Origin of the sequence: Mangrovibacillus cuniculi, assembly GCF_015482585.1 — a bacterium.
GTDB lineage: Bacteria > Bacillota > Bacilli > Bacillales > R1DC41 > Mangrovibacillus > Mangrovibacillus cuniculi.
Genome location: NZ_CP049742.1, coordinates 1430588 through 1661273, shown reverse-complemented (window position 1 = coordinate 1661273; position 230686 = coordinate 1430588). Strand labels below are relative to the sequence as shown.

Here is a 230686-nt window from a genome sequence, read left to right as displayed (position 1 = left end):
GTGAATGAATATCGTCTTGAAAACGAATTACCACCTCTTCAAGAGTATAATGTTTCTTCTTTTATGGATGATTCCATAGGTCTAGTGTCATTTGTTGGATTGTTTATCATCATTATTGCTGCAAGCATTGTAGCATCTGAGTACAGTTGGGGAACGATCAAATTACTCCTCATTCGACCAGCAAATAGAATACAAATTCTCGTGGCAAAATATGTGATTGTCTTAGCGTATGGGTTCTCTTTATTAGTTCTATTATTCTTCGTTTCTTTACTAACAGGATTTGTCGTATTTGGTTCACCATCTGAAGCAATTCCTTATTTATCTTTTGCTGGTGGTGAAGTCGTAGAAAAATCTTGGGTAGCTAATATGTTTACGCAGTATTTACTTACGACAGTTGATATTTTACTAATTGCAACGATGGCTTTTGCTGTATCTACTTTATTTAGAAATCAATCTCTTGCTATTGGGTTATCCTTATTCTTGTTGTTCGTCGGCTCAACAGCAACCCTGATATTAACGCAATACTTCGATTGGGCAAAGTACTTGCTGTTTGCTAACACTGATTTAACTGTTTACTTTAATGGAGTTCCGTATATTGAAAGCATGACGTTAGGTTTCTCTATAATAATCTTAGTTGCTCACTGGCTATTCTTCCAAGCTGTTGCATTCGTAGCGTTTGTGAAAAGAGATGTAGCTGGATAACAAAAAAAGTTTAGGAATGGACTGCACAGGGATTTCCGCTCCAGGGGGACGCTTTCCACATCGAAAAGCGTAAGGCGCGCGTTCAGCCACGGCAGGAAAGTTCAGAAGACCGAGGAGGCAGTTCTTCAGCCACCGGAGGGCTTTTGGACTTTCCCGAGTGGTTGCGCACCTGAAGCTAGACACGACACCTTTCCCGTAGGAGTCGCCCCCTTCCGCTCCAATCCCAAAGATTAAAATAGTAAAAGCATTAATTCTGCAGTAAGAGAGACTCGAATCATCTACAGACTGTTATATCAAAAAGGTACATTCATAAATGAATGTACCTAATTTACGTGTTATCCTAGCCACTAATCTTTTAATAAGTATAGTTATTCTTTCGGACCATCAAACGTAAAACCAGTACTACCTAGATAATACAATACCCAAATCGATGCTACTACTCCTAACGCTGCAACTAGTAATTCCATTTGAATGAGTCCCCTTCCCACTTGTTAACGGTAACTTACTGCAACTATAACATGAATAAACTGAAAATTCTATCTCTTATTTTGTTGTTTTTTAATTGCTTCATACACACTAGCGTATGTTTGCTCCGCTTTACTATTATTTTTTGGCTGGTAGTATTGCTTTGCTTTTAATTTAGTTGGCAAGTATTGCTGAGCGACCCAACCGTTTTCATAGTTGTGTGGGAACAAGTATTCCACGCCTCTCCCCATTTCTTTTGCCCCTTTATAATGAGCGTCTTTTAAATGGAGAGGAACCTCACCAGACAAGCCTTGGTGAATATCACTCATAGCTGCATCGATTGCTGCAATTGCGCTGTTAGATTTAGGTGACAAACAGAGGTCAATGACAGCGTGGGCTAACGGAATTCTACCTTCTGGGAATCCTAAACGTTCTGCAGATTCAATTGCTGCTAAAGTTCTCATACCTGCTTGCGGATTAGCGAGTCCAATATCTTCATATGCTATGACTAGCAATCTTCTAGCGATAGTAGGTAAATCTCCAGCTTCTACTAAGCGACCAAGGTAGTGAAGAGCAGCATCCGTATCACTACCCCTAATTGATTTTTGGAAAGCGCTCATTACGTCATAGTGATCGTCCCCATCTTTATCGTGTCTAAATGCTTTCTTTTGTAAACATTGTTCTGCAATATCAAGTGTAATGATAATTTCTCCAACTTCATTTGCGTCTGTAGAAAGAACTGCTAATTCCAATGCATTTAAGCTAGATCGCACATCTCCAAAACTAGATTTTGCAAAATGCTTTAATGCATTTTCTTCTATTTTAACAGGTTGATTTCCTAGTCCATTTACATTGTCTTTTAATGCCCTAACAAGTGCTACTTCTATCTCTTCATCTGTTAAAGGGAACAGTTCGAACAATTGACATCTACTTCGGATAGCAGAATTAATGGCATGATAAGGATTACTAGTTGTTGCACCAATTAGCACTATTCTTCCGTTTTCCAGGTGAGGTAATAAAAAATCTTGTTTTGTTTTATCTAAACGGTGAATCTCATCTAGTAACAATATGACCGTTCCCGACATCTTTGCTTCCTGTACCACTATTTCCATATCCTTTTTATTGTTCGTGACTGCATTTAACTGTCTAAAAGCGTAAGAAGTGCTTCCAGCAATGGCACTTGCAATGGATGTTTTACCAATCCCAGGTGGTCCATACAGAATCATGGAAGATAATGATTTTGCTTTTACCATTCGTTGAATAATCTTACCTTCTCCAACTAAATGTTGTTGCCCTATTATTTCATCAATCGTGGATGGTCTCATACGAAATGCTAATGGTTTATTCATGATATCCGCTCCAAACTAATGTTCTAGCAGTAGTGTACCAGTTTTTAACGGTCCATGCACGGAAGCTTATTTCATGGTATAATACTGGGGATTTGAAAAGGCGCGAACAAGTAACAAAGGCAGAGGGGTTTTGACCGATGAAGATATCGACGAAAGGCCGTTACGGGCTTACGATTATGATTGAATTAACGAAAAGACATGGGGAAGGACCTACGTCTTTAAAAACGATTGCGCAAAAGCATGAACTATCAGAGCATTACTTAGAACAATTAATTGCACCACTTCGAAATGCGGGATTAGTTCGAAGTATTCGTGGTGCTTATGGTGGATATAAATTAGCGAAAGAACCACAAGAGATATCGGCAGGAGATATTATTCGTGTATTAGAGGGTCCTATCTCACCTGTAGAAGGAATAGAAGATGAAGAACCGGCAAAACGTCAATTATGGATTCGAATTCGCGATGCTGTGAAAGATGTATTAGATTCTACTACATTAGAAGATATGGCTAATTTCACTGAAGATGGAGAATCTGATCCATATATGTTCTATATTTAATTTGCGTACTATTGGAAAGAAAGTAGGGATAAGATGAAGACAATTTATTTAGATCATGCAGCCACATCTCCTATGCACCCAGACGTTGTCTCTGAGATGATGGAAGTGATGACATCTGTTCACGGAAATCCATCGAGCATCCATTCATTTGGACGAGTAGCTCGTCATCAGGTTGATCAAGCAAGGGCGGTGTTAGCCTCTAGTATCCGAGCAAAAGAACAAGAGATCATTTTTACTAGTGGTGGAACAGAATCGGATAATTTAGCGATTTTCGGTGTGGCGAAGGCTATGGCAAATAAAGGTCGTCATCTTATCACAACCGAAGTGGAACATCATGCAGTACTTCACGCTTTTCAGGCTTTAGAAAAAGAAGGATTTTCTGTCACTTATTTGCCTGTTGATCATGATGGACGTATTAGTGTTGATCAATTGAATGAGGTAATCACAGAGGAGACTACATTAGTATCTATTATGTATGGGAACAATGAAGTTGGTACGATACAGCCCATTAAAGAAATTGGTCATCTGCTAAAGGATAAAGAAGTCTATTTTCATACAGATGCTGTACAAGCATATGGTGTGGAATTTCTAGATGTAAATGAGCTGAATGTTGATTTACTCTCGACTTCTTCTCATAAAATTAATGGGCCAAAGGGAATTGGTTTCCTTTATGTTAGAGAAGGCACTCCATTAGCTGTTCAGCAGTTTGGAGGAGAACAAGAACGAAAGCGTCGTGCTGGGACGGAGAATGTAGCAAGTATCGCTGGTTTTAAACGAGCTGTAGAAATTGCTCAATCTACTATAGAAGAAAAACGAAATCAATATGAGGCATGGAAGAAAACATTTATAGGTGTCTTACAAGAAGCAGAAGTAGACTTTAAGCAAAACGGTTCGCTTGAGCATTCCTTACCTCACGTGTTAAACTTAAGCATTCCTGGCGCACATGTAGAGTCTTTACTAGTTAATTTAGATTTAGCTGGTGTAGCGGTATCGAGTGGATCAGCTTGTACAGCAGGCTCCATTGACCCATCTCATGTGTTAGTTGCCATGTATGGAAAGTACGCGGATGAATTAACTAATTCCGTTCGTTTTAGCTTTGGATTTTCCACTACGGAAGAGGAAGTAGAAGAAGCAGCTAAGCGATTGGTGAACATTATAGAGCGATGGAAAAAATAAGGAGGGATAGAGATGAAAGCACCACATGAAACACGCGTGGTGGTTGGGATGTCTGGTGGAGTGGACTCCTCTGTTGCAGCGTTACTTTTAAAGCAACAAGGGTACGATGTCATCGGTATTTTTATGAAAAACTGGGATGACACCGACGAGAATGGCGTTTGTACAGCTACGGAAGATTATAATGACGTAATCCGAGTATGTAATCAAATTGGCATTCCCTATTACGCGGTTAATTTTGAAAAACAATATTGGGATAAGGTGTTTACGTATTTCTTAGATGAATATAAAGCTGGTAGAACACCAAATCCAGATGTTATGTGTAATAAAGAAATAAAGTTTAAAGCCTTTTTAGAACATGCAATGAGTTTAGGTGCTGATTACTTAGCTACAGGACATTACGCTCGTGTAGAACGCAATGAAACTGGAGTGAAAATGCTTCGTGGACTTGATCAAAATAAAGATCAAACGTATTTCCTCAATCAGCTAACACAAGACCAATTAGAGAAAGTTATGTTTCCGATTGGTGATATTGATAAAAAGCGTGTTCGTGAGATTGCTTTAGAAGCTGGATTAGCTACTGCTACAAAGAAAGATTCTACTGGAATTTGCTTTATTGGTGAACGTGACTTTAAAGAATTCTTACAAGGTTATCTGCCAGCTCAACCTGGTGTTATGAAGACATTAGCTGGTGAAGAAAAAGGGAAACATGACGGACTAATGTATTACACAATTGGTCAACGTCATGGTTTAGGTATCGGTGGATCAGGTGAACCATGGTTTGTTGTAGGGAAAGACCTGGAAAAGAATGTATTATTCGTGGAGCAAGGATTTGATCACCCTTCTCTATATTCTGATTCCATCACAGCTACGAATGTTTCCTTTGTAGCGAAAGAAACCAAAACAGAACCGTTCACATGTACGGCTAAATTCCGCTATCGCCAACCTGATACAAACGTAACAGTGTATCCGCAAGAAAATGGCGACATGAAGGTAGTGTTTGACGAACCGGTACGTGCAGTAACTCCTGGACAAGCTGTTGTTTTCTACGACGGAGACGAATGTCTAGGTGGAGGAACAATCGATCATATCTTCCAACAAGAAAAGCGTTTAATGTATGTTGGGTGATTTAGTATCTAGATAAACAGTCGATACAGACTGGAAAATGCAGAAACAGGTGAATTTTATAATATGTTCACCTGTTTTTTTGTTATCATATGAATTTGAACTATCGTGTTTTGAGACACAGGTCACTGCAGAATTTATAGCATAACTCTATAGATATTCAGGGATTGGAGTGAAAGGGGGCGACTCCTGCGGGAATTTAAACGGACAGCTGAGACCCCGCAGGAGCTAAGAGCGTTCTTCAGCGACCGCGACGAGGAGGCATTTCTAGCTTCAGGTGCGCAACCGCTAGGGAAACTTCGAAAGCCCTCCGTTGGCTCAGGAGCTGCCTACTCGGTCTTCCGAAGTTTCCTCCCGCGGCAGAACGCGCGCCTTCCGCTTTTGTAGTCAGATGCCCGTCCCGCGGAAAGCGTCCCCCTGTAACGGAAATCCCTCTGCAGTCACTCTGATATTTTGTCCAATCACCTTTTTACGGATAAATTTATGACTGGGGGAAATGAAGATGGATCTGCATCAAGAAGGAATTGAATTAATGAAAGAAGGAAAATGGGAGGAAGCGGCTAATTGTTTTAATAAAGCAATTGAATTAGAGCCGTCCAATCCACTTGGCTACGCTAACTTCGGAAACTTGCTTGTTGCTGTTAACGACTTAGAACGAGCAAAAGCCTTTTACCAAAAAACAATTGAACTAGATCCTACATTTGCAGCTGCTTATTATAGCCTTGGGAACGTTGCCTATGAAGAATCACTTTATGACGAAGCTGCAGCACACTATCAAAAAGCCATTCAGAATGGATTAGAAACAAATGAAGTCTTTGCCATGTTAGGGATTAGCTTTATGAACATGGAGCAAACAAAACTTGCCATTCCATATCTTCAACGTGCTGTAGAATTGGAGCCTTCAGATGTGGATGCGACTTTTCAACTTGGAATTGGCTATGCGAAAAATGAATTCTTTGACCTAGCGATAGAGCAATTAGAAAAAGTAATTGAATTATCTCCCAATCATGTAGATGGGCATTACAATCTTGGTGCAGCTTATGCTATGGGTACAGAAAATAAAGAAAAGGCTATCGAACATTTGAAGAAAACGATAGAATTAGAACCACGTCATGACTTTGCACAAAGTTTATTGATGATGATTGAATCGAATTAAGGAGTAGGAGGACGGGATATGGGGCAAGATTCCATGCAACAAAAAGAGCCATATGTGAAAGGGAGACTTCTTGTTACCATCTTTTACAACGAGTCTAATTTATATTCCGTCGTCCGCATCCGTGTAGAAGAAACAAATACCTCTTGGGCGGAACGTGAACTTATGGTGACGGGATACTTTCCCTCTCTAGAAGAGGAAACAACCTATACCTTTTATGGTCAGTTAAAAGAGCATCCAAAATTTGGGCCTCAATTCCATGTTTCTAGATTTCAAAAGGAAATGCCACAGTCCAAGCAAGGTACGATTCAATATCTTTCGAGTGATTTGTTTGAAGGAATCGGTAAAAAGACCGCTGAACGCATAGTTGACCACATCGGTGAAGGAGCATTACGAAAGATTCTAGCGGATCCAAGTATCTTAGATGATGTGCCACAGTTAGCGAAAACCAAAGCGGAAAGTTTGATTAATTCCTTAAAAGAGCATCAAGGTTTGGAACACGTCATGGTCGGATTGACTGACTTAGGCTTTGGTCCGCAGCTTTCCATGAAAATATTCTCATTATATAAAGAAGATTCTTTAAGTGTTATTGAGAAAAACCCATACATATTAGTGGAGGACATCGAAGGAATTGGTTTTAAAAGAGCTGACCAAATTGGTATTCAGCTAGGTTTTACAGGTGGTCATCCTGATCGAATGAAAGCGGCCATTCTTCATTTACTCGATGATCTCACATATAAAGAAGGCCATACATATGTCGAAGCAGAGGAATTACTTCCTGCTGTAGTAGAGTTACTTGCTCATCACCAAGAAGAAATCCCTTTTGAAGATATCTCTAAGCAAGTTTTAGCACTAGGAGAAGAAGGGAAAATTATTATAGAGGAACGTAAAATATTTATGCCCTCTTTGTATTTTTCTGAAAAAGGACTAGTGACGAGCATAGAGCGTATCTTAGCAGATGATTCTTTCTTAGATGAGTTCCCTGAATCTGAATTCTTGTTAGCGTTAGGTGAATTGGAAGAAGCGCTTGGAGTAGAATACGCACCTTCTCAAAAAGAAGCAATTGAAAAGGCGTTAAAGTCAGGGATGATGATTTTAACTGGCGGTCCAGGTACAGGGAAAACAACTGTTATTAAGGGAATTGTTGAAATCTATAGTAAGCTACATGGAAAGCCACTTGATAAAAAGGAATATAAAGAAGAGGAAGTATACCCTTATGTCCTAGTCGCTCCAACAGGTCGTGCAGCAAAACGTATGCAAGAATCAACTGGCTTAAACGCTATGACTATTCATCGTTTGTTAGGTTGGAAAGGGCAAGAGGAAGAACAAGAAGAAGAGGATGATGAGCCAGTTCCGTTTATCAAAGGATCACTACTAATAATCGACGAATCCTCGATGGTAGATAGTTGGTTAGCTCATCAACTTTTCAAACGAATCCCTAAAGGCATGCAGGTAATTATGGTGGGGGATGATGACCAATTGCCATCTGTTGGACCTGGTCAAGTGCTAAAAGATTTAATTGAAAGTAACGTGATTCCAACGGTCCAGCTAACGGATATTTACCGTCAGGCGGAGGGTTCTTCGATCATCGAGTTAGCGCATTCTATGAAAGAAGGGACAGTCCCTGCTAACTTAACTGAACCGCAAAAAGATCGTAGTTTTATTCAATGTACGACAGCTCAATTACCAGATGTTGTGGAAAAAGTTGTGGCGAATGCTACGAAAAAAGGGTACGCACTAAGAGATATCCAAGTGTTAGCTCCGATGTACCGTGGGGCTGCAGGTATAGATGAGCTAAATAAAAGGCTGCAAGAAATTGTTAATCCTAATCTAGATGGCAAGCGGAAAGAACTGAAATTTGGAGAAGTGGTTTTCCGAATTGGTGATAAAGTTCTCCAACTTGTCAATCAACCAGAGCAAAATGTATTCAATGGAGATATGGGAGAAGTCATTTCTATCTTTTATGCAAAAGAAAACACAGAAAAAGAAGACATGGTGATTGTAAGTTATGACGGAAATGAAGTGACATACACACGGCAAGATCTCAATCAAATTACGCATGCATTCTGTTGCTCCATTCATAAATCTCAAGGAAGTGAATTCCCTATTGTAATTATTCCGGTGGTTCGCGGTTATTACCGAATGTTGCGTAGAAATTTACTATACACAGCTATCACTAGAAGTAAACGCTTCTTAATTCTTTGTGGAGAAACTTCAGCATTTCGACTTGGTGTGGAAAGAACGGATGATTTACAACGACGAACGATGTTAAAATCCATGCTTCAATTACTTGGCACCGGGGGCGACGAAGAAATGGAACATGTAGCTTTAACAGAAGATACATGGGAAAAGGTAAATCCAATGATTGGTATGGAAAACGTTACGCCGAATGATTTCGAGTTAAACTCATAAGCTAAGTTTGTTCATCTCTTAAATAACGAACGGAATTTTCTACACTATTGTTTATATTTCATTAAATTGGCAATACTGCTTCTAACGATAAACGTGAAGAGGTGCTTGCTATGATGAAATGTCCAAATTGCCAAAGTAAAGACTTAGGTAAAATAGGAATTAATCAATATTATTGTTGGGGATGCTTTATTGAGATGTCTGTATCAAAAGGCATTATTAACACCCATCAAGTAGAAGAGGACGGAAGTTTAAGTTCGTTAGACGATCTATTTCATGAGGATGAACGAAAACTTAGTTAGAAGGGTGTGAGTGGCTTGAATAAAACGATTGCATCAATACTGGGAATCGGAATTGGAGTAGCAGCTTCCACGTATTCACGTTCTATGAACAAAAAGTCCATGAAAAAGTGGCAGAAAAAACTTCGCAAAGCCATTCATTAACAAGTGGGTCACCTAAATCATTGGGATTTAGGTGGCTTTTTTGTTACGTGACCAGTAACAACTCATTGTTAGCCACGTGATGTGGCTTGCTTTTAAATGAGTCTCCTTCATTGTTATTTCTTAAAGTGTAAAATGCGGTCAAGAAACGAAAAACGGGAAGTAGAGCACACGTTACGAGAATAACGTGCGTTCACGAAGCAGAAAAAGGGAGTAGAGCACACGTTACGGAAATAACGTGTGTTCAAGAACCGAAAAACGGGAAGTAGAGCACACGTTACGGAAATAACGTGCGTTCACGAAGCGAAAAAACGAAAGCTGAGCATACGTTTCAAAAATACATGTGGTCCAAAAGATAAAACCACATATTAATCAACCTGTAAAAAATCAACCGTTGAAATTATTACAAATACAAGAGCATATTTTCTTCCAAGTAAGCAAACCTAAGATTGAATGTAAACAAAGGAGGAACTGTACATGCAAAAGATTAAATCTGCATTATGGGTGACCATTTTAATCATTGCTGGCTTAACTGTTCTCTATCTCCTTTTTTTATTACAACCAGTTTGGAAGCCTTTTGTTCATGCTATTCTTTGGTTGTGTGTGCCATTCTTAGTAGCTGCTTTTATTAGCTTTTTATTGCATCCAGTTGTGGAAAAGGTTCATCGTTTTGGCATTCATAGAGGAGTAACCATAGCAGTGATATATGCTTTATTCTTTGGTGGAGTTGGAGCTGCGGTGTATTTCGGCTTGCCAATGTTTTATCAACAATTAAATGAACTAGTTGCACATGTGCCCACATGGACAGAATCTTATCGGAACGGACTCATTACTATTCATGAAGAAACGCAAGTTTACCCAGATGGTGTACAAGAATTTGTTGATAGACGAATTGATGCTATAGAGACATTCGCGGTAGGACTTGTGCAAAAAGGGTTATCATTATTCGCTTATGTGTCAACTGCCATATTATTTTTGGCTTTAATTCCATTTATCTCTTTTTATCTTTTAAAAGACTTTGATGTATTAAAGGGATGGGGAAAAAGTATCTCTCCTCAAAACTGGAAAGACCCATTACATAAAATTGTTAGTGGGATTAATGATACGTTAGGTGGATATATCCGAGGTCAATTTATTGTTTGCGTTTTAATAGGAGGCATTGCAACTGTTGCTTTGATGTTATTAGATATTAAATTTTCCATCGTGCTGGGTGTATTTATTGGCTTGACCAATATTATCCCTTATTTCGGACCGGTTGTTGGGGCGATTCCTACCATAGCTATTGCTGCTACAATGTCCTGGAGTACGGTGATTTGGGTAATTATTCTAATCGTTGCGCTTCAATTTTTAGAAGGTAATGTCCTTTCCCCGTGGATTGTCGGTAAGAGTGTTCACTTACATCCACTTGTTATTCTTGCACTACTTTTAGTTGCGGGAGAACTAGCAGGACTTGTAGGATTATTGTTAGTCGTTCCGTTTTTTGCAGTTGTAAGAGTAATTTACCACGTGCTTTTAGATGAAAAAAATAAAAGGGCGATCCTAAAAGATACGTAAAACATCATTCGAACATTGACATTCTTGATAGTATTTCATTATAATTCAAACTAAGTTCAATAGATGATAATACGTCGAAGGTTCTAAGTAGACTAGAGTCCGTTTGAAGAGAGAAACTTCCTTGGCTGAAAGAAGTTTTAAACGAAGGCTAGTTGAACGCTAAACCAGAGTGCTCATAATTGAAGTGAGCCGTTTGCTACGTTATAGCATTAAAGTGATGAAAGCCTTTCTTTCATAACCAGGGTGGTACCGCGATTTTCTCGTCCCTGTTATGACAGAAGGGCTTTTTCTATTTTTGCCTTACATACAGAAGGAGGAGTTAACATGAAATCATTAACAGGTGCACAAATTCGTCAAATGTACTTAGATTTCTTTTCAGAAAAAGGACATCGTATTGAGCCAAGTGCTTCACTAGTACCACATGAGGACCCATCTTTACTTTGGATTAACTCAGGGGTTGCGACACTTAAGAAATACTTTGATGGACGTGTAGTCCCAGAGAATCCACGTATAACAAACGCGCAAAAATCGATTCGTACTAACGATATTGAAAACGTAGGGAAAACTGCTCGTCACCATACTTTCTTTGAAATGTTAGGGAATTTCTCTATCGGAGAATATTTCAAAAAAGAAGCAATCGAATGGGCATGGGAATTCTTAACGGATAAGAAGTGGATTGGCTTTGATCCAGAGAAGCTTTCTGTTACGACCCACCCAGAAGACGAAGAAGCGTTTAAACTATGGCATGAAGGTATTGGGATTCCAGCTGAGCGAATCATCCGTCTAGAAGGAAACTTTTGGGATATAGGAGAAGGCCCAAGTGGACCAAATACAGAAATCTTCTATGATCGTGGACCAGAATATGGCGACGATAAAAATGATCCTGAATTATATGCAGGTGGAGAGAATGAACGTTATTTAGAAATATGGAACTTAGTGTTCTCGCAATTCAACCACAATCCAGACAATACGTATACACCTCTACCGAAGAAAAATATTGATACTGGTATGGGATTAGAGCGTATGGCATGTGTCGTACAAAACGTACCTACGAACTTTGATACAGATCTATTTATGCCGATTATCCGCGCAACGGAATCATTAGCAAATGTGAGCTATGGTACAAAAGGTGATACGGATACAGCGTATAAAGTTATTGCTGACCACATCCGTACAGTTTCGTTTGCAGTTGGCGACGGTGCACTTCCATCTAACGAAGGTCGTGGATACGTGCTACGTCGTTTACTACGCCGTGCTGTTCGTTACGCAAAAGCTATTGGGATTGAAAGACCATTCATGTTTGAATTAGTACCTGTAGTAGCAGAAATTATGGTCGACTTCTACCCAGAGGTAAAAGAAAAAACAGCATTCATCCAAAAAGTTGTAAAGAATGAAGAAGAGCGATTCCATGAAACCCTAACGGAAGGTCTTGCAATTCTTTCTACACTGTTAGAAGAAGCTAGTAAGTCTGAATCTCGTCAAATTAAAGGAACGGATGTTTTCCGTCTTTATGATACGTACGGATTCCCTGTTGAATTAACAGAAGAATACGCAGAAGAAAAAGGATTAACGATTGATTCTGAAGGTTTCCAAGTCGAGATGGAAAAACAAAGAGAACGAGCTCGTTCAGCACGTCAAGATACAGGAAGCATGCAAGTACAAGGTGGCGTTCTTGGTGATGTGAAAGTGGAAAGTGAGTTCGTTGGATACTCTCAATTAGCTGTTCATTCACGTGTTGTAACACTTGTGCAAAACGGCGAATTTGTAGAGAATGTAGAAGCTGGTGAAGAAGCGCAAATTATCCTTAACCAAACTCCTTTCTATGCAGAAAGCGGTGGACAAGTTGGAGATAAAGGTACTCTTACTGGTGATGGTGTGAAAGTAGAAGTGCTAGATGTAGTAAAAGCTCCAAACGGTCAATCTTTACACAAAGTGAAAGTGTTAGAAGGTACGCTTGAAAATGACAAGGAATTATTGGCTAAAGTAGCAACTGATATTCGTAGCAGCGTTATTAAAAATCACACAGCTACTCACCTATTACACCAAGCATTAAAAGATGTATTAGGAGAGCATGTAAACCAAGCAGGATCACTAGTTCAACCAGACCGCCTTCGTTTTGACTTCTCACACTTTGGTCAAGTTCAAGCAGAGGAACTGGAGTTAATTGAACAAAAAGTAAATGAACAAATTTGGAAGAACGTACAAGTAGATATCTCCAATAAATCTCTAGCGGAAGCAAAAGAAATGGGGGCTATGGCTCTATTTGGAGAAAAGTACGGTGATGTTGTCCGTGTCGTTCAAATTGGAGATTACTCGTTAGAACTTTGTGGTGGTTGTCACGTAGCAAACACTGCAGAGATTGGTTTATTCAAGCTGATTGGAGAAAGTGGAATTGGAGCGGGAACGAGACGTATCGAGGCTGTAACAGGTGCTCAAGCATATGGCTATATGAAAGAACAAGTCGATACATTAAAAACTGCTGCAAGTCTTGTGAAAGCTAAGCCAGCTGACCTTGTAACTAGAGTGGAATCACTTCTAGCTGAGTTAAAAGAAGCGCAACGTGAAAATGAATCTTTAGCTGCAAAATTATCAAATATCGAAGCTGGCCAATTAATAGATCAAGTAAAAGAAGTGAACGGGGTTCGTTACCTTGCTCAACTAGTAAATGTAGCGGATATGAACACTCTTCGTACAATGGCTGACGAACTGAAGCAGTCTATCGAATCTGGTATCGTGGTATTAGCTACTACTGGAGAAGGGAAAGTAAACTTTATCGCTACTGTTACTCCTGACTTAGTAAAAGAAGGTTACCAAGCTGGAAAGCTGGTAAAAGAGTTAGCTTCTATTTGCGGCGGTGGTGGCGGTGGTCGTCCAGACATGGCGCAAGCAGGTGGAAAACAACCAGAAAAAGTGAATGAATCTCTGCAATTTGTGGAAACATGGATTACGAACGTTAAGTAATTCGAAAACTTCCTTTCCTACTCTTCTTGTTGTACAATAGTAATAGTAGGAAAAATGACGTTTCTTGCGAAATTGATTTCCAAGAAATTTGTGAGGTGCTGTAGATGAACTCTTTTGACAACACGATGCGCTTTAACTTTTCAGATGATTCCATTGAACATGATGTAAAAGAAGTACTTAATCAAGTGCACGAGGCGTTGCAGGAAAAAGGCTACAATCCTATTAATCAAATAGTGGGTTATCTTTTATCAGGAGATCCTGCTTACATTCCTCGTCATCTGGACGCGCGTAATTTAATTCGTAAATTAGAACGCGATGAGATTATTGAGGAATTAGTAAAATCTTATTTACAACAGCATCGCGAGGGATAAAGATGAGAGTAATGGGTCTAGATGTCGGTACCAAAACAGTTGGTGTCGCAGTTAGTGATGCGATGGGATGGACCGCTCAAGGCATCGAGACAGTTAAGATTGATGAAGAAGCTGGGGAGTTGGGTTTAGCTCGATTAGCGGACTTAATCAAGGAGTACGAGGTAAGTAAAGTAGTAATTGGCTTACCGAAAAATATGAATAATACTTTAGGTCCTCGTGGGGAAGCATGTATGTTGTATGCAGACAGAGTTCGTGATACATTTAATCTTCCGGTTGAAATGTGGGACGAACGTCTAAGCACAATGGCTGCTGAACGAGTTTTACTAGAGGCTGATGTTAGTAGACAAAAACGAAAAAAAGTCATTGATAAAATGGCAGCGGTGATGATCTTACAAGGATTTTTAGACCGTCAATCTTATAAATGAGGTGTTAATTATGGAACATGGTGAAAAACATATCACAGTTGTAGACGAAGATGGTAACGAGCAGTTATGTGAGGTACTATTCACATTCGAATCAGAAGACTTCAAAAAATCTTACGTACTTTACTATCCAGTAGGTGCAGATGAAGATGATGCAGACGATATTGAAATTCACGCATCAAGCTTCAAAGAAACGGTTAATGGAGAAGCTGGAGAGCTTCAACCAATTGAGACAGAAGAAGAGTGGGATATGATCGAAGAAATGCTAAACACTTTCCTTGATGAAGAGGAAGCTGGAGAGTAATTCTCTTTAACTTATAAAGATAAAGAGGCTGATACAAAAGGTACATTCATAAAAAATGAATGTACCTTTTTTCGTAGTAATTGATTTTTAAATACTGCAGATTTAGTGCTTCTAAAAAAGCATCCTTGGGATTGGAGCGGAAGGGGGCGACTCCTAGGGGAAGGTGTTATGTCTAGCTCCAGGTGCGCAACCACTCGGGAAAGTTCAAAAGCCCTCCGGTGGCTGAAGAACTGCCTCCTCGGTCTTCTGAACTTTCCTACCGTGGCTAAACGCGCGCCTTCCGCTTTTCGTAGTGGAAAGCGTCCCCCTGTAGTGGAAATCCTTTTGCATTCACGTTTGATTTTTGTCATAACTTTTTAAAATTGTGGTTAAAAACACATACTTATTATTGGAAATAAAAGCATTCCACTCTGCTTTTACTACTTTTCCTTTTGTCGATTATGGTATAATAACGGAAAATCGTGCGCGAAAATTCTGTTTCTATGCTAATTGTCGTCGAAAGGAGTTTTTTTATGTCTAATGAGGATCAAAAGAGCTTTAAAGATAGAGTTCGTGAGTCAAAGCTACAAAAACAACAAGAAGCGAAAACAATAAGAAAAATTGTCTTAATAGTAACATCTGTCTTAGTAGCAATCATTCTTGCAGTGGGAATTGCAGGATATGTGTATATATCATCTAGTTTAAAAGCGGTAGAACCTACAAATGAAGAAACGAAAACAGTAGAAATACCTATTGGTTCAGGTGTAACTACTATTGGAAATATTCTTGAAAAAAATGGGCTTATTAAAAATAAAACCATCTTCCGATATTATGTTCGTTTTAATAATCACAACAATTTTCAAGCAGGAACGTATCAATTAAGTCCCTCAATGAATATTGATGAACTTATTAGTCAATTACAAACAGGTAAAGTAATGAGAGAAGCACAATTTAAATTGACGGTTCCAGAAGGTTTACAGCTCGTGGAGATTTCAGAGGTTTTAGCAGAGAAATTAAACATGAGTAGTGAAGAAGTGTTTACGGAATTAAATGACCAAGAGTTCGTCGAGAAGTTAATGAATGATTATCCAAACCTATTAAGTGAAGAAGTTTTAGGAGAGGAAGTAAAATATCCACTAGAAGGGTACCTATTCCCTGCAACCTATGAGTTTTATGAAGAGAATCCTTCGTTAGAAGATATGGTAAGAGAGATGTTAAACAAAACGAATGCTGTAGTAGGGAAGTTCCAAACAGATATTGCAGGTAGTGAGATGACTACACATGAAGTATTAACGTTTGCATCAATTGTAGAAGAGGAAGCTCCTTCAGAAGAAGACCGCCAGATGATGGCAAGTGTTTTCTATAACCGAATGGAAAAAGGTATGCCATTACAAACAGATCCAACTGTTTTATATGCAATGGGAAAACATAAAGAGCGTGTTCTATATGAATATTTAGAAACAGATTCCCCATACAATACCTATAAAAATCAAGGTTTGCCACCTGGACCCATCGCAAACTCAGGGGAAAGTGCTATACGTGCTGTGTTAAATCCAGCAGAAACTGACTATTTTTATTTCTTAGCTGCAACAGAAACTGGTAAAGTCTATTATTCAAAGACATACTCAGAGCATAATGATTTAATTGATGAACATATCAAAAACGATTAATTAACATAAAGAGGATTGCTTCTTTTCTCGCAATCCTCTTCTTTTTATGATAGAATAGTTCAAGGTTTTTAACGAATTAATGGAACGAGTCCGTGAGTAGGTAGAAAGCTCTAGTATAGCTTTCTTCTTTTCATGTTATCGTCTTTTTATAAGATATTATAAAGGTGCTGTTCGCATGGAAAATGCCATAACAAATTATTTAAGTGAACTTGTTCAACCTAGAGAATCACTCTTCCAAGACATGGAGCAATATGCAACGGAACACCATGTTCCTATTATGGATATTGTGGGAATGGAAACGTTGCTACAATTGCTTAGAGTGCAAAAACCAAAAAAGATTTTAGAGGTTGGTGCTGCAATTGGTTATTCGGGACTACGTATGGCAGACACTCTACCAAATGTAACCATTATCACAATTGAGCGAGATGAAGAAAGAGCAACAGTTGCAAAACAATATATTCAAACATCAAATCTAGCAGAACAAATCTCTCTGATTCAAGGGGATGCACTAGAAGTGGTGGAGGAAGTTAAGATGCATGGACCATACGATGCAATCTTTATTGATGCAGCAAAAGGACAATATCAACGATTTTTTGATTTATATGCTCCTATGCTAAGTGAACAAGGTGTAATTTATACAGATAATGTCCTCTTTAAAGGATTAGTCGCAACACCTGAGGAAGAGGTAGAACAAATAGAACCAAAGCGAATCCGTCAATTAGTCAAAAAGATTAAGTCATATAATCATTGGTTGATGAATCATGAAGAGTATTACACAATGATTGTTCCTGTTGGCGATGGACTAGCTATTACGACAAGGAGAGTGAGACCAAATGAAGAAGCCTGAATTATTAGTGACACCTCATTCCGTTGCACACGTTCAGGAATTATGTAACGCAGGTGCAGATGCATTTGTAATTGGAGAACAACGATACGGTCTGCGATTAGCAGGAGAATTTACCAAAGAAGCAGTAAAAGAAGCAGTAGAAATTGCGCACAAACATGATAAAAAAGTATATGTAGCGATGAACGCTATTTTCCATAATGATCGAGTAGGAGAATTAGAGGACTATATCGGTTACTTAGCTTCCATCTCTGTAGATGGCGTAATCTTTGGAGATCCTGCTGTGATTATGGCAGCTAGAGTAGCAGCTCCTACTATGCCATTACATTGGAATACGGAAACAACTGCAACTAACTGGTTTACATGTAACTATTGGGGGCAAAAGGGTGCTACTCGCGCTGTACTTGCTCGTGAACTTAGTATGGATGCAGTATTAGAAATTAAAGAAAATGCAGAAGTAGCAGTGGAGGTACAAGTACATGGAATGACTTGTATGTTCCAATCAAAACGTACGTTACTTGGTAACTACTACCGCTACCAAGGGAAAACAATGCCTTTAGAAAAGTTAGAGGATTCTCGAACGTTACTTCTCTATGATAAAGAGCGAAATAACAAGTACCCAATCTATGAAGATGAAAATGGAACGCACATTATGAGTCCTAATGATATCTGTATGATTGATGAACTTCCTGAATTAGTGGAGGGGAACATTGATAGCTTGAAAGTGGACGGTGTCCTTCAAACTTCTGAGTATATTACAAAAGTCACAGCTTTATATCGAGAAGCAATTGATACACTAGTATCTGACGAAGATCTATATGAAGAGAAAAAAGGCGAATGGCTAGAACAGATTGAAGCGATGCAACCAGAACATCGACCACTAGATACAGGATTTTTCTTTAAAGAAACAGTTTATTAAAAGATAAGGAGGAATGTGCGATGACAGCAATAATAGAAGATAAAATTTCTAAGGTAGTAGATGGCAAACGTGTTATTGTCAAAAAACCTGAATTACTAGCACCAGCTGGAAATCTGGAAAAATTAAAGATCGCTGTTCATTATGGAGCAGACGCTGTATATATTGGTGGTCAAGAATACGGATTACGTTCAAACGCTGGAAACTTTACATTTGAAGAAATGAAAGAAGGCGTGGAATTCGCGAAGAAGTACGGAGCAAAAATCTATGTTACGACAAACATTTATGCACATAATGAAAACATGGACGGACTAGAAGACTATCTAATGGGTCTTCAAGAAGCGGGAGTTACTGGAATTATCGTAGCGGATCCACTGATCATTGAGACGTGTAAACGTGTTGCTCCTAAAGTAGAGGTGCACTTAAGTACACAACAGTCTCTATCTAACTATAAAGCGGTTGAATTCTGGAAAGAAGAAGGGCTTCACCGCGTAGTTTTAGCGCGTGAAGTAAGTGGCGACGAAATTGCTGAAATGAAGCGCCATGTAGACATCGAAATTGAAACATTTATTCATGGTGCTATGTGTATCGCTTATTCTGGCCGTTGTACGTTAAGTAACCACATGACTGCACGTGATTCTAACCGTGGTGGTTGTTGTCAGTCTTGTCGTTGGGATTATGATTTACTAGATCGTCAAGAAAATGTAGAAACGCCTAAGTTCTCTGATGGCGATGCACCTTTTGCGATGAGTCCAAAAGACTTAAAACTAGTAGAATCTATTCCACGTATGATTGAGCTAGGTATTGATAGCTTAAAAGTAGAAGGTCGTATGAAATCCATTCATTACGTTGCAACAGTAGTATCTGTCTATCGTAAAATCATTGATGCATATTGTGCAGATCCAGAAAACTTTACAATTGACCCTGCTTGGTTAGTAGAGCTTGAGAAGTGTGCAAATCGTGATGCTGCGTCTGCATTCTTTGAAGGGACACCTGGATTCGAAGAGCAAATGTATGGTGTGCATGGCCGTGCAACGAAGCATGAATTTGTTGGTCTTGTGTTAGACTACAACGAGGAATCACAAGTTGTCACACTTCAACAACGTAACCATTTCAAACCTGGTGATGAAGTAGAATTCTTCGGCCCAGATATTGAGAACTTTAAAATCGTTGTAGAAGAGATTTTTGATGAAGAAGGAAATTCATTGGATGCAGCTAGACATCCGCTTCAAGTTGTTAAATTTAAAGTGGATCGTCCACTTCATGCTAACAACATGATGCGAAAGGAGAACGCATAATCGCATGAGTCGTAAGCCTGTTGTTATCGGTGTTGCTGGAGGTTCAGGTTCTGGTAAAACCTCCGTTACAAAAGCTATATATGAACAATTCAAAGGTCATAGCATTCTTATGATAGAGCAAGACTACTATTATAAAGATCAAACCCATCTTCCATTGGAAGAACGTTTAAAAACTAACTATGATCATCCATTAGCGTTTGATAATGATTTATTACTAGAACACATAGAGTCACTGCTTCGTCATGAACCAGTGGAAAAGCCAACGTATGATTACACTCTACACACTCGTTCTTCTGAAACCATTCCAGTAGATCCTAAAGATGTTATTATCTTAGAAGGAATCTTAATTTTGGAAGACGAGAGATTACGTAATTTAATGGATATGAAACTTTATGTGGATACAGACGCAGATTTACGTATTATTCGTCGTATGTTGAGAGATATTAAAGAACGAGGACGTACTATTGAGTCTGTGATTGAGCAATATATTAGCGTTGTTCGCCCAATGCATAATCAATTTATTGAGCCAACAAAGCGATATGCTGATATAATTATCCCTGAAGGTGGCCAAAATCACGTTGCAATTGATTTAATGGTAACAAAAATTCAAACAATTCTTGAACAAAAGTCATTTTTATAATACGATATCATAGATGTCAATTATAGGTATTCTTACAGAGGATGCGTTTCTTTCAACTTTAATTGAGAGAAATGCCCTCTTTTTCGATTATTGTCTACTCGAATGCCTTTGTCACGATAATCGTGTAACATACTGAAGGAGTGAACGTCATGTCCAACGAAAAAGTATTCCCGATGACAGCGGAAGGGAAAGCAAAATTAGAACAAGAATTAGAACAATTGAAAACGGTTAAACGTAAAGAAGTAGTAGAGCGTATTAAAATTGCTCGTAGCTTTGGAGACCTATCAGAGAACTCTGAGTACGATTCTGCTAAAGAAGAGCAAGCATTTGTGGAAGGTCGTATTACGACACTAGAAAATATGATTCGTAATGCAAAAATTATTAAAGAAGATGAAGTGAAAGGTGACCAAGTAGCTTTAGGTCGCACAGTTACATTTGTAGAACTTCCTGATGGTGATGAAGAGACTTACACAATTGTAGGTAGCGCAGAGGCTGATCCATTTGAAGGGAAAATCTCTAATGACTCTCCAATTGCAAAGAGTCTATTAGGTCATAAAGTAAATGATAAAGTAACAGTTCAAACACCAGCTGGTGAAATGAACGTACGTATCGTATCGGTATCATAATCTTTACTATTGCAGCAGACATTCTATAAGAAGTCTGCTGTTTTTGTTACGTGACCAGTAACAACTCCTCGTTGGCCACGTGATGTGGCTTGCTTTTAGATGAGTGTCCATTTACGTCGAGCAGTAAAAACTCATCTGTTACCTCATGCTTAGATGATTATCATTTTTGTTGTATGGTACTAAACAACAAACAAGTATGGGAATATCTACTTCACTCCCCTATGTAGCTAGTATGTCTTGTCTCATTCCCGTCCAAAATGAGAATGAGGTGAGACTATTGAAAAAAAGGGCAAGGTTTGTTGCAATAATCTTTCTGTTAATTTTCGGTATTATACATTTTCGTCTGGCTACCCTACAATTGCTACATACAGAATCATTCGGAAAACATCAAATTAATTTATTGGAGAACAGTGTCAGTCAGCGTACACAAACTATTCAAATTGATGATGGTAGAGGCCATTTTTTAGATAACGAAGGCAATCCATTATCTTACGACGTGAAGAACGTGGTAATTCTATTCCCATTTCTAAAATATATACAATGGGACAAAGAGAAATTAGCTAATCTTCTAGCTATCTCAGTAGACCAGATTGATCGACAGCTAAAAGAGCATAATGAACCTTTTGCTTTAGCTTCAATTGGTCCAATTGAATTAACAGCAGTAAAAATGGCAGAAATAAACGATTGGAATATTCCTGGATTAATTGCTAGTGAAAAACTTTATCCGAAGAAACAAATAGAAGCAGAACATCTCATTGGACTCATTCGAGAAGATCCATCCCAGTTGAAATCTAGATATCCTCATTTATCCTTACCTGCTTCTATACCGATTGGAATTGAGGGTCTTCAAGCAAGTTTTGATTCGTTTGTCATTCCAGAAATGGAGTCTCGATTAATTTATCACGTTGATGCGATTGGAAGGCCTTTATTCGGTTTACATGTAAAATATGCAGGAAATGCTAATCCCTATTATCCGTTGAATATACGAACTACGATACAAACTCCTATTCAACAAGTAGCAGAAGAAATCTTAACGAAACATGATGTAAAAAAGGTGGAGTTGCTCTGATAGATATTGCTTCATCAGAGGTAGTAGCTATGGCATCTAGACCACAGATTAATCAAAAGAATCCATATGGAAATAACAGTGTGCGAAATCAGTTGTTAACACCTTTATTTCCAGGTTCTGTTTTTAAAACAGTTGTGTTAGCAGCAGCATTAGAAGAGGGGGTCACTTCCTCTAATGAATCGTTTGATTGTGATTGGAATGTGTTAGGGAAAGAGAAGACGGATGATAAAGGTGTGCTTTCTTTAGAGGAGAGCTTTGCGCAAAGTTGTAATTTTACCTTTGGAGAATTAGGTGAAAGACTAATGGAGAAGGATGCAAATTTACTAGCAAATTATGCGGAGAAATTAGGCATAACGGAACATGCAATTTGGACAGGTGATGTATATCATGAGACAGATTTTCATCAGTGGAAAAAAACAGAAGGACAGGTATTTGCAGACAAAACACATGCAACTCAACCTGGGATTGTTCGTCAAACTGCTATAGGGCAACAAGACGTGCTGGTTACTCCACTCTCTGTTGTAAATATGATGGCAACTATTGCAAGGGGTGGGGAAAAGAAATCGGTCAAACTAGTTCAATCTATCGATTATAAAAATGGTACTCCAATGTACCGATTTTCCGAACAAACACTAGAAAAGCAAGTTCTTTCTCCCATTACCATTAGTCAAGTTCAAAAGCATTTACATGCAGTTGTTACTTCGCCACTTGGGACAGGTAAATGGTTTAATGACTTACCTGTGGAGATAGCAGGGAAAACGGGGACTGCAGAAACGGGAAAATTCACTGGTGAGGAACAATTGTACCATAAATGGTTTGCTGGATATTTTCCGTTTCATCAACCAAAATATGCGATGGTGGTTGTAAATGAAGATGTAACAAACTCGGAAGGTGGCATTAACCCGATTGTGATTGACCTTGTAAATGCTATAGAGGAAATAGGTTTCTAGTACACCTTTTATTCTGTACATGGTAAAATGGGTGGCAGGAAGGAAAGGAGAGGTAGATTATGGGTTCATCTCGTTCTCACCAACGAGCAAAAAGAGAAAAACAAATTTTGTACTAAATAGCTTAATAGCAATCGTCATTATTTTAATTCTTGTTGTTTCTGCTTCCATTTTTGGTTTAACGAACAGAGGCGATAATAATCAAGCTGCTTCGGAATCGACGAATGAAGAAGCGAATACGAATGATCAAGTAGAATCAGAACAAGATACATCTTCAGATGAAAATACAGAAACAGAAGATACAGAAACAGAAGACAGTGAATTAGAAGAACAACAAGAAAAAGAGGAAGTGGACTTAGAAAGTGGTCAAGAAGGAATGGTTGTGGAGGAAAGTACGGAAAATAACGTCAAAACAACCGCTCAAAATCCCAATTGGCAACCTGTAGGAACGGAGCAATCCAACTTTTCTAATTCCTTTGACCAAGGTACAGTAGACTGGAACGAAAAGTTAAAAGCGGTATCGTATGCAACAGGATTATCAATAGACGATATGATTGTATGGCGAATGGAACGTGGGGGAGATCCAGCTACTCAAGCAGTAGCTACAGTAACACCAAAAGATCAATCAGAGAACTATCGAGTGTATTTACAGTGGGTGGACGGACAAGGTTGGAAGCCAACGGAAGTACAAACGTTAGTGAAAAATGACAAAAAGAGCGGCTAAGCTGCTCTTTTTGTCATTTTCAGAAAATTACCTACTCTCTCTTGGAAGCTACTAATTTGACAAAAATACTTACTCCCTGTTAAGTTAAGAACAGTTTTATTTTTAATTCATACTATACTTATAGGAATTATTATATATGACGAAAGAAGAGAGGTTATCTCATGGGGAGAGAATTTTTAGATCTATTTACAGAATGGGCTGACACGTATGATGAAACAGTACAAGGGCATGACAAAGAATATGAAGAAGTATTCCGTGACTATGAAACGATCTTAGAGACAGTTGCCAAATGTTCAAATGGAACTGTTTTAGAATTTGGAACTGGTACAGGAAACTTATCTTTAAAACTATTAAAATATGCGGACCAAGTGATCGGTGTGGAGCCTTCTCCAGAAATGAGAGCGATTGCTCAAAAGAAGCTTGGAAAGTTTGTAGAAATGGTAGATGGTGATTTCTTACACTTTTCTGTTCAAGAAAAAGTAAACACGATTGTTAGTACGTATGCGTTTCATCACTTGACAGATGATGAAAAATTACAAGCGTTTGATCGCTATAGCAACATACTAGGTAAAGGTGATAAAATAGTCTTTGCAGATACAATGTATGAATCAAAAGAAACATTTGCACACGCGATTCAAGAAGCAAAAGACAAAGGCTATCACAATCTTGCCACTGACCTAGAAAGAGAGTATTACACGACAATCCCTTTCTTACAAAGTGCATTAGTAGCTAGAGGTTTTGATGTTCATTTTACTCAAATGAACGACTTTGTCTGGCTGATGGAAGCGACGAAAAAGTAGAAAGAGGGATTTACATGACAATTGCCATCATCGGAGCAATGGAAGAAGAAGTAAGTATTTTACGTAACCAAATGACAAACACAGATACGGTGACAATTGCCGGAAGTGAATACACAAAAGGCACGTTAGAAGGTAAAGAAGTAGTCTTGTTGAAATCAGGTATCGGTAAAGTTAACGCTGCGATGTCTACTGCCGTACTTTTCCAAGAATTTAAACCTTCTGTAGTAATTAACACAGGTTCTGCTGGCGGATTTGATCCTTCTTTAGAAGTAGGAGATGTCGTTATTTCTACAGAAGTGCGTCATCATGATGTAGATGTTACTGCTTTTGGCTATGAGTATGGTCAAGTTCCTAACTTGCCAGCAGCATTTACAGCAAACGAATTATTACGAAAAGCAGCAGCAGACAGCATTGCGGAAATGGAAGGTATCCAAGTTGTGGAAGGTCTTATCGCAACTGGAGATAGCTTTATGAATGATCCGAAGCGTGTAGAAGCAATTCAAGATAAATTTGTTGAACTCCAAGCAGTAGAGATGGAAGCTGCAGCAATTGCACAGGTAGCACATCAATTTAACATCCCTTTCGTTGTCATTCGTTCTTTATCAGATATAGCAGGAAAAGAATCACACGTTTCTTTTGATCAATACTTAGAGAAAGCAGCGGTGAATTCTGCAAAACTTGTAGCGAAAATCGTACAACGTTTAGCATAAAAAGAGTCGGAAAAAAGACAATCGTATAAGTCTGTCATGATCGAAGTGGCAGACTTTTGCTATGTAATGTAGGGAGGGGATTGGTGAGATGAAAGTATATCGTAATATCCATGAGATGATTGGTCAAACACCTGTAGTAGAGGTAACGCAATTTACTTTACCAGAAGGGGTACGATTATTTGCGAAGTTAGAAAGCTTTAATCCAGGTGGAAGTGTAAAAGATAGGCTTGGAAAAGAACTGCTAGAAGATGCATTTGAAAGAGGTGTCATCTCAGCAGGTTCTACCATCATAGAGCCGACTGCAGGAAACACTGGAATCGGTTTAGCTTTAGCAGCCATTCCATTTGATTTGAACGTAATCTTCTGTGTTCCAGAGAAGTTCAGTATAGAAAAGCAAGATTTGATGAAAGCGCTAGGTGCGAAAATTGTACACACGCCAACATCCGAAGGGATTAAAGGAGCTATTGCGAAAGCAAAAGAGTTATTGAATGAGATTCCTAACTCTTACAGTCCACAACAATTTCATAACGCTGCTAACCCTAGAACGTATTATAAAACGTTAGGTCCTGAGCTTTGGGAACAACTAGATGGACAAATCTCCACGTTTGTAGCTGGTGCTGGGTCAGGTGGAACGTTCCAGGGAACAGCTCAGTTCCTAAAAGAAAAGAATTCGGCTATAAAAACAGTAATCGTCGAACCTGAAGGCTCTATTTTAAATGGTGGGGAGTCTGGTCCTCATAAAACAGAAGGTATTGGAATGGAGTTTTTTCCTCCGTTTATGGATAAAGGGAATTTTGATGCAATCCATACCGTTTTAGACGTGGATGCTTTTGATAGAGTAAAAGAATTGGCTTTAAAAGAAGGTCTATTAGTAGGAAGTTCTTCTGGAGCTGCGTTACATGCTGCGTTATTGGAGGCGGAAAAATCACCAGCCGGTACGAATATCGTGACCATTTTCCCGGATTCAAGTGAACGATACTTAAGCAAGAAAATTTATGAAGGAGGAATATAATATGCGTAAAAAAACACAATTAATTCATGGTGGTATTGTAGGAGACGAACATACTGGTGCAGTTAGTGTACCAATCTATCAGGTTAGTACGTACAAGCAAGAAGAAGTAGGAAAGCATAAAGGCTATGAGTATTCTCGCACAGGAAACCCAACTCGTTTTGCTTTAGAGGAGTTAATTAAGGATCTAGAAGGCGGAGAAGCTGGTTTCGCTTTCGGATCTGGTATGGCGGCAGTAACGGCAGTAGTAATGCTATTAGATGCTGGTGACCATATTATTATGACGGATGATGTGTATGGTGGAACATATCGTGTGATGTCAAAAGTGTTGAACCGCTTTGGAATTGAATCTACTCTTGTTGATACTAGTAATCTAGATGAAGTGAAAGCAGCTGTTCAAGAAAACACAAAAATGGTTTATTTAGAGACACCAACAAATCCATTACTGAAAATTACGGATATTGCAGAAGTAGCAGCTTTCACAAAAGAGCAAAATTTACTGCTAGTAGTGGATAATACGTTCAGCACGCCATATTGGCAAAATCCAATTGCATTAGGTGCAGACATTGTCCTTCACTCTGCAACAAAGTACATTGGCGGTCACTCTGATGTGGTAGCTGGTTTAGTGGTTGTAGCAACGAAAAAGCTAGCGGAAGATCTACATTTTGTTCAAAACTCTACTGGAGGCGTTCTTGGACCTCAAGATTCCTGGTTATTGATCCGTGGTATTAAGACGTTAGGTATTCGTATGGAAGAGATTGAAGAGAATACGAAAACGATTGTTGATTTCTTACAGGAACATCCATTAGTATCTACTATTTATTATCCGGGACTAGAATCTCATGTAGGTCATGAGGTAGCGAAGAAACAAGCAACTGGATTCGGTGGTATGGTTTCTTTTGATGTTGGAAGTAAAGAAAAAGCAGAGCAAGTGTTACGTTCTACTAAATATTTCACGTTAGCAGAAAGTTTAGGAGCGGTAGAAAGCTTGATTTCTTTACCAGCTCAAATGACACATGCATCTATCCCTGCTGAGCGTCGTGCAGAGTTAGGAATTACGGATGGATTGGTTCGTATTTCTGTCGGATTAGAAGATGTAGAGGATTTAATTGAAGATTTAAAGCATGCTTTTGAAGCGTAAGTTCTAGTTATTACCAAACGGAATGTTTCTCTTACTATGTTACACTAGTACTATAGTAAGGGGTGGTAATGATGTTGAAGAATTGGCAAGGAAAAGTGAAAGATTACCGTCACTTTGGTATTGTGTTGTTAGCGATTGGAGCAATGTTCTTTCTTGGCGCGTTATTGCCTATGGAGACTAGAACATCTACTCAACAGCTAGCGTATATGATTATTTCCTTTTTGAGCCTATGTGGAAGTACACTTTACTTTTTGAAAGCTCGTAAATATAAGAAATTTATTGATAATGCTTCGTCATAAAAACGCCCTCTGCAATAATTGCAGAGGGTATTTTTTTACCATCTTAATTCAATTTAGGATTTAATGGACGATTGGATGCTACGTCATCTCCGCCTTCGAAGAAATGATTCATACCGCGTACTAGTGAATCATCTTCTAATAGAGACCATAAATGGTAGCCTAAGTCTTCACGCTTTAATAAAATTTCTTCTAGGACTTGTACTGTTCCAAAGTCTTTAAACTCATGTGCGCGATCAATTGTTTTGCGCAACATTAATTGAATCTTTAATTCGTGCTCTAAATCGTTACGTAGGAAGTCACGCATCGTGTAACGTCCTTCTGGCTCGTGTTTAATATAAGAAAGAGCATGCTGAGTAACTGGGTGAGCTGTAGGAACTACTCCAAGTCTTGCAACGCGTTCTCCAACTTGGTCAATATGTTTCTTTGTTACGTCAACGTGCTCATCTAAAATGTGATGTAAGCTTCCAAAAGACTCTGCACCCTCAGTTAACCAGTGGTGTTTAGTATATTGGTGCAAAGCGACGTTAAATGCACATAAATGTTCGTCTAAATGTAGACCGATTTCTAGACGTTTGTCTCTGTCTAAACTAATACCGCTACCTGTTTCTCTTACTGTTCTTGGTTCTTGACGAAGAATCATTTCTTTACTTTGCTCGTGTCCTGGCATAGATGGATCAAAGCCCATCTTGTTTAACAAAAATTCATTTCTTGCATGATCTTGATGGTGTTCCATGGGGAAAGCCTCCTAACATTTATTTTCATCAGTAGCCTTCCCCTTTCTAGCAAGAAAAATCATTTAAAATTTAAATCGTAAAGACTTCTAGTATTTTTCATTCCACTCTTTTTGCCAAGCCGGATAATTTGTTTGTACTTCTTCTGCTGTTAATCCATTCAAGGAATAATAGGAGCCGCTTAGACTGTTGTTCTTTTCCATTGGGAATGACCAGCCACCAATGATGTTGTTTGCATCTACTAACAGTCCAACTTCCGTAGTTACCATTCCATATGAATGATCTAAGGGATGGCCTTTAACCACAAAGGAATACATTTTTAGTGATTTATTTAAATAAGGTGTTACTTCTTCTGTTTGTATAGCCCATAGTTGTTGATGTGGAAGAAGGGATAAGTTTTGTTCTGTAAATGTTATTTCTTTCGTTGATTCTAAGGAGATTGCATCATATCCAAGAGCTTCTAAATGTTCCACTAAGTGATTTTCGTTTGGTGTCCAAGTGTTATCAGCTTTACATGCAGTAAGTGAGATAGCTACAAGGAATACGAAAAGCAATTTTTTTATTTTACTTCCTCCTCAGAGTAATAGTTATCTTAAGTATATTTAATTTTCTTGTTTTTTCCAATGAATTTATCTCCTAATGAAAAGCTTTAAAAATGACACCTAAGTCGGATTTAAGTAAACTAGGTTTTATAAGTGTAGAAATTGGAGTGATTTTCATGAAGTGGAACTTGGAAGAGATGAATGGGATAGAGAATAAGGTAGCTATCATTACTGGTGCAAATAGCGGCTTAGGTTTAGAAACAGCAAAAGCACTAATCTTAAAAGGTGCACATGTTATTTTAGCTGTTAGAAATGTGCAAAAAGGGGAAGAAGCAAAAATTGAGCTGCTGGAAAAAACAAATATAAATAATTCTTCTCAGTTAACCGTGATGCAATTAGATCTAGGAGATCTGCTAAGCGTGAAGGAATTTTCAGAGGAATTTCAACAACGCTTCGAGCAGTTAGATTTGTTGATTAATAATGCAGGTGTGATGTTCCCGCCATATTCTAAAACAAAAGATGGATTTGAGTTGCAATTTGGCACGAATCATTTAGGTCATTTTGCGTTAACGGCACATCTGATTCCTGTATTAAAGAAAACACCAGGTGCACGAGTAATTACATTAAGTTCGATTGCTCATCGTGGTGCTCACATTTATTTTGATAATTTACATGGAGAAAAAGGGTATAAGGCATCTAAGTTTTATGGTCAAAGTAAGTTAGCTAATTTGTATTTTGCTTTAGCGTTGGATGAAAAGTTTAAGGAAGCGGGAGTAGATATAAAAAGCGTTGCCTGTCATCCAGGAATCTCTTCCACGAATTTATTCCGTTTTGGAAGAGAGAAGGCGACTTGGTTTATTAATTTATTATTACCGTTGTTTTCTCAATCGGCGGAAATGGGTGCATTACCGACTTTGTACGCTGCGACAAGTTCAACGATAAAAGGTGGAGAATATATCGGTCCGAATGGTGCTGGGAACAGAAAGGGTTATCCTGCTCTAGAAACTCCACATGCTTCTGCGGGTAGTAGGGATGTTATGGAGAGGCTGTGGACGGTTTCGGAAGAACTTGTTGGGATGCGATTTGACATAGAATCTAAATAACTGAGCTTAAAAAGACTAACTTCTAATAAAGTTGGTCTTTTTTACATATCCATAACTAAAACTGTTATAATTTTCTAAACGAAAGTATGAAAGGAGTATTTTTCCTATTATGCAAAATTTTATTGTGAGATCTGCTGTGAAAAAAGATGCAATTTGTATAGCAAAGGTTCACGTAAATAGTTGGAAAACTACGTACAAAGGATTCTTACCAGATAGTTATTTAGATTCATTAACGTATGAAAAGAGAGTACCGCTTTGGGAGGGGGCAATTCCTCTAGGAGGTATCTATGTTGTAGAAGATCCAAATGGCAAGATTGTTGGTTTTGCTTCTGGAGGAAAGGAACGCAGCGGTAATTACAAAGAACATGATGCGGAGTTGTATGCGATTTATTTGTTAGAAGAGGTGCAAGGATTAGGCTTAGGAAAGCTATTAGTGCAGAATTTAGTGAATGGCTTTAAGGATAATGGTTATTCGGCTGTGTTGGTAATGGTCTTAGAGGGTAACACCGCGTGTAAGTTTTATGAAGCATTAGGTGGAAAAGTGATAGATTCATTGGAAGACGAGATTGCTGGGGTGAAAGTTACGGAGCTGGTGTATGGGTGGAGCCTATAAAAAAGAGCTGAGGGTTAGCTCTTTTTTATAAAAGGTTTCTGACTATACGATTTGTTTTATTGGGAAGAAAAATTTGTAATGCGATTATTCCAAAGGTGAGCATGGAAGTAACTAGGAGTACTTTTGCTGCTAGTTGGGCTCCTGCAGTAGTGGAACCGAGTGAAAAAACGCCAATTATTAAAAGCAATGTAGAGAATAATATGGAAAAATAACGAAAACGTAGATTGTTATGTTTTACTAGTTGTCTGCCTACTAAGAAGATTAAATAGATAGCGGTAAGCATAACGAGTATTGGATAGGTAGGTTTGAATTTTAATGCATAAAAGAAAAAGTCTAGGCTTGATAGTTGCTCTGAGTCTGTAATTTCTTTATGAAATAGATTGGTAATTGGTGTTGAGCTTCCCCATTCAAAAGGGTTTTGTAGTAATTCCGATCCTTCATAGAGACTGACGAGTAGGAAAAAGAGTAAAAAAGATATGGTAAGGCCGAACTGAATAAGTTTTTTCATTTCTAACATCCCTCTCATCTGAGATCATAGTATTATTTTTCCATATAATTACTTTAACATAATATACTAATACTAGTAAGTACAAAACAATTGGAATAAAAGAGAAATGATATCTTCTTGTGATGAAGTTTTCCTAAGTTTTGATTACTTATTTTTTTGCAAGGTTACTATCAGTGGTTTCGATCCTGCTATGTAGAATGTATTATAAGTACTCCTTCTAATCTTAAAACATTTTAATAAATAAATATTTTTATCACTTTACATAGCAATTTACATTAGCAAAGAAATGAGGGATAGAATAGTGATACATATTTTTTACGAAATTGTTTCTATTATGGAAAATGATTATGCAGGCTGTAGAGATAAACAGAGCGCTACTACCTCCACAGAGTATTCAGAAGAAATAATAAAATTAAATAGTTCATCTAGAATTTCCAGAGAGCAGTTTGTAGAGTTCGTACAAAGTTACTTACGGAATTATGAAGATCATCATATATCTTTTAAAGATATGAACATTCATCCAGTCAAAAATGTACATAAGGGATTTAAAGTTAGGCGTTATGAAGAAGTTCTTTATATTACAGAGATATCCTCAGAAAATACACTAAAGGTAGGGATGAAAATACATTCTTTGGGTGGTAAAACAATCAAAGAATTGAAGCAAAAGCATATACATTTATTGAATGAAAATCACCCTGAGAGAGAAAATTGGACCCCAATTTTGACTAAGTATGACTATGGGGTAATAGAAGATCAACAAGGTAAAGTATATGAGATAGAATTTCAGAACTATAAGAGATCAAATTATGAGGCACGTTACACATTAGAAACATATGATAATAAAACATTGATTTTAACTATTACCGATTTTATGGATTCCGATGCAATCGCACGATTAATAAATGAAAATCAAGAATTATTAGTAGAAAAAGAGAATTGGATTATAGATGTAAGAGTGAATTATGGTGGAGCAGATGTCAGTTTTTATCATTTGTTACCATATATCATGCCTGAAGATGGTATAGATTTATTAGATACAGATGAATTTATGTTGTTTAACTGTACTTCTGCAAATGCCGATAAAGCTTTGAAAGAAATACAAAATGATTTAGAAAATACAAAAGATCCAGAAACCATTGCTTTTCTAAGAGTTTTTCAAAGAGAATGGGAAAAAAATAAAGGTAAGGGCTTTGTGCAGTTTGATTTTGCAGATATAATTCCAGACACTTTTGTGAAAGGGACTAAATTACCTAAAAAAGTTATAGTCTTGTCTGATACAATGTGTGGGAGTTCTGGAGATTCTTTTGTAGAAATATGTAAGAAATCTAATAAAGTTACTGTATTAGGTAGACCGACGAAGGGATTAAATGACTATGCAAATCTAGTAACGCAGGAATGGGAAGAAGGTTTTCAGTTTAGTTATCCTACTTCTAGATTATCACGTATAGACAAAGGTCGAGGAATGTCTAAAGTTGGAATTAAGCCAGATATATACATACCATGGACGCCTAAACACTTAGAGGTTGATGTAGATTTGGAATTTGCACTGTCTTTTATAAATAGATTTTATGTAAGTTGACCGAATTTTTTGAACAAGGAGATAAAATGAATTTACTTCACAAATATCAAGATAATGCGGAAAAATTTTCTGTATTTAAAAAATTTAGCAATTCAAATTTAACAACACCCATCGCCAAGGACAAATGGTCGCCCATCCAAATTATCGGCCATATTTTATACTGGGACATCTTTACCTTAGAAAAAATGATACCACTGATGAAGAATGGAGCAACCCTTCCTGCTTTTCCAGACCATGGTCAACATAACCACGAAGCTATGAAATATATTGAGCGATTTGTAGATGTAGATGAGATTATTAATGAGTTTGTCAGCACTCGGAATCTATTAGTAAATGAATTCGAGAACCTCGATAGGTCTATAACCTTTATTATTGAGAATGAACCAGGACCATACACTTTAGAGCGGTATATCAAAATCTTCTTGGATCATGATATTTATCATTTAAATCAAATAATGGAAAGCATAGGACAAAAATAAAAAGGGGGTATTTTTATGATTGGTAGAAAAATTAGTGCCGCTATACTAACCGTGGCTATTACTACTTTTCTTATGTTCCTTTTGGATGGAACTGGAGCAAGTCTGTTTATAGGGGTATATTCATTACCGATTGTATTGCTTTATGGAATTCCAACTTCTATCATATCAGATGGCTTAACGAAGAGATTTTCAGGGATAACGCAAAAGATAGTATCGCTTTTTCTTCATACATCAAGTAGTGTTCTATTTATCATTTTAGCTTTAGTCATTCTGGGGTTTCCAAAAGACTTTTCTATATACTATTTGATAAGTAACTTCTTTTTCCTATTAGCTGTCGTCTCATCTATCCTTGTTTGGTTAATGGATGAGGGGATTAAAAGTACTTTATGCTTGAAGTCGAAAGGGAAAGTTCTCTTTTATTTAAACAAATTAGGCAACATGAGATTGTAACGTTTTATTTATAAAAGTGGAAGAACATGAAAAAGAGTGCAAAGTTACAGTTGTAACAACAAATACAAAGATAAAAGCAATGGGAGAAAGTGTTCATAGCTTTTATCTTTCTGTTTTAGTATGCAGGATTCATTATCTAAGAAGTAATAAAGTTAGGTCCTTATATGTTTTATTAGACTAAGATTGGCCATTAAGATTACTTGCTTTTATTGTATTATGAAGTGATGAATGCTCTTCTTTTAGAATAGAGTACAGTTTAATATCTTGATGTTCTCCACTCTCTAGCTTCCATCCTTTTCTGATGGTCCCTTCATAAGACATACCTATTTTCTCCATGACTCTCGCGGATCCAACATTTTCTACAAAACATCTTGCTTGAATACGAACTAATTCCATATTGTTGAATCCATATGTAATTAATTCATTTGCAGCTTCTGTAACAATTCCTTTTCCCCAATACTCTTGTGAAAGCACATATCCAATTTCTGCTACTTGATGCTTTAGGGACCACGATACAAAATCTATGGTTCCGATGAATTTTCCATTTTCTTTATACTCTATTCCCCAAGGAGCGACTTTTTTATTTTCGTATTGTGAAAGTACATATTGAATAAATTCTTTAGTGTCATAGAGAGTATTATGGGTCTGCCAAGTAACGTATTTGGAAACTTCTTCATTAGACGCATAGGAATGCATTTCTTCAACATCCTCTAATGTTATTTTACGTAATGTAAGACGTGCGGTTTCTAATGTAGGTAAATTGCCATATACACTTTCAATATCCATTATGATCCTCCTATAGAAAAATGAATGCTTTGCATTGTTGCTAGCAGGGTAATTTACCATTTTAGTAGTTATTTAAAGAATATAATACCATTAATTCAAATTATTGTTTGTTTTAACTCGGAGTAATAGATAAAATTTTATTAAAGGTTAGCCGTTTTGAAAAAGGTCATTATCTTTTGAATTTTCAATGGGTGGCCTATTCAAAAAATACTTTTTAGTAAAAGGTATCCTAATGTTTAATCACCCTTTTATATTCTTTGGGGCAGTTATGGGTTTTGGGTCGGCACCGGATTATACGCCGAAGATAGAATTATTTAAGGCTATGTTAGCGGTTGCGATTACTGGTTCATGTCCTAATTTAATCGTGTTTCTTATTGCTGCTTTTCGTAAGGATAATATCAAGGTGAATCTTATGTGGTCTTTCGTGTTTTTCTGTTTTATATTCTCGTCTTATTTAGCTATTTTTTGGTCAGTTCTGGACTAATTTAAAATACACCCCTGTCCATAGATGAACCTTTAGACAGGGGGTTCGTTTTATTTCATATTTACACTTTTTTTTATTATTTAGGTGTGAATCAAGTTAATCAATTATTCCATTTTCGAGAGAAAATAGAATAAGTAAAGCAAGCAATAAATGTTGTTTGCACTTTAATAGGGGGACTTATGAAAACTCATTATTATTTAGGTTGGTTTAATAATTATTTTCCAGATAATCTATCCAAAGTGTTACAAGAGGATATAACTGAAAGAAAATCACTCGCTATGATTAGCGCAGATCCTTCTATTTATGAAAACGATGGGGCTACTGAACGCTCATGGCTTGACCATGCTGGTATTATGTTTGAGGAATATCATTTAATTAATTATCGTGTACAGAAGGAAGAAGCCCAAGCAATCATTGAAAATGCTTCCGTTATTTTCTTGTTGGGAGGGGACATTCTTAAACTGCATAGCTTTTTGGAGGAATATGAATTGTCGGATTTGATAAAAAAGAGCTACGCCGTTGTTTTAGGAGCAAGCGCTGGTGCAATCAATATGTCAGCTAAGTGGTTATGCTCGAAAAACATTGGAGATAAAGTTGAAGTGAACACAGTGTATGAAGGAATCGGTCTTGATATTTTTTCTATCCTTTCTCATTTTGATCTTGAAAACAACATGGAGCTAGTGCAAAGCGAACTATCTGTGTTATCCGAAGAAATCGATATCTATGTATCGAACAAAGATTGTGCTTTACGTACAAAGGGAGACAAAATCGATGTAATAGGGGATATTTATTTGCTTTCCAATTCAAAGTTTCAAAAATTGGATGAGACGTTCTAGTTTTAGTGCAAGTAAATAAAGTGGTTTATGTACGTCACTTTCTCTTCTTAACTAAGTGGTGTTATTTGCTTTTCATTTTAAAAAGAATAGGGGGATTATGAGATGATTGGTCAAAAAAGAGGTACAGTGTCTCTCATACATTATAAAGAAGAATGGAGTGAAATCTTTCATAAAGATAAAAATATGATACTTCAAATATTAGGAAATAATATTGTGGATATTCAACATGTTGGTAGTACAGCAATACCAGGTATTTCAGCTAAACCTATAATAGATATATTAGTTGGGCTTAAGAATATTTTTGAAACAGAGAGTTTCATTTCAAAACTTGAAGAGAAAAACTATAAATATAGACCTAATGCAAGTACAAAAGACCGTTTATTTTTTATTAAAGGCACAGAGGATTTTAGGACACATCATCTACATGTTGTTCAACACGACAGTAATGAATGGAATAGGATGATACATTTTCGTGACTATTTAAGGGAAAATGTAAATGTAGCTTTGGAATATAATAAATTAAAGGAAGAACTAGCAGTTAAATTTCCGAATAATAGAGAAGAGTACACTAAAGGGAAAGAAGATTTTGTCAAACAGATTGAGAAACTATTTTGATTTAACAGGAATAATCCATCGTCTAGGGCTAAGTTCAAGACAGAAGGTCAGGTGAATTGTCTTACTGAATTTAGTTATATAATTGATCGGTAGAAATAGAAATTTTTAGAATTTTATAAAGTCACAGTACCTAAAGGGAGTAGTGTAATGAGAACCAAATGTAAAGTATTATGATTTATGTTACTATCTTGTATTGTTTTGATTAGCTATAGCATTTATTGGTTTTTTGTACTCTTTCAACCACTTGAACATATAGGTACAACTTTTGATAGTGGAAAGATTGTATTCGAGATTCGTAACTTAGGACCGTCTCATTTAGTTGTAGAAAGTGTTGAATTTAACAAAGAAGCTGTAGAAGGATTAAAAGTAGGGGTAAGCTATAACGGGCATTCTGTTGTGGGTTCTGGCATATTGAATAGTCCTGACATTTTCTACTTACCACCTGATAGTTTAAGAGTCCTCCCTATGGATAGTAAAAATCATGAACAGTATGGTATTTTGATAGATTTCTTACCTACGTATGGTTCATTTGAAATTTCTTATTATTATATGGGGATAAAGAAAAGTCTAACAATAATGTTCAATGAGGATAAGTATCCTAATATAGAAAATTATTAGGTAACTTTTAAGGTGCACCTCAAAATTTGTCTTACTCAATCCTTACATATAGTTCACTAAACCTTTAGTGGCTTTGTGAAGACACAGTTCTTCTACCTGTCTTAATACCAATTGTTATATAAGTGTACTGTTAAGGAAAGTCAGGATTGGTATAAAAGAGGCATATACAATCAAATTTACTTTAAGGTGATAAATACAAATGGAGTTTTCTATCCGATTCTCTATCAGTGAAATTGAAAAGGTACAAGGGAGATTGTCTGAAGTATCACTAAACTAGATAATCCCTAAGATAGCAGCATTAAACTTTAACAGTGCCTGAAACAAAAGAATTCTGTAATAGATACCTATCTTTCCAATTAAACCAAAAGTTGCAACAGAGTTCCTCCTTCTTAATGATGTGATTCTGTATAAATTTGGTAAAATGAAATAGTGGAAAGGGGAGATAAAATGAATTATGTACAAGTTCGTGTTGCTAGACCAACAAACAATCTACAAGAAATCATTCAATTTTACGGAGAAGGATTAGGGCTGAAACAAATAGGACAATTTCAAAATCATGAAGGCTATGATGGAATTATGTTTGGTATGCCGGACGCATCCTATCATTTAGAATTTACACAACATAAGGATGGAACTCCTTGCCCTGCTCCAACAAAAGATAATTTACTTGTTTTCTATATTCCTATCAAAGAAGAGGTTATCCGCCTAGAGCGTCATTTAACATCAATGGGGTACAAAGTAGTCGAACCAGAAAATCCTTACTGGAATGAATCTGGAATTACGATTGAAGATCCAGATGGATGGCGTGTTGTTTTAATGTGTACAAAGGGGATTTAATTGACAAAGGACCCGTTAAGTTGTCAGTTGAAAATGGTAATGATTCAAAAAAATGAGGTTAGGGTTGTTCAATTTCCTTTTAAAAATTTCATTCTGTATAATGTGAAAAGTGCCGACCACATTCAAAAACGGTCGGCACTTTTCTTCAATTCTTCCGCTCACTCTCAATCTGCGCTTTACGCTCTTTCTCCGCACGATAAAACTCGTGGAACATCTTCATCAAAGCACGCTTTTCAATCCGAGACACATACGAACGAGAAATATTTAACTCCTTGGCAATCTCTCTTTGCGTCTTTTCCTTTAACAAGCCTAACCCAAACCTACCTACAATCACTTCTTTTTCTCTATCATCTAACACATCAATATACTTCTTTACCTTCTCTAACTCCATACTTAACTGAATTGTATCGATTACATCTTCTGATTCAGACTTCAGCACATCAATCAACGAAATCTCATTGCCTTCTTTGTCTTGACCAATTGGATCATGGAGCGAGATATCTTTTTTTGTCTTCTTTAACGCACGCAGGTGCATTAGTATCTCATTTTCAATACACCTAGCAGCATACGTAGCTAACTTCGTGCCTTTACCCTCAGAAAAGCTCTCAATTGCCTTAATAAGCCCAATCGTCCCAATCGAAATTAAATCCTCTGGTTCTTCTCCTGTGTTTTCGAACTTCTTTACAATATGAGCAACAAGACGCAAATTATGCTCTATTAGCAAATTTCTTGCATGCTCATCTCCCTCTTTCATCAGCTTCATATACTTACGTTCATCTGCAGCAGAAAGAGGTTGCGGGAAAGCATTGTTCTTAACATAGGAAACAAGAAACATCAATTCTTTTACAAAGTACGTTAACGTAGCTAATAAACTAGACATCATGCAGTCACCTCCGTAAGACGTGTGCCTATACTTCAACATATGTGAAAAATGGTGACAATTGCCTGTACCCAAAACGATTTCTTTTCCAATGTGCTGTACAAGTGGGTATATACCTATTCCAATAGGCATGTCCCTACATACGTTAATCATAGAGGAGGGATCTATATGCAAACTGTCTATCCAGGATATGGGTGCTACCCAGTGTATTATGGAACACCGGGATGTGGAGTGGGATTTGGAGGTTATTTTGCTTTAATCATCGTCTTACTAGTACTCTTATTCCTTTTCGGAGGATTTGGTTACTACTGCTATCATTAAACACAAAAAAACCAAGTGACTTAGGCCACTTGGTTCATTTTATACTTTTCGTAAACTAAATGTAGACACCATACATATAGAAAGCACAATGATAAGAAACATATAAAATGCTGGTGAAACAAACGCATAGAAGAAGTAACTAATTGTTAATAAACATCCAGCTGCTGTAATAGGTAGTCCTTGGAAGAATCCATTTTGTTCAGAAACATTAAAACGAGCTAAACGATAGGCACCAGCTGAAATATATAACACAATAACAATAATTCCTGCCGCATTAAATTCTACGATAACCAATTGATAAAGCAGGATAGCGGGTGCTACTCCAAAAGACAATAAATCACATAAGGAATCTAATTGCCTTCCGAATTCAGATTCAATGTTCAACTTTCTGGCAACCATTCCATCATAACGATCGGCTAGTGCAGCAACAAAAATAAAAATAAGTGCTAAAAGTAGTTCACCTTTGACACTAAAAATAATGGAGCAACTTCCTAGTGCAACATTTGTTAACGTTAAAATATTTGCTAAATTGGACTTAATCTTATGAAATGTTAAATCTAAAACATTTGAGATAAACATGTACATTCTCCTTCGTACTTGTTCTCTTTCCTAAAAGGTTAAGGTATAATAATACTTTATTATACGTGAAAAGAACACATTTATGGTAGAAAATTATTAAAGGTCGGTGAGTTTTTTTGAAAAAATTAAGCTATAGAATGTTTATTAGCTTTTTACAACATCCATTCTTCTCCAATCGTGCGTTTCAATTTACACGTTCACAGCGCAGTAAGAAATGGATTGAACGCTTTGTAAAAAAATATAACATTAATATAGAAGAAGCAGAACACCCTATTGACCAGTATCACTCTATTCACGACCTTTTTACTAGAAGGTTAAAAGAAGGTAGTAGGCCAATTGAAGAGGGAGAAAAGACAATTATTAGTCCTGTTGATGCATTTATAGAATCTTCTGGGAAAGTCTCTAGCGATCAAACCTTTACAGTTAAAGGTCAAGATTACTCTATCGTCGAGTTACTTGGTTCCACGGAGAGATCTAATCGCTACAAAAATGGAACATACCTAGTATTGTACTTAAGCCCAACAGATTACCATAGAATTCACACTCCATTTGATGGAAAGGTTCTCACTCATGCTGCACTAGGTGGAGTATCTTATCCTGTCAATCAATGGGGTCTTTTATATGGAGATGCACCACTTTCAAAAAATTACCGAAGACTGACAGAACTTGAAACGAGTTATGGTAGAATGACTATGGTCAAAGTAGGAGCACTATTCGTTAACACAATCGATCTATTAACGGAAGAAAAGGACTGGAAAAAGGGCGAAGAAGTAGCAATGTTCTCTTTTGGATCTACAGTAGTTCTTTTCTTTGAACGAGACAAAGTGAAACTGACTAAGCAGCAAGGTACTTCCATTAAAATGGGGGAATCTATTGCTGAGTGGGTGTAAATAGGATATAAAGGCGTCTTAAACTCACGAAGGCTGAGAAGTTCGAGTGCTAGGAGAGAATAAGAGCGTCTAAAACTCATGAAGGCCATGAAATTCCGGAGTTAAAAGAGAATAAGGGCGCCCCACCAGCTCCATTATTTAACGGAGACTCATCTAAGTACGAGCCACATCACGTGGCCAACGATGAGTTGTTACAGTTCACGTAACAAAAAATTCCTTATTGTATGTACAATAAGGAATGATCGGTTGGTAAAATTAAGAGGATTTTGCAACGAGATGTAAGGAACGGCGTTCAATTTCTTGGCGAATTAATGCAATGAAATCCTCATGAAGCCTTAAATCGACAGCTTTATAATAAGATTCAAGCAATAATTCGTTAGATAATTTAGACAAGACGAACACCTCCAGAAATTTTCTACAAGGAATGATTTCCCTGTAAGAATACTTTACCAAACCCCTCCCAGTAGAACAAGTGTTCCAGTTGTCCACAGACAGAGGTGGATAAGTTGTGGGTAATGTGAGGATAAAATAGGAAAAACTAGCAATATCAACTGGGATAATGTTAGTAAGTTTATCCACACCTGTAGAGAAAAGGGGAATTTTGTCGAATTATTTTTGTTCTATTTAGAAAAAAATGATATTTTGAGTTCTCTTCGTACATTCGTTATGATAGTACAAGCAGCTATAATAAAAGAGGTGTCCAGTGTGTTAAAACAATTTCTACCGAATGAATTCGTGAAAAGTATATTTGAAATTACCCCTGAATCATTAAAAAGTAAGGGGAAAACAGCAATCATCACTGACCTGGATAACACGTTAGTAGAATGGGATCGTCCACTTGCAACTCCGATGCTAATTCAATGGTTTGAAGATATGCAACGAGCTGGAATCAGTATTACGATTGTTTCCAACAATGCAGAAAAGAGAGTGAAAGACTTCTCTGATCCGCTAGGAATACCTTTCATACATCAAGCAAGAAAGCCACTTAACATTTCATTTCGTCGAGCGGTAAAAGCATTAGATAAACCAAAAGAAGAAATTGTTATGATTGGGGATCAATTAATGACAGATGTATTAGGTGGTAATAGAGCAGGACTTTACACCATCTTAGTTGTACCAGTTGCCTCAACAGATGGTTTTGTGACAAAATTTAATCGCCGTATGGAGCGAGTAATATTAGCCCAACTAAGAAGAAAAGGGCATATCCAGTAGGAGGACAAACATGGAAGAAGTAATTAGATGTGTAGGATGTGGAGTAGAAATTCAAACAGAAGACCCAACGAAGCTAGGGTATGCTCCAGCATCTTCTTTAGAAAAAGAACAAATTATTTGCCAACGTTGTTTCCGCTTGAAACACTATAATGAAGTCCAAGATGCAAGTCTTACAGATGATGACTTTTTAAAAATACTAAATAGCTTAGGAACAACAGAAAGTCTTATTGTAAAAGTTGTAGATATCTTTGACTTTAACGGTAGTTGGTTACCAGGTATTCACCGATTTGTAGGGAAGAACCCTGTATTATTAGTTGGGAACAAAGTTGATTTATTACCTAAATCCGTAAAAGCTTCCAAACTAGTTCATTGGATGAAACACGAAGCAAAAGAGTTAGGGCTAAAGCCGATCGATGTCCAACTAGTTAGTGCGGAAAAAGGATTACGTATCCGTGAATTACTAGAAGTTATCGAAAAATACCGTAATGGTAAAGATGTATACGTAATTGGATGTACGAACGTTGGTAAATCTACTTTTATAAATCGTATTATCCAAGAAGTATCAGGAGAGAAGAATGTTATTACAACATCCCATTTCCCTGGAACAACACTTGATATGATTCATATTCCATTAGACGACGGAACAACGTTAACAGACACACCAGGAATTATAAATCATCATCAAATGGCTCATTACGTCGGTAAGAAAACATTAAAGCTAATGACGCCGAAAAAAGAAATTAAACCAAAAGTATTCCAACTAAACGAAGAGCAAACGTTATATATCGGTGGCCTTGCACGTATGGATTATGTCTCTGGTGGACGTAGATCGTTCGTAGTTCATGTAGCAAACGATTTAACTATCCATCGAACAAAGTTAGAAAAAGCGGACAATCTTTATAAAGAGCACAAGGGAGAGTTGTTATCTCCTCCATTTGAAGAAGATGCAAAAGAATTGCCAGAACTAGTAAAGCACACGTTCTCTTTACCAGAAGGCAAAACAGATATCGTCTTCTCGGGTCTTGGCTGGATAACAGTTCCAGAACCAGGAGCTAAGGTGCAAGCTTGGGCTCCTAAGGGAGTTAATGTATCTATTCGCCCAGCATTAATTTAATCATGAGGTGAAGACATGAAACTAGCTGTTATTGGGTATCCCATTCACCATTCATTATCCCCACTAATGCATCAAGTTGAACTTGATGCATTAGGTATTCAAGGGAACTATACAAGAATAGAAATACACCCGAATGATTTTACAGAGAAAGTTACAAAATTGTTAGATTCAGACATAACTGGTTTTAACGTTACGTTACCTTTTAAAGAAAAAATTATTCCTTACTTAGATGACGTTGATTCATCAGCTAGAGTAATAGGAGCTGTAAATACCGTTGTAAAAGAACAAGGAAAATGGATAGGGTATAATACAGACGGGGAAGGGTATGTAAGAGGGTTACTTCATGACTTTTCCTCATTAGAATTACCGCAATCCAAGGTGCTAATTATTGGAGCAGGTGGTGCAGCAAGAGGTATTATCTATTCCTTACTTCAATCAGGAGTACAAAAGAATCATTTAGATATTATGAATCGCTCTCTAAAAAATGCACAAAAATTATGTGAGGAATTTTCTCTTCCTACAGAAAATTCCTATTCCTTAAAGGATCAATGTACGTTACAATATGATATTGTCATTCAAACATCCAGTGTAGGACTGAAAAAAGAAGAAACACCATTACGCGCTTTCCGTATACAACAAGATGCTATTGTCTCTGATATTATTTATAACCCTTCAAAAACAGCTTTCTTAAAAATTGCGGAAGAGCAAGGTGCGATGATACAGAACGGACTTAACATGTTTGTCTTTCAAGGAGCATTAGCCTTTGAAAAGTGGACAAGTCACAAACCAAATATTTCGAGAATGAGAGACACTGTGCTAGGTGCTCTCAACTTAGATTAGAATGTACTTTTTAGTGAACAACCACTAAAAAGGAGGAGGATTTTATGTTAACAGGTAAACAAAAAAGATTTTTACGAGCAAAAGCTCATCATTTAACGCCAATTTTCCAAGTTGGAAAAGGTGGAGTAAATGAGAATATGACTAAACAAATTCAAGAAGCACTTGAAGTGAGAGAACTGATTAAAGTTAGTATCCTTCAAAACTGTGAAGAAGATAAAAAAGAAGTAGCTGAAGCGTTAGCGAAAGGCGCTCGTGCAGAATTGGTTCAATTAATTGGCTTGACTGTGGTCCTTTACAAAGAATCAAAAGAAAACAAAGAAATCGTATTACCTTAAGGAACAATAAATATGAAACGAATTGGACTTTACGGAGGAACCTATGATCCACCCCATATTGGTCATTTACTTGTAGCAGAGACAGTTTTGGAGTTCTTGGAGTTAGATGAAATATGGTTTATTCCAAATGCTTCTCCTCCTCATAAGAGAAAATCATTAGGTGTTTCCAATGAAGATCGAGTAAAGATGCTATCAGAAGCCACAAAAGACCACCCTGCGTTTAAAGTAGATGAAAGAGAAATGAATAGGGGTGGGGCTTCTTATACAGTTGATACGCTGAGAGAGCTAAAAGAAGAGTTTCCCGTTAATGATTTTTACTTCATTATCGGTGCGGATTCAGTAGAAACGTTACCAACCTGGAAAGAGATTGATGTTATGTTGGAGCTAGTTCACTTTGTTGCAGTTAACAGAGAAGGCTATCAATTGGAGACATCCTATCCCGTTACAGTTGTACCTTTTCAACCAGTTTCTATTTCCTCTACTGATATAAGGGAGAGAATTGCTTCCGGAAAGTCTATTCGTTATCGTGTTCCTACACAAGTTGAAAAGTATATAAGGGAGCGGAAATTGTATGAATCGTGAAGAAGCATTGGCTTTCGTAAAGCCTCATTTGACAGAAAAAAGGTATATTCACACGATTGGTGTAATGGAAACTGCCATTACGCTAGCTAGTAAATATGCAGTAGATCAAAAGAAGGCAGAGCTAGCTGCTATCTTTCACGATTATGCTAAGTTCCGCGACTTGGATGAAATGCGTAACATTATTGTTCAAAAATCACTAGATCCGTTATTGTTATCATTTCATTCAGAACTATGGCATGCTCCAGTAGGTGCCCTTCTAGTTCAACAGGAAATTGGGATAGTAGATGAAGAGATATTGTCTGCTATTAGGTACCATACATCTGGAAGAAAAGAAATGACGGAACTGGAAAAAATAATATACGTAGCGGACTATATAGAGCCAGGTAGAGATTTTCCTGGTGTAGAGGAAGTCCGTAAGCTTGCAGAAGTTAGCTTAGATGCAGCACTAAAGCAAAGTGTCAAGAACACAATCAACTTCTTACTAAAAAAAGAAGTACCAATTTATCCAGATACATTAAATTTATATAACTGGATTGTTACTAAAGGAGAGTAAGTATGACTCAAAAAGTAGAAAATTTATTAAAAACAGTAGTAAAAGCAGCGGATGATAAAAGGGCAGAAGAACTGTTAGCGCTAGATATGAAAGGTATCTCGCTTATTGCGGATTACTTCTTTATCGCTCACGGGAACTCTGACAAACAAGTACAAGCTATTGCGAGAGAGATCAAAGATGAAGCAGATAAGTTAGGTTATACAATTAAGCGTATGGAAGGCTTTGATGAAGCTCGTTGGATCTTAATCGATCTTGGAGATGTTGTTTGTCATATTTTCCATCGTGAAGATCGTTCATACTACAATTTAGAAAGATTATGGGGAGACGCTCCTAATGTCGACATTAGAGAGTGGATAACGCCTGAATGAGTTACCAACGCTTTGCTCTTGTCTATGATGAATTAATGGAAGATGTACCATATGACCATTGGTTAACTCACACAATAAATCAAGTAAATATCTACAATGAAAACGCAAAGACAGTTGCTGATATTGGTTGTGGGACGGGAACAATAGCTATTGAATTAGCAAAAAAAGGGTACGATGTAACTGCGGTGGACCTATCTGATGATATGTTATTTATAGCTTCAGAGAAAGCTCAAGAACAATCTGTATCACTTTCTCTTTACCAGCAAGACATGAGAGAGTTGTCTGATATTGGGCCATTCGATGTAGTGACGATTTTTCTAGATTCCCTAAACTATGTGACAGAAAAAGAGGAAGTAATACAGACACTTCAACGAGTATATGACATTCTTACACCTGGTGGTTTGCTACTGTTTGATATGCATACTACGTTCAAAGTAAAAGAAGTGTTTGAAAACCAATCGTTTTCTTTTGCTGGTGATGACATTTCTTATATTTGGACTTCCGTACCGAGCGGAAAAGAGAATGGAATCTATCATGATTTAGACTTTTTCCTGTTAGAGGAACAATCTGGTCTCTATGAACGTTTTTCTGAAACGCATGAGCAGAGAGCTTATGAAGAAGAGTGGATGGAAGAGGTATTACAGGAGATTGGTTTCTCTTTGGTGAACAAAGTAGGAGACTTTCAAGCAGATGATCACCCTGGTGAGAGAGTGTTCTATACTGTTAAAAAGTAAAAAACGCTGCAGGTTTTGCAGCGTTTTTTTTTGTGAAAAAAGCAGGGATTTTTTAAAATGTATAGAATAAGTATTAAGGTAAAAATTTTGCGATTTGCTTATCAATTACTTCTTTGTCTTCCACAAACCGAGCTTGCGTTGCTAAGAACACGTGATTAAATACTTTTCCTAACTCCTCATCCATTACTCTTATGCCTTCCCCGGTTACTCCACCTTTTACACAAACTTTTTCTTGAAGTGTTGGTAATGTGTAAATTTCTTTTTTAAGTAATTCTCCTAGTCCAATTAACATGTCACTCGCTAACTGTTCTGCTTCCTCGTGTGTAATACCTGTTTCTTCTGTTGCAGATTGAATAAATCTTCGTGTAATGTACGTAAAGAATGCAGGTCCACAACTCACAATATCGGATGAAACTCTTGTAATAGACTCCTCAATCTCCATCGGTCTTGAAAATTGACTTGCTACGTAACTCAACCAATCCTTTAATAAATCTGTACATCTATCGTCAAATGAAAGTAAAGATACTCCTGACAAAGCTCTGTTCGTGATACTTGGGATTAGTCTAGCGCATTGCGAAGGAATAAAATAACCTAGTTGATCTGTACTTACAGGACTTGTGATAGAAACGACTAAATGATTTTCGTGAAATTGTTCTTTATGTTCTTGAATAAACGGAAAAATATCATGTGGTTTTAATGCTAAAAAAATACAATCGCAAAATTCTAGAACCTCCGAGGCATGACGGAATACTGTTACCTCCGGATTTCCTTTTTTTATATTGAGTGCTTTCTGAATCGTTCTATTGGTAATGAATAGATCTGAAGGGGAAGCAGCGCCACTCTCAATAAATGCTTCAATAAGAATGGTCCCCATATTACCTGTTCCGATAACCCCGATTTTCAACGTACACCCCTCCTTAAAAGACGATGTTCATAACACTTTATGCACAATATTGTTTCATTATTCGAAGAAGTAAAAGGGGAAAGACGTAATGGGATTATTAGTAAATATAAAAGGAGTGTATAAATGGACTTTTTAGTTAATCGCAAATGGCTTATTGCTGTATTTGTTCTATTAGTTTTCATTGTATTTATATATCTGCAACAACCACCATCTCCTACTATGCAAGATTTATTGTCTGATTCGGATTCATCTGACTTAATGCTAGAAGAAAACATAAAAGTGGCGCCTGAAGTGGATGGGGTGGAAGAAGAGAAGTTTGTTGATGTTAAAGGATATGTAAAGAACCCAGGTGTCTATAAAGTAAAAGAGAATATGAGGGTAAAAGACATTATTGAGTTAGCTGGAGGATTTGATACCGAAGCTGCTGAAAGAGCTATAAATCTCGCTCAAAAAGTTAACGACGGTGAAATGATTTATGTTCCGTCCGTAGAAGAATTTATGGAGGAGTCTGTAGAACAAGAGGAAACGGAAAATAAAAGAGTTTCTATAAACCTTGGTACAAAAGATGAATTAGTGAAATTGCCTACTATCGGTCCGAAAAAAGCCGAAGCAATTATCCTTTACAGAGAAGAAAATGGTCATTTTACTACAATAGAAGAGATAAAAAATGTGAGTGGGATAGGAGAAAAAACGTTTGAACAATTAAAAGAATTTATTGATCTTTAGTGTGTTGACGGTAAGACAAGCCTTCTATAGACTATAAACAAGAGGGAGGGAATTAGATGCAAAGAATGGAATGGGATCAATATTTTATGGCGCAAAGTCACTTGTTAGCTATGAGAAGTACTTGTGAGCGATTATCGGTAGGAGCCACTATCGTTCGAGATAAAAGAATGATTGCTGGTGGATATAACGGGTCGATTGCAGGGGGAACACACTGTATAGATGAGGGGTGTTATGTTATTGATCATCATTGTGTTCGGACGATCCATGCAGAAATGAACGCTATCCTTCAATGTTCCAAATTTGGTGTATCAACAAATGATGCTGATATTTATGTAACGCATTTTCCGTGCTTAGCATGTTGCAAATCAATTATACAAGCAGGGATTAAAACAGTTCATTACGCGAAGGATTACAAAAATCATCCTTATGCAATTGAACTGTTTCGACAAGCAGACGTCGAAGTGAGAAAAGTACCATTTACACCTCCTCGATGGGAAGAATAATGAATAAGCGACTATCTGTTGAAAATATCAATTTACAAATGAAAGCAGGGAGAATGGTGTTACTTCCTGCTTATGTATTCAGTATAATAACCACTGTGCTTTTTTGGCTGCAAGAAAACCTTCTTTGGATTATGTTATTCTTTCTACTAACACTTCTTCATTTTCGCAAACTCCCTTTCCAATTCATTATTTTTCTCATACTTCAGAGTGCTTTAGTTTTTTTTCTGCTCTCCATCTTTCATCAAGCTGACTCTCTGCTTTCTGCCGGACCTTGGGAAGGGGAGATCTTGATTTCTGAAAAATCCAAGTGGAATGGGGATACGTTAACAGGGATGGGAGAAGTAAGAGTCAGGAGAAATAAAGAGAATATATTTATCAAATATAAATCCATCTCAGAACTGGAGAAACTAAAACTAAGTAACATGTTGTTACATGGAGGAAAATGTACCGTAACAGGAGTTTTCTCCTTACCTCCAACTGTGTCAAATCCATTTGTCTTCGATTTTCCGCGTTTTCTTACTACAAATAATACTTCCTTTGTTCTAGATATTGACCGCATCATAAAATGTGATATGGTCGGTAATACTTTTGCAAGATCTCCATTACTATTCTTTGTTAACAATAAGATGGATGGCTCAGAATGGACGAAGTACGTCTTATCACTTGTGTTAGGGGATAGATCGTTATTTTCTGAACAAGAAATAAATATCTTTCAGCAAACTGGAATCATTCACTTGTTAGCTATCTCTGGCTTACATGTGGGAATAATTATTGCTGCCTTAACGTTTATTAGTTTTCGTGTAGGTATGTTACGAGAAATTATATATATATGTTTGATTTTTTTTATCCCCTTTACATTTATATAACTGGTGCTAATCCGCCAGTAATTAGAGCAGGGTTAATGGGGATGATTCTGATAATTTGTATACTCTCACGATTAAAATTGCCTTCTTTATATGTTTTCTCCATAGTATTTATCACGTACCTTATCTACTCTCCACACTCCCTCTTGCATGTCGGTTTTCAGCTTTCCTTTATTATTACTGCGGCTTTATTACTTTCTTTGAGTCTAATGAAGGGTGTTTCTTCTATTTGGGCGTTAAACATCATTGTCACTACAATCTCTAGTTTAGCTTCTCTTTTTGTTTTACCTCTACATTTTTATACTTTTTCTACGATAGGATGGATGGCAAACTTGCTATTTGTACCTTACTTCACATTGATTTTGCTTCCTCTGAGCTTTGTTCTATTTATCCTCTTATTTGTACAACCTACATGGTTTTTTTATCTTGATTCAATCACTTCGTTTTTTCTTACGGTATGTGAAAATATATTGGGACATTTAAGCAGTCTCCCTTATAGCTTTCTTCATATTGGGAAATTTAATTTCATGCATTGGCTTCTATTTTCTATTCTTACACTTTTGTTATTCTATTTCTGGCAAAATAAAAAGAAAATTACTTTCCTGTTTATTTGTTGGTTGGTATTTTTAACGTTTAACTTCTATCCTTTAAACGGGTATGTAACCATGTTAGATGTAGGTCAAGGGGATGCTTTTGTTATAAGAGAGCCTTTTTCTTTAGGAGCTACCGTCATAGATACGGGAGGGGTGTTAATGTTTAATGAGGAGGAATGGAAGAAAAAAGATTCTGAATATAGTACTGGATACGATATTTTATTACCATATTTAAGAGGTATAGGGGCACAGCATATTGATCAGCTCGTTTTAACACACAGTGATGCGGACCATATGCAAGGAGCGTTAAAACTCATACAATTTATAAAGGTTAAGAAAATTGTTATAGCTTATCCTTCATTAGAGGATGAACTCATGCAAGAGTTACTTGCCGAGGCGAATTTGAGGGGAATTCCGATTCATACCGTCAAGCAAGGGGATGAATTACTCGTTTCAAAAAGAACTAAACTAAAGGTGCTTCACCCAAGTGATGTAATGTATCAAAGTAGCAATAATGGATCTATTGTGTTGTATGGGAAGATTGGTGGGTTGCGTTGGTTATTTACAGGTGATATAGAGGAAGCGGCGGAAAAAGATTTACTTGTTAATTACCCTTATTTAGAAACGGATGTGTTAAAAGTTAGTCATCATGGAAGTAATACTTCTACTAAAACGACTTTTCTAAAGCAAGTATCACCTAAGGTAGCTGTGATATCGGCTGGAAGGAACAATCGCTACGGTCACCCTCATAAAGAGGTCCTACATGCATTGGCGAGTTCACGAGTAAGGATTTATCGAACGGATCTTCATGGTGCTGTAACATATCGGTATAACTTTTTGGAACCTGGAACCTTTTGGACCTTTTACCCATATCATGAGACTATCACAGAATAAAGTTTATTATTTCCATAGAAAAAACACACTATAGATAGTGTGCAATAAGTTTTTTACCTTATACATTTCTTAAGGGCGGGAAAAGTATGCGCTAACATTTAACTCATCCCGCCAAATCATTCTCCCGTATACCTTATGACCCGATGAACTTAACCACCGTTGCAATAATAAAGATTGTTGCGAAGAAGCCAAAAGATACAACAAATCCTACTCCAGAGTCGACAGCATCGTTACGCTTTGACTGGACATTCTTTTCAAATTCGTTCACATATACCCCTCCTATTTCCATTTCAGTATAGCTGATTGTCAAATGAAAATCTATACCAATAATAACAATTCCTTTAATGACAAGAGTTAACACCTATAGAAAAATCCTTTTGTCACACACTATGACTATAGATCGGGGCCACCGTTTTAAGGGCAGAATCCTAGGCCTGCACTTGAGACGTTTACTATAGATTGGGGGAGAAAGAGAAGAATTAGGACACTTTCTCCCTCCATACATATTTGATTTTACTTGAAGTTTTCTTTCTGCTTCTTTACAGTAAAGCTAGTAAATGATTCGGCTAAAGGAGCAAGTGTAATGATTGCATTTTGGAAATCGCTTCAAAAAGAAGCACCAGCACCAATTTATTTAATATATGGAAAAGAATCTTATCTAATAGGTGAAACGAAAAATCGAATGATGATTCATTTTGTGGAAGAAGAGTCTCGTGACTTCAATGTGTCCATCTATGATATGGAAGAAACACCAATAGAAGTTGCTTTAAGTGATGCAGAAACGTTGCCTTTCTTTGGTGAACGTAAAGTGATTTTTATTGAAAGACCTCATTTCTTAACGTCGGAAAAATCAAAGTCAAAAGTGGAGCATGATTTAGATACTCTACTTCAGTATATTCAATCTCCATCTCCGTATGCTTCTGTTGTATTCCTTGCTCAATATGAGAAGTTAGATGAAAGAAAAAAAGTCACAAAACTGTTAAAAAAGCAAGGAGTTGTGTATGAGGCTTCTTTGCTAAACGCAGATGAATTGACTAATTGGGTAAACCAATCTTGTGCAGAAGCGGCATTTTCTATTCAGCCGCAAGCGATAGAACTTTTATTATATCGATCAAACTTTCAACTTCAAACTGTTGTAAATGAATTGGCAAAACTAATGTTGTATGCGCAAGATCAACAACGCATTACGTATGACATGGTAGAAGACTTAACGCCAAGATCACTAGAACAAAATGTGTTTGAGTTAGTAGAATGTACGGTAAATGGAGAAGTATCAAAAGCGCTACGAATTTATCATGATTTGAGGAAAATGAATGAAGAACCATTAAAATTATTAGCATTACTTGCTGGTCAATTTCGACTGATGTATCAAGTAAAAGCGTTATTACAACAAGGATATGGACAGCCCCAAATTGCCAAACAAATTGGTGTTCATCCCTTTAGGGTAAAATTAGCAGCCGGGAAAGTGAAAGATTTTCCAGCAGAGAGACTTCAAATGATTATGACTTTACTGGCAGAAGCAGATTTAGATATGAAGCGCTCGACAAAGCCCAAAGATATGATCTTAGAACTACTTATTGTAAAGTTTGGTACCTCTTCATAAAGAGATCGTACGAAAAAAGAGCCTCCATAATGGAGGCTCTTCTTCTATTCGTCATCAAAATTAAGCGTTAACTTTTTTCATTAGACGAGATTTTGTGCGGTTAGCAGCGTTTTTATGGATAAGACCTTTTTGAGCTGCTTTATCAAGATGTTTTGCTGCGTCTTGAATGAAACCATTTGCATTAGTGTCATTGCTAGTGATTGCAGCTTCTGCTTTCTTTACAGCTGTACGCATTGCAGACTTAAGAGTCGCATTGTGTGCGTTAGCTTTTGCAGTCGTTTTCACACGCTTAATTGCTGATTTAATATTTGGCATACCGTTCACCTCCTACAACGTACATCGAGATGATATATAACTCGACCATCACTTTTCCTTATACAAAGAACAAGTGATATTCTATCAAACAGTAGAGGATATTGCAATAGTGATAGAGTAAATTAACGCGTATGAATGATTGTCTTTTTTTTCGTCAAGGATAAGGAATAAGAAGTTTAGGTAGTACGATAAAGGAGGAAATGAAATATGGGACATTCACTAGATTTATCATCATTCTCGGTAAGAACGGATTTAGCAATGGAAGCTCATGCTTTAGCTTTAGATACAGCAAACGCTACGGTACATGCAGAAAAAAATATCTCAAATCTGGAAGGAGTCATTATTAAAGAAAGAGTAAATGATGACCTAACCATTACTTTAGTAGAAGTAGATGAAGCTGGTTCTTCTTCCATCGGAAAAAAGCCAGGTAAATATTTGTCTATGGAAGTTCAGGGAATTAGGCAACAAGACAGTGAGTTGCAACAAAAAGTAGAGAAAGTGTTTGCAAGAGAATTTAGTCATTTCCTCAAAGAAGCTGGGATTGGTCCAAATGCAAGCGGCTTAGTTGTTGGGTTAGGGAATTGGAATGTCACACCAGATGCTTTAGGTCCTTCTGTGTGTGAAAATCTAATCGTCACTCGTCACTTGTTTGAACTACAACCAGAGTCGGTATCAGAAGGGTATCGACCGTTAAGTGCATTAGTACCAGGAGTGATGGGAATTACAGGCATTGAAACTAGCGATATTATTAAAGGAGTAGTGGATAAATCAAAACCAGACTTTATTATCGCAATTGATGCACTTGCAGCAAGATCTATTGAAAGAGTTAACTCAACTATTCAAATTTCTGATTCTGGGATACACCCAGGCTCCGGTGTCGGTAATAAACGAAAAGAATTAAGTAAAGAAACATTAGGAATACCAGTAATTGCTATCGGTGTCCCTACCGTGGTGGATGCAGTTACTATTACTAGCGACACCGTTGACTACATCTTAAAGCATGTAGGAAGAGAGATGAAAGAAGGGGACAAGCCTTCTAAATCGCTAACGCCAGCAGGTATGACATTTGGTGAGAAGAAAAAACTGACAGAAGAAGATTTACCTGAAGAACATCACCGTAAATCTGTACTAGGGTTAGTAGGAACTCTAGAAGATCAAGAGAAGAGAAAGTTTATACAAGAAGTATTAGCTCCTTTAGGTCATAATCTTATGGTCACACCTAAAGAGGTGGATGTATTTATTGAAGATATGGCAAATTTAATTGCGTCAGGTTTAAACGCAGCATTACATGAAGCGATTGGACAAGATCAAGCAGGATTTCAAACAAGATAAGTCATTTTCTCTCATAACGGAAATTCTAGTTCTAGTAACTCTAGCAAGTGCATAACTTGTACTAGAGTGAATGAGAAAGGGATGACCGTTATGAGAAATAAATATCCTACTCCGATAAGTGTTACGTTTCCTATACAGCAGATGATGAAGTCCATTATTATGATGTTGTTATTTTTTATTTCGCTGTTTTCGCTTGTGGGAGTGTTATCTTCCCTACAAAATAATGTTCCTTTTAGTCAAAATCAATTGAAGAAAAGTATTCAATTAGTTGAACCTAGTGCATTATTTCAGCTATTAGCAATGGAAAATAAAGCGTTAGCGAGTGCTGCACCACAAGAAGAGCAATTCTTTACAGGAAATCAATTTATGAAATTAGTTTCCAATGTAAGACTAGAAGATCCTCGTAGTTTTCTAGGAAGGGAACTACCAGGTTTCTCTATCTTTGACTCTGTCATTTTAGTTGCTGGAGAAGGAACAGATTACACCAATTTACCGATAGAGTCTAACCCTCCTGCAGATTTCTTTAAAGGCGAGGAGCCGGAGTTAGTAGGAGATCCAATTCCGTCAGAAGAGCCTACTGAAGACCCAGTGGAGAAGCCTACGAATAATTTGACAACTGGAGACAGGAAGCCATTTTATATTTATTTTTCTCATAATAGAGAATCCTTCTTGCCTTATTTAAAAGGTGTGACAAATCCTGACTTAGCAATGCATTCTAAGATTAACGTTACCTTGATTGGAGATGAATTACAAAAACAACTCCAAAATAGTGGGATAGGCTCCATCATTGAAAAAACAGATATAACAGGAAGGTTACCGCATGGTAGTTACGGAAAGTCCTATATTGAGTCAAGAGAAGTAGTTACCGCTGCAATGCAAAATAGGAAGGATATTCAATATTTAATAGATATTCACCGTGACGCAGCTAGAAAGAATGTCACAACTCTAACTGTTGGAGATAAAAAGTATGCCAAACTATTCTTTGTCATAGGCGGTAAAAATAAAAACTATGAAAAAAATGCAGAGTTAGCTAACGAGTTACATCAAATGTTAGAGAAAAAAATTCCTGGTATTAGTAGAGGAGTTAAATTACAAGCTGAACCAGGTAACAATGGAATATATAATCAGGACTTATCTGAAAAGTCATTTTTAATCGAATTTGGCGGAGTGGACAATACATTTGAAGAGCTGAATGCTACAGCTGCAGTTTTTGCAGATGTATTAAGTGAGTACTACTGGCAAGCAGAAGGAGTTACTTCAACTGTAGAAGAAGATGCTAGTGAACAATAGGAAAGTAGGGGTCTAGATTGGGTAAATGGATGCTAAAGTTACTACCAATTGTGCTTATATTCTTTTTTGGTGTCGTTCTTGGTATGCAAAAAGCAAATGATGGAATGCGTGAAATGCAAGGGTACTCCTCTACTACTTTACACGAGCCAGTAAAATGGGAAGTCGAAGAAGACGAGGTAAGCGCAACTTTCATGGGCAACCAAGTGGGCTCATACGACATAACAGAAAAGAAAGAACAACTAGCAGAAATGGAAGCATTCAACGCATTCTCCTCCATGGGCCAAACATTAGCGAACTGGGTAGAAGCAGCAACAAAATCCACGATAGACTTCATAGGTTCGTTTTTCTAAAGATTGACTTAATTTTCACAAGGTGCATCCTATCAAATGGATGTACTTTTTCTCTTGGTCTTATATTAAATAGATATAAATTAGTAGGTAATTTCACAATAAAAGTGAGGGATTGGAGCGGAAGGGGGCGACTCCTACGGGAAAGGTGGGTTACTGAGACCCCACAGGAGTGAACTGCACCCCAATTGTTGGACACACATTCCACAGTTGGAGGTGTGTTTTTTTGTCCCAATTTTCTAAAGAACAAAAGTTACTTGCTGTTTATCGATATCAAACTGAAAATGTAAGTTATCGCTCGTTATCCAAAGAACTAGGAATTGATCCTTCGGTCCTTCGACATTGGGTGGCATTAGTTCACTATCATGGAGATACTGCGTTTTCCTTTCCCTATACAAACTATTCTTCAGCCTTTAAACTAAAAGTAATTAAATCCGTTAAAGGCTTGGACTATTCTATTAGGAAAGCAGCTGCTATTTTTCAAATTCCTGATCCTTCTATGGTGCGTAAATGGATTAGGAAGTGGGAAAGTCAAGGATCCCAAGCCTTTCAAGAAGAAGTGAGGCTAGTAGACATGACCAAATCAAAAAATACCAAACAAGATAAACAATCAAATCCATCAATAGAAGAACTTCAAAAAGAACTGGATTATCTGAGAATGGAAAATGCTTATTTAAAAAAGTTGAAAGCCTTAGTTCAGGAAAAATCACCAAAGAAATGAAAGCCAAGGTAATATATGAACTAAGGCATGAATTCCCCGTTAAAGACCTAGTTAAAGTAGCTAGAATTTCAAGAAGCACTTACTATTTCATTGTGAAGTGTTGGCAAAGAAAAGATCCTGATCGAAAATGGAAACGACGCATTAAATTCATCTATAAAAAACATAAAGGTCGATTAGGATATAGACGAATTACAGACATTCTCCAAGAAAAGGGTCACTGTATAAACAAAAAGAAAGTCTATCGTATCATGGGTGATTTGGGGTTACGCTGTATAGTAAGAATGAAAAAATATCAATCGTACATCAGTGGGTTCGGAAAAGCTTCTGAAAACATATTAAATCGTAATTTCCATGCCTCAAAGCCCAATCAAAAATGGGTGACAGATATTACGGAATTTAAACTATTTGGACAGAAACTATATTTCTCACCTATATTAGATTTATTTAATGGTGAGATTATTTCCTATACCCTTCAAACAAGACCGACATACGATCTAGTAGAAGATATGATGCTCCAAGCCCTTACTCGTAAAAAAACAAGTGATGATTTATTAATTCACTCAGATCAGGGGTGGCATTATCGAATGCCCCAATATCGTCGATTATTGAAAGATCACAATATCACCCAAAGTATGTCTAGAAAAGGAAACTGTTACGATAACGCAGTTATAGAGAACTTCTTTGGGATATTTAAATCAGAATTTATACAGTTAGAACAATTTGAGAGTGTAGAGCACTTCATACATGAATTAGAAAATTACATTTTTTACTACAATAACTTAAGAATTAAATCGAAACTAAATAGAAAAAGCCCAGTTGCCTATAGAAGAAATTATGAGCAAGCTGCTTAAATAATCTGTGTCCAATTTCAGGGGGGCAGTTCAGAGCGCGAACTATCGCGACGAGGAGGCTCAGCAACCCACCCCGTGGAAAGCGTCCCCCCTGGAGCGGAAATCCCAGTGCACTCTCTTTTTGCATATGTTCTTAACTGTTATAACGTCATTATTAGTAAACCAGCTAACAAGATTACTTTGAATGTAAGCAAGTTGAATGCTATAATAGTTTGAAGTGTATGTAATCGTGTAAGGTAGTAGGAGTGAATGACATGAATCATGAAGATAGAATTAAAAGACGTGATAGAATTCGTAACTTTTCCATTATCGCTCACATCGACCATGGAAAATCTACGTTAGCTGACCGTATCTTAGAAAAAACAAAAGCACTAACAGCTCGTGAAATGAAAGCGCAGCTATTAGATTCCATGGACCTAGAACGTGAACGTGGAATAACGATTAAACTAAATGCTGTACAATTACGATATGAAGCAAAAGATGGAGAAACATATATTTTCCATCTAATTGATACACCGGGACACGTCGACTTTACATACGAAGTATCTAGAAGTCTTGCAGCTTGTGAAGGTGCAATTCTTGTAGTAGATGCTGCCCAAGGTATTGAAGCACAAACTCTAGCGAATGTTTATCTAGCACTAGATAACAATCTGGAGATCATGCCTGTCATCAATAAAATTGACTTGCCAGCAGCGGATCCAGAACGCGTTCGTGGGGAAATTGAAGAGGTTATTGGATTAGACGCATCTGATGCAGTGTTAGCTTCTGCAAAAGCGGGTATTGGTATTGAAGACATCCTAGAACAAATCGTACAAAAAGTACCTGCTCCAACGGGTGACCCAAGCGCTCCGTTAAAAGCCCTAATCTTTGACTCGCTATACGATCCATATCGTGGGGTTGTTGCGTACATCCGTATCATCGATGGAACAGTTAAAGTTGGCGATAAAATTAAAATGATGGCGACTGGGAAAGAATTTGAAGTCTCTGAAATTGGTGTATTCACACCAAAAGCTACAGGATTAGAAGAACTGACTGTAGGAGATGTAGGATATTTAACAGCTGCTATTAAAAACGTCGGAGATACTCGTGTAGGTGACACGATTACTTCAGCGAAGAATGGTGCTCTAGAGCCACTACCTGGATACCGAAAATTAAATCCAATGGTTTATTGTGGTCTGTATCCAATCGATACAGCGAAGTTCAATGATCTTCGTGAAGCTTTAGAAAAATTAGAACTAAATGACTCTGCTCTTCAGTTTGAGCCAGAGACATCTCAAGCACTAGGGTTTGGTTTCCGATGCGGTTTCTTAGGATTACTTCATATGGAAATCATTCAAGAACGTATTGAACGTGAATTTAAAATCGATCTAATCACGACAGCTCCATCTGTTATTTATAAAGTAACGATGACAGACGGACAAGAATTAAACATTGATAACCCATCGAACATGCCTGATCCTCAAAAAATTGACTTTATTGAAGAGCCATATGTAAAAGCGACAATTATGGTACCGAATGATTACGTTGGTGCTGTTATGGAGCTTTGTCAGATTAAACGTGGTAACTTCATTGATATGCAATACTTAGATGATACTCGTGTTGGGGTTGTTTATGAAATTCCTCTTTCTGAAATCGTGTATGATTTCTTTGATACGCTTAAATCTAATACAAAAGGATATGCGTCCTTTGATTACGAATTAATAGGGTATAAAGAATCTAGACTAGTGAAAATGGATATCCTGTTAAATGCAGAAAAGGTCGATGCTCTAAGTTTCATCGTGCATAGAGATTTTGCATACGAACGTGGGAAAGTAATTGTAGAAAAACTTCGAGAACTAATTCCACGTCAACAGTTTGAAGTACCGATTCAAGCTGCTGTAGGTCAAAAAATCGTTGCTCGTTCAACAATTAAAGCAATGCGTAAAAACGTATTAGCAAAATGTTATGGTGGAGATATCTCCCGTAAACGTAAATTGTTAGAAAAGCAAAAAGAAGGTAAGAAACGTATGAAGCAAGTTGGATCTGTAGAAGTTCCTCAAGAGGCGTTTATGGCGGTTCTTAAAATGGACGATACAAATAACAAATAATCAAACAAGGAAGGGGAGAACGCCAATGCGTGTCTTCCCTTTTCCGTTTAGAAGATTTAGTTGGTAAAGGTGGGAAAGAAATGAAATCAATCTATATACACATCCCTTTTTGTCACCATATATGTCATTATTGTGATTTTAATAAAGTCTTTTTAAAAAATCAGCCAGTTGATCAATACGTGGATGCGTTATTGAGAGAGATAGAGATGGTTTCTCCTCTGTTAATAGAACCAGTTGAAACTATTTTTATTGGTGGAGGTACACCGACAGCGCTTTCAGCAAAGCAACTGGAACGTTTAATGTTGGGGATTGAGAAGTTTATACCGATAAGTAGTGATGTGGAATTTACGATTGAAGCGAATCCAGGAGACATAAGCGCCGATCAACTATCTGTGTTAAGAGCTGGAGGAGTAAATAGAGTTAGTCTAGGAGTACAAAGCTTCGATACGGGATTGCTAGAGAAGATAGGTAGAACGCATCGAGAAAAAGAAGTTAGAGAAACAATTGACTTACTAACTAATAATGGGTTTACGAATATATCCATAGATGTCATGTACGGATTACCTGGTCAAACAATGGATCAATGGAAAGATACGCTTAAAAAAGCCGTGCAGTTAGAACTACCTCATTTTTCAGCGTACTCGTTAATTGTAGAACCTAAAACAGTGTTTTATAACATGCATCGAAAAGGCAGGTTATCGCTACCTCCTCAAGAGCTTGAAGCTGATATGTATCGAGAAGTAATGGATGTATTTTCTCAACATGGTTTACATCAATACGAGATCAGTAACTTTGCTCAAAAGGGATTTGAGAGTAAGCATAATAAAGTTTATTGGGATAATGAAGAATATATCGGTTTAGGAGCAGGTGCACATGGGTATGAATTGGGTAAACGACTTTCAAATATCGGACCTGTCAACCAATATATTAAAGCGGTGGAAAACGGGAATAGACCAACAAACCATACGCATGAAGTAACAAGAGTAGAAAGAATGGAAGAAGAGATGTTCCTCGGTTTAAGAAAAGTGGAAGGTGTCAGTGCAGCTAGATTTTATGAAAAATTTGGTGTGCAACTGGTAGACGTGTTTCATTCTCCAATAGAGGAAGCGATAGGCGAAGGACTTCTTCAATCAGATGAAGTTGGTGTCCGACTTACTGACAAGGGAAGGTTTTTAGGGAATCAAGTGTTTGAAAAATTTATTGGCGTAATTGAATAAGAGATTTATGCAACATCGTTGACAGATGGTATGGTTTTTGATAATTTATTCTTAGATTTAGCACTCAACACAAAAGAGTGCTAACAGGGGTGATGAATGTGTTAACAGAACGTCAGCTTTTAATTTTGCAAGTTATCGTTGATGACTTCGTTCGTTCTGCCCAACCAGTAGGTTCACGTGCATTATCAAAAAAGGAACAACTATCTTTTAGTTCTGCCACCATCAGAAATGAGATGGCAGACTTAGAGGAACTTGGGTTGATCGAAAAAACGCATACGTCATCAGGTCGTGTGCCTTCAGAAAAGGGTTATAGGTACTATGTAGACCATCTCTTATCTCCTGGCTCATTAGATCCATTAGAGGTGGAAAGAGTCAGATCGGTATTTGACGATCATATATATGAGACCGAACAAGTCATACAAAAGTCAGCATCCATTCTTTCTGACTTAACTAGCTATACGTCCATCGTTCTTGGTCCAGCCCTGAAAAAACATAAATTTCGAAGTTTACAATTAGTCCCTTTGACAGAGAATACTGCAGTAGCAATGATTGTTACGGACACGGGGCATGTAGAGCATCATACAGTAACAATCCCAAGCTCACTGAACTGGGAAAACTTAGAGGTAATGGTTCGTTTATTTAATGATAAATTGCGAAATATCCCTCTTCACCAATTAAAAGATTATATGTATAAAGAGCTAGCACTCTTCCTAAAGAATCAAATTAATCAATTTGAAACTATTATTGATCGACTTACGTATTCAATGGAAGATAGTGCTCCAAAAAAGTCTTCTTTGGTGGTAAAACAAATATTCTATCTCAACCTGAGTTTCATGATATCCAAAAGCTACGCTCTATCATGGAATTGATGGAGAAAGAAGAAGGAATTCTTCAGTTGTTTAAGGAAACACCAAGCGGTATACATGTGAAAATTGGAAAAGAAATGGGTGTACATGAGATGGATGATTGTAGTATCATTACTGCGTCCTATTCCATTGGGCAAGTACCAGTAGGGTCGATTGCTATCCTAGGTCCTACAAGAATGGAATACTCTCGTGTCATTAGTTTGTTAGATTTATTTACAAACGACCTATCCAAAGCTTTAACAAATTTTCATCAAAAATAAGTAAAGCTGATACATGCAATAGGTGCGCCTAAACGCGCGCCTACAGCATTTCGGAAGGTGTCCAGCTTTCGGTGCGCAACTGCTCTGTGAACTCGGAAAGCCCTGTGGTGGAGATTATAAAGGACCTTCTACTAAGTGCAGGTGACATCACGTCACCAACGTAGAAGACAGTGCCTCACGCACAAGCCCTCGGTCTTCCCAAGTTCCCTGCCGCAGCTAAACGCGCGCCTACAGCATTTCTTTATAAGGAGGTGAGAACATGACAAACGAAGCAAAAACAAACCAAGAAGAAACAACTCAACAAGATACACAAGAAGAGGTTGTGGAAGAGGTATTCGCTGAAGAGGTAGAAGAGGATACAACTACGGAAGGTTCAACTAATGAGCTTACTGCCAAGTTAGAGGAATCTGAAAATAAATATCTTCGACTTCGTGCGGACTTTGACAACTATCGACGTCGTGTTCAATTAGATGAAGAGGCAAACAAAAAATTCCGTGCACAAAGTTTAGTTACGGACCTTTTAACTAGCCTAGATAACTTTGAACGTGCTCTTCAAGTAGAGACGGAAAACGAACAAACGCAATCTCTACTTCAAGGTATGGAAATGGTTTATCGAGGAATACAAGATGCCCTTAAACGTGAAGGTGTTGAAGAAATCGATGCGCAAGGTGCTGCATTTGATCCACACTTACACCAAGCAGTAATGCAAGAGTCTACACCAGATGCTGAACCAAACACGGTAACAGCAGTATTCCAAAAAGGATACAAACTACACGATCGCGTGATTCGTCCTGCGATGGTTAAAGTAAATGAATAAATTACATATAATTTAAGGAGGTAATTAAAAATGAGTAAAATTATTGGTATTGACTTAGGTACAACAAACTCATGCGTAGCAGTACTTGAAGGCGGAGAAGCGAAAGTAATTCCGAATCCAGAAGGTAACCGTACATCACCTTCTGTTGTAGCGTTCAAAAATGATGAGAAACAAGTAGGGGAAGTAGCGAAACGCCAATCTATTACAAACCCTAACACTATCATGTCGATCAAACGTTATATGGGTACTAACCATAAAGTAACGGTGGATGGCAAAGAATACTCTCCACAAGAAATTTCTGCAATGATTCTTCAATACCTAAAAGGATATGCGGAAGAATACCTTGGAGAAAAAGTAGAGAAAGCAGTTATTACTGTTCCTGCTTACTTTAACGATGCGGAACGTCAAGCTACCAAAGATGCTGGTCGTATTGCAGGTCTTGAAGTAGAGCGTATTATTAACGAACCTACTGCTGCTGCATTAGCATACGGTTTAGATAAAATGGATGAAGATCAAACAATCCTTGTTTATGACCTTGGTGGTGGTACATTCGACGTATCTATCCTTGAATTAGGAGATGGAGTATTCGAAGTGCGTTCTACTGCTGGTGACAACAAACTTGGTGGAGATGACTTTGACCAAGTAATTATCGACCACCTAGTTGCTGAGTTCAAAAAAGAAAACGGCATTGATCTTGGTAAAGATAAAATGGCTCTTCAACGTTTAAAAGATGCAGCTGAAAAAGCGAAGAAAGATCTTTCTGGTGTAACTTCTACACAAATCTCTCTTCCTTTCATCACGGCAGGAGAAGCTGGTCCTCTTCACTTAGAAATGACGCTTTCTCGTGCGAAATTCGATGAACTATCTGCAAACCTTGTAGAGCGTACAATGGCTCCTACTCGTCAAGCGATGAAGGATGCTGGTCTAGCACCATCTGAAATCGATAAAATCATCTTAGTTGGTGGTTCAACTCGTATTCCAGCGGTTCAAGAAGCAATTAAGCGCGAAACTGGTAAAGATCCTCATAAAGGTGTTAACCCAGATGAAGTAGTTGCGATGGGTGCAGCGATTCAAGGTGGAGTTTTAACTGGAGATGTAAAAGATGTTGTTCTACTAGACGTTACTCCATTATCTCTAGGTATTGAAACAATGGGTGGTGTGTTCACGAAGTTAATCGACCGTAACACAACAATCCCTACTTCAAAATCTCAAGTGTTCTCGACTGCGGCAGATAACCAAACAGCAGTTGACATTCACGTGCTTCAAGGTGAGCGTTCGATGGCTGCTGACAATAAAACACTTGGTCGCTTCCAGTTAGCGGATATCCCACCAGCACCACGTGGCGTACCTCAAATCGAAGTGAAATTCGATATTGATAAAAATGGTATCGTAAACGTAAGTGCTAAAGATATGGGTACAGGGAAAGAGCAAAACATTACGATTAAATCTTCTTCTGGATTATCAGATGACGAGATTGATCGTATGGTACGCGAAGCGGAAGATAATGCGGAAGCGGATAAAAAGCGTAAAGAAGAAGTGGACTTACGCAACGAAGCTGACCAATTAGTATTTCAAACAGAAAAGACATTAAAAGATGTAGAAGATAAAGTAGATGCGGAAGAAAAAGCGAAAGCTGAAACAGCGAAAGATGAGCTGAAAGCAGCTATTGAAGCGAATGACCTAGAGGACATTCGTACGAAGAAAGACGCTCTTTCTGAGATCGTACAAAACTTATCTATGAAGCTGTATGAAGAAGCTGCAAAACAAGCGCAGGCAGCACAAGGCGCAGAAGGAAATGCAGAAAATGCAGCTGACGACGTTGTAGACGCAGAATTTTCTGAAGTAAACGACGAGAAAAAGTAAGATGAAGTAACGGAAAAGTCAAAGTCGAATAGCGGCTTTGACTTTTTCCATGATAGATAATAATTTACCTAATAACTAACGTTAACATTGCCACAACTACTATTGCTTTGTTACAATAATCGTTATGTGAAACGAAACGGGAGAGTGTTAATCTATGAGTAAAAGAGATTTTTACGAAGTCCTTGGGCTAGGAAAAGACGCCTCTAAAGAAGAGATTAAAAAGTCTTACCGTAAATTATCTAAACAATATCATCCGGACATTAATAAAGCAGCTGACGCTAATGATAAATTTAAAGAAGTGAAAGAAGCTTATGAGACATTAAGCGATGATCAAAAGCGTGCGCATTATGATCGCTTTGGTCACACTGATCCAAATCAAGGCTTTGGTGGCGCTGGTGGTGGAGATTTCGGTGGATTTGGCGGGTTTGAAGATATTTTTAACACCTTTTTTGGAGGTGGCGGTCAACGTCGTCGTGACCCTAATGCCCCTCGCCAAGGAGCAGACTTACAATATACAATGGATATCACATTTGAAGAAGCTGCATTTGGGAAGGATACAGAAATCCAAATTCCACGTGAAGAAACATGTGATACGTGTCATGGATCTGGTGCGAAGCCAGGTACAAAACCTGAAACTTGTAAACATTGTGGAGGTTCTGGCCAATTAAACCAAGAGCAGAATACGCCTTTTGGTCGAATTGTCAACAGAAGAGCGTGTCATCACTGTCAAGGAACTGGTAAAGATATAAAACAAAAATGTTCTACTTGTAGTGGAGCAGGAAAAGTAACAAAACGCAAAAAAATCTCTGTGAAGATTCCAGCAGGAGTAGACGATGGACAACAATTACGTTTAAGTGGTCAGGGAGAACCAGGTGTGAACGGAGGACCTCCTGGAGACTTATACATTGTTTTCTCTGTTCGTGAACATGATTTCTTTGAGCGTAATGGTGATGACGTTTATTGCGAAATGCCTATTACATTTGTGCAAGCAGCACTTGGAGATGAAATTAAGGTTCCTACTATCCATGGACATGTCATGTTAAAAGTACCAGCTGGAACGCAAACCGGTAGACGTTTCCGCTTAAAAGAAAAAGGTATTCCTAATGTCCGAGGATATGGAGTCGGAGATCAATTTGTTATTGTAAAAGTCGTTACTCCATCTAAGTTAACAGAGAAACAAAAAGAACTATTAAGAGAATTTGGAGATGCTACAGGAGAAACAGTGGAAGAACAACATGAAGGTTTCTTTGACCGTGTCAAACGTGCATTTAAAGGTGAATAAGTAGAAGGAGCTGGTAGTAATGAAGTGGTCTGAGCTTTCGGTTCATACAACAAATGAGGCAATAGAACCAATTTCAAATATCTTGCACGAAGCAGGAGCGAGTGGGGTAGTAATTGAAGACCCAACGGAATTAACGAAGGAGCGCGAGGACCAGTTCGGTGAAATCTATCAGCTCCAAAAGGAAGATTACCCTTCGGAGGGGGTGTATGTGAAAGCATACCTTCCTGTAACTAGTTTCTTAACAGAAACAATAGAAGAAATTAAGCAAAATATTACAAATCTACAAGAATTCCAAATTGATATCGGGAAAAATGTAGTGACAATTACAGAAGTGAACGACGAGGATTGGGCAACTGCATGGAAGCAATATTACCACCCTGTAAAAATTTCGGAAAGATTTACTGTTGTCCCTACTTGGGAAGAGTACACTCCAGTAAGTAGTGATGAGTTAATTATTGAATTAGATCCAGGTATGGCTTTTGGGACAGGAACGCACCCGACAACTGTTATGTGTATTCAAGCTCTTGAGCGTACGGTTAAAAAGGGTGACATGTTGATTGATGTTGGTACTGGTTCAGGAGTGTTATCTGTTGCAGCAGCGCAGTTAGGCGCAAAGCACGTAGATGCATATGATCTGGATGAAGTCGCAGTAAAAACAGCGAAAGAAAACATTGAATTAAACCATGTAGCCAATCAAGTAACCGTAGCGCAAAAGAATTTACTACAAGGTGTAACAGAACAAGTGGATGTCATTGTAGCAAATATCCTTGCAGAGGTTATTTTACGTTTCACAGATGATGTTGGACGTCTAGTGAAACCTGGTGGATACTTTGTTTCTTCCGGAATTATTAATGGGAAAAAAGATGAGGTTAAAGCTGCTGTAGAAAGTGCTGGGTTTGATATCGAAGAAGTATTAACGATGGAAGATTGGGTAGCTATTATCGCAAAGAAACAAGGAGAGTAACTGATGCAACGATATTTTCTTGATATCCCGATGAAACAATTTCAAGAGTCTTCTTTGTCACAAGACCAACTTCATCACATGATTCGTGTGATGAGGATGAAAGAAGGAGATAGCTGTTACTTTGTTTTTACTGATAAGAAAACAGGTATCTACACCCTAACAAATGCGGAAACGAATCCACCTCTATTTACTCTTACCAAAGAAATACAGGAACAAGTAGAGCTACCTGTTACTGTTTCAGTGGTTGGGGGCTAGTGAAAGCCGATAAATGGGAATACGTTATTCAAAAAGGAACAGAACTAGGTGCACATTCATTTATTCCACTTAAGGCAGCGAGATCTGTTGTTAAATGGGATGAAAAGAAGGGTGATAAGAAAGTCGAGAGATGGACGAAGATTGCGAGTGAAGCAGCAGAGCAATCTCATCGACAAGTCGTTCCTAATGTGGATTCTCCTGTCACGTTAAAACAATTACTTCAACTTGCTGATGAGTATACCCATAAAATAGTTGCGTATGAAGAAGAAGCTAGATCAGGAGACACAACTAATTTTTCCACAGTTTTACAATCGATGAAGTCGTCAAATTCTGTTATGATGGTGTTTGGACCAGAAGGTGGACTAACAGAAGAAGAAGTGACACAGCTTCTAAACAAAGGGTTTGTAGCTTGTGCACTTGGACCACGAATACTTAGAGCAGAAACAGCGCCGCTTTATGCATTAAGTGCGCTATCTTATAAGCTAGAATTAGAGAGGTGAACAAAATGCCATCAGTAGCATTCCATACGCTTGGGTGTAAAGTAAACCACTATGAAACTGAAGCGATTTGGCAACTATTTAAACAAAATGGCTACGAGAGAGTTGATTACGAAGCAGCATCTGATGTATATGTAATCAATACATGTACCGTAACAAACACGGGTGATAAGAAAAGTAGACAAGTTATTCGTCGTGCGATTCGTAAAAACCCAGACGCAGTTATATGTGTAACAGGTTGTTATGCACAAACTTCACCTGCAGAAATTATGGCAATACCAGGTGTCGATATTGTTGTAGGAACGCAAGATCGTGTGAAAATGCTTGAGTATATCGAGCAATATAAACAAGAGCGTCAACCTATCAATGGTGTAGGAAATATCATGAAGAACAGAGTGTACGAAGAACTGGATGTTCCTGCTTTTACGGATCGTACACGTGCGTCTTTAAAAATCCAAGAAGGTTGTAATAACTTCTGTACTTTCTGTATCATTCCTTGGGCTCGTGGATTAATGCGTTCTCGTGACCCAAAAGAAGTGGTTCGTCAAGCGCAACAACTAGTTGATGCTGGTTATAAAGAAATTGTTTTAACTGGAATTCACACAGGTGGTTACGGTGAAGACATGAAAGATTATAACTTAGCGCAATTACTACGTGATATTGAAGCAAATGTTGAAGGTGTAAAACGATTACGTATTTCTTCTATTGAAGCTAGTCAATTAACAGATGAAGTGATTGATGTTTTAGAACAATCTAACATTGTGGTTAATCATTTACACATACCACTGCAATCAGGTTCCAATACAGTGTTAAAACGTATGAGACGTAAGTACACGATGGAATTCTTCGGAGAAAGATTAACTAAACTGAAAAAAGCATTACCAGATTTAGCGATTACATCTGATGTTATCGTTGGGTTCCCAGGTGAAACAGAAGAAGAATTTATGGAGACATATACCTTTATTCAAGAACATGGTTTCTCTGAATTACATGTATTCCCTTATTCTAAACGTACTGGTACACCAGCAGCACGAATGGATGATCAAATTGATGAAGAAGTGAAGAATGAAAGAGTTCATCGTCTAATTGAATTATCTAATCAATTAGCGAAAGAATATGCTTCACGTTTTGAAGATCAAGTAGTAGATGTGATTCCAGAAGAGAAATTTAAAAAAGATGGAGAAAGTGGTTTATACGAAGGATATACTTCTAACTACTTAAAAGTAGTTTTCCCTGCTGATGAGTCTATGATTGGAAAATTAGTAAGAGTCAAAATGACAAAAGCGGGCTATCCATACAATGAAGGTACGTTTGTACGTGTGATGGAAGAAGAGAAGTCCACTTTAAAATCTGCAGCTAATGCTTAAATTGAAACCCTCTCTACGTAAGGTAGAGAGGGTTTTGTATGTAACATTTACGGATTCTGGTCATAAATACGACAATTTGCGACAATATAATAGTATTAATGAAGAAAAAATGATATTATTTTGTAAGAGGTACATACAACTTGTTAAAGGGGTTTTTAAAATGACAACAAATGTAGCAAAACTAATTGATCATACGTTATTAAAAGCAGATGCTGTAACTGCAGAAGTAGAAATACTATGTACAGAAGCACGCGAATACGGATTTGCATCTGTATGTGTTAATCCGACTTGGGTTAACTATGCTGCTGAGCAACTAAAAGGCTCAGGTGTGGACGTATGTACGGTTATTGGTTTCCCTCTAGGCGCATCTACTCCAGAAGTAAAAGCATTTGAAACAACAAATGCTATTGAAAACGGTGCGACAGAAGTAGACATGGTCATCAATATCGGTGCACTAAAAGATAAAAATGACGAGTTAGTTCTTCGTGACATTAAAGCAGTAGTAGATGCTGCAAAAGGAAAAGCATTAACAAAAGTAATCATTGAAACATGCCTTCTTACAGACGAAGAAAAAGTACGTGCTTGTGAACTATCTGTTAAAGCAGGTGCGGATTTCGTTAAGACATCTACTGGATTCTCTACTGGAGGAGCAACGGTTGAAGACATCGCATTAATGCGTAAAACAGTTGGCCCAGACTTAGGAGTAAAAGCATCTGGTGGAGTGCGTTCAGCTGAAGATGCAGCTGCAATGACAAAAGCAGGAGCAACGCGTATCGGAGCAAGCTCAGGAGTAAAAATCGTCCAAGGTCTAACGGCTGATAGCGATTATTAAGATATAAATGTCAATAAGAGCTAAAACAGGTACAGTCTTTTAAGACTATACCTGTTTTTTAATTATAAAAGGTCTAAGTATTAGGTGCTAAATTCATAGTTCTGCAGAAATAATGCATAATAAATATTTATCTTTAGGGATTGGAGCGGAAGGGGGGCGACTCCTGCGGAAAAGGTTAAATGTCTAGCTCCAGGTGCGCAACCACTCGGGAAAGTCCAAAAGCCCTCCGGTGGCTGAAGAACTGCCTCCTCGGTCTTCTGAACTTTCCTGTCGTGGCTAAACGCGCGCCTTCCGCTTTTCGAGGCGGAAAGCGTCCCCCTGCAGCGGAAATCCCGGTGCAGTCACTAAGGATTTTGTCTATTTCTATTCTTAAATTCAACCAAATAACCATTTCTCTTTTTAGGGTTGACCTTCTTTTTTGTATCGTTTATAATCAGATAGTGCATGGTATTTTCATGCAGTTAATTGTTTAATTGTAGTGTGTGTTCGGAGGGAGGGAAACGAGATGTCAAAAACAGTTGTTCGTAAAAACGAATCACTAGAGGATGCTCTTCGACGCTTCAAACGTTCTGTATCTAAGGCAGGTACAATTCAAGAGTCTAGAAAACGTGAGTTCTACGAGAAACCATCCGTAAAACGTAAGAAGAAGTCTGAAGCAGCTAGAAAACGCAAGTGGTAAGAGGTGTTTAGATGAATCTTCTTGAACGTTTAAATGACGATATGAAGCAAGCGATGCGAGCTAAAGAAAAAGAGAAGCTTACTGTTATACGTATGATAAAAGCTTCTTTACAAAATGAAGCGATCAAACTAGGTAAGCAAGATTTGACAGAAGAAGAAGAGCTTACAGTTCTTTCTCGTGAAGTCAAACAGCGCAAGGACTCCCTTCATGAATTCGATAAAGCAGGTCGTCCAGACCTTGTTGATAAAGTTCGCAATGAATTAACTTACGTAGAAGTTTATCTACCTCAACAACTTTCAGAAGAAGAGTTACGTAACGTGATTCAAGAAGCCATCCAAGATGTTGGGGCATCTTCTAAAGCTGATATGGGGAAAGTCATGGGAGCTGTCATTCCGAAGGTCAAAGGCCGTGCGGATGGATCTCTTGTGAATAAATTAGTTCAACAATTGCTTTCATAAGCTTAAGGCTACCGGTTTTATCGGTAGCCTTTTTACATAGAGAAATTACTTCTTTCTTAGAGTAACAATTGGGGTATAGTGATTTCTTACAATTTGTACCTTACTGTTTTCTTCCTAAGAAGTTGATCACATATTATTTTTCGTAATTTAGTTCTTTATTGCATAAAATAAAGTGAAACCTATTTAATCCTGATACGTACATAACAATAAGACAGGAAAAGGAGGGACCCAATGAGAAGGTGGCTTATTATTTCATGGCTACTGCTACTTTGCTTCTCTTTGATAAATCCAATCGTAACTTTTGCGAAAGGGGAACAAAAAGTATTTGTTATTCCTTTACAAAATGAAGTAGAAAAAGGATTGTTGCAATTTCTAACAAGAGGCATGGAAGAAGCAAAGGAACAACAAGCAGATTATATTGTGTTAGACATTGATACTCCTGGAGGAGTTGTTGATGCAGCAAGAGATATCGGCTCATTATTAGATTCTGTTGATATTCCAATTATCGCTTACGTAAATCCAGAAGCTATCTCTGCTGGCGCATACATTTCTCTTCATGCAGATTACATTTATATGCACCCCAATGCTCAAATGGGTGCAGCGGGCGTGATTGATGGTGCAGGGAATGCAGCAGGTCAAAAGGTTCAAAGTTATTGGTATGCGGCTATGACTTCTGCTGCGGAGAGTCATGGTAGAGACCCTCTTTATGCACAAGCAATGACGAATGCAGATATCGATCTTCCTAAATATGATGCGGGGAAAGGTAAGTTTTTAACATTGACCACTAGAACTGCTGAAGAAGTAGGTTACTCCAATGGTTCTGCTAGTACAATAAACGATATATTTGCGGACCTTTCGATAGAAAATCCTCAAGTTTTGTCTGTTGAAGAAACTTTTGTAGAGAAATTAGCACGCTTTATTACAAATCCAGTTGTTGTGCCAATCCTTCTATCCATAGCTGGACTAGGGTTAGTGGTAGAATTATATTCACCGGGATTCGGTATTGCAGGAACTATGGGGTTAAGCTCTTTACTCTTGTTCTTCTATGGACATCTAGTCGCTGGTTTGGCTGGATATGAAGCGATATTATTGTTTATCATTGGGGCAGTGCTTATTATTTTGGAGTTTTTTGTCCCAGGAGGCATTCTTGGTATTTTAGGTGCTCTTGGTGTTGTAGGTAGTATTTTATTGGCTGGAGGTGACATTGTACAAATGGGATATGCCATCCTTATATCTTTTGTTGTTGTCATCGTTGCTATGGTTGTATTAGCTAAAGTATTTGGTAAAAGAATGCGATTATGGAATCGTTTAATTTTGCGAGACGCTACCACTACTGAATTAGGATATGTATCAAATGTAAATAGGCTAGAAATTGTAGGAAGAACAGCTGTTACTGTTACTCCACTCCGCCCGAGTGGAACTATAATGTTAGAGAACGAACGGCTTGATGCCGTTTCAGAAGGTGGTTTCTTACCTTCTCATATAGAAGTACAAATTATTAAAGTAGAAGGGTCTCGCATTGTCGTTCGTGCGTTGACTCAATCTAAGGAGGAATAATTCAATGGTATTAGATCCAGGAACCATTACTTTGCTACTAATCATAGTAGTAGGTGTCATTTTGTTAGGAGTAATCCTAACGTTTGTTCCAGTTATGCTATGGATTTCTGCATTAGCTGCAGGGGTTCGAATTAGCATCTTCACGTTAATCGGTATGAGATTACGTCGCGTAATTCCAAGTCGAGTAATTAATCCATTAATTAAAGCACATAAAGCAGGGTTAGACGTTACAACAAACCAATTAGAGAGTCACTACCTTGCAGGTGGTAATGTAGACCGTGTTGTAAATGCTTTAATTGCTGCTCACCGTGCCAATATTGAATTATCATTTGAGCGTTGTGCTGCTATTGACCTTGCAGGTCGTGACGTATTAGAAGCAGTACAAATGAGTGTTAATCCAAAAGTTATTGAAACACCGTTTATTGCGGGTGTAGCGATGGATGGTATTGAAGTAAAAGCAAAAGCTCGTATTACAGTTCGTGCAAATATTGAACGTCTAGTAGGTGGAGCAGGAGAAGAAACAATTGTTGCACGTGTTGGGGAAGGTATTGTTTCCACAATAGGTTCTTCTGATAACCATAAAAAAGTTTTAGAAAACCCAGATATGATTTCTCAAACAGTTTTATCTAAAGGTTTAGATGCAGGGACAGCGTTTGAAATCCTGTCCATCGATATTGCGGACGTTGATATCGGTAAAAACATTGGTGCGGAATTACAAACAGAACAAGCAGAAGCTGATAAAAATATTGCACAAGCGAAAGCAGAGGAACGTCGTGCAATGGCCGTTGCAAGAGAGCAAGAGATGAAGGCAAAAGTTCAAGAAATGCGTGCGAAAGTTGTGGAAGCAGAAGCGGAAGTTCCACAAGCTATGGCAGAAGCCTTACGCTCTGGTAACATTGGAGTAATGGATTACATTAACTTAAAAAATGTGGAATCAGATACAGAAATGCGTGAGTCCATTGGTAAATTAACAGACCCTAAAAAAGGTGATAACGATCGTCAGTAACAAACTAAACCTTCTAAATTCGAATGATCATAGGAGGTGATTTCTTTGGAAGGGTTAATAATTGCCTTACTTATTGGTTTGATTTCTTCATTCTTTAACAAACGCAAGGAAAAAAATGAAAAAGAAGTAAAACCTAAATCAAGACCAAGGGAAAACCCAATGGAGAGACCAGTACTAAAAACGGAACCTCGACAAACGAAACAGCCTGTTAAGAAGAAAGAGATCGTCCAAGTTTCCGAAACAATGAAACAATACGTAGAGAAACAAGAGTCACGAGAACTAAAAGAAGGTAGACCTTCTATGTTGCGTAAAAAAAATATTGTTTCAGAGAAGAAAGACAGCTTTGAACCAGATCTTTCTTTCTCCAGGGAACAAATTGTATCTGGTATCATCTTTTCGGAGGTAATTGGTAAACCAAAATCCTTACAAAAGAATACCAGAAGAAGATAGAAGAAATAAATATGTATTAGAACCCCCTTTTCGCTCATATGTATGAGTAGAAAGGGGGTTCTTTTTGTTATGGCTAAACATTGGCGTAAAACTCTTCAATCATGGGTCACGAAAACGATGGATCTACCTGACGATATAATGATGGATTTACCTCGTATTACCATGATTGGACAACTTCACATATACATAGAAAATCACCGAGGACTCCTAACATTTACAGATTGTGAATGCAGGTTATTGCTAAAGCAAGGCCAGCTTTTAGTAAAAGGAAGCGGGTTTGTTATAAAAACGATACTTCCAGAAGAAATATTACTGGAAGGAAAAGTGGATAGCGTAACATTTTTAGAGGAGTAGGAGGAGGGATACTATGCGAAACAAGTGGATGTTACCTTGGTATGGCATTGTCAAGGTAGAGATAGAGGCAAAGAGTATTGAAAGAAATTTAAATAGTATATTAAAGTCTGGTATTCATATTTGGTCTATTGAAAGAACAGGAACTACCAGTGCATCTTTTCATATGTCGCTACAGGATATTAAGAAATTACGGCATCTTGCTAGAGATCTAGATGCTCGTTTTTCCTTTAAAAGAGGGACAGGCGCTCCTTTCCTAATGAAAAGAGCTTGGAATAATAACGGATTTGTCTTAGGGATGTTTTTATTTTTCTTCGTCTTATTTATGCTATCCAATATTGTTTGGGGGATTAATATAAATGGAGCAAGTCCAGAAACAGAGCATCAAATTTCCAAAGAATTGGACAAGATGGGGTAAAGGTTGGAAAGGTGCAATTTGCTCTTAAGTCTACAGAATCCATTCAAAAGACATTGACAGACCGTATGAATAACATTACATGGGTTGGTGTAGAGTTAAAAGGGACAACTTATCATTTAACTGTAGTAGAGAAAAATGAACCCGAAAAAGAAGAGTATGTGAGTCCTCGTCATCTAGTCGCGAAGAAAAAAGCTGTTATCCAAAGATTAGTAGTAGATGAAGGGTTAGCGATTGTTAAATTGAACGACTATGTTAAAAAAGGTGACATTTTAGTGTCCGGTAATATCGGAGCAGAAGATAAACCACAGTTGGTTGCTGCAAAAGGAGTTGTACTTGCAGAAACATGGTATACAACAGAAGCAGAACTTCCTTTAAAATCTGAAATTGATGTTTTAACAGGTGAAAATAAAACAATGTATCGGATCGGGTGGAAAGATACTTCTATTCCTATATGGGGATTTTGGGGAAAAGATTATCAAAGGGAAACGGTAGAAAAGAATACATCAAGCTTTCATTTTTTAGGGATGGAATTACCGATAACGTTTACTAAACAAGTGATACATGAAAGTGAACTCGGTATAAAGACTTATACGAAAAAAGAAGCAAAAGATGTACTGTTCAAACTGGCAAGAGAAGATGTTCTCTCTAAAGTATCTGACGATGCCACGATTAAAAAGGAAAAAATTTTGCATGAGCGTGTAGAGAATGGTAAAGTGAAAGTAACTATTTACTATCAAGTGATTGAGGATATTGCAATCGCTCAACCTATTGTGCAAGGAGACTAATGAATGCAGGAACTTCAACCAGTTATCTTTCAAATCGGTGACGCTAATGTCGCCGTAGCATTATTCGGTTCAGCTGATGCTCATTTAAGGCAAATAGAAGAATCCTATCGTGTTCAGCTTGTTACACGTGGAGAAGCCGTTTATATTATCGGTGAACAAGAAGACGACCTACATGAGGTTCATGGTGTATTGGATGCTCTTACTAAAGTAATTAAAAAGGGTATTACTATTTCTGGTCGAGATGTTATTCAAGCTATTCAGATGGGAAAAGCTGGAACCCTAGACTATTTCAGTGATCTTTATGAAGAAGAAATAGGAAAGAATACAAAGGGTAAACCAATACGTGTAAAGACGCTTGGTCAGAGACAATATATCCATAGTATGAAGAAAAATGATTTAACGTTTGGAATTGGACCAGCAGGAACCGGTAAAACGTATCTAGCTGTTGTAATGGCAGTGAATGCATTAAAACAAGGTAATGTAAAGCGAATAATTTTAACAAGACCAGCAGTGGAAGCAGGAGAATCTCTAGGGTTTTTACCTGGTGATTTGAAAGAAAAAGTAGATCCGTATCTACGTCCACTATATGATTCACTCCATGATTTATTAGGCTCAGAGCAAACGCAACGTTTAATTGAACGTGGGACAATAGAAATTGCTCCATTAGCATATATGCGTGGTAGAACATTGGATGATGCATTTGTCATTTTAGATGAAGCGCAAAATACAACTTCTGCCCAAATGAAGATGTTTTTAACACGTCTTGGCTTCGACTCCAAAATGGTTATCACGGGAGACAGAACGCAAATTGATTTACCAAAAGGAGCTAAGTCTGGCTTAGTGGATGCAGAAAAAGTCCTACATAACGTAAAAGGGGTTTCTTTCATCCACCTAGAGCAAGCCGATGTAGTAAGACACCCATTAGTGGCGTCCATTATATCTGCTTACGAGACGACAAAAGACGAAAAATAAATCATAGATAATTACCTTCTAACAGAGCAGTGATAAGAATATCGAAAACAGGTGCATTCTTTAAAGAATGCACCTGTTTTTATTAGGAATTAAAGATAGAACATGTTAATGCAGTTTCATTACTGAAGATTTTTGTCTTCGCAGAAAAAATCTTCAATAAAAAATGATTTATTTTCAGTAAAGTGCTATCATTTTACATACAAACATGTAAAAGATAGGAGGGTGCATATGGAGTGGGGGAAGAAAATTCAACAACTACGATCACTTTTAAGTGAACGAATGTTTAATGTGGTCATTTTAACAATCTTAGGTTTAATAACGTATGGGTTATTAATGGATAGTATTAAACCTGACACATACGATGTACAACCATTTTCTATCGCAGACCGAACCATTACAGCTCCAAAGACTGTTCTAGATCCTGTAAAAACAGAAGATGAACGAGAAAGAGCTGCAGATTCTATAAATGATGTGTATGTCTTTAAAGATGAAGTAGTCAACAATCAAACTGCCTTGCTATCATCTGTTTTTGATTTGTTTATTGAAGCGCAAAAACAAACAAAAATAGTAAAAGAAGAAGTGTCAAGTAATGCTAGTAACACAGATTCTTCAACAGAAACTAGCACTGTAGATCGAAAGGTTTCTCTAACTATTGAAGAACAAGTTACATACATAAAAGCACAGCTATCGGATAATAGAGAAAAAACAATTATTAATGAATTAACTGATAGAGAAATTCAGTTATTATTGGAGCTTTCATTAAGTCAAATTGAAGGCATAAAAGAAAACATCGTAAGTGACGTAAGAGAAATTTTAAATTCTAGAGTAAGAGAAACAACACTCACAGATGCTAAGCAACAAGCAGCATATCGGGTAACAGAATATGATTTTCCACAAGATGTTATAAGAGTATTACAGTTAATGATTAGAGCTTCTATTACACCAAGTGAACTTTTTGATGAAGAAGAAACAGAATTAAGAAAGTCGGATGCTAAAGAATCTGTTGAGCCTGCAAGAATATTACAAGGACAAGTAATAGTTCAAAAAGGTTATATTATTGATAGAGAAGTATATCGACAGTTAGAATTGCTTGGTGTACTAAAGAATAACCCAACAATCTTCCCATATTTAGGTCTAGGTGTATTTGTTTTATTAGTAGTTGTATTTATGCACGTATTCTTAAAAAGAAGTGAAGAAGATGTAGATATTAAACAAGCGCACTTAATTATGGCGAGTATTATATTTATCTTCTCTTTGCTTTTAATGAAAGGGATTAGGTTGGTAACCGAATTAGAAATTCCTAATCTGTCTTATATGTATCCTGCAGCTCTTGCCCCAATGTTGATTAGATTACTGATTAACGAACGAGTTGCTATTGTCCAAGCAGTACTTCTTTCAGCTTGTGGTAGTATTTTATTTCAACAAAGTGTCGGAGGATTACTAGATCTAGAGTTTGCCCTATATAGTCTCTTTAGTGGATTAGCTGGAGTGTTGTTCCTTTCGGCTAATAGTGCTAGAAGTAATATACTACAAACGGGATTTGTCGTATCTGTTGTAAATATGCTTGTTATTTTAAGTACAATTATGATTGGTGATGGCACGTACTCACAAATAGAATATGTCTATTTTACTATCTTCTCGCTTGTGTCAGGATTGTTAGCTGCTGTATTGACGCTTGGACTGTTACCATTCTTTGAAGCTGGATTTGGAATACTTTCACCTATGAAGTTAATTGAATTATCCAATCCTAATCATCCATTACTAAAGAAAATTCTAGTAGAAGCACCGGGTACATATCATCACAGTGTCATGGTTGCGAATCTTGCAGAAGCTGCATGTGAAGCGGTTGGAGCAAATGGACTATTAGCAAGAGTAGGGTGTTATTATCACGATATAGGAAAGACGAAGAGACCGAAATTTTTTATTGAAAATCAGATGAGTGGTCCTAATCCACATGATCGTTTACGACCTAGTACAAGTCGAGACATCATTATTGCTCACGCTACTGATGGAGCAGAAATGTTAAGAAAAGCTAAGATGCCAAAAGAAATTATTGATATTGCGGAACAACATCATGGGACTACACTTTTAAAATTCTTTTATTTTAAAGAAAAGAAAGAAAATGAAGATGTATCAGAGCAATCGTACCGTTATCCTGGTCCAAAAGCACAATCTAAAGAAGCTGCTATCATAGGGGTTGCAGATAGTGTTGAAGCTGCAGTTCGGTCCATGGATCACCCGACATCAGAACAAATCAAGAAAGTAATTGATTCCATTGTTCAAGATCGTCTAAATGATGGGCAATTTAATGAATGTGATCTAACATTAAGTCAACTAGAAACTATTAAAAAAACATTTAGCGAAACATTAAACGGTATATTTCACTCCAGAATTGAGTACCCAGAAGATGAAAAAAAGGAGAAGGAAAATGACTAGACTACTAATTGATTTCTTAGATGAAACAGAGAAAGTAACAGAACAAGAACAGGCATTAGTGGAGAAACTTTTACAGCATGCTGCAGAAGTAGAAGAGGTACCAGAAGAAAGTGAAGTCTCTGTTACGTTCGTAACAAACGAGCAAATTCGCGTAATCAACCATGATTATAGAGGTAAAGACCAGGCAACTGACGTCATTTCTTTTGCGATGGAAGAGATGGGAGAAGATGAATTGGAAATTATCGGGGAAGATATTCCTTTAATGTTAGGCGATATCATCATTTCCATAGAACGTGCGAGAGAGCAAGCAGAAGAATACGGTCATACGTATGAAAGAGAATTAGGCTTCTTAGCGATACATGGTTTACTACATTTACTGGGATACGACCATATGACAGAAGAAGACGAGAAGAAGATGTTTGGAAAACAAGAGGAAATTTTAACTAGCTATGGGCTATCGAGAGCGTAAATATTCCTTTAAACGTTCATTTGGATATGCAATTACCGGTGTATGGTATGGGCTTAAAAAGGAAAGACATATGCAGTTTCACATAGCAGCAACTATATCTGTCACTATTTTAGGCTTACTAACACGCATCACGTTAGCTGAATGGAGAACGATTTGGCTAAGCATTGGGCTTGTCATATCTTTAGAATTAGTCAACACAGCCATTGAAAAGTGTGTGGACCTTGTAACACAGGAGTATCATCCCATAGCTAAGATTGCAAAGGATGTCGCGGCAGGAGCTGTACTCGTAGCAGCTACTGTATCTGTCTTGGTAGGAGGAAGTATTTTTCTACCGTATTGGTTCTAATCTATTTGTATTTGTTTTCATTTTACGCTAAAATTAGCGCACACGAACAACTGAGGAGTAAAGGAGAGAACTAACATGAATCGTGATCAATTATTAGAAGAAGCTAAAATTGCTAGAGAACGTGCATATGTACCATACTCGAAATTTAAGGTAGGTGCAGCACTTTTAACAGAAGAAGGAAAAGTATACCATGGTTGCAATATTGAAAATGCAGCATATTCTATGTGTAACTGTGCGGAGAGAACGGCTTTATTTAAAGCGTATTCAGAAGGAGACACAAAGTATACTGCGATTGCCGTAGTAGCAGACACAAAGCGTCCTGTTCCACCTTGTGGAGCATGTCGTCAAGTAATCTCAGAACTTTGTAGCCCTGAAATGAAAGTATACTTAACAAACTTACAAGGTGCTGTGGAAGAGTTAACAGTTGCGGAACTGCTTCCAGGAGCCTTTTCACCGGAGGATTTAACTTAATATGTTACAAAATCAAGATCATAAATCAGGTTTTATCTCGATTATTGGACGTCCAAATGTGGGGAAATCAACATTTCTAAACAGAGTAATTGGACAAAAAATCGCTATTATGAGTGACAAACCACAGACAACTAGGAATAAAGTACAAGGTGTATATACAGATGATCGTGCACAAATGATCTTTATCGATACACCTGGTATTCATAAACCAAAGCACAAGCTAGGAGACTTCATGATGAAGGTTGCTACAAATACCTTACGAGAAGTAGATCTAATTTTGTTTATGGTAAATGTGACAGAAGGCTTTGGAAAAGGGGAAGAATTTATTTTAGAACAATTAGAAGGAGTACAAACTCCAGTATTCTTAGTTTTAAATAAAATTGACCAAGTACACCCTGATCAGCTGCTACCAATAATTCAAGATTATCAATCAAGATATGATTTCGCGGAGCTAATCCCTATTTCTGCACTAGAAGGAAATAATGTTGAGACATTATTGGAAGTACTCTATAAATACTTACCAGAAGGTCCGCAGTTCTACCCAGCTGACCAGGTAACAGACCACCCAGAGAGATTTATTGTATCCGAATTAATTCGCGAGAAGGCTCTACATTTAACACGTGAAGAAATTCCACACTCATTAGCTGTTGTTATTGAAAAAATGGAAAGACAAGAGGAAAATCGAGTTCACGTGATGGCAACGATTATAGTGGAAAGAGATTCACAAAAAGGGATTATTATTGGAAAACGAGGAGCAATGTTAAAAGAGGTTGGAAAGCGGGCTCGTCAAGATATTGAAGCACTGCTTGGCTCTAAAGTATACTTAGAATTATGGGTGAAGGTGCAAAAAGACTGGCGCAATAAATCATTGCATCTAAGAGACTTCGGCTTTAGAGAAGATGAATACTAAGAATTAAATATAATGATGGAACCCATTTCTTCCACAATTTTCGTTTCATGTTTTATCCGTTTAAGGTCATTCTATAGGTACAGGCTAACTGATTAAAGCGTTTACTAACATGAAAGGCGGGGTTTATAATGCTGGATCTTACCTGGAAAGTTTTTTCAAGCACTGGTGATATTTCCACATACCTTTTGTACAAGGAATTGGAACAAGACCTTCATGAGCAAACACATGGTACAGAGGAAGCGATCGAACCACTGGATTTTCCTGCAACGTAACGTTAGTGATGTACCCCATTGGTAAAAGGGGGACTTATAATGCTGCATAAATGTGAGGGATATGTCATTCGAACTGTCCCTTATGGCGAAACGAACAAAATTGTGACACTTTATACCCGTGAGTTAGGGAAAGTAGGAGTAATGGCAAGAGGCGCAAAGAAAACCAACAGCCGTCTTTCATCAATTACTCAGCCGTTTACTCACGGCTCTTTTTTATTTCAAAGAGGTCAAGGAATTGGAACGCTTCAACAAGGGGAAAGGCTTTCATCTACGCGAAGTATTCAACAGGACATTATGAAAACGGCTTATGCTTCCTACCTTAGTGAATTGCTTGATAAATCTGTAGAAGAATCTAAACAGGATCCATTTCTGTTTGAGTTTTTCCACCAGCTAATGTCCAGATTAGAAGATGGAAATGACCCTGAAATTTTAACTGCTATTTTTGAAATAAAGCTATTGCCTTTATTAGGGTATTATCCCACGTTAAATCAATGTGCTAACTGTGGTGAAACAGAAGGACATTTTCATTTCTCTATAAGAGAAAATGGACTACTATGCCATCGCTGCTTTGAAGTGGATCCTTATCGATTTCAAGTTACCCCTCACACTATACGTCTAATTCGTGTATTTTATGCATTTGACCTTTCTAGATTAGGAAATATATCTGTCAAAGAACAGACAAAAAAAGAGATAAGACAAGTTATTGATAGTTACTATGAGGAGTACACGGGAATATTTATAAAGTCTAAACGGTTTTTACGTCAAATGACGTCAGATATGTGGAACCTTTCCTCGTCAAATGAGAAAGAAACTTGACTTTTACAGCTAGATAGAGTAGTTTTTGTTTATCATATTATTTTATTATGTTGTGTTGAAGAGAAGGAGTAAACAGCTTGTACTTTAAAGCGAACCTAGGATAGTGAAAGCTAGGTAAGGAACAACTGTTGAACGGCATCTTGGAGCAACTTCTTTAAAAGTGACTGGAGTTTTTCTTCAGTAACTAGGGTGGAACCGCGGGTCAACTCTCGTCCCTAGCGTTATCTTTAACGCTAGGGGCGGGAGTTTTTTTGTTACGTGACGTAACAACTCATCGTTGACCACGTGATGTGGTCTGTACTTAGATGAGTCTCCTTATTGTCCTTCTTGTAACAACTCATCACCCGCAACGTGATGTGTTCAACGATAAGTCTCCCTTTTGCTTAATCGCTAACAAGTACATGTCCATTACTAGATGCAGTAAACACTTTGATAAGTTTCCTTTGACTGCGACCTATAGGGGAAAATCCTATGCAGTCTTTAAGGTTAAAAAGAATAGGAGGAAAATAAGTGAATATTCAACAGATGATAGTAACACTACAACAACATTGGTCAAAGCAAGGTTGTATCTTAATGCAAGCATATGACGTAGAGAAAGGTGCAGGAACAATGAGCCCGTATACGTTCTTACGAGCAATTGGGCCAGAGCCTTGGAATGTAGCGTATGTAGAACCAAGCAGAAGACCAGCGGATGGACGTTATGGAGAAAACCCTAACCGATTATATCAACATCACCAATTTCAAGTAATTATGAAACCATCTCCAGATAACATCCAAGAACTTTACTTAGATTCACTTCGAGCACTTGGTATTGATCCATTAGAACATGATATTCGTTTCGTAGAGGATAACTGGGAGAATCCATCTTTAGGATGTGCAGGTCTTGGATGGGAAGTATGGTTAGACGGTATGGAAATTACGCAGTTCACATACTTTCAACAAGTTGGTGGATTAGAATGTAAGCCGGTTTCTGTTGAGATTACCTATGGAATAGAACGTTTGGCTTCTTACATTCAAGATAAAGAGAACGTTTTTGATTTAGAGTGGACAGAGGGATTCACTGTACGTGATATTTTCTATCAACCGGAGTTTGAACATTCCAAGTACACGTTTGAAACATCTAATCAAGAAATGCTTTTTGAACTATTTGAAAAATATGAAGCGGAAGCGAAAGCTCAAATGGAGCATGGTTTAGTTCACCCAGCATATGATTACATCCTTAAAAGCTCACATGTATTTAACTTGTTGGATGCAAGAGGAGCAATTTCTGTAACCGAAAGAACGGGATATATTGGTCGAATGAGAACGCTGGCAAGACAAGTAGCCAAAACGTTCTACGAAGAGAGAGAAAAACTAGGATTCCCTATTTTAGCTAAAGAGGAGGCGGCGAAAAATGACTAAAGATTTATTATTAGAAATTGGGTTAGAAGAAATGCCAGCTAGGTTCGTTACACAATCTAGTGAAGATCTCGAAGGCAAGGTAAGAGATTGGTTAGTAGAACAAGGTCTAAGTTTCGCGTCAATAGAACGTTTTTCCACTCCTCGTCGACTAGCAGTAAGAGTTAATGGATTAGTGTCTCAACAAGAAGATAAAGAAGAAATCGCAAAAGGTCCAGCCAAAAAGATAGCAGTAAATGAAAATGGGGAATGGACAAAGGCGGCAGTTGGATTTGTTAAAGGACAAGGTGGGACTGTTGACGATTTGTTCTTCCAAGAAATAAAAGGTATCGAGTATGTGCACGTAAAGAAATTTACGAAAGGTAAATCTACGATTGATTTACTACCACAATTAGAAAAGATTGTTATATCCTTAACGTTTCCTAAAAATATGAAATGGGGTTCCAATGATTTAAGATATGTACGACCTATTAAATGGTTGGCTTGTATGTTTGGGTCAGAGGTTATTCCTTTTTCGGTAGTTGGAGTAGAGACTGGACGTACTTCACAAGGGCATAGATTCTTAGGAAAAGAAACAGCTATAGAAGAACCAAGTACGTATGAAAAACAATTGTTAGCTGAATATGTTGTAGTAGATGCATTTGCTAGAAAAGAAGCTATTGTCTCCCAATTAGAAAAATTAGCGGAAGAAAAAGGTTGGATTATTCCAGTTGATCCAAACCTTTTAGAAGAAGTAACAAACTTAGTAGAATACCCAACTGCATTATTTGGAGCATTTGAAGAAGCGTTCTTAACTTTACCCGAAGAAGTTTTGATTACTTCGATGAAAGAACATCAGCGTTATTTCCCGGTAAAGTCTCAAGGTGATACTTTATTGCCTTTCTTTGTAACTGTTCGAAATGGTAATCATGAACATATGGAAAAAGTGGCGAAAGGAAATGAGAAAGTATTACGTGCTAGATTATCTGACGCTGATTTCTTCTACAAAGAAGACCAAAAGAAAGACATTGAGAGCTTTAATAAAAAATTGGCTGCCATCGTGTATCAAGTAGAAATAGGGACCTTGGCTGAGAAAGTGGAAAGAATAACAAAGCTTACATCTTTCGTTTCAGATAAGCTACATCTAGAATCAGAGACAAGAACGAAAGCGGTAAGGGCAGCAGAAATCAGTAAATTTGATTTAGTTTCTCAAATGGTATATGAATTCCCAGAGCTTCAAGGAACGATGGGAAGGGATTATGCGACTAGATTAGGAGAAGAAGCGGAAGTTGCACAGGCAATTGAAGAACATTACCAACCAAGATCTGCTGAAGATACTACAGCGGAAAGTAAAATCGGTGCAATCGTAGCTATCTCGGATAAATTAGATACCATTGCTTCCTCTTTTGCGATTGGTAGAATTCCTACTGGTTCACAAGATCCATATGCATTAAGAAGGCAAGCTACAGGTATTGTCTTAACGTTAATGGATCATTCATTTGGTCTTTCATTAAAAGAACTGTTTAACGAAGCAGTAACTCTACTTTTAGAAAAAGGTATAGGACAAAAAGACAAACAGCAACTTGTAGAAGAACTAACGGAATTCTTTACGGCTCGTGTTAAACAAGTGTGTTTAGACCGTGGTGTTCGACATGATATCATAGATGCTGTTTTATCAGGTGGACTAGAAAATATTCCTGCTCTAGTAGAGCGTGCTATAGTATTAGATGACCAAAAGAACAATGAAGAGTTTAAGCCAGTCATGGAGTCTCTTGGTCGTGTAATAAACTTATCAAAAAAATTAGAAGGAACTCCTTCTATTAACAAGGATTTGGCAGAACATGATGCTGAAAAAGCTCTAATAGATGCTGTAGTAGCATTATCTGAGAATACAAGTGAATTAAAGAATATGGATCAAATGTATAATCAACTAAAAGGGTTACAACCAGTTATTGATCAATATTTTGAACATACGATGGTAATGGTAGACGATGAAGGCATCAAGCATAACCGTCTATCTACTTTAGCTACATTAGCTGCAATCATTCTACCTTTCGTAGACCCAAGTCTTGTATTGGTGAAATCATAAAATGAAAACGAAAGTCTCGATTTTATTCGAGGCTTTCATTTCTAACTATATTTCATTTCCTAAAAGTGTACTGTCGTTTATAATAGAATTAAGAAGCAATTATGTAGGGTGGTGGTTCCAATAGAACTAAATCAGCGCCAAGAGAGAATTTTACAGATCGTAAAAGAAAATGGCCCCATAACGGGTGAAAACATTGCCGAGCAGCTAAATCTAACACGAGCTACATTACGCCCGGATTTAGCAATCTTAACAATGGCAGGTTATTTAGATGCTAGACCAAGAGTTGGATACTTTTTCACTGGTAAAACAGGGTCACAACTACTAACAGAAAACTTGAAGAAGATCGTCGTGAGAGATTATCAATCTGTGCCTGTAGTTGTTCAAGAAAATGTATCTGTATATGATGCCATCGTTACAATGTTCTTAGAAGACGTTGGAACACTTTTTGTCATAGACGAAAATACGCATTTGGTAGGAGTGCTTTCCAGAAAAGACTTACTTCGCGCAAGTATCGGGAAACAAGAACTCTCAAGTATTCCAGTGAATATTATTATGACTAGAATGCCTAATATTAGTGTCTGTACAAAAGAAGATCGACTTTTGGACATAGCGCAAATATTAATTGAAAAGCAGATTGATGCAGTACCAGTCGTCCGTCAAACTGAAACAGGGATGGAAGTTGTCGGGAGAATTACAAAAACGAACATCACAAGAGCATTTGTCTCTTTAGCATTAGAAGATTAAATAGGGGACAAGGGATGAACGAATAATGCAAGAACCTACTATTTATGTTGTATCAGATTCTGTCGGTGAAACAGCCGAACTTGTAACGAAAGCTGCTATAAGTCAGTTCCCAACACCATTAGTGGATATTAAGCGATATGCTTACGTAGAGGATTTTGATCATATTGAAGACGTGTTATCTTTAGCAAAACTACATACGTCTATGATTGCATTTACGTTAGTAAAACCCGAAATGAGAGCATATTTAACGAAAAGAGCTCAAGAAGAAAATGTCCTAGCGTATGACATAATGGGGCCATTAATGGATGGGTTTAGTAAATTGTTTAACACAGAGCCATTGTGTGAACCAGGTATGGTACACAGATTGGATGATGATTACTTTAAAAAGGTAGAAGCAATTGAATTTGCAGTAAAGTACGATGATGGTCGTGATCCTAGAGGACTTGCAAAAGCGGACATTGTTTTAATTGGTGTTTCAAGAACATCCAAAACGCCATTATCACAATATCTTGCATTGAAAAGGCTGAAAGTAGCAAATGTACCAATAGTGCCAGAAGTAGACCCTCCGGAACAGTTGTTTAGTTTACCAAAAGAAAAATGCTTTGGTTTAATGATTCAACCAGAAAAGTTAAACGATATTCGACGAGAACGTCTTCGTGCACTTGGTTTAAGTGATTCTGCTAGTTATGCAACAATTAAGCGAATTAACGAAGAAATGGAATACTTTAAAACAATTGCTGATAAACTAGATTGTCAATTAATAGACGTGACGAATAAAGCAGTAGAAGAAACTGCTAACTTAATTCTTCAGCGTTATCAACAACTTCACCAACATAGATAAAACAGTTCTTTGGAGATTTTCTCCAAAGAACTGTTTTTTTGTTACGTGACCAGTAACAACTCATCGTTAGCCACGTGATGTGGCTTGCTCTTAGATGAGTCTCCATATGATTTCGTTAATGACCATCTAGTATTTTAAGTTATATATACTAGAGTATCCGCACATTTTGATAGAAACTATTAAATCAACCCAATCGACGAGTTACCCTCTTCATATACTGTCATCGTAAGACAAAAAAATATATTGGAGGTTTTAAAATGGGTTGTTGTAGAAATGGACAAGTACGTGGTGTAATGAATGGCCGTAGAAACGGAGATGATGTAGCTGGTGCTCGTGATAATCAGAGAGATTTTAAAGTAAAGGTGAACGCTTATATCGATGGTGATGACTTCTGTCGTGCTGTTAATCGCTGTCTTGGTGATTTAGTTGCAGGTGCGAATGACGACGATAACCATAACGGTAGACGTCGACGTCATTGCTGGGAAAAGTTCTAAGTAAGGAAGGAAAACAGGTACATTCTAGAGAATGTACCTGTTTTATGTTAGGTGACCGGAGCTTGGATGAGTTTATTTAGCCTAAGTACAATAGTAATACAGAATGAATGCTTTATCCGTATCTATCTTTAGGGATTGGAGTGAACATCCCTTTCTAGCCAGAAAGAGTAAATATATGTAAATTATTGCGAAGTGTCTTAACTATAATCAATATTACATAAATTATCGAAAAAATGTAGTCAAATGCACATTCCTATACTATAATAAAAAATTGTGATAAAAATAGTTCTAAGAGGTTTAGACTAGACAAATAAGGAATAAACTATTTAAGAGTTCATGTCAAGAGTACCGTAAACAAAAAAATTCGACAAAAACATTTCTTTTCTATAAAAAACCGATAAAATTAGAAGGGATTTGCTTTTTTATGTAGAATAACGTTGAGGAGGACCAATGATTTGGGTTGATGCAGATGCTTGTCCGGTAGTTCAAGAAATTACACAAATAGCTCAGAGACGATCTATAGAAGTATATTTTATCGCTTCCTATGATCATATGAGAACGTCCCCAACTTTTGGGAAATGGATTTATGTGGACCCAGGGCAAGATTCAGCGGATTTATATCTATTAAATCGTTGTAAACCTCGTGATATCGCTGTTACACATGATATTGGGCTAGCTAGTCTCCTTTTGGCTAAACGTGTTTACGTCATTGCTCCTACGGGAAAAGTATACACAGAAGAAACTATTGATACGGCACTTACCATGAGATACTATTCAGCCAAAGAAAGACGAAAAGGTAATTATGGAAAAGGACCAAAAAAATTCACACAAGAAGACAAAGACCGATTTATTCAGTCTTTAGACCGTCTTTTAAACAATCAAAATTAATATGACTAGTTATGAATAAGTGGGTGACAAAGACGTCCGATGGAAAAAATACCAAAAGAAACCATTGAACTCATTCGTTCAAAAACGAATATTGTTGATGTAATTGGCGAATATGTCCAATTAAAGAAACAAGGTCGCAATCACTTTGGACTTTGTCCTTTTCATGGGGAGAGTACACCATCGTTTTCTGTATCGGAAGACAAGCAAATATTTCATTGCTTTGGATGTGGTGCAGGAGGAAATGTTTTTACCTTTATCATGGATATAGAAGGCTATTCTTTCGTAGAAGCAATTTCCAAAATAGCCGATAAAACAGATGTGCAGTTAGATATTCATACAAATGAAAATACTAACTCAGACCGTTTAGAGTCCCCAGAACATCGAATGATTCAAGCGCATGAATTACTACGTAAATTTTACCATCATTTACTGGTAAATACAAAAGAAGGTCAAGAAGCGCTGGAGTATCTGTTAGAGAGAGGTTTTACACGTCAGACGATTGACGAGTTTCAAATAGGGTACTCTTTACCTAGTTGGGATTTTACTGTTAAGTTTCTTGAAAAAAGAGGATTTTCTCTTAAAGAAATGGAAAGCAGTGGTTTAATAATAAAAAAAGAAGATTCTAATTCGTATTTCGACCGCTTTAGAAATCGAATAATGTTTCCTTTAGAAGATGAAAAAGGACGAACAGTTGCTTTTTCTGGTCGTGCTATACAACCGGATGAACAGCCAAAGTATTTAAATAGTCCAGAAACACCTATTTTCCATAAAAGTACGGTATTATATCATTTTCACAAAGCGAGGACGTTTATTAGGCAAAAAGACGAAGTGGTGCTTTTTGAAGGATTCGCAGATGTTATATCTGCTACTACAGCGGATGTCAAAAATAGTGTTGGGACAATGGGAACATCCCTAACTCCACAACACATTCAAAGCCTAAAGCGTATTACAGACAAAGTAGTCATTTGCTTTGATTCCGACAAAGCTGGTATGGAGGCTGCGAACAGAGCATCTGTTGCATTAATACAAAGTGGATTTCAAGTGAAAATTGCTCTAATGCCAGATCGAATGGACCCTGATGACTATATAAAAAAGTATGGTGGGGAAAAATTTAGAGTAGAAGTTATCCAATCAAGCCTTACGCGAATGTCCTTTCTGTCTTATTTTTATCGTCAAGGTAAAAACCTCCAAGAAGAAGGAGATCGGCTTACCTATATCGAAAAGATGATAGGAGAAATATCGCACATCGAAAGTCCTGTCGAACAAGAGTTATATGTTAAATCCTTGTCAGATGAATTTAACATACAGATGGATACACTAATAGGACAAGTAGAGAAGGTAAGGAAAAGTAATCCAGATAATAAACAAAAACAGAAAAATAGTCCATCTACTATGCATACTCCAGTACGTTTGCCAGTAAAATCACTAATGCCTGCACATATTAATGCAGAACGTAAATTAATTGGTTGTATGTTAAAAGATAGTGAAATGGCTTCAAAGGTTCACCGTTATTTAGACGGAGTGACTTTTTATATAGATGAGCATGAAGCAATAGTAACGTATTTATATGCTTTTTATGATCAAGAGGAAGATAGTGGCTTGTCTTTTATTGACATGTTAACAGATCCAGAGCTGCGTAAGATTATTGTAGATATTAAGATGTCTATGGATGATGAATACGAAGTAACAGATCAAGAAATTCTTGATTACGTCAAAGTATTAAAGAAGCATATTAATGTACTAGCGATTAAAGAAAAACAAGAACAACTAAAGGCAGCGGAGCGAGTTAAAGATTATCTTAAAGCTGCAAGAATTAATCAAGAAATTAATGTGCTCCGTCGTAGTTAAGATAGCATTACTAGGGTGTTTGTAAAGTTTGGAAGGAGGGGACATATGGCTGAAAAATCAGCTCGTTCCAAAGAAGTAGAAACTGAATTAACTGTAGATCAAGTGAAAGAACAAATCATCGAAGCAGGTAAAAAGCGTGGAGAAATCACGTATGAGGCAATTACAGAGAAATTAGCTAATTTTGAATTAGACTCCGATCAAATGGATGAATTCTATGAGGCGTTAGCTGATCAAGGAATAGACGTAGTAGCAGAGAGTGATGCATCCACTCCAGCACGAAGTGAATTAAAAGCTGCGGACGGAGAAGAGGAATTTGATTTAAATGACTTGAGTGTTCCTCCTGGAGTAAAAATTAACGATCCTGTACGCATGTATTTAAAAGAGATTGGGCGTGTTGACCTCCTTTCAGCAGAAGAAGAAATTGATCTTGCCCTTCGAATTGAACAAGGTGATGAGGAAGCGAAGCGTAGACTTGCTGAAGCTAACTTACGTCTAGTTGTAAGTATCGCGAAACGCTATGTTGGTCGTGGTATGTTATTCTTAGATTTAATTCAAGAAGGAAACATGGGCTTAATCAAAGCTGTTGAAAAATTTGATTACCGTAAAGGGTTTAAATTTAGTACGTATGCTACTTGGTGGATTCGTCAGGCAATTACACGTGCGATAGCAGACCAAGCTCGTACAATTCGTATTCCTGTTCATATGGTAGAAACCATCAATAAACTAATCCGTGTTCAACGTCAACTATTACAGGATCTTGGCCGTGAACCTTCTCCAGAAGAAATAGGAGAAGAAATGGATTTAACACCAGAAAAGGTAAGAGAAATTCTAAAAATTGCTCAAGAACCAGTTTCTCTTGAAACGCCAATTGGTGAAGAAGATGATTCACACTTGGGTGATTTTATAGAAGACCAAGAAGCGACTTCACCTTCTGAACATGCTGCTTATGAGCTGTTAAAAGAGCAACTAGAAGACGTTTTAGACACTCTTACTGATCGTGAGGAGAACGTACTTCGACTACGTTTTGGGCTTGACGATGGAAGAACAAGAACGTTAGAAGAAGTTGGTAAAGTATTTGGTGTAACACGTGAGCGTATTCGTCAAATTGAGGCCAAAGCTTTACGTAAGCTAAGACATCCATCTAGAAGTAAACGTCTAAAAGACTTTTTAGAATAGAATGTTCTACTTTAGCTATCTTTGGAGAAAAGGGTTTTTCTCTAGAGGTAGCTCTTTTTGTTTTCCTTCAAATTAACAATGAAGTGCCTGCAACACAAAGTGTCCTGAAAAGAAAGGAGTATCAACTGTTCCATGAAATAAGCGTTGCAAAATATTCCATACATGCCGATATAATGTGTAAGCTGTAAATGTAGATAGGGTGATTACATGACTAACAAAGATAAAAAACATCTAATAATAAATGAAATACGTTACTGGCAAGAGCATCAAATGCTACCGGAAAAGTATTGTCAATACTTACTCACTTTATATAGTGAGGGAGAAGGTACAGGAAAGGTTAAAAGAACGAAACCGTTGCTTTTAGCTAACACTTCTTTTTACTTACCAGCTTTTATATGTATCAGTACGCTTTTGATGTCCTTATTTGTTCTATATTTTACTGAATTGCACTTTCTTTTGCAAACGACTATTTTGACATTTTTTGTCGGTGCTCTCTTTGGTGTTTCCAAAATATATACAAAGAAGTATTGGGAATCTCATATTTATTTGCTGTTCAGTACTCTCATTTTCTTTTTACTTTGTACCAACATAATTGTCGAAACTTCTTTACCATCAAGTTTATTATCGGTATTAATATTTCTTACTGGAACACTTTGGTTATGGTTAGGGAGAAAAAAGAAATTTCTTCTTTTTACAATGTTAGGGATCATTGCTATTGTTCTGATGGGAGTTAACTTTTTTATTCCATTCGCTACCTTCTTTTAGTTTTAATCATGGAGTTTTCCCTTTCTCCATACATTGTATTGTAAGCGTATACAGTATAGAGGGGGATTAAGGATGAACTTTGAGTTAACAAAAGAACAACAGATGATTCAAGAAATGATACGTCAATTCGTTCAAGAAAAAGTTGCACCTACAGCAGTGGATAGGGATAGAAGTGGCGAATTTCCTCAATCCTTATTTAGGTCACTTGGTGAATTAGGTTTATTAGGCTTGCCCTTTGCAGAGGAGTATGGGGGTTCTGATGCTGATACGACCAGCTTTGCTATAGTGGTTGAAGAATTAGCAACAGCGTGTGGTTCGACAGCATTGGGTTATAGTGCCCACGTTTCATTAGGTGCTGCGCCAATTGCTGCATTTGGTACAGAAATACAAAAAGAGAAGTTTTTAATGCCTTTGTGTAGAGGTGAGTCACTTGGAGCTTTTGGATTAACAGAACCTGGTGCTGGTTCAGATGCTGGTGCAACAAAAACGACAGCAGTATGGAATAATGGAGAATTCTCGATAACGGGTTCAAAATGTTATATAACAAATGCTTCATTCGCTAAATTCATTACTATCACAGCTAAGATTGAAGGGGAAGAAGGGATTAGTGCTTTTATCATTCCTACAAATGCAAAAGGTGTCACCATTACGACTCCATATGAAAAACTAGGTCTGCATTCATCCAATACAACGGAAATTTACTTAGAAGATGTTAGAGTTGGAGAAGATGCCTTATTAGGGAAAAGAGGGGAAGGCTTTAAACAATTTTTACACACGTTAGATGGTGGGAGAATTGGAATAGCTGCGCTTGGTGTTGGATTAGCAGAAGGAGCATTTAGAAGAGCCCTAGATTACGCTAAACAAAGAACGCAGTTTGGTACTTCCATCGGATCATTTCAGGCAATAAAGTTTAAATTAGCAGATATGGCTATGCAAATTGAAGTTGCTAGAACGATGGTCTATAAGGCAGCTTGGCTAAAAGACCAAGGTAGACCTTATAAGAGAGAAGCAGCAATGGCTAAATTGTATGCAAGTGAAATGTCCGTAGATGTTTGTGATGAAGCGATTCAAATTCACGGCGGAAATGGGTATATGAAGGAATATGAAGTAGAGAGAATGTGGAGAGACGCAAAGCTTTTAGAAATTGGCGAGGGAACTTCCGAGGTCCAAAGAATGGTTATCGCAAGGTCCTACGGATTGTAATAGAAACACTCTTAATAGAGTAAGTAGTTTGATAATAAATAATTTCCTTAATATAAAACATGTCAATAAGCAGCTTTCTGGCAAAATTCTCTTATTTCCTCTTTTCCTATCGACGATAATACAGTAAAATAAAAGTTGCCATTCGTTGTTGGACAAAGATGTACGCGTTTACAGATGCGTACGAGGGATTTTACATAAGGGAGGCTTTTTCATGAATAGAAACCCATTAGTTCCTTTCTTATTGATTGCCATTTTAGGAATTGGTACAATGTTTTTCCTATCAATCAAGGGGTTAGGAGATGCGGAAGAAATTGCTGCTGAACATGAAGGCGGCGGCGAAGAACAAGCATCAACAGAAGAATTTGATCCTGCTACGTTTTATGCTAGTAACTGTGCTTCATGTCACGGTGGAAACTACGAAGGTGGATTCGGTCCAGCTTTAGCAGGAACAGAACTATCGGCTGAGAAAATTAAAGACATTCTTCAAAATGGACAGGGGCAAATGCCTGCTGGTCTAGTTCCAGAAGAAAATTTAGATGCCATGACAGAATGGATCTTAACTTTAGAATAATCGAAAAAAGCTAACGAATGACTTTTCGTTAGCTTTTTTTGTTTGTTTCTTGATAGCTACTTTTCGAGAGAAATCTGCTCGGATATGTTTATTTGTAAGAGTTGAATTACCTCATTTACATTTGACAATCCAGCATAATTTCTCTAGTTTTATAATGGATAAGAAAAAGATGAGGATGACATATATGAATAGAGACCAATTATCAAAAAGATTAGAAACTGTAGTGAATTATGTACCAGAAGACGCTGTTTTAGCAGACATCGGCTCTGATCATGCATATCTTCCATGCTTTGCTATTTTGCATCGTAATATCAAAACAGCGATAGCTGGGGAAGTAGTGAAGGGACCATTTGAATCAGCAAAAAGAGAAGTAAGACAAGCTGGTTTAACCAATCAGATAGATGTACGCTTTGGAAGCGGTCTAGAAGTGATAAATAAAGGTGAAGCAACATGCATAACGATTGCTGGGATGGGAGGACAATTAATTTCCTCTATTTTAACTGATGGGTTAGATAAATTAACAGGAAAAGAACGTTTAGTTCTGCAACCAAACGTAGGGGAGTACAACTTACGTAAATGGCTAGTAGACCATCAATACTCCATTATGGATGAAAGTATCCTCAGAGAAGACCATAAAACGTATGAGGTGATCGTTGCGGAAAAACGGAGTCAATGTACAGATTACACGGAAATGGAATTGTTTTTTGGCCCTCATCTTATGAGGGATAAATCACCTGTTTTCATGGAGAAGTGGAATTCTGAGAAGAAGCATTTAGTGCAAGTATTACAATCGTTAAATCAAGCACAAGTCTCTGATCAGGTGATAGAGAAGAAGTCGGAAGTGACAACCCAACTGAATTGGATTGAGGAGGTTATTGGATGAAAACGCCTAATGGGCATGAGATAATTCAACTTTTTGAGCAATTTTCTCCAAAAAGATTAGCAGAACAAGGAGATCCAATAGGTCTTCAAGTTGGATCTCTTTCTCATAAAGTGAATAAAGTAATGACCACGTTAGATGTGACAGAAGAAGTGGTTGATGAAGCTATTAAGCAAGGAGTAAATGTTATCATTGCTCACCATCCACCTCTTTTTGTAAAGCTAGGTGCTATACTAACAGACACACCTAAAGGTAAAATTATTCAAAAGCTATTAACACATAACATTGCTGTGTATGCTGCCCATACGAATCTAGATGTGGCGAATGGTGGAGTAAATGATTTATTAGTAGAAAAACTTGGTTTACAAGATACAAACGTCTTGGTACCTACCATCCAACAGACTATGTATAAGTTACAAGTATATGTACCGAAAACACATGCGCAGGACATAAGAGAAGCAATTGGACAGGCTGGTGCAGGGAAGCAAGGAGACTATGATTTTACCTCTTTTTCCGTTGATGGAACCGGAAGATTTAGACCGGTTGGAAATGCATCTCCTACCATAGGAAACCTTGATCAACATGAAGAAGTAGAGGAAGAAGTAGTTTCGACAATCGTAGAGGAAGTTAGGTTGTCTTCTGTTATTAAAGCGATGAAGAAAGTTCATCCTTACGAAGAAGTTGCTTATGATGTTTGGAAGTTAGAACAACAAGGGGAAGTGCAGGGATTAGGAAGAGTAGGGCGCCTTACTACATCTAAGACACTGGAGGACTTCCTACAAGTTGTGAAAGAGAATTTACCTGTGGAGTCTGTTCAAGTGGTCGGAAAGAGAGAAACAGTGGTGAACAAAGTAGCTGTTTTAGGTGGAAGTGGAAGAAGTTATTTCTCCTATGCTAAGCGAGCAGGAGCAGACGTGTATGTGACTGGAGATATTGACTATCATAGTGCACAATATGCGGAAGAAATGGGCCTAAACGTAATTGATGCTGGTCATTATATCGAGTGGGTAATGGTAGAAGGTTTAGCAAAGAAGATGAACGAGCTGTTTAAAATGGAGAAGTGGGATGTGGAGTGCATAGCATCTACCGTTAACACGAATCCGTTTCGAGTAAGATAATAGTAAGTAATAAGAGAATGGGATAAAGCAAAAAAAGGTACATTTCGAAAAAAACGGATGTACCTTTTTTTGTCTAAGCCTATTTCTTTTATTCCTTTACAGGCTGCTTAGGAACTTTTACTTTAGGAAGTATTTTATTTAGTGGTACTTTCTTTTCTCGTGTCCAAGTGCTTTCGTCTTTCGGATCATATTGATCAATGAAAGTCATTACTTCCTTTACAATTGGAGTCGGAGTTGAGGCGCCAGCAGTTACAGCGACTGTAGTTGCATCTTTAATCCAGTCTAATTCTAATTCTGAAATATCAGAGATTCGATAAGCAGGAGTACCAGCAATTTCTTGAGAAACTTGCGCTAGTCGATTGGAGTTATTACTCTTCGGATCTCCAACTACTATTAGTACATCTGCTTCTCCAGCTTGCTCTGCAACAGCTTCTTGACGTACTTGAGTAGCTAAGCAAATTTCCTTATGTTTTTCCGTATGTGGGTATTTCTGTTCCACGATCTCCATAATGTCTGCAACGTCCCATTGGCTCATTGTCGTTTGGTTTGTCACAATGATTTTCTCGTTTGTAAATGATAGTTCTTCAACATCTTGTACTGTTTCAACTAGATGAACACTGTCAGGTGCTACTCCAACGGCTCCTTCAGGCTCTGGATGTCCTTTTTTACCAATATAAATAACGTCATAGCCATCTGCCACTTTTTGCTCGATTAATTCATGTGTTCTTGTAACGTCTGGGCAAGTTGCATCTAATGTTACGAGTCCTTTTTGTTTGGCAAGTTCTCTTACTTCTGGAGAAATACCATGCGCAGTGAAGATCACAGTACCAGAGTCCACTTGTTCTAGTATTTCTTTTCGATTTTCACCATCTAAAGTAATAATGCCTTCTTCTTCAAAAGCCTCTGTTACATGTTTATTGTGAACAATCATCCCTAAGATATAGATTGGTCTTGGTAATGTTTTATCTAATGCTGCATTTCTCGCTATAACCATCGCATCTACAACTCCATAGCAGTATCCACGAGGTGATATTTTTTTGACGTTCATGAAATGCCTCCTTGGTCTTTACTTTCTCTGTATCTATTATAATAAAGATTCTCTCATCTGACAAAAGAAGACTATGTAAAAAGGTGTATTCAATAAGTAAATACACCTAGTCATTGAAACTTAAATATATAATTTAGGTCCATCATTTGAAGAAGTTGTTGGCTTTCTTTTTTTCTTTGTTTTTGTTTGGATTGACTCACTTGTTTCTTCGGTTGTTTCCGAATTTTCCTCTGTTGATGCAACTACATCTTCTGTTGCTACCGTTTCCACTGCTGCTGTTTCTTCTACAGCCTCTGTTGCGTCTGTATCAGCAGACAAGCCTCGATATAATTTCCACATCGCAGGAAGGTTCTTGACGATTGGACCGTATTGTTGAATCATTGGTGTAACGGATTGAGCAGTTTTAATCATTTGTTGTGTGTTGGTTAAGAATGATTGAATATTACCTGTATTGGCTACACTTTTTAAGACAGATCCTCCTGCAGCTGCTCCACTTCGTTGAAAACCAGAAGTTGCTGCTTTGGCAGCTGCTCCACCAGTGGAATTACCACGGGAAAACAGTTTACTTAAAATTCCACCCGACGAGCCGCCAGCACCTTTTGAACCAGTTGAAGCACCTAGACCTCTACTAGTTCTTTGTGAAGAGCCAGCAAGTCCGGCGGAACGAGGTCCTCTTCCCATACTAGGTTGTCTAGGACCAGAAAAAGGGGAACCACCGGACATTCTGTTCATTCCTCTAAAGTTGTTTCTAGGTGGCATGTCTTTATATCCTCCTCTCTATTCGTACATTTATATGGATTTCCATATATTCTATGCAAGACAACCAGATTGGTTTGTATAAATCAGTTGTATGTTATAGTAGCAAGATTCGACAAATGGAGGTATAATTAAGAGTTGTTGATGTGGACGTCATGATATAACAATATTTAAATTTAATATAAAGGAGGCAATACCTATGAATGGAACTTTTAACGCATACTCGCTAAAACCTTTCATAATGGATGCCATTACAAAAAAAGGGTTTAAACAACCTACGGAGATCCAAGAAAAAATTATCCCAACAGCTTTAAAAGGAAAGTCTGTGATAGGACAATCCCAAACAGGTACAGGGAAAACACATGCATTTCTTTTACCAATCTTTGAAAGGCTAATCACGGAAAAGAAAGAAGTACAAGCAGTTATAACTGCACCTACACGTGAATTAGCTCAACAGATTTATAAAGAAGCATTGACGATTGCTGAAAGCTCTGAAGATGAGATTAATATCAAGTGTTTTGTTGGTGGAACAGACAAGCAACGCGCAATCGAAAAGTTAAAAACACAACCGCACATTGTGATTGGTACGCCAGGACGTATTAACGACTTAGTGCGTGAACAAGCGCTGTTTGTTCATACAGCACAAACTCTTGTAGTAGATGAAGCGGATCTTATGCTAGACATGGGTTTCTTGGTAGATGTAGATAACGTAGCTGGTAAAATGCCTACTACGCTTCAAATATTAGTTTTCTCCGCTACGATTCCAGAAAAGCTAAAGCCATTCTTAAAGAAATATATGGAGAACCCAGACTATCAACAAGTGCAACCTCAACAAGTTTCTGCTATGAACATTACACATTACTTAGTCCCTAAAAAGAGTAGAGAAAAAGTTGATGTGTTGGCCGGCTTATTAAAAGCTTTCAATCCTTACCTAGCAATCGTTTTTACAAACACGAAAGCTATGGCGGATGAAGTGGCGAATAAGCTAACAGAAAAAGGTTTAAAAGTCGGAAGAATCCATGGAGATCTGTCTCCTCGTGAACGTAAAAAAATGATGAAACAAGTGCATGCCCTAGAGTTCCGTTATATAGTGGCAACGGACTTAGCTGCGCGTGGAATTGACATAGAAGGGGTAAGTCATGTAATTAACTATGAAATCCCAACAGATCTTGACTTCTATGTTCACCGAGTAGGAAGAACTGGGCGTGCTGGACTTTCTGGTATTGCTGCTACAATATTTACTCCATCGGATGAAGATGCATTAGTGCGATTAGAAAAGATGGGTATTACTTTCGATTCTAAAGATTTATCAAAAGGTGAGATTGTGGATAAACAAGACCGAAAACGACGTGAATTACGTAAAGGTGAAAAGCAAGATGATGATATTGATGCAAAAGCAAAATCTCTTGTAAGAAAGCCTAAAGCAGTAAAGCCTGGTTACAAACGTAAAATGAAGTGGGAAATGGACAAGATTAAAAAGCGTGAAAGAAAGATTAAACGCAGAAATAATAAATAAGTAATGATCCAGAGAGGAGATGCTACGATGGTCAAAATAGGTTCGCATGTATCCATGAGCGGGAAAAAAATGTTACTGGCTGCATCGGAAGAAGCGGTGTCTTATGGTTCGTCTACTTTTATGATTTATACTGGAGCGCCTCAAAATACTAGACGAAAAGCGATCGAAGACTTGAATATTGCAGCAGGACTAGCACACATGAAAGAGCACGGTATTCAAGATATTGTTGTTCATGCACCTTATATTATTAATATTGCCAATACGACGAATCCAGCAACGTATGAATTAGGAGTTCAATTCCTTCGTTCTGAAATGGAACGTACCCATGCACTTGGAGCAAGTCAAATTGTCTTGCATCCAGGCGCGCATGTAGGAGCGGGAGAAGAGGTTGGAATTAAAAGAATAATTGAAGGCCTGAATGAAGTGCTGACAAAAGACGAGCCAGTTCAAATCGCACTAGAAACAATGGCGGGAAAAGGATCAGAATGTGGTAAAACGTTTGAACAGATTGCGCAAATCATCGATGGAGTTACACACAATGAAAAGCTATCTGTTTGTTTTGACACTTGCCATGTTCACGATGCTGGCTATGATTTAGTGAATGATTTAGATGGAGTCTTAAGTGAGTTTGATCGAATTGTAGGGTTAGACCGAATTAAAGTAGTGCATGTCAATGACAGTAAGAATCCTATGGGAGCAAAAAAAGACCGTCATGAAAATATCGGCTTTGGTCATATAGGATTTGATGCTCTTCATCGTGTCATCTACCATGACGTGTTTAAAGATATTCCAAAAATCTTAGAGACGCCTTATGTGGGTGAAGATAAGAAAGATAAAAAACCTCCTTATAAATTTGAGATTGAAATGATTAAGTCAGGTTCCTTTAATTCAGAGGTTTTAAAAGACATTTTAGCTCAATAAGAGGAATAAAGTAAAAGAGCGCTAAATATTATATGCGCTCTTTTATTTCGTAAACAGTAACAACTAAAGAAGGACCACGTGATGTGGTCTGAATTTAACTGAGTATCCTTACCTTTTTCTACTTTGTAAATTGCAAGATCAAATCATTCACTTGCTTAGCTGTATCATTTCCTGCAAGCGCCGCGATTTCTTTTACAACCGTCATTCTAGCGTTTGGATCAAAGACATTGATTTTTTTTCCTCTAAAATGATTAGCAATCTTTTCCGCATTTGCTGGAGATAAGGTAATATTATATTGTGCAGCATAGCGAAGAAGGTCAGGGCCAGTGATAGAATTTAATTTTTTATTTACTACTGATTGTAATAATTTCATATCAATCACTCCTCTCCCTTCAACCTATGTGAAAGTAAAAAAATCATACCAATTTTATGAAGGAGGCAGACGATGAAAAAAATACATAAAAAAGAGTCGATTGGACACCTGCTCTTACGATTATTTTGGATTATTGTAGGGGCTGGTTTAGCAGCTGCATCTATTGAACTGTTTTTAGTACCTAATAATATTATTGATGGTGGAATTATTGGTATTTCTCTTATCCTTGCTTATTTATTTCAAGATGTCCCATTGATGAGCTTTGCTGTATTAGTAGTAGTGCTAAACATTCCATTTATGTACTCTGGGTATAAACAAATAGGAAAGACGTTTATGGTTTCGTCTATCTTTGGAATTGTCTGTCTAGCAATAATTGAAACTCTACTGCATCACACGGAACCTTTTACGGATCAACCGATTCTTGCAACTGTTTTTGGTGGGCTAATATTGGGTATTGGTGTAGGACTTGTTATTCGGAATGGTGGATCTATGGATGGTACAGAAATATTAGGAATTATCTTAACGAAAAAATTACCTTTTTCTGTAGGGGAATTCGTTATGTTTCTGAACATCTTTATTTTCATTTGGGCAGCATTTGTTTTTGGACCTGAACAAGCGATGTATTCCGTTATGACATATTATATTGCTTTTAAAGCCATTGACACGGTTATACAAGGCTTAGACGAAACGAAGGCTGTCATTATTGTATCTGACCTATACGATGAAGTCTCAGAAGCCATACTAGACCGCTTAGGTAGAGGGACGACAAAGTTAAAAGGAAAGGGTGGGTATACGGATAACGAGAAAGATGTTATTTATGTAGTAGTAACAAGATTAGAAGTCACCAAACTAAAATCAATCGTTGGGGATGTAGATCCAAACGCCTTTTTAACCATAATGAATACACAAGAAACAAAAGGTGCAAGATTTAAGTCAGAAATCCATTAAGAAAGTAGTTCCTTTACAAGAAGAGTATCGTTTAGTATACTCTTTTTTGTTTCTATTTTTTAAATCGTAATGAATTTGATTAAAATATAAAGGAGGCGGGAGCAGTGCCTTCACCTATCTTGGAATTAAAAGATGTATACTTTCGCTATGAACGCGATTGGGTATTGGAACATATAGATTTAACGATTAATCAGGGGCAATTTTGGGCATTAGTGGGGCCCAATGGTTCAGGAAAATCTACTATGTTGAAGATTATTCTGGGTTTGTTAACACCACAAAAAGGGACGGTAAAATGGTTTGGGAACGATCGGAAAGAATTTAAGCATTGGGAAAAGATCGGATACGTATCACAAAAAGCTAATTCCTTTAACACCGGATTTCCTGCAACTGTATATGAAGTAGTTGCTTCAGGTCTAGTGAAAAAAGCAGGATTGTTTCAACGCATCGGGAAAAAGTATCGAAAAGATATTTTAGATGCAATCTCAGCGGTAGGAATGTCTGATTTTCTACAGCGTAATATAGGAGAATTATCTGGAGGACAGCAACAACGTGTCTTTATTGCTAGAGCGATCGTCAGTAAGCCAGAGGTGCTGATTCTAGATGAACCTACTGTTGGAATCGATCACCAACACGTACAAGCTTTCTATCAAATGTTGGAACAACTAAATAAAGAAAGTGGTATGACGCTTCTTTTAGTTACACATGACATGGGGGCAGTGTCGACCAGAGTTAGTCATGTCGCTTGTTTGCACAAACATCTTCACTTCCACGGAACCTCTAATGATTTTGAGCAATTAGATCAAGGGGATTTGTCAGGTGTTTATGGACATGAAGTGCAACTTCTTCAACATGAACATGTTCATGAGGAGGAGTTACAGAGATGATAGAGTCCATTTTTCGTTATGAGTTCTTACAAAATGCTTTTCTAACGGGAATAATTATTGGGGTAATTGCTCCTTTGTTAGGAACATTCGTAGTTGTCAGAAGACTGTCTCTGATTGCTGATGCACTTAGTCATGTGACGTTAGCAGGAATCGCGGCCAGTTTACTTTTATCTAAAAAAGTAATGTTTTTCACAGGATTAAATCCGCTTTACTTCGGCATGGCATTTTCCGTAATTGGAGCGATACTTATTGAAAAGCTCCGCTCTGCTTACAAGCATTATCAAGAGTTAGCAATCCCGATTATCCTATCAGGTGGAATAGGTCTAGGTGTTATATTTATCTCTTTAGCAGACGGCTTTAATACGGATTTATTCTCTTATTTATTTGGAAGCGTCAGTGCTGTAAGTAAGACGGATGTATATACCATTATGTCAGTTGCAATTTTAGTATTGGTCGTCATTACTTTCTTATATAAAGAACTTTTTGTCTTATCTTTCGATGAAGACCATGCGAAAGCAGCAGGAATTCCATCTAAAGTCATACATTTTGTCTTTATTATACTCGTGGCATTAGTTATTGCAGCAAGTATGCGAGTGGTGGGTATCCTGTTAGTTTCATCTTTAATGACGTTACCTGTTGCAGCTAGTATGAGAATTGCTAGAGGCTTTAAGCAAACAATTTTTTATTCTATTTTGTTTGGAGAAATCTCTGTATTAGGTGGATTAGTGTCCGCTTACTACCTAGATTTAGCTCCAGGTGGTACAATTGTAGTAATGTCCATCTTCATCTTATTAATTGTATTGTTCGTACAGAAGCTACGTGCTTAAAGAGAAAGGGGAACTTCCATGAAAGTGGAAAGAGCTCTTGACATATTAAAAGACAAAGGGTACAAGTATACAGGGAAAAGAGAACAAATTTTAGATATTTTTGCGAAACATGATAAATACATCACTGCAAAAGATGTGATTGATGTCATGAAAAAAGAGTATCCGGGATTAAGCTTTGATACAATTTATCGTAATTTAACTTTATTTGTGGAACATGGAATCTTAGAAGAAACAGAACTAAACGGTGAGAGACATTTTCGATTTAGTTGTGAAACGGAAGAACATCATCACCATTTCATTTGCCTTGAATGTGGGAAAACTAAACATATTCACTTATGTCCAATGGAGTGGTTGACGGGGCAATTAGAAGAGTATAAAGTTACTGGTCATAAATTTGAAATATATGGTGCCTGCCCGGAATGTGCGCAGGTGTCATAATTATAAAGACACTCGCGCGAAAACCAAAAGTGACTGCACCGGGATTTCCGCTGCAGGGGCACGCTTTCCACGGGGCGGGTTGCTGTATCGAAAAGCGTAAGGCTCGCGTTTAGATGCGGTAGCAAACTTGGAGGGACCGAGGGCTTGTACGTGACGTACTGTCTTCTGCGTTGGTGACGTGATGTCACCGGTTCTTAGCAGAAGGTCCATCCGCAGCCACCACAGGGCCATCTGAGTTTGTCGAGCATCTGCGAACCTGGAGCTAGACATGCCTCCTCGTCGCTACAGAGCTCGCTCCTGTGGGATCTCAGTAACCCACCTTTCCCGTAGGAGTCGTCCCCTTCCGCTCCAATCCCAAATATAAATTAACTTAAGCATCAATTTTGCAACGATATATTGTTTTACCGCTTCATGAATCTAATTTTAAAAGGTACATTCTTTTTTTTGAATGTACCTTTTAGCTTGTTTTGAATTAAAAAAAGTATAGATTTTTAGGTAGTAACCCATCCTTGGAAAAATTCATCTGCTTCTTCCCATGATGACATGCGCAGAACGCTGTCTGGAATTGGATCTTGGTTGTATGGAGTGGAAAATAAAATAACGGGAATTCCACACTCGTTCGAGATATCAACGGCATTATCATGTTTATCTTCTAAGAAAAGGGATACACCTAGACGTTTAGCAGTTTCCACTTTATGATGTGATCCGATTAATTCAATATGGTGATGAGGGACGCCTTCTTTTACCAACCAAGCCTTGGTAACTTCTAATACTGATTTTGGACGAGCACTGATAAAATACAAGTCAGCTACTTCTGCCCATTTCTTTAGTACTTCTAAAGCACCTTCAACTATTGGGGAATTCTCATATATTTCTGCTTCCACAGATTGATACCATTTTTTGAATTCAGTTGGATCTATTTCAAGTAATGTTGCTAGATCATATTGCGTCAGCTGGTCTAAAGTTAACTCTCGTTGGAATTTTTCATTTATATATGGAATTAAAGAGCTTGGACTAGTTACAGTACCATCAATATCTATGCCAATTTTTTTTCTCATGTATAACACTCCTTCGTGCAATAGTTTACCACAAAACAGTGAGGTACTGCCTTACGATTATCGAATTAGAGTAAAAATAGTTTCCTGATAATGGTTTTAAGAAGGGGGTTGCATACAAAGATCTTCATTGTAAAGGATTAACAAAATAAACTGACTCATAACTACACACACTAACATTGCTTCCAACTACTGAAAGTGAGGCGATCAGCGTGAACGAAAACCGTCATGAGTATGAAAAATGTGATCTTCATGAACATGAAGAGATGAAGTCATTCCGTGAAGAGGATGTTCGGTCGGATTTTGCTGAAGAAACAGCAGCCGAAATCGCTGCACCAGTTCGACCAATCGGGGCAGAACGAGTACATGAACATCATGAAGTGGAAGAAGAAGTGCAACATGGTCGTGCCTACGGTTATACGGCATTAGCACTCTCCATTTTATCCCTGTTCATTATTCCGGTTCTATTTGGAGCAGCTGGAATTGTTGTTGGATTTGTTGCAAGACGTAAAGGTGCTCATGCGCTAGGTTCTTGGGCAATTGGTATAGGTGCCTTATCCATTATCATTGGTTTATTCATCTTACCATTTTTCTGATAACACCCGTCGTATTAACTTTTTAGAACGTGGAAGCACTCTAAAAAGTAAAAGGAGATCCCACAGTTTTGTGGAATCTCCTTTCTTTATATCAAGGTTACATTATTTTAAAGCTTCAGCAGCTTTTTTCTCTTCTTCTACTTTTCTGTAATGTTCTTCAGCAAGTAAATCGATTTCTTTCTTCAGTTCTTCCACCATTGTTTCCTCTGGTACTTTTCTAACTGTTTTCCCTTTACGGAACAATAATCCTTCTCCACGTGCACCAGCGATGCCGATATCTGCTTCGCGTGCTTCACCTGGACCGTTTACTGCACATCCTAATACAGCAACTTTTAGTGGTGCTTTAATTTTAGAAATGTATTCTTCTACTTCGTTTGCAATGCTAATTAAATCAATCTCAATACGTCCACATGTAGGACAAGAAATTAGCGTAGCAGCATTTGCTGCAAGTCCAAATGATTTCAATAATTCACGTGCAACTTTCACTTCTTCTACGGGATCTGCACTTAAGGATATACGAACTGTGTTTCCGATTCCTTTACTTAAGATAGCACCTAATCCAGCAGCACTCTTTACTGTTCCAGCGAAAAGAGTTCCAGATTCAGTAATACCTAAGTGAAGTGGATAATCAAACGCTTTTGAAGCTTTTTCATATGCTTCAATGGCTAAATTGACATCAGAAGCTTTCATGGAAACAATGATGTCATGGAAATCTAGGTCTTCTAGAATTTTAATGTGATGAAGAGCACTTTCGACCATTCCATCAGCTGTTGGGTAGCCATACTTTTCAAGAATTCTTTTTTCTAATGAACCGGCATTTACACCGATACGAATAGGGATACCTTTTGCTTTGGCTGCTTTAACAACAGCCTCAACTTTCTCTCGTCTTCCGATGTTACCTGGGTTAATACGAATTTTATCTGCTCCGCCTTCAATCGCTTTCAGAGCTAGTTTATAGTCAAAGTGAATATCTACTACTAAAGGTATGTTAATTTGTTTCTTTATATCTGCAATTGCATTTGCTGCGCGTTCGTCTGGACAGGCAACACGTACAACTTGGCATCCTGCTTCTTCTAAGCGTTTAATTTCTGCTACTGTAGCTTCTACATCATGTGTTTTAGTTGTTGTCATACTTTGAATAACTACTTCATTATTTCCACCAATAGTTAATGGACCGACCTTTACGGGACGTGTTTTAGTACGATGAGTAATTTCTCCCAAAGGTAATCTCTCCTTTATATAAAATCTTCATGTTCCATCATTCTCTTTACATACGTCTTTATTTTACTTGTCATTGTAGAGAATGACAAGAAATAGACTGCGTAACCTTATGGATAAATAGGAATAAATACCTTTTTCCCTGGTTGAATAGCTAATGGATCTAATCCTTGATTTAATTTTTTAAAATCCTCCACTAGTTTATTTATAGAAACTGATGCATTATTTGTTTGGTTTTTTTCTACGAGGGATAGCACAGTATCACCAGGTTGAACGGTTACTTCCATGTATGTTGACAAGCTTTGTGTTTCGGCTGATTGCACTGTTTTCGCAACAACAGTCTGTTTAGATGGAAATGCTATTGGTAGAGTACCACGTGATAAATCAAACAGAATACAGTACACAAGTATTAGGCAACCTATCCACATAATTGGTCTAGTCATTACATCACACCCTTTGTTAGCGTTTCTAGTAAATAGTATGAGTGTAATGAAATTAATAGAACTAGAGAAGGTAGAAAAGGATGAAAAAGATTTTAATTCCCATCAGTTTATTACCATTTTTAATGGTCATTGGAAATTCTATGTTAATACCTGTTCTTCCAACCATTCAATCAGCTTTATTATTGACTAATCAGGAAACCAGTCAAATTCTACATGCATTTACTTTTCCTGCAGCTATTGCTATTCCGTTTATTTCTTTTATATCGGACAGAGTTAGTAGAAAGGCCATGATTAATGCTTCTTTAGTTCTTATGTTAATAGGAAGTTGTATTTGTTTGCTAGCTTCCATTGCACCATCACCAAGTTTTCCTTGGCTACTAAGTGGCAGAGTTATTCAAGGTATTGCAGCAGCAGGTACAACCCCTCTAGCTATGAGTTTAGTGGGAGATTTATTCATTGATCAAGAACGTCTAGAGGCATTGAGTTTACTTGAAGTATCCAATAGTATCGGGAAAGTTGTTTCTCCTTTAATTGGTGCTACAGCAGCAATAACAGTTTGGTATGGTGTATTTTTTGTGTTTCCAATTGTCACATTGGTAACCCTACTTTTTATTCAAGCTACGGTTCCGAATCAGAAACCTCAAGAAGTAGAGTTCACTAATCACTATTGGAATAATGTAAAAGAAGTTGTCACAAAGCACTTCTTTTCTATATGGGTTCCATTCTGTTTAGGAGGTCTTTCTCTCTTTTTTATCTTTGCAACCTTGTATTGGCTATCTTTTTTAATAGAAAGTACCTACCGAATAGATGGATTTCTAAAAGGAACTGCTTTTTTATTTCCCCTTACTAGTCTATCTTTAACGTCTTATTGGGCAGGAAAACACGGTAAATCCAGTTCAGGAAACTCATTATTTTTATACAAATTAAGTGGAATTCTTATGATCATTAGTACAGTTCCAATTTTGTTTGTCCACTCCTTAGGTGGGATATTATTTTTCACGACACTAATTTTCAGTGGGATTGGGTTCTTGTTACCGTTACTTAGCAAGCATATTACGACGGTAGTTTCCGGACGTGAGCGAGGATTAGTGGTTGGGTTGTATGGAGCTGCTCGTTTTCTTGGAGTTGCACTAGGTCCTTTTGTATTAGCAAATAGGGTGTTTAATAACTCATTTGTGACGACACTATTAGTTGTTACAGTTCTAATTACCTGTTTGCTTCTTTATTTTATGGTAAAAAATTGTCGAAAAAGTGTCTTTATTCCCGAAAATTAACGGTTTTATTACAATATTTTTACATTGAGTTAACATCTCTCTGTGACAATAGAAGTACAGTTTGGTTTAGGGGGTACATCAGTGAAGGCGTTTAATGTGTTTAAGGGGATAAGTTTTTGGGACTTGGTGAAAAAAAGAAAAAAGCATAGTGAAAAGACAAAGGATATTTTTACTATTCGCTTTAGATTGATTGCCGTAACATTCTTATTATTAACACTTACAGGAGCAAGCACAGGAATTATTTCTTATATAAACTCCAAACAATCTACTTTAACGATGATGGAAGATAGACTCCAACGAGAAGTACATATGATGTATGAAATTGCTCAAAATTTAATCATGATAAACGTTGGGAATGAAGACGCTTTTACCAAGCAAGTAGAAAAAGTAGTACGTAGTCAAGATTCATTAATGTCTCAAGATGGACTTAGTGGTGAGTTTTTCTTATTAAAGGATGGAAAGTTAAGTCCGTATAAGGTAAGTGAGCGATCGAATGTAACTCTCTCTAATTCTGTTATAGAAGACATTGAATCTATCGGAAAAGGTACTTTACATACGGAAATAGGTGGAATACCTTACACGATTTCCTTCTATTCTATCCAGGAACTAAAGGGTCACTATATCATTGTTGTTCCTCAACACCAATTCATGAAACCAGTAAATGAAATGGCAAAAGTAATGGGGATTTCAGTAATTATTTGCTTAGTGATTGCAACAATCGTCTTACTCTTCTTTGTTCAAACAATAACCCAACCAATTCAATACTTAAGAAATATTATGAGAAGTGTGAGGGATGGAAACATGGTGGATGAAGTCAATATAAAAACATCCCTACCAGAGATTCTATCTTTAAATAAAAGTTTCACTGCCATGATGGAAAACATGAAAACATTGTTACAAAATATTCAATACACGACAAAAAAGTTAACCGAAACGGGAGATACTTTACAATCATCCTCTCATCATTTACTAGAAGAAAACGAAATAATGGTAGAAACTGTTCGAATGGTTCAACAAGGAGCAGACCAAACTGCTTCCACATCAGAGAAAAGCTTAACTAATTTTCATCAAATGAAAGTAACGGTTCAGCAAATTTTCGACTCCATGAAAATAATTTATCAAACAGCCGATAGAATGAATGAATCTTCTACCGTTGGTGATCACCGAATAAAAGAGATGATGAAAACATTAGAGAGCTTTGTCGGTGACTTTAACGAAATGGCTAATACGATTCAAGGGGTAAAGAATCACTCTTTAGAAATTCGACACGTCATTACCACTATTAATCAAATTGCAGAACAAACGAAGCTCTTAGCCTTAAATGCAGCTATCGAAGCAGCACGAGCGGGGGAAGCTGGAAAAGGCTTTGCAGTAGTAGCAAATGAAGTTAGAAAACTCGCAGAACAATCCACATCTGCTACTGTAGGTATAACAGAAACGATAACAGACATGGAATACATCGCTCAATCCGCAGCAGATGAGTTCTCTGTCTTAAGTAGTAAATTTCAAAAACAATTTGAGGAATCTAGTAAAAGTAGAGAAGCATTTAATCAGTTGTTAAAAGAAGTAGTCGTTATCTCAAAAGACTTAAAGACTTCTCAGGACTATGTAGAAGATCTACAAAAAGTACTCCCTGAAGTAGAGACATCGACAGAAGCATTTGCATCTATTTCACAAGAAACTTTGGCAGGTAGTGAGCAAATGTTAGCTGCATTTGAAAAACAATTAGAGAATGTGAAAGGTACACATACTATCGGAATGCAACTATCAGAAGTGTCTAATGAATTAGCATCATTAATAGAACCTTTTGAATTTGAAGTCGATAACATAGAAGAAGAATTAAAAAGCAGCTCTTAATTAAGAGCTGCTTTTGTCTGTTTATGTTTCGGTTTTGGTAAAGTATTCACGGAAAGTGTGATTACTAAGAGATATAATCCATATTGAATTGCTAGTCCAATAATGCTAGGAGGAACCCATTGGAGCATGTCAAAGATCATATACAAAAGAGTTGGGATTGTAAGGGAATAAGTGGCTATTCTAAAGGCAAATCTAAATGGTATCGTTCGTTTACTAAAAGTTCCAATTAGAGTAGTAATCCAGGAGAAAATCGTAACTTTAATAAACGCCAAGAATGTCATAAACAGATAATAGATGCTAAAGAATATCCCTAACATAATCCAAAATGTTGCCTTTTCACTCTCTAAATATTGGGATATTTGATCCCCAGTCACATTCCCACCTAGTAATTGATAAGAGAAAGTTTGAACAGGTTTGTTATTTCCATCAAATATATGTACGGAGTCATTAGAGAGGATAAGCTTTCTGGAATCACTAGAGGTTTCTTCTAATTCAACTAGAGGGTCCACTTTAATTGTCCAACCATCTATCTCCACTTTTTCTTTGGTAGACTCTAACTGTCCATTTTTTATAACCAGTTCATTTGAGAAATCGTTTAATGCTTTTGGGACAACCTCTGATAATGAAGAGGTCATCATGCTCGTATAAATTATTGCTGGTAAGCTCGTAATGAAAAGTAATAGGAACAAATGTGAGATGGCTTTCCCTATAGGTAACATTCGAAACATACCGATGTGCTTAAAGGAGTAAATGCTTTTACTAAATGCTTTCCAAACGGACATATCTTCCCTCCAAGTGTGGCATACCTATTGTTTTTTTACAAATGATAATTTACGTTAGGAATCTTTACTTTACACTATAGGTTACGCATAATAAAAGAGAAATTGAAAGATAACGTAGGTGAATGAAATGGAACTACCAGAACTATCATTACAAACTATTCTACTATATTTTGCTGGTGGATTAGGGATTTTTTTATTTGGATTATTCTATTTAATAGAAGTGCTACAAAAACAGGCGGGTTACCGACTTCGCCATATTTTAGATCGTGTGACGGACCACCCGTTAAAAGGGATATTGGCAGGAATGTTACTGACTATAGCCATTCAATCGAGTTCTGGCACTACAGTCATTACAGTAGGTCTGGTTAGTGCTGGTTTACTTTCTTTTCGTCAGGCTATTGCGGTCGTTCTCGGAGCAAATATAGGAACAACGATGACAGCATTCCTCATAGGAATAGATCTTGGAGAATATTCCCTAGGGTTAATTGCAATTGGTACAATAGCACTTATTTTAAACAAGAAAAATGTTATTGGGACATGGGGGAAAGTTGCTTTTAGTATAGGAGCGCTATTTTATGGTTTAGAGTTAATGGGGAATTCACTTGAACCTGTTGCTACATTTGGTAGATTTACATTCTTCTTAGAAAATGGCATGAATCAAACATTCTTTGGAGTAGTGATTGGTGCTGTATTTACTGCTATTCTACAAAGTTCTAGTGCTACCATAGGAATTCTACAAGAAGCATATGCAGCTAGAATAGTGAACATAGAGAATGCTTTACCGATTTTATTAGGAGATAATGTTGGTACGACAATTACTGCAGTCTTAGCTTCTATAGGTGCCTCCTTAAAAGCAAAGAGAGTTGCTTTATTTCATGTATGGTTTAATATTTTTGGAACGTGTTTATTCCTTTTACTATTTCCTGTCTATTTGCATGTAGTTAGTTTAGCAGCAGATGTTTGGAATTTAAATGCCAGAATGACTATTGCTTTTGCTCATGGAATCTTTAATGTAACAAATGTACTTTTGCACATTCCTTTTATTGGTCTAATTGTGTATACAGTTGAAAAAGTGTTTGGAAAGCTAGAAGAAAATAAAAAGACGTTGGAAATGGATACATTGTTTATTGAGCAGTCACCATCCATTGCACTTGGTCAAGCCAAAAATGAGTGTGTTCGGATGGGAAGCTTATCCCTGCAAAGTCTACAAACAGCAAGAGAATATTTTGATACCAACTCTCCTAAATTAGCAGATTCTGTTGCTAGGATGGAAGAACAGATTAATGAGTTAGACAAAAAAATTAGTGATTATTTGTTCATGTGTTCGACAGTACCCTTATCATTAAATGAATCAGAGAAGCACTCTTATTTATTAGAGAGTATTCGTGATTTTGAGCGAATTGGTGATCACGTAGAAAATATAATTGAACTCATTGATGAAACGCAGAATAGCAGATTAGGACTAACACCAGCTGCGAAAGAAGAGTTAGAGAATATGTTTACGCAAGCGATCGCAAATGTTCAAAATGCACTATATGCATTTGATTTTCATGATAAACAGAAAGCTAGACTTGTATTAGAAGGGGAAGATAAATTAGATTTAATGGAAAGAAAGTATCGTAAGGGGCATATCATTCGAATGAATAGAGGAGAGTGTAACGGTCAAGCAGGCATAGTGTTTGTAGATATGTTAAACAATCTTGAAAGAATTGGAGATCATTCAGCAAATATTGCTGAAGGTGTCCTACAATCGAAGCATTTATAGGAGGTAAGTAATTTGGATGTTATTTGGTGGATTATCATATCACTTCTATTTGCCATAGCGTTTATAGGCTTGGTTTACCCAATAATACCGAGTGTCATTTTTATTTTTGGTGGTTTTTTGTTTTATGGTTTCGTGTTTTCTTTTGAACCTTTTGGCGTATTATTTTGGATTATACAAGGTCTTCTTTTCATTCTTTTACTAGGTGCTGATACGTTATCTAATTTAGTAGGAGTAAAGAAGTTTGGTGGAACAAAAGCAGGAATGTGGGGAAGTACAATTGGGCTGTTGATTGGGCCATTTATCATTCCGATACTAGGGATTCTCATTGGTCCTTTTGCTGGGGCAGTAATTGCTGAATTAGTTATACATAAACGACCGATATCGGAAGCGGTAAAAGTAGGTGTAGGTTCGCTTGTTGGGTTTTTAACTAGTGTGGTAACGAAAGGAATTATTCAGCTAATCATGGTTGGATACTTCCTTTTCGTGGTACTTGTTTAAAAAAATCATCCGAAAGATGTATAAGCGTAATGATTGAACGGTTATCCTATCTTTGGTAAGCTAAGAATGTAAAACAATACATATTAAGGGAGGAATTTATCATGGCATTTGAACTACCTAATTTACCGTATGCTTATGATGCACTAGAACCTCATATCGACAAAGAGACGATGAACATTCATCACACGAAACACCATAACACATATGTAACAAAACTAAACGAAGCGCTACAAGGACATGATGAGCTACTAAGCAAATCTGTTGAAGAGCTTGTTTCTGATTTAAATGCACTACCTGAGGGTGTGCGTACTGCGGTGCGAAATAATGGTGGTGGACACGCAAACCATACTTTATTCTGGAGCTTATTATCTCCAACAGCTACAGAGCTTTCTGGTGAACTACTAGATGCAATTAATGCAAAATTTGGTAGTGTAGAGAGCTTCAAAAAAGAATTCGAAGCAGCTGCAACAACTCGTTTTGGTTCTGGTTGGGCTTGGTTAGTGGTTTCTAACGGAGAACTTGAAGTTACAAGTACTCCGAACCAAGATACTCCATTAATGGATGGCAAAACGCCAATCCTAGGATTAGATGTATGGGAGCATGCATACTACCTAAACTACCAAAACCGTCGTCCAGACTACATCTCAGCTTTCTGGAATGTAGTTAACTGGGATGAGGTTGCTAAGCTTTACGCTTCCGCTAAATAAAATGATATGTCAAAAACCTCTTTCTTAAATAGAAAGAGGTTTTTTGCATAATTTTATGTTCTGCTCCTCACACTACACTAGACATGAGACCGGACTGGATGTACGAATTAGCTAGTTAAATTCCGTACAAGGTCGTAACATTCCAGAAAGGAGCAGATAAAATGAAAAAATTTCGACTGTTAGGAGACGTAGAACCTTCAAAAGATCTTTATTTATTATTATGGATAGGTGGTCTATATTCATTAAGCATTGCACTTTCCAATACATTTGTGAACGTATTTATATGGAAACAATCAGGTGACTATGTTCAACTGGGTATTTACAATTTGTTAATTGTCATCTTCCAACCGTTGACATTTGTTTTAGCTGGTAGATGGGCGAAAAAAATTGATCGAGTTTTAGTGCTTCGGATTGGTGTAGTAGCACTAGCGATTTTTTACATAGTTGTCTTGCTTCTTAAAGAAAATGCTTCAAGTTACTTGCTCTTGTTTGGTGCACTGTTAGGTACAGGGTATGGTTTTTATTGGCTTTCCTTTAATGTTTTAACTTTTGAAATCACTGAACCGGAAACACGTGATTTTTTTAATGGGTTTTTAGGGATTTTAACATCATTTGGAGGTATTGTCGGTCCATTTTTTGCAGGTTGGGTTATTGCACGTCTTGTTGGTAACACAGGCTACACAGTAATTTTCTCTGTATCCTTGTTTCTATTTGCTATAGCGGTTGTATTAAGTTTCTTTTTAAAGCCACGTCCAGCAAAAGGGAGATATGATTTAGTTACGGTATTCAAAGAGAGAAAAAATAATATTAATTGGAGAATGGTGACGTGGGCACATTTCTTCCAAGGGCTTCGCGAAGGGACATTTATATTTGTTGTATCTATATTTGTCTTTATCACGACGGAAAGTGAATTGGCTTTAGGAACTTTTGGATTGGTTAACTCTGGGATTGCATTTGTGGCTTATTACGCGGTCTCTAGATTTTTAAAGCCTAAATTTCGCTTAAAAGGAATGTTGATTGGTGGCATGCTTTTATATGCTGTTATTTTCCTTCTACTGTTTGATTTGACTTTTGTGAAATTGATTATCTATGCAGTTTGTATAGCAGTAGCATATCCGCTTTTATTAGTACCATATATATCCATGACCTATGATGTGATAGGAAAAAGTAAAGACGCTGGAGAAAAGCGAATTGAATATGTCGTAATAAGAGAGTTATTTTTAAATGGAGGAAGGATCACCTCTATCTTAGCATTTATCGTTGCTGTTGGTGTATTTGATGAAGCAAAAAGTTTACCATATTTACTATTAATTATCGGTTCTGGACATACATGGATTTATTTCTTTATGAGGCGGGTTAAAGTATAGAAATAGTATGTATTATCGCTGGAATTCCTGAATGATTTCTTTTACACTAAAGAAAGAGTTTGAGGAGAGGGTTGAATAGTAATTGAATAACAAAAAGAAAAAAAATCATGTGTCGTTACGGTTAAATCTGTTATTTTTAGCCGTATTTCTTTTGTTTTCTGGACTTATTTTACGTTTAGGAGTGATCCAAATCGTATATGGTGAGGATTATACAAGAGAGATTCAACGAACGGAAGATGTCACCGTCAATACACCTGTTCCTCGAGGGAAGATATATGATCGTAATGGACAGTTAATCGTGGATAACGAACCTAGAAATGCTGTTACCTTTACAAACAATAAAACGTTAAATCAACAAGAAATGCTAGAAGTTGCGGAAACTCTTGCTACATATATTGAGAAAGATACAAGCAAGATCCAAAAACGTGATTTACAAGATTATTGGTTAATAAAAAATCCTGAAAAAGCAGAAGCGTTAATTACGGAAGCGGATGAAAAAGCTCTGGAAGAAGATGAAGAAAAAGATAAGAAGTTATACCAATTACAGCTAGATAGAATCACAGAAGAAAATTTAAATTCGTTTACAGAAAATGAATTAGAAGTTCTTGCGATTTATCGAGATATGATTTCGGGATATGCGCATACGCCACAGACTGTTAAAAACGAAAATGTTTCTCAAGAGGAATTTGCTGTCGTATCCGAGAATTTAACATCATTGCCGGGAGTAGAATCTACTACTGACTGGGAAAGAAAATATATGTTTGAGAATACACTACGATCTATTTTAGGTAGAGTATCTTCCTCTGACCAAGGTATTCCTGTAGAACTTTTAGATGAATATTTGGCAAAAGGGTATAGTCGAAACGATCGGGTAGGATTGAGTTACATTGAAGCGCAATATGAAGATGTTCTTCAAGGGCAAAAACAAAAAGTGAAGAATGTAACAGATCGATCTGGAGCTGTAGTAGAATCAGAAGTCATTATGGATGGTCAACGAGGAAAAGACTTAAAGCTTACGATAGATATGGATTTACAGCTTGCTGTGGATGAAATTATTAGTAAAGAATTAATGGATGTAAAATCTGAGCCAGGTCATGAGCTTTTTGACCGTATCTTCGTAACAATGATGGATCCTAATACGGGTGAAGTTCTTGCGATGTCTGGTAAGCAATATGTATTAGACGAAGAAACCGGTAAACCTGGTCTAATTGACTTTGCATCTGGAAACTTTACGACTTCCTATAATGTAGGGTCCTCCATTAAAGCGGCTACTGTCCTAACTGGTTACCAAACTGGATCTATTACCCCAGGACAAGTACTGTTAGACACACCATTAAAAATTAAAGGTACTCCTGAAAAATCCTCCTATGTTAATATGGGGAATATTAACGATTTAACAGCCTTAAAGCGCTCTTCCAATGTGTATATGTTTAAAACCGCTATAGCAATGGGAGGGGGAAATTATCAATACAACCAGCCATTACGTATCAGAACAAGTACGTTTAACGTAATGAGAGAAAACTTTGCCCAATTTGGATTAGGTGTTCGAACAGGAATAGATTTACCAGGAGAACAAATTGGTTTTACCGGTCAAGGTACTAGTCCGGGTTTTATACTTGACTTATCTATTGGACAGTATGACACATACACGCCATTACAATTGGCACAGTATATTTCGACGATAGCAAATGGTGGATATCGTGTAGCTCCTAGAGTGGTAAAATCAATCCATGAGCCGATTCCAGGAAATGAGTCCCTGGGTCCAGTAGTGCGAGAAATTCAACCCACCGTCCTAAATCGTGTAGACATGCCTACCGAAAATATAGATCGAGTAAAAGAAGGTTTACGTCAAGTTATGCAAGAACAAGGTGGTACGGCATATAGCTACTTCGGTTCAAAAGATTATCTACCAGCAGGAAAAACGGGAACTGCTCAAGCGTTTTATGATGGCCCAAAACGTGAAGAGTTATTGAAAGAAGGAAAGGGTCTTGTGGAAACGTGGAATTTAACGTTAGCTGGTTATGCACCACATAACAATCCAGAAGTAGCATTCTCCGTTGTGGTCCCTTGGTTATATCAAAGAGACTCACAGTCAACCCCTACGAGTAATCGAGTAGGTCAGCAAATTTTAGATAAATACTTTGAATTAAAAGAAAAAAGACAAAACGGAGAGCCTATTCAAGAAGACAGCGATGACCAAGAAGAGCCTACACCTATAGAAGAATCATGAAACATTCTAGACATAACACTTTTATAAGAAGGTGTTATGTTTTTTTTATTTGAGTAAATACTAAGATAGACGATGTAGATATTATGCAAAAAAAATCGAATACAGTCGAAATTTACAAAAGCTTTACATTCGATTAATGCGTTATTAATAGTCGTCCAGTATATTTACTCTTGTAGGACAAATAACCAAGATTCTTAGGGGGAATTATGGAAATGAAAAACGTTAAGTACTTAGCAATGTCTACAATGATTGGTTCTGCACTAATGCTTGCTGCATGTGGTGGCGGAGAAGAAACTTCTCAAACAGGTGATAACGGTTCTGAAAACGGTGGTTCAGAAGTATCTGGAACATTAAACATCGACGGATCATCTACAGTTTATCCAATCGTTGAAGGTGTTGTAGAAGAATTCCAAATTGCTAACCCAGGAGCTGAAGTAACAGTTGGATTCTCTGGTTCTGGTGGTGGGTTTGAAAAGCTAATTAACGGCGAAATCATGATCTCAAATGCATCTCGTCCTATTAAAGACGAAGAGATTGAAGCAATTAAAGCTGACGGTAAGGAAGTTACTGAACTTGAGCTTGCTTACGATGGTTTATCAGTAGTAGTTAATAAAGAAAATGATTGGGTAGATTCTTTAACAGTTGATGAATTGAAGAAAATGTGGGTAGACGGTGGAGCTACTACTTGGGCTGATGTGCGTGAAGGATGGCCTGAAGAAGAAATCGTATTCTATTCTCCAGGAACTGATTCTGGAACATATGACTACTTCAATGAAGTAGTCCTAGAAGATGAGCAAATCAACAAGGGTGCTACACTATCTGAAGATGATAACGTACTTGTACAAGGTGTAACAGGTGACAAGAATGCAATTGGTTTCTTCGGATATGCATACTACCTAGAAAATAAAGATAATTTGAAAGTTGTTCCAGTTGATGGAGGTAACGGACCTGTTGAGCCTACAAATGAAACAATTGAGTCTGGTGAATATGCTCCACTTTCTCGTCCACTATACTCTTACGTAGTTAACTCAGCGGTTAAAGAAGACTTAACATATGCATATGTAAAGTTCTTACTTGAGAATGCTGGTATGCTTGCTGAAGAAGTAGGATATGTATCCCTTCCTCAAGAAAAGTATGATGAGCAATTAGAAACTATTGAAGGTCTTCGCTAATTAACAATTATAAAGAAAGATGAGAAGCACCTACGTGTGTCTTCTCATCTTGTTATGTGGATGAAAGGGGTTTTTACTTTGGCTAATAGTAATTCTACAAAAGCCATGTCTGTGCAAAAGATGATTGCAGAAAATAAGTCTAAAAAGAATGTTTCTCAATCTGTAGAGAAAATTGTACCTGTTGCACTCTTTTTACTGGCTGCAATTTCAGTGCTTACAACAGTCGGAATTGTTCTTACTTTAATTTTTGAAACAATTACTTTCTTTGGTTCCGTTTCTATTATAGAATACGTAACTTCTACGGAGTGGTATCCGTTTTCTGAAGCTAATGGATCATATGGGGTGTGGCCATTAGTGTTAAGTACGCTGAAAATTGCATTTATAGCAACTGTTTTAGCAGTTCCAATTGGTCTAGCTTCAGCTATATATTTGAGTGAATATGCAAGTGATAATGTTAGACGTGTCATTAAACCTGTACTAGAGGTTCTTGCAGGTATTCCTACAATTGTTTATGGTTTCTTTGCTTTAACCTTCCTAACACCTTTATTAAAAAACTTCATTCCTGAACTTTCTACGTTTAATGCATTAAGTCCAGGTCTGATTGTTGGTGTTATGATCATTCCTATGATTGCTTCTCTATCAGAAGATGCAATGAGCTCAGTACCAAAAGCAATTCGTGAAGGTGCGTTAGCTATGGGATCTACAAGGTTAGAAGTTGCACTGAAAATTGTTTTACCAGCGGCTATGTCTGGAATCGTAGCATCAATTGTACTTGCAATCTCACGTGCAATTGGTGAAACAATGATTGTTACCGTTGCGGGTGGATCTACACCTAATGCCGACTGGAGTGTTACAGATTCCATTCAAACAATGACTGCCTATATCGCACAAGTGACAACTGGGGATGCAGGGTTCGGAACAATTAAATACTACAGTATCTATTCTGTTGGATTTACATTATTCTTATTTACTCTAGCAATGAACATGCTTGCTCAGTTTATCTCGAAGCGCTTTAGGGAGGAATACTAATGACTAAATTTATCGATAAAGACAAAGTCTCTAAAAATATGTCTTCTCGTTTAACGAAGAACTCCATATTAAAGGGAATCTTCTTTTTGGCTACACTATTTGGATTAGTTGTCTTAGTAGTGCTTTTAGGAAGAATATTCACTCAAGGATATAGTCACTTAACATGGGATTTCTTTAACAATTTTGCATCACGCCGACCAGAGCAAGCAGGAATTAAAGCTGCATTAATTGGATCTATATGGTTAATGATATCAACAATTGTTATTTCTTTTGCTCTTGGAGTAGGTACAGCTATTTATTTAGAGGAATATGCAAAGAAAAATAAGCTTACAAATTTAATTCAAGTAAATATTTCCAACTTAGCAGGGGTTCCTTCTGTTGTTTTCGGATTACTAGGATTAACTGTGTTTGTTCGTTTATTAGGTTTTGGTGTAAGTATCTTAGCGGCAGCTTTCACAATGAGCTTACTTATTTTGCCCGTTATTATTGTCGCATCACAAGAAGCTATTCGAGCTGTACCGAAAGAGTTACGTGAAGCTTCTTACGGTATGGGAGCTACGAAATGGCAAACAATCTTGCGTGTGGTACTTCCGAGTGCTGTACCTGGAATCCTAACTGGATCCATACTTGCTTTATCTCGCGCAGTGGGAGAAACTGCTCCACTTATCGTAATTGGTATCCCTGCATTTATTACTTCTTTACCAAGTAGCGTATTGAGTAATTTTACAGCGTTACCTATGCAGATTTATAACTGGACTGGTCGTCCACAAGAAGCTTTCCAAGAAATCGCTGCAGCCGCAATTTTAGTAATGTTAGTATTTTTAATTGTGATGAACTCAGTTGCAGTATATATTCGAAATAAATATGCAAATCGTTACTAATCCTGGGGTAGGATGAAGGAGGACTTTCAAGATGACAACAGCAACTAATGAATTAAAAAACAACTTAAAAGATATCGTAAAAGAAACAAACGTGAACAATACAACTGATTCTAGACAAGCAGTATATCAAACAAAACAGCTTAACTTATGGTACGGTAACCACCATGCGTTGAAAAATGTTGACTTTGATATTATGGAAAATGAGGTAACAGCGATCATTGGGCCATCTGGATGTGGTAAATCAACGTATATTAAAACGTTGAACAGAATGGTAGAAATGGTTCCTACAGTAAAGACATCTGGTGAGATTATATACCGTGGGCATAACATTTTTGATAAAGCATATAAAGTAGAAGACTTAAGAACAAAAGTAGGTATGGTATTCCAAAAACCAAATCCTTTCCCAAAATCTATTTATGACAACATCGCTTATGGACCAAGAATCCATGGTATTAAGAATAAGAAAGTGTTAGATGAGATTGTAGAAAAATCTCTTCGTGGTGCAGCAATTTGGGATGAAGTAAAAGATCGTCTAAACACAAACGCTTATGGACTTTCTGGTGGACAACAACAACGTATTTGTATCGCTCGTTGTTTAGCGATTGAGCCAGACGTTATCTTAATGGATGAGCCTACTTCTGCTCTAGACCCTATTTCCACTTTAAAGGTAGAAGAATTGGTTCAAGACTTGAAGAAAGATTATAGCATCATTATTGTTACTCATAACATGCAACAAGCTGCTCGTATTTCTGACAAAACTGCTTTCTTCTTAAATGGAGAAGTTATTGAGTTTGACCAAACGGATAAGATTTTCTCTAATCCTACTGATAAGCGTACAGAAGATTACATTAGTGGTCGTTTCGGTTAATAGTTGTGCGCACACTGAAAAAAGTGTGCGCATTTAACTATAGTTTGATTAGTTAGAATATTACCTATATAATTCGACACAAGATACATTTATAACTGGAGGGACCTACTATGAGTATTCGTGGACAATTTGATTTGGATTTAAAAGAACTTCAGAACCTTTTAAATGAGTTAAGTCATGTAGCATTAGGTGCGTTAAACGACGCTATCAGATCATTAGATAATTTAGACGTGGAAGCGGCATTGGCTGTCATGGAAAATGACTATCGTGCCGATGATTTAGAAGAAGAAATTAATGATTTAGCAATTCTATTAATTGCAAAGCAACAACCAGTTGCAACAGACCTTCGACGTATCATTGTTGCTATCAAAATTGCGTCTGACTTAGAGCGTATTGCTGACTATGCTGTAAACATTGCTAAGTCAACTATTCGTATTGGGAATGGCCCTCTCATTAAGCCTATTGAACATATTCGTGCAATGTATGGTCATGCTTCTAAGATGATTTTGTTAACAGTAGAGGCGTTTAATGAAGAGGATGTTGTCAAAGCGAAAGAAATTGCGGAGATTGATGATGAAATTGATGCTTTATATGGACAAACAATTCAAGAGCTTTTAACTTTAACGAAAGAGCGTCCTGAAGATATTGCACAAATTACTCAGTTGTCATTTATTTGTCGTTATTTAGAGCGCGCAGGTGATCACGCAACGAACATTGCAGAGAATGTATTTTACCTTGTTAAAGGTAGACATTATGATTTAAATAAGTAAGAAAAAAGTTGTCCGGCAATGTCGGGCAACTTTTTTGTTGGATTAAAGAATTACGTGTGCTCAAGGTAGCGAGAAGTGAGTCTAGAGCACACGATAAATGAATAACGCGTGCTCAAGGAGAGAAGCAGCCACTCAAGCGCACTAGTTAATTAAATCCCACAGCAACCCAAAACAAAAAGATCACCCGGCAAGCACCTAGCGAGTGATCTTCTTGATATATCATCTTAATAAGATGATGGACGTCTAATAAACACGAATGCGATTTCTTCAATCGACATATCTTTACTTACTTGATACGTTCCAGTTCTAATTTGCCCAGCTTTACCAGTCTCTTCTAACAATGATAAGAACTCATTTTCAGATGAAATGAATCCCATTTGAGCGAGTTTACTTGCTAAATCACTGGTTGTTTCTCCGGAAGCAAATTGTATCGGCGTTAATTGTGTCTCTGTTTCAGCTTGCTCTTCTGCTTCAGAAGCTTCCACTGTAGTATCTTCTTCTGTAGTTTCTTCCACAGGCGGTAAGTCTAATTGCTGCGACTTCAACTCCGTAACCTCTAGCCTAAGTAAGTTGTTTTCTTCCTTTAAAGACGCAAGTTCCTTTAATTGCTCATCAGCTAAGGAGGATTTAATTTCTTCTTCGTTTACAGGCTTATTATCAGCAGCAAAAATAAAGAGAAGCAGGGAGGATAGTAGTAGTCCAACTGCTACTCCTTGTATCCATTTTTTCATTAGTTATCCCCTTTTCTCGACTGTTTTAATGATTTGTACAATTTGAGAAGGTGCAAGTGCTGATTGCTTTTCTATTTGATCTACCGAAAGACCTTGTTTGTGTAAGGCAATGACTTGATTACGTAGCACTTCATTAATCTCTTTAGAGGATTTGCTTTGTGAAGGTGTAACAGTGTTTATTTCACCAGCCATAATTTCTTCTTCGAGTACTTTTACTCGCTTCTTTAGTAAGTAACTTTCTTGTAATACTTGCATAGATACTTCATCTAATTCTTTTCGTACATCTTTCGTTGAATCTCGCAAAAAAAATGAAATTACAAAAAGAATGACAGATAAAGAAAGTAGAATGATGATAATCGTGGTGTTAACCAATTGCTTTCTTCCTCTCTTCGTCAATATTCAACGCAGCGAGCTGTCGAATCTTCCTCTTTTATATGTAAGAAGGAATGGATAATTTGTCGCCTTGTTGGGTATTTTCCTTACTCTATCATACTACTAATAGTAGTAGAAAAAAAGTTGGACCATTGAACCATTGATACATCTAGGTTAGCAAAAAACGACAAAAACAGTTTATTGTGATGAGACAGGTTGCAATGGTACGATATGGATATAAATCGACAATGGGTATGTCGGAATATTGATAGGGGTGACAAGATGATAGAACAAATATTAGCACTTCGTGAACAAGGTATGTCATTTAGAAAGATTGCTGATGAAATTGGTAGTACAGTAGGGAAAGTACAGTATCGATGGAATAAGTACATGAAAGAACTAGAAGTAATGCAGGCGGAAGAACAGGTTGCAGCCACTGTACTAGAAGAGCAAGTAGAAACCCCTGTTGTAAAAATAGAAAAGAAGTTTGCTCCTACCAGTTTAGTTTGTCACTTCACTCATGCTTCGACAGTAATGGTTATGTGGGAATCCGTAAAGTTAGAGTTAGACATTATCAAAAACTTGTATGATCTAAAAGTAGATGAGCTACAACTAGTTTTAAGAGCTCATAACATAACAGCCATTGAATTCAATGGTTGGAATAGTCATTATTATCAAGATATTCTTTTACCGGCAAAAGGTGAAGAAGGTTCTTGGGTAGTAAGAGGATTAAAAGGAGGAAATAGTTATTTATTGCAATTAGGAATTTTAACTCCGATGAGAAAATTCTTTCCTATAAATCAGTCTCAACCAATACATGCTCCTCGTTTGACGAAGGATCAACAAAATTTCGTTACAAAAGCAATTATGAGTAAAGCAATTGAAACGGTAAAACCACAGTGGATTGAACATGTAAGTACGTACACATATTATGGCCAAGAAGAGCGAGGTGAGAAAAATGAATAAGCAAGTTATTGCGTTGTATTCAACAATTCCCCTGAATGAAAATTTTGGTGAGATCACACATTTAGTCGTTTCACCAAGAGAGTTAGAGGAATTAACGAAGAAGGAGAATAGTAGTTTTACAACCTTATTGCAAAAAGTAAACAACGATGGCATTCAGCTTATCCCAACTTTTGACCAACAGCTACCATTAACCTTAATACATTATCCAGAGATTATCACTAGTATGATAAAACAACTAAAGAGCAAGTGGATTACCCTAACAGGTAGGGAAATAACAGATTGCTGGCTCCCAAATGCTTCTTATGCAGCTGGAATTGATAAATGGCTCATTCAGTCGGGTATTACTAAAACATATATTCCTCTTCCAGCAATTGAAATCGCAAATGATCAGGAAGATACTGTATATCAAGTTAAGACAATTAGAGGATTAACTTTAGTCGGTTATAAAAAACAAGGTGACTTGTATAACGTAACTTTAAAGGAAGACAACGTACCAACGCTTCACATCGATATGACATATGAGGGTATGTATGATGGAGAAGTTCTGATTAACGAAAAAGATCTAGAAGCAGTTCGCCTTTGGTCTCACTTAGAAAAATCAGCTTATGAATTCGGGATGACGCAATGGATGATGGAGCGATGCAATGGAGCTCAGATAACATCTAATCTATTATCTGAAATTACGGAAGAGATGGATTCACTGGTTAAATCCATTCAAAGCTTACCTCTATCGAATACATCTAGAATGAGGGTAGCGATCTTAGCATGGGAGTACCCACCAAATTGTATCGGTGGCCTTTCTACTCACGTATATCACTTAGCTAAAAATTTAGTTAATGAAAACCTTCAAGTGACTGTCTTTACTCCTAAACGTGATGGGGAACCGACACTTCTTATGGAAGAAGGAGTAGAAGTAGTTAGAGTGGATGTATTACACGAAAAAGATGCTCATTTTCTAGATTGGGTAGGATCCATGAATATAGCCTTGGCGAAGGCGGTTAACAGATCCCACCAGATTAAACCGTTCCAATTAATTCATGCGCATGATTGGTTAGTTGCTGAATCAGGTAAATCTATTTCATACAAACATGATATACCACTTATTACGACAATTCATTCTACCGAGTTTGGTAGAAATAAAGGGATACACAATGAAGTACAATCTTTCATTTATGAACAAGAGAAAGCATTAATGAAGTCTAGTCAAAAAGTTATCTTGTGCCACCATTCACTGAAAGAGGATCTTTTAGACGGTTACAAAGGTGTAGTGGCAGATAGCCAATTAATGATTATTCCAAATGGTATGGAAGATGAGCCTGTTAGACCTCCAAGTCACCATCGTCTAAATGTGTTATTTGAAAATAGACCTATGTTCTCAAGCTTAGCGAGGTTTGTTCCTGAGAAAGGACTGGAAACAGTCATACGTGCTATTTATGAGTTAAAGATGGAAGGTATATCAACAGGAGCAGTAATAGCAGGAATAGGACCATTAGAAAAAGAATTAACAAAGCTTGTAAATGACTTGGATCTACAAAATGAAATCTTCTTTCCTGGGTTTGTAACAGAAGAAGAAAGAGCAGTATTACTTAGTCATTCAAAAGCAGTCGTCATTCCAAGTACGTACGAACCATTTGGACTTGTGGCGGTAGAAGCTTTTAGTTATGGATGCCCTGTCATTGCTGCCAATGTTGGAGGATTAAAAGGACTAATATTGGAAGGGAAAACTGGTTTCTCCTTTACTTCTAATAATGTAAAAGAACTTGTTTATAAGATGAAATTGGTATTGAATGAACCAGTTAAAGCACAGGAGATTGGTCTTGCCGGTCAAAAAATGGCTAAGTCTTTATTCTCATGGAAACAACATGCTAATAGAACAAAAGCGTGTTACGAAGATTGTTTAACCGAGTATAAAGTAAGAGAGACGGTAAGATGAAAGCATATATATTAGCTGGTGGAAGAGGAGAGAGGCTTAAGCCCCTTACCTCTTTCCTACCAAAACCTTTATTACCGGTAAATAGAGTTCCAGTTCTGGCATATACAATTGAGTGGTTAAGACGTCAAGGAATTACGGAGCTAACTATTTTGACTGGATACAAAGGGGAAATGATTCAACAATACCTAAAAGATGGGCGAGAATATGGCGTAAATATAGAATATGTTTGCGAAAACGTATTAAAAGGTACTTTTGGTTCTATCAGAAAGTTAGCAGAAAAAGAAGAAGACTCTTTTTTGGTGATAAGTGGAGACGTTTTAACAAACATGGACCTAGCACCCCTTATTACAAGTCATAAAGGAAATGACATAACAATCGCTGCATCTAAACAATGTTTTTCTCCACACGTAGGGATTTGTGTAACGGATCAACAAGGAAATTTAATTGATTTTTATGAAAAAATGAAAACATGGCAAACAGATGAGTCTGTTTTAGTTAATAGTGGTATGTATGTGGTATCACCTAGGTGGCTTGTTAATTTTCCGAAAAATCAATTTATTGATATCGCAAGAGATGTTATACCTTGGTTACAACACAACCAATATAACGTGAATGTATATGATTTTACAGGTTATTGGAGAGATATCGGTACAAAAGAAAATTTACTTTTGGCTGAAAAAGAAGTGTTGAATGGAGAATTTCAAATACTCTCTTATGGTAATGAAAGTCCTTTTTCCCCTCCTAACACCCCATCAGTAGTAAATGGTATACGTAGACAAGTTGTTCATTCAATGAGAAGAATGGAATTACGAAAAGAAAATAGAGAGGAGGAAAAACCTTATGGCAGCTGAATACATTTCTTCTATAGATTCGCTTAGTAATCAAGATTCATCAGCTGAAATTGCTTGGTGGGTGAGAACTGGTGAAGATCAGCAATGGTTACCGCAATCAAGGTGCTTTTCCAAAAAGACTCGACATCATATGTTGCACTTGATAGGGGAGAAGCAAGTAAATAAACATTATACTACTCATACACTTCATCTGAAAAATCAATCTAGAATTCCTATAGATGTAGAGGTAGTAATCTCTTTACACTTCGGTACGAATGGTTTTAGTTTTGTTTCTCCTTTAAATCAATCCATATGGAGACACGAAGGAAGCGTGATGAATGTATTTGAATTAATTGCTCCTAATATGACAGAGAAAAGAGCAATTATGAAAGAATTTACGTTCTCTACAAAACAATGGAATTATCAACCTCTAATGGTTGGGCCAAGTGTAAGTTGTTTTCATCTAACATGTACATTAAAGGGCTTACAAAGTATTCATTTACCTTTTGTGCATATACAAGCGGAAGAAGAGCAATATTGTAAAGATAAATTATTGCAATTAAGAAGACAGTTAGTATAGTGTTAATGTAGCAATAGAGTCCCCTCTATTGCTTTTTGTTACGTCAACAGGTATTGTGATTCCAATTAAAATGAGAAACCTTTTCATATCAATAAAAAAGCATACTTTTTTGTAAAAGTAATAAGTAAGGAGTTAGGGGTAATGGAAGAGAAGAAAAAGATACGTAAATTAATCCTTTCAAAACTTAAAGGTAAAGTAAATAGGGATTGTATAGAATCAGAGCTTTGGGAACTGTTTTTTAATAGTTCCATGTATGTAGAATCCGAAACAATAGCTATTACTGTATCAAAGTTTCCCGAGTTATCTACTATAAATGCGATTCATTCAATGATTGAAGATCAAAAAAAAGTGGTAGTTCCAAAAACATGTTTATCTACTAACAGTTTAGCTTTTCATCAAATTTCATCCCTAAATCAACTAACCCCAGGAGTAATGGGTATATTAGAACCAAATAAAAATAGTGATGTAGTAGATTTAGAAGAGATTGAAACTATTGTCGTACCAGGTGTTGCATTTACAAAGGAAGGGTACCGTATTGGATTTGGTGGTGGCTTTTACGACCGATTACTCTCAAATTACCAAGGAAATACCTGTTCTTTGCTATTTCAAGAACAATTAGTTGAATCTATCCCAGTAGAAGATCATGATATTCCAGTGAGGGAATTATTTATAGAAAACAAGACTAGATAGAAAAGCATATTTTTTCTAATTTGTTGCATTCTACTAATAACAAATTGGAAGGGTGATGGAGTTGAACGAGAAATCTCTGTTTACGTTAATTATTTCATTAGTTGCGGTATATTTTTTCTATAAGTCTAGATATCGCGTATTAAATTCGGTACTGAGAAATCCGATGTTGCGAAACTATGCGGTGAGATTCTTCATGGATATCCCAAGTATCCGAAGTAAATTTATGCAATCAGCTTTTAGACAATAACAAAAGAGCTGTTAAAGTTCGTTTGAACTTTTAACAGCTCTATTTGTATTTCTTTTCTAAAACATCTCTTTTCGTATATAGTGATATAGAGGAGGGATTTCATTGGGGTTTCGAGAAGATTATGTGATGTGGAGAGTGGTGTATCAACTTCTACATCAGAAAAACACTTCTCTTGTGACAATTAGTCAGGACCAAAGAGAAGTATGGTTAGAAGAACATTCAAATAAAATTCCTACATATTATAGACTAATTTCTACAGATATCAATTGGAGTAATGAGTTAAAAAGAAATCTAGTTAGAGGCATACAAATCATTGATAAAATTTTAGCGAAACGGCTAAGAAAACAAGCTAATGTAGAAATGATGTATTTCTCTCCTTATGAACCGGTCGATGACGGATTTGATTGGGAGAAGGAAAGAATATATAAAAAAACATCTATACAAACCACTTTATGGACAAAAAACGATACAGAATTGCTCTGGAATAGATTCTTTCCAAATACTGCTTTACAAATTTCAGATGAATACGATGAAGTAGATGTTCAGACGATTAAACTTGCTGCATTGCAATATGGACAAAAAGAAATTGCTCAAACCTTTCAAAGAACCAAACCTTTTGTAAGCTATGTTTTATTAGCTATGCAGATTTTTATGTTTCTTGTACTTGAACGGTCGGGAGGAAGTACAAATATACCTACGTTAATTCAATACGGGGTGAAGGTAGATGAAATGATGATTCAAGGAGAATGGTGGAGATTAGTAACACCTGTTTTTCTTCATATTGGATTCCTTCATTTAGTAATGAATAGTTTAGGTCTTTACTTTATAGGTACACTTGTAGAACAAATTTTTGGAAAATGGCGTTTTCTGTTTATCTATCTTTTGGCTGGAGTAGGAGGAACTGCTGCAAGTTTTGCTTTCACAGACGGTATAAGTGCTGGAGCTAGTGGAGCAATTTTTGGTCTTTTTGGAGCATTACTTTATTTTGGTCTCGCTAAACCCAGATTATTTTTTCGGACGATGGGTATGAATGTCCTGCTTGTAATTGCCATTAATATTGCAATCGGCTTTACTTTACCGGGCATTGACAATGCAGGACATCTAGGTGGTTTATTAGCAGGATTTCTTGCGTCTGGGACCGTCAAAATACCTAACAAAAAAGGTCTTCTTCTGCCAATGTTATTTACTATTTCTTATGTTTTCGTTCTTTTTTTATTTTTGATTATTGGTGTTTCTATGGAGTAATATTCTGTCTTAATTCAATCCATGTTCCATCTAGTTTTTTTGAAATTACTTTTAAGTGAGATGAATCTTTTGCATATAAAATTATTGGAAGAGTGCTGCCTTCAGTAGAAGCTGTACTCTTTTTTGTTGCAAGAAGGAAAAGTTCTTTATAAAGTCCTTCCATTAGTCGTCCTAACGTTGCCTTACTTTGAACTTCGGATTGTCCTGGAAAAATAAAATCATTACGAGAAATGTCAGATAAAGTAAGGATTAAATAGTTTTCCACTGGTTCCTTTTCACGATCAAAAGAATCAACTATTTGTTGCTCTCTGTTCTTCTTTTCTTTTAAAAAAGGGGAATTCTCATTTAATGAAATTTCCTTTGGCGAAGTTCCTTTCTTAAAGACTACTCCTACTTCTGCTGAAGAAATAGTTTGTACGCTAGTAATTTCATCATCTCCATCATGTTCTTCTCCATGATGAAATGTAAATGCTTCAGCTAGTCCGCCGGTAGTTTCTTTTACACTTGAAGATAATTTGATTGTGGACGCATTTCTCTTCCATTGGGTAGTAGCTACTTGTAAAAGGCCATTAAAGTAAACAACACCAATATCTTGTCTTAAGTATACTTCTGTTGGAAGAACAGATTGACTTTCGTAAGCTAATGTAAAGTAATCTAAATTATCGTTAGGTTTTACTACTAAAGTAGTCGATGCATCCTTAAAGGTTAATGTCGGATTTGGTGGAAAGTACGTTATACTCTCCTCGGTGGATGGGTTCCATAAAAAATATCCCATAATAATGACTAACCCAAAAATGATGGATGGCATCCATTTGTTTTTCATCATACGTCCTCCTTGTCCACTTGTCTTATAAATTATCTATATTCAAAAACATAAAAATATGAAGCGAAAGAAGTATGTTTAGAAAAAAAGTTGTCAAGAATGGTGGGAGATTACCAAGGGTAAGGAGGTATGTGGGTTGAAAAGTGAAAAAGATAAAAAGCAAAAAGTGTTTCCTCATATTAAAGATACTATTGATTACATAGATACCAAATTAGCCGTTGATAAAAGCTTTGATGTCATAAAATTAGATTTAAATTATGCAGATAGGCAAATGGCTATGTATATGGTAGATGGATTTGCTAAAGATGATATTTTACTGTTTATTATGAAATGGCTATCTGACCTTCAAGCAGAAGATATTGAAGATCATACGTTAGATAAATTACTGAAAAAATATATCCCTTACGTTGAGGTAGAAACTTCAGACGATCTTGAAGGAGTAATGGACAGTGTTTTAGCTGGTCCAATCGCCTTAGTTGTAGAGGGGATTGACAAGGTAATACTAATCGACGCGAGGACTTATCCTGTTCGCGGACCACAAGAACCAGATATGGAGAAAGTAGTTCGAGGATCTAGAGATGGCTTCGTCGAAACATTGGTGTTTAATACAGCATTAATTCGTAGAAGAGTGCGGGATCGTTCCTTACGAATGGTGTACATGCAAATTGGTAGAAGATCTAAAACAGATATAGTTATTTGTTATAACGAAGAAATTGCAGATCCAAGCCTTGTGGAAGCTGTAAGAAAATCATTGGAGGCAGTGGATACGGACGGTCTTCCATTAGGGGAGAAAACGTTAGAAGAGTTTATATCCGGGCGATATTGGAACCCATTTCCCATGGTTCGATATACAGAGAGACCAGATACGGCTGCAGCTCATTTATTTGAAGGGCACATTTGTATTATAGTAGATGGCTCCCCAAGTATTATGATGACACCGACAACGTTTTGGCACCATTTACAGCATGCAGAGGAATATAGAAATAAACCGTTAGTTGGTGCGTATTTACGTATGGCAAGATTTGCAGCGGTCTTTGCTTCCATTTTTCTTCTACCACTATGGTATTTAATGTCTGTTAGACCTAACTTGCTCCCAGCAGGCCTATCATTCATTGGGCCAGAAGAGATCGGACCCGTCCCGTTAATTGTTCAATTCATTTTAATTGAGATTGGTTTAGATGTTCTGCGGATGGCCGCCATACATACCCCTTCTTCTTTGGCAACTGCACTTGGTTTAGTTGCTGCTTTAATGATTGGACAAGTAGCAGTAGAAGTAGGGATATTAATCAACGAAGTTATTTTATACTTCTCTATCGCGGCCATAGGTACGTTTGCGACACCGAGTTATGAGATGAGTTTAGCAACAAGGTTAATACGACTCGCGCTTTTAGTCGTAACAGCAATGTTCCATGAAATAGGCTTTATTATTGCGACGACACTTCTAGTGGTATGGTTATCTAGTTTACGTTCGTTTTCTATCCCATATTTTTGGCCATTTATCCCATTTAATGCAAGGGCATTCTTCGATGTATTTGTCCGTTCGCCAATCCCATTAAAAAACAGAAGGCCAAAATTCTTGCACCCTAAGGATCCAGATCGTTAATGATGACGTAGAAGAGACTGTGACAAAACAAAAAGTGACTGCACAGGGATTTGCGCTGTAGGGGGACGCTTTCTACTTCGAAAAGCGAAAGGCGCGCGTTAAGCAGCGGCAGAAAAGATCGGAAGCCTGAGGAGGCAGCTCTTCAGCCACCGGAGGGCTTTTGGACTTTTCCGAGCGGTTGCGCACCTGAAGCTAGACATTACACTTTCCCGTAGGAGTCGACCCCTTCCGCTCCAATCCCAACAATTTATTTTGTAAAAGCCAAAATTCTGCAGTGTTTTAAGTTTAAACACAAAATCTAAAAGGTACATTCGTTTTACAGAATGTACCTTTTAGATTTTGTCCCATCCTTTTCTTTTTTGTTACTAACCTGGCCAATTATCCTCACTTATTGTTGATTGAAGACAAACAATTCGCTATACTCAAAATGGAGTTATAGGAGAGTGATGATGTTTTGAAAACGTTTTATGATGTCCAGCAACTGTTAAAGCGATTCGGCACAATTATATATACAAAAGATCGCTTGGCGGATCTTGAATTAATGGAAATGGAAATTAGAGATCTATATGATGCAGGAGTTCTTGAACGACAAGACTTTCAAATGGCGTTATTACTTTTACGACAAGAACAATCAAAATTAAAAAGATAGGTGACAATAATGAATGAACAATGGTTAGTTGGAGTAGACTTGGGTGGTACTACAACAAAATTAGCTTTCTTAAATACATATGGTGAAATACAACATAAATGGGAAATACCAACGGACACATCAAATAAGGGAAGTCAAATTGTCACAAACATTGCAAAAGCAATTGATAAAAAGCTAGAAGAATTAGATCATGAAAAAACAAAATTAAAAGGTATTGGAATGGGAGCTCCAGGTCCAGTAGACATGAATAAAGGAATTATCTATACAGCAGTGAACTTAGGGTGGGAAGACAACTATCCACTAAAAGATCGCTTAGAAGTAGAAACTGGTCTACCAGCGGTTATTGATAATGACGCAAACGTTGCTGCACTAGGTGAAATGTGGAAAGGTGCTGGTAATGGAGCTAAAGATCTTATTGCTGTAACTCTAGGAACCGGTGTAGGTGGTGGAGTTATTGCTAATGGCGATATAGTTCATGGTACGAAAGGTGCTGCTGGTGAAATAGGGCATATTACCGTAATTCCAGAAGGTGGTGCACCATGTAATTGTGGAAAAACTGGGTGTCTTGAAACCGTTGCTTCTGCTACAGGTGTAGTACGATTAGCGTTAAATGAGTTAAGCTCCACAGATACTCCGTCAAACTTACGCGATTTGTTGGAACAAGGAAATGACATTAGTGCAAAAGACGTTTTTGATCAAGCACGTGAAGGAGATGCAGTTGCACGTAAAGTTGTTGATCAATTAGCAACTTACTTAGGTTTAGCAACCGCTAACTTAGCTAATGCATTAAATCCTGAAAAAATTGTTATTGGCGGAGGAGTGTCGAAAGCTGGCGACATTTTATTATCTTCTGTTACAGAGAAGTTTAAGAAGTTTGCTTTTGGGCCAGTTGCTACAAGTACTAATCTTTCCATTGCTACATTAGGGAATGATGCCGGTGTTATTGGCTCCGCATGGTTAGTTAAGACGAAGCTTAAGTAACTAGACAATTATCCCACAAATAATACAAAGAAAGTTCACTCATACTGATAATGAGTGAACTTTTTTACATGCACATGAAACATTTATAATTAAGTACGTAAAGTTTTTTTGAAGAAAGAAGCAGATTTTAATCATGCTCTTAAAACCAGTACTAAATCCGTTTATGAGCTAGTAAATAAAATTTTAGAGAAGAAACGGTTTTATTTATCATGTAAGTGGGTAAAAACTTTTGAAGGAATAAAAAAGACAATATTTGTATATAGGCAGTAAGGTTTAGGTATACTGGATACTTTACTAGGAAAATAGTTCTGTTTTAAAATATGTTGAAACTTTTTTCGTTGGTTACCGTCATATACATATGTGACGGCAATGTATTAGTATAACCAATAAGTTTTAATTCATAATTGATTTATTGTAAAAAAAGTATTAAGATATGGATTGATTGTTTTGATATCTTCATTTGTCAAAACATGGATGCGAGGAGGTATATATATGACATCCGATAAAAAATTTAAAATTAGTTTCCCATTGATTGCAGCAGTCTTACTTTGGTTAAAAACGTATGTAGTGTATAAAACAAGTTTTAGTATTACTATTGAAAACACGATGCAAGAGTTTATTTTATTTTTAAATCCACTCCCATTCTTGCTGATCGTTTTAGGCTTATCTTTCTTTATGAAGAAAGAAAAATCGCGTATTAGATATGTACTGATAACAGCTTTTGTTACGTCATTTATTCTATATGCAAACGTTGCATATTACCGTTTCTTTAATGACTTTTTAACATTACCAGTATTATTTCAAACAAGTAACTTTGCTGATTTAACTGGTTCTGCTGCACAAGAAATAAATTTGGCAGATATTCTGTATTTTGCAGACTTTATTTTATTGGCAGTACTAGCTAAATGGAAGCCTTCATTCTTATATTGGAATGGTTTCCGCTTTATTAATCGTCCAGTGTTCTATCTAGTTGCTGCAGCTTTACTTTTTACGAATGTAGGACTAGCAGAAACTGAAAGACCACAACTATTAACACGTACATTTGACCGAGAATTGCTTGTAAAGAATATCGGTACGTACAACTATCATTTATATGATATTTATTTACAAACAAAAACTTCTGCTCAACGTGCACTAGCAGATGGAAGTGAGTTAGCGGAATTTGAAAATGCTATAGATTCAAACTACCGTGAACCTAACAAAGATTGGTTTGGTAAGGCGGAAGGTCGAAATGTTATTATGATTTCTTTGGAATCATTACAGTCATTTGTTATTAATAATGAAATGAATGGACATGAAGTAACACCATTCTTAAATTCCATCATTGACGATAGTTTGTACTTTGAGAATTTCTATCATCAAACATCACAAGGGAAGACTTCTGATTCTGAATTTATCTTAGATAATTCCTTATTCCCAACAGACCGTGGTGCAGTATTCTTTACACATTCAGGAAATACGTATAACTCCTTAACAAAAGAGTTAAATGGTATGAATTATTTTACTAATACAATGCACGCAAATAATAAGAGTTTCTGGAACCGTGACATTATGTATGATGCGTTTGGTTATGATTGTTTTTATGAATTAAATGACTATGAAGTAAATGAAGAAAACTCCGTTGGTTGGGGTATGAAAGATGATCCATTCTTTAAACAATCTGTTGAACATATGAAGGAAATGCCAAAACCATTTGCTTCTAAGTTAATTACACTTACAAATCATCACCCATTTGTATTGGATGAAGAAGATAAGTATATTCCAGAATATGATTCAAATTCAGGTACTTTGAACCGTTATTTCCAAACAGTTCGTTATATGGACGAAGCTGTTAAGAATATGTTCCAATATCTTAAAGATGCTGGTTTATATGAAGATTCTATTATTGTTATGTATGGTGACCACTATGGAATTTCAGAAAACCACAACGCTGCTATGAAACAATACCTTGGAAAAGATGTAGATCCATATGTAAGTACTCAGCTACAGCGTGTACCTATGTATATTCACATTCCTGGTGTTACAGATGAAGGAAAAGGTAAAACGTTTGATCACGTTGGAGGGCAAGTTGATTTACGCCCAACTATTCTTCACCTACTAGGTAAGGATACACAAGGCGATATTCAATTTGGTTCCGATCTATTAGCGGAAAATCGTGAGGACTTAGTGGTACTTCGAGACGGCCGTTTCATTACAGATGAACATGTGTATGCTGGAAATGCATGCTATGATCGTGAAACTGGTGAAGAAGTGGATGCTGAAAGCTGTGAAACGACAAAACCTCGTGCAGATGAAAAGCTAATGTACTCTGATAAGATTATTTATGGTGATCTACTTCGTTTCTACGGAGAAGAAGGGGTTATCAATAACGAAGAACTAAATGAGCAATTCCAAACGAAGTAAACTGATTTAGGACAATTTAAGAAACGGTGCAATCTTTTAAAGATTGCACCGTTTTTTATTTATACATGATAAATTTGTCCACTCCATAGAATGTCTTAAGAGAGAAAATTGGAGGGGATTCTATGGAGGTCAAAGTTCGAAAAGGTGATTCACTATGGTATTACAGTCAGCTCTTCGCTATTCCGATAAATATCCTTCTAGAAGCTAATAGGGATGTTAATCCTACAGCATTACAAATTGGCCAGAGAATTAAGATTCCAGGGTATGTTTCGGAGAATTATGTTGTTCGAGCTGGAGATACGTTTTATTCCATTGCAAACAGGAGAAACGTCCCACTTGATGGGATCTTGATTCTTAACCAAGATGTTTCTCCAAACATGCTACAAATTGGTCAAAGAATTATTGTCCCGATAAAAGTAATTTCACGAGTGGTTACTTCCGATCGAGCCTATGATTCTGCCATATTGGATAGAGATTTGGATCGTTTAGAAACGATTTATCCCTTTATCGATAGAAAAGTCATAGGTCGAAGCGTGGAGGGTAAGCCCATTGAAGAAATCATTGTGGGAACTGGAGAGCGGTTAATTCAAATAAATGCATCCTTCCATGCCAACGAATGGATTACCACTCCGGTATTGATGAGATTTTTAAATGATTACTTATTAGCATTAACTAATCAATCCGCAATCAGAGGGATAGATGTAAAGCCTCTTTTTACAAAGAATAAAGTGTCTTTTATTCCTATGGTCAATCCAGATGGTGTTGACTTAGTCATTAAGGGACCTCCACAGAACAAGAAAGAAGAAATACTTGCAATTAATAATGGTAGTAATGATTTTACAGGATGGAAAGCAAATATAAGAGGAGTTGACTTAAACAATCAGTATCCTGCTAAGTGGGAAATAGAAAGAGACCGAAAACCTTTTAAAGAGCCTGCACCTAGGGATTATCCAGGTCCGTCTCCTTTGTCCGAGCCAGAAGCTAAAGTGATGGCTGATTTAGCAAATGAAAAGCCTTTCCAAAGAATGCTGGCACTACATACCCAAGGAAAAGAGTTTTATTGGGGGTATGAAGGATTAGAACCAGAAGAGTCACAAGAGTTAGCGAAAGACTTTGAAAGAGTGAGTGGTTACAGAAGTGTGCAGTATGTAGATAGCTATGCGGGGTATAAAGACTGGTTTATACAAGAATTTCAACAAGCAGGCTTCACAATGGAGCTAGGAAGAGGCATCAACCCTCTACCGTTATCCCAATTTGAACAGATCTACGAAGAAATGTTGGGGGTGTTTTTAGTCACGTTATATAAGTAACATTAGTCAAAGTTTTAGATATGGGAGCGTATGCAGAATTTTTATGGAAATTTTGTGTTCGCTTTTTTTGTTACGTTAATAGTAAAAATTCATCGTTAGCCACGTCGTAATGTGGCTTGTCCTTAGATGAATTCCCTTAATGGTGTCTGTCACTTATGAGGGGAGTTATCTTGATTTAGACATTTTATGAAATTACCATATAGGACTTTAGGCTCAAAAGTAAATAATTGTTATTTATTTGTTACACAATTGAAACAAATCGTGATATGTTACGTCATATAAGAGAGAGAAAGGAGGGGGAACATGAGAAAACTCACCGTGTTATTGATTATTTTAGTCGGAATTTTAGTTAGTTGTGATTCTGATGAAATTTCTGTGCAACCTACTTTGCCAAGTGAAGACCAAAAAGAACTAGAGAATCCAATTTGGAACCCATTTAAATTACAGGAAAGTCATCAATTGAATTTCATTAGTTGGGGTAAGAATGATAATCTATTAGTTACCACAACGGGTAGTAATACAATTATTACAGAATACAATGCTCAAACAGAAGAAACGAGACAAATATATCAAACAGATTCGTTCATACAATCAGTAAACTATTATGAGCAAAGTGAGCGTTATGTAATCGTAGAGTCCCCTCAACGTATGAAGCTGAAATAACCATTTTAAACAATGATTTACATACCATATTTTCGAATAGTGTTCCTTCTACGGAAATAGATATTAATGCCACAGATTTATCTGGTAATTTGTTATTAGCCGTTACGGCATTTAAGGAAGATTGGAGTTATCAGTCATTTGTTTATGTAAATGAGGATTGGAAAGAAATTGAAGGTGTAGAGCCGTTTTTTTTCTTGATAAATGAAACGTCTATTGTACAACAATTATGGGAGAATGAAACATCCTATCTAGCTGATTTAGTAGAAACAAATATAATCAATCGGGAGAATAAAGTTTTAGTGGAAGATGTTTATTCTTTTTCTTTTCATGGAGATAAATGGGTAGTGATTACTCTTAATGAAGAAAAGAAAGAAACGTTAACTTACTCTGTATATAATGACAAAATGGAAAGAGAATTTTATGCAACAATTCCAGCCCTAGCACAATACGGCGACTATTTTTTAAGTGATTATACGCTTACCACTGATAACAGCCTGTTATTTTGGGCTCCACTAGCACAAGCAGATGCTGATGCTTATAGAAATGGATTTAAGTTATTTTTAGTTTCAGAGAAAAATCAAGATCCAATTGAATTAGACTTTCAAGATTGGTCAAAGCCTTTAAGCTGTCAGACAAGAGGGGATTTTTGTATAATAGGTGGAGATGAACCTATTGGGTTTTCGATAAAGATAAGAGAACGTTTCTCTCTAATAGAAGAACAGGAGTGAAGAGATTTGGCTATTGTCGATGTAACCGTTATTCCTATTGGAACCGATTCACCTAGTGTTAGCAAATATGTTGCAGACATTCAAAAGATATTAAACAAGAAAAAAGAAGAGGGTCTTATTAATTTTGAATTAACACCTATGAGCACACTGATAGAAGGAGATCTTGCTGTTGTCTTGCAAGTCGTACAAGAAATACATGAAGCACCATTTGCTAAAGGATTAGATAGAGTTGCGACAAACATTAGAATTGATGATAGACGTGATAAATCTAGAAAAATGGCACAGAAAATAGAGGCTGTTCAAAAGCACTTAGACTAACTTGGATAAAAAAAAATCGCCATTATTGGCGATTTTTTAATGTCCTCCAGGATAACCGTGATTAATAACTGTCATAATTGTAAACCAACCAAATACCCCTAGAGTACCTAAACCGAAAACAATTCCCATTAAGTTCTTGTTTTTCAGCGCACTAAAAGAACCAAATAGTGCAAGAATTGTCACAAGAGCTGTAATTATGGCAAATCCCATGTTTAAACCCCCTCTGTTTCGAGTTAGCAATATTTTGGCGGATCTTAGATTCCGTTGACCTGCCTATACTCAAAAAGAGCAATATTTAACTAACTTTACCATATGTATCATCTATATTTTATATGGTTTTGTATTATTTGTCGAGGTTATTTCAGAAAAGGCTTTCAATATTCTATTTGTGGTAAAGTAAAAGTAGAAAAGAAAAAGGAGTGAAGGTCATGAAGTGGAACCGAGTACCTCTTGGACCCTTACAAACAAATTGTTATTGGATTGAAAAAGATCAAAGCGTTCTCCTATTTGATCCAGGAGAAGAAGGAGCAAGATTAGTAAAACATTTTGAACAACAAGGGTTAACAGTAGCTGCAATATTGTTAACTCATGCCCATTTTGATCATATAGGTGCTGTTGATATAGTCAGAGAAAGATTTAATTGTCCTGTATACCTTCATGAGAAAGAGAAAAATTGGTTAACGGATGCAAGTTTAAATGGGTCAGAGCGGTTTGGATTAGGTAAAATAGTGTGTAAGGATGGCCCGTCAAATATTCTAACGAAAGAACAAGTGATGGAGCTAGAAGGAATAACATTAAACGTGCTTCATACACCTGGCCATTCACCAGGAAGTGTTTCTTTTTACTGTAAAGAGCTAGGAATAGTTATTGCTGGAGATACTTTATTCCAACAAGGAATTGGTAGAACAGATCTATACGGTGGATCAATGGACGTACTCATGAAATCTATACATACAAAACTACTAACATTACCTGAAGATACAGTGGTACTTTCCGGACATGGGAATGAAACAACTATTGGATGGGAAATGGAGGAGAATCCGTACTTAAATGGATTCTAGAATACCTGTACAATTGTTGTATACATTTAGTGCACCAAGCAATCCATTTAACTGCAAACAAAAAGAGGTAGGGGTAACCCCCACCTCTTTTTATATGTAAGTTCATCAATTGTTGATATTAATGACCTACTCCAGGCACCATAATAAACGTTGTATAGTACGTAAATCCAACAAAAAATGTTGTTAAGTATGCCCCGAATATGTAGATATACATTCTTTCTGATAGTTTTAAATACCCCAGTAAGATGAAAAATCCTGTTTGCCCTAAGAATAGAAGCGCAGGTACATACATATCCCCTAAATAAAACATAACCGCAAAAATTGCTGTCCAAAATCCAAGCATTCGATACATGCGATCCATAGATGTCCCTCCTTTGTCCACATTAACTCATAAATATTATATAGGAAAACGCATCCAAATGTAAATAACACCTTTTTTGGATAGATAACCTTAGGATGCTTCATATATGCTTAATTCGAGATAAATATGTACAAATTATGTACAACTCTAACCTAAAAATAAATTATTTTTACGCTAAATAACTGTACAAAAGTTATACATTAGGTATACAATATGAGTAAGTTAAAAACAATATGGAGGGGAAAAACATGAATGAATTGATTTTCTATACGTACCCAAGCTGTACTTCTTGCAGAAAAACAAAAAAATGGTTAACGCAAAACGGTGTTTCGTATAAGGAACGTCATCTATTCCGTGAAACTCCAACTGCTGAAGAAATTCGTGAGATCCTCTCACTAACAACAGAAGGCTTAGATGAAATCCTCGCAACTAGAAGTCAGACATTTAAAAGTTTGAACTTAGATGTGGATACAATGCCACTATCCGAAGTAATTGAATTATTAGTGAAAGAGCCAAAACTTTTGCGTCGTCCGATTCTATGTGATGGTAAGAAGCTTGTAGTAGGTTATAATCCAGAAGGGTTACGCAGTTTAACTAATAAAAAGAATTCATTAGCGATTTAACAGATAAACATACTGCTCTTCTAAAACTGTACTTAGTTTTAGAAGAGCTTTTTTGTATTTAATACCTTATTTAATTGAAATAAACGATGGATCGAATTAAGAGTGACTGCACAGGGATTTCCGCTACAGGGGGGACGCTTTCCACGGGGCGGGTTGCTGTATTGAAAAGCGGAAGGCGCGCGTTTAGATGCGGCAGCAAACTTGGAGGGACCGAGGAGGCAGCTCTTCAGCCACCACAGGGCCATCTGAGTTTGCCGAGCATCTGCGCACCAGGAGCTAGACATCGCTCCTCGTCGCGGTAGTTCATGCTCCTGTGGGGTCTCAGTAACCCACCTTTCCCGTAGGAGTCGCCCCCTTCCGCTACAATCCCAAAGGTTTTTTACTGTGGGCACAAATCCTGCGTTAATGTAGTATTAACCTTCTAAAAAAGTCATGATAAAAGGTACATTCGTCTTTGAATGTACCTTTTGAGTGTTTTTTTCCTATACTCCTTTGTAACATACTGGGCTAGCTGGATTCGAACCAACGCATGACGGAGTCAAAGTCCGTTGCCTTACCGCTTGGCTATAGCCCATTAACAGTAATAGTATAAATCAAATCAAAAATAATATACGTTAAAAAGAGGATTTTTTGTTTTTATGTCGAATAAAGTAGTTAGCCAAATGAAAGGAGTTGAAAAATTGAGCAACATTTCAATTGAAGGTAAAGTTAATCAAATCATTCAACAAGCAATTGCATTGAGAGTAACAGATGTACACATTTGTCCTCGTAAATCCTCCTACCTCCTCCAATATAGGAAAACCAATGAACTATTATTTGATGAAGAGATACCAATTGATGTAGCAGAAAGAATGGTAAACCATTTAAAATTTATCTCAGCTTTGGATGTTAGTGAAAGAAGGATACCTCAAAGTGGTGCAATCCAATTTAGCGATTTGAATACTTCTCTACGTGTTTCAACTCTCCCTTTAACCCTAGGAACAGAAAGTCTAGTCATACGAATTTTATCCTCTGACGATGTACTTCATGTAGACAACTTATCTATTTTTCCAGAGTCCCTAACCATATTAAAAAAATTAATGTCAACATCGAATGGACTGATCCTGCTAACTGGTCCTACAGGAAGTGGCAAAACGACAACCATGTATAGTATGATGCGTTATTGTGTGGAAGAACTGAATAGACATATTATTACCATAGAAGATCCAGTTGAAAAAAGAGATGAGCGATTTGTACAAGTACAGGTCAATGAAGCTGCTGGTATAACTTATTCCACTGGTCTTAAAGCAATTTTACGTCATGATCCAGATGTGATAATGCTTGGTGAAATTAGAGATCGTGATACAGCAATGATAGCTGTAAGAGCGGGTTTATCTGGTCATCTAGTTTTGTCGACATTGCATGCCAAAAACACCAAAAGTGCTATTACTAGGTTAAAAGAATTTGGCATTAAACCTTTAGAAATTGAACAAGCCGTCATTGGAATTACTGCACAAAGATTAGTAACTACAAATGGTTCAAGTATAAAATATTCGAAGGAAAAGACGATTCTCTATGAAATTTTGTCTGATAAGAACCTACAAGAGTATTTAGTTTCAGGAAACGCTAAAGAGTTGTTAACCCTTCCACATCAATTAACCAATGCTTTAACAAAAGGATTTATCAGTAAAGAAGAATATTTACGTTGGACATATGAAGAATAATAAAATTTCTATAAAACAGCCTGAATTCTTTCGACTATTTAGTAGTCTACGTGAAACTGGTTACACGGAACTAGAGGCAGTGCAGTATATGGAAACACTCTATCCTAGCTGGGATTGGTTGCTAGAAGTTAAAAATGGCTTGAAAGAAGGTATTGCCTTATCCTCCATTTTAAAGTCTTGTGGTTTTTCTAAAGATGTATGTTGGCAAGTATATTGTGCAGAAACACATGGTCATATGAAAGAAGCATTAACTATGATTTACCACTCTCTCATAGAGAAGAATTTGTACATGAAACAAATGAAGAACACTTTAAAATATCCAATCCTGTTATTACTTTTCTTTCAATGTCTACTGTATGGAATGAAAGTGTTTATTCATCCTTTTTTTCATTTACTGCAGCCAGAAAGCTCATCTTCTGTAGTGCAGCCACTTTTAGAAACAGTTCTTTTTATCATTCCAATTTTTCTTTGGTGTCTTTTATTACTCCCAATTCTTATTATCCTTGTTCTCCTGAAAGTTAATCGAGTAAGTAATCCTTTACCGTACCTTTCCTCACTTGAAAAATTTCCAATGATTAATTATTTTCTAACACCTTTATTAGAGCACCAACTAACAAGAGAGTGGAGTTTTTTTATTCGCTCTGGATTTACGCATATTGAATGGTTGTCAGTTTTGGAACATCAATCCTTACATCCAGTGTTAAGGGTGTATTCAATAAGATTAAGCAGAAAACTAAAACATGGGTATACGTTGGGACAATCTGTTAGTGATCTTCCGTTTATTAGTGATAATTTAGTGAAAGTAGTTGAATCGGGTGAAAAGAGTGGGACCATTGGTCGTGATTTATCGACTTACTCCAAAGACCAACTGTACCGATTGCAAGAAAGGATACAATCATCGCTTAAATGGATACAGCCAATGTTTTTTACGTTGATTGCTATTTGTATCATATTGTTATATTTATCTCTTATTCTGCCGTTATTAGCTATGATGCAACAAATTTAGGAGGTTATGATGAATTTAAATCAAAAAGCTTTTACGTTAATTGAAATGATGATTGTTATGTTGGTTATCACAGTTATATTAGCTATCACAATTCCAAATATCTTCAATCAAAGGCAAGCTGTAGAAAGCAAAGGATGTGACGCTTACATTCGTGTAGTGGAGAGTCAAGTGCAGTCGTATAAAATGAAGTATGAAGTAATCCCTGCAGTGTCTAACTTAAAGGAAGTGGGATTTATTCAAGGGGAGGAACTAAAGTGTCCCGATGGTAGAAGTATATCAATACAAGAAACTGGTCAAGTAACAGTTGATGCAGCCAGCGAATTATAAGAAAGATGGTGGGTTTACCTTAATTGAAATCTTATTGGTTCTTACGATAATTGTCATATGTGTTATACCTTTTATGGCTTTTAAACCATCAATGGTTATTAAGGCATATCACACAGAGTTAGCACTAGACAAGCTAGCTTCAGATATTCATTACGCTCAGGTACAAGCTATAACAAAACGAGTTTATGTGGTGGTTGATTTTGCGGCAAACACAGGACAATATGATGTCATTATTCAAGGGAAAAGAACAATAGCGAGAGACTATTCAGAGTTATTCCAATTTAAGCCTCAAACTATACAAAGAATTGTTTTCTATTCTAATGGATCCTCCAATACGCTAGGGAGCATGCTAATAAAAACGAACGAAGAGATTTATAAATTACAAGTTTTTATAGGGAAAGGTCGGTTTGAAATTGTTAAACAGTAATGGAGTAACATTGCTAGAACACTTACTAGCATTTTCATTAACAAGTGGAATGATTTTGTCCTTTTTCCCTATAAATCAAGCCATTCAAGAAAGTTTATTACTAGAAATGAAGTTTATATCTATGAACCGAATTCTAGAGGAAGAAATAGAGCGTTTTGTAAGGGATGGTACTTATAAGGAGTTTAGAATAGATGGAGAAACCCGCTATACCATTTCAATTTCAACAGCAAACAATGGCGAAATTAAAAAAGCGTGTGTGCGAACAAATCAATTATCGAATTGTTTGGAGTCAGAAAGGATTTACGCTCCTTGAATCATTACTTTCTTTGATGCTATTTACGTTTATTATCCTACTTACAACAATCTGTCTTCAATGGAACATCCAAAAGGGGGAGGAGTTATATAATCAAAGTTACTTAGAATGGGAAATGTTTCAACATTATTTAGTAGATGAATCTAGGAGAGCACTTCATATCGATACCTTAAATAATCAATTAATCATGACAATGAAAAACGGCGATAAAATTAAATATGAAAAGTATGGAAATGTAATTCGTAGAAGAGTAAATGATAAAGGTCATGAACCAGTATTGCTCGGCATAAATGGAATGATTGTTAATAGAACTCAAGGTTCCATTGAACTAGAAGTGTCTTATTCCCTTACATTTTATAAGTCAATAGTTGTTAGAGGTGTAGATTGATGCAAAATGGCTATGCTATGATTCTAACTTTAATTACAATTAGTATCCTATGGATATATGCTTTATTTATCGGTTTACAATTCCATCAGATAAGTCAAATACGTAATTCCTTTGAGGACGCTAGACTGGCAACATCAAGAGCAATAATTGCTGCATATAATTGCATAAATCTAGACTCTGGAGAGTATACGTATATGATAAGAGGCAAAAAAATCAGGGTAGATGTAGTGCGTAACAAACATGATGCGCAAATGCAGGTATATATAGAAAATGACAACAATCCGTATTCCTTATATACTAAAGGACAACAATTATTGGTTGGAATTAAGGAGTAGATGAGATGTCTATTGTATTTATAGGTTTTATGGCGGCTGGTAAGAGTACAGTTGGAAGAGAATTTGCTGAAAAGTGTGGAAAGAAGTGGATTGATACAGATGAATGGATTGAAGATACAGTCGGAATGAAGATCCCTGATATTTTTGCAAAAAAAGGAGAAACGTTCTTCCGCCAAAAGGAATTTGAGGCGTTATGTTTCGCATTAGAACATGCGGAGGTCATCACAACTGGTGGTGGAATTATCGAAACAGAGAAATGTAGAGAAGTGTTGCGGAAACATCCAAATGTTTACTTTCTTCAAGCCCACCCTTCTGTTTGGCGTGAAAGGTTAGGAGACGCTGCTTCAAGACCAAATGCCAATACTAGAAGTAGAGTAGAATTAATTCAATTATATATAAGACGATTACCTTGGTATGAAGAGTGTTCTAATACCATAATTGATACTACGAAACTATCGCTAGAAGAAACAATGCAGAGAGTAGAATCAAAATTTATAGGTTTGAATGGAGCTGTCTGACGTATTAGGTTTTTTTATGAAATATACTATGTTTATAAAATTCAAAAATGTTTAAAGGATTCTCCTTCTGGATAACCTAATAATGGATAAGGAGGAGAGCAGTATGTCTCTTAACGATTATATAAAATTTATTACGCAACAATTTGTAAAACACTACAATCAGCCAATTCATGAGCGCAAGCAAGTTCGATTAAATAAAAAACAGCAGAAAAGTCCATTTATGACTAGGTGGTTTGGAGTAATTCCACAGGCTATTATGCTATTGGTAAAGAAGAAGTGAAAATAAGAGGCTAAAGCGAAGTAAGAAATCGCTTTAGCCTTTTTTGTTACGTGACCATTAACAACTCATCGTTAGCCTCGTGATGTGGATTGCTTTTAGATGAGTCTCCTTACATTTGAACTATTAGTTGTCTTAAACTCATCAGGAGTGAAAAAATTGGAGCTGAGAAGAGAATAAGAACGATCTATACACTCTTCGTTTTGGAAATCGAGAGCCGAGAAGAGAATAGACCTTCTAAATATTACACATCCAAATAAAAGATTCCGCCATTAATCACTTGGCAATTGACCACGGGTTCATATTGCTGGCGCAAAGCTTCTTTTTCCACATGAAACGTTTCCGGAAGTTCCTCTAATCCTTCATAAAATGCATCTAGTAACGCTAAATCTTCCTCCCAGCGCTTCTTCGCTTCAACAGCCCAGGCATCGTCCTCTTGCCTGATCGTATTTTCTAAGTAGGAATAAATACGATTCAACGCACTAGTAGGCATAATAAGGGGAGATAACGTAAAGCAATAATCAGGTATAGATGGCCCAAATTGGCGATCTTTAATATATTCCATCATTCCATCTTTCATCTGCCCATTAATAAGGCTAATTCCGATTGAATGGATTTCTTCTCGCTTCTTATCACATTGGTAGGTTAAAGAAATATTTACAATTAACCATGGTTGCAGGCTTCGCTGACGCAACTGAAACGTTTCTTTGCGCTCATATAGCTTCATAAACTTAGATAGAACTTTTGTTTTGTCTAATAATTGATGTAGTCTCGGAGAACCAAAGTGAATCCATTCCCCTTTCATTCCTTCATCTCGAAGCTTTGAATCCGTGATAAACGTTACGTTCATTGGAGCGGGTGTTCCACCAGTTTTCTCTAAATAATGCCAGTAAAAAGGTCTGTTCATGAGCGCTTTATCCATTTCAACAGTTAATTGAATGGCTAATGCACCATCTGTAGATTGATCGAGTTGGCAATCAGTGGCACGGAAGAATCTCTCAAGAAATTGATGAATTTCGTTCGGTTGCATGTTGTTCCTCCTCATGAATGGAATGAACCCACTCTAAAGTAGAAGTAAGATTTGCAAGTTTTATCTTCATTTCACCTTCTGATTTAGAGGAGTGTAGGATATCTTCTAAATGTTTCTCTACAGAACCAAACTCCATTCGAGTGAGAATATCATCCAATTCTCCAATAACTCTCGTGAAAAGTTCAATTTTCTTATAAAGAAGAGAAAGAATGTGATCCTCGACGGTATTCTCAATAGCGAAATTATATATATGCACGTCTTCTTTTTGACCTAAACGGTGAATACGGCCAATTCTTTGCTCTAGCCTCATCGGGTTCCAAGGTAGATCATAATTAATTAAATGATGACAAAATTGAAGGTTGATACCTTCACCACCAGCTTCTGTAGCAATTAAAACTTGAATGCGATTCTCAAATAACTCTCTCATCCAATCTTTTTTTCCTCGTTTAAATCCACCTCTAAATGGAACAGAAGAAATGCCGTTTTGCTGCAGGTACCACTGAAGGTAAAGTTGGCTCGCCCGATACTCTGTAAAAACAATTACTTTATCATTTACTTCTTTTACAATCTCTAAAACTTTTTGTGCTTTAGAATTAGCGGTCACATTATTGATAGAAGTAAAGACTTTTTGAAAGGATGGATGATCCACAATGTTTCGGTCTGGATTCTTTTCTATCATATTTTTTAGAGTTGTATAGACAGCCTCACGACTACTGCATGCCTCTCTTTGAAGAGTAAGAAGAGAAAAGCCATTTACACCTTCTACACCAAGATCTTTTAGTGCAGTGATACTGTCATAAAGCTCCCGTTCTTCCTTTGAAAAAGAGATAGGTATTGTTTCGACTTTTCGTTTTGTCCATTCAATCCCTGTATCTTGTCGTCGATTTCTAATCATCACACGACTTACTAATTCTCTTAAGTGTGCATCCTCTTCCATTGTTGTTGTAGAAGATTTATATTGTTCAGAGAAGCGAGATTCATTCCCTAAGTGACCAGGTTTTAATAAAGATACTAGGTAAAAAATTTCTTCGATTTTATTTTGGATAGGGGTTGCGGTTAAAAGTAAACAAAATCTCTTTTTTAACAGTTGTGCAAATTCATAGTTTTTTGTTTTATGATTTTTTAATTTATGTGCTTCATCGATGATAACTAAATCATAATTTTGTTGTAACACTTTTTCTCTATGAGGCGAACGTTTAGCCGTATCAATGGAAGATACAACAATATCGCATTGATCCCATACGTAATCCTTCTTTTGTGGGACTGCTGGGATATGAAACTTTTGATTTAATTCACGTGCCCACTGAGAAACTAGGGAGGCGGGAGCTAGGATTAACACTTTTTTCACTAAACCACGAATCATATATTCTTTTAAAATTAATCCCGCTTCTATTGTTTTTCCAAGGCCTACCTCGTCTGCTAAGATGGCTTTTCCATGCATGTTCTCTACAACTTGCCTAGCTACTTCTAATTGATGAGGTAGAGGTGTCAAGTTAGGTAAATAATTTGGAGCCTGTAAACCGTCGAAAGTTGGGATATGAGTTGATTTAGCACTTTCATATGCTAATTGAAACAACTCCCAATTCCCAAATGGACCATCTTTATCCAAGTGCTCCTTTAATTGTTTACCAAATTCCTGATCAAACGTAATATTGACACTCATATATATCCTCCTTAACGATCCTCTCATTGCCCAAATGCCGGTTTGGTGGTACGATAATTGAGTAGTTAAAAGATTCGAAATTTCGACTCTTTCTGCGCTTCTTATCTTTTCACAATGGATAATTTATCTATTTAGTATCACTAGTATGTCCCGTTCTATACATATTTATAGGAAGAGATTCCAAGAGAACGGTAGAAAACATGTTGTTTTAAGTGAGGCAAGAGGAAAAGGGGGACTTAGCATGACTGCGTTACGTACACCGTTGTATGATGTTTACAAAGAGTTTGGTGCAAAAACAATTGATTTTGGAGGATGGGAATTGCCTGTGCAATTTTCTAGTATCCTCGAAGAACACGAAGCCGTCCGTACAACTGCCGGCTTATTTGACGTTTCTCATATGGGAGAAATCCAAGTCAAAGGTTCAGGGGCGTTTTCTTATTTACAAAAATTGTTAACAAATGACATGAGTAAATTAGAGGATGGAAAAGCTTTGTATACAGCAATGTGTTATGAAAATGGCGGAACGGTAGATGACCTGCTCGTCTATCAATTAGAAGCGAATGATTATTTATTAGTTGTAAATGCAGCGAACATCGAGAAGGATTACGAATGGATGGTGCGGCATGCAACAGAAGATGTAGAGGTAGTAAATTTATCTCATCAATATGCACAAATCGCACTTCAAGGTCCAGCTGCCAATAATATTTTAAGTAGTTTAGTAGACTTTGATGTAGAGAGTATCCGCTTTTTCCGTTTTGAAAATGAACTAATGATTGCTGGCATCCCAACACTTGTCTCTCGTACAGGGTATACAGGAGAAGATGGGTTTGAATTATATTGTCCTGCGGATCAAGGAGCAGAATTATTCCGTTCTGTGATGAAAGCTGGAGAACCATTTGGCATTAAAGCTTGTGGTTTAGGAGCGAGGGATACACTTCGTTTTGAAGCTACCCTAGCACTCTATGGTCAAGAGCTCTCATCTGAAATAACGCCGTTAGAAGCTGGTATAGGTTTTGCTGTTTCTTTTAAAAAGTCTGATGATTTTATCGGAAGAAATGTCTTAGAAAAGCAAAAAGCAGAAGGGTTAGAAAGAAAGTTAGTGGGTATTGAGATGATGGACAAAGCTATTCCTAGACATGGCTATAAAGTCTTGGTAAATGACCAAGAAATTGGCCATGTAACAACGGGAACTCAATCACCAACGTTGAAAAAAAATATTGGATTAGCATTATTAAATATAGATTTTACAGAGAAAGGAACAGAAGTAGAGGTAGAAATTCGCGGTAAACGAAAAAAAGGGCAAGTTATTCCAACTCCATTTTATAAACGTACAAAGTAGGGGGAAACGACATGGCAATTCATCGTTATTTACCAATGACGGAAAAAGACCAACAAGAGATGCTGAAAGAAATTGGTGTACAATCTGTTGAAGAGTTATTTTCTGATATTCCAGATTCTGTTCGATTTAAAGGGGAATACAACATTAAACCAGCTTCCCCAGAACCTACCTTATTAAAAGAATTAGGGAAGATGGCGGCAAAGAATGTAAACACAAAAGATGCCGTTTCATTCCTTGGAGCTGGTGTTTATGACCACTCTATTCCTACCATTGTAGATCACGTTATATCAAGATCCGAATTTTATACAGCATATACACCTTATCAACCAGAAATATCACAAGGTGAACTACAAGCCATTTTTGAATTCCAAACGATGATCTGTGAATTAACAGGAATGGATGTAGCAAATTCCTCTATGTACGATGGTGGAACTGCACTAGCAGAAGCAGCAACGTTAAGTGCTGCTAACACAAAAAGAAAACTAGTGTATATTTCGGAAGGTGTTCACCCGGAAACGAGAGATGTTGTAACCATGTATGCAAAGGGTCAAAATATTGAAGTCGTTACAATCCCTCTGGCGAATGGTGTTACGGATTTACACGCTTTAGAAGAGGCAATTCAAGTTGCTCCTCCTGCAGCTGTCATTGTGCAATATCCAAATTTCTTCGGACGTCTAGAGCCGATGCAAGAGATCGAAGTGTTAGCTCACAGTCAAAAATCAATGTTTGTAGTTTCCAGTAATCCAATGTCTTTAGGTGCACTAAAACCGCCTGGAGCATTTGGAGCAGACATCGTAGCTGGGGATACGCAAGTGTTTGGAATACCAGCATCATTTGGTGGACCGCATTGTGGATACTTTGCTGTAACAAAAGCGCTGATGAGAAAAGTCCCTGGCCGTTTAGTCGGTCAAACGGTAGATGAGAATGGAAAACGAGGATTTGTTTTAACTCTTCAAGCTCGTGAACAACATATAAGAAGAGATAAAGCCACTTCTAACATTTGTTCAAACCAAGCGTTAAATGCTCTTGCGTCTTCTGTTGCGATGGCAGCATTAGGGAAGAGAGGCGTAAAGGAGATGGCACTTTTAAATCTTCAAAAAGCACATTACGCAAAGAATCGATTAAAAGAGTCTGGTTTTACCATTGAATGGGATGGTGCATCGTTCAACGAATTCGTCGTTAAATTAGAGCGTCCAGTTAGCGAAGTGAATGCACTTCTTCGAAACAAAGGCATCATTGGTGGATTTGACCTTGGTCGAGTAAAAAACGAGTGGAATAACCTAATGTTAGTTGCTGTAACAGAACTTAGAACAAAAGAAGAAATTGATCAATTCGTTGTAGAGCTGGAGGGATCTTATGTTAACGCATGAACAACCTTTACTATTTGAATTATCAAAAGAAGGACGTATTGGTTATAGTTTGCCAGATTTAGATGTACCAGAGGCTCCTTTAGAGAGTTTACTGGATGAAACATTTATTCGTGAAACTCCAGCAGAGCTTCCAGAGATCTCTGAATTAGATATCATGCGTCATTATACTGCTCTATCTAAGCGAAATCATGGGGTGGATTCTGGGTTTTATCCGCTTGGATCTTGTACGATGAAATATAACCCGAAAATTAATGAAGCTGTTGCCAGATTTGCAGGATTTGCTCATATTCATCCTCTTCAAGATGAGGAAACAGTGCAAGGCGCAATGGAATTAATGTATGATTTACAAACGCACCTTAGAGAAATTACAGGGATGGACGAGGTAACGCTTCAACCTGCAGCAGGTGCCCATGGGGAATGGACTGGATTAATGATGATTCGTGCGTACCATGAAGCGAATGGCGACATTCATCGTACGAAAGTAATTGTTCCAGACTCGGCACATGGAACAAACCCTGCATCTGCGACCGTAGCTGGATTTGAAACGGTAGAAGTAAAATCAGATGAACATGGATTAGTAGATTTAGAAGATTTAAAACGTGTTGTAGGTCCTGATACTGCCGCATTAATGTTAACGAATCCAAACACGTTAGGTTTATTTGAGGAACATATTGTAGAAATGGCACAAATCGTTCATGAAGCTGGAGGTAAGCTTTATTACGACGGAGCTAACCTAAATGCTGTTCTATCCAAAGCTCGTCCAGGAGATATGGGATTTGACGTAGTTCACTTAAACTTGCATAAAACATTTACTGGTCCACACGGTGGTGGAGGTCCTGGTTCTGGTCCTGTTGGAGTGAAGCAAGACTTAATTCCATATTTACCGAAACCTGTTTTGGTTAAATCAGGTGATCGTTATACCTTTGATTATAATCGTCCAGAAGCAATTGGACGTGTGAAGCCTTTCTATGGAAACTTCGGGATCAATGTTCGTGCTTATACTTATATTCGCTCCATGGGTCCAGATGGCTTAAAAGCAGTAACGGAAAATGCTGTTCTAAATGCAAACTACATGATGAGAAGATTAGCTCCTTATTTCGTATTACCATATGATCGACATTGTAAACATGAGTTCGTAATTTCTGGTAAGAAACAAAAAGCTCTAGGGGTAAGAACACTTGATATGGCTAAACGTCTGCTTGACTTTGGTTATCATCCACCAACAATTTATTTCCCTCTTAACGTGGAAGAGTGCATGATGATTGAACCAACGGAAACAGAATCAAAAGAGACGCTTGATGCATTTGTAGATGCCATGATTCAAATTGCAAAAGAAGTAGAAGATACACCTGAACTTGTTCAAGAAGCACCACATACGACTGTTATTAAGCGACTTGACGAGGCGACAGCTGCACGTAAACCGATTTTACGTTATCAAAAAGCATAAAATAGTTTAAGAGAGTATATAGGACTAGTTCCTTATACTCTTTTTTAGATTTATGCAGGAATTTTACTAAAAATGTAAAAATATATAGTAGGGTAATAATAAACAGGATTAGAAGAAAAGAGGGGTAGAATTGAGGCTTTTGAGTTTGACGTTAGTAATAATGTTCTACTTAGTTGGGTGCAATTCTATCCCTTCTGATTTGCCAATAGATGCACCGTCTTCAGAAGAAGAGGTAATGAGTGAAAAAGTAAGTAAGGCTCCTTACAGTCCACCATTGATTGACTTCTTAAAAAAGAAACCAAAAGTATATGAAAAAGAAACTAGTCCTTTCGTAGTATCATTTGTTGGGGATGTCATGATGGATTGGTCTGTCAAAGGAGCAATAGAAAAATATGGTCCCGATTTTCCATGGAAAGATGTCACGCCTATTCTATCTGCATCAGATATAAGTATTGCGAATCTAGAAACTGCTGTGACAACAAGAGGGATTGCAGACGATAAACAATATGCTTTCCGCTCTGCACCAGACTCTTTAAAGGGTTTAGCAAATGCTGGAGTTGATATTGTTTCTTTAGCAAATAATCACTCTTTAGACTATGGAGTGGAAGGTTTGTTAGATACGTTTGATTATATTACTGCTTCAGGTATGCGTTATATTGGTGCGGGAAAATCAGAAGAAGAAGCGTATCAATCGATCGAAATGACGCTAGGGGGCGAAAAGTTAGTTTTTTAGCTTTTTCTCGAGTACTTCCAACTGTAGATTGGTATGCTGTTGGAAATTCTCCAGGTATAGCCAGTGGGTACCAAGAAGATCGAGTAGTAGATATTATTCAGAAAGAAAAGGCAGAAAATGATCTTGTTTTTGTGTACATTCATTGGGGAAAAGAGAAAATTTCTCACCCAGAACAGTATATTCGTAACTACGGAAAAATGATGGTGGATGCTGGTGCGGATGCAGTTGTAGGCTCACATCCTCATGTACTTCAAGGAGTAGAATATTACAAGGAAAAACCTATTGCCTATTCGTTAGGTAACTTTTTATTTCCTGATTATGTTTCCGGGCTATCTGCTGATACAGGTATTATGAATTTTGTAGTGGACGATAAAATAACATTGGAATTCTTTCCATATGTCATTTTAGATAATCAGATTGTTGGTCCAAGTGATACCTACATTGAAAGTCAGAGAAGATATTTAGAAGGGATTTCTTACTTTGTTAAGGCTGAAAGCTTAGGGAATGGTGGGTTTGTATTATTGCCTAAGCAATAAAAAACGCAGGTTGTTAGCCCGCGTTTTTTTATTATTTCTTCTTCACCTTACCAGTCCAAGTACGGAAGCCGCCTTTTAAATGGTAAAGTTCACGATGTCCTTTTTTATATAGAAGTTGTGCAGCTCGACCGCTTCTAATCCCGTTTTGACAATATAAGTATACAGGTTGGTCTGGACGAATTTCTTGTGCACGAGTACGGAATTGAGATACCGGTATATTTCGAGAACCCCAAATGTGTCCGCCTTCATGTTCTTTTGTTTCACGAACATCAATCAATTGAGCTTTACGATACCCTTGACGAAACTCTTCTTCTGTCAACGGTTTCAATATACGTTTTTGTTTAAAATACGTATAAAGTGAATACGAGATAATTGCTCCTAAAATTATAAATAGTACATATAAACTTTCCATACCACTATCTCCCTTTCTACCTAAACACTATATTCTATTATATTCATCTACATTAGAATTATCAAAGGAAACAGAACAATTTGTATCAAAACTTTGAAAGCAATCTGCTTCTTTGATAGACTTACTAGGACACTATGAGAAAAGGATCTGGTTAGATTGACAAAAGAAATTTGGGCATTTATTGATTCTGGAGATCGCTCTCCCTCTTATAATATGGCATTAGATGAGGCACTTTTAGAGTGGCACAGCAAAGGAGAGATTCCTCCAGTGGTCCGATTCTACGGTTGGAATCCTCCTACGCTTTCCATTGGTTATTTTCAAAAAGCTGAAAAAGAAATAGATTTGGAAAAAGTAAAAGAATTAGGTCTTGGATTTGTTCGTCGTCCGACAGGTGGAAGAGGTGTTCTTCATGAGCATGAATTAACATATTCTGTCATTGTATCTGAAGAACATCCAGAGATGCCTAAGACTGTTACGGAAGCGTATCGAGTTATTTCAGAAGGAATTCTAAAAGGGTTTCATGCACTTGGAATGGAAGCTTACTTTGCTATTCCAAGAACGGATGAAGAAAAAAATAGTTTGAAGAATCCTCGTTCTTCTGTATGCTTTGATGCTCCTTCTTGGTATGAATTAGTGGTAGAAGGAAGAAAAGTAGCAGGTAGTGCACAAACAAGACAAAAAGGAGTAATCCTTCAACATGGATCAATCCTTTTAGACTTAGATGAGGATAAATTATTTAGTTGTTTTATCTACTCTAATGAACGTGTAAAAGAAAGAATGCGCCAAGCATTTCGTAAAAAAGCAGTAGCTATAAGTCAATTAACCGATCGTAACATTACGATACACGAAGCGAAAGAAGCATTTCACAAAGGATTTGAAGAAGGCTTAAATATTGAATTAAAGCCATACGTTTTAACAGACGAGCAAGAAGCATATGTAGAAAAACTAGCAAAAGAAAGATACGAATCAGATGAATGGAATTACCGAAGATAGTAATTGTAACATAATTGTAATAATAGGGTGAATGTATCTTTTTTAAAAGGAATAGCATAACAACTACTTTCCTCTATTTTAAATCAAGATATTCATAGTAAAATTATTCCTGCAACATTCATATAAAGGACTAGAGTCGAAATTTGTACTCTAGTTCTTTTGTTTTCGTCGTTTTTCTCTTTTTTTTATTCTATTTGAAGTTTGACAAATGGAAAGGTTTCTATAAAAAATTCTATATATAGTAATTTGTCGAAAAACTCATAACTATATATTGTGTTTATATCTTGTTTTGCCAACACAACATATGGTAAGGTATTGCTTGTAGATTAATAGAGTAGAGGGGTTGCTAGATTATGACAGTTGTCGAAAATCGTATTCAAACAGTAAATGTGGAAAAGTTAAACCAAGATATTGAGCAATTTCCACAAGTGTATCCAATTACAAAAGATATGAAGATTACGCATAGTGGAGTATCTCGTCTAGTTATGTTAGATCGTTATTCTTTTAAAGATACAGCGAAGACAACTTTATCCCCTGGTGATTTTGTCGTGTTAACAGTTAAAGATGATCCAAAATTTCCTGCTCGCGGAGTAGGTTTTGTGCAAGATATAAATTGGGATACGAGAACGGCGACTATCTGGATAGAAGAGGAGTATCGAGGAGCTCTGACTGGAGAACAGCAAGAATCAGGTATTATAGAGAAGTCAATTGATTCATTGGATAAACCGTTAGAAATTTATTACGAACAGATTGCTCTTCGTAATGCAACGGGTCTTTCTTCGGTTGAAAAATCAAATGAATTGCAAGAGAAGTGGAAAAAGAAGTTTTACGAAGAATTATCATCGATGAATTTTGTACCAGCTGGGAGAGTATTATACGGAGCAGGAGCACAGACAGATGTAACGTACTTCAACTGCTATGTCATGCCTTATGTGCAAGATTCTCGTGAAGGAATTTCTGAGCATCGTAAGCAAGTAATGGAAATTATGAGTCGTGGTGGTGGAGTTGGAACAAATGGTTCTACTTTAAGACCAAGAAACACTTTAGCTAGAGGCGTTAACGGTAAATCATCTGGTTCCGTTTCATGGTTAGATGATATTGCTAAATTAACTCATTTAGTAGAACAAGGTGGCTCCAGACGAGGAGCACAAATGATTATGCTTGCAGATTGGCATCCAGATATTATTGAATTTATTATTTCAAAAATGCAAAATCCTCGTATTTTACGATTCCTAATTGAAACAACGAACGATTCTTACATTCGTAAATTAGCAGAAGAAAAACTCTCGTTTACTCCATTAACACCAACGGAAAATGCAATGTACCAAGGTATTGCTAACTTTGCAAACGTACCTGGAAACGGTGGATTTGATCCAAAAGTGATACAGCATGCAGTGGAGAAACTACAAGACGGTGGAAGTTACACGGTACAGAATCCTGAATTTTTAACTGGTGCCAATATTTCTGTTTGTTTAACAGATGATTTTATGGAAGCTGTTGAAAAAGATAAAATGTATGAACTGCGTTTCCCTCATGTAGAAAATTATTCTAAAGAAGAAATGGAAATCTACAATAAGGAATGGCATGAAGTTGGAGACGTTCGAGAATGGGAAAAACGTGGACTTGCTGTTCGTACGTATCGATCCATTAAGGCGAAAGAGCTGTGGAATTTAATTAACATTTGTGCAACGTACTCTGCTGAGCCAGGAATCTTCTTCATTGATAATGCGAATGAAAAAACAAATGCTAAGAGCTACGGACAACATGTAGTAGCGACAAATCCTTGTGGTGAGCAACCTCTTGCGCCATACTCGGTTTGTAACTTAGCAGCTATAAACCTAGCGAATATGGTGGACAAAGGTGCAAAAGCAGTAGACTTAGAAAAGCTTAAATCTACTGTGCGTACAGGAGTGCGTATGCAAGATAATGTCATTGATGCTACTCCGTATTTCTTGGAGGAAAATAAGAAGCAAGCACTAGGTGAAAGACGTGTAGGCTTAGGCGTAATGGGTCTTGCAGATCTACTAATTTATTGTGAGCTAGAGTATGGGTCCCCGGAAGGTAACCGATTAGTAGATAAAGTTTTTGAAACAATTGCAGTTGCTGCATATGAAGCGTCGGTTGAACTGGCCAAGGAAAAAGGGAGCTTCCCGTTCTTAAATGGTGAATCGGAAGAGGAAGCGAAAATTATCCGTTCTCGCTTTATTGAATCTGGATTTATGAAGCAAATGCCAGAGTCTGTTCGTGAATCTATTTTAGAGCATGGTATTCGCAATTCTCACTTACTTACAGTCGCGCCGACTGGTTCGACAGGAACAATGGTGGGAGTAGCAACAGGTTTAGAACCGTACTTCTCTTTCTCTTATTTCCGTAGTGGAAGATTAGGCAAATTTATTGAAGTAAAAGCTGCCATAGCGAAAGAGTATATGGATAGACATCCAGAAGCAACAGAGCTTCCAGAGTGGTTTAAATCTGCTATGGAACTTTCGCCAGAAGCTCATGCGGATGTGCAATGTATTATCCAACGATGGATCGACAGCTCTATCTCTAAGACGGTGAATGCTCCAAAAGGCTATACAGTAGAGCAAGTACAAAAAGTATATGAGCGCTTGTATCAAGGTGGAGCAAAAGGTGGAACGGTGTATGTGGATGGAAGTCGTGATGCGCAAGTTCTTACGTTAAAAGCAGAAGATAATACGTTTGATGAAAGCAATGGTGTTAGTAATGTTGCTAGAAAACAAGTAGCGGCTGCAACGGAAGAAGTGGTGATTGGTTCCGAAGTTGGCGACACTTGTCCGGTGTGTCGTGAAGGGGAAGTAATGGAACTAGGTGGCTGCAATACTTGTAACAGTTGTGGTGCTCAGTTGAAGTGTGGATTGTAAGAAACTCATTAGATTAAACTTATATGACTAAATAAGGTAGTAAGATATAATCAGGAAGAAACCCCTTTGATTTTATTCGAAGGGGTTTTTTGTCAGGATAATTAGTTGTTTTAGAAAGATTTATATCATTTAACTAGTAACCTTACAACAACTGTAAGTATTCATCGGTATTATACTTATGTATGTTTATAGTATACAAACGATAAAAAGGAGCTAGTGAAATGAAAAATTATGAGAAATTATTAGAAGTCATACAAGTAGAAAAAACCTATGGTACAGGACAGACTGAGACCGAAGCATTAAAGGGAATAACGTTTGATGTATTTTCTGGAGAGTTTTTAGGGATTATGGGAGCAAGTGGATCAGGTAAGTCAACGTTACTTCATTGCATTGCTACGATGCAAAAGCCTACAAAAGGGAAGATATTACTTCAGGGGGTAGATATATCGTCATTCAAAAGTGCACAATTATCAAACTATAGAGGAAGTAAAATAGGGTATTTGTTTCAAGAGTTTGAATTAATAGATAACCTAACAGCAAAAGAAAACATTTTACTACCGTTAGCAATTCATGGAGAAGAAATAAAAAGCCGAGATAAAAAATTGGAAGAGTTAGCAGATCAGCTAGATATTTTAGATGTTTTACAAAAGTTTCCATCTCAACTGTCAGGAGGTCAAAAACAAAGGGTTGCAGCAGCCAGAGCGCTAATTGCTAATCCAAGTATTCTTTTAGCAGATGAACCAACAGGAGCACTTGATACTAAAAATGCCAAAAATCTTATGGAGAAATTATCTACAATTAATAGTAATGATGATACTACTGTTTTAATGGTAACACATGATGCTAATGCAGCAAGTTTTTGCTCTAGAATTTTATTTATTCAAGATGGTGTGTTGTTCCATGAAATGAGAAGAAGAGTACCAGGGGAGTCACAAAGTTCTTTTTATGAGCGTATTTTATCTGTTCTGGCACAGTTAGGTGGAGGTAGCAGCAATGTTCTTTAATTTTGTAAAGCGCAACAGCAATCATGCTAGAAAAGAGAATGGAGTCTACTTTAGTTCTCTAATTATTTCCATTATTGCTTTTTATGTTATTCTTTCTCTTGAAGAACAAGATGTGATGATCTACCTTAAGACCATAGAAAGTGACGCTGTGGGACGATTATTATTACTGATCCCTGTTCTCTATGGTGTTTCTCTATTTTTTGTGTTTTTTTTAGTATACTTTGCGAATAAATATCAAATTGAACTTCGTAGACATGAATTCGGATTATATCAAATGTTGGGGATGAAGAGAAGAAAGCTTTTCCTAATGTTAATGGGAGAAACATTTTGGAATGGGTTAATTGCTTTACTAATAGGTATCCCAATATCTTTATTTATAACAGAAATGATTAGTTTGGGTACCTCACGCGTTATTGGGATGGGCATTATAGGACATGAATTTCGTATTTCGTGGAAAGGGTTGTTTTTAACGATAATGGGTTTTATCTCTGTGCAGATGATGGCTGTGGCCATACATTGTATAAAGATAAGTAAAAAGGAACCTCTTGATCTATTAAGAATACAAAAAGAAGATAAACAAAAAATCCTATCTCCAGTAAAGAGCATGGTGAGTTTAGCTTCTGGTATTGCACTAACTTTTGGAGCAATATTCTTATGTATAGCCTATGGATTATCCATTTTATATCTTCGAGAGTTTGACTATAAAATATTTGCGTTGATACTTATTTTAGGAATAATTGGGACGTGTTCGTTGTTTAAAGGGTTGGGCAGCTTTATTGGTATGTGGATTAAAAGAAAGAGTAGTACTTCAAAGGGATTATTCGTATTTACAGGAAGACAACTCCAAGAAAATGTTGTTAGCCAGTGGACTTCTCTTTCGATTGCATCTTTATTGCTCTTAATGTCTATGGTTTGTCTTACATATGGATTAACCACCGTTTTTAGTTCTAATCATACATTGAATAGAACAGCGGATTTTACTTTTAGAGGCTCTGAGAATGTTATTGTAGATGCTTTAAATACGAAAGAAATTAATCCATATGTAGAACAATTTTACCCTATGCGAATCGCTAGCACATACTCGTCTGATAGTGAAAATCCTGATTCAACAGTTTCATGGTCGGGTTTGATGAATTCTATCAGAAAAGAAAGTGATTCTGATCAAAAAGATGTATTACTAAACAATTTTAATTTTCATGACACTCCATATATTATTTCTCTCTCCAGTTACAACGATTTATTACGTACCATTAAAATGCCAGAAATAAAATTAAAGGATAAGGAGATTGCCATGTATTCAGATGAAGATTGGTCTTATGCTCATCCTTTGTTGAGTAAAGTGCTAATGACTAATCCAACTATACATTTAAATGAGAACGAATACATTTTGCAATCCAAGCTATATACAAAAAACGTGGTTGCCGATAGAGCTATAACTTTATCATATGCATTAATAGTTCCGGATGAAGTTTTTGATTCTGTTGTAGATCATTCATATGAAACCACTCTATTCAATATGGTACTAACATCAAAGTTAGTGGATGAAAAAGGATTAATGCAATCAATGCATCAGGCAGAAAAGTTGTTGGATGCAACGAACCTCGAATACGATAGCTATTTGTCCAGCATGGGAAGAAATTTGTTCTATACCGTGGCTGGTAGTTATACAACCACTTATTTAGGTTTAATGTTTCTAATTATTGCAAACACCGTGTTAGGGATAGAATTTCTTATGCATCAAAAAAGTACCAATCACAGGTATTACACGCTAACTAAGTTAGGAGCAAGTGTTAAATCAATGTGTGTATCAGCTAGGATTCAAATTTGGTTATTCTTTGGATTAGTTATTATAGTTGCATTATGTAGCTCTATTTTTGGTGTCTGGTCTATGTTAGAGTCATTCCCCAAAAGGATAAATGTACAAAATGATACTAGCTTAATAATAGTTTTTATACTATTATTTTTAGCAATAGAAATAATGTATATTTGGATCATTCAACGCAAAAGCGATAAGGAAATCAAAAAGTTAATAGATATGAAATAGGGGTGAGTGAGTGGGTGGATAAGATAGTCATTGTAGAAGATGATGTACTTCTACGTGAAGAAATGCAAAATATATTAGAAAAACAAGGGTATGTTGTAGAATGTATTACGTCTTTTAATGATTCAGTAGATGATATTATCTCTGCCGCCCCATCCCTAATTATTTTAGACCTCAATTTACCCAATCTAAGTGGATTTGAAATTTGTCGAAGAGTGAAAGCAAAAGGAATAGGTCCAATAGTAGTATTAACTTCTCGCAATCAGTTAAATGATGAGTTGCATGCATTGGATTTAGGAGCAGATGATTATTTAACAAAACCCTGTCATCCAAGACGATTGATTGCAAGAGTGCAGAAGTTACTTACCATTTATTCTACTATCTCACCTATTTTAGATGCTGGAGACTTTAAGATAGAGGATTTATCCAATAGATTACTAGTTGGAAAAAAATCTATTATCCTATCTGATAATGAAGGAATAATAATGAAAGAGTTAGTCAAATCGTCTCCATCTATTGTGAACAAGGAAAAACTATTTCAGTTATTATGGGGGAGTAGCCAATTTGTAGACGAAAATATCCTACAAGTAAATATGACTAGGTTGAGAAAAACATTAGAAGAAGTCGGGTTGGCGCATAGGATAAAGACTAAAAGGGGAATTGGCTATTACTTAGAAGGAGATGATAGCCAATGAAATGGTTTAAATGGTTATCCTTTTCTTTAGAAGCGAAAATCTGGATGTTTGTTCTTTTGATAAATCAATTTTTCTTTAGCTTTCTTGCATGGTTAGCAAATCCAGAAACTTTTAATATTTTAGTTTTAAGTATGATTATGTTTTCTCTTTTTAGTTTATTGGTAGGTGCTTTATTGATAAACAATTATAAAAAAAAATATAATCAAGCATTCTATCAATTTTTACAAGAACCTTCTCGAGAAAAGGAGAAAGAATTAATAAAAGTTGGAGGGGAAAATTCTACAGAGCAAATTCACTTCCTAGCAGAAAAATTCCGCACGCTTCAAGATCAATTAAATCATATAACACTTCAGGCAAATGATTACGAACAATATATAGAAAGTTGGGTGCATGAAATAAAAGCTCCCATTTCTTTAATGACATTAGTTTTAGAAAACCGTAAAGATGAAATGTCTCATTTAGTATTTCAACGAATGGAAAATGCAAGGATTAGATTGAATGATGATGTAGAAAAGATACTGTTTTACTCAAGACTAAATGACTCACATGTGGATTACTTATTTCAAAAACTAGCTCTTGAAATTTGTTTAGAAGATGTGTTGATCGAGCTTCAAGAATTACTGAATGAAAAAGAAGTAAACGTCGTATTTAATTGGGAAGCTGCTCATGTGGTTTCTGATGAAAAAGCATTGAGATTTATATTTACCCAAGTTCTTCTAAATGCAATAAAGTACGTGAAGGAAGAAGTTAATAACACTATTTGGATACATACAGGTTACTCCGATGAAAGGAATCAATTTTATGCGCAAATAAAAGATAATGGGGTAGGACTGTTACAGTCAGATCTTCCATTTATTTTTGAAAAAGGGTTTACTGGCGATAATTCGGATAAGAAGCAATCAACTGGCATTGGTTTATTTTTGGTAAAGAGACTATGTAATGATTTAAATATTGACATAGAAGTTAACGCAGCTGCAGATCAGGGTTTTGAGATTCAGTTTTATTTTCCACATATTCATTGAACCTGCAATATATAAGAAATTATTTCGAACTAACTATAAAAATGAAACATCATAATCAGGTGAAAAGAGTGTGATTCGTTCACGCTCTTTTTTTCATGTTCTATAATTTCTTTTGCGTCCTTACATTTATAAAGAAGAAGTATAAAAAAGGGCGTGAATAGATGAAGATCGATGCCGTTTTTTCAGGTGGAGGGATTAGGGGTTTTGCATTAATAGGAGCTTATCAAGAACTATGTAATAGAGGCTATAAGATAGAAAGAGCAGCTGGGACTAGTGCGGGATCTATTATAGCGGCTTTAGCAATGGCAGGGTATACAGGAGAAGAGATGGTGGAATTGGTGCAAGAGTTGGATGTGAAAACCCTTTTACACAAACGTTGGAGTATTCTTCCATCGGGATTTACAAAATGGATATTATATTATTGGAAAATGGGATTATATAAAGGGGATAAGTTGGAAGAGTGGTTAGAAAAAAAATTAGCTGCGAAAGGAGTTTACACTTTTGCTGATGTTAAAAAAGGTTCTTTAAAGATTATTGCTTCCGATTTAACAAATGAACGAATTCTAGTTTTACCGGATGATTTAGAGGAATACGGAATTCCTTCTCAAACTTTTACAGTAGCTAGAGCTGTTCGAATGAGTTGCACCATCCCGTTCTTCTTTGAACCAGTAAAGCAACGATCACTGGATGGTGTTTCTTATATTGTTGATGGTGGAATATTAAGTAACTTACCAATGTGGGCATTTGATGAGGATGAAGGGAAAAAAGTCCGTCCGCTAATCGGAATTAATTTGAACTCTAAATTTATAGAAGATCATAAAAATAATATATCTAATGCGTTTGATTTATTTACCGCACTATTTGCAACAATGCGTGTTGCACACGATCATCGATATATTGAAAAAGAACATGTGAAAAATATCGTCTTTATCGAGGCGGACAATGTCATTGCTACGGACTTTGAAATTAATGATTTGCGTAAAGAATCTATGATAAAGCTTGGAAAAGAGCGTACGAAGGAATTTTTGAATAAATGGACGAGATGAGTTTTCAGAAAATAAAAACATATGACGTTTTTTCTGTTTGATAAGTTAATGTGATTAAAAGAGAAAAGAATAGATATTAAACGAAAAATGGCTATGTATGCGGATACATGGCTTTTTTTATATGTCTCTATACCTGTTATGATTACAATATTGCATACGGACCCGACCTTAATGAGACTTTGGGGTCATAAAAATTTATAGATTGAGGTGGATTTATGAGTCTTAGTGAAAAAATTAAATATGAGTGGTTTGGTAATGTTAGGGGGACATTATTTCTGGTATTTTAGTAGCCTTGGCGTTAATTCCAGAAGCGATTGCTTTTTCCATCATTGCAGAAGTTGATCCTATGGTTGGACTTTATGCTTCCTTTTGTATAGCAATTGTTATTGCATTTTTAGGTGGTAGACCTGGAATGATTTCGGCGGCTACTGGAGCAATGGCACTCGTTATGGTAACGCTTGTAAGAGATTACGGTTTGCAATACTTGCTAGCTGCAACCATTCTGACAGGTATAATTCAGTTAATTTTAGGTTACTTGAAAGTAGGTAATCTAATGAAATTTGTCCCACGTTCTGTTATGGTTGGATTTGTTAATGCGCTAGCCATTTTAATTTTTATGGCCCAATTAGTACATTTTGTAGGTATCAACAACACTACGTATATTTTTGTAGCTGCAACTTTAGCTATCATTTATATTCTACCTAGATTCACCAAGATACTTCCTTCGCCATTAGTAGCAATTGTTGTAATTACGGTCATTGCTGTTTTTGGCGGGTTTAATTCACTTAATACAGTGGGTGATTTAGGTACTATTACAAGTTCATTACCAAATTTCTTTATTCCAGATGTTCCGTTTACCCTTGAGACATTATTGATTATCCTTCCTTATTCTCTTTCATTAGCAATCGTTGGATTATTAGAGTCTTTACTAACATCTCAAATTGTAGATGATATGACAGATACCGAAAGTGATAAGAATAGAGAAAGTCGTGGCCAAGGTATTGCAAATGTAGTAACTGGATTTTTCGGTGGAATGGCTGGTTGTGCAATGATTGGTCAATCTGTTATTAATGTTAAGTCAGGTGGAAGAGGTAGACTTTCTACATTAGTTGCTGGTTTATTTTTAATTTTCCTAATCTTAGTGTTGGCGGATGTAGTATCACAAATTCCGATGGCTGCATTAGTTGGTGTAATGATTATGGTGTCTATTGGGACATTTGATTGGAAATCGTTAGTGAGCTTTAAGAAAGTACCGGTAACAGATTCCATTGTTATGGTCGTTACAGTTGTTACAGTAGTATTCACACATAATTTAGCTATCGGTGTATTTGCTGGTATACTACTAAGCGCGATTTTCTTCATGGTGAAAATCTCTAAAGTTCGTGTGGAATCGCAAGTTGTTCAAGGCACGAAAGTTTATAAGGTGTATGGACAATTATTCTTCGCATCTGTTACAGAATTTGTTAATGCGATTGATTTAAAAGAAGCAGGCCAAGAGGTAGTGCTTGATTTAACAAGTTCACATGTGTGGGATGATTCAGCGGTAGCTGCAATTGATAAAGTAGTATTAAAGTTACGAGAAGTAGGAACGGAAGTAACGATTAAAGGCATGAATGAAGCAAGTACTTCTCTAGTTGATAGATTAGCAGTTTATGATAAAGAAGGGGCCAGCTTGGGTAGTGGTCATTAATGGTAAAACTCTCGATGATTTTTGGTCATCGAGAGTTTTTTTGTTACGTGATCAGTAACAACTCATCGTTCGCGTCGTGATGTAGGTAGTTGTTTGATGAGTCTTCTTATTTATAGAGGTCATTATTAACTTTTAATTTACGAAGAAAGAGAAATCAGTGAACTGGAAGGGAGTAAGACCGATTTAAACACATCTGGAGGAACGAAAAAGCGATCGAGAAGAGAATAGAGGCGCGCTATACTCATCTGGGCGAACAAGTTAGAAACTGAGAAGAGAATAGAGGCGTTCTATACTCATCTGGTCGAGCAAGTTAGAGACTGAGAAGAGAATAGAGGCGTTCTATACTCATCTGGTCGAGCAAGTTAGAGAACGAGAAGAGAATAGAGGCGTTCTATACTCATCTGGTCGAGCAAGTTAGATACTGAGAAGAGAATAGAGGCGCTCTATACTCATCTGGTCAAGCAAGTTAGAGATTGAGAAGAGAATAGAATCTATTTTCACTTACTTCTTTGTCGTCTCTATGGGAACAAAATAACTCCACCTCTTAGTTTTTTGCATTTCATAACGCTTTTTTAGTATTCTCAACGCTATAGACGGTGATATTTCTTGGTTGCACCAGTTCACTATAATGCTAGTAGTTAATCTTTCAAAAGGAAATAACAGTTCAAATTCGTCAATAGTATGAAGAATACTTTCATCTAAAGAGTTTACATTTGAACAAGTCAAACACTTAATCATGCGATACTCCCTCTTAGTATTAAGCCCACCACACCTTAGACAACTGACGCCTTTCCTTAATTCCTCAAAGGTATACGTAGGCATTTCCCGAATCACACGTTCAGTAGTTTCTAATGATAAAATTTCCTTGGCCAATTCAAATTTGGTTGGCGGTAGAGGAGGGAGCTTCTTTGACAAACTTTGTAAATGATGGTTAATTTGAGTAGGTAGGATTATTCTCTTATTGATGGGTGCTTGCAGTAAAGTGAAGTTTGGATTTATGAACACAACATAGGGGTTGAAATCTACTCTAAGCTCATATTTTTGCAGCATTTGTTTGAAGAGTAATTCTGTTCTCGATAGTTGATTAAGTGGGTTGGAAATTTCATAACGCGGAAATTTAAATAATTTATTATCCTCCATAAAGTACTCTTGCTCCATATTTTTAATTTCATAAAGGTGAATGCCAAGCGCAGAGATAAGGAGTGAATCAATTTGAAAATAGTTGCTATCGTGACTAAAATGTAAATCGTTTAAAAATAAGCAATTGCCAAGAGAACCTTGGAAAACTTTATCGAATCGCCGTTCTCCTTCATAGCCTTTCTCTAGTGCCATAATCCTTCTTTTTAATTGTTCGTTCAACACGGTCCTCCGTTTTAACACTTTTAACAACTTTAATTCAAGGGGTTCCTCACGTTCTTTTTTCAATATCTACCACATCCTTTCCAGTTAATTTTACTGGAAAGGAATAATTCCCACCACTATTTAGTAGAAGGATGATAGTTCCCTTTCAAAAATAGTACCCCATAGAAAAAAAGCTGACAGAATGACAGCTTTTAAAAGTTTGCATTTCGTTGATTTTTCTTTTGTTTCTTTCCTTCAATTACGGTTAATTGAGCGGATGATTTTTTGCGTGGTATCTGCTTTTTAGACTTGGACAAACTTGCTGGCTGCGATGTGCGCTTTTTTAACCGCTTGCGTGATTGCTTTGCTGCTTTCACAAATAAGCGCTGATCCTTTGAACGATTTCCACCACTACCACTAAAGCGTAAGAAAAGATAGCCAATTACTGCAATGATGACTGCTGTAGTTAGTAAATTCATCATAAGACCAGTTGGATTCTCTATTAAGGCGTAAACTAAACCTACAATCGCAAAACCAACTAGTGTATAAAAGAATGCTTTTTGTTTGCTCAACGTCATCACCTCCTACTTAGAAGGATGTACCAAAGAAGGGTAAAATAAACATGTTTTTTGTCGTTTTAACAAGAAAATAAGCGTTCCTGCTAAAGGGTTTACACTAATTTTTCCTCAGTTGGTTTACCTGCTTTTTCTGTACGTAACAACTCTTCAAAAGAAGCAATAGCAACTTCTACTTGTTCGTTATCAGGTTCTTTTGTTGTCAGTAATTGCAACCATAAACCAGGGTAACCCAAGTATCGTAAAACGGGGATATCACGCAGTTTGTTTGTAAACTGCAAAACTTCAAAAGAGATCCCTAACACAACAGGAATTAATAGAATTCTACTACCGAATCTAATCAAGTGGTCATCTACTGGGATAAAGAAGTAAATACACATCCCTACTAATACAGTGAACAAGATAAAACTACTTCCACAACGATAATGTAGCCTGGATTGTGATTGAACATTTTCAACTGTTAACTGCTTGTTATTTTCATAGGCATTGATGACCTTATGTTCGGCACCGTGATATTGAAACACACGCTTAATCATTGGTGTTAATGATATTACATAAATGTATGCTAGCAGCAGCACTAATTTGAATACCGTTTCTAATAAAACTTGCCCAGTTACACCAGGTATTACTGGTAAGAAAAGACTTGCCGCAAATGCAGGGATTAAAGTGAACAAGAATTTACCGAATAAGAAAGATAAAACACCTATGGCAGCAACGCTTAACACCATTTTAGCTGTAGATCCGCTAGTATTCGTTTCCTCAACAACTTCTTCTTCACCAGGTGGCACTTCAAATCTTTCAGATGAAAAGTTTAAATGTTTTGTTCCAGTTGCACTTGCTTCAATAATGGCTACAACTCCACGAACAAAGGGAATCCTCTTTAATTTTTGCAAGAGTGGTTTCTTTTCTCTTGGTAGATGGAAATAGTCAAGCGATCCATCCGTCCTTCTTACAGCTGTTACAGTATGGTCTTTACCGCCGAACATTACCCCTTCAATAACAGCTTGACCACCATAGACAGGTTTACCTTCATTACTCATATACACAACTCCATGACGTAAAATAATTTGATTATTCTATCTTAAAATTATTATAAGTGTACTAAAAATCGGTAAAAATCTCTAGTGCAACTAACTATTATGCAATAAAACAGATTGGGTGGACATACTAAAGTCAAAGTCTTAAAGATAGGGTGAAGATAATGTCGGATAAAAAGAAACTTGATCAAAATCAACAAGAAAAACCAATGTCGCTTCAAGCTATGTCTCTTTTGACAGGGTTAATAGGAGGATTAGTATGGAGTGGGATCGGTTATATATTTTATTATTTTAATTTAACAAAGCTTTCTCCTAAGATTATTTTAGAACCGATTGCAGTAGGTGCTTGGAAAGATGGTTGGCTAGGTGTCGTCATTGCACTTACACTATATGGAATATTGGGAATGGGGCTTGGATTTTTTTATTATGCAGCACTTAAAAGATTTCGTTCTATTTATGTGGCTGTGGGATTTGGAGTTGCTTTATATGCTGTGGTGTTTGTAGTCCTACATCCATTGTTCCCTAGCATGCCTTCCATTCTAAAACTTGACTTAAACACGATGCTTACTAGTTTATGTTTATACATCTTGTTTGGAACATTTGTAGGATTCTCCATTTCCTATGAACAAAGTGAAATAGAAGACCACAAATCTCCAAGTAAGGCAGATCTCCAAGAAAGCTAAAAGATAAACGAGTTTCTATTCCTATTTCTCTCTTTATGCTACTATAAGAAGGAGAAGGTAGGTGAGGTAAAATGAGGATTGGCATATTAAATGGACCTAATTTAAATCGTTTAGGCACTCGAGAACCAGATACATATGGCAGCGAAACATTAGAAGATATTATCAATGGTTGTGTAACTTTTCTTGCTGCTAATGGGGGAACATTGCAACATGTTCAAACAAACCATGAAGGTGTTGCCATTGATACGATTCATCAATGGGGTGATGAATCGTTGGATGCAATCATTATCAATCCAGGTGCCTGGACTCACTATAGTTACGCCATTAGAGACGCTATTGCCTCCATCCAAGTTCCTGTTTTAGAAGTTCACCTATCTAATATTCATCAACGTGAGGCTTTTCGTCACCAATCTGTTACAGCTGCTGTTTGTGTAGGGCAAATTGCTGGCTTAGGTGCAGATGGGTACAAACTAGCTTTACAGTATTTTATAGATAAAATTAGAGGAGGAATGGAGAATGAAGGTCAATAGAATTCGTGACTCGTTTAAATCATTGGGAATTGAGGCAATCTTAGTTACAAGTACATATAATCGAAGGTACATGACTGGTTTTACAGGTAGTTCAGGTGTAGCTCTAATTACAGAAGAGGAAGCATTATTTATTACTGACTTCCGCTACACAGAACAAGCGAAGAAACAAGCAGAAGGGTTTACCGTTGTGGAACACAAAGGTACCATCCATGAAGAAGTAAGGTCACATTTAGAAAAGTATGGGGTGAAACGCCTTGGTTTTGAAAAAGACCATGTGACATTTTCTCAATATGAAACATACCGTGATCACCTAGGAGTGGAACTTGTACCTGTATCACAAGTTTTAGAAAACTTGCGCTTGATTAAGACTCCAGATGAGATTAAGATATTAAAGGAAGCAACCGACATTGCGGATGCAGCATTTAAGCATATTCTTGATTACATAAAACCTGGGGTAAAAGAGATTGACGTTTCCAATGAGCTTGAATTCTTTATGCGTAAAGCAGGTGCTACTTCCTCATCATTTGACATTATCGTTGCTTCTGGTCTTCGTTCTGCACTTCCTCATGGCGTAGCCTCAGAGAAAGTGATTGAATCAGAAGAGTTTGTGACACTAGATTTCGGGGCTTATTATAAAGGTTACTGTTCAGATATTACTCGAACGGTAGCGGTAGGTAATGTAAGTGATGAATTAAAGAACATCTATAACATTGTTTTAGAATCACAACTTCTATCAATGGAAAACATTAAACCTGGTTTGACTGGTAAGGAAGCGGATGCTATTGCGCGTGATTATATCACAGAAAAAGGCTATGGACCTGCTTTTGGTCATTCTTTAGGGCATGGAATCGGATTAGAAGTTCATGAAGGACCTGGACTACATAAACGATCCGACCTTAAATTAGAACCTAACATGGTTGTAACAGTTGAGCCAGGAATTTATGTAGCTGGATTAGGTGGCGTTCGAATTGAGGATGACACATTAATTACAGAAACAGGTAATGAGTCACTATCACATTCCACAAAAGAATTATTGATTCTGTAAGGTAAGTAGGAGGAAAAAAATGATTTCAGTAAATGATTTTCGTACAGGTTTAACAATTGAAGTAGATAACGGTATTTGGCGTGTAATGGATTTCCAACATGTTAAACCGGGAAAAGGAGCAGCCTTCGTTCGTTCAAAGCTACGTAACCTTCGTACTGGAGCAATCCAAGAGAAGACTTTCCGTGCTGGTGAGAAAGTTGGTAAAGCTCAAATTGACAACCGTCGCATGCAATATCTTTATGCAAATGGAGATATGCACGTATTCATGGATAATGAATCTTATGAGCAAATTGAACTTCCAAGCGGCCAAATCGAGTATGAATTAAAATATCTACTTGAAAATATGGAAGTATCTATCATGATGTATCAATCTGAAACATTAGGAGTAGAGCTACCAAATACAGTAAATCTTAAAGTTGCAGAAACAGATCCTGGTATCAAAGGTGATACTGCTTCTGGTGGATCTAAACCAGCAACTATGGAAACTGGTTTAGTAGTAAACGTTCCTTTCTTCGTAAATGAAGGAGATGTTTTAATTATAAATACTACTGATGGCTCTTACGTATCTCGTGCGTAATGAAACCTATAAGAAAACGATCTAGCGTATGCTAGGTCGTTTTTTTGCGCTTAAAAATTGTTAAAAGTGCACGTTCAAGAAGAGGTAACAAGAAAGTAGAACACACGATCTGAAAATAACGTGTGTTTAAGAATGAAGTATGAAAGGCTGGAGCACTTATTTATCACATTTCCAACAACAACACCCTCACTAAAGCAGTGGATTCTATCACACTCAGTCTCCACTCCCTTTTCTACTTTTCTTGTCATAATCTAGTAATGCACGCATATGCTCTAGTAAATTGCTGTTTCTAAAATCTATCTAAACAAATTGGACAAGTACCTTAGATATATTTGGAAAGGAGAGAATAAATGAAATTAATTACAAATTTTTTTCCTCAGTCTATTCTTTCTGCACTCTCTCCCTTATCGGAAAATCATTGGAGCCAATTGGAAGAAATTCGCCTTAGAATAAATCGACCAATAGTGATTCATCTTCATCAAACCACCATGACTCTTCCTTACACGGTAACAGCGGCAGATGCAGACCAATTGATGCAGCGTTTGGCCAAATTCTCTATCTATACGCTAGATGAAGAATTACGAAAAGGATATTTGACGATTGAAGGTGGCCATCGAGTAGGATTCGCAGGAAAAGTTATTTTAGAAAATGGCGAAGTAAAAGCAATTCGTAACGTATCTTCTTTTAACATCCGAATAGCTAGGGAAACAAAAGGAGTTAGTAACAAGCTCATCAATTATCTCCTGAAAGAAGACAAAACATGGATGCACACGATGATTATTGGCCCCCCTCAATCAGGGAAGACTACCCTTCTTCGTGATCTAGCACGCATCGTTTCTCTAGGTGACAAACATGCTGAAGTGCCGCCGATGAAAGTAGGAATAGTAGATGAGAGATCGGAAATAGCTGGCTCTGTGTCTGGAGTACCACAGTTATCCTTTGGTATAGAGGTAGATGTCTTGGATGCATGCCCAAAAGCAGAAGGTATGATGATGATGATCCGTTCGATGAGCCCGCGGGCATTAGTCATTGATGAAGTTGGGCGAACCGAAGATATTGACGCGATGGAAGAGGCAATGCATGCAGGAATAACGTTACTTTCGACAGTTCATGGAAATTCATATGAAGACATTAAGAAAAGACCTCAAATGAATAGACTTCTTAAAGCAGAAGCGTTTGAACGATACATTGTTGTTGGAAGAAATCCCTATCCTGGTGCTGTTCTTTCCATATTGGATAAGCAAGGTAAGCCGCTTAAACAAGAAATATATGCAAATAAAAAACTATCAATTGATCTCATAAATAGAGGGTGAACAATATGTTGAAGCTTGTTGGTGCAATATTAATCCTCTTATCGACTACTTGGGCAGGATTTGAATTCTCTAGATCTCTAAGTGAAAGACCTCGACAATTACGATGGGTAAAAAACGCTCTCCAAACGTTAGAAGCAGAAATAATGTTCGGACACACCCACTTAGACGTTGCAGCAAAAAGAATTTCCACACAAGTTCCAAAACCGATTGGATGGATATTTCATTGTTTCTCAGAGAATTTGCAAAGTGGCGATACTACCGTCAAAGAAGCGTGGAAATCGGGGTTAGACGAAGCATGGAAATTAACAGCTTTGAAGCAAAGAGAGTATGAAGTCCTTCTACAGTTTGGAGAAAACCTTGGAAAACATGATCGCTATACGCAACAAAATCAAATTATGCTTACATTGACTCATTTAGAGCAAGAGGAAGAAGAGGCCAGGGATCAGCAACAAAAATATGAAAAAATGGTGAAAAGTTTAGGTGTCTTATCAGGATTACTGTTAGTTGTTTTGTTGATGTAAAAAATTTGAAGATGAGCTTGCTATCTAGGAGATTGGGGAGATGGGAATGGAAGTAGAATTAATCTTTAAAATAGCTGGTATTGGTTTATTAGTTGCATTTTTAAGCACAGTGTTAGAACAAATGGGGAAAAAAGAATACTCTCAATGGATTACATTAGCTGGATTTCTATATATTTTGTTTTCAGTAGCAGGAGTTGTTAATCAACTATTCGACAAAATAAAGTCGGTGTTTTTGTTTACCAGTTAAAAGGAGGGACAGGCTTTTGAGTATTCTCAATATCGTTGGAGTAGCATTAATTGCCACCTTCTTAGCAATCATCATTAAAGAACAGAAGCCTACTTTTGCACTACTTCTCGTCTTATTTGTTGGAGCAAGTATTTTTTTGTTTTTGATGGATCAGATTAGTGCAGTAATTCACATGATTGAACGAATTGCAGTGAATGCAAATGTAAATTTGATTTACGTAGAAACGATTTTAAAAATCATTGGGATAGCATATATCGCAGAATTTGCAGCTCATATTACTAGAGATGCTGGACAAGGAGCAATTGCTGCAAAAGTGGAACTAGCTGCGAAAATTCTCATTTTGACAATGGCTATCCCAATTCTAACCATTATCATTGAAACAGTTCTGACAATGGTACCAAAAGCAACTGGTATGTGAAAGGAGCCTCGTCATGGTAAGTCGCAGGATACCTATTATTTTATTTACTTTATTCCTACTATTCTTTCTACCACTAACAGCAGATGCAAATGACACAACCTCTGCCGCGGATTCCAGTCAAGCTGTGCAAGATGTTTGGATACAAGAACAAGTAGAAAAGTTACGATTAGATGAACTCTCCACTTATTGGGATGAAATCATTACTGATTATGGTGGTTTTCTCCCAGAAAGTCAGAAGGGTAGTTTAATTGATTTTATCTCAGGAGAGAAGAAATTTTCTCTGGATCAATGGTTTAACGGCTTACTTAGATTCGCTTTCCATGAGTTCCTCATGAATGGGAAGTTACTTGGAACGCTAATTATGCTAACGATATTTAGTATGTTTTTGCAATCTCTTCAAAACGCTTTTGAGAATGGAACGATAAGCAAGATAGCCTACGCAATTGTTTTTATCGTCCTAATGATTATTGCACTTAATAGTTTTTATATTGCTATTGAATATACAAAAGATGCCATTACATCCATGATGGGCTTTATCCTTGCCCTCCTCCCTCTTGTGTTAGCATTAATAGCTTCCTCTGGTGGTCTAATATCAGCAGCTTTTTTTCATCCAATCCTAGTTTTCCTTATGAACACAAGCGGTTTGTTAATTCAACATGTAGTTTTACCACTGTTATTTATGGCTGTTCTTTTAAGTATTGTGAGTATATTGTCAGAGCATCACAAAGTGACACAATTAGCCAGTTTGTTTCGAACATGGAGTATCACGTTACTAGGGATTTTTATGACTGTATTTTTAGGAGTAGTATCGGTACAGGGGGCAACAGCAGCTGTTACAGACGGAATTACCATTCGGACGGCTAAATTTGTTACGGGTAACTTCATTCCTGTTATCGGTAGAATGTTCACTGATGCAGCAGATACTGTAATTACAGCATCTGTGTTGTTAAAGAACACAGTGGGGATTGCAGGGGTTGCGATTGTTTTGTTAATAGCTGCTTTTCCAGCAATAAAGATATTGATGATTGCGCTTGCTTACAAATTAGCAGCTGCCTTATTACAGCCATTAGGTGGGGGTCCTATCATAGGTTGTTTAGATGTTATTAGCAAAAATATCATTTATGTGTTTGCTGCTTTAGCAATCGTTTCTTTTATGTTTTTCTTAAGCTTAACAGTCATGATTGCAGCTGGAAACATCACCATGATGGTCAGGTAGGAGGCTAGTGTATGGAGTGGCTATCAAGTTGGGTAACAAATATTATTGTTTTTATTTTACTTACTGTAATTTTAGATCTCGTTTTGCCTAGTTCAAATTTAAAAAAGTATACAAAAATGGTCACGGGGTTATTGTTAATTTCAATCATTCTTTCTCCTATCCTCTCTTTTTTAAATAGTAATCCAGAAGATTGGGACTTAAATCTTCCAATGGAACAGAGTGAAGAAATAAAAAATTCCATAGAAGAGCAAAAAAAAGAAATACAAGCGTCAAGTCGTGCATATATGTTAGAACAGATGGCTGTCCAATTAACTTCCGCTGCTAGTGAGAAACTGTTAGATCAACATTCGTTGAAAATAACAGATATACAGGTACTAGCAGAAGATGTTAATCCGTTAACTGTCGAACATATTGAATCTATCGCTGTAACGTTAGTTCATGACGATGCTCAGGTACACGAAGAAAATTCTGTACAAGATGTTGAGAATGTCATGGAAGTCTCTGTTCAAATCTCTGAAGAAAAAGAAAAAATTCAAGAAGATACGAATAAATGGGACAAGGTACAGCATATGTTAGCAGAGATATGGGGAACAGACCCATCGCTTGTATTGGTAAAGGTAGAAGGAGGGATGGAACAAGCTCATGAGGGAACGTAGAGGGCCACTAGATTGGCTGAAAGAAAAACTATTCGTAGCAAAAGATGGACAAGAAGATGAAATCAAAAAAAAGCCAAACTTATTCCACTATGTCATCTTGGTCGCTGTTGTGGGGATTGGATTTATGCTCCTGCAAGATTTAATATCTCCAAAAACAGCAGTTCCTGTGGAAGGACAGCCAGAGGAAACATCCGAAGAACCAGTAGAAACATTTAGTTCCAAATCCGAAAAAGGCACTATTCCAACTAGTGATTTTGAAGCGTATTACGAAGATCAATTAACGGATGCGCTCCAGGATGTCACAGGTATTGGGGAAGTAAAAGTTGTCGTAAATGTCGATGCGTCTGAGAAAATTGTTTATGAAAAGAATAAGAGTCATCAGACTCAAATAACCAAAGAAACAGACAAGCAAGGTGGGAATCGAACGATTGAAGACAAAACTACTGATGAACAAATTGTTATCATTCGTAACGGTGAGTCCGAGCAACCTATTGTAATAGAAACGAAGATGCCAAAAATTAGAGGTGTCCTAGTAGTTGCAGAAGGTGCTGATAATATACAGGTGAAAAAATGGATCATCGAATCAGTTACAAGCGCTTTAGATGTACCAATTCACCGAGTTGCAGTAATGCCTAAAAAATCAAAAGGGGATGAATCATAATGTTAGTGAAAAAACAAACAGTCTGGTTATTAACGATGTTAAGTCTAGTGGCGGTACTATCAATCTATTACGTAACAGCACCTCCTGGTAATACTGGTGGAGATCTTGCATTAGTAGCACAAGAAGAAGGACAAGAAGGTACGGAAAAAGGAACAAAAACTGAAGGTGAGCAAGAAGAACAGCATGAAGAAAGTGATGAAACATCTGCTGATACAACAGAAACAAGTGGTAATGTAGTAACAACTGAACTAGATGAAGAGTTTGAAACTGCTCGTCTTGCAATGGATATGGAGCGTAGCCGTTTAATCGAAGAGTTAGAGACAAAAGTCGGCTCTGCAAACGAATTTAGTGCAGATGAAATCAATTCTGCTTACGAAGAAATCGCAACAATTCGTGAAACAATGTCCCAAGAAGATGTGTTAGAGCAATTAATCGTTTCTATGGGATTTGGTGTAACAGATGCGCTAGTAATGGCTGATGGTCCAAACGTACGTGTAACAGTAAAATCTTCTGAAGAGCATAATAAAACGTTAGCAAATTCAGTAATGCAGTTAGTAAATGAGCAAATGGATGGTCACCAAGTAGTAGCGGTAGTGTTCCAGCCGGATGCGGAATAAAGAAAAACGAACAGTTTTGCATTAGAAGCTAGACAGGTCAAATTTGTCACTGGTTTCTTCTCTAATCCCTAGGATGGAGAGAAGAAGCCTCATCTAAGAGGTCAATAACCTTAATTTCATACATGACGAAAAACAGATGGGTCTCTGCAAGAACCATCTGTTTTTCTGTTATCTTTAAAGTCCACCAATCAGAAATTTTGTTAATTAACCTTGAAAATTCATGATAAAGCAGGAATTTTGGTAGCGTTTACCGAAATGTATTGTAGAATAAAATAGGTGGTCATACCACAAAAAGATTGAATTTAGACTAGGTGTTATCGTATCATATTAGTAGCTAGTCATAATGTTGGAAGGGGAGTACAAGACTGTGCTAAAAATACAAGAAATTAGAGAAATGATAAAATTAATTGACGAATCAACTATTCATGAATTTGAACTTGAACAAAATGGAACATCCATAAAGATGAAAAAAGTAAATGGTGCTGTACAAGTTGCGGAAAATCCTGCTCCAGTGCAAGTTTCTGCTCCAACAGCAGTGCCACAAACTACATCACAAGTAGCTCCAACTCAAGAGAAGTCGGTTGCAGCTTTAGAAAAAGTAGCAGTAGAACCTGTAAATGAAAAAGTAGAAAACTTACAGTATGTCACTTCGCCAATGGTTGGAACGTTCTATCAAGCATCATCACCAGACACACCACCATATGTACAAGCAGGATCTAAAGTAACAAAAGATTCCGTTGTTTGTATTGTCGAAGCTATGAAACTATTTAATGAAATTGAAGCGGAAGTAGAAGGAGAAATTGTGGAAGTATTAGTGAAAGATGGCCAACTAGTAGAGTATGGTCAACAATTATTCTCTGTTAGACCAATATAATAGGAAACTTAAACCGACTTACATAAGGAGGAGAACCAGTGATTAGAAAAGTATTAATTGCTAATCGTGGGGAAATCGCGGTTCGTATTATTCGTGCTTGTAGAGAGCTTGGAATAGAATCGGTAGCGGTATTTTCCGAAGCGGATCGAGATGCACTTCATGTACAGTTAGCAGATGAGGCGTATTGTATTGGACCTAAAGCCTCTAAAGACAGCTACCTAAACACGACAAATATTATTAGTGTTGCTAAATTAACAGATTGTGATGCAATCCACCCCGGTTATGGATTCTTAGCTGAGAATGCTGACTTTGCTGAGATTTGTCGCGATTGTAATATTACCTTTATAGGACCATCTCCAGAGGCAATTACCAAGATGGGGACAAAAGATATCGCTAGAGAAACAATGAAAGAAGCGGGAGTACCAATCGTTCCTGGTTCCACCGGATTAGTTCAAGATGTGGATGATGCCAAAAGAATTGCAGAAAGAATTGGCTACCCTGTCATTATTAAAGCCACAGCTGGTGGTGGAGGGAAAGGTATCCGTGTAGCAAGAACAGAAACGGAGCTTGAGAAGGGTATGAAAGTTACGCAACAAGAAGCGATGACTTCATTTGGTAATCCAGGTCTTTATTTAGAAAAATATATTGAGGATTTCCGACATGTAGAAATTCAAGTTTTAGCAGATAACTTCGGTAACGCTATTCACTTAGGTGAACGTGATTGTTCCATTCAACGTCGTCTTCAAAAGCTACTAGAAGAGACGCCATCTCCAGCTATTACCCCTAAAAAAAGAGCTGAAATGGGAGATGCAGCTGTAAAAGCAGCAAAAGCAGTTGCATATTCTGGTGCAGGAACGGTAGAATTTATATATGACCATCGTGAGTCTACATTTTATTTCATGGAGATGAACACACGTATCCAAGTGGAACATCCCGTAACAGAAATGGTTACTGGTGTAGATTTAATTAAGGAACAAATTCGTGTAGCCTCTAACATACCGCTAAGTATGAAGCAAGATGATGTTACCTTTACGGGTTGGTCAATTGAATGTAGAATAAACGCAGAGAACCCAGAGAAAAACTTTATGCCATCCGCTGGAAAGATCGATCTATATCTTCCTCCTGGTGGGTTAGGTGTGCGAGTGGATTCTGCGGCATATCCTGGGTATACTATTCCACCTTATTATGATTCTATGATTGCTAAAGTTATTACTTACGGTGATACTCGTGAAGAAGCAATTGCAAGAATGAAACGTGCTCTAGGGGAATTTGTTATTGAAGGTGTTCATACAACGATTCCTTTTCACTTGCGTTTATTAGAACATGAGGTATTTGTTGAGGGAGACTTTAATACGAAGTTCCTTGAAACATATGATGTGATGAAAAGTAATTAATGGGGGTGCCAAAATGGCAGAAACGAATCATGTACTAGATATCGGTCACGATAAAAATAGTCTTGGAAAAGTTGAAATTGCACCAGAGGTTATTGAAGTAATCGCTGGAATTGCAGCATCTGAGATTGAAGGAGTTGCGCAAATGCGCGGTAACTTTGCAGCTGGTGTTGTAGAAAGACTAGGTAAGAAAAATCATGGTAAAGGCGTTAAGGTAGAGCTTACAGAAGATGGGATTTCTATTGATGTATACTGTTCTATGATGTTTGGGGTTTCTATCCCGACTGTGGCGCAAAAAATTCAAGATAATGTTCGTCAAGCACTATCAAACATGACTGCACTTGAAGCTACAGAAGTTAACGTACATGTAGTTGGTGTTCAATTTGAAAACCAGAAGATAGAACCACAAGAAATCGATTCTATATAAGATAGAATGGTTCATAGAGGTTGGAGCAAAACGACATATGTTTTGCTCCAACCTCTTTATTGTTTAGTTAACTAGTTTATTAAATTGCGAACATTTTTCAGAAAAATGTAATTAAATTAGATGTTAATAAACCAATTTCCGTTTATTTCGTTAGAATTTCTGTGAATGTTTCGCCTTCTGTGTTATTATTTGATTTATAAAACTAACTTAGTGAACAAATACACGTAAAAGTAGGACTAAAAGGAGTTCATTTATGAAAAGAAGAGAAGCACGGACTAAAGCTTTACAAGTATTATTTCAGCTAGATGGAAGCGATTTGACAGTGAAAGAAGCTTTATCTCACGTCGTAGAAGATGAGCAAGTAGATACTTTTTTGTCTTCACTTGTGGAAGGTACTTGGGAAAATAAAGAAGAAATTGATCAAACAATCCAATCTAATCTAGAAAACTGGACAGTCAACAGATTAGCGAAGATTGATCGAAATGTCATTAGATTAGCTACGTACGAATTGAAGTTTCAAACAGAAACTCCAGATAAAGTAGTAATGAATGAAGCTGTTGAAATTGCGAAGACGTTTGGTGATGATCAATCTAGTAAGTTTGTGAATAGTGTATTAGCAAAAATACACCAAGGCTAAACAAAATTGGAGGGATATACCATGAAACCGACTATATTAGACGGACGAGAAGTATCTGCATCATTAAGAAGTTCATTGCAAGAAGAATGTAAAGAATTAGTTGAAAAAGGTCATCAACCTGGATTGGCAGTTGTGTTGGTTGGAAACAATCAAGCATCTAGAACATATGTCAATATGAAAAAGAAAGCAGCAGAGGCTTTAGGTTTTCATTTTGAACTAATTGAACTTCCAGAAGAAACGTCGGAAGTGGAACTTTTAACAATTGTAGAACAATATAATCGTTTGCAACATATTGATGGGATCTTGGTACAACTTCCTCTCCCAGAGCATATTCACGAACAAAGAGTCATTGAAGCAATTTCTCCCGATAAAGACGTTGATGGATTTCATCCTGTTAACGTAGGTAGATTATCTATTGGTTTACCGGGATTAAAGTCATGTACTCCCTATGGAATAATGAAGATGCTAGAGTACTATGGTGTTGATTTAGAAGGGAAGAACGCTGTGATAGTTGGTAGATCTAACATTGTTGGAAAACCAATGGCGCAACTTCTTCTTCAAGAAAATGCCACGGTTACCATTGCACACTCTCGTACGCAAAATCTTTCTGCAGTTACAAAACAGGCAGATGTACTAATATCAGCTGTTGGAGTAAAAGGGTTAATTACAAAGAATCACGTAAAACCTGGAGCTGTTGTTGTGGATGTTGGGATGAATCGAGATGAAGAAGGGAAGCTTTGTGGAGATGTCGAGTACAATGAACTTTTATCGTTAGTATCGGCTATTACCCCAGTTCCTGGTGGAGTAGGCCCAATGACGATTACCATGTTATTAAATAACACAATCGAAGCAGCGAGGCATCGGTTGTTAACGTCCGCTTATTCTTATACTTCTAGGTAATAGATAAGGTTGGACAAACACCAAGTAACTGCACAGGGATTTCCGCTCCAGGGGGACGCTTTCCGCGGGGCGGGCATCTGAGCCTCCTCGTCGTGGTCGCTGCGCTCTTGAACTGCACCCCAATTGTTGGACACACATTCCACAGTTGGAGGTGTGTTTTTTTGTCCCAATTTTCTAAAGAACAAAAGTTACTTGCTGTTTATCGATATCAAACTGAAAATGTAAGTTATCGCTCGTTATCCAAAGAACTAGGAATTGATCCTTCGGTCCTTCGACATTGGGTGGCATTAGTTCACTATCATGGAGATACTGCGTTTTCCTTTCCCTATACAAACTATTCTTCAGCCTTTAAACTAAAAGTAATTAAATCCGTTAAAGGCTTGGACTATTCTATTAGGAAAGCAGCTGCTATTTTTCAAATTCCTGATCCTTCTATGGTGCGTAAATGGATTAGGAAGTGGGAAAGTCAAGGATCCCAAGCCTTTCAAGAAGAAGTGAGGCTAGTAGACATGACCAAATCAAAAAATACCAAACAAGATAAACAATCAAATCCATCAATAGAAGAACTTCAAAAAGAACTGGATTATCTGAGAATGGAAAATGCTTATTTAAAAAAGTTGAAAGCCTTAGTTCAGGAAAAATCACCAAAGAAATGAAAGCCAAGGTAATATATGAACTAAGGCATGAATTCCCCGTTAAAGACCTAGTTAAAGTAGCTAGAATTTCAAGAAGCACTTACTATTTCATTGTGAAGTGTTGGCAAAGAAAAGATCCTGATCGAAAATGGAAACGACGCATTAAATTCATCTATAAAAAACATAAAGGTCGATTAGGATATAGACGAATTACAGACATTCTCCAAGAAAAGGGTCACTGTATAAACAAAAAGAAAGTCTATCGTATCATGGGTGATTTGGGGTTACGCTGTATAGTAAGAATGAAAAAATATCAATCGTACATCAGTGGGTTCGGAAAAGCTTCTGAAAACATATTAAATCGTAATTTCCATGCCTCAAAGCCCAATCAAAAATGGGTGACAGATATTACGGAATTTAAACTATTTGGACAGAAACTATATTTCTCACCTATATTAGATTTATTTAATGGTGAGATTATTTCCTATACCCTTCAAACAAGACCGACATACGATTTAGTAGAAAATATGATGCTCCAAGCCCTTACTCGTAAAAAAACAAGTGATGATTTATTAATTCACTCAGATCAGGGGTGGCATTATCGAATGCCCCAATATCGTCGATTATTGAAAGATCACAATATCACCCAAAGTATGTCTAGAAAAGGAAACTGTTACGATAACGCAGTTATAGAGAACTTCTTTGGGATATTTAAATCAGAATTTATACAGTTAGAACAATTTGAGAGTGTAGAGCACTTCATACATGAATTAGAAAATTACATTTTTTACTACAATAACTTAAGAATTAAATCTAAACTAAATAGAAAAAGCCCAGTTGCCTATAGAAGAAATTATGAGCAAGCAGCTTAAATAATCTGTGTCCAATTTCAGGGGGCAGTTCATCCTACCTCCTGTGGGGTCTCAGCTACCCACCTTTTCCGCAGGAGTCGCCCCCTTCCGCTCCAACCCCAAACTTTAGTAAAGTAATACATTATTTCTGCAGTTCTAAATTATTTTAATTGTTACACAGACTATAACAGGTGCATTCTTAAAGAATGCACCTGTTATTACTTTTTCTTGTGTTTACCCTTTCCACATAAGCGCAGCTTCCACTTTTGTTAAGTCACTGGTAACAACTCGATTCTGATCTAATGATATGGTCGCTACTTAACTGAGTATCATTACCTGAAGGGGTGTCTAGCTCTAGGTGCGCAACCGCTCAGGAAACTCCGAAAGCCCTGTGGTGGCTGAGGAGCTGCCTCATAGGTCTTCAGAAGTTTCCTGCCGCGGCTAAACGCGCGCCTTTCGCTTTTCTCTACATCCTATCACTTTCATTTACTAGGCAAAAAGGGTAAAATTGAAATAATTAAAAAGAAGAATTAGTAGAAAGGAGGTCGATGAGATGCAAACTACTTTTATTACCGTTCGTTCTTTAACAAAATACATCAAAAAGAAGTTTGACGTAGATCCTTATTTAAAGCGCGTTTGGGTAAAAGGGGAATTATCCAATGTGAAAATACATACTAGTGGACACATTTATTTTACATTAAAAGATGAACATGCTCGAATTTTAGCAGTGATGTTTTCTTCGGCAGCAAAAAACTTACCATTTAAACCGGAAAGTGGAATGAACGTTTTTGTAGAAGCGGATGTGTCTGTTTACGAACAAACTGGGCAATACCAGTTATATGTGCATGCAATGGAGCCAGACGGCAAAGGTGCTCTATATGTAGCATATGAACAACTAAAGCAAAAGCTAGAACAGGAAGGGTTATTCGCTACAGCGCGAAAAAGATCTATACCTGCTTATCCTGCAAAAGTTGGACTAATTACTTCAAAAACTGGCGCCGCAGTTCAAGATATGATGACTACACTTAAACGAAGGTATCCAATTGCGGAAGTTTTATTATTTCCTGCATTAGTTCAAGGAACACAAGCACCTTCTTCAATAGTGGAAGCTATTCAAAAAGCTAATATGGATCAAACGCTGGACGTATTACTGGTAGGTCGAGGTGGAGGATCTATTGAAGAACTATGGGCATTTAACGAAGAGATTGTAGCTAGAGCTATTGAGGAGTCCTCTATACCGGTCATATCAGCAGTAGGTCATGAAACGGATTTTACCATTGCTGATTTTGTAGCTGATTTAAGAGCTCCTACACCTACTGCTGCAGCTGAATTAGCCGTTCCTAATATACTAGATGTAGTAGCTACTGTCGAAACAAAGACGCAACAGATTCGTTTAGCTATGAAAAATTTAATGGAAAATCAAAAGACGAAGTTGAAAAGTATACAAAATAAGCCTGTTTTCACACGACCGGATTTAATGTTACGGTATCCTACAGAACGATTAAGTAGAGCAGAACAAGTACTGCAACAACTCCCTGTTCGTATACTAGAAAATAAGAAAATGAAAATGGAACATTTGACTTCACGCATGACTAATCAGCACCCTTTGAGCAGAGTGGAAAAACTTCAAAAAAACTTATCGTACCTCGATCAACAGTTGAATTATGGAATGAAGAAACATATGATACAGTCTACTCATTCCTTTAGTACTGTTTTAACAAAACTTGAAGGACTAAACCCTCTCGCAATTATGAACAGAGGTTATAGTGTTACATATAAAGAAGAAGATAATCTTATTAAATCCATTAGACAAGTGGAAGAAAATGATTCTATACATGTACGAATGGTTGATGGAACGCTCTATTGCACGGTGAATGGGAAGGAGGAAAAACCGCATGACAAAAACTAGAACGTTTGAAGAAACAATGCAAGAGTTAGAAGTGATTGTAAGAAAATTGGAAGAAGGAGATGTCCCTTTAGAAGAGGCATTGACCTATTATCAAAAAGGAATGGAACTTTCTAAGTGGTGCCATGAGAAGCTACAACATGTAGAAGAAGAAATGACAAAAGTAGTCACAGATTCTAAAACAGGGAAAAATGAGGAGTAATAATGGAAATTGCAAAAACGTTAGGTAAGTATATTCCACCTGTAGAACAAAGGATAATGGAATGGATTGATGGAGCTGCTGTTGCAGAAACCTTACATAAATCTATGCGTTATTCCATGGAGGCTGGTGGAAAAAGAATGCGTCCATCTTTATTATTAGCTACAATAGAGTCTCTTGGTGGTAACATTGATAAAGGATTAGACGCAGCCGCTGCCATTGAGATGGTACATACATATTCTTTAATTCATGATGATTTACCAAGTATGGATAATGATAGCCTTCGAAGAGGAAAGCCAACAAATCATGTTGTGTTTGGTGAAGCTACTGCAATCTTGGCTGGAGATGCATTATTGACGCTTGCATTCCAAGCAATTGCTCATTCCACTACACTGACGAATCAGCAAAAAGTTCATCTAATAGGCGATCTTTCCTCTCATGCTGGTTCAAAAGGCATGGTTGGTGGACAAATGCTGGATATGGAAGGGGAAAAACAATCGCTACCTTTGGAAAAATTACAGCAAGTGCATGAACTAAAAACAGGTAAACTACTTACCTTTAGTATTGTAGCTGGTGCCAAAATTGCAGAGGCAAGTGAAGACACTATTAAAAAATTAGAAAATTTCTCTTATCATTTAGGAATCGCTTTTCAGATTAAAGATGATATTCTTGATGTGGAAGGCCTAGAAGAAGTCATAGGAAAGTCTGTTGGAAAAGACCAGTCTACGGAAAAAAGTACATATCCCTCTTTGTTAACACTTCAAGGTGCAAAACAAAAACTACAATTCCACATTAGACAAGCGGCAGAGTTATTGGAAGATTACAGTGGTGATAATCAAGTTCTTTTACAATTAGTAGAGTGGGTAGAAAAGCGAGACCGATAAAGTAATGTAGCATGTAATTTACTTGTCTTATTTTTAGGGTACAAACATATACTGTTGATACTACTTGAAAGAAGGAAGCTATAAAAGACAGTTATGCTACCTATAAATGGTTGAGGAAATATAAAATATCGCTATAATGAAAGAAACTACATTACAAACAGGTAAAAAAGATTGTAAATTGCTAAATGAAAGTGAGTGATCCTAAATGGATCTTGAAAATATTAAAGACCCCAGCTTTTTGAAAGATTTGGGGATAGACGAGTTAGAAAAATTAAGTGAAGAAATTAGAAACTTTTTAATTGAAAAGTGTTCTGTTCATGGTGGTCATATTGGACCTAATTTAGGAGTTGTCGAACTTACTATTGCACTTCATAAGGTATTTAACAGTCCAAAAGATAAATTTTTGTGGGATGTTGGGCATCAATCCTATGTGCATAAAATTTTAACTGGCAGAGCGGATCAGTTTGATACCCTTAAACAATATAAGGGACTTTGTGGTTTCCCTAAAATGGTAGAAAGTGACCATGATGTTTGGGAAACTGGACATAGCTCTACTTCTTTATCAGGAGCAATGGGTATGGCAATTGCTCGTGATTTAAAAGAAGAGGACTCATATATAATTCCTATTATAGGTGATGGAGCATTAACAGGTGGAATGGCACTTGAAGCGTTAAATCATATTGGTCATGAACAAAAAACATGATTGTTATCTTAAATGATAATGAAATGTCCATTGCGCCAAATGTAGGTGCTTTGCATAATGTCCTAGGCAGACTTCGTTCAGCTGGAAAGTACCAATGGGTAAAGGATGAATTAGAGTATCTTATTAAGAAGGTTCCTGCGGTTGGAGGGAAATTAGCTTCTACTGCGGAGCGGTTAAAAGATAGTATGAAGTATTTCCTTGTATCTGGAATGTTCTTTGAAGATCTAGGATTCACGTATTTAGGTCCTGTCGATGGGCACTCGTATGACCAATTATTTGAGCAGCTCCAATATGCAAAAAAAATGGATGGCCCTGTTTTAATTCACGTCATTACGAAAAAAGGAAAAGGGTATCACCCAGCCGAGAGCGATACTGTAGGAACTTGGCATGGTACCGGTCCATACAAAATTGAAACAGGTGATTTAGTTAAGTCGAAGGCAAAAGGTCCTGGTTGGAGTCAACTAGTAAGTGACACGGCTCTTAGAATTGCTAAAGAAGATTCACGAGTTGTTGCTATTACACCAGCAATGCCTGTTGGGTCAAAGTTGGAAAAATTCGCAAAAGAGTTACCAGATCGTATGTATGACGTTGGTATTGCGGAACAGCATGCAGCTACACTAGCTGCTGGACTAGCGACGCAAGGTATGAAACCCTTCTTAGCAATATACTCTACTTTCCTACAAAGGGCCTATGATCAAGTGGTTCACGATATTTGTAGACAGAATTTAAATGTTTTTATAGGAATAGATCGTTCTGGTTTAGTTGGAGCTGACGGTGAAACACACCAAGGTGTTTTTGACATTTCTTTCTTACGTCATATTCCGAATATGGTTTTAATGATGCCGAAAGACGAAAATGAAGGTCAACATATGGTGAAAACAGCTTTATCTTATGATGATGGCCCAATTGCGATGAGGTTCCCACGTGGAAACGGCTATGGTATTCCAATGGATGATGACTTAGAAGAGATTCCAATTGGGACTTGGGAAGTGTTAAGAGAAGGATCTCATGCAGCTATCTTAACTTTTGGAACTACCATTCCTATGGCTCTAGAAGCAGCAGACAGACTAGAAAGTAAAGGCTTCTCTATAAAAGTAATCAATGCACGTTTTATTAAACCAATGGATGAAAATATGCTAAAAGAATTATTTGATTCCAAGATGCCAATTCTAACTATTGAAGAAGCAGTTCTACAAGGTGGATTTGGCTCTGGAGTAATGGAGAAGGCTCAAGAGTTAGGCTTCTTCGGTGCGATAGTTGATCGAATGGGTATTCCTGATTACTTCATTGAGCATGGAAGTGTGGATCAACTTCTAGAGGAAATTCACTTAACAACAAATGAAGCGGAAACTCGATTACTAAAATTAATATCAAGTAATTAATAAAGGACATACAAATGAAAGCAAAAAAACAACGTGTTGATATACTACTGGTTGAAAAAGGACTAGTAGAAACTAGAGAAAAAGCTAAAAGAGCCATTATGGCTGGTTTAGTTTTCAGTAATGAGACAAGATTAGATAAACCTGGTGAAAAAATTGAAGAGGACTCTCCATTGCGTGTAAAAGGAAACGTAATGCCTTATGTAAGCCGTGGAGGGTATAAGTTAGAAAAAGCTATAAAAGAATTTCATGTGAATGTACAGGATAAGGTTATGGTTGACATTGGTGCGTCCACAGGTGGTTTTACGGATTGCGCTTTACAGAATGGAGCAGCTTTTTCCTATGCTTTAGACGTTGGGTACAACCAACTTGCCTGGAAGCTTCGTCAAGATGAAAGAGTAAAAGTAATGGAAAGAACGAATTTTCGCTACGTTACTCCAGCGGACTTTGATCAAGGTTTACCATCCCTAGCTTCTATCGATGTTTCATTTATTTCCCTTCGATTAATTCTTCCTGTTTTGAGAACTATTTTAGTTCAAGATAGTGACGTGTTAATGTTGATTAAACCTCAATTTGAAGCGGGTAGAGAACAGGTAGGAAAAAAAGGAATTGTGCGTGATCCTAAAGTGCATGAAGAAGTACTGGACAGAATTATCTCTTTTTCCCTTAAGGAAGGGTTTGATTTAATAAATCTTTCGTACTCACCTATTACAGGTGGAGACGGTAACATTGAGTTCTTAGCACACCTTTCTTGGAAAGGTCTTGAAGGGCACACAGGTGTTAATCACCTACAACAAAGTTTTCGCACTGTAGTGGAAGAAGCCCATGAAGTATTAAAACAAAAATCAGACACGCCATGATGTGTCTGATTTTTTGTGTTGTACATTGCCATGTTAAAACATGCATCCATCACTACTAAATCAAATGGAGAAGAAGGGTATCTCTATACTTATATTAGGAAATAGTGTACTATAACTGTATACTTCAGTATAAATATACATATCCGATTGGAGACGTCTATGATTAATAAAGGACAACGCCATATAAAAATTCGAGAAATTATTTCTCAAAACGACATTGAAACACAGGACGAGCTAGTAGATTCTCTGAAAGCACAAGGATTTCAAATTACACAAGCTACAGTTTCACGTGACATAAAAGAATTGCACTTAGTAAAAGTGCCACTTGTAGATGGCAAATACAAATACAGCTTACCAGCAGATCAACGGTTTAATCCTTTACAGAAATTAAAGCGAACACTAATAGATGCATTCGTTAAAGTTGATGCAGCTGGACATATGCTAGTGTTAAAAACCTTACCAGGTAACGCAAATGCTGTTGGGGCATTAATTGATCATCTAGAATGGAATGAAATTCTTGGTACGATTTGTGGAGATGACACTTGTTTAATTATCTGTCGAACACCAGAGGATACGAAAACAATTACATCACGTCTTCTTGATCTACTTTAATTACTAAGAGGTGTTAGTGTGTTAACAGAATTAACAATTAAAAACTTTGCAATTATTACGGAACTCTCCGTACCTTTCCAAGAGGGTCTAACAGTCTTAACAGGTGAAACAGGTGCCGGGAAATCAATCATTATTGATGCTGTTCATCTTTTGGTAGGTGGAAGAGGTTCTACTGATTTTATTCGTCACGGAGAAGATAAAGCGGAATTAGAAGGTTTGTTCTTCGTTGATAGATCAAATCACCCAGTATATGAAAAGGCACAAGAGTTCGGTTTAACCATTGAAGATGGCATGATCGTCTTTAGACGTGACATTTATAAAAATGGAAAAAGTGTATGTAGAGTCAACGGGAAGCTTGTGACGATAGCCACTTTGAGAGAAGTTGGCGCAACGTTAATGGACATACATGGTCAACATGAAACACAGAGTTTATTACAGGAACATCAACATATTTCTTTGTTAGATCATTTTGCTAAAGATTCGTTAGAAATGACAATGACGCAATACCAAGAATTATACCGTTCTTATAAACAGGTGAAAAAAAGGTTAGATGAGATTTCCTCAAACGAACAACAAATTGCACACCGTATTGATTTACTTTCTTTCCAAGTGAATGAGATTCAACAAGCAGCACTAAAGACTGGGGAAGATGAAGAGTTACAAGAGGAACGAAAAAGGTTGTCTAATTTCGAGAAACTATATGAATCATTACAAAATAGTTATGAAATGCTAAAAGGTGAACAAAAAGGACTCGATTGGATCTCTATCGCATCCCGTGAAGTAGAGTTTGCAGCTAGCTTAGACTCCGAAATGGAGTCTGTGTCTGAGAATGTTCAGAACAGTTACTATGCATTGGAAGATGCAGCCTCTACTATTCGAAACATGTTAGATGGATTAGAGTTTCAACCCGAACGGTTAAATGAAATAGAACACAGATTAAATGAATTGAATCAACTAAAACGAAAATATGGATCAACAATAGCGGAAGTGATTCAATATGGGGAGGAAAAGTCTGTTGAACTAGATGAATTGCTAAATCGAGAAGGTACGGTGAATGATCTAGAAAAACAACTTAGCTCCATAGAAGAAGATTTAAAAATTGAAGCAAAAGCATTATCGGAAGAACGTACAGCAGCTGCTGTAACGTTAACAGAGCAAATCCATGATCAGTTACAACAATTGTACATGGAAAAAGCTCGTTTTCATGTAAATATCGCAACCAATGAAGGTGCGTACACGTCTTCTGGTATAGATGAAGTAACCTTTTTGATCTCCACTAACCAGGGAGAGCCTTTAAAGCCACTAGCTAAAATTGCCTCAGGTGGAGAGTTATCTAGAATCATGCTTGCATTAAAAACCATCTTCTCTCGTCACCAAGGTGTTACTTCCATTATTTTTGATGAAGTAGATACTGGCGTTTCAGGAAGAGTTGCTCAATCTATTGCGGAAAAAATTTATCAGGTAGCTGTTCACTCGCAAGTGTTATGTATATCCCATTTACCACAAGTTGCTGCATTAGCAGATACACACTTATTTATTTCCAAACGTACCGAGAATGGCCGGACATTCTCTTCAGTTCTTCCGTTATCAGAAACGGATAAAATTGATGAAATAGGTCGTATGATTTCTGGTATAGAAGTGACAGAATTAACAAGAAAGCATGCGAAAGAACTTGTTACACTTGCGAAAACAGTAAAAAAACAACCAAATAAAGTATAAAAATATAGTTCTGTTGCGAAATGCGATGGAACTTATTTTTAATTGGAAATGTTTAATCGTACTTATAATTTAGGCTGTTAAAGGTCAAATTAAACATGTAGCCAGTTAGCTAATAAGGTCTGAAGCGAGGAGAGTGTTTATGAGAAAAAAGGATCTTAGAAAAACGATCGGAATCATCCTCCTTGTTTCCCTACTTGCAATTGGTTTCTCAAAACCATTCCAATCCTATTTATCCATTCCTACGAATGTAACGATTTTTGAGGGGCAAACCCATCAATTAGTGGACGCGTTACCTGTATCCGCAACAGGTAGCGGTGGTAATCACTTATCGGTACTACAACAACCATCCTCTATTGCCATTGCTGGTGAATCAGTTGGAACAGAAGATTTAGTGTTAGACTTTGCAGGATTTCCTGTTAAGAAAGTAGACGTGCAAGTACTAAAAGATTTTAAGGTCATTCCTGGTGGACAATCCATCGGTGTTAAGTTAAACACATTAGGAGTATTGGTCGTTGGTCATCACTTAATACCTACAGTAGAAGGTAAACAATCTCCTGGAGAAATTGCTGGTATACAGATAGGTGATATGATAACGAAAATAAATGGCCAAACGATTACCTCAATGGCTGATGTAGGTAGCTTTGTTCAAAAAGCAGGTACAGAAAATGGTTCTATGGAACTTACTGTACAGCGAGATCAAAAGACATTTACTACCTCTTTAACACCACTGCAAGATCAAAACGACAATAATTATAAACTTGGATTGTATATCAGAGATTCTGCAGCAGGAATTGGTACGTTGACTTTTTATGAACCTACTAGCCACAAATATGGTGCACTAGGTCATGTTATTTCAGATATGGATACAAAAAAGCCAATAGTGGTACGTGATGGAGAAGTAGTACGTTCAACCGTGACAAGTATTGAAAAAGGGTTAAATGGTAACCCAGGAGAAAAGCTCGCACGATTTAAAGATGAACGTCATGTCGTTGGGAATATTTTTCGAAATAGCCCATATGGAATCTTTGGGGAACTTCACGAACAGCTGAGCAATGGGATTAATGATAAAGCATTACCGATTGCTTTATCTCATCAAGTAAAAGAAGGACCTGCGAAGATCTATACTGTAGTTGAGGGGGATAAAGTGGAGGAGTACGAAATTGAAATAGTAAGTACTATTCCGCAAAAGTTTCCTGCAACAAAAGGTATGGTCATTAAGATTACGGATCCAAAACTTTTAGAAGCTACAGGTGGAATCGTTCAAGGGATGAGTGGTAGCCCCATTATTCAAGATAATAAAGTAGTGGGTGCGGTAACACATGTATTTGTAAATGATCCAACTTCAGGTTATGGTGTTCATATTGAATGGATGCTACATGAAGCTGGAATCAATATATATGCTGATTAACTGCTGAACTGAGAGTACTCCTCTCAGTTTTTGTTATGTGAACGGTTATAATGCAAGAAGGGCACCTTAATTAAGTCTCTTACAAACCAATAACCGTTTTAGTAAGGCAATGGAAATCAATCCATTAGTCTAATTCTATACATACAACTTCATTAATGTTAATATTAGTAAATATTAATGATTTTTCGACAATCGCGCAAATCCCTATCGAACCAAGTCGAAAACAAGAGAATAATCGAGAAAACAAAAGAAATGATAAGAAATGATAAGATTTTTTAAAATAAAAGAGGAATTTATCTTGCATTGTCGAATTTGTTCTTTAGAATAAAAAGTAAGTCAAAATTTAGACGGACGTGTATCTGAGGAGGAAATTGGTTGTGAAAAAAATTAGTGTATGTATCGTGGATGATAACCGCGAATTAGTGTCTTTATTGGAAGAGTTTATATCATCTCAGCCAGATATGGAAGTGATCGGTACGGCTTTTAATGGGCAAGAGTGTATGAACCTTCTAGATGAATTACAACCTGACGTACTTGTTCTAGATATTATTATGCCTCATTTAGATGGCTTAGCAGTGCTTCAAAGGCTTCGGGAAAGAGAAAATAGCAAAATGCCTTATGTTATTATGTTAACAGCTTTTGGTCAAGAAGATGTAACGAAAAAAGCAGTTGATTTAGGAGCTTCTTATTTTATACTGAAACCTTTCGATATGGAGAATTTAGCGAGTCACATTCGAACTATTGGTGGGAATGTTTCTACTCAGACGAAAAAGCCATCATCATCAAGACTTCAATCTTCCTTTATCCAGTCAGAATCAAAGCCGAGAAATCTTGATTCAAGTATAACTAGCATTATTCATGAGATTGGCGTACCTGCCCATATCAAAGGTTACCTTTATTTAAGAGAAGCGATTTCTATGGTATATAATGATATTGAACTTTTAGGATCTATTACAAAAGTGTTATATCCAGACATAGCAAAAAAATATAACACGACAGCTAGCCGTGTAGAAAGAGCAATTCGTCATGCTATTGAAGTCGCATGGAGCCGTGGTAATATTGACAGTATTTCCTCCTTGTTTGGCTACACAGTTTCCATGACAAAAGCAAAACCAACAAATTCAGAATTTATCGCAATGGTGGCGGATAAATTACGTCTGGAACACAAAGCTTCTTGAAAGACGGAAGATAAGTAGAAAAAAAGTTACCGCTACAAAATAGTGGTAACTTTTTTATGTGAAGAATTAGTAATTTCCTTTGTTGCGTAATTCAGGTATTGCATAGTGTTCGATGTCTTCGAAGCTTAGTCCTTCTGCAACTGTCACCGTAGCATAATATCTAAGAAATAATTCCTCAATATTGTGTTGATCAACTGCACCGTGCTGATTTGCTAATTTTAATAGTTCGATGGTAACATCAAAAGCATTTTTCGAATAACTACTCATAAAAAACCTCCAAATATTAACTTTTTTTCAGTATATCATGTTATGGAATCGTTAACTCAACTTTTGCTGGAATAGGAAGGGTTTTTGACGATATAAGTAATAAGAGAAACGTTTGAAACTGCGAAAATTCATGTATATTTGTAGTAGGTAGAAAAGCAATTACTTACATTTTAGTTGGTGGGACGTGAGAAGATGGATGTATTAATGGAAAATGATTACTTTCAACTTTTAACAGATGAAATTAATGTATACATTTTAGTGAAACAGAGTGGTTTTCCGCTACTTCAACTAAATCATTCGCTAAAAGACCACCCAAGGATTTCGCTTACTAATTTTTTAGCGTTAAAAAAAGCGCTAGAGAAACCTTCTGAAGAATTTACATTAATTGGTGAATGGAAGTCGTTGGTAGATATAATGATAACATCTGATAAAATGAAAGCGTTTTTAACAGTGAATGTACCGGAAGAAGAATGGATAAAACGAGAATCAGAAATACAAAGTAAGATAAATTATATGATAGAAGAATACAACATAAGAACAGGAATTTCATCCCCAAATTTTAAAGAACTTAAAAAGCAACCGGATGGGTTGTTGTTAGCAGAAGGAGTAGCACCTATAAATGGAGAAGACGCAAAGATAGAATACAAGCCTCTTCCAGCTCGTACTCCTATGATAAAGGACGATGGGAATGCGGACTATTATGATCTACATTTTGTAGAAGAAGTCTTTAAAGGGGATTGGTTGGGAGAGAAGACACCATCTACTCCAGGAAAAAATGGAAATACAATATTTGGAGATGTATTACTTGCATTAAGTGGTGAAGATAAACCTCTTCTATATGATCCAGAAACTGTTCATGTTGTTAGTGAAGAGGGTAAATGGGTGTTAAGAGCACTTCAAGATGGGATCTTGGAAAGAAAAAACGGTCGTCTTTCTATTGGTAAACATTTACTTATAGATGGTGATGTTGGAATTGAAACTGGAAACATTGAATTTGATGGAACTGTAACGGTTAAAGGTACAGTTATGTCGGGTTATGCTATCAAAGCAACCAAAGACTTATCGATTTTAAGTGATTTAGGTGTAAGTAATGCGAAATCAATTATTACTGCTAAAGGAGATATCTTTATTAAAGGAGGCATTTTTGGTAAATCAGGTACAATCGTAGAATCCGGTAGACATATTTATTTAAAACATGCAAATGAGTGTCAACTTCATGCCAAAGGAGATATCTTTATTGGGAACTATGCCATTGGATGCGATTTGAATGCAACTAATGTTTTGGCTGATGAACGAAAAGGTTCTATTATTGGTGGGAAAATTGTTGCTGTTGGGAAGGTATGTGCCAGTTCAATAGGAAATAAATTAGAGAGAAAAACCTCCGTACATGTAAAAGGTTTTCAAAGGAAAATGGAAGAGGAAGCACTTAAAGTTGTATTATTAGAGTATAGAGAATTATTAATTGAGTTAGAGCAGGTAAAGAAGGAGGTACAAAGCTTTCCTACAGATACAAGCAAGTTAACGGAGGGAGAAAAAGTATCTCAAAAGAAGAAAAGGCAAGAGTTAAAAGACTTACAGCAAAAGTTGACACGAGTAGATGATAAGAGGAAGCATCATATGAATATGTTGTCCATTAAAGGAGAGGGGGAAGTTTCTGCGAAAGCGGGTATTTTTCCTCAAACATTGATTGAAATTGGACCACAACAAAAATATATCAGAACCTTAACTAAGGGCACCTACTACTTGTTAGACCGACAGCTGCGTTTTGAATAGGAGGATCACATATGACGTTAATTTTCGCGCATCGAGGTGCAGCAGGAACTTACCCGGAAAATACCATGTTGGCATTTGAAAAAGCACTAGAAGTTGGTGCTGATGGGATAGAATTAGATGTGCAGCTTTCTGCAGACGGTGAAGTGGTTGTGATCCACGATGAAACAATTGATCGCACCACAAATGGTAGTGGGGAAGTGAGAAATTTTACTTTACAAGAACTACAATCTTTTCAGGCTAGTTACACATTTAACGTAGGAAATAGATTTACCCCTATTCCAACTCTTAGAGAAGTCTTTCAATTTTTAACTACTAATCGTCTTGTGTGCAATATTGAATTGAAAAATAGTGTGGTTGAATATTTTGGACTAGATAGAAAGGTTTTTGAGTTAATTCAAGAGTTTGGATTAAGCGACAGAGTCATTATTTCTTCTTTTCATCATCGCTCACTTATGCATATGAAACAGTTTGCACCACAATTGGAGTACTCACCTCTTTATGGAGAGCCTTTGTTTCAACCATGGGATTATGTCAGAATGATGGGATTATCAAGTGTTCATCCTGCTTATCGAACGCTAGACACTTTCACTGTGCAAAAATTTGCAGAAAACAATATTGCTATCAGATGTTATACGGTGAATGCAAAAAAGAGAATAAAACAAGCGCTAATTTGGGGAGTAGAAGCAATTTTTACAGACTACCCAGAAAGAGCAATAACGCTAAAAAAAGAGGTCGACTAAGTCGACCTCTTTTTTCTATAAATTCTAGTGTAGGTAGTGTCTTCCTTAATCATAGATGACTTCCCTTTAACTTATGCATTGGGTGACTTAAAACGCTCTTGCACTTTATTTTGTTTGCGGTCACGATGTAAGATGAATCCTGCAACAAAAGCTAATCCAAGGATGAAAAATAACAATCCTGCTAAAAATTGCATCCATAAAGCAGGAAATGGTGGTGTTAGTATTTGGAAAGCCATATCTCTCATTAGTTTAATTCCGTAGACAGCCAATATTGCTGGGATAACAAGTATGATAAGGGCGATGATTCTAGTCATAAAAAATCTCCTCTTATGTAAGCCTTTACGTTTATCTTAATAGAAGAAATTAATTTGTCAAGAATACGAAAATCGTGTACACTTACACTATGAAAAGATTTGCATATTAAAAGAATTTAATGTGTACATAGGAGGAAAGATGTTGCATAATGTATTAGTGATTGGTGCGGGTAAAGGTGGAGTAGCCGTTATCAACATGCTTTCTCAGCTAGACATGTATCACATCGTTGGTGTAGTGGATCAAAATGAACAAGCACCAGGAATCCACTTGGCAAAACAATTATCCATCCCAACTTCGAAAAAATGGAAAGATATCTACACAAAAGATGTGCAGATTATTTTTGATGTAACGGGAAATCTGGAATTTAAAAAAGAGTTAGAGAATAGCGCACATTCCAATACCCAATTAATTTCTGGAACAATTGCTCATTTGGTTTCAAGGTTATTGAAAGAAAAAGAGCAATTGATTGAAGAATTGGAAAATACCTCATATAAACAAGAATTAATTTTTAATGCGACTAATGACGGTATGATTGTAGTGGATCCTGATGGAGTTATTACATTTATCAATGAGAGTGCAGAGCGCATGACTGGCTTATCTAGACACGTACATATAGGTATGCTAGTGTCTAATGCTATCTCTACTTCACAATTGATGAGGATATTAGAAACAAAGCGAACAGAAGTTAATCAACGCCTAGTACTGCCAAATGGAAGGCACATTATTACGACAAGAATTCCAATCATTTCTGAAGACGATCAAATGCTTGGTGCATTTGCCGTTTTTAAAGATGTCACGGAAATTGTTCATTTAGCTGAAGAACTAACAGATTTAAAAGATGTTCATTCCATGTTGGAAGCGATTATTCACTCTAGTGATGAAGCGATTTCAGTAGTAGATGAACATGGGACAGGATTAATGGTGAATCCTGCATACTCAAGGATTACTGGACTTTCTAAAGAGGAGATAATTGGCAAGGGAGCACAAGCTGATATCTATGAAGGAGAAAGTGTCCACCTGCAGGTTCTGAATACAAGAAAGCCAGTTCGTGGTGTTCGAATGAAAGTTGGGCCAAATAGAAAAGAAGTTATTGTTAATGTTGCTCCAATAATTGTTAATGGGAAACTAAAGGGCAGTGTTGGAGTTATTCACGATGTCAGTGAAATAAAAGCGTTAACCGAAGAACTTTCTAGAGCTCGTAAAATGATTCGAAGTTTAGAAGAAACCTACACTTTTGAGGACATTATCGCTGTTTCTGAAGAAATGAGCTTAGTAGTGGAACAAGCGAGAGTGGCAGCTAAGACACCAGCTGCTGTATTACTTCGAGGTGATTCGGGCACAGGTAAAGAATTATTGGCACATGCGATCCATTATGAAAGTGACCGAAAGTATAATAAATTTGTTCGAGTGCACTGTGGGTCATTCTCTAAAAACATGGCTGAGCAAGAATTATTTGGCTTTGAAGGAGAAGAAGACGCAGGTTTTCGTAAGTTTGTGAAAAGAGGCTTCTTTGAAGAGGCTCATGGAGGCACGATTTTCCTAGATGAAATCGCTGATTTGCCACTAACTGCTCAAACAAAATTACTTCGCGTATTACAAGATAAAGAACTTTGGAGAATTGGTGGAAAAGAACCTATACCTATTCAAGTGAGGGTAATTGCTGCATCTGCAAAAAATCTAGAGAAGGAAATGGCCAGAGGCACCTTCCGTGAAGATTTGTATTACCGATTAAATCGAATGCCGATACAGCTACCACCATTAAAAAGAAGAAAAGAAGATATTCCGACTCTCAGTCAAACTTTTATTGATCGAATAAATACGGACTTTGGAAGATCTGTTAAAGGTATTGATGAAGAGGCGATGAAACGATTAATGGAATATGATTGGCCAGGGAACATTCGTGAGTTAGAAAACGTATTGTCTCGAGCTTTAATATTTATGGACTTCCATAAACATTGGATGACGGCTGATGATCTTCCCAGCTTAACTTCATGGCGTAACAACTCTATCTCCTTTACAGATCAAGAAGAATCATCCATGGGATTAGTAGAGAAACTAGAACATGTTGAAAAGACAATTATTCAAGAAGCAATTCAAGCTTGTGGTGGAAACAAGACAGCAGCTGCAAAGAGGCTACAAATTTCTGTGCGAAATTTATACTATAAGTTAGAAAAGTATGAAATAGAAGAAATGGAAGTGGAATAGGGGGTGTAGAAATGTCTTTAGAACATTTTCGTCAAAGGGCAAGGTCTCAATCAACTGCGATTGTAGCAGTTGCCGACGCAGCGGACTTAGAGGTATTAGAGTCCGTTCAAATGGCAGTGAGAGAAGGACTAGCCTCATTTTTACTTTTTGGAAATGAGTCCAAAATGGTTCATTTAGCAAAACAGTCATTTCCAGAATTGTTATCTACAGATGCCGTAACATTTGTACCGACACAGTCGGCAACAGATGCTGCCACAAAAGCAGTTCAATCCGTTTCTTCAGGTGAAGCTACAGTGTTAATGAAAGGGCACGTACCTACAGCTACGCTATTAAAGGCTGTGTTGAATAAAGAATGGGGATTACGAACTGGTGCTGTTCTTTCACATGTCGCAGCGTTTGAAGTGGATGGCTTCGAAAGGTTAATTTGGGTAACAGATGCTGCAATGAATATTGCACCAGATCTTACGCAAAAAGCGCAAATTATTCAAAATTCCATCTCCATTGCGACTAGCGTTGGTATTAACAAACCGAAAGTAGCAGTATTAACTGCTGTAGAAGTTGTCAATCCTTCCATGCAAGCTACATTAGATGCAGCTGCCTTGGTACAAATGGCAAGTAGAGGCCAAATAAAAGGCGCATCGGTTGATGGTCCACTTGCATTAGACAATGCCATCTCTATTACTGCTGCAGAACACAAAGGCATAAAAGGGGAAGTAGCAGGTAATGCCGATATATTGATGGTTCCTACTATTGAAGCAGGAAATGTCTTATATAAATCTTTAGTATATTTCGCAAATGCAAAAGTTGGAGCGGTGATCGCAGGAGCGAAGGCTCCAATTGTATTAACATCAAGAGCGGACTCTGCTGAAAGTAAACTATATTCTTTAGCTCTAGCAATTTGCACAACATCAAATTAATTTTAGGAGGAACCGAAGATGAAAATTTTTGACTATATGGAGACTTATGATTATGAGCAGTTAGTTTTTTGCCAAGATAAAACTTCTGGCTTAAAAGCAATTATTGCTATTCACGATACTACCTTAGGACCAGCTTTAGGTGGTACTCGTATGTGGACGTATGAAAATGAAGAAGCAGCTATTGAAGATGCATTACGTCTAGCAAAAGGTATGACATATAAAAATGCTGCAGCGGGGCTTAACCTGGGTGGAGGTAAAACAGTAATCATTGGAGATCCTCGTAAAGATAAAAATGAAGAGATGTTCCGTGCATTTGGTCGCTATATCCAAGGGTTAAATGGACGTTATATTACGGCAGAAGATGTTGGTACAACTGTAGCTGATATGGATTTAATTCATGAAGAAACAAACTATGTAACTGGAATCTCTCCTGCATTCGGTTCTTCAGGAAATCCTTCACCAGTTACAGCGTATGGTGTATACCGTGGAATGAAAGCTGCTGCGAAAGAAGCATTTGGGCATGATTCATTAGAAGGAAAAGTTGTAGCGGTTCAAGGTGTAGGAAACGTAGCGTATACTTTATGTAAGTATTTACATGAAGAAGGTGCAAAATTAATCGTTACTGATATTAATAAAGAAGCGGTACAACGTGTAGTAGAGGACTTCGATGCAAAAGCGGTAGAAGTACATGAAATCTACAGTGTTGATTGTGATATCTTTGCTCCATGTGCACTAGGGGCAATTATTAATGACGAGACAATTCCACAATTGAAAGCAAAAGTAATTGCAGGTGCAGCTAACAACCAGTTAAAAGAAACGCGTCATGGAGATTTAATCCATGAACTTGGTCTTGTGTATGCACCAGACTATGTTATTAACGCTGGTGGAGTTATCAATGTTGCAGACGAATTGAATGGCTACAATCACGAAAGAGCGATTAAACGTGTAGAAACAATCTACAATAATGTAGAAAAAGTGTTCGAAATTTCTAAACGTGATGGCATTCCAACATATGTTGCAGCAGACCGTATGGCAGAAGAGCGTATTGAACGTATGCGTCAATCTAGAAGCCAATTTTTACAAAATGGAAAACATATTTTAAGCGGCCGTTAAGGTTAGGATAAGGGAAGGGATTGTCCAGAGATGTTTAGTTCTGGATCTTCCCTTTTTATTACGTGAATGAAAACCATTAAGTTTGCCGTTATACATTCTTTTTGATTACAAAAGTAACTGTTAATTAAAATGAATGCGCTTAAATTAAGAAATATTGGAGGAAAAACGTGTCTAAGTTATACAGAATTCTAACGATTAACCCTGGGTCTACTTCTACGAAAATTGGCGTCTTTGAAGGAGAGCAAGTGCTCTTTGAAAAAACAATACGTCATGATGCAGCACAAATTAACCAATTTCCTTCCATTATTGATCAATATGAGTTTAGAAAAGAGACGATTTTAGCTTCTTTAAAAGAAGAAGGCATTAATATCTCTAAATTAGATGCTGTATGCGGCCGAGGTGGATTGCTTCGTCCAATTGAAGGTGGAACCTATGAAGTAAATGAAGCGATGATAGAAGACTTAAGACAAGGCTTCTCTGGTCAGCACGCATCTAATCTTGGCGGAATTATTGCAAAAGAAATTGCGGATCAATTAAGTATTAGATCCTTCATTGTCGATCCTGTGGTGGTAGATGAATTAGCAGATGTTGCAAGAGTGTCTGGGTTCTCCTTAATTGAGAGAAAAAGTATCTTCCACGCGCTGAACCAAAAAGCGGTTGCACGTCGTGTAGCAAAACAATTAGGAAAACCGTATGAAGAACTTCGTTTAATCGTCACTCACATGGGTGGAGGAATTACAGTAGGTGTTCATGAGAATGGGAAAGTAGTAGATGTAAATAATGGTCTTCACGGAGATGGTCCATTCTCTCCAGAGCGAGCGGGAACCGTTCCAGCTGGTGATTTGATTGACTTATGTTTCTCTGGTGAACACTACCGTGATGAGTTAATGAAGCGATTAGTTGGTCAAGGTGGCATGGTTGGGTATTTAGGAACGAATGATGCAGTAGAAGTGGAAAAACGAATTGATGCTGGTGACGAAAAAGCAAAACTTGTTTTTGAAGCGATGGGGTATCAAGTTGCGAAAGAAATTGGTAGTGCAAGTGCAGTCCTTTCAGGGAAAGTAGATGCAATAATTTTGACTGGTGGATTGGCGTATGGAAATTCATTTGTTAAAAGCATACAAGAAAGAGTAGCTTGGATCTCTGATGTGTTAGTGCACCCGGGTGAAAATGAGCTACAAGCATTAGCTGAAGGAGCACTCCGAGTGTTAACAGGTGAGGAAAAAGCTAAGCGCTATCCTAATGAAGTGAAAGAAACAATTACTAAGTAAGGGAGAGGAAATCAGATGGCACAAGAATATGATCTGGTTGTCCTTGGTGGAGGAACGGGTGGCTATGTTGCAGCCATCCGAGCTTCACAACTAGGGCTAAAGACAGCGATAGTAGAAAAAGCAAAATTAGGTGGAACTTGTTTGCATGCAGGGTGTATCCCAAGTAAAGCACTTCTTCGTTCTGCAGAAGTTTTTGCTACAGCTAAAGAGAGTGAAAAATATGGGATTTCCTTAAGTGGAGCTACGCTTAACTTCAATAAAGTACAAGAAAGAAAAGACTCTATTGTGGATCAGTTACATAAAGGTGTTCAATATCTGATGAAACAGGGGAAAATTGATGTTTATGAAGGGATGGGAAGAATTTTAGGGCCTTCTATTTTTTCTCCAATGCCTGGTACTATCTCTGTCGAAATGAACAACGGAGAAGATAATGAAATGTTAATACCGAAGAACGTCATTGTTGCTACCGGTTCAAGACCGAGAACTTTGCCTGGTTTAGAATTAGATGGTTCGCATGTATTATCTTCCGATCATGCATTACAACTTGAACAATTACCAACTTCCATTACCATTGTTGGAGGTGGAGTAATTGGAATTGAGTGGGCATCTATGTTACACGATTTTGGTGTAGAGGTAACCGTAGTGGAGTATGCGGATCGTATTGTTCCAACAGAAGACCATGATGTTTCCAAAGAAATGTTCCAAATCTTGAAGAAACGTGGCATTAAGATGGAATTGAACGCAAAAGTATTACCAGAGACACTAACCAAAGAAGAAGGAAAAGTAACTATCCAAGCAGAAGTCAAAGGAGAAATGAAAACCTTTACATCTGAAAAGTTACTTGTATCAGTGGGTCGTCAAGCTAATGTGGAAGGTATTGGGTTAGAAAATACAGATATTCAAGTAGAAAATGGGTTCATTTCTGTGAATAACATGTACCAAACGAAAGAATCGCATATATATGCGATTGGTGATGTGATTGGTGGTTTACAACTTGCTCATGTTGCATCCCACGAAGGAATCGTCGCCGTTGAACATATTGCAGATCAAAAACCTAGCCCAATAGATTCTACGCTTATTTCTAAATGTATATACAGCAGACCAGAGATGGCGAGTGTTGGATTGACAGAAAAAGAAGCAGTAGACAAAGGCTTAGAGATTAAAGTTGGAAAGTTTCCTTTTAAAGCGGTAGGTAAAGCACTTGTGTACGGGGAATCAGAAGGTTTTGTCAAAATAATTGCAGACAAAAATACAGATGATTTGTTAGGCGTTCATATGATAGGACCGCATGTAACAGACATGATTTCTGAAGCGGGTCTTGCAAAAGTTCTCGATGCTACCCCGTGGGAAGTTGCCCATACAATTCACCCGCATCCTACTTTAGCAGAGGCAATCGGGGAAGCAGCGTTAGCTGTTGATGGAAAAGCCATTCATTCATAAAAAAACGGAGGGATATCTATGACAGAAAATCGTCATCAATCAGTAGGTTTATCAGATCAAACTGTTCTAGAAATGTATGAAACTATGTTACTTTCACGTCGTGTTGACGAGCGTATGTGGTTATTAAATCGTTCTGGAAAAATTCCATTTGTTATTTCTTGTCAAGGACAAGAGGCAGCGCAAGTTGGTGCAGCTTTCGCGCTAGATAGAGAGAAAGATTATGTTTTACCTTACTATCGTGATATGGGAGTTGTTTTAACATTTGGAATGACACCTACTGATTTAATGTTATCAGGATTTGCGAAAGCAGAAGATCCAAACTCAGGTGGACGTCAAATGCCAGGGCATTTTGGCCAAAAGAAAAATCGTATTGTTACAGGATCTTCACCTGTAACAACACAAGTACCACATGCTGTTGGAATCGCTTTAGCAGGTAAAATGGAAGGAAAAGATTTAGTAACATTCGTAACGTTTGGTGAAGGATCTTCCAACCAAGGGGATTTCCATGAAGGAGCAAACTTTGCTGGTGTGCATAAGTTACCAGTTATCTTTATGTGTGAAAATAACAAATACGCTATTTCTGTTCCAATTGAAAAACAGCTTGCATGTGAAAATGTTTCTGACCGTGCAATTGGCTATGGAATGCCTGGCTTCACAATCGATGGCAATGACCCTATTGCAGTATATAAAGCTGTAAAAGAAGCAGCTGATCGTGGCCGACGTGGAGAAGGTCCAACATTAATTGAAACGATCTCTTACCGATTGACTCCTCACTCCTCAGATGATGATGATCGTACGTATCGTTCTGGTGATGAAGTACAAGACGCAAAAACAAAAGATCCGATTATTACATTTGCTGCGTATCTTCGTGAAGTAGGAGTGCTGACAGAAGAAGTAGAAAAAGAAATGAATGATCGAGTAATGAAGCAAGTAAACGAGGCAACGGAATATGCCGAGAATGCTCCTTATGCAGAAGCTGAGGATGCACTAAAGTACGTTTACGCGGAAAATGAATAAGGGGGAAAAGACAAATGGCTGTAATTTCTTACATTGATGCTGTCACAATGGCAATAAGAGAAGAAATGGAACGAGATGAAAAAGTATTTGTACTTGGAGAAGATGTAGGGAAAAAAGGTGGCGTCTTCAAAGCTACTCACGGCTTATACGATCAATTCGGAGAAGCTAGAGTTTTAGATACACCTCTAGCGGAATCCGCAATTGCTGGAGTAGGGATCGGTGCTGCAATGTATGGTATGCGTCCAATTGCTGAGATGCAATTTGCAGACTTTATTATGCCTGCAGTAAACCAAATTATTTCAGAAGCAGCTCGTATTCGTTATCGTTCTAACAATGACTGGACTTGTCCAATTGTTGTTCGTGCTCCTTATGGTGGTGGTGTTCATGGTGCACTTTATCATTCTCAATCTGTTGAAGCAGTATTTGCTAATCAACCTGGATTGAAAATCGTAATGCCGTCTACTCCTTATGATGTCAAAGGACTTTTAAAAGCTGCGATTCGAGATGACGATCCAGTGCTATTCTTTGAACATAAACGAGCTTACCGTTTAATCAAAGGAGAGGTTCCAACAGACGATTACACGCTTCCTATCGGAAAGGCTGATGTGAAGCGAGAAGGTGATGATATTACAGTCATTACATACGGTCTATGTGTTCACTTTGCTCTTCAAGCAGCAGAAAAGTTAGCGCAAGATGGTATTTCTGCACACATTCTTGATTTACGTACCATTTATCCATTAGATAAAGAAGCGATTATAGAAGCTGCATCTAAAACAGGTAAAGTACTTTTAGTAACGGAAGACAATAAAGAAGGAAGCATAATGGGAGAAGTGGCAGCCATTATTGCAGAAAACTGCCTATTTGACCTTGATGCTCCAATTAAGCGCTTAGCTGGTCCTGATGTACCGGCAATGCCTTATGCACCTACGATGGAAAAATATTTCATGATGAATCCAGATAAAGTCGAAAAAGCAATGAGAGAACTTGCAGAATTTTAATAGAAAGGAGTGTAGACCATGGCGATTGAAAAAATGACCATGCCTCAGTTAGGGGAAAGTGTTACAGAAGGTACGATTGAACGTTGGTTAGTAAAGCCTGGTGATAAAATCAATAAATACGATCCAATTGCGGAAGTCCAAACGGATAAAGTTAGTGCGGAAGTGCCATCTTCTTTTACAGGAGTAGTAAAAGAGTTGGTGGCAAATGAAGGTGATACATTAGCGGTAGGAGAAGTAATCTGTGCTGTTGAAGTAGAAGGTAGTACGCCATCTAGTGAGAAAAGAGTGGAGAAGAAAGAAGAGATTAGTAACTCTTCTACTCCTGCAACGACTAACAAGCCAGCTGCTGAGAAAGGAAAAGTACGTTATTCTCCAGCGGTGTTAAAGCTTTCCCAAGAACACGATATTGATTTAAACCGTGTTACAGGAAGCGGAAAAGATGGACGTATAACGCGAAAAGATATCTTAGCAATTGTTGAATCTGGTGGACAGTCTGCTAATGAACCAGTTCAAGAGCAAGTGACTGCTCCAGTGATGGAGTCTGCTCCGCCTACACCAAGTACTCCTAAACCAGCGCAACCTTACGTACCGGTAGGAAAAGGAGACATAGAGATTCCTGTTACAGGAGTTCGTAAAGCAATCGCACAAAACATGGTTCGCGCCAAGCAAGAAGTTCCACATGCATGGACCATGATGGAAGTAGATGTAACCAACTTAGTTGCATATCGTAATAGCGTAAAAGGTGAATTTAAAGAAAAAGAAGGATTCAATTTAACGTTCTTTGCATTCTTCGTAAAAGCTGTTGCTCAAGCACTGAAAGAATTCCCTCAGATTAATTCGATGTGGGCTGGAGAAAAAATTGTCCAGAAAAAAGACATCAATATCTCTATCGCCGTTGCGACGGATGATGCTTTATTCGTTCCAGTAATTAAACATGCTGACGAGAAAACAATCAAAGGAATTGCTCGTGAAATTGCTGACTTAGCTGGAAAAGTAAGAGCAGGTAAACTTTCATCTGATGATATGAAGGATGGAACATTTACTGTCAATAATACGGGTTCGTTCGGATCCGTTCAATCTATGGGAATTATTAATTACCCGCAAGCAGCTATTTTGCAAGTGGAGTCTATTGTTAAACGCCCAGTAGTAATGGACCACGGAATGATTGGTGTTCGAGATATGGTTAATCTGTGTATGTCTCTAGACCACCGTGTATTAGATGGATTGGTGTGCGGTCGCTTCTTACAGCGAGTAAAAGAAATTTTAGAAAACACTTCAAAAGAAAACACACCATTATATTAAACTCACTGCTGCCATGAATCTCGTGGCAGCTATTTCTTTATTGTCACTCTTTTAAATCCACGTTACAATTAAAAATAACAAAGTTTAACGTAATAATGTAAACGTTTTCTTCGAAAGGGTGGGAGGGATAAGTATGAAGCAATATTCAGGAATAGAGATAAATGGTATGGAGGAATGGCTAGAGAAAGTAAAGAAAACGACAAAGGGTCAAGATGTTAAAAATCTAGAAAAACTTACTCGAGACGGTATTACCATCCCATTGATTAGTATGAACGATGTGGAAAATCAAAAGGATGAGCACACGAAAGATTTTTTTATAGACTCTACACAACCACAGCTATGGATGTCATCAAAATATTTGAATGAGAAATTCGAAGGTGTAGATATTTTTGTATCAGAGGAAAAAACATCTGATGATTATGTAAATGTAAAAGAGTTACGGTCAGAAGCGAGAGTCGCGGGGCAAGCTTACCACCTTATAAGTACATATCCACTACATCAGTCTGGTGTACCTGTCCAATATGAACTAGCTTTCATCTTCTCTGCTGTGGAAGAATGGATTAGAGAAAGAAAGCCTTTTTTTACAACTAAGAGTGAGCGATTGCTCATTCATTTACCTACAGATCAACATTTTATAACAGAAATAGCGAAATTCGATTCTCTTCGAAATGGTTTGTATACCATTTTTTCGGAAGAAGGATTTTCAACTTTTCCTGGAATTATCATCACATCACCTTCCACTAGAAGATGGTCTAGTTTAGATCATGAGATGAATCTATTGCGCCTAACAAATAGTGTCACGTTAGCAGCACTAAGTGGAATTGGTACCATTCACACCATTCCTTATGACGAATTTTCAGTAAAGGGGGCTTCTAAGCGAGGCATTAGGCTTGCTAGAACAATTCCTTATCTTGTTTGGGAAGAAGCGAGATTATTACCTTCTACTTATGCAACGGATTCCTGGACCATTAAGGAGGTAAGCGAAAAAATATATGAATTATCTTGGGACATCTACCATTGCATAGAAGAAAACGGTGGGGTATCATGCTGGATACAAAATCAGGAACAGGAAGAATTATGCTTAAAGTATCAAGCAAAAACAGCGGAAGATGTGCTAGAAGGTAGGGTGAAATTGGTAGGTTCTAATATTTATTTTACCAATTTAATGAACCAATTCCCACTTTCAACTACTGAATTCAGATGGTCGGATAAATTAGAACAGTGGCAAGGAAAAATGCATTCTGTTACTTATTCATTATCAAAAGAACTTTCGGCAGAAGATGCGAAACAAATTACGACAATTTTTCATTTGTTTGGTTTAAAAAAAGTAGAAACGGAGTTTGCTAATCTTCATGTCCAAGACTATATCAACAATCAACTTACACTAGTCATAAATAAAAAAGTGAGGAACATCCCTGTAGTTTCCACACTTCAGCTAATCGAAACCATTTGGAAGGAGCTAGCGTAAATGCAAAAGGCTAAAAGAGAAAGAAAATATGTTTCTACGCACTCCACTAAAAAGGAAAATGAACACGCTTTCCCAGGTGTGTTTCCGTTTTTACGAGGTCCTTACCCTACCATGTATGTTACTAGACCTTGGACGATAAGACAGTATGCAGGTTTTTCTACTGCAGAAGAGAGTAACGCTTTTTATCGTGAAAACTTAGCACAAGGGCAAAAGGGGTTGTCCATTGCTTTTGATCTACCTACTCACCGAGGATATGACTCTGATCATCCTAGAGTGTTGGCAGATGTAGGGAAAGCAGGAGTAGCAATTGACAGTGTAGAGGATATGAAATTATTATTTGATGGAATACCACTCGATAAGATGTCTGTTTCCATGACGATGAATGGAGCAGTTCTACCGATATTAGCTTTTTATATCGTGGCTGCAGAGGAACAAGGCGTACTTCCAGAACAATTATCTGGGACGATTCAAAACGATATTTTAAAAGAATACATGGTGAGAAATACATATATTTATCCACCAACCATGTCGATGAGGATTATAAGAGATATCTTCTCGTATACATCAAAACAAATGCCTAAATTCAATTCTATCTCTATATCTGGTTATCATATGCAAGAAGCGGGAGCGCCAGCTGAAGTAGAACTAGCTTATACTATTGCAGATGGATTAGAGTATGTTCGGACTGGATTAGAAGCTGGGATAAATGTAGATGATTTTGCTCCACGTTTGTCTTTCTTTTGGGGTATTGGGATGGATCTACTTACAGAAGTTGCTAAACTAAGAACGGGAAGAAAGCTTTGGGCAGAACAGATGCAACAGTTCTCACCTAACAACGAAAAGTCTATGATGCTTCGTGCGCATAGCCAAACATCCGGCTGGAGTTTAACAGAGCAGGAACCGTTTATCAATGTAAGTAGAACGTATATAGAGGCATTTGCGGCAACGCTAGGGGGGACACAGTCTCTTCACACCAATGCTTTAGATGAAGCTATTGCCTTACCTACCCCTTCTTCTGCAAGAATTGCCCGCAATACGCAGTTATTTTTACAAGAGGAAGTAGGTATCACAGATTCCATTGATCCATTTTTCGGATCTGATATCGTTGAATTAAAAACAGAAGAATTGTATGAAAAAGCGAAAAACATACTCGCTGAAATAGAGAATTTAGGTGGCATGGCTAAAGCAATTGAAACAGGTCTACCGAAATTAACAATTGAAGAAGCAGCTACGAAAAGGCAGGCATGGATCGATAGCAAAAAGGAATCCATTATGGGAGTTAATCGATTTGCTACATTAGAAGAAGAAACCGTAGATGTATTGTCTATTGAAACAGAAATAGTACGAAAAAACCAACTAGAACGATTAAATCACTTAAAGAAAGAAAGAAATTCAAAAGACGTGCAATCAGCTCTTCAAAAGATTACAGAAATAGCAAAACAACCTAGTGCAAACTTAGTAGGGGCGGTTGTAGAAGCTGCAAGAGTAAGGTGTACTCTCGGCGAGATATCAGATGCCATTGAAAAGGTTTGTGGCAGACACCAAGCGAAGATACTCTCCGTACAAGGGGTCTATCAATCTCAATCTAGTCAATTAGCAACTATTGAAGAAGTTAGAACACTTGCTGATCAGTTTGAGGAAGTAGAAGGTCGACGTCCAAGAATGTTGTTAGCTAAAATAGGGCAAGACGGGCACGATCGAGGAGCAAAAATTATTGCAACTGCATTTGCGGACCATGGTTTTGACGTGGATATTGGACCATTGTTTCAAACACCAGAAGAAACTGTGCGGCAAGCAGTAGAAAATGATGTCCATGTCATTGGAGTTAGTTCACTTGCAGCCGGTCACAAAACGATCGTTCCTTCGATCAAAAAAGCATTACTAGACGCAAATCGAGAGGATATCTTAATTATCGTTGGGGGAGTGATTCCAAAGCAAGATTATGACTTCTTAATAGAGCAAGGGGCACATTCTATCTTTGGTCCAGGTACCGTTATTCCATTAGCAGCAAAACAAGTGTTGTTAGCTATATTTGAACAATTAGGATATGAACAATCATCATGATGGCTTGGAAGAAAAAGAACACACAGCCTTTAGACATTGATGGTGTAGCTACTGAGCTTATGCAAGGAAGTCGCGGTGCATTAGCAAAAGCAATCACGCTTGTGGAAAGTAACAAAGAGGAGCATCGATACGACGCAGAAAAGCTGCTGGAAAAGCTGGACCGAACAACTACTAGTTTTCGGATAGGTGTTTCGGGTATCCCTGGGGCAGGAAAAAGCACATTTATTGAAGACATTGGATTATCACTTTGTGAGAATGGAGAAAAAGTAGCTGTTCTAGCGATTGATCCAAGTTCTAGGTATTCAAAAGGGAGTATTCTAGGAGACAAAACGAGAATGGAGCGTTTATCCCTCCATCCCAACGCATTTGTCAGGCCTACTTCGACAGGTGGGACACTTGGTGGGGTTCACCATCGCACAACGGAAGTGCTCTATCTCTGCGAAGCGGCAGGCTACCAAACTATCTTTGTTGAAACGGTAGGTGTCGGACAAAGTGAGGGCATGGTTCGTGAACTTGTTGATTGTTTTATTTTACTCCTATTATCTCGTACGGGTGATGACCTTCAAGGAGTAAAAAGAGGAATTCTAGAACTAGCGGATGTTTTCATTATCAATAAAGCAGATCCTAATGTTAGGAAAGAAGCTGAAAACTTAAAAACGTCTACGGAACAATTAATTCAACTGTTTACACCGTCAACAGAAGGATTTGAGCAAGAAGTCTGGTTACATTCTACATTGCTAAGAGAAGATAAACATGAAATAGTGAAAAGTTTAGAGCGTGTAAAAATGGCGATGACGATTCTACCTTCTGTACAAAAAAGGAGATTCGAGCAGTTGATAGAATGGTCTAATCAACATATACGTATGGAAATACAAAGGTTGTTTGAAAAAGAAATGAAACAAGAAATAGCTATAATGGAAAGTAAACTTTCCCTTCATTCTCCTATTCCTTATGCAGAGTTAAGAGAACTTATAAGAAAGTTTCGAAATGAATAATTTTCATAGTGCTTTTCACATGGTACTCTTTATCAATTCTTGGTATACTGTAGGCAAGCTACGTAAAGGGGAGTTTGCAGATGGAAATGAATTTTGATTTATTAATGAATGACATCGTGCGACAAGCACGTCAAGAATTAGAAATGAACGGCTATGAGCAGTTGCGTACGCAAGAAGATGTAGAGACTGCATTTGCTCGTCCAGGTACAACATTAGTGATGATTAACTCTGTATGTGGTTGTGCAGGAGGAATTGCAAGACCAGCAGCAGTACATTCTATCCATCACGACCACCGCCCAGATCACCTAGTAACGGTATTTGCTGGTCAGGATAAAGAAGCGACTGCAGTTGCTAGAAGCTATTTTGAAGGATACCCACCTTCATCACCATCTTTCGCATTATTAAAAGATGGCAAGATCCAAACAATGGTAGAGCGTCATGAAATTGAAGGACACGAACCAATGTCAGTAGTTGAAAAATTACAATCATACTTTGAAGAGTTTTGTGAAGAAGTTTGATAATAAAAGCGCCTATTAGGCGTTTTTTTTTATTCTTTTTGAAGGATTTTTACGACACGAATTGAATTTTTTAAAGAGTACTAGAATAATAAATATTGTAAGCGGTTTCTTGTTTTGGGTAGGGATTATCTAGAATAAATTTTTATAAAAAGTATTGCATAAAAATTTATTCGTGATAAAATGCAGTTATTAAATATTTATTAATTTTTATGCATAATTATTTATCTGAGGGGGAATTATTTATGAAAAAAGCACTTTTATCAATTTTACTAGGAACTAGTTTACTAGTTGCAGGATGCGGTACTTCTTCTGTAACGGGTAGCGGTGGAGATGATGAGAAGAAGTTAATCATGGGAACGTCAGCGGATTATCCTCCATTTGAGTACATCGATACGGCAAAAGGAGAAGAAATTATTGGTTTTGACGTTGATTTGGCTAACGCTTTGGCAGAAAAAATAGGCTATGAAATTGAAGTCAAAGATATGGAATTTAGCGGCTTGATTGAAGCGGTTAAAGGTGGTCAAGTAGATCTTGTATTAGCTGGAATGACACCAACAGAAGAGCGAAAAGAATCAGTAGATTTTACAGAAATTTATTATGTTGCAAAAGATATGATTGTATATAAAGATGGAACACCAATTAGTTCAGAAGAAGACTTAGCAGGATTAACTGTAGGTGTTCAATTAGGTTCAATTCAAGAAGATTCTGCGAAAGAGCTAGCGGAACAATATGGTTTTACAGTAGAATCCCGTAATCGTATTCCTGAATTAGTTCAAGAAGTAGTAAATGGCCGTTTTGATGCTGCAATTATTGAGAATACAGTTGCAAAAGGCTTTATGGAAAATAACAAAGATCTAAAAGGTTATACAATGGAAGTGGATGAAGAAGAAGCTGGATCAGCAATCGCTTTTCCAAAAGATTCAGAGTTAACAGCGAAGTTTAATGAAGCTCTTCAAGAGATGAAGGATAGTGGAGAGTTAGACGAGTTAGTAAACAAATGGTTTGGGGATGCAAACGAAAAATAAAAGGATATTCCTCTAAGTTCAACCCACACAACGTGTTCAACGATGAGTTGTTACTGGTCACGTAACAAAAGAATAAGAGAGCGTAAGGCAAACGCCCTGCGCTCTCTATTATTATAATGTCAAGCTTTAGGTGCGCAACCGCTCACCTTCCGCTTTTCTTAGGAGGTTTTAAACAATGGAACTAGATTTCATGCGGATAGTACCGTCTATTCCTTTTATTTTAAAGGGAATTCAGGTTACCCTTCAGATCGTTGCATTAGCAGCAATTCTAGGATTTATACTTGGAGTGTTTTTGGCATTATTCAAAGTTAGCAAAGTGAAGCCATTAATGTGGTTAGCGGATTTTTATACATCTATTTTTAGAGGAACACCATTGGTTCTTCAGTTAATGATAATATTTTATGGATCACCGCAGTTAATTGGCTATCAAATCGATGGATATACCGCAGCGGTCTTAAGTTTCGGGTTAAATTCAGCAGCTTATATTTCTGAAATCATTCGTGCAGGGATTCAAGCAGTGGATAAAGGGCAAATGGAGGCTGCGACAGCATTAGGTATTCCGTATAAAAAAACAATGAAAGACTTAATTATTCCGCAAGCAATGAAAAATATCTTGCCTGCGCTAATGAATGAGTTTATTACACTAACAAAAGAATCTGCCATTGTTACGGTAATAGGTGTAACGGACATTATGCGAAGAACCTATATTGTCGGAAGTGATTTATATTCCTTCTTTGAACCAATGTTGTTTGCTGGTCTAATTTATTATGTTCTCGTTATGATTTTAACGTTTGCAGGAAAAGCAGTGGAAAGGAAGTTGAGTGCGCATGATTAAAGTAGAACAACTTTCAAAATCATTTGGATCGTTAGAAGTCTTAAAAGATATTTCTGTAGACTTTAAAGAAGGAGAAGTGGTGGCGATTGTTGGGCCATCAGGATCTGGTAAGTCTACATTACTTAGGTGTTTAAATTTGTTAGAAGTTCCTACGCAAGGGAAAGTAACATTAATGGATAAGGAAATCACTGCGCCAAAGGCTCCTGTGCAAGAAATTAGAAAGGATATTGGAATGGTGTTTCAGCATTTTCATCTTTTCCCTCACCTTACTGCATTGGAGAATGTTACGTATGCACCAATGAACGTAAAGGGTTTGTCAAAAAAGGAAGCAATAGAGTTAGGGCAGGATCTGCTAAAGAAAGTAGGACTTTCAGAAAAAGCAGACACATACCCCGGAAAATTATCTGGTGGACAGAAACAACGTGTAGCGATAGCTCGAGCTCTAGCTATGAACCCAAAAGTCATGCTATTTGATGAGCCGACTTCAGCCCTTGATCCAGAAATGGTAAAAGAGGTATTAGAAGTAATGAAAAACTTAGCAAAAACAGGAATGACGATGCTCATCGTAACGCATGAAATGGGATTTGCTAAAGAAGTAGCTGATCGCGTGTTATTTTTAGTTGATGGTTGTGTGGTGGAAGATAGTCATCCAGACAATTTCTTTACTAGTCCTCAATCAGAAAGAGCAAAGGAATTCTTGCAAAAAGTTCTCTAGACCGCTAACCTAAGTAATATGTTATGGAAAAGGACGGTCTTACTATCGAATGTTTAAAATAGGGTATCGAACCATTAAAACAGCTATTGGTACTGCTGTGGCGATTATGATTGCACAGTGGTTTCAATTAGACAATTTTGCATCTGCTGGAATTATAACGATTCTCTGCATTCAAGCAACAAAGAAGAAATCTATTATTGCATCTTGGAGTAGATTTTTAGCATGTATGGTGTCTATGTTATATTCAGCCGCATTCTTTGAATGGATTGCATACCATCCCATCATTATTGGCCTTATGTTAGTAGTATTTATTCCTACAGTTGTTTCTTTAAGAGCTTCAGAAGGAATTGTAACTAGTAGCGTCATTATTTTGCATATTTATTCTGCGGGGCAAGTGACGTGGGGATTAATAATTAATGAGATAGGACTTATCGTTATTGGGATTGGGATTGCCCTTTTAATGAATTTGTATATGCCAAGTGTGGAAAATAAATTGCACCGTTATCAAGAAGCGATTGAAGCATCATTTCAACGAATATTTGAAGAGATGGTTACTTACCTTAGAAGTGGTGAAAGTAATTGGGATGGGAAAGAAATCGTAAGAGCAGAGAAGCTTCTTCGGGAAGCAAAATCGCTAGCTTTTATTGATGTAGAAAATCATTTTTTACGACACGAAAATCTATATTATCATTACTTTAAAATGAGAGAAAAGCAATTTGAGATCATTGAGAGAATACTCCCATTAATTACTTCGTTACCATCTACTACCGCCCAATGCGGAATTATTGCGGATTTTCTAGATGATTTAAGTACACATATTCATCCTGGAAATACAGCATTTCTATACCTGAAAAAACTGTATGATATTCAAGAAGAGTTTAAAGAAATGGACTTACCTTCTACTAGAGAAGAGTTTGAAGTTAGAGCTGCACTTTTTCAACTTGTAAGAGAAATGGAGCAATATCTTCAGATTAAAAGTTCTTTTAAAGGGATTAAAACGAATGAGAATAGCGTCAACCATGCACACTAAAACAAAAAGGAGTGGCGTGGATGGCGCTTTTTTTTAGTATTTTAATCGTTCTTGGTTCCCCTTTATGGCCTCTTGAACCAAATCCAGTGCATGGAGATCCTGTCATTATTGTAAACATTACAGCGAAAGAGTTTGCTTATTTTGAGAATGGGGAATTACTGTTAAAAAGCCCGGTTGCAGTAGGAAAAAAAGAGACGAAAACCCCTGTAGGAATGTTTACTGTAACAGTTAAAGCAAATCAACCGTACTATCGAAAATTAGATATTCCAGGGGGAGACCCTAAAAATCCACTAGGCTCTAGGTGGATAGGCTTTGATGCGTTAGATACCGACGGAAGAATTTATGGGTTACATGGTACAAATAAGCCTTCTTCTATAGGATATGCTGTTTCTAATGGTTGCATAAGGTTACCAAAAGAGACATTAGAGACACTGTATGACTACGTTGAAGTTGGAACAAAAGTATATGTAACGGAAGAGAATCTTTCATTTATTGACATATATGAAATGATAATTACATATTACCAATAGTGAAGAATACCATATAGTGGTATAATAAATGTAGAATATTTCTGATAAAAGAGCTAGAAGAAGCCCTAAGATGGGATGGGATAAATAATGGATTTTTCAATAAAAAAGCATGATCGTGAGTCAATTACATCACTTGTAAATCAGCAGAAAGCGTTTTTCTATGAAGGGAATACTCGACCTTTAGACTTTAGATTAGAACAATTAACGCAACTAAGTAACATGATTAGAGATAATGAAACAAGAATCTTAGATGCTCTTAAAGCAGATTTAAATAAAACTGATGCGGAAGCATATGTATCTGAAGTTGGAATCTTACTAGAAGAAATCACCTTTACGATGAAAAAGTTAGAAAAATGGATGAAACCGAAGAAGGCGAAAACAGCTAGAACACATATTGGTTCTAAAGGTTATGTTATTCCGGAACCATATGGTGTCACACTAATAATTGCACCTTGGAATTATCCTTTTCATTTGCAAATCTCACCTTTGATAGGTGCTATTGCAGCTGGGAATACGGCTATACTAAAGCCTTCTGAGTTAACGCCTGCTACATCTGAATTATTAGCAGAACTAATTCAGCACTATTTCCCTGCTAGTTTTATTGCACTAGTAGAGGGTGGGGTAGAAGAAACACAAGAGTTGTTAAAGCAGCCTTTTGATTATTTATTTTTTACTGGTAGTGTGCAAGTAGGGAAGATTGTCATGGAGGCTGCTGCAAAGCAGTTGATTCCTCTAACACTTGAATTAGGAGGGAAAAGTCCCTGTATCATAGATGGATCAGCGGATATTCCCCTAGCTGCTAAACGCGTAGCTTTTGGGAAACTAACAAATGCTGGGCAGACATGTGTGGCACCAGATTATTTATTTGTCCACCATTCTGTAAAAGAACAGTTTATAAATGAGTACAAAAAAGTAGTTCAAACATTTTATGGTGAGCATCCAATTGAAGAAGAGCGATATGGAAAGATTGTAAATGTGCGTCACTTTGATCGTTTAGCAGCTTATTTACAGGATGGAGAAATTATTTTTGGAGGAAGCACGAATAGAGCAAAATGTAAAATTGAACCGACATTAGTTATTCCTTCTGGTATGGAAACACCGTTAATGCAGGAAGAAATATTCGGTCCGATATTACCTATTTTAGAATACTCCGATTTAGAAGAAGTAATAAAGTTTATTCAAGCAAGACCAAAGCCTTTAGCACTTTACGTGTTCTCGAAGGTAGAGTCCGTGCAAAAAGTGTCACAGAGAGGCTGTCTTTTGGTGGTGGTTGTATAAATGATACACTTCTTCATATTGCAACTCCTCATTTGCCATTTGGGGGTGTAGGAGAAAGTGGAATGGGGAACTATCATGGTCAGGCGAGTTTTGATACGTTTTCTCATTTTAAAAGCATTCTAAAACAAACTACAGCATTTGATTTTAGCATGAGGTATCCAAGTGCGAAGAATGGTTTAGCTGTAATGAAGAAATTGATGAAGTGATACATGTCAGTACATCCTAAACGAGGACAGGAAGTTGTCTTCGTTTTTTTATTAGAATGGATGTCTAGCTATTATCTGAATTTTTTGTATACTGAGTTTGTATAGATATTAATAGAAAGGTAGGTGAAACAATTGGCAGAATTACAAGACTTTCATCAACTTGATATTCGAATAGGAACGGTTGTTGATGCACTAGAATTTAAAGAGGCGAGAAAACCAGCTATAAAGTTATTTATCGATTTTGGTCCATTGGGTCAAAAGCAATCATCTGCTCAAATTACTAAGCGTTACGATCCGAAAACATTGATTGGACAGCAGGTAGTTGCAGTGGTGAATTTTCCTCCAATGCGTGTAGCGGGGTTTAAGTCAGAGGTTTTAGTGATTGGTGGCGTACCTGAAGATGGGGATGTAGTACTATTGAAACCAGATGAGTTTGTGGAAAACGGCACTAAAGTTTTATGAGCACAAAAAAAGCTAGGACATCACATTTGTCCTAGCTTTTTTATTTGGATAATTAAAACCACATAGCAGCTCCAGCAAATAACGTAGAAGCTAACATTATAAACAACATAACAAAAACAACTACTCTTTGAATCCCTTTATTTCTCATAGGTCAAAACCCCCGATCGCAGTCATATACTTAGTAGTGTAGTAGGAGACGCAAAAAATATCAACTAGAAATAGAATAACTCATTTTGAAAGCGGTATCAAAAATCGTCGAATGTTGCAGGAATTTAAGAAGGACTTGTGGAAAGCAAATAGTAGAAAGAATCATAGGAGGAGAAAATGAATGATACATCATATTGGAATTGCGGTATCTTCCATCCATAATTCCCTTTCTTTTTATCAAGACGTGTTGAAGTTTCCATTAATTAAAATAGAGAATGTAGAATCCCAAGGAGTAAAGGTGGCATTTCTTGATGCAGGAAATGTGAAAATAGAGCTTTTAGAACCCTTACATGAGCACAGTCCTATTGCAAAATTTATTGAGAAAAGAGGACAAGGTATTCACCATTTAGCAGTTACAGAGGGAGACATTGAGAGTCGACTTAAAAAATTAAAAGAAGATGGATTTCAACTAATAGACGAGTCACCACGAATTGGAGCAGATCAAAACAAAATCGCTTTTATGCATCCAAAGTCTACAGATGGAATCTTACTAGAATGGTGTCAACCAAAGGGGGAGTAACATGAGAACATATATAGATTATTTACACGATTTACATGAAAGAAAAAGAAAAGTAGAAGAAGGGGGGGGACAGACAAAATTAAAAAACAGCATGAAAAAGGGAAATTGACAGCTAGAGAGAGAATCGATCTATTGCTAGACGAAGGTACGTTTGTAGAATTCCAAACATTTGCAAGTCCCTCATATGGGGAAATTGATCATGCACCTGGCGATGGTGTTGTAACCGGATTTGGAAAAGTAAATGGAAGACCAATATATGTATTTGCGCAAGATTTTACCGTTTACGGAGGTGCATTAGGGGAGCGACATGCACAAAAGATTGCACACGTAATGGATTTGGCTGCTCAAAATAAAGCGCCAATAATCGGTTTAAATGATTCAGGAGGGGCAAGGATTCAAGAGGGCGTAGTCAGTTTAGACGGATATGGGCATGTGTTTTATCGTAATACCATTTACTCAGGTGTCATACCACAAATCTCAGTCATTATGGGACCTTGTGCAGGTGGAGCTGTTTATTCCCCTGCAATCACGGATTTCGTTTTTATGGTAGATAAAACAAGTCAGATGTTTATTACCGGACCTAAAGTAATTGAACAGGTAACCGGGGAGAAAATTTCGGCAGAATCATTAGGTGGGTCAGCTGTTCATGCTGCAAAGAGCGGGAATGTACACGTCCGAGCAGCAACGGAACAAGAGATTCTTCAGAAGGTTAGAGAGTTACTATCTTACTTACCTTCCTCTTTTGATCAAGAATTACCTGTCTCTGATGCCTCTAAAGGATCACATGATAGACCTCATGTTTGTGACATGGTGCCAATTGAAGGATCAAAGCCTTACGATGTTCGCTTAGTAATTGAGGACATTTTTGATCAGGATTCTTTCTATGAAATTCAGCCTGAATTTGCGAGAAATCTAGTTGTTGGTTTTGCTAAATTGGATGGCAAACCAGTTGGTATTATTGCTAACCAACCAAAGTGGATGGCAGGTGGATTAGATATCGACTCTTCCGATAAAGGGGCAAGATTCATTCGCTTCTGTGATAGTTTTGGTATTCCATTAATTACATTTGAAGATGTGACAGGTTTCTTTCCAGGAGTAAAGCAAGAGCACGGTGGAATTATACGTCATGGTGCCAAATTACTTTTTGCATACAGTGAAGCGACGGTGCCAAAAATTACGATGATTTTACGAAAAGCATATGGAGGTGCCTACGTAGCATTGAATTCAAAAGCAATTGGGGCAGATTTAGTCTTCGCCTGGCCAAATGCAGAAATAGCCGTAATGGGTGCAGAAGGGGCTGCTTCTATTATTTATGCACGTGAAATTGCAGATAGTAAAGACCCTAATCTAACAAGGCAAGAAAAGTTAGCAGAATATAGAGAGAAATTTGCTAATCCATATGTTGCTGCTGCAAGAGGAATGGTAGACGATGTCATCGATCCGCGAGATTCAAGATTAAAACTAATCCAGGCAATAGATATGTTAAAGAACAAAGAAGTAATTAGACCCAAAAGAAAGCACGGAAACATTCCACTTTAAGCGTAATGGTTTGTTCAAGATGGCAATTAACGGTATACTAATTTGGAATACATACATGTTGGAGGGTCCTTAATGATTAATCAAGAAAGATTATTAGAAGAATTCTTAGAGTTAGTTCAAATTGACTCTGAAACAAAATTCGAAGCAGAAATCGCTGCAGTTCTTACAAAGAAATTCACTGATTTAGGTGTGAATGTTTTTGAAGACGATACAACAGAAGAAACAGGTCATGGAGCGGGTAATCTAGTTTGTACACTAGAAGGAACAAAGGAAGGAGTAGAAACAATCTACTTTACTTCTCACATGGATACGGTAGTTCCTGCACGCGGCGTGAAACCTAGTATCCAAGATGGTTACGTAGTAACAGATGGTACTACTATTCTTGGAGCAGATGACAAAGCAGGACTAGCTGCTATGTTGGAACTTGTCCGTGTATTAAAAGAGCAAGAAATTCCACACGGCAAGATCGAGTTCATTATCACTGTCGGAGAAGAGTCTGGTTTAGTAGGTGCAAAAGCACTAGACTCTAAGTTAGTAACAGCAAAATACGGCTATGCATTAGATAGCGATGGAGCCGTTGGAAACATTATTGTTGCAGCTCCTACGCAAGCAAAAGTAAAAGCAACCATCTTAGGCAAAACAGCTCACGCTGGTGTGGCACCAGAAAAAGGTGTTTCTGCCATCACTATTGCTTCGAAAGCGATTTCTCGTATGCCATTAGGCCGTATCGATGAAGAAACTACTGCAAACATTGGTCGTTTTGAAGGTGGACAAGCAACGAATATCGTTTGTGATCAAGTAGATATACTAGCAGAAGCTCGTTCGTTAGTTCCTGAAAAGATGGAAGCACAAGTAGAGAAAATGAAAGAAGCTTTCCAATCTGCTGCAGAAGAAATGGGTGGACAAGCAGAAGTAGACGTGCAAGTGATGTATCCAGGTTTCAAATACGGAGCAGGTGACCAAGTAGTGGAAGTTGCTCGTGCGGCTGCTAAAGCAATCGGTCGTGAGTCTGAACTACTGACTTCGGGCGGAGGATCAGATGCAAACGTAATCGCTGGTTTCGGAATTCCTACTGTAAACTTGGCGGTAGGTTATGAAGAAATCCATACGAAAAATGAGCGCATGCCAATCGAAGAATTATATAAATTAGCTGAGCTAACTGTGGCGATTGTTAAAGAAGTAGCGAAATAAGCTAAGAAGAGAGATGCATTTTTTATGAATGCATCTTTTCTTATTTACGAGTGCTCAAAGATGGATATTCATAGAGTAGAGTACAGGTAAAATGTAATAAATTTCATTCGTTATATTACTCTCATCAATCTTCAAAAATCATAAACCTAAACCGATAAATAGCATGTAGGTAAGAAACGACAATAAACAACAAAAATATGGTAAAGTAGAAACAGGAAATTGTTACTATTTATCGGAGGGGTTCATCATGTCAGAAATGAAACAATACATAGTAGTAAATGTAAAAAGTGAAGAATATGCCATAGCAATCTCGGATGTTCAATCAATCGAAAAAGTACCAACAACCACTCACATCCCACAGCTACCATCTTATATGGTAGGCATTTGTACAATTAGAGAAGATATCATTCCAGTACTAGATTTAAGAAATTTATTATATGGAGAAATAGTAGCATCAACAACCGAAAGTCAGTTGATTTTAGTGTCTCACCCAGCTATGACAATTGGTCTTTTAGCAGATAGTGCAAAAGAAATCTTGTCTATCCAAGAAGATCAAATTAATCAAGTTGGTTTAACCGGTTATCACCAAACAAGCTATATGAAAGGTGTCATTCGTCTAGATCAACGACTAGTAACGATTTTAGATACATCATCTTGGTTTGCAAATTTAAATGGAATGAAAGAAATCATTCATTATATGGAAGACTACACACAAGAACAAGTTAAATAAAGGGAGTTAGAGAGCATGAAGGCATTATATCCAAAACAAGGGAGAGTAATCTTTCACGTTGATATGAATAGCTTTTATGCGTCTGTTGAAGCGACTTTCGACCCTTCTTTAAGAGGTAAGCCCATTGCAGTTGCTGGAAATGTGGAAGAGCGAAAAGGTATTATCATCACTTGTAGTTATGAAGCAAGAGCTTATGGTGTGAAGACTACTATGCCTCTTTGGGAAGCAAAGCGCCTTTGTCCAGGGTTAATTATTCTTCCCCCAAACTTTGATCGATATCGAGCTGCATCAAAAGAAATGTTTGAGATTCTACGATCGATTACGGAACTTGTAGAACCCGTATCCATTGATGAAGGATATGTAGACATTACTCAGTGCTATGAGCAGGGGACACCTCTTGAAATTGCTGAGTTAATTCAAAAGCGGTTGTTAAAAGAGCTAGGATTACCATGTAGCATAGGAATTGCACCTAACAAGTTTTTAGCAAAAACAGCATCGGATTTTAAAAAACCTTTAGGAATCACAATCTTACGGAAGAGAGATGTCCAATCTGTCCTATGGCCAAAAAAAGTGGTAGAAATGCATGGCATAGGGAACAAAACAGCTGAAAAATTAAATGAGATAGGCATCCATACGATTGGAGATTTAGCAATGTCTTCCATTGGGATTGTGAAAGAACTCTTAGGGATAAATGGACAGAAGTTACATGAACGTGCGAATGGAATGGATGAAAGAGAAGTAGACCCGCTTGCAATCTACGATGTGAAAACAGTCGGAAATTCTTCTACCCTTCCAGAAGACACACAGGAAGAAGGGGTATTACTAGATGTTCTGGCTAGATTATCAGACAAAGTTGCCCTGCGTCTGAAAGGTAAGCAGGTTGTAGCAAAGAGTATTACTATTCAAATCAAGAACAGTAATTGGAAAATGATGACGAGATCAAAACAACTGACGAATCCTACAGATGTAGGGAAAGAAATCTTTGCAATAGCTAGGCAACTTTTTTTATCTAATTGGAAGCAAGACCCTGTTCGGCTATTGGGGGTAATAGCTCAAGAAGTAGTAGCAAAAGAAGATGCTCATAAACAACTAGATTTGTTTTCCTATGAGATAGATGCAAAGGATGAACCAATTCTTTCTACATTGACGAAAATTCAAGAGAAATTTGGGAAACATAGTATTGTTAGAGGTGTTTCACAAAATAAAATGCCTACTTTTAAAGAGGATACAAGTTTCACAAAGGATTTTTTACAAGAACGTAAAAAAGAATAAATCATTGATATACTGCTATGTATAAGCTCTTTTCCTTGCTTTATTCTATGAAAATTTGTTACTCTAACTAGTGGATATTTAGAATGAGAACCATTCGACACGAAAAGAAGGGATGTCGTACTATGTCAAAACAACAAATTGGTGTCATTGGACTAGCTGTAATGGGTAAAAACCTAGCGTGGAATATTGAAAGCCGTGGATTTTCTGTTTCGGTTTATAATCGTTCTCGTGAAAAAACAGACGAAATGGTCCGTGAATCAGAAGGTAAACAAATTGTACCTACATACACAATGGAAGAGTTTGTTCAATCATTAGAAACTCCTCGTCGTATTCTGTTAATGGTTAAAGCAGGAGCTGCAACGGATGCAACGATTGATCAATTAAAACCTTTACTAGACAAAGGTGATATTATCATTGATGGTGGTAATACGTTCTATGAAGATACCATTCGTCGTAATAAAGAGCTTGCTGAATTAGGCTTCCACTTCATTGGTACAGGTGTATCAGGTGGAGAAGAGGGAGCGTTAACAGGTCCTTCTATTATGCCTGGTGGGCAAAAAGAAGCATATGAATTAGTAGCGCCAATTCTAAAAGAAATCTGTGCTAAAGTGGACGGAGATGCTTGTTGTACGTATATTGGTCCAGATGGTGCTGGTCACTATGTGAAAATGGTTCATAATGGTATTGAGTACGGAGATATGCAATTAATTGCTGAATCTTATGCATTATTAAAGCATGTACTTGGTGCATCAGCAGAAGAACTTCATGAGATTTTTGCAGAGTGGAATAAAGGTGAGTTAGATAGCTACCTAATCGAGATCACTGCGGATATATTCACGAAGAAAGATGACGAAACTGGACAACCACTAGTAGATGTTATCTTAGACAAAGCTGGACAAAAAGGAACTGGTAAATGGACAAGTCAATCTGCACTTGATCTAGGTGTGCCTCTTCCAATCATTACGGAATCCGTATTTGCTCGTTTCATCTCTGCTTTAAAAGATGAGCGTGTGAAAGCAGCGGAAATTCTGTCAGGTCCAGAAGCATCTGGATTTGAAGGTGACCGTGCTGACATGATTGAAAAAATCCGTAAGGCGTTATATATGAGTAAAATTTGTTCTTACGCGCAAGGTTTTGCACAGATGCGTGCAGCGTCTGAAGAAAATGGTTGGGATCTTCAGTATGGAGATATCGCAATGATCTTCCGTGGTGGGTGTATCATTCGTGCGCAATTCTTACAAAAGATTAAAGATGCGTACGACCGCAATCCGGAACTTGCAAACTTGTTATTAGATGAGTACTTCAAGGAAATCGTGGAGAACTATCAGTACGCGCTACGTGATGTAATCAGCCTTGCAGTACAAAAAGGAGTACCTGCTCCAGGTTTTGCTGCGGCGTTATCTTACTACGATAGCTACCGTTCTGCGGTTCTACCTGCAAACTTAATCCAAGCGCAACGTGACTACTTCGGTGCTCACACTTATGAGCGTACGGATAAAGAAGGTATTTTCCATACGGAGTGGATGAAGTAATTTAAATTAGTTTAAATAAAAAGGTGAATTTGAGTTTTTTCTCAAATTCACCTTTTTTATATAGTTAGAAAAGAGAAGTGGAGAATCCGTTGCCCTTCGTTCCAGGTACTTCGCTTTCCTGGGGGCGCACTGTCGAGCCGCTTCCCTCACTTCGTTCAGTCCAGGGTCTCGACAGTACGCTGATCCCCGAGGAGTCTTCGTACCTTCCACTGCGGTCAACAGAAAATGCAAATAGTTAATAAGATTTAACCCAGAATATTTAAATTGATATGGATTATTATCTTCCAAATAATTTACCTGATATAAGTATTTATCTTGAAATACTTTTCGTAATTTCTTCCGCAACCGTGTAAATAGTACTTGTAACTTCTGGTTTCATAAAGATGCTTCGTTGTCCGTTTTCATCAACTTGAAGATACAACTTTACAATAGCACCTTTTTCATATGTATTTCCTCCTCTACAAAATTTACCTATCTTCTGTTAAAGACGTGTAAAATACTTCCAAAGTTACAAAAGGTTTTTATTGAGGAAAGGATACTTCCTATGAGTCGTCACATACAATACCTATTATTCAAATAGAAGCATTATAGGTTATAAAAACGGTGTAAGTACTCAGTCGACTTAACCCGTTGAGACGAAGGGACAAGTTCATTTATCTTTTATTGTTTTTGTAGTCTTTTTTATGCTTTAAAACTTAAGAGCTCTACGATTGGGATAAGGGGGCTACACAATAGCGAACCAATTATTTATACTTAGGTGCAAGTATCGATTCAATTCCAGTTGTTTATATGTAGCAAGTAATGAGCTGGGCGCGGGTACTGTTCAGTTTCCCAATAATACAAAAAGAGGCTGTCATGAAATGAAAAAAGGTACATTCAAAAAAACAAATGTACCTCTTGCTGTTAATCTATAAGGATTAGATGACTTTATAGCCCTGCACAATTAGAGATTTTACTGAATTAATCTTCGGGATTGGAGCGGAAGGGGGCGACTCCTACGGGATAGGTGGGTAGCTGAGACCCCACAGGAGCGCGTACTTTAGCGACGAGGAGGCTCAGCTGCCCGCCCCGTGGAAAGCGTCCCCCTGCAGCGGAAATCCCGGTGCAGTCACTTTTAGTTTTGCCGAATCCTCTTATTAAAGGGAATTAAGTTTATCTCAACAACTCTTCACACCTTATCCTTCGGCGTAAAGAGTTGCTTAAATGTATTCATCAAAGAAAAACCACCATCATCATTTTCTTCGTCGTTCCCATCATCGGAACTCTGCTCTTTTACAAAAATCTCTTCCTTATCTATCGCGTAATCATACGCTAAAACCAAACCAATATCCGTTGTTTGCTCTAAGTTTGTTACCATGGAATAAGTAACTCCAGCATCATTCGCCAGCTTAATGTAATCACTTAAATGACGATAATCCAAGTCGCCATTTAGGAAAAGAGTTGCTTTCTTGTTTGTCTTTAAAGCATCCTTCACTTCCATATAAATCTTTTCTTTACGGACTTGAGAAGTAGTTAGGGCGATAACGATTCTTTCTCGAATAGTTCCCAAAAACCTTCTGCGCTCATCTGGTTTTGTTTGTTTTTCCCCGTATATTCCATTCTGTACGTAGTCATCTACAGTTGGCTTTTTCACCTTCATCTTAACTCCTTTCATTGGATTTCTTTAAAGTAAAAGAGCAGGACCTAATAGGGCTCCTGCTCTTTTGTTTATGCACTATTCTCCACGAATGTTACGCTCCCGGAGTTTCTGTAAATAAAAGTACGCGTGCTGGAGATGCATCTACACCTTGAAGTCGAAGTGGCGCTGCTACCATAAAATAATTACCTGCAGGGACATCTTTTAAACGTAGTCCCTCCATAATAATAATTTCTTTTGACATTAGCGTTTTATGTGTAGGATGTCCTTCTTGCGCACGTTCAATACCAAGAGCATCAATTCCTACCCCAACTACACCTGCATCAGCTAACAGCTTTGCTGCAGTTTCATTTACATAGATAAAGTCGAAGTTAAAGTCTTCATCCCAAGAATTTTTTGTCTTGAATAAAACAAAATCTCCTTCGTTGAAAGACTCATCTTTTAAATCTTCAGCGGAAATTGCTTCTTCAACTGAAGTAACATCAATTACTTTTACAGGTCGAACTAATTGTTCAATTTTCACTGTTTCAATCGTATCTCCGTCAGTAATCATGTGCAATGGTGCATCTACATGCGTCCCAGTATGCACGTCTAAAGACAGGCGAGTTTCCGTTACATAGCCATTTGTAACTGTATCTAAGCTAGGTTGTTTCTCAGGTTTATTTTTATACACTGGCATTCCCGTGTAGATGGGTGCCGTTACATCAAAAAATTTCATCCTATTTCCTCCTTAACACTTGTCTACATCTAAATGATCGATTGGCCACCAGTGGAATCCATCATTAGAAAGAAGTTCATCTGCTTGTTTTGGACCCATAGACCCTGCTTCATAATTTGGGAAGGATGCAGGTGTAGAGGACCAGTATTCAGAGATCTTGTCCACAAATGCCCAAGATAGCGCAACTTCGTCCCAGTGTGTAAAGTTTGTTGCATCTCCACGCATGCAATCATATAGAAGCTTTTCATATGCTTCTGGAGTATTCATGCTATCGACAGAGTTGTTTGCAAAACTTAACTTCACTGGTTTGGTTTCGGTACTAGAACCATCTCGTTGCGCATTCAAATGAAGGGTAATTCCTTCATCTGGTTGAATATGAATAACCAATAGATTCGGCGATAATGGTTTTGTTGCACCGTAATACAGGTTCATTGGAATGTCTTTAAACTGTACCACGATTTTTGTTGACTTTGCAGCCATCCTTTTACCTGTACGAATGTAAAATGGAACTCCAGCCCAACGGAAATTATCGATTAAAATTTTTCCACCAACATATGTTTCTGTATTAGATTGCTCATCGACGTTTGGTTCTTCTCGGTATCCAACAACCTTTGTCTCGCCATTTACGCCACTTCCGTACTGACCTCTAACAAAGTATGTTGGTACCTCGTTTGCTTCCATTTGTCGCATTGCACGTAAAGCTTTAACCTTCTCGGAACGAATTTCGTCCGTCGTTAGCTTAATAGGTGGCTCCATTGCAAGTAGGGCAACCATCTGTAACATATGATTTTGCACCATATCGCGAAGAGCACCACTTTTTTCATAGTAACGCCCACGTTCTTCGACACCAAGTACTTCACTTGAAGTAACTTGAATATTTGAAATGAAACGATTGTTCCAAAGTGGTTCAAATAGAGCGTTAGCGAAACGAATTACCTCAATATTTTGCACCATTTGTTTTCCTAAATAATGGTCAATACGATAAATTTCATCTTCTTTAAATGCTTTTCTTAAACTTTCATTTAACTCTTGCGCGGATGGTAAATCATGTCCAAATGGCTTCTCGATTACTAAGCGCTTAAATCCAGCTGTATCTGTTAATCCTTCACCTTTTAAGTGGTGTGCAATTGTTCCAAAGAATTCTGGAGCCATCGCTAGATAGAAAATGCGGTTTCCTTCTAAACGATATTTTGTGTCTAGTTCACTCGCTAATTCTTTTAATTGTTGATAGGAAGCAGTGTCTGACACGTCGTGTGGTTGGTAATAAAAGTGTGAAGCAAAATCATCAATATCTTCATGACAGCCAACCGCATTTTCAATAGAATTTTTCACATGTTGAACAAATTCTTCGTTAGTCCATGGACGACGTGCCACACCAACGACAGCAAATTGGTCTGTAAGTTTCCCTTTTCGATATAAATGATAGAGAGAAGGGAAAAGCTTTCTCTTGGCTAAGTCTCCGGTAGCTCCGAAGATCATAATTAATGATACTTGTGTTTCTTGTTGACTCACGTGTAAGACCTCGCTTTTCTCTTCGTCTATGTAATTGTTACATACTAATTATTTTATTGGGTTTAACATTTCTACATCATTCTAGCGTTTTCGAGTCCTATACGCAAATGTATTGCTTAAAGAACTTCTAGTTTTGAAATATAATAATATTTATATTTCAAAAAGTATTGCGGTTTATTTAGGTTGGTCGTATGATGGATATAGAATGGGGGAATGAGATAGTGACTATTCATTTAAAAAACGTCTCCAAACGATACGGTGAAGGAGAACTAACCGTCAATGCGCTACATGATGTTAGTGTTGATATTCCAAAAGGGAAAATTACCGTGATATTAGGACCTTCTGGATCGGGTAAAAGTACATTATTAAACGTAATTGGTGGACTAGACACGATTAGCAATGGGGAATTGTCTGTTTTTCAGCAAAATATTACTCATTTAGATGAAAAGAAACTTACAAAATATCGCAAAGATTATGTAGGGTTTATCTTTCAATCGTATAATTTGCTTTCTATGTTAACAGTTAAAGAAAACATAGAAATTGGAAAAGAGTTAAGTTCATCACCTTTACAGCTGGATTACGTGCTGGAAAAAGTAGGAATGAAAGACAAAGCAGATAAATTTCCGCATGAGTTAAGTGGAGGGGAACAGCAAAGAGTGGCGATTGCACGGGCACTAGTGAAAAACCCTACTTTATTGTTATGTGATGAGCCAACTGGAGCATTAGATGAGGAAACGGGGAAAGCGGTGTTAGAGCTACTGCAAGATATTCAGCAGCAGGAGGGAACTACCGTCATTCTCATCACTCATAATCCAGGAATCGCGGCAATGGCAGAAGTTGTCATAAAAATGAAGAGTGGGAAGTTAGCTTCTTTTGAAGAAAATGCAAACCCAATCCCTGCCAAAGAGGTTAAATGGGTATGA

General features: G+C 37.2%; 231 protein-coding genes, 1 tRNA gene, 8 pseudogenes and 2 other annotated features (2 of these 242 cut by a window edge). Of the genes and pseudogenes, 204 read left to right on the top strand and 36 right to left on the bottom strand.

Translation table 11 applies throughout. The annotated features are described in order from the left end of the window. Positions 1–702: the 3' portion of an ABC transporter permease gene (locus G8O30_RS08530; RefSeq protein WP_239671671.1), read on the top strand. Its footprint begins 252 nt before the window's first position; 702 of the gene's 954 nt are visible here — the last part of the coding sequence; the start codon falls outside the window, past its left edge; its stop codon occupies positions 700–702. A 536-nt stretch (positions 703–1238) separates the two neighbouring features. Here G8O30_RS08530 and G8O30_RS08525 read toward each other — a convergent pair. Beyond that, the gene (locus G8O30_RS08525) at positions 1239–2519 is read right to left on the bottom strand and encodes a replication-associated recombination protein A (RefSeq protein ID WP_239674526.1); all 1281 of its coding nucleotides are present in this window, start codon (positions 2517–2519) and stop codon (positions 1239–1241) included. A 134-nt stretch (positions 2520–2653) separates the two neighbouring features. On the opposite strand from G8O30_RS08525, the gene cymR reads away from it, so the two are divergent. The 26 genes from cymR (at position 2654) to G8O30_RS08395 (ending at position 27657) form a co-directional block, all read left to right on the top strand. After that, positions 2654–3073, top strand: a complete 420-nt coding sequence (cymR, locus tag G8O30_RS08520; RefSeq protein ID WP_239671670.1) for a cysteine metabolism transcriptional regulator CymR — start codon at positions 2654–2656, stop codon at positions 3071–3073. A 33-nt stretch (positions 3074–3106) separates the two neighbouring features. After that, a complete protein-coding gene (locus G8O30_RS08515) occupies positions 3107–4249 on the top strand; it encodes a cysteine desulfurase family protein (protein WP_239671669.1) in 1143 nt (380 codons plus the stop codon). Between the two features lie 12 nt (positions 4250–4261). After that, positions 4262–5374: a tRNA 2-thiouridine(34) synthase MnmA gene (gene mnmA / locus G8O30_RS08510; protein WP_239671668.1), complete on the top strand. Its 1113-nt coding sequence runs from the start codon at positions 4262–4264 to the stop codon at positions 5372–5374. A gap of 499 nt (positions 5375–5873) precedes the next feature. Further along, entirely contained in the window at positions 5874–6527 is a 654-nt protein-coding gene (locus tag G8O30_RS08505) for a tetratricopeptide repeat protein (protein ID WP_239671667.1), read from the top strand. An 18-nt stretch (positions 6528–6545) separates the two neighbouring features. Beyond that, complete coding sequence (gene recD2, locus G8O30_RS08500) at positions 6546–8936, top strand: SF1B family DNA helicase RecD2 (protein ID WP_239671666.1); 2391 nt, start codon at positions 6546–6548, stop codon at positions 8934–8936. A gap of 110 nt (positions 8937–9046) precedes the next feature. Beyond that, the gene (locus tag G8O30_RS08495; RefSeq protein WP_239671665.1) at positions 9047–9235 is read left to right on the top strand and encodes a hypothetical protein; all 189 of its coding nucleotides are present in this window, start codon (positions 9047–9049) and stop codon (positions 9233–9235) included. A gap of 15 nt (positions 9236–9250) precedes the next feature. Beyond that, positions 9251–9376, top strand: coding sequence for a DUF3918 family protein (locus G8O30_RS08490; protein WP_239671664.1), 126 nt, complete (start codon positions 9251–9253; stop codon positions 9374–9376). A gap of 474 nt (positions 9377–9850) precedes the next feature. Then, positions 9851–10927, top strand: a complete 1077-nt coding sequence (locus G8O30_RS08485; protein ID WP_239671663.1) for an AI-2E family transporter — start codon at positions 9851–9853, stop codon at positions 10925–10927. Positions 10928–10992: 65 nt separating this feature from the next. Then, positions 10993–11198, top strand: a binding site (T-box leader). A gap of 53 nt (positions 11199–11251) precedes the next feature. After that, positions 11252–13888 (top strand): alanine--tRNA ligase, encoded by a 2637-nt coding sequence (alaS, locus tag G8O30_RS08480; RefSeq protein ID WP_239671662.1) that lies wholly within the window; start codon positions 11252–11254, stop codon positions 13886–13888. Between the two features lie 104 nt (positions 13889–13992). Further along, positions 13993–14259, top strand: a complete 267-nt coding sequence (locus G8O30_RS08475; RefSeq protein WP_239671661.1) for an IreB family regulatory phosphoprotein — start codon at positions 13993–13995, stop codon at positions 14257–14259. 2 nt (positions 14260–14261) lie between these two features. Then, positions 14262–14684 carry a Holliday junction resolvase RuvX gene (ruvX, locus tag G8O30_RS08470; protein ID WP_239671660.1) on the top strand — a complete coding sequence of 141 codons (423 nt, stop codon included), beginning with the start codon at positions 14262–14264 and terminating at the stop codon, positions 14682–14684. A gap of 10 nt (positions 14685–14694) precedes the next feature. Further along, positions 14695–14985 carry a DUF1292 domain-containing protein gene (locus tag G8O30_RS08465; RefSeq protein ID WP_239671659.1) on the top strand — a complete coding sequence of 97 codons (291 nt, stop codon included), beginning with the start codon at positions 14695–14697 and terminating at the stop codon, positions 14983–14985. 512 nt (positions 14986–15497) lie between these two features. Then, positions 15498–16634 (top strand): endolytic transglycosylase MltG, encoded by a 1137-nt coding sequence (mltG, locus tag G8O30_RS08460; RefSeq protein ID WP_239671658.1) that lies wholly within the window; start codon positions 15498–15500, stop codon positions 16632–16634. 175 nt (positions 16635–16809) lie between these two features. Further along, complete coding sequence (locus G8O30_RS08455) at positions 16810–17481, top strand: O-methyltransferase (RefSeq protein ID WP_239671657.1); 672 nt, start codon at positions 16810–16812, stop codon at positions 17479–17481. Further along, positions 17468–18397 (top strand): peptidase U32 family protein, encoded by a 930-nt coding sequence (locus tag G8O30_RS08450; RefSeq protein WP_239671656.1) that lies wholly within the window; start codon positions 17468–17470, stop codon positions 18395–18397. The genes G8O30_RS08455 and G8O30_RS08450 overlap by 14 nt, the downstream gene beginning before the upstream one ends. 20 nt (positions 18398–18417) lie before the next feature. Beyond that, entirely contained in the window at positions 18418–19692 is a 1275-nt protein-coding gene (locus tag G8O30_RS08445) for a peptidase U32 family protein (protein WP_239671655.1), read from the top strand. A gap of 4 nt (positions 19693–19696) precedes the next feature. Next, entirely contained in the window at positions 19697–20332 is a 636-nt protein-coding gene (udk, locus tag G8O30_RS08440; RefSeq protein WP_239671654.1) for a uridine kinase, read from the top strand. Between the two features lie 149 nt (positions 20333–20481). Continuing rightward, on the top strand, positions 20482–20958 hold the full coding sequence (gene greA / locus G8O30_RS08435) for a transcription elongation factor GreA (RefSeq protein ID WP_239671653.1): 477 nt from the start codon (positions 20482–20484) through the stop codon (positions 20956–20958). A 277-nt stretch (positions 20959–21235) separates the two neighbouring features. Beyond that, positions 21236–22027, top strand: a complete 792-nt coding sequence (locus G8O30_RS08430; protein WP_239671652.1) for a penicillin-binding protein 2 — start codon at positions 21236–21238, stop codon at positions 22025–22027. 29 nt (positions 22028–22056) lie between these two features. Beyond that, a complete protein-coding gene (locus tag G8O30_RS08425; RefSeq protein WP_239671651.1) occupies positions 22057–22977 on the top strand; it encodes a penicillin-binding transpeptidase domain-containing protein in 921 nt (306 codons plus the stop codon). A gap of 31 nt (positions 22978–23008) precedes the next feature. Then, the gene (locus tag G8O30_RS08420) at positions 23009–23698 is read left to right on the top strand and encodes a YrrS family protein (protein ID WP_239671650.1); all 690 of its coding nucleotides are present in this window, start codon (positions 23009–23011) and stop codon (positions 23696–23698) included. A 161-nt stretch (positions 23699–23859) separates the two neighbouring features. Further along, entirely contained in the window at positions 23860–24498 is a 639-nt protein-coding gene (locus G8O30_RS08415; RefSeq protein WP_239671649.1) for a class I SAM-dependent DNA methyltransferase, read from the top strand. Between the two features lie 14 nt (positions 24499–24512). Beyond that, a complete protein-coding gene (gene mtnN, locus G8O30_RS08410; protein WP_239671648.1) occupies positions 24513–25208 on the top strand; it encodes a 5'-methylthioadenosine/S-adenosylhomocysteine nucleosidase in 696 nt (231 codons plus the stop codon). An 88-nt stretch (positions 25209–25296) separates the two neighbouring features. After that, a complete protein-coding gene (locus G8O30_RS08405; protein ID WP_239671647.1) occupies positions 25297–26220 on the top strand; it encodes a PLP-dependent cysteine synthase family protein in 924 nt (307 codons plus the stop codon). A gap of 1 nt (position 26221) precedes the next feature. Next, positions 26222–27358: a bifunctional cystathionine gamma-lyase/homocysteine desulfhydrase gene (locus G8O30_RS08400; protein WP_239671646.1), complete on the top strand. Its 1137-nt coding sequence runs from the start codon at positions 26222–26224 to the stop codon at positions 27356–27358. 71 nt (positions 27359–27429) lie between these two features. Beyond that, positions 27430–27657: a YrhC family protein gene (locus G8O30_RS08395; protein ID WP_239671645.1), complete on the top strand. Its 228-nt coding sequence runs from the start codon at positions 27430–27432 to the stop codon at positions 27655–27657. A 43-nt stretch (positions 27658–27700) separates the two neighbouring features. Here the strand turns inward: G8O30_RS08395 and G8O30_RS08390 are convergent, their stop codons facing one another. Both G8O30_RS08390 and G8O30_RS08385 read right to left on the bottom strand, forming a co-directional pair. After that, positions 27701–28390 (bottom strand): Dps family protein, encoded by a 690-nt coding sequence (locus G8O30_RS08390; protein ID WP_239671644.1) that lies wholly within the window; start codon positions 28388–28390, stop codon positions 27701–27703. Between the two features lie 87 nt (positions 28391–28477). Continuing rightward, the gene (locus tag G8O30_RS08385; RefSeq protein ID WP_239671643.1) at positions 28478–28942 is read right to left on the bottom strand and encodes a hypothetical protein; all 465 of its coding nucleotides are present in this window, start codon (positions 28940–28942) and stop codon (positions 28478–28480) included. 164 nt (positions 28943–29106) lie between these two features. Here G8O30_RS08385 and G8O30_RS08380 point away from each other — a divergent pair, with 164 nt between their 5' ends. Together G8O30_RS08380 and G8O30_RS08375 are read left to right on the top strand one after the other, a co-directional pair. Next, the gene (locus G8O30_RS08380; protein WP_239671642.1) at positions 29107–30033 is read left to right on the top strand and encodes an oxidoreductase; all 927 of its coding nucleotides are present in this window, start codon (positions 29107–29109) and stop codon (positions 30031–30033) included. A 109-nt stretch (positions 30034–30142) separates the two neighbouring features. After that, positions 30143–30646, top strand: a complete 504-nt coding sequence (locus tag G8O30_RS08375) for a GNAT family N-acetyltransferase (protein ID WP_239671641.1) — start codon at positions 30143–30145, stop codon at positions 30644–30646. 25 nt (positions 30647–30671) lie between these two features. Here the strand turns inward: G8O30_RS08375 and G8O30_RS08370 are convergent, their stop codons facing one another. After that, positions 30672–31154 (bottom strand): DUF4306 domain-containing protein, encoded by a 483-nt coding sequence (locus G8O30_RS08370; protein WP_239671640.1) that lies wholly within the window; start codon positions 31152–31154, stop codon positions 30672–30674. A 301-nt stretch (positions 31155–31455) separates the two neighbouring features. On the opposite strand from G8O30_RS08370, the gene G8O30_RS08365 reads away from it, so the two are divergent. From G8O30_RS08365 to G8O30_RS08355, 3 genes are read left to right on the top strand one after another with little or no spacing between them, the layout of a single operon-like run. Then, on the top strand, positions 31456–32733 hold the full coding sequence (locus G8O30_RS08365) for a S41 family peptidase (protein ID WP_239671639.1): 1278 nt from the start codon (positions 31456–31458) through the stop codon (positions 32731–32733). A gap of 26 nt (positions 32734–32759) precedes the next feature. Continuing rightward, complete coding sequence (locus G8O30_RS08360; protein ID WP_239671638.1) at positions 32760–33212, top strand: DinB family protein; 453 nt, start codon at positions 32760–32762, stop codon at positions 33210–33212. Positions 33213–33227: 15 nt separating this feature from the next. Then, entirely contained in the window at positions 33228–33662 is a 435-nt protein-coding gene (locus G8O30_RS08355) for a hypothetical protein (RefSeq protein ID WP_239671637.1), read from the top strand. 177 nt (positions 33663–33839) lie between these two features. On the opposite strand, the gene G8O30_RS08350 is transcribed toward G8O30_RS08355, so the two are convergent. Further along, positions 33840–34448 (bottom strand): GNAT family N-acetyltransferase, encoded by a 609-nt coding sequence (locus G8O30_RS08350; RefSeq protein ID WP_239671636.1) that lies wholly within the window; start codon positions 34446–34448, stop codon positions 33840–33842. 663 nt (positions 34449–35111) lie between these two features. On the opposite strand from G8O30_RS08350, the gene G8O30_RS08345 reads away from it, so the two are divergent. From G8O30_RS08345 to G8O30_RS08330, 4 genes are all read left to right on the top strand, one after another. After that, the gene (locus G8O30_RS08345; protein WP_239671635.1) at positions 35112–35768 is read left to right on the top strand and encodes a Type 1 glutamine amidotransferase-like domain-containing protein; all 657 of its coding nucleotides are present in this window, start codon (positions 35112–35114) and stop codon (positions 35766–35768) included. 102 nt (positions 35769–35870) lie between these two features. Further along, positions 35871–36383: a GrpB family protein gene (locus tag G8O30_RS08340; protein ID WP_239671634.1), complete on the top strand. Its 513-nt coding sequence runs from the start codon at positions 35871–35873 to the stop codon at positions 36381–36383. A 177-nt stretch (positions 36384–36560) separates the two neighbouring features. After that, positions 36561–37001: a hypothetical protein gene (locus G8O30_RS08335; RefSeq protein ID WP_239671633.1), complete on the top strand. Its 441-nt coding sequence runs from the start codon at positions 36561–36563 to the stop codon at positions 36999–37001. Positions 37002–37448: 447 nt separating this feature from the next. Then, positions 37449–37838: a VOC family protein gene (locus G8O30_RS08330; RefSeq protein WP_239671632.1), complete on the top strand. Its 390-nt coding sequence runs from the start codon at positions 37449–37451 to the stop codon at positions 37836–37838. Between the two features lie 145 nt (positions 37839–37983). Here the strand turns inward: G8O30_RS08330 and sigK are convergent, their stop codons facing one another. Next, positions 37984–38718 (bottom strand): RNA polymerase sporulation sigma factor SigK, encoded by a 735-nt coding sequence (gene sigK, locus G8O30_RS08325; RefSeq protein WP_239674525.1) that lies wholly within the window; start codon positions 38716–38718, stop codon positions 37984–37986. A gap of 168 nt (positions 38719–38886) precedes the next feature. Here sigK and G8O30_RS08320 point away from each other — a divergent pair, with 168 nt between their 5' ends. Beyond that, complete coding sequence (locus G8O30_RS08320; RefSeq protein ID WP_239671631.1) at positions 38887–39039, top strand: hypothetical protein; 153 nt, start codon at positions 38887–38889, stop codon at positions 39037–39039. Between the two features lie 39 nt (positions 39040–39078). On the opposite strand, the gene pssA is transcribed toward G8O30_RS08320, so the two are convergent. After that, positions 39079–39618, bottom strand: a complete 540-nt coding sequence (gene pssA, locus G8O30_RS08315) for a CDP-diacylglycerol--serine O-phosphatidyltransferase (RefSeq protein WP_239671630.1) — start codon at positions 39616–39618, stop codon at positions 39079–39081. A 116-nt stretch (positions 39619–39734) separates the two neighbouring features. Between pssA and G8O30_RS08310 the strand changes: the two genes are divergently transcribed. Next, complete coding sequence (locus tag G8O30_RS08310) at positions 39735–40508, top strand: phosphatidylserine decarboxylase (protein WP_239671629.1); 774 nt, start codon at positions 39735–39737, stop codon at positions 40506–40508. Between the two features lie 255 nt (positions 40509–40763). Here the strand turns inward: G8O30_RS08310 and sda are convergent, their stop codons facing one another. Then, positions 40764–40901 (bottom strand): sporulation histidine kinase inhibitor Sda, encoded by a 138-nt coding sequence (sda, locus tag G8O30_RS08305; protein ID WP_239671628.1) that lies wholly within the window; start codon positions 40899–40901, stop codon positions 40764–40766. 273 nt (positions 40902–41174) lie between these two features. On the opposite strand from sda, the gene G8O30_RS08300 reads away from it, so the two are divergent. From G8O30_RS08300 to G8O30_RS08265, 8 genes are read left to right on the top strand one after another with little or no spacing between them, the layout of a single operon-like run. After that, entirely contained in the window at positions 41175–41720 is a 546-nt protein-coding gene (locus tag G8O30_RS08300) for a YqeG family HAD IIIA-type phosphatase (RefSeq protein ID WP_239674524.1), read from the top strand. Between the two features lie 10 nt (positions 41721–41730). Beyond that, positions 41731–42834 (top strand): ribosome biogenesis GTPase YqeH, encoded by a 1104-nt coding sequence (gene yqeH, locus G8O30_RS08295; RefSeq protein ID WP_239671627.1) that lies wholly within the window; start codon positions 41731–41733, stop codon positions 42832–42834. 15 nt (positions 42835–42849) lie between these two features. Beyond that, positions 42850–43674 carry a shikimate dehydrogenase gene (aroE, locus tag G8O30_RS08290; protein WP_239671626.1) on the top strand — a complete coding sequence of 275 codons (825 nt, stop codon included), beginning with the start codon at positions 42850–42852 and terminating at the stop codon, positions 43672–43674. A 44-nt stretch (positions 43675–43718) separates the two neighbouring features. Beyond that, the gene (gene yhbY / locus G8O30_RS08285) at positions 43719–44009 is read left to right on the top strand and encodes a ribosome assembly RNA-binding protein YhbY (RefSeq protein ID WP_239671625.1); all 291 of its coding nucleotides are present in this window, start codon (positions 43719–43721) and stop codon (positions 44007–44009) included. A 12-nt stretch (positions 44010–44021) separates the two neighbouring features. Then, positions 44022–44591 carry a nicotinate-nucleotide adenylyltransferase gene (locus G8O30_RS08280; RefSeq protein WP_239671624.1) on the top strand — a complete coding sequence of 190 codons (570 nt, stop codon included), beginning with the start codon at positions 44022–44024 and terminating at the stop codon, positions 44589–44591. Next, on the top strand, positions 44581–45144 hold the full coding sequence (gene yqeK / locus G8O30_RS08275) for a bis(5'-nucleosyl)-tetraphosphatase (symmetrical) YqeK (RefSeq protein WP_239671623.1): 564 nt from the start codon (positions 44581–44583) through the stop codon (positions 45142–45144). Before G8O30_RS08280 ends, yqeK begins: the two co-directional genes overlap by 11 nt. A gap of 2 nt (positions 45145–45146) precedes the next feature. Beyond that, complete coding sequence (gene rsfS, locus G8O30_RS08270) at positions 45147–45512, top strand: ribosome silencing factor (protein WP_239671622.1); 366 nt, start codon at positions 45147–45149, stop codon at positions 45510–45512. Beyond that, positions 45509–46246: a class I SAM-dependent DNA methyltransferase gene (locus tag G8O30_RS08265; RefSeq protein ID WP_239671621.1), complete on the top strand. Its 738-nt coding sequence runs from the start codon at positions 45509–45511 to the stop codon at positions 46244–46246. Before rsfS ends, G8O30_RS08265 begins: the two co-directional genes overlap by 4 nt. Before the next feature lie 73 nt (positions 46247–46319). Here G8O30_RS08265 and comER read toward each other — a convergent pair whose 3' ends face one another. Further along, complete coding sequence (gene comER, locus G8O30_RS08260) at positions 46320–47150, bottom strand: late competence protein ComER (protein ID WP_239671620.1); 831 nt, start codon at positions 47148–47150, stop codon at positions 46320–46322. A gap of 123 nt (positions 47151–47273) precedes the next feature. On the opposite strand from comER, the gene G8O30_RS08255 reads away from it, so the two are divergent. From G8O30_RS08255 to G8O30_RS16260, 3 genes and pseudogenes are all read left to right on the top strand, one after another. After that, positions 47274–47876: a helix-hairpin-helix domain-containing protein gene (locus G8O30_RS08255; RefSeq protein WP_239671619.1), complete on the top strand. Its 603-nt coding sequence runs from the start codon at positions 47274–47276 to the stop codon at positions 47874–47876. Between the two features lie 56 nt (positions 47877–47932). After that, positions 47933–48379: a ComE operon protein 2 gene (locus tag G8O30_RS08250; RefSeq protein ID WP_239671618.1), complete on the top strand. Its 447-nt coding sequence runs from the start codon at positions 47933–47935 to the stop codon at positions 48377–48379. Then, positions 48367–50729, top strand: a pseudogene (locus G8O30_RS16260) (DNA internalization-related competence protein ComEC/Rec2). Before G8O30_RS08250 ends, G8O30_RS16260 begins: the two are co-directional and overlap by 13 nt. 133 nt (positions 50730–50862) lie before the next feature. On the opposite strand, the gene G8O30_RS08235 reads toward G8O30_RS16260, so the two are convergent. Continuing rightward, positions 50863–50997 (bottom strand): YqzM family protein, encoded by a 135-nt coding sequence (locus G8O30_RS08235; protein WP_239671615.1) that lies wholly within the window; start codon positions 50995–50997, stop codon positions 50863–50865. A 315-nt stretch (positions 50998–51312) separates the two neighbouring features. Here G8O30_RS08235 and holA point away from each other — a divergent pair, with 315 nt between their 5' ends. Further along, complete coding sequence (gene holA, locus G8O30_RS08230) at positions 51313–52332, top strand: DNA polymerase III subunit delta (RefSeq protein WP_239671614.1); 1020 nt, start codon at positions 51313–51315, stop codon at positions 52330–52332. A gap of 60 nt (positions 52333–52392) precedes the next feature. Here holA and rpsT read toward each other — a convergent pair whose 3' ends face one another. Further along, entirely contained in the window at positions 52393–52647 is a 255-nt protein-coding gene (gene rpsT / locus G8O30_RS08225; RefSeq protein WP_239671613.1) for a 30S ribosomal protein S20, read from the bottom strand. A 207-nt stretch (positions 52648–52854) separates the two neighbouring features. Here rpsT and gpr point away from each other — a divergent pair, with 207 nt between their 5' ends. The 43 genes and pseudogenes from gpr to G8O30_RS08010 all read left to right on the top strand — a co-directional run bounded on the left by gpr (position 52855) and on the right by G8O30_RS08010 (position 95885). Beyond that, a complete protein-coding gene (gene gpr / locus G8O30_RS08220; RefSeq protein WP_239671612.1) occupies positions 52855–53979 on the top strand; it encodes a GPR endopeptidase in 1125 nt (374 codons plus the stop codon). 90 nt (positions 53980–54069) lie between these two features. After that, a complete protein-coding gene (gene spoIIP / locus G8O30_RS08215; RefSeq protein ID WP_239671611.1) occupies positions 54070–55269 on the top strand; it encodes a stage II sporulation protein P in 1200 nt (399 codons plus the stop codon). 17 nt (positions 55270–55286) lie between these two features. Next, entirely contained in the window at positions 55287–55619 is a 333-nt protein-coding gene (locus tag G8O30_RS08210) for a DUF3679 domain-containing protein (protein WP_239671610.1), read from the top strand. 223 nt (positions 55620–55842) lie between these two features. Further along, a protein-coding gene (locus G8O30_RS08205; RefSeq protein WP_239671609.1) for an IS3 family transposase occupies positions 55843–57188 on the top strand; the annotation gives its coding sequence in 2 pieces (ribosomal slippage) (positions 55843–56305 and positions 56305–57188; 1347 coding nt in all). Between the two features lie 254 nt (positions 57189–57442). After that, positions 57443–59275, top strand: a complete 1833-nt coding sequence (gene lepA, locus G8O30_RS08200) for a translation elongation factor 4 (RefSeq protein WP_239671608.1) — start codon at positions 57443–57445, stop codon at positions 59273–59275. A gap of 80 nt (positions 59276–59355) precedes the next feature. Further along, complete coding sequence (gene hemW, locus G8O30_RS08195; protein WP_239671607.1) at positions 59356–60492, top strand: radical SAM family heme chaperone HemW; 1137 nt, start codon at positions 59356–59358, stop codon at positions 60490–60492. Positions 60493–60590: 98 nt separating this feature from the next. Next, positions 60591–61618: pseudogene (hrcA, locus tag G8O30_RS08190) on the top strand (heat-inducible transcriptional repressor HrcA). A 259-nt stretch (positions 61619–61877) separates the two neighbouring features. After that, positions 61878–62435, top strand: a complete 558-nt coding sequence (grpE, locus tag G8O30_RS08185) for a nucleotide exchange factor GrpE (RefSeq protein ID WP_239671606.1) — start codon at positions 61878–61880, stop codon at positions 62433–62435. Positions 62436–62465: 30 nt separating this feature from the next. Further along, entirely contained in the window at positions 62466–64298 is a 1833-nt protein-coding gene (dnaK, locus tag G8O30_RS08180) for a molecular chaperone DnaK (protein WP_239671605.1), read from the top strand. Between the two features lie 154 nt (positions 64299–64452). Next, positions 64453–65580, top strand: a complete 1128-nt coding sequence (gene dnaJ, locus G8O30_RS08175) for a molecular chaperone DnaJ (RefSeq protein WP_239671604.1) — start codon at positions 64453–64455, stop codon at positions 65578–65580. 19 nt (positions 65581–65599) lie between these two features. After that, a complete protein-coding gene (gene prmA / locus G8O30_RS08170) occupies positions 65600–66544 on the top strand; it encodes a 50S ribosomal protein L11 methyltransferase (RefSeq protein WP_239671603.1) in 945 nt (314 codons plus the stop codon). A 3-nt stretch (positions 66545–66547) separates the two neighbouring features. Beyond that, complete coding sequence (locus G8O30_RS16200) at positions 66548–66799, top strand: RNA methyltransferase PUA domain-containing protein (protein WP_338040612.1); 252 nt, start codon at positions 66548–66550, stop codon at positions 66797–66799. Continuing rightward, on the top strand, positions 66799–67299 hold the full coding sequence (locus G8O30_RS08165; protein WP_338040611.1) for an RsmE family RNA methyltransferase: 501 nt from the start codon (positions 66799–66801) through the stop codon (positions 67297–67299). Before G8O30_RS16200 ends, G8O30_RS08165 begins: the two co-directional genes overlap by 1 nt. A 5-nt stretch (positions 67300–67304) precedes the next feature. Beyond that, positions 67305–68663 (top strand): tRNA (N(6)-L-threonylcarbamoyladenosine(37)-C(2))-methylthiotransferase MtaB, encoded by a 1359-nt coding sequence (gene mtaB / locus G8O30_RS08160; RefSeq protein WP_239671602.1) that lies wholly within the window; start codon positions 67305–67307, stop codon positions 68661–68663. 160 nt (positions 68664–68823) lie between these two features. Further along, a complete protein-coding gene (deoC, locus tag G8O30_RS08155) occupies positions 68824–69495 on the top strand; it encodes a deoxyribose-phosphate aldolase (protein ID WP_239671601.1) in 672 nt (223 codons plus the stop codon). Between the two features lie 505 nt (positions 69496–70000). Next, complete coding sequence (rpsU, locus tag G8O30_RS08150) at positions 70001–70174, top strand: 30S ribosomal protein S21 (RefSeq protein ID WP_239671600.1); 174 nt, start codon at positions 70001–70003, stop codon at positions 70172–70174. Positions 70175–70185: 11 nt separating this feature from the next. Further along, positions 70186–70632 carry a GatB/YqeY domain-containing protein gene (locus G8O30_RS08145; RefSeq protein WP_239671599.1) on the top strand — a complete coding sequence of 149 codons (447 nt, stop codon included), beginning with the start codon at positions 70186–70188 and terminating at the stop codon, positions 70630–70632. Positions 70633–70863: 231 nt separating this feature from the next. Next, the gene (locus G8O30_RS08140; protein WP_239671598.1) at positions 70864–72189 is read left to right on the top strand and encodes an NfeD family protein; all 1326 of its coding nucleotides are present in this window, start codon (positions 70864–70866) and stop codon (positions 72187–72189) included. 4 nt (positions 72190–72193) lie between these two features. Further along, positions 72194–73195: a flotillin-like protein FloA gene (floA, locus tag G8O30_RS08135; protein WP_239671597.1), complete on the top strand. Its 1002-nt coding sequence runs from the start codon at positions 72194–72196 to the stop codon at positions 73193–73195. A gap of 45 nt (positions 73196–73240) precedes the next feature. After that, on the top strand, positions 73241–73645 hold the full coding sequence (locus tag G8O30_RS08130; protein WP_239671596.1) for a hypothetical protein: 405 nt from the start codon (positions 73241–73243) through the stop codon (positions 73643–73645). 69 nt (positions 73646–73714) lie between these two features. Beyond that, positions 73715–73999 (top strand): sporulation protein YqfC, encoded by a 285-nt coding sequence (gene yqfC, locus G8O30_RS08125; protein WP_239671595.1) that lies wholly within the window; start codon positions 73715–73717, stop codon positions 73997–73999. 13 nt (positions 74000–74012) lie between these two features. Then, positions 74013–75199, top strand: a pseudogene (gene yqfD / locus G8O30_RS08115) (sporulation protein YqfD). A gap of 3 nt (positions 75200–75202) precedes the next feature. Beyond that, positions 75203–76171: a PhoH family protein gene (locus G8O30_RS08110; RefSeq protein WP_239671592.1), complete on the top strand. Its 969-nt coding sequence runs from the start codon at positions 75203–75205 to the stop codon at positions 76169–76171. A 228-nt stretch (positions 76172–76399) separates the two neighbouring features. Next, positions 76400–78607 (top strand): HD family phosphohydrolase, encoded by a 2208-nt coding sequence (locus G8O30_RS08105; protein WP_239671591.1) that lies wholly within the window; start codon positions 76400–76402, stop codon positions 78605–78607. Continuing rightward, entirely contained in the window at positions 78600–79076 is a 477-nt protein-coding gene (gene ybeY, locus G8O30_RS08100) for an rRNA maturation RNase YbeY (protein WP_239671590.1), read from the top strand. Before G8O30_RS08105 ends, ybeY begins: the two co-directional genes overlap by 8 nt. Further along, positions 79057–79422, top strand: coding sequence for a diacylglycerol kinase family protein (locus G8O30_RS08095; RefSeq protein WP_239671589.1), 366 nt, complete (start codon positions 79057–79059; stop codon positions 79420–79422). The genes ybeY and G8O30_RS08095 overlap by 20 nt, the downstream gene beginning before the upstream one ends. Before the next feature lie 75 nt (positions 79423–79497). Next, a complete protein-coding gene (locus G8O30_RS08090; RefSeq protein WP_239671588.1) occupies positions 79498–79893 on the top strand; it encodes a cytidine deaminase in 396 nt (131 codons plus the stop codon). A gap of 1 nt (position 79894) precedes the next feature. Continuing rightward, positions 79895–80803, top strand: a complete 909-nt coding sequence (gene era, locus G8O30_RS08085) for a GTPase Era (protein WP_239671587.1) — start codon at positions 79895–79897, stop codon at positions 80801–80803. Positions 80804–80931: 128 nt separating this feature from the next. Further along, positions 80932–81075: a YqzL family protein gene (locus G8O30_RS08080; protein ID WP_239671586.1), complete on the top strand. Its 144-nt coding sequence runs from the start codon at positions 80932–80934 to the stop codon at positions 81073–81075. Between the two features lie 39 nt (positions 81076–81114). Further along, the gene (recO, locus tag G8O30_RS08075) at positions 81115–81891 is read left to right on the top strand and encodes a DNA repair protein RecO (protein ID WP_239671585.1); all 777 of its coding nucleotides are present in this window, start codon (positions 81115–81117) and stop codon (positions 81889–81891) included. A 46-nt stretch (positions 81892–81937) separates the two neighbouring features. Beyond that, positions 81938–82111: a binding site (T-box leader), on the top strand. Positions 82112–82401: 290 nt separating this feature from the next. Then, the gene (gene glyQ / locus G8O30_RS08070; RefSeq protein ID WP_239671584.1) at positions 82402–83292 is read left to right on the top strand and encodes a glycine--tRNA ligase subunit alpha; all 891 of its coding nucleotides are present in this window, start codon (positions 82402–82404) and stop codon (positions 83290–83292) included. After that, on the top strand, positions 83285–85357 hold the full coding sequence (gene glyS, locus G8O30_RS08065) for a glycine--tRNA ligase subunit beta (protein ID WP_239671583.1): 2073 nt from the start codon (positions 83285–83287) through the stop codon (positions 85355–85357). The genes glyQ and glyS overlap by 8 nt, the downstream gene beginning before the upstream one ends. Positions 85358–85465: 108 nt before the next feature. Continuing rightward, positions 85466–86101: a transcriptional regulator CcpN gene (gene ccpN, locus G8O30_RS08060; RefSeq protein ID WP_275576473.1), complete on the top strand. Its 636-nt coding sequence runs from the start codon at positions 85466–85468 to the stop codon at positions 86099–86101. 25 nt (positions 86102–86126) lie between these two features. Continuing rightward, the gene (locus tag G8O30_RS08055; protein WP_239671582.1) at positions 86127–86942 is read left to right on the top strand and encodes a pyruvate, water dikinase regulatory protein; all 816 of its coding nucleotides are present in this window, start codon (positions 86127–86129) and stop codon (positions 86940–86942) included. A 257-nt stretch (positions 86943–87199) separates the two neighbouring features. Then, positions 87200–87436: a hypothetical protein gene (locus G8O30_RS08050; RefSeq protein ID WP_239671581.1), complete on the top strand. Its 237-nt coding sequence runs from the start codon at positions 87200–87202 to the stop codon at positions 87434–87436. Positions 87437–87886: 450 nt separating this feature from the next. Then, positions 87887–88324 carry a YaiI/YqxD family protein gene (locus G8O30_RS08045; protein ID WP_239671580.1) on the top strand — a complete coding sequence of 146 codons (438 nt, stop codon included), beginning with the start codon at positions 87887–87889 and terminating at the stop codon, positions 88322–88324. Positions 88325–88363: 39 nt separating this feature from the next. Then, positions 88364–90172 carry a DNA primase gene (dnaG, locus tag G8O30_RS08040; protein ID WP_239671579.1) on the top strand — a complete coding sequence of 603 codons (1809 nt, stop codon included), beginning with the start codon at positions 88364–88366 and terminating at the stop codon, positions 90170–90172. A 45-nt stretch (positions 90173–90217) separates the two neighbouring features. Next, the gene (gene rpoD, locus G8O30_RS08035) at positions 90218–91348 is read left to right on the top strand and encodes an RNA polymerase sigma factor RpoD (protein WP_239671578.1); all 1131 of its coding nucleotides are present in this window, start codon (positions 90218–90220) and stop codon (positions 91346–91348) included. 207 nt (positions 91349–91555) lie between these two features. Next, positions 91556–92113, top strand: coding sequence for a hypothetical protein (locus G8O30_RS08030; protein ID WP_239671577.1), 558 nt, complete (start codon positions 91556–91558; stop codon positions 92111–92113). A gap of 72 nt (positions 92114–92185) precedes the next feature. Then, positions 92186–93316: an acyl-CoA dehydrogenase family protein gene (locus G8O30_RS08025; RefSeq protein WP_239674448.1), complete on the top strand. Its 1131-nt coding sequence runs from the start codon at positions 92186–92188 to the stop codon at positions 93314–93316. Between the two features lie 211 nt (positions 93317–93527). Then, complete coding sequence (gene cccA / locus G8O30_RS08020; protein ID WP_239674447.1) at positions 93528–93887, top strand: cytochrome c550; 360 nt, start codon at positions 93528–93530, stop codon at positions 93885–93887. A 184-nt stretch (positions 93888–94071) separates the two neighbouring features. Continuing rightward, entirely contained in the window at positions 94072–94770 is a 699-nt protein-coding gene (locus G8O30_RS08015; protein WP_239674446.1) for a tRNA (adenine(22)-N(1))-methyltransferase, read from the top strand. After that, complete coding sequence (locus G8O30_RS08010; RefSeq protein ID WP_239674445.1) at positions 94767–95885, top strand: Nif3-like dinuclear metal center hexameric protein; 1119 nt, start codon at positions 94767–94769, stop codon at positions 95883–95885. The genes G8O30_RS08015 and G8O30_RS08010 overlap by 4 nt, the downstream gene beginning before the upstream one ends. A gap of 88 nt (positions 95886–95973) precedes the next feature. Here G8O30_RS08010 and G8O30_RS08005 read toward each other — a convergent pair whose 3' ends face one another. Both G8O30_RS08005 and G8O30_RS08000 read right to left on the bottom strand, forming a co-directional pair. Further along, a complete protein-coding gene (locus G8O30_RS08005; protein ID WP_239674444.1) occupies positions 95974–96933 on the bottom strand; it encodes a 4-hydroxy-3-methylbut-2-enyl diphosphate reductase in 960 nt (319 codons plus the stop codon). Positions 96934–97053: 120 nt separating this feature from the next. After that, positions 97054–97692 carry a YqfQ family protein gene (locus G8O30_RS08000; protein ID WP_239674443.1) on the bottom strand — a complete coding sequence of 213 codons (639 nt, stop codon included), beginning with the start codon at positions 97690–97692 and terminating at the stop codon, positions 97054–97056. Between the two features lie 196 nt (positions 97693–97888). Here G8O30_RS08000 and G8O30_RS07995 point away from each other — a divergent pair, with 196 nt between their 5' ends. Both G8O30_RS07995 and G8O30_RS07990 read left to right on the top strand, forming a co-directional pair. After that, positions 97889–99205, top strand: a complete 1317-nt coding sequence (locus tag G8O30_RS07995; RefSeq protein WP_239674442.1) for a DEAD/DEAH box helicase — start codon at positions 97889–97891, stop codon at positions 99203–99205. A gap of 27 nt (positions 99206–99232) precedes the next feature. Then, the gene (locus G8O30_RS07990) at positions 99233–100126 is read left to right on the top strand and encodes a deoxyribonuclease IV (RefSeq protein ID WP_239674441.1); all 894 of its coding nucleotides are present in this window, start codon (positions 99233–99235) and stop codon (positions 100124–100126) included. Positions 100127–100244: 118 nt separating this feature from the next. Here the strand turns inward: G8O30_RS07990 and G8O30_RS07985 are convergent, their stop codons facing one another. Beyond that, positions 100245–100499 carry a DUF2624 domain-containing protein gene (locus tag G8O30_RS07985; RefSeq protein ID WP_239674440.1) on the bottom strand — a complete coding sequence of 85 codons (255 nt, stop codon included), beginning with the start codon at positions 100497–100499 and terminating at the stop codon, positions 100245–100247. Between the two features lie 72 nt (positions 100500–100571). Here G8O30_RS07985 and G8O30_RS07980 point away from each other — a divergent pair, with 72 nt between their 5' ends. The 4 genes from G8O30_RS07980 to G8O30_RS07965 all read left to right on the top strand — a co-directional run bounded on the left by G8O30_RS07980 (position 100572) and on the right by G8O30_RS07965 (position 103596). Then, entirely contained in the window at positions 100572–101447 is an 876-nt protein-coding gene (locus G8O30_RS07980) for a YitT family protein (RefSeq protein WP_239674439.1), read from the top strand. A gap of 104 nt (positions 101448–101551) precedes the next feature. Further along, positions 101552–102331, top strand: coding sequence for a metal ABC transporter ATP-binding protein (locus G8O30_RS07975; RefSeq protein ID WP_239674438.1), 780 nt, complete (start codon positions 101552–101554; stop codon positions 102329–102331). After that, positions 102328–103158, top strand: coding sequence for a metal ABC transporter permease (locus tag G8O30_RS07970; protein ID WP_239674437.1), 831 nt, complete (start codon positions 102328–102330; stop codon positions 103156–103158). The genes G8O30_RS07975 and G8O30_RS07970 overlap by 4 nt, the downstream gene beginning before the upstream one ends. Before the next feature lie 18 nt (positions 103159–103176). After that, on the top strand, positions 103177–103596 hold the full coding sequence (locus G8O30_RS07965) for a Fur family transcriptional regulator (protein ID WP_239674436.1): 420 nt from the start codon (positions 103177–103179) through the stop codon (positions 103594–103596). 491 nt (positions 103597–104087) lie between these two features. Here the strand turns inward: G8O30_RS07965 and G8O30_RS07960 are convergent, their stop codons facing one another. Beyond that, positions 104088–104654, bottom strand: a complete 567-nt coding sequence (locus tag G8O30_RS07960) for a 5' nucleotidase, NT5C type (RefSeq protein ID WP_239674435.1) — start codon at positions 104652–104654, stop codon at positions 104088–104090. A gap of 263 nt (positions 104655–104917) precedes the next feature. Here G8O30_RS07960 and G8O30_RS07955 point away from each other — a divergent pair, with 263 nt between their 5' ends. Continuing rightward, on the top strand, positions 104918–105247 hold the full coding sequence (locus tag G8O30_RS07955) for a hypothetical protein (RefSeq protein ID WP_420844616.1): 330 nt from the start codon (positions 104918–104920) through the stop codon (positions 105245–105247). 102 nt (positions 105248–105349) lie between these two features. Here G8O30_RS07955 and ispG read toward each other — a convergent pair whose 3' ends face one another. Both ispG and G8O30_RS07945 read right to left on the bottom strand, forming a co-directional pair. Then, a complete protein-coding gene (gene ispG, locus G8O30_RS07950; RefSeq protein WP_239674522.1) occupies positions 105350–106459 on the bottom strand; it encodes a flavodoxin-dependent (E)-4-hydroxy-3-methylbut-2-enyl-diphosphate synthase in 1110 nt (369 codons plus the stop codon). Positions 106460–106575: 116 nt separating this feature from the next. Then, entirely contained in the window at positions 106576–106908 is a 333-nt protein-coding gene (locus tag G8O30_RS07945; protein ID WP_239674433.1) for a LysM peptidoglycan-binding domain-containing protein, read from the bottom strand. A gap of 80 nt (positions 106909–106988) precedes the next feature. On the opposite strand from G8O30_RS07945, the gene G8O30_RS07940 reads away from it, so the two are divergent. Both G8O30_RS07940 and G8O30_RS07935 read left to right on the top strand, forming a co-directional pair. Next, entirely contained in the window at positions 106989–108182 is a 1194-nt protein-coding gene (locus G8O30_RS07940) for an MFS transporter (RefSeq protein ID WP_239674432.1), read from the top strand. An 81-nt stretch (positions 108183–108263) separates the two neighbouring features. Further along, positions 108264–110039: a methyl-accepting chemotaxis protein gene (locus G8O30_RS07935; protein ID WP_239674431.1), complete on the top strand. Its 1776-nt coding sequence runs from the start codon at positions 108264–108266 to the stop codon at positions 110037–110039. Here G8O30_RS07935 and G8O30_RS07930 read toward each other — a convergent pair. Next, complete coding sequence (locus G8O30_RS07930) at positions 110036–110821, bottom strand: DUF1189 domain-containing protein (RefSeq protein WP_239674430.1); 786 nt, start codon at positions 110819–110821, stop codon at positions 110036–110038. The two genes, G8O30_RS07935 and G8O30_RS07930, sit on opposite strands and share 4 nt — an antisense overlap. 127 nt (positions 110822–110948) lie before the next feature. Here G8O30_RS07930 and G8O30_RS07925 point away from each other — a divergent pair, with 127 nt between their 5' ends. The 10 genes from G8O30_RS07925 to phoU all read left to right on the top strand — a co-directional run bounded on the left by G8O30_RS07925 (position 110949) and on the right by phoU (position 122108). Continuing rightward, positions 110949–112586 (top strand): Na/Pi cotransporter family protein, encoded by a 1638-nt coding sequence (locus G8O30_RS07925; protein WP_239674429.1) that lies wholly within the window; start codon positions 110949–110951, stop codon positions 112584–112586. Between the two features lie 12 nt (positions 112587–112598). Then, positions 112599–113084 carry a DUF456 domain-containing protein gene (locus G8O30_RS07920; protein WP_239674428.1) on the top strand — a complete coding sequence of 162 codons (486 nt, stop codon included), beginning with the start codon at positions 112599–112601 and terminating at the stop codon, positions 113082–113084. Positions 113085–113185: 101 nt separating this feature from the next. Further along, positions 113186–113791: a superoxide dismutase gene (locus G8O30_RS07915; protein ID WP_239674427.1), complete on the top strand. Its 606-nt coding sequence runs from the start codon at positions 113186–113188 to the stop codon at positions 113789–113791. Positions 113792–113952: 161 nt separating this feature from the next. After that, positions 113953–115158 (top strand): MFS transporter, encoded by a 1206-nt coding sequence (locus G8O30_RS07910; RefSeq protein ID WP_239674426.1) that lies wholly within the window; start codon positions 113953–113955, stop codon positions 115156–115158. An 82-nt stretch (positions 115159–115240) separates the two neighbouring features. After that, positions 115241–117388: a peptidoglycan D,D-transpeptidase FtsI family protein gene (locus tag G8O30_RS07905; RefSeq protein WP_239674425.1), complete on the top strand. Its 2148-nt coding sequence runs from the start codon at positions 115241–115243 to the stop codon at positions 117386–117388. A 212-nt stretch (positions 117389–117600) separates the two neighbouring features. After that, positions 117601–118560 (top strand): PstS family phosphate ABC transporter substrate-binding protein, encoded by a 960-nt coding sequence (locus G8O30_RS07900; protein ID WP_239674424.1) that lies wholly within the window; start codon positions 117601–117603, stop codon positions 118558–118560. Positions 118561–118638: 78 nt separating this feature from the next. Then, on the top strand, positions 118639–119589 hold the full coding sequence (pstC, locus tag G8O30_RS07895) for a phosphate ABC transporter permease subunit PstC (protein WP_420844606.1): 951 nt from the start codon (positions 118639–118641) through the stop codon (positions 119587–119589). Further along, on the top strand, positions 119589–120470 hold the full coding sequence (pstA, locus tag G8O30_RS07890) for a phosphate ABC transporter permease PstA (protein WP_239674423.1): 882 nt from the start codon (positions 119589–119591) through the stop codon (positions 120468–120470). The genes pstC and pstA overlap by 1 nt, the downstream gene beginning before the upstream one ends. A 31-nt stretch (positions 120471–120501) precedes the next feature. Continuing rightward, positions 120502–121338 carry a phosphate ABC transporter ATP-binding protein PstB gene (gene pstB / locus G8O30_RS07885; protein WP_239674422.1) on the top strand — a complete coding sequence of 279 codons (837 nt, stop codon included), beginning with the start codon at positions 120502–120504 and terminating at the stop codon, positions 121336–121338. Positions 121339–121448: 110 nt separating this feature from the next. Further along, entirely contained in the window at positions 121449–122108 is a 660-nt protein-coding gene (phoU, locus tag G8O30_RS07880) for a phosphate signaling complex protein PhoU (RefSeq protein WP_239674421.1), read from the top strand. 224 nt (positions 122109–122332) lie between these two features. On the opposite strand, the gene G8O30_RS07875 is transcribed toward phoU, so the two are convergent. Beyond that, the gene (locus tag G8O30_RS07875; RefSeq protein ID WP_239674420.1) at positions 122333–122839 is read right to left on the bottom strand and encodes an endolytic transglycosylase MltG; all 507 of its coding nucleotides are present in this window, start codon (positions 122837–122839) and stop codon (positions 122333–122335) included. Positions 122840–122842: 3 nt separating this feature from the next. Continuing rightward, a complete protein-coding gene (locus G8O30_RS07870) occupies positions 122843–123211 on the bottom strand; it encodes an NADH dehydrogenase subunit 3 (RefSeq protein WP_239674419.1) in 369 nt (122 codons plus the stop codon). A gap of 282 nt (positions 123212–123493) precedes the next feature. Here G8O30_RS07870 and G8O30_RS07865 point away from each other — a divergent pair, with 282 nt between their 5' ends. The 6 genes from G8O30_RS07865 to G8O30_RS07840 all read left to right on the top strand — a co-directional run bounded on the left by G8O30_RS07865 (position 123494) and on the right by G8O30_RS07840 (position 129702). Next, positions 123494–124177, top strand: a complete 684-nt coding sequence (locus tag G8O30_RS07865; protein WP_239674418.1) for a DUF4912 domain-containing protein — start codon at positions 123494–123496, stop codon at positions 124175–124177. Beyond that, a complete protein-coding gene (locus tag G8O30_RS07860) occupies positions 124170–126110 on the top strand; it encodes a glycosyltransferase family 4 protein (RefSeq protein ID WP_239674417.1) in 1941 nt (646 codons plus the stop codon). Before G8O30_RS07865 ends, G8O30_RS07860 begins: the two co-directional genes overlap by 8 nt. Beyond that, positions 126107–126961 carry a nucleotidyltransferase family protein gene (locus tag G8O30_RS07855; RefSeq protein ID WP_239674416.1) on the top strand — a complete coding sequence of 285 codons (855 nt, stop codon included), beginning with the start codon at positions 126107–126109 and terminating at the stop codon, positions 126959–126961. Before G8O30_RS07860 ends, G8O30_RS07855 begins: the two co-directional genes overlap by 4 nt. Further along, the gene (locus G8O30_RS07850) at positions 126951–127520 is read left to right on the top strand and encodes a hypothetical protein (protein ID WP_239674415.1); all 570 of its coding nucleotides are present in this window, start codon (positions 126951–126953) and stop codon (positions 127518–127520) included. The genes G8O30_RS07855 and G8O30_RS07850 overlap by 11 nt, the downstream gene beginning before the upstream one ends. A 141-nt stretch (positions 127521–127661) precedes the next feature. Beyond that, positions 127662–128210, top strand: coding sequence for a 5-formyltetrahydrofolate cyclo-ligase (locus G8O30_RS07845; RefSeq protein WP_239674414.1), 549 nt, complete (start codon positions 127662–127664; stop codon positions 128208–128210). A 349-nt stretch (positions 128211–128559) separates the two neighbouring features. Then, the gene (locus G8O30_RS07840) at positions 128560–129702 is read left to right on the top strand and encodes a rhomboid family intramembrane serine protease (protein ID WP_239674413.1); all 1143 of its coding nucleotides are present in this window, start codon (positions 128560–128562) and stop codon (positions 129700–129702) included. Here the strand turns inward: G8O30_RS07840 and G8O30_RS07835 are convergent. Then, a complete protein-coding gene (locus G8O30_RS07835) occupies positions 129692–130528 on the bottom strand; it encodes a hypothetical protein (protein WP_239674412.1) in 837 nt (278 codons plus the stop codon). The two genes, G8O30_RS07840 and G8O30_RS07835, sit on opposite strands and share 11 nt — an antisense overlap. Before the next feature lie 133 nt (positions 130529–130661). Here G8O30_RS07835 and G8O30_RS07830 point away from each other — a divergent pair, with 133 nt between their 5' ends. The 8 genes from G8O30_RS07830 to G8O30_RS07795 all read left to right on the top strand — a co-directional run bounded on the left by G8O30_RS07830 (position 130662) and on the right by G8O30_RS07795 (position 139180). Next, entirely contained in the window at positions 130662–132128 is a 1467-nt protein-coding gene (locus tag G8O30_RS07830; RefSeq protein ID WP_239674411.1) for a spore germination protein, read from the top strand. Between the two features lie 454 nt (positions 132129–132582). Beyond that, the gene (locus tag G8O30_RS07825) at positions 132583–132777 is read left to right on the top strand and encodes a YqgQ family protein (RefSeq protein ID WP_239674410.1); all 195 of its coding nucleotides are present in this window, start codon (positions 132583–132585) and stop codon (positions 132775–132777) included. A gap of 9 nt (positions 132778–132786) precedes the next feature. Then, entirely contained in the window at positions 132787–133758 is a 972-nt protein-coding gene (locus tag G8O30_RS07820; protein WP_239674409.1) for an ROK family glucokinase, read from the top strand. A gap of 492 nt (positions 133759–134250) precedes the next feature. Then, a complete protein-coding gene (locus G8O30_RS07815) occupies positions 134251–136161 on the top strand; it encodes an LTA synthase family protein (protein WP_239674408.1) in 1911 nt (636 codons plus the stop codon). A gap of 122 nt (positions 136162–136283) precedes the next feature. Beyond that, positions 136284–137471 carry a M14 family metallopeptidase gene (locus tag G8O30_RS07810; protein ID WP_239674407.1) on the top strand — a complete coding sequence of 396 codons (1188 nt, stop codon included), beginning with the start codon at positions 136284–136286 and terminating at the stop codon, positions 137469–137471. Positions 137472–137774: 303 nt separating this feature from the next. Beyond that, on the top strand, positions 137775–138134 hold the full coding sequence (locus tag G8O30_RS07805) for a hypothetical protein (RefSeq protein WP_239674406.1): 360 nt from the start codon (positions 137775–137777) through the stop codon (positions 138132–138134). Further along, positions 138131–138862, top strand: a complete 732-nt coding sequence (locus G8O30_RS07800) for a YqgU-like beta propeller domain-containing protein (protein WP_338040679.1) — start codon at positions 138131–138133, stop codon at positions 138860–138862. The genes G8O30_RS07805 and G8O30_RS07800 overlap by 4 nt, the downstream gene beginning before the upstream one ends. A gap of 6 nt (positions 138863–138868) precedes the next feature. Beyond that, the gene (locus G8O30_RS07795; protein WP_239674404.1) at positions 138869–139180 is read left to right on the top strand and encodes an MTH1187 family thiamine-binding protein; all 312 of its coding nucleotides are present in this window, start codon (positions 138869–138871) and stop codon (positions 139178–139180) included. Between the two features lie 36 nt (positions 139181–139216). On the opposite strand, the gene G8O30_RS07790 is transcribed toward G8O30_RS07795, so the two are convergent. Continuing rightward, the gene (locus G8O30_RS07790; RefSeq protein WP_239674403.1) at positions 139217–139390 is read right to left on the bottom strand and encodes a DUF2759 domain-containing protein; all 174 of its coding nucleotides are present in this window, start codon (positions 139388–139390) and stop codon (positions 139217–139219) included. Positions 139391–139608: 218 nt separating this feature from the next. Here G8O30_RS07790 and G8O30_RS07785 point away from each other — a divergent pair, with 218 nt between their 5' ends. Continuing rightward, positions 139609–140241, top strand: coding sequence for an MBL fold metallo-hydrolase (locus G8O30_RS07785; protein ID WP_239674402.1), 633 nt, complete (start codon positions 139609–139611; stop codon positions 140239–140241). A gap of 118 nt (positions 140242–140359) precedes the next feature. Here the strand turns inward: G8O30_RS07785 and G8O30_RS07780 are convergent, their stop codons facing one another. After that, positions 140360–140602, bottom strand: a complete 243-nt coding sequence (locus tag G8O30_RS07780; protein ID WP_239674401.1) for a DUF2626 domain-containing protein — start codon at positions 140600–140602, stop codon at positions 140360–140362. A gap of 248 nt (positions 140603–140850) precedes the next feature. On the opposite strand from G8O30_RS07780, the gene G8O30_RS07775 reads away from it, so the two are divergent. Continuing rightward, complete coding sequence (locus G8O30_RS07775; RefSeq protein ID WP_239674400.1) at positions 140851–141225, top strand: Spx/MgsR family RNA polymerase-binding regulatory protein; 375 nt, start codon at positions 140851–140853, stop codon at positions 141223–141225. Between the two features lie 502 nt (positions 141226–141727). Here G8O30_RS07775 and G8O30_RS07770 read toward each other — a convergent pair. Next, positions 141728–141799 (bottom strand) — tRNA-Gln (locus tag G8O30_RS07770). Between the two features lie 106 nt (positions 141800–141905). Here G8O30_RS07770 and comGA point away from each other — a divergent pair. The 8 genes from comGA to G8O30_RS07730 all read left to right on the top strand — a co-directional run bounded on the left by comGA (position 141906) and on the right by G8O30_RS07730 (position 146522). After that, on the top strand, positions 141906–142928 hold the full coding sequence (comGA, locus tag G8O30_RS07765) for a competence type IV pilus ATPase ComGA (RefSeq protein WP_239674399.1): 1023 nt from the start codon (positions 141906–141908) through the stop codon (positions 142926–142928). Continuing rightward, positions 142918–143934 (top strand): type II secretion system F family protein, encoded by a 1017-nt coding sequence (locus G8O30_RS07760; protein ID WP_239674398.1) that lies wholly within the window; start codon positions 142918–142920, stop codon positions 143932–143934. The genes comGA and G8O30_RS07760 overlap by 11 nt, the downstream gene beginning before the upstream one ends. A gap of 6 nt (positions 143935–143940) precedes the next feature. Further along, on the top strand, positions 143941–144261 hold the full coding sequence (comGC, locus tag G8O30_RS07755) for a competence type IV pilus major pilin ComGC (RefSeq protein ID WP_239674397.1): 321 nt from the start codon (positions 143941–143943) through the stop codon (positions 144259–144261). Next, positions 144242–144688 (top strand): competence type IV pilus minor pilin ComGD, encoded by a 447-nt coding sequence (gene comGD / locus G8O30_RS07750; RefSeq protein ID WP_275576534.1) that lies wholly within the window; start codon positions 144242–144244, stop codon positions 144686–144688. Before comGC ends, comGD begins: the two co-directional genes overlap by 20 nt. 191 nt (positions 144689–144879) lie before the next feature. Then, positions 144880–145389: a competence type IV pilus minor pilin ComGF gene (gene comGF, locus G8O30_RS07745; RefSeq protein ID WP_239674395.1), complete on the top strand. Its 510-nt coding sequence runs from the start codon at positions 144880–144882 to the stop codon at positions 145387–145389. Between the two features lie 17 nt (positions 145390–145406). Beyond that, positions 145407–145724, top strand: a complete 318-nt coding sequence (locus G8O30_RS07740; RefSeq protein WP_239674394.1) for a hypothetical protein — start codon at positions 145407–145409, stop codon at positions 145722–145724. 5 nt (positions 145725–145729) lie between these two features. Next, complete coding sequence (locus tag G8O30_RS07735) at positions 145730–146242, top strand: shikimate kinase (RefSeq protein WP_239674393.1); 513 nt, start codon at positions 145730–145732, stop codon at positions 146240–146242. A 103-nt stretch (positions 146243–146345) separates the two neighbouring features. Then, entirely contained in the window at positions 146346–146522 is a 177-nt protein-coding gene (locus tag G8O30_RS07730) for a YqzE family protein (protein WP_239674392.1), read from the top strand. Positions 146523–146763: 241 nt separating this feature from the next. Here the strand turns inward: G8O30_RS07730 and G8O30_RS07725 are convergent, their stop codons facing one another. Further along, positions 146764–147549, bottom strand: coding sequence for a YqhG family protein (locus G8O30_RS07725; protein ID WP_239674391.1), 786 nt, complete (start codon positions 147547–147549; stop codon positions 146764–146766). Next, a complete protein-coding gene (locus tag G8O30_RS07720) occupies positions 147518–149212 on the bottom strand; it encodes a DEAD/DEAH box helicase (protein ID WP_239674390.1) in 1695 nt (564 codons plus the stop codon). Before G8O30_RS07720 ends, G8O30_RS07725 begins: the two co-directional genes overlap by 32 nt. A gap of 241 nt (positions 149213–149453) precedes the next feature. Here G8O30_RS07720 and gcvT point away from each other — a divergent pair, with 241 nt between their 5' ends. The 4 genes and pseudogenes from gcvT (at position 149454) to G8O30_RS16255 (ending at position 154637) form a co-directional block, all read left to right on the top strand. Next, on the top strand, positions 149454–150551 hold the full coding sequence (gcvT, locus tag G8O30_RS07715; RefSeq protein WP_239674389.1) for a glycine cleavage system aminomethyltransferase GcvT: 1098 nt from the start codon (positions 149454–149456) through the stop codon (positions 150549–150551). Positions 150552–150562: 11 nt separating this feature from the next. After that, complete coding sequence (gene gcvPA / locus G8O30_RS07710) at positions 150563–151921, top strand: aminomethyl-transferring glycine dehydrogenase subunit GcvPA (RefSeq protein WP_239674388.1); 1359 nt, start codon at positions 150563–150565, stop codon at positions 151919–151921. Next, positions 151908–153368: an aminomethyl-transferring glycine dehydrogenase subunit GcvPB gene (gcvPB, locus tag G8O30_RS07705; protein WP_239674387.1), complete on the top strand. Its 1461-nt coding sequence runs from the start codon at positions 151908–151910 to the stop codon at positions 153366–153368. Before gcvPA ends, gcvPB begins: the two co-directional genes overlap by 14 nt. A gap of 160 nt (positions 153369–153528) precedes the next feature. After that, positions 153529–154637, top strand: a pseudogene (locus G8O30_RS16255) (CapA family protein). A 31-nt stretch (positions 154638–154668) separates the two neighbouring features. Here G8O30_RS16255 and G8O30_RS07690 read toward each other — a convergent pair. Continuing rightward, positions 154669–155049, bottom strand: coding sequence for a rhodanese-like domain-containing protein (locus tag G8O30_RS07690; protein ID WP_239674385.1), 381 nt, complete (start codon positions 155047–155049; stop codon positions 154669–154671). 156 nt (positions 155050–155205) lie between these two features. Between G8O30_RS07690 and G8O30_RS07685 the strand changes: the two genes are divergently transcribed. The 8 genes and pseudogenes from G8O30_RS07685 to G8O30_RS07650 all read left to right on the top strand — a co-directional run bounded on the left by G8O30_RS07685 (position 155206) and on the right by G8O30_RS07650 (position 166422). Next, positions 155206–156042 carry a lipoate--protein ligase family protein gene (locus tag G8O30_RS07685; protein WP_239674384.1) on the top strand — a complete coding sequence of 279 codons (837 nt, stop codon included), beginning with the start codon at positions 155206–155208 and terminating at the stop codon, positions 156040–156042. 353 nt (positions 156043–156395) lie between these two features. Next, positions 156396–158924: a vitamin B12-dependent ribonucleotide reductase gene (locus G8O30_RS07680; RefSeq protein ID WP_239674383.1), complete on the top strand. Its 2529-nt coding sequence runs from the start codon at positions 156396–156398 to the stop codon at positions 158922–158924. A 221-nt stretch (positions 158925–159145) separates the two neighbouring features. Beyond that, the gene (locus tag G8O30_RS07675) at positions 159146–159928 is read left to right on the top strand and encodes an ABC transporter ATP-binding protein (RefSeq protein WP_239674382.1); all 783 of its coding nucleotides are present in this window, start codon (positions 159146–159148) and stop codon (positions 159926–159928) included. Further along, on the top strand, positions 159918–161972 hold the full coding sequence (locus G8O30_RS07670) for an FtsX-like permease family protein (protein WP_239674381.1): 2055 nt from the start codon (positions 159918–159920) through the stop codon (positions 161970–161972). The genes G8O30_RS07675 and G8O30_RS07670 overlap by 11 nt, the downstream gene beginning before the upstream one ends. Positions 161973–161986: 14 nt before the next feature. Further along, positions 161987–162664, top strand: a complete 678-nt coding sequence (locus G8O30_RS07665) for a response regulator transcription factor (protein WP_239674380.1) — start codon at positions 161987–161989, stop codon at positions 162662–162664. After that, positions 162661–163686: a sensor histidine kinase gene (locus G8O30_RS07660; RefSeq protein WP_239674379.1), complete on the top strand. Its 1026-nt coding sequence runs from the start codon at positions 162661–162663 to the stop codon at positions 163684–163686. The genes G8O30_RS07665 and G8O30_RS07660 overlap by 4 nt, the downstream gene beginning before the upstream one ends. Positions 163687–163847: 161 nt before the next feature. Next, positions 163848–164732 (top strand): patatin-like phospholipase family protein, encoded by an 885-nt coding sequence (locus tag G8O30_RS07655; protein ID WP_239674378.1) that lies wholly within the window; start codon positions 163848–163850, stop codon positions 164730–164732. Between the two features lie 215 nt (positions 164733–164947). Next, a pseudogene (locus tag G8O30_RS07650) lies at positions 164948–166422 on the top strand (SulP family inorganic anion transporter). A gap of 501 nt (positions 166423–166923) precedes the next feature. Here G8O30_RS07650 and G8O30_RS07645 read toward each other — a convergent pair. The 3 genes from G8O30_RS07645 to G8O30_RS07635 all read right to left on the bottom strand — a co-directional run bounded on the left by G8O30_RS07645 (position 166924) and on the right by G8O30_RS07635 (position 169378). Further along, the gene (locus G8O30_RS07645) at positions 166924–167847 is read right to left on the bottom strand and encodes a nuclease-related domain-containing protein (RefSeq protein ID WP_239674377.1); all 924 of its coding nucleotides are present in this window, start codon (positions 167845–167847) and stop codon (positions 166924–166926) included. A gap of 128 nt (positions 167848–167975) precedes the next feature. Further along, the gene (locus tag G8O30_RS16100; RefSeq protein ID WP_275576533.1) at positions 167976–168335 is read right to left on the bottom strand and encodes an SA1362 family protein; all 360 of its coding nucleotides are present in this window, start codon (positions 168333–168335) and stop codon (positions 167976–167978) included. A 98-nt stretch (positions 168336–168433) separates the two neighbouring features. Then, complete coding sequence (locus tag G8O30_RS07635; RefSeq protein ID WP_239674376.1) at positions 168434–169378, bottom strand: DUF1385 domain-containing protein; 945 nt, start codon at positions 169376–169378, stop codon at positions 168434–168436. A 161-nt stretch (positions 169379–169539) separates the two neighbouring features. On the opposite strand from G8O30_RS07635, the gene G8O30_RS07630 reads away from it, so the two are divergent. The 27 genes and pseudogenes from G8O30_RS07630 (at position 169540) to spo0A (ending at position 194422) form a co-directional block, all read left to right on the top strand. Continuing rightward, positions 169540–170058, top strand: coding sequence for a YqhR family membrane protein (locus G8O30_RS07630; RefSeq protein ID WP_239674375.1), 519 nt, complete (start codon positions 169540–169542; stop codon positions 170056–170058). A gap of 71 nt (positions 170059–170129) precedes the next feature. Continuing rightward, entirely contained in the window at positions 170130–170588 is a 459-nt protein-coding gene (gene aroQ, locus G8O30_RS07625; RefSeq protein ID WP_239674374.1) for a type II 3-dehydroquinate dehydratase, read from the top strand. Continuing rightward, complete coding sequence (locus tag G8O30_RS07620) at positions 170575–171633, top strand: M24 family metallopeptidase (RefSeq protein ID WP_239674373.1); 1059 nt, start codon at positions 170575–170577, stop codon at positions 171631–171633. The genes aroQ and G8O30_RS07620 overlap by 14 nt, the downstream gene beginning before the upstream one ends. 19 nt (positions 171634–171652) lie before the next feature. Further along, positions 171653–172210: an elongation factor P gene (gene efp / locus G8O30_RS07615; RefSeq protein WP_239674372.1), complete on the top strand. Its 558-nt coding sequence runs from the start codon at positions 171653–171655 to the stop codon at positions 172208–172210. Between the two features lie 350 nt (positions 172211–172560). Further along, positions 172561–173523, top strand: a complete 963-nt coding sequence (gene spoIIIAA, locus G8O30_RS07610; RefSeq protein ID WP_239674371.1) for a stage III sporulation protein AA — start codon at positions 172561–172563, stop codon at positions 173521–173523. Between the two features lie 5 nt (positions 173524–173528). Next, on the top strand, positions 173529–174044 hold the full coding sequence (gene spoIIIAB / locus G8O30_RS07605; RefSeq protein WP_239674370.1) for a stage III sporulation protein SpoIIIAB: 516 nt from the start codon (positions 173529–173531) through the stop codon (positions 174042–174044). Positions 174045–174084: 40 nt separating this feature from the next. After that, positions 174085–174291 (top strand): stage III sporulation protein AC, encoded by a 207-nt coding sequence (gene spoIIIAC / locus G8O30_RS07600; protein WP_239674369.1) that lies wholly within the window; start codon positions 174085–174087, stop codon positions 174289–174291. Positions 174292–174307: 16 nt separating this feature from the next. After that, positions 174308–174709 carry a stage III sporulation protein AD gene (spoIIIAD, locus tag G8O30_RS07595; protein WP_275576532.1) on the top strand — a complete coding sequence of 134 codons (402 nt, stop codon included), beginning with the start codon at positions 174308–174310 and terminating at the stop codon, positions 174707–174709. 13 nt (positions 174710–174722) lie between these two features. Further along, positions 174723–175925 carry a stage III sporulation protein AE gene (gene spoIIIAE, locus G8O30_RS07590; RefSeq protein ID WP_239674368.1) on the top strand — a complete coding sequence of 401 codons (1203 nt, stop codon included), beginning with the start codon at positions 174723–174725 and terminating at the stop codon, positions 175923–175925. A gap of 11 nt (positions 175926–175936) precedes the next feature. Continuing rightward, the gene (spoIIIAF, locus tag G8O30_RS07585) at positions 175937–176581 is read left to right on the top strand and encodes a stage III sporulation protein AF (protein ID WP_239674367.1); all 645 of its coding nucleotides are present in this window, start codon (positions 175937–175939) and stop codon (positions 176579–176581) included. Further along, positions 176568–177242: a stage III sporulation protein AG gene (spoIIIAG, locus tag G8O30_RS07580; RefSeq protein ID WP_239674366.1), complete on the top strand. Its 675-nt coding sequence runs from the start codon at positions 176568–176570 to the stop codon at positions 177240–177242. Before spoIIIAF ends, spoIIIAG begins: the two co-directional genes overlap by 14 nt. Further along, positions 177242–177859, top strand: coding sequence for a SpoIIIAH-like family protein (locus G8O30_RS07575; RefSeq protein WP_239674365.1), 618 nt, complete (start codon positions 177242–177244; stop codon positions 177857–177859). The genes spoIIIAG and G8O30_RS07575 overlap by 1 nt, the downstream gene beginning before the upstream one ends. Positions 177860–178226: 367 nt before the next feature. Further along, positions 178227–178733 carry an acetyl-CoA carboxylase biotin carboxyl carrier protein gene (gene accB / locus G8O30_RS07570; protein WP_239674364.1) on the top strand — a complete coding sequence of 169 codons (507 nt, stop codon included), beginning with the start codon at positions 178227–178229 and terminating at the stop codon, positions 178731–178733. Between the two features lie 38 nt (positions 178734–178771). After that, positions 178772–180127 carry an acetyl-CoA carboxylase biotin carboxylase subunit gene (gene accC, locus G8O30_RS07565; RefSeq protein ID WP_239674363.1) on the top strand — a complete coding sequence of 452 codons (1356 nt, stop codon included), beginning with the start codon at positions 178772–178774 and terminating at the stop codon, positions 180125–180127. A gap of 13 nt (positions 180128–180140) precedes the next feature. Beyond that, positions 180141–180551 (top strand): Asp23/Gls24 family envelope stress response protein, encoded by a 411-nt coding sequence (locus tag G8O30_RS07560; protein WP_239674362.1) that lies wholly within the window; start codon positions 180141–180143, stop codon positions 180549–180551. 253 nt (positions 180552–180804) lie between these two features. Beyond that, entirely contained in the window at positions 180805–181188 is a 384-nt protein-coding gene (gene nusB / locus G8O30_RS07555) for a transcription antitermination factor NusB (RefSeq protein ID WP_239674361.1), read from the top strand. 21 nt (positions 181189–181209) lie between these two features. Further along, positions 181210–182088, top strand: a complete 879-nt coding sequence (gene folD / locus G8O30_RS07550; RefSeq protein WP_239674360.1) for a bifunctional methylenetetrahydrofolate dehydrogenase/methenyltetrahydrofolate cyclohydrolase FolD — start codon at positions 181210–181212, stop codon at positions 182086–182088. Between the two features lie 161 nt (positions 182089–182249). Then, a protein-coding gene (locus G8O30_RS07545) for an IS3 family transposase (protein WP_239674359.1) occupies positions 182250–183595 on the top strand; the annotation gives its coding sequence in 2 pieces (ribosomal slippage) (positions 182250–182712 and positions 182712–183595; 1347 coding nt in all). Positions 183596–184127: 532 nt separating this feature from the next. Beyond that, complete coding sequence (gene xseA / locus G8O30_RS07540; protein ID WP_239674358.1) at positions 184128–185483, top strand: exodeoxyribonuclease VII large subunit; 1356 nt, start codon at positions 184128–184130, stop codon at positions 185481–185483. Then, positions 185470–185682, top strand: coding sequence for an exodeoxyribonuclease VII small subunit (gene xseB, locus G8O30_RS07535; protein ID WP_239674357.1), 213 nt, complete (start codon positions 185470–185472; stop codon positions 185680–185682). Before xseA ends, xseB begins: the two co-directional genes overlap by 14 nt. A 2-nt stretch (positions 185683–185684) precedes the next feature. Continuing rightward, entirely contained in the window at positions 185685–186563 is an 879-nt protein-coding gene (locus G8O30_RS07530) for a polyprenyl synthetase family protein (protein WP_239674356.1), read from the top strand. A gap of 205 nt (positions 186564–186768) precedes the next feature. Next, a pseudogene (gene dxs / locus G8O30_RS07525) lies at positions 186769–188648 on the top strand (1-deoxy-D-xylulose-5-phosphate synthase). A 14-nt stretch (positions 188649–188662) separates the two neighbouring features. Beyond that, positions 188663–189505: a TlyA family RNA methyltransferase gene (locus G8O30_RS07520; protein ID WP_239674355.1), complete on the top strand. Its 843-nt coding sequence runs from the start codon at positions 188663–188665 to the stop codon at positions 189503–189505. Between the two features lie 162 nt (positions 189506–189667). Further along, entirely contained in the window at positions 189668–190117 is a 450-nt protein-coding gene (gene ahrC / locus G8O30_RS07515; protein WP_239674518.1) for a transcriptional regulator AhrC/ArgR, read from the top strand. An 18-nt stretch (positions 190118–190135) separates the two neighbouring features. After that, on the top strand, positions 190136–191836 hold the full coding sequence (gene recN, locus G8O30_RS07510; RefSeq protein WP_239674354.1) for a DNA repair protein RecN: 1701 nt from the start codon (positions 190136–190138) through the stop codon (positions 191834–191836). Positions 191837–191975: 139 nt separating this feature from the next. Continuing rightward, a complete protein-coding gene (spoIVB, locus tag G8O30_RS07505) occupies positions 191976–193244 on the top strand; it encodes a SpoIVB peptidase (RefSeq protein WP_239674353.1) in 1269 nt (422 codons plus the stop codon). A 377-nt stretch (positions 193245–193621) separates the two neighbouring features. Beyond that, the gene (gene spo0A, locus G8O30_RS07500) at positions 193622–194422 is read left to right on the top strand and encodes a sporulation transcription factor Spo0A (protein WP_239674352.1); all 801 of its coding nucleotides are present in this window, start codon (positions 193622–193624) and stop codon (positions 194420–194422) included. Between the two features lie 66 nt (positions 194423–194488). Here the strand turns inward: spo0A and G8O30_RS07495 are convergent, their stop codons facing one another. Beyond that, entirely contained in the window at positions 194489–194689 is a 201-nt protein-coding gene (locus tag G8O30_RS07495; protein WP_239674351.1) for a hypothetical protein, read from the bottom strand. A gap of 192 nt (positions 194690–194881) precedes the next feature. On the opposite strand from G8O30_RS07495, the gene G8O30_RS07490 reads away from it, so the two are divergent. Both G8O30_RS07490 and G8O30_RS07485 read left to right on the top strand, forming a co-directional pair. Next, complete coding sequence (locus tag G8O30_RS07490) at positions 194882–196462, top strand: FapA family protein (protein ID WP_239674350.1); 1581 nt, start codon at positions 194882–194884, stop codon at positions 196460–196462. Between the two features lie 11 nt (positions 196463–196473). Then, positions 196474–197202 carry a glycerophosphodiester phosphodiesterase gene (locus G8O30_RS07485; protein WP_239674349.1) on the top strand — a complete coding sequence of 243 codons (729 nt, stop codon included), beginning with the start codon at positions 196474–196476 and terminating at the stop codon, positions 197200–197202. Between the two features lie 71 nt (positions 197203–197273). Here G8O30_RS07485 and G8O30_RS07480 read toward each other — a convergent pair whose 3' ends face one another. Continuing rightward, positions 197274–197516, bottom strand: coding sequence for a DUF2627 domain-containing protein (locus G8O30_RS07480; protein ID WP_239674348.1), 243 nt, complete (start codon positions 197514–197516; stop codon positions 197274–197276). Between the two features lie 139 nt (positions 197517–197655). Here G8O30_RS07480 and G8O30_RS07475 point away from each other — a divergent pair, with 139 nt between their 5' ends. The 19 genes and pseudogenes from G8O30_RS07475 (at position 197656) to csaA (ending at position 218906) form a co-directional block, all read left to right on the top strand. Beyond that, positions 197656–199722 (top strand): sigma-54 interaction domain-containing protein, encoded by a 2067-nt coding sequence (locus tag G8O30_RS07475; protein WP_239674347.1) that lies wholly within the window; start codon positions 197656–197658, stop codon positions 199720–199722. An 11-nt stretch (positions 199723–199733) separates the two neighbouring features. Then, positions 199734–200639, top strand: coding sequence for a phosphate butyryltransferase (gene yqiS, locus G8O30_RS07470; RefSeq protein WP_239674346.1), 906 nt, complete (start codon positions 199734–199736; stop codon positions 200637–200639). An 18-nt stretch (positions 200640–200657) separates the two neighbouring features. After that, on the top strand, positions 200658–201752 hold the full coding sequence (gene bcd / locus G8O30_RS07465) for a Leu/Phe/Val dehydrogenase (protein ID WP_239674345.1): 1095 nt from the start codon (positions 200658–200660) through the stop codon (positions 201750–201752). Positions 201753–201919: 167 nt separating this feature from the next. Continuing rightward, the gene (gene buk / locus G8O30_RS07460; protein ID WP_239674344.1) at positions 201920–203023 is read left to right on the top strand and encodes a butyrate kinase; all 1104 of its coding nucleotides are present in this window, start codon (positions 201920–201922) and stop codon (positions 203021–203023) included. A 15-nt stretch (positions 203024–203038) separates the two neighbouring features. Then, complete coding sequence (gene lpdA / locus G8O30_RS07455) at positions 203039–204463, top strand: dihydrolipoyl dehydrogenase (protein ID WP_239674343.1); 1425 nt, start codon at positions 203039–203041, stop codon at positions 204461–204463. Between the two features lie 18 nt (positions 204464–204481). Then, entirely contained in the window at positions 204482–205480 is a 999-nt protein-coding gene (locus G8O30_RS07450) for a thiamine pyrophosphate-dependent dehydrogenase E1 component subunit alpha (RefSeq protein WP_239674342.1), read from the top strand. A 14-nt stretch (positions 205481–205494) separates the two neighbouring features. Further along, positions 205495–206478: an alpha-ketoacid dehydrogenase subunit beta gene (locus G8O30_RS07445; RefSeq protein WP_239674341.1), complete on the top strand. Its 984-nt coding sequence runs from the start codon at positions 205495–205497 to the stop codon at positions 206476–206478. Between the two features lie 18 nt (positions 206479–206496). Then, positions 206497–207780: a dihydrolipoamide acetyltransferase family protein gene (locus tag G8O30_RS07440; protein WP_239674340.1), complete on the top strand. Its 1284-nt coding sequence runs from the start codon at positions 206497–206499 to the stop codon at positions 207778–207780. A 133-nt stretch (positions 207781–207913) separates the two neighbouring features. Next, positions 207914–209248 carry a methylmalonyl-CoA mutase family protein gene (locus tag G8O30_RS07435; protein ID WP_239674339.1) on the top strand — a complete coding sequence of 445 codons (1335 nt, stop codon included), beginning with the start codon at positions 207914–207916 and terminating at the stop codon, positions 209246–209248. Beyond that, positions 209249–211312, top strand: a complete 2064-nt coding sequence (scpA, locus tag G8O30_RS07430; RefSeq protein ID WP_239674338.1) for a methylmalonyl-CoA mutase — start codon at positions 209249–209251, stop codon at positions 211310–211312. It begins immediately after the preceding gene. After that, positions 211309–212307, top strand: coding sequence for a methylmalonyl Co-A mutase-associated GTPase MeaB (gene meaB / locus G8O30_RS07425; RefSeq protein ID WP_239674337.1), 999 nt, complete (start codon positions 211309–211311; stop codon positions 212305–212307). Before scpA ends, meaB begins: the two co-directional genes overlap by 4 nt. An 80-nt stretch (positions 212308–212387) precedes the next feature. Then, positions 212388–212825 carry a BrxA/BrxB family bacilliredoxin gene (locus G8O30_RS07420; protein ID WP_239674336.1) on the top strand — a complete coding sequence of 146 codons (438 nt, stop codon included), beginning with the start codon at positions 212388–212390 and terminating at the stop codon, positions 212823–212825. Between the two features lie 242 nt (positions 212826–213067). Continuing rightward, a complete protein-coding gene (locus tag G8O30_RS07415; RefSeq protein ID WP_239674335.1) occupies positions 213068–213850 on the top strand; it encodes a transporter substrate-binding domain-containing protein in 783 nt (260 codons plus the stop codon). Between the two features lie 175 nt (positions 213851–214025). After that, positions 214026–214685, top strand: a complete 660-nt coding sequence (locus G8O30_RS07410; RefSeq protein WP_239674334.1) for an amino acid ABC transporter permease — start codon at positions 214026–214028, stop codon at positions 214683–214685. Beyond that, complete coding sequence (locus G8O30_RS07405; RefSeq protein WP_239674333.1) at positions 214678–215400, top strand: amino acid ABC transporter ATP-binding protein; 723 nt, start codon at positions 214678–214680, stop codon at positions 215398–215400. The genes G8O30_RS07410 and G8O30_RS07405 overlap by 8 nt, the downstream gene beginning before the upstream one ends. A gap of 49 nt (positions 215401–215449) precedes the next feature. Continuing rightward, entirely contained in the window at positions 215450–216430 is a 981-nt protein-coding gene (locus G8O30_RS07400) for an aromatic acid exporter family protein (RefSeq protein ID WP_239674332.1), read from the top strand. Positions 216431–216450: 20 nt separating this feature from the next. Next, a complete protein-coding gene (locus tag G8O30_RS07395) occupies positions 216451–216960 on the top strand; it encodes a L,D-transpeptidase (RefSeq protein WP_239674331.1) in 510 nt (169 codons plus the stop codon). A gap of 87 nt (positions 216961–217047) precedes the next feature. Then, positions 217048–218444 (top strand): annotated as a pseudogene (locus G8O30_RS07390) (aldehyde dehydrogenase). A gap of 132 nt (positions 218445–218576) precedes the next feature. Further along, the gene (gene csaA, locus G8O30_RS07385; protein WP_239674330.1) at positions 218577–218906 is read left to right on the top strand and encodes a chaperone CsaA; all 330 of its coding nucleotides are present in this window, start codon (positions 218577–218579) and stop codon (positions 218904–218906) included. A gap of 52 nt (positions 218907–218958) precedes the next feature. Here the strand turns inward: csaA and prli42 are convergent, their stop codons facing one another. After that, positions 218959–219054 carry a stressosome-associated protein Prli42 gene (prli42, locus tag G8O30_RS07380; protein WP_239674329.1) on the bottom strand — a complete coding sequence of 32 codons (96 nt, stop codon included), beginning with the start codon at positions 219052–219054 and terminating at the stop codon, positions 218959–218961. A 180-nt stretch (positions 219055–219234) separates the two neighbouring features. Between prli42 and mce the strand changes: the two genes are divergently transcribed. The 6 genes and pseudogenes from mce (at position 219235) to gndA (ending at position 225897) form a co-directional block, all read left to right on the top strand. After that, positions 219235–219633: a methylmalonyl-CoA epimerase gene (gene mce, locus G8O30_RS07375; RefSeq protein WP_239674328.1), complete on the top strand. Its 399-nt coding sequence runs from the start codon at positions 219235–219237 to the stop codon at positions 219631–219633. 1 nt (position 219634) lies between these two features. Continuing rightward, a pseudogene (locus G8O30_RS07370) lies at positions 219635–221172 on the top strand (acyl-CoA carboxylase subunit beta). 72 nt (positions 221173–221244) lie between these two features. After that, positions 221245–222363 (top strand): M20/M25/M40 family metallo-hydrolase, encoded by a 1119-nt coding sequence (locus G8O30_RS07365; protein ID WP_239674327.1) that lies wholly within the window; start codon positions 221245–221247, stop codon positions 222361–222363. A 247-nt stretch (positions 222364–222610) separates the two neighbouring features. Continuing rightward, positions 222611–223093, top strand: coding sequence for a chemotaxis protein CheW (locus G8O30_RS07360; RefSeq protein WP_239674326.1), 483 nt, complete (start codon positions 222611–222613; stop codon positions 223091–223093). A gap of 15 nt (positions 223094–223108) precedes the next feature. After that, a complete protein-coding gene (locus G8O30_RS07355; RefSeq protein ID WP_239674325.1) occupies positions 223109–224365 on the top strand; it encodes a DNA polymerase IV in 1257 nt (418 codons plus the stop codon). Positions 224366–224487: 122 nt separating this feature from the next. Next, the gene (gndA, locus tag G8O30_RS07350) at positions 224488–225897 is read left to right on the top strand and encodes an NADP-dependent phosphogluconate dehydrogenase (protein WP_239674324.1); all 1410 of its coding nucleotides are present in this window, start codon (positions 224488–224490) and stop codon (positions 225895–225897) included. 1168 nt (positions 225898–227065) lie between these two features. On the opposite strand, the gene G8O30_RS07345 is transcribed toward gndA, so the two are convergent. The 3 genes from G8O30_RS07345 to zwf form a co-directional block, all read right to left on the bottom strand. Continuing rightward, positions 227066–227536: a YueI family protein gene (locus G8O30_RS07345; protein ID WP_239674323.1), complete on the bottom strand. Its 471-nt coding sequence runs from the start codon at positions 227534–227536 to the stop codon at positions 227066–227068. Positions 227537–227627: 91 nt separating this feature from the next. Next, the gene (locus G8O30_RS07340) at positions 227628–228251 is read right to left on the bottom strand and encodes a cyclase family protein (protein WP_239674322.1); all 624 of its coding nucleotides are present in this window, start codon (positions 228249–228251) and stop codon (positions 227628–227630) included. Positions 228252–228263: 12 nt separating this feature from the next. Beyond that, a complete protein-coding gene (gene zwf, locus G8O30_RS07335) occupies positions 228264–229763 on the bottom strand; it encodes a glucose-6-phosphate dehydrogenase (RefSeq protein ID WP_239674321.1) in 1500 nt (499 codons plus the stop codon). Between the two features lie 191 nt (positions 229764–229954). On the opposite strand from zwf, the gene G8O30_RS07330 reads away from it, so the two are divergent. Then, entirely contained in the window at positions 229955–230686 is a 732-nt protein-coding gene (locus G8O30_RS07330) for an ABC transporter ATP-binding protein (protein ID WP_239674320.1), read from the top strand. Then, on the top strand, positions 230683–230686 hold the beginning of the coding sequence (locus G8O30_RS07325) for an ABC transporter permease (RefSeq protein ID WP_239674319.1). 2243 nt of this gene lie beyond the right edge of the window; the window shows 4 of its 2247 coding nt (coding positions 1–4); it begins with the start codon at positions 230683–230685; the stop codon falls past the right edge of the window. The genes G8O30_RS07330 and G8O30_RS07325 overlap by 4 nt, the downstream gene beginning before the upstream one ends.

Coding starts and splice junctions, on each gene's coding strand:
- cymR (WP_239671670.1), top strand. CDS start 2,654: ATGAAGATATCGACGAAAGGCCGTTACGGGCTTACGATTATGATTGAA.
- G8O30_RS08515 (WP_239671669.1), top strand. CDS start 3,107: ATGAAGACAATTTATTTAGATCATGCAGCCACATCTCCTATGCACCCA.
- mnmA (WP_239671668.1), top strand. CDS start 4,262: ATGAAAGCACCACATGAAACACGCGTGGTGGTTGGGATGTCTGGTGGA.
- G8O30_RS08505 (WP_239671667.1), top strand. CDS start 5,874: ATGGATCTGCATCAAGAAGGAATTGAATTAATGAAAGAAGGAAAATGG.
- recD2 (WP_239671666.1), top strand. CDS start 6,546: ATGGGGCAAGATTCCATGCAACAAAAAGAGCCATATGTGAAAGGGAGA.
- G8O30_RS08495 (WP_239671665.1), top strand. CDS start 9,047: ATGATGAAATGTCCAAATTGCCAAAGTAAAGACTTAGGTAAAATAGGA.
- G8O30_RS08485 (WP_239671663.1), top strand. CDS start 9,851: ATGCAAAAGATTAAATCTGCATTATGGGTGACCATTTTAATCATTGCT.
- alaS (WP_239671662.1), top strand. CDS start 11,252: ATGAAATCATTAACAGGTGCACAAATTCGTCAAATGTACTTAGATTTC.
- G8O30_RS08475 (WP_239671661.1), top strand. CDS start 13,993: ATGAACTCTTTTGACAACACGATGCGCTTTAACTTTTCAGATGATTCC.
- ruvX (WP_239671660.1), top strand. CDS start 14,262: ATGAGAGTAATGGGTCTAGATGTCGGTACCAAAACAGTTGGTGTCGCA.
- G8O30_RS08465 (WP_239671659.1), top strand. CDS start 14,695: ATGGAACATGGTGAAAAACATATCACAGTTGTAGACGAAGATGGTAAC.
- mltG (WP_239671658.1), top strand. CDS start 15,498: ATGTCTAATGAGGATCAAAAGAGCTTTAAAGATAGAGTTCGTGAGTCA.
- G8O30_RS08455 (WP_239671657.1), top strand. CDS start 16,810: ATGGAAAATGCCATAACAAATTATTTAAGTGAACTTGTTCAACCTAGA.
- G8O30_RS08450 (WP_239671656.1), top strand. CDS start 17,468: ATGAAGAAGCCTGAATTATTAGTGACACCTCATTCCGTTGCACACGTT.
- G8O30_RS08445 (WP_239671655.1), top strand. CDS start 18,418: ATGACAGCAATAATAGAAGATAAAATTTCTAAGGTAGTAGATGGCAAA.
- udk (WP_239671654.1), top strand. CDS start 19,697: ATGAGTCGTAAGCCTGTTGTTATCGGTGTTGCTGGAGGTTCAGGTTCT.
- greA (WP_239671653.1), top strand. CDS start 20,482: ATGTCCAACGAAAAAGTATTCCCGATGACAGCGGAAGGGAAAGCAAAA.
- G8O30_RS08425 (WP_239671651.1), top strand. CDS start 22,057: ATGGCATCTAGACCACAGATTAATCAAAAGAATCCATATGGAAATAAC.
- G8O30_RS08415 (WP_239671649.1), top strand. CDS start 23,860: ATGGGGAGAGAATTTTTAGATCTATTTACAGAATGGGCTGACACGTAT.
- mtnN (WP_239671648.1), top strand. CDS start 24,513: ATGACAATTGCCATCATCGGAGCAATGGAAGAAGAAGTAAGTATTTTA.
- G8O30_RS08405 (WP_239671647.1), top strand. CDS start 25,297: ATGAAAGTATATCGTAATATCCATGAGATGATTGGTCAAACACCTGTA.
- G8O30_RS08400 (WP_239671646.1), top strand. CDS start 26,222: ATGCGTAAAAAAACACAATTAATTCATGGTGGTATTGTAGGAGACGAA.
- G8O30_RS08395 (WP_239671645.1), top strand. CDS start 27,430: ATGTTGAAGAATTGGCAAGGAAAAGTGAAAGATTACCGTCACTTTGGT.
- G8O30_RS08390 (WP_239671644.1), bottom strand. CDS start 28,390: ATGGAACACCATCAAGATCATGCAAGAAATGAATTTTTGTTAAACAAG.
- G8O30_RS08380 (WP_239671642.1), top strand. CDS start 29,107: ATGAAGTGGAACTTGGAAGAGATGAATGGGATAGAGAATAAGGTAGCT.
- G8O30_RS08375 (WP_239671641.1), top strand. CDS start 30,143: ATGCAAAATTTTATTGTGAGATCTGCTGTGAAAAAAGATGCAATTTGT.
- G8O30_RS08370 (WP_239671640.1), bottom strand. CDS start 31,154: ATGAAAAAACTTATTCAGTTCGGCCTTACCATATCTTTTTTACTCTTT.
- G8O30_RS08360 (WP_239671638.1), top strand. CDS start 32,760: ATGAATTTACTTCACAAATATCAAGATAATGCGGAAAAATTTTCTGTA.
- G8O30_RS08355 (WP_239671637.1), top strand. CDS start 33,228: ATGATTGGTAGAAAAATTAGTGCCGCTATACTAACCGTGGCTATTACT.
- G8O30_RS08350 (WP_239671636.1), bottom strand. CDS start 34,448: ATGGATATTGAAAGTGTATATGGCAATTTACCTACATTAGAAACCGCA.
- G8O30_RS08345 (WP_239671635.1), top strand. CDS start 35,112: ATGAAAACTCATTATTATTTAGGTTGGTTTAATAATTATTTTCCAGAT.
- G8O30_RS08340 (WP_239671634.1), top strand. CDS start 35,871: ATGATTGGTCAAAAAAGAGGTACAGTGTCTCTCATACATTATAAAGAA.
- G8O30_RS08335 (WP_239671633.1), top strand. CDS start 36,561: ATGTTACTATCTTGTATTGTTTTGATTAGCTATAGCATTTATTGGTTT.
- G8O30_RS08330 (WP_239671632.1), top strand. CDS start 37,449: ATGAATTATGTACAAGTTCGTGTTGCTAGACCAACAAACAATCTACAA.
- sigK (WP_239674525.1), bottom strand. CDS start 38,718: ATGTCTAGTTTATTAGCTACGTTAACGTACTTTGTAAAAGAATTGATG.
- G8O30_RS08320 (WP_239671631.1), top strand. CDS start 38,887: ATGCAAACTGTCTATCCAGGATATGGGTGCTACCCAGTGTATTATGGA.
- pssA (WP_239671630.1), bottom strand. CDS start 39,618: ATGTTTATCTCAAATGTTTTAGATTTAACATTTCATAAGATTAAGTCC.
- G8O30_RS08300 (WP_239674524.1), top strand. CDS start 41,175: ATGATAGTACAAGCAGCTATAATAAAAGAGGTGTCCAGTGTGTTAAAA.
- yqeH (WP_239671627.1), top strand. CDS start 41,731: ATGGAAGAAGTAATTAGATGTGTAGGATGTGGAGTAGAAATTCAAACA.
- aroE (WP_239671626.1), top strand. CDS start 42,850: ATGAAACTAGCTGTTATTGGGTATCCCATTCACCATTCATTATCCCCA.
- yhbY (WP_239671625.1), top strand. CDS start 43,719: ATGTTAACAGGTAAACAAAAAAGATTTTTACGAGCAAAAGCTCATCAT.
- G8O30_RS08280 (WP_239671624.1), top strand. CDS start 44,022: ATGAAACGAATTGGACTTTACGGAGGAACCTATGATCCACCCCATATT.
- yqeK (WP_239671623.1), top strand. CDS start 44,581: ATGAATCGTGAAGAAGCATTGGCTTTCGTAAAGCCTCATTTGACAGAA.
- rsfS (WP_239671622.1), top strand. CDS start 45,147: ATGACTCAAAAAGTAGAAAATTTATTAAAAACAGTAGTAAAAGCAGCG.
- G8O30_RS08265 (WP_239671621.1), top strand. CDS start 45,509: ATGAGTTACCAACGCTTTGCTCTTGTCTATGATGAATTAATGGAAGAT.
- G8O30_RS08255 (WP_239671619.1), top strand. CDS start 47,274: ATGGACTTTTTAGTTAATCGCAAATGGCTTATTGCTGTATTTGTTCTA.
- G8O30_RS08250 (WP_239671618.1), top strand. CDS start 47,933: ATGCAAAGAATGGAATGGGATCAATATTTTATGGCGCAAAGTCACTTG.
- holA (WP_239671614.1), top strand. CDS start 51,313: ATGATTGCATTTTGGAAATCGCTTCAAAAAGAAGCACCAGCACCAATT.
- rpsT (WP_239671613.1), bottom strand. CDS start 52,647: ATGCCAAATATTAAATCAGCAATTAAGCGTGTGAAAACGACTGCAAAA.
- gpr (WP_239671612.1), top strand. CDS start 52,855: ATGGGACATTCACTAGATTTATCATCATTCTCGGTAAGAACGGATTTA.
- spoIIP (WP_239671611.1), top strand. CDS start 54,070: ATGAGAAATAAATATCCTACTCCGATAAGTGTTACGTTTCCTATACAG.
- lepA (WP_239671608.1), top strand. CDS start 57,443: ATGAATCATGAAGATAGAATTAAAAGACGTGATAGAATTCGTAACTTT.
- hemW (WP_239671607.1), top strand. CDS start 59,356: ATGAAATCAATCTATATACACATCCCTTTTTGTCACCATATATGTCAT.
- grpE (WP_239671606.1), top strand. CDS start 61,878: ATGACAAACGAAGCAAAAACAAACCAAGAAGAAACAACTCAACAAGAT.
- dnaK (WP_239671605.1), top strand. CDS start 62,466: ATGAGTAAAATTATTGGTATTGACTTAGGTACAACAAACTCATGCGTA.
- dnaJ (WP_239671604.1), top strand. CDS start 64,453: ATGAGTAAAAGAGATTTTTACGAAGTCCTTGGGCTAGGAAAAGACGCC.
- prmA (WP_239671603.1), top strand. CDS start 65,600: ATGAAGTGGTCTGAGCTTTCGGTTCATACAACAAATGAGGCAATAGAA.
- G8O30_RS16200 (WP_338040612.1), top strand. CDS start 66,548: ATGCAACGATATTTTCTTGATATCCCGATGAAACAATTTCAAGAGTCT.
- mtaB (WP_239671602.1), top strand. CDS start 67,305: ATGCCATCAGTAGCATTCCATACGCTTGGGTGTAAAGTAAACCACTAT.
- deoC (WP_239671601.1), top strand. CDS start 68,824: ATGACAACAAATGTAGCAAAACTAATTGATCATACGTTATTAAAAGCA.
- rpsU (WP_239671600.1), top strand. CDS start 70,001: ATGTCAAAAACAGTTGTTCGTAAAAACGAATCACTAGAGGATGCTCTT.
- G8O30_RS08145 (WP_239671599.1), top strand. CDS start 70,186: ATGAATCTTCTTGAACGTTTAAATGACGATATGAAGCAAGCGATGCGA.
- G8O30_RS08140 (WP_239671598.1), top strand. CDS start 70,864: ATGAGAAGGTGGCTTATTATTTCATGGCTACTGCTACTTTGCTTCTCT.
- floA (WP_239671597.1), top strand. CDS start 72,194: ATGGTATTAGATCCAGGAACCATTACTTTGCTACTAATCATAGTAGTA.
- yqfC (WP_239671595.1), top strand. CDS start 73,715: ATGGCTAAACATTGGCGTAAAACTCTTCAATCATGGGTCACGAAAACG.
- G8O30_RS08110 (WP_239671592.1), top strand. CDS start 75,203: ATGCAGGAACTTCAACCAGTTATCTTTCAAATCGGTGACGCTAATGTC.
- G8O30_RS08105 (WP_239671591.1), top strand. CDS start 76,400: ATGGAGTGGGGGAAGAAAATTCAACAACTACGATCACTTTTAAGTGAA.
- ybeY (WP_239671590.1), top strand. CDS start 78,600: ATGACTAGACTACTAATTGATTTCTTAGATGAAACAGAGAAAGTAACA.
- G8O30_RS08095 (WP_239671589.1), top strand. CDS start 79,057: ATGGGCTATCGAGAGCGTAAATATTCCTTTAAACGTTCATTTGGATAT.
- G8O30_RS08090 (WP_239671588.1), top strand. CDS start 79,498: ATGAATCGTGATCAATTATTAGAAGAAGCTAAAATTGCTAGAGAACGT.
- era (WP_239671587.1), top strand. CDS start 79,895: ATGTTACAAAATCAAGATCATAAATCAGGTTTTATCTCGATTATTGGA.
- G8O30_RS08080 (WP_239671586.1), top strand. CDS start 80,932: ATGCTGGATCTTACCTGGAAAGTTTTTTCAAGCACTGGTGATATTTCC.
- recO (WP_239671585.1), top strand. CDS start 81,115: ATGCTGCATAAATGTGAGGGATATGTCATTCGAACTGTCCCTTATGGC.
- glyS (WP_239671583.1), top strand. CDS start 83,285: ATGACTAAAGATTTATTATTAGAAATTGGGTTAGAAGAAATGCCAGCT.
- G8O30_RS08055 (WP_239671582.1), top strand. CDS start 86,127: ATGCAAGAACCTACTATTTATGTTGTATCAGATTCTGTCGGTGAAACA.
- G8O30_RS08050 (WP_239671581.1), top strand. CDS start 87,200: ATGGGTTGTTGTAGAAATGGACAAGTACGTGGTGTAATGAATGGCCGT.
- G8O30_RS08045 (WP_239671580.1), top strand. CDS start 87,887: ATGATTTGGGTTGATGCAGATGCTTGTCCGGTAGTTCAAGAAATTACA.
- dnaG (WP_239671579.1), top strand. CDS start 88,364: ATGGAAAAAATACCAAAAGAAACCATTGAACTCATTCGTTCAAAAACG.
- rpoD (WP_239671578.1), top strand. CDS start 90,218: ATGGCTGAAAAATCAGCTCGTTCCAAAGAAGTAGAAACTGAATTAACT.
- G8O30_RS08030 (WP_239671577.1), top strand. CDS start 91,556: ATGACTAACAAAGATAAAAAACATCTAATAATAAATGAAATACGTTAC.
- G8O30_RS08025 (WP_239674448.1), top strand. CDS start 92,186: ATGAACTTTGAGTTAACAAAAGAACAACAGATGATTCAAGAAATGATA.
- cccA (WP_239674447.1), top strand. CDS start 93,528: ATGAATAGAAACCCATTAGTTCCTTTCTTATTGATTGCCATTTTAGGA.
- G8O30_RS08015 (WP_239674446.1), top strand. CDS start 94,072: ATGAATAGAGACCAATTATCAAAAAGATTAGAAACTGTAGTGAATTAT.
- G8O30_RS08010 (WP_239674445.1), top strand. CDS start 94,767: ATGAAAACGCCTAATGGGCATGAGATAATTCAACTTTTTGAGCAATTT.
- G8O30_RS08005 (WP_239674444.1), bottom strand. CDS start 96,933: ATGAACGTCAAAAAAATATCACCTCGTGGATACTGCTATGGAGTTGTA.
- G8O30_RS08000 (WP_239674443.1), bottom strand. CDS start 97,692: ATGCCACCTAGAAACAACTTTAGAGGAATGAACAGAATGTCCGGTGGT.
- G8O30_RS07995 (WP_239674442.1), top strand. CDS start 97,889: ATGAATGGAACTTTTAACGCATACTCGCTAAAACCTTTCATAATGGAT.
- G8O30_RS07990 (WP_239674441.1), top strand. CDS start 99,233: ATGGTCAAAATAGGTTCGCATGTATCCATGAGCGGGAAAAAAATGTTA.
- G8O30_RS07985 (WP_239674440.1), bottom strand. CDS start 100,499: ATGAAATTATTACAATCAGTAGTAAATAAAAAATTAAATTCTATCACT.
- G8O30_RS07980 (WP_239674439.1), top strand. CDS start 100,572: ATGAAAAAAATACATAAAAAAGAGTCGATTGGACACCTGCTCTTACGA.
- G8O30_RS07970 (WP_239674437.1), top strand. CDS start 102,328: ATGATAGAGTCCATTTTTCGTTATGAGTTCTTACAAAATGCTTTTCTA.
- G8O30_RS07965 (WP_239674436.1), top strand. CDS start 103,177: ATGAAAGTGGAAAGAGCTCTTGACATATTAAAAGACAAAGGGTACAAG.
- G8O30_RS07960 (WP_239674435.1), bottom strand. CDS start 104,654: ATGAGAAAAAAAATTGGCATAGATATTGATGGTACTGTAACTAGTCCA.
- G8O30_RS07955 (WP_420844616.1), top strand. CDS start 104,918: ATGAAGTCATTCCGTGAAGAGGATGTTCGGTCGGATTTTGCTGAAGAA.
- G8O30_RS07945 (WP_239674433.1), bottom strand. CDS start 106,908: ATGACTAGACCAATTATGTGGATAGGTTGCCTAATACTTGTGTACTGT.
- G8O30_RS07940 (WP_239674432.1), top strand. CDS start 106,989: ATGAAAAAGATTTTAATTCCCATCAGTTTATTACCATTTTTAATGGTC.
- G8O30_RS07930 (WP_239674430.1), bottom strand. CDS start 110,821: ATGTCCGTTTGGAAAGCATTTAGTAAAAGCATTTACTCCTTTAAGCAC.
- G8O30_RS07925 (WP_239674429.1), top strand. CDS start 110,949: ATGGAACTACCAGAACTATCATTACAAACTATTCTACTATATTTTGCT.
- G8O30_RS07915 (WP_239674427.1), top strand. CDS start 113,186: ATGGCATTTGAACTACCTAATTTACCGTATGCTTATGATGCACTAGAA.
- G8O30_RS07910 (WP_239674426.1), top strand. CDS start 113,953: ATGAAAAAATTTCGACTGTTAGGAGACGTAGAACCTTCAAAAGATCTT.
- G8O30_RS07900 (WP_239674424.1), top strand. CDS start 117,601: ATGAAAAACGTTAAGTACTTAGCAATGTCTACAATGATTGGTTCTGCA.
- pstA (WP_239674423.1), top strand. CDS start 119,589: ATGACTAAATTTATCGATAAAGACAAAGTCTCTAAAAATATGTCTTCT.
- pstB (WP_239674422.1), top strand. CDS start 120,502: ATGACAACAGCAACTAATGAATTAAAAAACAACTTAAAAGATATCGTA.
- phoU (WP_239674421.1), top strand. CDS start 121,449: ATGAGTATTCGTGGACAATTTGATTTGGATTTAAAAGAACTTCAGAAC.
- G8O30_RS07875 (WP_239674420.1), bottom strand. CDS start 122,839: ATGAAAAAATGGATACAAGGAGTAGCAGTTGGACTACTACTATCCTCC.
- G8O30_RS07865 (WP_239674418.1), top strand. CDS start 123,494: ATGATAGAACAAATATTAGCACTTCGTGAACAAGGTATGTCATTTAGA.
- G8O30_RS07860 (WP_239674417.1), top strand. CDS start 124,170: ATGAATAAGCAAGTTATTGCGTTGTATTCAACAATTCCCCTGAATGAA.
- G8O30_RS07855 (WP_239674416.1), top strand. CDS start 126,107: ATGAAAGCATATATATTAGCTGGTGGAAGAGGAGAGAGGCTTAAGCCC.
- G8O30_RS07850 (WP_239674415.1), top strand. CDS start 126,951: ATGGCAGCTGAATACATTTCTTCTATAGATTCGCTTAGTAATCAAGAT.
- G8O30_RS07845 (WP_239674414.1), top strand. CDS start 127,662: ATGGAAGAGAAGAAAAAGATACGTAAATTAATCCTTTCAAAACTTAAA.
- G8O30_RS07835 (WP_239674412.1), bottom strand. CDS start 130,528: ATGATGAAAAACAAATGGATGCCATCCATCATTTTTGGGTTAGTCATT.
- G8O30_RS07820 (WP_239674409.1), top strand. CDS start 132,787: ATGAATGAACAATGGTTAGTTGGAGTAGACTTGGGTGGTACTACAACA.
- G8O30_RS07815 (WP_239674408.1), top strand. CDS start 134,251: ATGACATCCGATAAAAAATTTAAAATTAGTTTCCCATTGATTGCAGCA.
- G8O30_RS07810 (WP_239674407.1), top strand. CDS start 136,284: ATGGAGGTCAAAGTTCGAAAAGGTGATTCACTATGGTATTACAGTCAG.
- G8O30_RS07805 (WP_239674406.1), top strand. CDS start 137,775: ATGAGAAAACTCACCGTGTTATTGATTATTTTAGTCGGAATTTTAGTT.
- G8O30_RS07790 (WP_239674403.1), bottom strand. CDS start 139,390: ATGGGATTTGCCATAATTACAGCTCTTGTGACAATTCTTGCACTATTT.
- G8O30_RS07785 (WP_239674402.1), top strand. CDS start 139,609: ATGAAGTGGAACCGAGTACCTCTTGGACCCTTACAAACAAATTGTTAT.
- G8O30_RS07780 (WP_239674401.1), bottom strand. CDS start 140,602: ATGGATCGCATGTATCGAATGCTTGGATTTTGGACAGCAATTTTTGCG.
- G8O30_RS07775 (WP_239674400.1), top strand. CDS start 140,851: ATGAATGAATTGATTTTCTATACGTACCCAAGCTGTACTTCTTGCAGA.
- G8O30_RS07760 (WP_239674398.1), top strand. CDS start 142,918: ATGAAGAATAATAAAATTTCTATAAAACAGCCTGAATTCTTTCGACTA.
- comGC (WP_239674397.1), top strand. CDS start 143,941: ATGATGAATTTAAATCAAAAAGCTTTTACGTTAATTGAAATGATGATT.
- comGD (WP_275576534.1), top strand. CDS start 144,242: ATGCAGCCAGCGAATTATAAGAAAGATGGTGGGTTTACCTTAATTGAA.
- comGF (WP_239674395.1), top strand. CDS start 144,880: ATGGAGAAACCCGCTATACCATTTCAATTTCAACAGCAAACAATGGCG.
- G8O30_RS07740 (WP_239674394.1), top strand. CDS start 145,407: ATGATTCTAACTTTAATTACAATTAGTATCCTATGGATATATGCTTTA.
- G8O30_RS07735 (WP_239674393.1), top strand. CDS start 145,730: ATGTCTATTGTATTTATAGGTTTTATGGCGGCTGGTAAGAGTACAGTT.
- G8O30_RS07730 (WP_239674392.1), top strand. CDS start 146,346: ATGTCTCTTAACGATTATATAAAATTTATTACGCAACAATTTGTAAAA.
- G8O30_RS07725 (WP_239674391.1), bottom strand. CDS start 147,549: ATGCAACCGAACGAAATTCATCAATTTCTTGAGAGATTCTTCCGTGCC.
- G8O30_RS07720 (WP_239674390.1), bottom strand. CDS start 149,212: ATGAGTGTCAATATTACGTTTGATCAGGAATTTGGTAAACAATTAAAG.
- gcvT (WP_239674389.1), top strand. CDS start 149,454: ATGACTGCGTTACGTACACCGTTGTATGATGTTTACAAAGAGTTTGGT.
- gcvPA (WP_239674388.1), top strand. CDS start 150,563: ATGGCAATTCATCGTTATTTACCAATGACGGAAAAAGACCAACAAGAG.
- gcvPB (WP_239674387.1), top strand. CDS start 151,908: ATGTTAACGCATGAACAACCTTTACTATTTGAATTATCAAAAGAAGGA.
- G8O30_RS07690 (WP_239674385.1), bottom strand. CDS start 155,049: ATGGAAAGTTTATATGTACTATTTATAATTTTAGGAGCAATTATCTCG.
- G8O30_RS07680 (WP_239674383.1), top strand. CDS start 156,396: ATGACAGTTGTCGAAAATCGTATTCAAACAGTAAATGTGGAAAAGTTA.
- G8O30_RS07675 (WP_239674382.1), top strand. CDS start 159,146: ATGAAAAATTATGAGAAATTATTAGAAGTCATACAAGTAGAAAAAACC.
- G8O30_RS07670 (WP_239674381.1), top strand. CDS start 159,918: ATGTTCTTTAATTTTGTAAAGCGCAACAGCAATCATGCTAGAAAAGAG.
- G8O30_RS07660 (WP_239674379.1), top strand. CDS start 162,661: ATGAAATGGTTTAAATGGTTATCCTTTTCTTTAGAAGCGAAAATCTGG.
- G8O30_RS07655 (WP_239674378.1), top strand. CDS start 163,848: ATGAAGATCGATGCCGTTTTTTCAGGTGGAGGGATTAGGGGTTTTGCA.
- G8O30_RS07635 (WP_239674376.1), bottom strand. CDS start 169,378: ATGAGTAATGAAGGTAAACCTGTCTATGGTGGTCAAGCTGTTATTGAA.
- G8O30_RS07630 (WP_239674375.1), top strand. CDS start 169,540: ATGTCGGATAAAAAGAAACTTGATCAAAATCAACAAGAAAAACCAATG.
- aroQ (WP_239674374.1), top strand. CDS start 170,130: ATGAGGATTGGCATATTAAATGGACCTAATTTAAATCGTTTAGGCACT.
- G8O30_RS07620 (WP_239674373.1), top strand. CDS start 170,575: ATGAAGGTCAATAGAATTCGTGACTCGTTTAAATCATTGGGAATTGAG.
- efp (WP_239674372.1), top strand. CDS start 171,653: ATGATTTCAGTAAATGATTTTCGTACAGGTTTAACAATTGAAGTAGAT.
- spoIIIAA (WP_239674371.1), top strand. CDS start 172,561: ATGAAATTAATTACAAATTTTTTTCCTCAGTCTATTCTTTCTGCACTC.
- spoIIIAB (WP_239674370.1), top strand. CDS start 173,529: ATGTTGAAGCTTGTTGGTGCAATATTAATCCTCTTATCGACTACTTGG.
- spoIIIAC (WP_239674369.1), top strand. CDS start 174,085: ATGGGAATGGAAGTAGAATTAATCTTTAAAATAGCTGGTATTGGTTTA.
- spoIIIAE (WP_239674368.1), top strand. CDS start 174,723: ATGGTAAGTCGCAGGATACCTATTATTTTATTTACTTTATTCCTACTA.
- spoIIIAF (WP_239674367.1), top strand. CDS start 175,937: ATGGAGTGGCTATCAAGTTGGGTAACAAATATTATTGTTTTTATTTTA.
- spoIIIAG (WP_239674366.1), top strand. CDS start 176,568: ATGAGGGAACGTAGAGGGCCACTAGATTGGCTGAAAGAAAAACTATTC.
- G8O30_RS07575 (WP_239674365.1), top strand. CDS start 177,242: ATGTTAGTGAAAAAACAAACAGTCTGGTTATTAACGATGTTAAGTCTA.
- G8O30_RS07560 (WP_239674362.1), top strand. CDS start 180,141: ATGGCAGAAACGAATCATGTACTAGATATCGGTCACGATAAAAATAGT.
- nusB (WP_239674361.1), top strand. CDS start 180,805: ATGAAAAGAAGAGAAGCACGGACTAAAGCTTTACAAGTATTATTTCAG.
- folD (WP_239674360.1), top strand. CDS start 181,210: ATGAAACCGACTATATTAGACGGACGAGAAGTATCTGCATCATTAAGA.
- xseA (WP_239674358.1), top strand. CDS start 184,128: ATGCAAACTACTTTTATTACCGTTCGTTCTTTAACAAAATACATCAAA.
- xseB (WP_239674357.1), top strand. CDS start 185,470: ATGACAAAAACTAGAACGTTTGAAGAAACAATGCAAGAGTTAGAAGTG.
- G8O30_RS07530 (WP_239674356.1), top strand. CDS start 185,685: ATGGAAATTGCAAAAACGTTAGGTAAGTATATTCCACCTGTAGAACAA.
- G8O30_RS07520 (WP_239674355.1), top strand. CDS start 188,663: ATGAAAGCAAAAAAACAACGTGTTGATATACTACTGGTTGAAAAAGGA.
- spoIVB (WP_239674353.1), top strand. CDS start 191,976: ATGAGAAAAAAGGATCTTAGAAAAACGATCGGAATCATCCTCCTTGTT.
- G8O30_RS07495 (WP_239674351.1), bottom strand. CDS start 194,689: ATGAGTAGTTATTCGAAAAATGCTTTTGATGTTACCATCGAACTATTA.
- G8O30_RS07490 (WP_239674350.1), top strand. CDS start 194,882: ATGGATGTATTAATGGAAAATGATTACTTTCAACTTTTAACAGATGAA.
- G8O30_RS07485 (WP_239674349.1), top strand. CDS start 196,474: ATGACGTTAATTTTCGCGCATCGAGGTGCAGCAGGAACTTACCCGGAA.
- G8O30_RS07480 (WP_239674348.1), bottom strand. CDS start 197,516: ATGACTAGAATCATCGCCCTTATCATACTTGTTATCCCAGCAATATTG.
- G8O30_RS07475 (WP_239674347.1), top strand. CDS start 197,656: ATGTTGCATAATGTATTAGTGATTGGTGCGGGTAAAGGTGGAGTAGCC.
- yqiS (WP_239674346.1), top strand. CDS start 199,734: ATGTCTTTAGAACATTTTCGTCAAAGGGCAAGGTCTCAATCAACTGCG.
- bcd (WP_239674345.1), top strand. CDS start 200,658: ATGAAAATTTTTGACTATATGGAGACTTATGATTATGAGCAGTTAGTT.
- lpdA (WP_239674343.1), top strand. CDS start 203,039: ATGGCACAAGAATATGATCTGGTTGTCCTTGGTGGAGGAACGGGTGGC.
- G8O30_RS07450 (WP_239674342.1), top strand. CDS start 204,482: ATGACAGAAAATCGTCATCAATCAGTAGGTTTATCAGATCAAACTGTT.
- G8O30_RS07445 (WP_239674341.1), top strand. CDS start 205,495: ATGGCTGTAATTTCTTACATTGATGCTGTCACAATGGCAATAAGAGAA.
- G8O30_RS07440 (WP_239674340.1), top strand. CDS start 206,497: ATGGCGATTGAAAAAATGACCATGCCTCAGTTAGGGGAAAGTGTTACA.
- G8O30_RS07435 (WP_239674339.1), top strand. CDS start 207,914: ATGAAGCAATATTCAGGAATAGAGATAAATGGTATGGAGGAATGGCTA.
- scpA (WP_239674338.1), top strand. CDS start 209,249: ATGCAAAAGGCTAAAAGAGAAAGAAAATATGTTTCTACGCACTCCACT.
- meaB (WP_239674337.1), top strand. CDS start 211,309: ATGATGGCTTGGAAGAAAAAGAACACACAGCCTTTAGACATTGATGGT.
- G8O30_RS07420 (WP_239674336.1), top strand. CDS start 212,388: ATGGAAATGAATTTTGATTTATTAATGAATGACATCGTGCGACAAGCA.
- G8O30_RS07415 (WP_239674335.1), top strand. CDS start 213,068: ATGAAAAAAGCACTTTTATCAATTTTACTAGGAACTAGTTTACTAGTT.
- G8O30_RS07410 (WP_239674334.1), top strand. CDS start 214,026: ATGGAACTAGATTTCATGCGGATAGTACCGTCTATTCCTTTTATTTTA.
- G8O30_RS07405 (WP_239674333.1), top strand. CDS start 214,678: ATGATTAAAGTAGAACAACTTTCAAAATCATTTGGATCGTTAGAAGTC.
- G8O30_RS07400 (WP_239674332.1), top strand. CDS start 215,450: ATGTTTAAAATAGGGTATCGAACCATTAAAACAGCTATTGGTACTGCT.
- G8O30_RS07395 (WP_239674331.1), top strand. CDS start 216,451: ATGGCGCTTTTTTTTAGTATTTTAATCGTTCTTGGTTCCCCTTTATGG.
- prli42 (WP_239674329.1), bottom strand. CDS start 219,054: ATGAGAAATAAAGGGATTCAAAGAGTAGTTGTTTTTGTTATGTTGTTT.
- mce (WP_239674328.1), top strand. CDS start 219,235: ATGATACATCATATTGGAATTGCGGTATCTTCCATCCATAATTCCCTT.
- G8O30_RS07365 (WP_239674327.1), top strand. CDS start 221,245: ATGATTAATCAAGAAAGATTATTAGAAGAATTCTTAGAGTTAGTTCAA.
- G8O30_RS07360 (WP_239674326.1), top strand. CDS start 222,611: ATGTCAGAAATGAAACAATACATAGTAGTAAATGTAAAAAGTGAAGAA.
- G8O30_RS07355 (WP_239674325.1), top strand. CDS start 223,109: ATGAAGGCATTATATCCAAAACAAGGGAGAGTAATCTTTCACGTTGAT.
- gndA (WP_239674324.1), top strand. CDS start 224,488: ATGTCAAAACAACAAATTGGTGTCATTGGACTAGCTGTAATGGGTAAA.
- G8O30_RS07345 (WP_239674323.1), bottom strand. CDS start 227,536: ATGAAGGTGAAAAAGCCAACTGTAGATGACTACGTACAGAATGGAATA.
- G8O30_RS07340 (WP_239674322.1), bottom strand. CDS start 228,251: ATGAAATTTTTTGATGTAACGGCACCCATCTACACGGGAATGCCAGTG.
- G8O30_RS07330 (WP_239674320.1), top strand. CDS start 229,955: ATGATGGATATAGAATGGGGGAATGAGATAGTGACTATTCATTTAAAA.